At 69.0% G+C, this 217,973-nt stretch carries 232 protein-coding genes and 9 tRNA genes (1 of these 241 running past the window's edge); 170 read left to right on the top strand and 71 right to left on the bottom strand.

Going from position 1 to position 217,973, the window contains the following annotated elements:
- Positions 1–22: 22 nt before the first annotated feature.
- From ASG17_RS08480 to ASG17_RS08490, 3 genes are all read left to right on the top strand, one after another.
- Complete coding sequence (locus ASG17_RS08480) at positions 23–370, top strand: glycine zipper domain-containing protein (protein ID WP_056101755.1); 348 nt, start codon at positions 23–25, stop codon at positions 368–370.
- Between the two features lie 110 nt (positions 371–480).
- The gene (locus tag ASG17_RS15790; protein WP_235560388.1) at positions 481–687 is read left to right on the top strand and encodes a hypothetical protein; all 207 of its coding nucleotides are present in this window, start codon (positions 481–483) and stop codon (positions 685–687) included.
- Between the two features lie 40 nt (positions 688–727).
- A complete protein-coding gene (locus ASG17_RS08490; protein WP_056101761.1) occupies positions 728–2,317 on the top strand; it encodes a carboxylesterase/lipase family protein in 1,590 nt (529 codons plus the stop codon).
- Here ASG17_RS08490 and ASG17_RS08495 read toward each other — a convergent pair.
- The 3 genes from ASG17_RS08495 to ASG17_RS15690 all read right to left on the bottom strand — a co-directional run bounded on the left by ASG17_RS08495 (position 2,314) and on the right by ASG17_RS15690 (position 4,388).
- Positions 2,314–3,351, bottom strand: a complete 1,038-nt coding sequence (locus tag ASG17_RS08495) for a L,D-transpeptidase (protein WP_056101772.1) — start codon at positions 3,349–3,351, stop codon at positions 2,314–2,316. The genes ASG17_RS08490 and ASG17_RS08495 overlap by 4 nt on opposite strands.
- 66 nt (positions 3,352–3,417) lie before the next feature.
- Positions 3,418–4,185: an SGNH/GDSL hydrolase family protein gene (locus tag ASG17_RS08500; RefSeq protein WP_056101775.1), complete on the bottom strand. Its 768-nt coding sequence runs from the start codon at positions 4,183–4,185 to the stop codon at positions 3,418–3,420.
- 41 nt (positions 4,186–4,226) lie between these two features.
- Positions 4,227–4,388 carry a hypothetical protein gene (locus ASG17_RS15690; RefSeq protein ID WP_200935046.1) on the bottom strand — a complete coding sequence of 54 codons (162 nt, stop codon included), beginning with the start codon at positions 4,386–4,388 and terminating at the stop codon, positions 4,227–4,229.
- A 126-nt stretch (positions 4,389–4,514) separates the two neighbouring features.
- Here ASG17_RS15690 and ASG17_RS08505 point away from each other — a divergent pair, with 126 nt between their 5' ends.
- From ASG17_RS08505 to ASG17_RS08675, 35 genes are all read left to right on the top strand, one after another.
- Complete coding sequence (locus tag ASG17_RS08505) at positions 4,515–5,648, top strand: GNAT family N-acetyltransferase (protein ID WP_056101779.1); 1,134 nt, start codon at positions 4,515–4,517, stop codon at positions 5,646–5,648.
- Between the two features lie 2 nt (positions 5,649–5,650).
- Positions 5,651–6,571 carry a cupin-like domain-containing protein gene (locus ASG17_RS08510; RefSeq protein WP_235560389.1) on the top strand — a complete coding sequence of 307 codons (921 nt, stop codon included), beginning with the start codon at positions 5,651–5,653 and terminating at the stop codon, positions 6,569–6,571.
- A 233-nt stretch (positions 6,572–6,804) separates the two neighbouring features.
- The gene (locus ASG17_RS08515) at positions 6,805–7,677 is read left to right on the top strand and encodes a GIN domain-containing protein (protein WP_056101783.1); all 873 of its coding nucleotides are present in this window, start codon (positions 6,805–6,807) and stop codon (positions 7,675–7,677) included.
- 98 nt (positions 7,678–7,775) lie between these two features.
- Complete coding sequence (locus ASG17_RS08520; protein WP_162238783.1) at positions 7,776–8,309, top strand: hypothetical protein; 534 nt, start codon at positions 7,776–7,778, stop codon at positions 8,307–8,309.
- 286 nt (positions 8,310–8,595) lie between these two features.
- A complete protein-coding gene (gene rpsJ / locus ASG17_RS08525; protein ID WP_003164367.1) occupies positions 8,596–8,901 on the top strand; it encodes a 30S ribosomal protein S10 in 306 nt (101 codons plus the stop codon).
- Between the two features lie 19 nt (positions 8,902–8,920).
- Complete coding sequence (rplC, locus tag ASG17_RS08530; protein ID WP_056101787.1) at positions 8,921–9,673, top strand: 50S ribosomal protein L3; 753 nt, start codon at positions 8,921–8,923, stop codon at positions 9,671–9,673.
- A complete protein-coding gene (gene rplD, locus ASG17_RS08535; protein WP_056101790.1) occupies positions 9,673–10,311 on the top strand; it encodes a 50S ribosomal protein L4 in 639 nt (212 codons plus the stop codon). Before rplC ends, rplD begins: the two co-directional genes overlap by 1 nt.
- Positions 10,311–10,616: a 50S ribosomal protein L23 gene (locus ASG17_RS08540; protein WP_056101793.1), complete on the top strand. Its 306-nt coding sequence runs from the start codon at positions 10,311–10,313 to the stop codon at positions 10,614–10,616. Before rplD ends, ASG17_RS08540 begins: the two co-directional genes overlap by 1 nt.
- Before the next feature lie 4 nt (positions 10,617–10,620).
- Positions 10,621–11,454, top strand: coding sequence for a 50S ribosomal protein L2 (gene rplB, locus ASG17_RS08545; RefSeq protein WP_056101795.1), 834 nt, complete (start codon positions 10,621–10,623; stop codon positions 11,452–11,454).
- Between the two features lie 2 nt (positions 11,455–11,456).
- On the top strand, positions 11,457–11,735 hold the full coding sequence (gene rpsS, locus ASG17_RS08550; protein WP_056101798.1) for a 30S ribosomal protein S19: 279 nt from the start codon (positions 11,457–11,459) through the stop codon (positions 11,733–11,735).
- 3 nt (positions 11,736–11,738) lie between these two features.
- Positions 11,739–12,119, top strand: a complete 381-nt coding sequence (gene rplV / locus ASG17_RS08555) for a 50S ribosomal protein L22 (RefSeq protein WP_056101800.1) — start codon at positions 11,739–11,741, stop codon at positions 12,117–12,119.
- Positions 12,119–12,874 (top strand): 30S ribosomal protein S3, encoded by a 756-nt coding sequence (gene rpsC / locus ASG17_RS08560; protein ID WP_056101803.1) that lies wholly within the window; start codon positions 12,119–12,121, stop codon positions 12,872–12,874. The genes rplV and rpsC overlap by 1 nt, the downstream gene beginning before the upstream one ends.
- 3 nt (positions 12,875–12,877) lie before the next feature.
- Entirely contained in the window at positions 12,878–13,318 is a 441-nt protein-coding gene (gene rplP, locus ASG17_RS08565; protein ID WP_056101805.1) for a 50S ribosomal protein L16, read from the top strand.
- Complete coding sequence (gene rpmC, locus ASG17_RS08570; RefSeq protein WP_056101807.1) at positions 13,318–13,515, top strand: 50S ribosomal protein L29; 198 nt, start codon at positions 13,318–13,320, stop codon at positions 13,513–13,515. Before rplP ends, rpmC begins: the two co-directional genes overlap by 1 nt.
- A 9-nt stretch (positions 13,516–13,524) precedes the next feature.
- On the top strand, positions 13,525–13,764 hold the full coding sequence (rpsQ, locus tag ASG17_RS08575; RefSeq protein ID WP_056101810.1) for a 30S ribosomal protein S17: 240 nt from the start codon (positions 13,525–13,527) through the stop codon (positions 13,762–13,764).
- Between the two features lie 18 nt (positions 13,765–13,782).
- Positions 13,783–14,151, top strand: a complete 369-nt coding sequence (rplN, locus tag ASG17_RS08580; RefSeq protein WP_056101813.1) for a 50S ribosomal protein L14 — start codon at positions 13,783–13,785, stop codon at positions 14,149–14,151.
- A gap of 1 nt (position 14,152) precedes the next feature.
- Entirely contained in the window at positions 14,153–14,461 is a 309-nt protein-coding gene (rplX, locus tag ASG17_RS08585) for a 50S ribosomal protein L24 (RefSeq protein ID WP_056101814.1), read from the top strand.
- Entirely contained in the window at positions 14,461–15,021 is a 561-nt protein-coding gene (rplE, locus tag ASG17_RS08590) for a 50S ribosomal protein L5 (RefSeq protein ID WP_056101817.1), read from the top strand. Before rplX ends, rplE begins: the two co-directional genes overlap by 1 nt.
- Positions 15,022–15,040: 19 nt before the next feature.
- Positions 15,041–15,346: a 30S ribosomal protein S14 gene (rpsN, locus tag ASG17_RS08595; RefSeq protein WP_056101820.1), complete on the top strand. Its 306-nt coding sequence runs from the start codon at positions 15,041–15,043 to the stop codon at positions 15,344–15,346.
- Positions 15,347–15,360: 14 nt separating this feature from the next.
- Entirely contained in the window at positions 15,361–15,759 is a 399-nt protein-coding gene (gene rpsH, locus ASG17_RS08600) for a 30S ribosomal protein S8 (RefSeq protein WP_056101822.1), read from the top strand.
- A gap of 1 nt (position 15,760) precedes the next feature.
- Positions 15,761–16,294 carry a 50S ribosomal protein L6 gene (gene rplF / locus ASG17_RS08605; protein WP_056101826.1) on the top strand — a complete coding sequence of 178 codons (534 nt, stop codon included), beginning with the start codon at positions 15,761–15,763 and terminating at the stop codon, positions 16,292–16,294.
- 3 nt (positions 16,295–16,297) lie between these two features.
- On the top strand, positions 16,298–16,654 hold the full coding sequence (gene rplR / locus ASG17_RS08610; protein WP_056101829.1) for a 50S ribosomal protein L18: 357 nt from the start codon (positions 16,298–16,300) through the stop codon (positions 16,652–16,654).
- 12 nt (positions 16,655–16,666) lie between these two features.
- Positions 16,667–17,275, top strand: a complete 609-nt coding sequence (gene rpsE, locus ASG17_RS08615) for a 30S ribosomal protein S5 (RefSeq protein ID WP_056101832.1) — start codon at positions 16,667–16,669, stop codon at positions 17,273–17,275.
- 3 nt (positions 17,276–17,278) lie between these two features.
- A complete protein-coding gene (gene rpmD, locus ASG17_RS08620) occupies positions 17,279–17,464 on the top strand; it encodes a 50S ribosomal protein L30 (protein ID WP_056101834.1) in 186 nt (61 codons plus the stop codon).
- Positions 17,465–17,659: 195 nt separating this feature from the next.
- Positions 17,660–18,250, top strand: coding sequence for a 50S ribosomal protein L15 (gene rplO, locus ASG17_RS08625; protein WP_056101838.1), 591 nt, complete (start codon positions 17,660–17,662; stop codon positions 18,248–18,250).
- Positions 18,251–18,354: 104 nt separating this feature from the next.
- Positions 18,355–19,728, top strand: coding sequence for a preprotein translocase subunit SecY (gene secY, locus ASG17_RS08630; RefSeq protein ID WP_056101841.1), 1,374 nt, complete (start codon positions 18,355–18,357; stop codon positions 19,726–19,728).
- A gap of 28 nt (positions 19,729–19,756) precedes the next feature.
- The gene (locus ASG17_RS08635) at positions 19,757–20,317 is read left to right on the top strand and encodes an adenylate kinase (protein WP_056101845.1); all 561 of its coding nucleotides are present in this window, start codon (positions 19,757–19,759) and stop codon (positions 20,315–20,317) included.
- A gap of 9 nt (positions 20,318–20,326) precedes the next feature.
- Entirely contained in the window at positions 20,327–21,646 is a 1,320-nt protein-coding gene (locus ASG17_RS08640; RefSeq protein WP_056101847.1) for a methyltransferase domain-containing protein, read from the top strand.
- 31 nt (positions 21,647–21,677) lie between these two features.
- Positions 21,678–22,433, top strand: coding sequence for an energy transducer TonB (locus tag ASG17_RS08645; protein WP_082496162.1), 756 nt, complete (start codon positions 21,678–21,680; stop codon positions 22,431–22,433).
- 79 nt (positions 22,434–22,512) lie between these two features.
- Positions 22,513–24,999, top strand: a complete 2,487-nt coding sequence (locus ASG17_RS08650) for a zinc-dependent metalloprotease (protein ID WP_235560390.1) — start codon at positions 22,513–22,515, stop codon at positions 24,997–24,999.
- 110 nt (positions 25,000–25,109) lie between these two features.
- Positions 25,110–25,478 carry a 30S ribosomal protein S13 gene (gene rpsM, locus ASG17_RS08655; protein WP_056101849.1) on the top strand — a complete coding sequence of 123 codons (369 nt, stop codon included), beginning with the start codon at positions 25,110–25,112 and terminating at the stop codon, positions 25,476–25,478.
- Positions 25,479–25,488: 10 nt separating this feature from the next.
- A complete protein-coding gene (gene rpsK, locus ASG17_RS08660; protein WP_056101854.1) occupies positions 25,489–25,878 on the top strand; it encodes a 30S ribosomal protein S11 in 390 nt (129 codons plus the stop codon).
- Between the two features lie 99 nt (positions 25,879–25,977).
- Positions 25,978–26,997, top strand: coding sequence for a DNA-directed RNA polymerase subunit alpha (locus ASG17_RS08665; RefSeq protein ID WP_056101856.1), 1,020 nt, complete (start codon positions 25,978–25,980; stop codon positions 26,995–26,997).
- A 96-nt stretch (positions 26,998–27,093) separates the two neighbouring features.
- Positions 27,094–27,513: a 50S ribosomal protein L17 gene (rplQ, locus tag ASG17_RS08670; RefSeq protein ID WP_056101859.1), complete on the top strand. Its 420-nt coding sequence runs from the start codon at positions 27,094–27,096 to the stop codon at positions 27,511–27,513.
- Positions 27,514–27,739: 226 nt separating this feature from the next.
- Positions 27,740–28,204 (top strand): GNAT family N-acetyltransferase, encoded by a 465-nt coding sequence (locus ASG17_RS08675; protein ID WP_056101862.1) that lies wholly within the window; start codon positions 27,740–27,742, stop codon positions 28,202–28,204.
- Between the two features lie 131 nt (positions 28,205–28,335).
- Here ASG17_RS08675 and ASG17_RS08680 read toward each other — a convergent pair whose 3' ends face one another.
- Both ASG17_RS08680 and ASG17_RS08685 read right to left on the bottom strand, forming a co-directional pair.
- Positions 28,336–29,208 (bottom strand): ABC transporter permease subunit, encoded by an 873-nt coding sequence (locus ASG17_RS08680; protein ID WP_056101865.1) that lies wholly within the window; start codon positions 29,206–29,208, stop codon positions 28,336–28,338.
- Entirely contained in the window at positions 29,198–30,109 is a 912-nt protein-coding gene (locus tag ASG17_RS08685; RefSeq protein ID WP_056101868.1) for an ABC transporter ATP-binding protein, read from the bottom strand. Before ASG17_RS08685 ends, ASG17_RS08680 begins: the two co-directional genes overlap by 11 nt.
- Before the next feature lie 282 nt (positions 30,110–30,391).
- On the opposite strand from ASG17_RS08685, the gene ASG17_RS08690 reads away from it, so the two are divergent.
- Both ASG17_RS08690 and ASG17_RS08695 read left to right on the top strand, forming a co-directional pair.
- Positions 30,392–31,621, top strand: coding sequence for a TCR/Tet family MFS transporter (locus ASG17_RS08690; RefSeq protein ID WP_056101871.1), 1,230 nt, complete (start codon positions 30,392–30,394; stop codon positions 31,619–31,621).
- Between the two features lie 76 nt (positions 31,622–31,697).
- A complete protein-coding gene (locus ASG17_RS08695; protein ID WP_056103325.1) occupies positions 31,698–33,092 on the top strand; it encodes a Do family serine endopeptidase in 1,395 nt (464 codons plus the stop codon).
- Between the two features lie 148 nt (positions 33,093–33,240).
- On the opposite strand, the gene ASG17_RS08700 is transcribed toward ASG17_RS08695, so the two are convergent.
- Positions 33,241–33,660, bottom strand: a complete 420-nt coding sequence (locus tag ASG17_RS08700) for a glyoxalase/bleomycin resistance/extradiol dioxygenase family protein (RefSeq protein ID WP_056101875.1) — start codon at positions 33,658–33,660, stop codon at positions 33,241–33,243.
- Positions 33,661–33,729: 69 nt separating this feature from the next.
- On the opposite strand from ASG17_RS08700, the gene ASG17_RS08705 reads away from it, so the two are divergent.
- Together ASG17_RS08705 and ASG17_RS08710 are read left to right on the top strand one after the other, a co-directional pair.
- Positions 33,730–35,046, top strand: a complete 1,317-nt coding sequence (locus ASG17_RS08705; protein ID WP_056101878.1) for a replication-associated recombination protein A — start codon at positions 33,730–33,732, stop codon at positions 35,044–35,046.
- 630 nt (positions 35,047–35,676) lie between these two features.
- On the top strand, positions 35,677–36,123 hold the full coding sequence (locus tag ASG17_RS08710) for a hypothetical protein (RefSeq protein WP_156367782.1): 447 nt from the start codon (positions 35,677–35,679) through the stop codon (positions 36,121–36,123).
- On the opposite strand, the gene ASG17_RS08715 is transcribed toward ASG17_RS08710, so the two are convergent.
- The 3 genes from ASG17_RS08715 to ASG17_RS08725 are packed head-to-tail and all read right to left on the bottom strand — an operon-like array spanning position 36,124 to position 41,032.
- The gene (locus ASG17_RS08715) at positions 36,124–36,906 is read right to left on the bottom strand and encodes a thioredoxin domain-containing protein (protein WP_056101884.1); all 783 of its coding nucleotides are present in this window, start codon (positions 36,904–36,906) and stop codon (positions 36,124–36,126) included.
- A gap of 6 nt (positions 36,907–36,912) precedes the next feature.
- The gene (locus ASG17_RS08720; protein ID WP_056101886.1) at positions 36,913–38,301 is read right to left on the bottom strand and encodes a M48 family metalloprotease; all 1,389 of its coding nucleotides are present in this window, start codon (positions 38,299–38,301) and stop codon (positions 36,913–36,915) included.
- Between the two features lie 55 nt (positions 38,302–38,356).
- Positions 38,357–41,032, bottom strand: a complete 2,676-nt coding sequence (locus ASG17_RS08725) for a ribonuclease E/G (RefSeq protein WP_056101889.1) — start codon at positions 41,030–41,032, stop codon at positions 38,357–38,359.
- Positions 41,033–41,490: 458 nt separating this feature from the next.
- Between ASG17_RS08725 and ASG17_RS08730 the strand changes: the two genes are divergently transcribed.
- The gene (locus ASG17_RS08730; protein WP_235560391.1) at positions 41,491–42,669 is read left to right on the top strand and encodes an N-acetylmuramoyl-L-alanine amidase; all 1,179 of its coding nucleotides are present in this window, start codon (positions 41,491–41,493) and stop codon (positions 42,667–42,669) included.
- A 435-nt stretch (positions 42,670–43,104) separates the two neighbouring features.
- On the opposite strand, the gene ASG17_RS08735 is transcribed toward ASG17_RS08730, so the two are convergent.
- Positions 43,105–43,776 (bottom strand): J domain-containing protein, encoded by a 672-nt coding sequence (locus ASG17_RS08735; RefSeq protein ID WP_056101893.1) that lies wholly within the window; start codon positions 43,774–43,776, stop codon positions 43,105–43,107.
- A gap of 44 nt (positions 43,777–43,820) precedes the next feature.
- Here ASG17_RS08735 and ASG17_RS08740 point away from each other — a divergent pair, with 44 nt between their 5' ends.
- The 3 genes from ASG17_RS08740 to ASG17_RS08750 all read left to right on the top strand — a co-directional run bounded on the left by ASG17_RS08740 (position 43,821) and on the right by ASG17_RS08750 (position 47,761).
- Entirely contained in the window at positions 43,821–44,120 is a 300-nt protein-coding gene (locus tag ASG17_RS08740) for a BolA family transcriptional regulator (RefSeq protein ID WP_056101896.1), read from the top strand.
- 89 nt (positions 44,121–44,209) lie between these two features.
- Positions 44,210–46,024 (top strand): ATP-binding protein, encoded by a 1,815-nt coding sequence (locus ASG17_RS08745; RefSeq protein ID WP_056101899.1) that lies wholly within the window; start codon positions 44,210–44,212, stop codon positions 46,022–46,024.
- A gap of 42 nt (positions 46,025–46,066) precedes the next feature.
- Positions 46,067–47,761: a cisplatin damage response ATP-dependent DNA ligase gene (locus tag ASG17_RS08750; protein WP_056101904.1), complete on the top strand. Its 1,695-nt coding sequence runs from the start codon at positions 46,067–46,069 to the stop codon at positions 47,759–47,761.
- Here ASG17_RS08750 and ASG17_RS08755 read toward each other — a convergent pair.
- On the bottom strand, positions 47,758–48,360 hold the full coding sequence (locus ASG17_RS08755) for a hypothetical protein (RefSeq protein WP_056101909.1): 603 nt from the start codon (positions 48,358–48,360) through the stop codon (positions 47,758–47,760). The two genes, ASG17_RS08750 and ASG17_RS08755, sit on opposite strands and share 4 nt — an antisense overlap.
- Before the next feature lie 88 nt (positions 48,361–48,448).
- On the opposite strand from ASG17_RS08755, the gene ASG17_RS08760 reads away from it, so the two are divergent.
- The 3 genes from ASG17_RS08760 to ASG17_RS08770 are packed head-to-tail and all read left to right on the top strand — an operon-like array spanning position 48,449 to position 52,352.
- A complete protein-coding gene (locus ASG17_RS08760; RefSeq protein ID WP_056101911.1) occupies positions 48,449–49,444 on the top strand; it encodes a mechanosensitive ion channel family protein in 996 nt (331 codons plus the stop codon).
- Between the two features lie 5 nt (positions 49,445–49,449).
- Positions 49,450–50,466 carry a low specificity L-threonine aldolase gene (locus ASG17_RS08765; RefSeq protein ID WP_056103329.1) on the top strand — a complete coding sequence of 339 codons (1,017 nt, stop codon included), beginning with the start codon at positions 49,450–49,452 and terminating at the stop codon, positions 50,464–50,466.
- A gap of 44 nt (positions 50,467–50,510) precedes the next feature.
- Entirely contained in the window at positions 50,511–52,352 is a 1,842-nt protein-coding gene (locus ASG17_RS08770; protein WP_056103332.1) for an ABC transporter ATP-binding protein/permease, read from the top strand.
- Here the strand turns inward: ASG17_RS08770 and ASG17_RS08775 are convergent.
- From ASG17_RS08775 to ASG17_RS08790, 4 genes are all read right to left on the bottom strand, one after another.
- The gene (locus ASG17_RS08775; protein ID WP_056101914.1) at positions 52,349–52,816 is read right to left on the bottom strand and encodes a hypothetical protein; all 468 of its coding nucleotides are present in this window, start codon (positions 52,814–52,816) and stop codon (positions 52,349–52,351) included. The genes ASG17_RS08770 and ASG17_RS08775 overlap by 4 nt on opposite strands.
- On the bottom strand, positions 52,813–53,415 hold the full coding sequence (locus tag ASG17_RS08780; protein WP_056101917.1) for a response regulator: 603 nt from the start codon (positions 53,413–53,415) through the stop codon (positions 52,813–52,815). The genes ASG17_RS08775 and ASG17_RS08780 overlap by 4 nt, the downstream gene beginning before the upstream one ends.
- Positions 53,416–53,490: 75 nt before the next feature.
- On the bottom strand, positions 53,491–54,447 hold the full coding sequence (locus ASG17_RS08785) for an acetyl-CoA carboxylase carboxyltransferase subunit alpha (protein WP_056101920.1): 957 nt from the start codon (positions 54,445–54,447) through the stop codon (positions 53,491–53,493).
- An 84-nt stretch (positions 54,448–54,531) separates the two neighbouring features.
- Positions 54,532–55,428 carry a tyrosine recombinase gene (locus ASG17_RS08790; protein WP_056101923.1) on the bottom strand — a complete coding sequence of 299 codons (897 nt, stop codon included), beginning with the start codon at positions 55,426–55,428 and terminating at the stop codon, positions 54,532–54,534.
- Positions 55,429–55,520: 92 nt separating this feature from the next.
- Here ASG17_RS08790 and ASG17_RS08795 point away from each other — a divergent pair, with 92 nt between their 5' ends.
- Together ASG17_RS08795 and aroB are read left to right on the top strand one after the other, a co-directional pair.
- On the top strand, positions 55,521–56,090 hold the full coding sequence (locus tag ASG17_RS08795) for a shikimate kinase (RefSeq protein ID WP_056101927.1): 570 nt from the start codon (positions 55,521–55,523) through the stop codon (positions 56,088–56,090).
- Positions 56,087–57,190 (top strand): 3-dehydroquinate synthase, encoded by a 1,104-nt coding sequence (gene aroB, locus ASG17_RS08800; protein ID WP_056101932.1) that lies wholly within the window; start codon positions 56,087–56,089, stop codon positions 57,188–57,190. The genes ASG17_RS08795 and aroB overlap by 4 nt, the downstream gene beginning before the upstream one ends.
- Here the strand turns inward: aroB and ASG17_RS08805 are convergent.
- Both ASG17_RS08805 and ASG17_RS08810 read right to left on the bottom strand, forming a co-directional pair.
- On the bottom strand, positions 57,187–57,450 hold the full coding sequence (locus ASG17_RS08805; RefSeq protein WP_056101934.1) for a DksA/TraR family C4-type zinc finger protein: 264 nt from the start codon (positions 57,448–57,450) through the stop codon (positions 57,187–57,189). The two genes, aroB and ASG17_RS08805, sit on opposite strands and share 4 nt — an antisense overlap.
- A gap of 109 nt (positions 57,451–57,559) precedes the next feature.
- Positions 57,560–57,636: transfer RNA gene (locus ASG17_RS08810), tRNA-Arg, on the bottom strand.
- Positions 57,637–57,739: 103 nt separating this feature from the next.
- Here ASG17_RS08810 and ASG17_RS08815 point away from each other — a divergent pair.
- Genes ASG17_RS08815 through ASG17_RS08835 form a run of 5 tightly spaced genes read left to right on the top strand, consistent with a single transcriptional unit; the run spans position 57,740 to position 61,918 of the window.
- On the top strand, positions 57,740–59,020 hold the full coding sequence (locus tag ASG17_RS08815) for a hypothetical protein (RefSeq protein WP_056101936.1): 1,281 nt from the start codon (positions 57,740–57,742) through the stop codon (positions 59,018–59,020).
- A complete protein-coding gene (locus ASG17_RS08820; protein ID WP_056101938.1) occupies positions 59,017–59,613 on the top strand; it encodes a GNAT family N-acetyltransferase in 597 nt (198 codons plus the stop codon). The genes ASG17_RS08815 and ASG17_RS08820 overlap by 4 nt, the downstream gene beginning before the upstream one ends.
- A 50-nt stretch (positions 59,614–59,663) precedes the next feature.
- Complete coding sequence (locus tag ASG17_RS08825) at positions 59,664–60,194, top strand: dihydrofolate reductase family protein (RefSeq protein ID WP_056101941.1); 531 nt, start codon at positions 59,664–59,666, stop codon at positions 60,192–60,194.
- Positions 60,191–61,237 carry a glycosyl hydrolase family 18 protein gene (locus ASG17_RS08830; protein WP_056101943.1) on the top strand — a complete coding sequence of 349 codons (1,047 nt, stop codon included), beginning with the start codon at positions 60,191–60,193 and terminating at the stop codon, positions 61,235–61,237. Before ASG17_RS08825 ends, ASG17_RS08830 begins: the two co-directional genes overlap by 4 nt.
- Positions 61,238–61,243: 6 nt before the next feature.
- Positions 61,244–61,918: a hypothetical protein gene (locus ASG17_RS08835; protein ID WP_156367783.1), complete on the top strand. Its 675-nt coding sequence runs from the start codon at positions 61,244–61,246 to the stop codon at positions 61,916–61,918.
- Between the two features lie 11 nt (positions 61,919–61,929).
- Here ASG17_RS08835 and ASG17_RS08840 read toward each other — a convergent pair whose 3' ends face one another.
- Both ASG17_RS08840 and ASG17_RS08845 read right to left on the bottom strand, forming a co-directional pair.
- Positions 61,930–62,346 (bottom strand): MliC family protein, encoded by a 417-nt coding sequence (locus tag ASG17_RS08840; RefSeq protein ID WP_056101949.1) that lies wholly within the window; start codon positions 62,344–62,346, stop codon positions 61,930–61,932.
- 98 nt (positions 62,347–62,444) lie between these two features.
- Positions 62,445–62,903 (bottom strand): nucleoside deaminase, encoded by a 459-nt coding sequence (locus ASG17_RS08845; RefSeq protein ID WP_056101951.1) that lies wholly within the window; start codon positions 62,901–62,903, stop codon positions 62,445–62,447.
- 12 nt (positions 62,904–62,915) lie between these two features.
- Here ASG17_RS08845 and ASG17_RS08850 point away from each other — a divergent pair, with 12 nt between their 5' ends.
- From ASG17_RS08850 to ASG17_RS08860, 3 genes are all read left to right on the top strand, one after another.
- Positions 62,916–64,520 (top strand): pseudouridine synthase, encoded by a 1,605-nt coding sequence (locus tag ASG17_RS08850; RefSeq protein ID WP_056103335.1) that lies wholly within the window; start codon positions 62,916–62,918, stop codon positions 64,518–64,520.
- A 3-nt stretch (positions 64,521–64,523) separates the two neighbouring features.
- The gene (gene rsmD, locus ASG17_RS08855) at positions 64,524–65,105 is read left to right on the top strand and encodes a 16S rRNA (guanine(966)-N(2))-methyltransferase RsmD (RefSeq protein WP_056101954.1); all 582 of its coding nucleotides are present in this window, start codon (positions 64,524–64,526) and stop codon (positions 65,103–65,105) included.
- 199 nt (positions 65,106–65,304) lie between these two features.
- Entirely contained in the window at positions 65,305–66,099 is a 795-nt protein-coding gene (locus ASG17_RS08860) for a MerR family transcriptional regulator (RefSeq protein WP_056101956.1), read from the top strand.
- On the opposite strand, the gene ASG17_RS08865 is transcribed toward ASG17_RS08860, so the two are convergent.
- The 3 genes from ASG17_RS08865 to ASG17_RS08875 form a co-directional block, all read right to left on the bottom strand.
- Positions 66,072–66,542: a low molecular weight protein-tyrosine-phosphatase gene (locus ASG17_RS08865; RefSeq protein ID WP_056101961.1), complete on the bottom strand. Its 471-nt coding sequence runs from the start codon at positions 66,540–66,542 to the stop codon at positions 66,072–66,074. The two genes, ASG17_RS08860 and ASG17_RS08865, sit on opposite strands and share 28 nt — an antisense overlap.
- A 154-nt stretch (positions 66,543–66,696) precedes the next feature.
- Positions 66,697–68,544, bottom strand: a complete 1,848-nt coding sequence (gene mutL / locus ASG17_RS08870; RefSeq protein ID WP_056101964.1) for a DNA mismatch repair endonuclease MutL — start codon at positions 68,542–68,544, stop codon at positions 66,697–66,699.
- Between the two features lie 32 nt (positions 68,545–68,576).
- Complete coding sequence (locus ASG17_RS08875) at positions 68,577–69,332, bottom strand: pseudouridine synthase (protein WP_056101967.1); 756 nt, start codon at positions 69,330–69,332, stop codon at positions 68,577–68,579.
- 276 nt (positions 69,333–69,608) lie between these two features.
- Here ASG17_RS08875 and ASG17_RS08880 point away from each other — a divergent pair, with 276 nt between their 5' ends.
- Positions 69,609–70,616, top strand: a complete 1,008-nt coding sequence (locus tag ASG17_RS08880) for an FAD-binding oxidoreductase (RefSeq protein WP_056101969.1) — start codon at positions 69,609–69,611, stop codon at positions 70,614–70,616.
- Here the strand turns inward: ASG17_RS08880 and ASG17_RS08885 are convergent.
- Positions 70,600–71,328: a TonB family protein gene (locus ASG17_RS08885; protein WP_056101972.1), complete on the bottom strand. Its 729-nt coding sequence runs from the start codon at positions 71,326–71,328 to the stop codon at positions 70,600–70,602. The two genes, ASG17_RS08880 and ASG17_RS08885, sit on opposite strands and share 17 nt — an antisense overlap.
- Positions 71,329–71,431: 103 nt before the next feature.
- On the opposite strand from ASG17_RS08885, the gene ASG17_RS08890 reads away from it, so the two are divergent.
- The gene (locus ASG17_RS08890) at positions 71,432–72,244 is read left to right on the top strand and encodes a transglycosylase SLT domain-containing protein (protein WP_369796678.1); all 813 of its coding nucleotides are present in this window, start codon (positions 71,432–71,434) and stop codon (positions 72,242–72,244) included.
- An 80-nt stretch (positions 72,245–72,324) separates the two neighbouring features.
- Entirely contained in the window at positions 72,325–73,470 is a 1,146-nt protein-coding gene (locus ASG17_RS08895; protein WP_056101975.1) for a DUF2336 domain-containing protein, read from the top strand.
- Positions 73,471–73,534: 64 nt separating this feature from the next.
- On the opposite strand, the gene ASG17_RS08900 is transcribed toward ASG17_RS08895, so the two are convergent.
- From ASG17_RS08900 to ASG17_RS08910, 3 genes are all read right to left on the bottom strand, one after another.
- Complete coding sequence (locus ASG17_RS08900) at positions 73,535–74,005, bottom strand: histidine phosphotransferase (RefSeq protein ID WP_056101977.1); 471 nt, start codon at positions 74,003–74,005, stop codon at positions 73,535–73,537.
- A gap of 63 nt (positions 74,006–74,068) precedes the next feature.
- A complete protein-coding gene (locus ASG17_RS08905) occupies positions 74,069–74,839 on the bottom strand; it encodes an NAD kinase (protein ID WP_056101980.1) in 771 nt (256 codons plus the stop codon).
- A gap of 42 nt (positions 74,840–74,881) precedes the next feature.
- Positions 74,882–76,006: a DUF2336 domain-containing protein gene (locus ASG17_RS08910; protein WP_235560393.1), complete on the bottom strand. Its 1,125-nt coding sequence runs from the start codon at positions 76,004–76,006 to the stop codon at positions 74,882–74,884.
- Between the two features lie 145 nt (positions 76,007–76,151).
- On the opposite strand from ASG17_RS08910, the gene ASG17_RS08915 reads away from it, so the two are divergent.
- From ASG17_RS08915 to ASG17_RS08930, 4 genes are all read left to right on the top strand, one after another.
- Positions 76,152–76,916 carry a class II aldolase/adducin family protein gene (locus ASG17_RS08915; protein ID WP_056101981.1) on the top strand — a complete coding sequence of 255 codons (765 nt, stop codon included), beginning with the start codon at positions 76,152–76,154 and terminating at the stop codon, positions 76,914–76,916.
- A complete protein-coding gene (locus ASG17_RS08920) occupies positions 76,913–77,683 on the top strand; it encodes a hypothetical protein (RefSeq protein ID WP_235560394.1) in 771 nt (256 codons plus the stop codon). The genes ASG17_RS08915 and ASG17_RS08920 overlap by 4 nt, the downstream gene beginning before the upstream one ends.
- 106 nt (positions 77,684–77,789) lie before the next feature.
- Entirely contained in the window at positions 77,790–78,902 is a 1,113-nt protein-coding gene (locus ASG17_RS08925) for an efflux RND transporter periplasmic adaptor subunit (protein WP_056101984.1), read from the top strand.
- Positions 78,902–82,120 carry an efflux RND transporter permease subunit gene (locus tag ASG17_RS08930; RefSeq protein WP_056101987.1) on the top strand — a complete coding sequence of 1,073 codons (3,219 nt, stop codon included), beginning with the start codon at positions 78,902–78,904 and terminating at the stop codon, positions 82,118–82,120. Before ASG17_RS08925 ends, ASG17_RS08930 begins: the two co-directional genes overlap by 1 nt.
- 4 nt (positions 82,121–82,124) lie before the next feature.
- On the opposite strand, the gene ASG17_RS08935 is transcribed toward ASG17_RS08930, so the two are convergent.
- Positions 82,125–82,592 carry a cytochrome c family protein gene (locus ASG17_RS08935; protein WP_056101990.1) on the bottom strand — a complete coding sequence of 156 codons (468 nt, stop codon included), beginning with the start codon at positions 82,590–82,592 and terminating at the stop codon, positions 82,125–82,127.
- A gap of 113 nt (positions 82,593–82,705) precedes the next feature.
- On the opposite strand from ASG17_RS08935, the gene ASG17_RS08940 reads away from it, so the two are divergent.
- A complete protein-coding gene (locus ASG17_RS08940; RefSeq protein WP_056101993.1) occupies positions 82,706–82,987 on the top strand; it encodes a FeoA family protein in 282 nt (93 codons plus the stop codon).
- The gene (locus ASG17_RS08945) at positions 82,987–84,870 is read left to right on the top strand and encodes a ferrous iron transporter B (RefSeq protein ID WP_056101997.1); all 1,884 of its coding nucleotides are present in this window, start codon (positions 82,987–82,989) and stop codon (positions 84,868–84,870) included. The genes ASG17_RS08940 and ASG17_RS08945 overlap by 1 nt, the downstream gene beginning before the upstream one ends.
- Here ASG17_RS08945 and ASG17_RS08950 read toward each other — a convergent pair.
- On the bottom strand, positions 84,867–85,490 hold the full coding sequence (locus ASG17_RS08950; protein WP_056102000.1) for a TetR family transcriptional regulator: 624 nt from the start codon (positions 85,488–85,490) through the stop codon (positions 84,867–84,869). The genes ASG17_RS08945 and ASG17_RS08950 overlap by 4 nt on opposite strands.
- Before the next feature lie 11 nt (positions 85,491–85,501).
- Positions 85,502–85,577 (bottom strand) — tRNA-Thr (locus tag ASG17_RS08955).
- A gap of 55 nt (positions 85,578–85,632) precedes the next feature.
- On the opposite strand from ASG17_RS08955, the gene ASG17_RS08960 reads away from it, so the two are divergent.
- Positions 85,633–85,983: a DMT family protein gene (locus ASG17_RS08960; protein WP_056103346.1), complete on the top strand. Its 351-nt coding sequence runs from the start codon at positions 85,633–85,635 to the stop codon at positions 85,981–85,983.
- 13 nt (positions 85,984–85,996) lie between these two features.
- A complete protein-coding gene (locus ASG17_RS08965) occupies positions 85,997–86,638 on the top strand; it encodes a CmcI family methyltransferase (RefSeq protein ID WP_056102003.1) in 642 nt (213 codons plus the stop codon).
- Here ASG17_RS08965 and ASG17_RS08970 read toward each other — a convergent pair.
- The gene (locus ASG17_RS08970; RefSeq protein WP_056102006.1) at positions 86,635–87,072 is read right to left on the bottom strand and encodes an HIT family protein; all 438 of its coding nucleotides are present in this window, start codon (positions 87,070–87,072) and stop codon (positions 86,635–86,637) included. The two genes, ASG17_RS08965 and ASG17_RS08970, sit on opposite strands and share 4 nt — an antisense overlap.
- Before the next feature lie 83 nt (positions 87,073–87,155).
- On the opposite strand from ASG17_RS08970, the gene ASG17_RS08975 reads away from it, so the two are divergent.
- The gene (locus tag ASG17_RS08975) at positions 87,156–87,512 is read left to right on the top strand and encodes a phage holin family protein (protein ID WP_056102009.1); all 357 of its coding nucleotides are present in this window, start codon (positions 87,156–87,158) and stop codon (positions 87,510–87,512) included.
- Here the strand turns inward: ASG17_RS08975 and ASG17_RS08980 are convergent.
- Positions 87,509–87,943 carry a hypothetical protein gene (locus ASG17_RS08980; protein ID WP_056102012.1) on the bottom strand — a complete coding sequence of 145 codons (435 nt, stop codon included), beginning with the start codon at positions 87,941–87,943 and terminating at the stop codon, positions 87,509–87,511. The two genes, ASG17_RS08975 and ASG17_RS08980, sit on opposite strands and share 4 nt — an antisense overlap.
- 181 nt (positions 87,944–88,124) lie before the next feature.
- Here ASG17_RS08980 and ASG17_RS08985 point away from each other — a divergent pair, with 181 nt between their 5' ends.
- The gene (locus tag ASG17_RS08985; protein WP_056102014.1) at positions 88,125–89,738 is read left to right on the top strand and encodes an ABC-F family ATP-binding cassette domain-containing protein; all 1,614 of its coding nucleotides are present in this window, start codon (positions 88,125–88,127) and stop codon (positions 89,736–89,738) included.
- On the opposite strand, the gene ASG17_RS08990 is transcribed toward ASG17_RS08985, so the two are convergent.
- Genes ASG17_RS08990 through ASG17_RS09005 form a run of 4 tightly spaced genes read right to left on the bottom strand, consistent with a single transcriptional unit; the run spans position 89,735 to position 93,191 of the window.
- On the bottom strand, positions 89,735–91,306 hold the full coding sequence (locus ASG17_RS08990; RefSeq protein WP_056102017.1) for an EAL domain-containing protein: 1,572 nt from the start codon (positions 91,304–91,306) through the stop codon (positions 89,735–89,737). The two genes, ASG17_RS08985 and ASG17_RS08990, sit on opposite strands and share 4 nt — an antisense overlap.
- A gap of 33 nt (positions 91,307–91,339) precedes the next feature.
- Positions 91,340–91,780, bottom strand: a complete 441-nt coding sequence (locus ASG17_RS08995; protein WP_056102020.1) for a hypothetical protein — start codon at positions 91,778–91,780, stop codon at positions 91,340–91,342.
- On the bottom strand, positions 91,777–92,076 hold the full coding sequence (locus tag ASG17_RS09000) for a rod-binding protein (RefSeq protein ID WP_056102023.1): 300 nt from the start codon (positions 92,074–92,076) through the stop codon (positions 91,777–91,779). The genes ASG17_RS08995 and ASG17_RS09000 overlap by 4 nt, the downstream gene beginning before the upstream one ends.
- A gap of 2 nt (positions 92,077–92,078) precedes the next feature.
- Positions 92,079–93,191, bottom strand: coding sequence for a flagellar basal body P-ring protein FlgI (locus ASG17_RS09005; RefSeq protein ID WP_082496217.1), 1,113 nt, complete (start codon positions 93,189–93,191; stop codon positions 92,079–92,081).
- A gap of 186 nt (positions 93,192–93,377) precedes the next feature.
- Here ASG17_RS09005 and ASG17_RS09010 point away from each other — a divergent pair, with 186 nt between their 5' ends.
- From ASG17_RS09010 to gltX, 3 genes are all read left to right on the top strand, one after another.
- Positions 93,378–93,803 carry a flagellar assembly protein FliX gene (locus ASG17_RS09010; protein WP_056102025.1) on the top strand — a complete coding sequence of 142 codons (426 nt, stop codon included), beginning with the start codon at positions 93,378–93,380 and terminating at the stop codon, positions 93,801–93,803.
- A 178-nt stretch (positions 93,804–93,981) separates the two neighbouring features.
- Positions 93,982–94,416, top strand: a complete 435-nt coding sequence (gene dksA, locus ASG17_RS09015; RefSeq protein WP_056102028.1) for an RNA polymerase-binding protein DksA — start codon at positions 93,982–93,984, stop codon at positions 94,414–94,416.
- Positions 94,417–94,495: 79 nt separating this feature from the next.
- Positions 94,496–95,845, top strand: coding sequence for a glutamate--tRNA ligase (gene gltX, locus ASG17_RS09020; RefSeq protein WP_056102032.1), 1,350 nt, complete (start codon positions 94,496–94,498; stop codon positions 95,843–95,845).
- A 24-nt stretch (positions 95,846–95,869) separates the two neighbouring features.
- Here the strand turns inward: gltX and ASG17_RS09025 are convergent, their stop codons facing one another.
- Together ASG17_RS09025 and ASG17_RS09030 are read right to left on the bottom strand one after the other, a co-directional pair.
- Positions 95,870–96,166 (bottom strand): hypothetical protein, encoded by a 297-nt coding sequence (locus ASG17_RS09025; protein WP_056102034.1) that lies wholly within the window; start codon positions 96,164–96,166, stop codon positions 95,870–95,872.
- A gap of 190 nt (positions 96,167–96,356) precedes the next feature.
- Positions 96,357–96,923 (bottom strand): TIGR00730 family Rossman fold protein, encoded by a 567-nt coding sequence (locus tag ASG17_RS09030; protein ID WP_056102037.1) that lies wholly within the window; start codon positions 96,921–96,923, stop codon positions 96,357–96,359.
- Positions 96,924–97,004: 81 nt separating this feature from the next.
- Here ASG17_RS09030 and ASG17_RS09035 point away from each other — a divergent pair, with 81 nt between their 5' ends.
- Positions 97,005–97,778 (top strand): hypothetical protein, encoded by a 774-nt coding sequence (locus ASG17_RS09035; protein ID WP_056102040.1) that lies wholly within the window; start codon positions 97,005–97,007, stop codon positions 97,776–97,778.
- A gap of 124 nt (positions 97,779–97,902) precedes the next feature.
- Here the strand turns inward: ASG17_RS09035 and ASG17_RS09040 are convergent.
- A tRNA-Asn gene (locus ASG17_RS09040) sits at positions 97,903–97,977 on the bottom strand.
- Positions 97,978–98,055: 78 nt separating this feature from the next.
- On the opposite strand from ASG17_RS09040, the gene ASG17_RS09045 reads away from it, so the two are divergent.
- Positions 98,056–98,877, top strand: a complete 822-nt coding sequence (locus ASG17_RS09045) for an RNA methyltransferase (RefSeq protein WP_056102042.1) — start codon at positions 98,056–98,058, stop codon at positions 98,875–98,877.
- A gap of 211 nt (positions 98,878–99,088) precedes the next feature.
- Here ASG17_RS09045 and ASG17_RS09050 read toward each other — a convergent pair.
- Positions 99,089–99,162: transfer RNA gene (locus ASG17_RS09050), tRNA-Cys, on the bottom strand.
- A gap of 114 nt (positions 99,163–99,276) precedes the next feature.
- Between ASG17_RS09050 and ASG17_RS09055 the strand changes: the two genes are divergently transcribed.
- From ASG17_RS09055 to ASG17_RS09075, 5 genes are all read left to right on the top strand, one after another.
- Entirely contained in the window at positions 99,277–99,903 is a 627-nt protein-coding gene (locus tag ASG17_RS09055) for a protein-L-isoaspartate O-methyltransferase (protein ID WP_056102045.1), read from the top strand.
- A 138-nt stretch (positions 99,904–100,041) separates the two neighbouring features.
- Complete coding sequence (locus ASG17_RS09060; protein ID WP_056102048.1) at positions 100,042–101,586, top strand: TolC family outer membrane protein; 1,545 nt, start codon at positions 100,042–100,044, stop codon at positions 101,584–101,586.
- 178 nt (positions 101,587–101,764) lie between these two features.
- A complete protein-coding gene (locus ASG17_RS09065; RefSeq protein WP_056102053.1) occupies positions 101,765–102,382 on the top strand; it encodes a DUF2497 domain-containing protein in 618 nt (205 codons plus the stop codon).
- A 230-nt stretch (positions 102,383–102,612) separates the two neighbouring features.
- Complete coding sequence (locus ASG17_RS09070) at positions 102,613–105,408, top strand: valine--tRNA ligase (protein WP_056102056.1); 2,796 nt, start codon at positions 102,613–102,615, stop codon at positions 105,406–105,408.
- Entirely contained in the window at positions 105,405–106,154 is a 750-nt protein-coding gene (locus tag ASG17_RS09075; protein ID WP_056102059.1) for a TlyA family RNA methyltransferase, read from the top strand. Before ASG17_RS09070 ends, ASG17_RS09075 begins: the two co-directional genes overlap by 4 nt.
- A gap of 134 nt (positions 106,155–106,288) precedes the next feature.
- On the opposite strand, the gene ASG17_RS09080 is transcribed toward ASG17_RS09075, so the two are convergent.
- Complete coding sequence (locus ASG17_RS09080; protein WP_056102062.1) at positions 106,289–106,990, bottom strand: glycine zipper 2TM domain-containing protein; 702 nt, start codon at positions 106,988–106,990, stop codon at positions 106,289–106,291.
- 151 nt (positions 106,991–107,141) lie between these two features.
- Between ASG17_RS09080 and ASG17_RS09085 the strand changes: the two genes are divergently transcribed.
- Entirely contained in the window at positions 107,142–108,386 is a 1,245-nt protein-coding gene (locus tag ASG17_RS09085; RefSeq protein ID WP_056102065.1) for a class I SAM-dependent RNA methyltransferase, read from the top strand.
- A 43-nt stretch (positions 108,387–108,429) separates the two neighbouring features.
- A tRNA-Leu gene (locus ASG17_RS09090) sits at positions 108,430–108,514 on the top strand.
- A gap of 108 nt (positions 108,515–108,622) precedes the next feature.
- On the opposite strand, the gene ASG17_RS09095 is transcribed toward ASG17_RS09090, so the two are convergent.
- On the bottom strand, positions 108,623–110,227 hold the full coding sequence (locus ASG17_RS09095) for an amino acid permease (RefSeq protein ID WP_056102068.1): 1,605 nt from the start codon (positions 110,225–110,227) through the stop codon (positions 108,623–108,625).
- A 148-nt stretch (positions 110,228–110,375) separates the two neighbouring features.
- Between ASG17_RS09095 and hrpB the strand changes: the two genes are divergently transcribed.
- Positions 110,376–112,790, top strand: a complete 2,415-nt coding sequence (gene hrpB, locus ASG17_RS09100) for an ATP-dependent helicase HrpB (protein WP_056102071.1) — start codon at positions 110,376–110,378, stop codon at positions 112,788–112,790.
- Positions 112,791–112,852: 62 nt separating this feature from the next.
- Positions 112,853–114,151 (top strand): MFS transporter, encoded by a 1,299-nt coding sequence (locus ASG17_RS09105; RefSeq protein ID WP_056102074.1) that lies wholly within the window; start codon positions 112,853–112,855, stop codon positions 114,149–114,151.
- Here ASG17_RS09105 and ASG17_RS09110 read toward each other — a convergent pair.
- Genes ASG17_RS09110 through ASG17_RS09120 form a run of 3 tightly spaced genes read right to left on the bottom strand, consistent with a single transcriptional unit; the run spans position 114,148 to position 117,236 of the window.
- Complete coding sequence (locus ASG17_RS09110; protein ID WP_056103353.1) at positions 114,148–114,945, bottom strand: RNA methyltransferase; 798 nt, start codon at positions 114,943–114,945, stop codon at positions 114,148–114,150. The genes ASG17_RS09105 and ASG17_RS09110 overlap by 4 nt on opposite strands.
- Entirely contained in the window at positions 114,942–115,835 is an 894-nt protein-coding gene (locus ASG17_RS09115; RefSeq protein ID WP_056102077.1) for a class I SAM-dependent methyltransferase, read from the bottom strand. The genes ASG17_RS09110 and ASG17_RS09115 overlap by 4 nt, the downstream gene beginning before the upstream one ends.
- 21 nt (positions 115,836–115,856) lie before the next feature.
- Positions 115,857–117,236: a glycosyltransferase gene (locus ASG17_RS09120; RefSeq protein WP_056102078.1), complete on the bottom strand. Its 1,380-nt coding sequence runs from the start codon at positions 117,234–117,236 to the stop codon at positions 115,857–115,859.
- A 94-nt stretch (positions 117,237–117,330) separates the two neighbouring features.
- On the opposite strand from ASG17_RS09120, the gene ASG17_RS09125 reads away from it, so the two are divergent.
- The 4 genes from ASG17_RS09125 to ASG17_RS09140 are packed head-to-tail and all read left to right on the top strand — an operon-like array spanning position 117,331 to position 120,483.
- Positions 117,331–117,963, top strand: a complete 633-nt coding sequence (locus tag ASG17_RS09125; protein WP_056102082.1) for a TetR/AcrR family transcriptional regulator — start codon at positions 117,331–117,333, stop codon at positions 117,961–117,963.
- Complete coding sequence (locus ASG17_RS09130) at positions 117,960–118,742, top strand: ABC transporter substrate-binding protein (protein ID WP_056102085.1); 783 nt, start codon at positions 117,960–117,962, stop codon at positions 118,740–118,742. Before ASG17_RS09125 ends, ASG17_RS09130 begins: the two co-directional genes overlap by 4 nt.
- Complete coding sequence (locus tag ASG17_RS09135) at positions 118,739–119,722, top strand: iron ABC transporter permease (RefSeq protein ID WP_156367785.1); 984 nt, start codon at positions 118,739–118,741, stop codon at positions 119,720–119,722. The genes ASG17_RS09130 and ASG17_RS09135 overlap by 4 nt, the downstream gene beginning before the upstream one ends.
- Positions 119,719–120,483 (top strand): ABC transporter ATP-binding protein, encoded by a 765-nt coding sequence (locus tag ASG17_RS09140; RefSeq protein WP_056103355.1) that lies wholly within the window; start codon positions 119,719–119,721, stop codon positions 120,481–120,483. Before ASG17_RS09135 ends, ASG17_RS09140 begins: the two co-directional genes overlap by 4 nt.
- Here the strand turns inward: ASG17_RS09140 and ASG17_RS09145 are convergent.
- Positions 120,449–122,527 (bottom strand): lytic transglycosylase domain-containing protein, encoded by a 2,079-nt coding sequence (locus ASG17_RS09145; RefSeq protein WP_235560395.1) that lies wholly within the window; start codon positions 122,525–122,527, stop codon positions 120,449–120,451. The genes ASG17_RS09140 and ASG17_RS09145 overlap by 35 nt on opposite strands.
- 110 nt (positions 122,528–122,637) lie before the next feature.
- Between ASG17_RS09145 and dapA the strand changes: the two genes are divergently transcribed.
- Both dapA and smpB read left to right on the top strand, forming a co-directional pair.
- A complete protein-coding gene (dapA, locus tag ASG17_RS09150; RefSeq protein ID WP_056102094.1) occupies positions 122,638–123,522 on the top strand; it encodes a 4-hydroxy-tetrahydrodipicolinate synthase in 885 nt (294 codons plus the stop codon).
- Positions 123,522–123,992: an SsrA-binding protein SmpB gene (gene smpB, locus ASG17_RS09155; protein ID WP_056102097.1), complete on the top strand. Its 471-nt coding sequence runs from the start codon at positions 123,522–123,524 to the stop codon at positions 123,990–123,992. The genes dapA and smpB overlap by 1 nt, the downstream gene beginning before the upstream one ends.
- On the opposite strand, the gene ASG17_RS09160 is transcribed toward smpB, so the two are convergent.
- The 3 genes from ASG17_RS09160 to ASG17_RS09170 form a co-directional block, all read right to left on the bottom strand.
- Positions 123,989–124,189, bottom strand: a complete 201-nt coding sequence (locus ASG17_RS09160) for a hypothetical protein (RefSeq protein ID WP_056102100.1) — start codon at positions 124,187–124,189, stop codon at positions 123,989–123,991. The two genes, smpB and ASG17_RS09160, sit on opposite strands and share 4 nt — an antisense overlap.
- A gap of 115 nt (positions 124,190–124,304) precedes the next feature.
- Positions 124,305–124,937, bottom strand: coding sequence for a uracil-DNA glycosylase (locus tag ASG17_RS09165; protein ID WP_056102103.1), 633 nt, complete (start codon positions 124,935–124,937; stop codon positions 124,305–124,307).
- A complete protein-coding gene (locus ASG17_RS09170; protein ID WP_056102108.1) occupies positions 124,934–125,479 on the bottom strand; it encodes an NYN domain-containing protein in 546 nt (181 codons plus the stop codon). The genes ASG17_RS09165 and ASG17_RS09170 overlap by 4 nt, the downstream gene beginning before the upstream one ends.
- Here ASG17_RS09170 and folK point away from each other — a divergent pair.
- From folK to ASG17_RS09220, 10 genes are all read left to right on the top strand, one after another.
- Positions 125,478–126,038, top strand: a complete 561-nt coding sequence (folK, locus tag ASG17_RS09175; RefSeq protein WP_056102111.1) for a 2-amino-4-hydroxy-6-hydroxymethyldihydropteridine diphosphokinase — start codon at positions 125,478–125,480, stop codon at positions 126,036–126,038. The genes ASG17_RS09170 and folK overlap by 2 nt on opposite strands.
- 239 nt (positions 126,039–126,277) lie before the next feature.
- Complete coding sequence (gene rpoZ / locus ASG17_RS09180) at positions 126,278–126,637, top strand: DNA-directed RNA polymerase subunit omega (protein WP_056102113.1); 360 nt, start codon at positions 126,278–126,280, stop codon at positions 126,635–126,637.
- A 203-nt stretch (positions 126,638–126,840) separates the two neighbouring features.
- On the top strand, positions 126,841–128,907 hold the full coding sequence (locus tag ASG17_RS09185; RefSeq protein WP_235560423.1) for a bifunctional (p)ppGpp synthetase/guanosine-3',5'-bis(diphosphate) 3'-pyrophosphohydrolase: 2,067 nt from the start codon (positions 126,841–126,843) through the stop codon (positions 128,905–128,907).
- A gap of 30 nt (positions 128,908–128,937) precedes the next feature.
- Positions 128,938–129,522, top strand: coding sequence for an orotate phosphoribosyltransferase (gene pyrE / locus ASG17_RS09190; protein ID WP_056102119.1), 585 nt, complete (start codon positions 128,938–128,940; stop codon positions 129,520–129,522).
- Positions 129,519–130,262, top strand: a complete 744-nt coding sequence (locus tag ASG17_RS09195; RefSeq protein WP_056102121.1) for a pyridoxine 5'-phosphate synthase — start codon at positions 129,519–129,521, stop codon at positions 130,260–130,262. Before pyrE ends, ASG17_RS09195 begins: the two co-directional genes overlap by 4 nt.
- The gene (gene acpS / locus ASG17_RS09200) at positions 130,259–130,657 is read left to right on the top strand and encodes a holo-ACP synthase (protein WP_056102124.1); all 399 of its coding nucleotides are present in this window, start codon (positions 130,259–130,261) and stop codon (positions 130,655–130,657) included. The genes ASG17_RS09195 and acpS overlap by 4 nt, the downstream gene beginning before the upstream one ends.
- Before the next feature lie 593 nt (positions 130,658–131,250).
- Complete coding sequence (gene lepB, locus ASG17_RS09205; protein WP_056103358.1) at positions 131,251–132,147, top strand: signal peptidase I; 897 nt, start codon at positions 131,251–131,253, stop codon at positions 132,145–132,147.
- Positions 132,147–132,863 (top strand): ribonuclease III, encoded by a 717-nt coding sequence (gene rnc, locus ASG17_RS09210; RefSeq protein ID WP_056102128.1) that lies wholly within the window; start codon positions 132,147–132,149, stop codon positions 132,861–132,863. Before lepB ends, rnc begins: the two co-directional genes overlap by 1 nt.
- The gene (gene era, locus ASG17_RS09215) at positions 132,860–133,837 is read left to right on the top strand and encodes a GTPase Era (protein ID WP_235560396.1); all 978 of its coding nucleotides are present in this window, start codon (positions 132,860–132,862) and stop codon (positions 133,835–133,837) included. Before rnc ends, era begins: the two co-directional genes overlap by 4 nt.
- Before the next feature lie 2 nt (positions 133,838–133,839).
- Positions 133,840–135,090 (top strand): serine hydrolase, encoded by a 1,251-nt coding sequence (locus ASG17_RS09220; RefSeq protein ID WP_056102131.1) that lies wholly within the window; start codon positions 133,840–133,842, stop codon positions 135,088–135,090.
- A 12-nt stretch (positions 135,091–135,102) separates the two neighbouring features.
- Here ASG17_RS09220 and ASG17_RS09225 read toward each other — a convergent pair whose 3' ends face one another.
- Complete coding sequence (locus tag ASG17_RS09225) at positions 135,103–135,525, bottom strand: VOC family protein (protein WP_056102134.1); 423 nt, start codon at positions 135,523–135,525, stop codon at positions 135,103–135,105.
- Between the two features lie 105 nt (positions 135,526–135,630).
- On the opposite strand from ASG17_RS09225, the gene ASG17_RS09230 reads away from it, so the two are divergent.
- The 7 genes from ASG17_RS09230 (at position 135,631) to ASG17_RS09260 (ending at position 143,294) form a co-directional block, all read left to right on the top strand.
- Positions 135,631–136,248 carry a flavodoxin family protein gene (locus tag ASG17_RS09230; protein ID WP_056102137.1) on the top strand — a complete coding sequence of 206 codons (618 nt, stop codon included), beginning with the start codon at positions 135,631–135,633 and terminating at the stop codon, positions 136,246–136,248.
- Between the two features lie 28 nt (positions 136,249–136,276).
- Positions 136,277–136,738 carry a nuclear transport factor 2 family protein gene (locus ASG17_RS09235; protein ID WP_200935047.1) on the top strand — a complete coding sequence of 154 codons (462 nt, stop codon included), beginning with the start codon at positions 136,277–136,279 and terminating at the stop codon, positions 136,736–136,738.
- Positions 136,738–137,469, top strand: a complete 732-nt coding sequence (gene recO / locus ASG17_RS09240) for a DNA repair protein RecO (RefSeq protein WP_056102140.1) — start codon at positions 136,738–136,740, stop codon at positions 137,467–137,469. The genes ASG17_RS09235 and recO overlap by 1 nt, the downstream gene beginning before the upstream one ends.
- 71 nt (positions 137,470–137,540) lie before the next feature.
- Entirely contained in the window at positions 137,541–139,121 is a 1,581-nt protein-coding gene (locus tag ASG17_RS09245) for an ATP-binding protein (protein WP_056102143.1), read from the top strand.
- An 86-nt stretch (positions 139,122–139,207) separates the two neighbouring features.
- A complete protein-coding gene (gene parC / locus ASG17_RS09250; RefSeq protein ID WP_056102146.1) occupies positions 139,208–141,409 on the top strand; it encodes a DNA topoisomerase IV subunit A in 2,202 nt (733 codons plus the stop codon).
- 261 nt (positions 141,410–141,670) lie between these two features.
- Positions 141,671–142,240 carry a LemA family protein gene (locus ASG17_RS09255; RefSeq protein ID WP_056102150.1) on the top strand — a complete coding sequence of 190 codons (570 nt, stop codon included), beginning with the start codon at positions 141,671–141,673 and terminating at the stop codon, positions 142,238–142,240.
- 10 nt (positions 142,241–142,250) lie between these two features.
- A complete protein-coding gene (locus tag ASG17_RS09260; RefSeq protein WP_056102154.1) occupies positions 142,251–143,294 on the top strand; it encodes a M48 family metallopeptidase in 1,044 nt (347 codons plus the stop codon).
- A gap of 186 nt (positions 143,295–143,480) precedes the next feature.
- On the opposite strand, the gene ASG17_RS09265 is transcribed toward ASG17_RS09260, so the two are convergent.
- Both ASG17_RS09265 and ASG17_RS09270 read right to left on the bottom strand, forming a co-directional pair.
- Entirely contained in the window at positions 143,481–144,218 is a 738-nt protein-coding gene (locus tag ASG17_RS09265; protein WP_056102157.1) for an arginyltransferase, read from the bottom strand.
- A 121-nt stretch (positions 144,219–144,339) separates the two neighbouring features.
- On the bottom strand, positions 144,340–145,242 hold the full coding sequence (locus ASG17_RS09270) for a flagellar motor protein MotB (RefSeq protein ID WP_056102159.1): 903 nt from the start codon (positions 145,240–145,242) through the stop codon (positions 144,340–144,342).
- A gap of 99 nt (positions 145,243–145,341) precedes the next feature.
- On the opposite strand from ASG17_RS09270, the gene ASG17_RS09275 reads away from it, so the two are divergent.
- Both ASG17_RS09275 and ASG17_RS09280 read left to right on the top strand, forming a co-directional pair.
- Positions 145,342–145,848 carry a flavin reductase family protein gene (locus ASG17_RS09275; protein WP_056102163.1) on the top strand — a complete coding sequence of 169 codons (507 nt, stop codon included), beginning with the start codon at positions 145,342–145,344 and terminating at the stop codon, positions 145,846–145,848.
- Positions 145,845–146,711 (top strand): NAD(P)-dependent oxidoreductase, encoded by an 867-nt coding sequence (locus ASG17_RS09280; RefSeq protein ID WP_056102167.1) that lies wholly within the window; start codon positions 145,845–145,847, stop codon positions 146,709–146,711. The genes ASG17_RS09275 and ASG17_RS09280 overlap by 4 nt, the downstream gene beginning before the upstream one ends.
- Here ASG17_RS09280 and ASG17_RS09285 read toward each other — a convergent pair.
- From ASG17_RS09285 to hemB, 5 genes are all read right to left on the bottom strand, one after another.
- Entirely contained in the window at positions 146,697–147,908 is a 1,212-nt protein-coding gene (locus tag ASG17_RS09285; RefSeq protein ID WP_056102169.1) for a hypothetical protein, read from the bottom strand. The two genes, ASG17_RS09280 and ASG17_RS09285, sit on opposite strands and share 15 nt — an antisense overlap.
- Before the next feature lie 69 nt (positions 147,909–147,977).
- A complete protein-coding gene (locus ASG17_RS09290) occupies positions 147,978–148,772 on the bottom strand; it encodes a carbonic anhydrase (protein ID WP_056102172.1) in 795 nt (264 codons plus the stop codon).
- Between the two features lie 80 nt (positions 148,773–148,852).
- On the bottom strand, positions 148,853–149,359 hold the full coding sequence (locus tag ASG17_RS09295) for a peptidylprolyl isomerase (protein ID WP_369796679.1): 507 nt from the start codon (positions 149,357–149,359) through the stop codon (positions 148,853–148,855).
- 118 nt (positions 149,360–149,477) lie between these two features.
- Positions 149,478–149,867 carry a hypothetical protein gene (locus tag ASG17_RS09300; protein ID WP_056102179.1) on the bottom strand — a complete coding sequence of 130 codons (390 nt, stop codon included), beginning with the start codon at positions 149,865–149,867 and terminating at the stop codon, positions 149,478–149,480.
- A complete protein-coding gene (gene hemB, locus ASG17_RS09305) occupies positions 149,864–150,868 on the bottom strand; it encodes a porphobilinogen synthase (protein WP_056102183.1) in 1,005 nt (334 codons plus the stop codon). The genes ASG17_RS09300 and hemB overlap by 4 nt, the downstream gene beginning before the upstream one ends.
- Before the next feature lie 205 nt (positions 150,869–151,073).
- Here hemB and ASG17_RS09310 point away from each other — a divergent pair, with 205 nt between their 5' ends.
- The 21 genes from ASG17_RS09310 to ASG17_RS09405 all read left to right on the top strand — a co-directional run bounded on the left by ASG17_RS09310 (position 151,074) and on the right by ASG17_RS09405 (position 168,118).
- Positions 151,074–152,210 carry an isobutyryl-CoA dehydrogenase gene (locus tag ASG17_RS09310; RefSeq protein WP_056102185.1) on the top strand — a complete coding sequence of 379 codons (1,137 nt, stop codon included), beginning with the start codon at positions 151,074–151,076 and terminating at the stop codon, positions 152,208–152,210.
- Positions 152,211–152,260: 50 nt separating this feature from the next.
- On the top strand, positions 152,261–152,539 hold the full coding sequence (locus ASG17_RS15190; protein WP_082496166.1) for a type II toxin-antitoxin system Phd/YefM family antitoxin: 279 nt from the start codon (positions 152,261–152,263) through the stop codon (positions 152,537–152,539).
- Complete coding sequence (locus tag ASG17_RS09315; protein ID WP_056102188.1) at positions 152,517–152,942, top strand: type II toxin-antitoxin system VapC family toxin; 426 nt, start codon at positions 152,517–152,519, stop codon at positions 152,940–152,942. Before ASG17_RS15190 ends, ASG17_RS09315 begins: the two co-directional genes overlap by 23 nt.
- Entirely contained in the window at positions 152,939–153,973 is a 1,035-nt protein-coding gene (locus ASG17_RS09320) for an enoyl-CoA hydratase/isomerase family protein (protein ID WP_056102191.1), read from the top strand. The genes ASG17_RS09315 and ASG17_RS09320 overlap by 4 nt, the downstream gene beginning before the upstream one ends.
- A 53-nt stretch (positions 153,974–154,026) precedes the next feature.
- Positions 154,027–154,818 (top strand): class I SAM-dependent methyltransferase, encoded by a 792-nt coding sequence (locus ASG17_RS09325; RefSeq protein ID WP_056102193.1) that lies wholly within the window; start codon positions 154,027–154,029, stop codon positions 154,816–154,818.
- 25 nt (positions 154,819–154,843) lie between these two features.
- Positions 154,844–155,599 carry a class I SAM-dependent methyltransferase gene (locus ASG17_RS09330; RefSeq protein WP_056102198.1) on the top strand — a complete coding sequence of 252 codons (756 nt, stop codon included), beginning with the start codon at positions 154,844–154,846 and terminating at the stop codon, positions 155,597–155,599.
- Between the two features lie 17 nt (positions 155,600–155,616).
- Complete coding sequence (gene mmsB / locus ASG17_RS09335) at positions 155,617–156,558, top strand: 3-hydroxyisobutyrate dehydrogenase (RefSeq protein ID WP_156367786.1); 942 nt, start codon at positions 155,617–155,619, stop codon at positions 156,556–156,558.
- 180 nt (positions 156,559–156,738) lie between these two features.
- Positions 156,739–157,965, top strand: coding sequence for a 5-aminolevulinate synthase (gene hemA, locus ASG17_RS09340; RefSeq protein WP_056102204.1), 1,227 nt, complete (start codon positions 156,739–156,741; stop codon positions 157,963–157,965).
- Positions 157,966–158,003: 38 nt separating this feature from the next.
- Positions 158,004–158,360, top strand: coding sequence for a DUF4160 domain-containing protein (locus ASG17_RS09345; RefSeq protein ID WP_056102207.1), 357 nt, complete (start codon positions 158,004–158,006; stop codon positions 158,358–158,360).
- 2 nt (positions 158,361–158,362) lie between these two features.
- Positions 158,363–158,545: a hypothetical protein gene (locus ASG17_RS09350; RefSeq protein WP_056102209.1), complete on the top strand. Its 183-nt coding sequence runs from the start codon at positions 158,363–158,365 to the stop codon at positions 158,543–158,545.
- Positions 158,546–158,617: 72 nt separating this feature from the next.
- The gene (gene glyA / locus ASG17_RS09355) at positions 158,618–159,901 is read left to right on the top strand and encodes a serine hydroxymethyltransferase (protein ID WP_056102211.1); all 1,284 of its coding nucleotides are present in this window, start codon (positions 158,618–158,620) and stop codon (positions 159,899–159,901) included.
- A 7-nt stretch (positions 159,902–159,908) separates the two neighbouring features.
- On the top strand, positions 159,909–160,367 hold the full coding sequence (gene nrdR / locus ASG17_RS09360; protein WP_056102215.1) for a transcriptional regulator NrdR: 459 nt from the start codon (positions 159,909–159,911) through the stop codon (positions 160,365–160,367).
- Positions 160,367–161,104 (top strand): RibD family protein, encoded by a 738-nt coding sequence (locus tag ASG17_RS09365; RefSeq protein WP_056102218.1) that lies wholly within the window; start codon positions 160,367–160,369, stop codon positions 161,102–161,104. The genes nrdR and ASG17_RS09365 overlap by 1 nt, the downstream gene beginning before the upstream one ends.
- Positions 161,104–161,697 carry a riboflavin synthase gene (locus tag ASG17_RS09370; RefSeq protein WP_056102220.1) on the top strand — a complete coding sequence of 198 codons (594 nt, stop codon included), beginning with the start codon at positions 161,104–161,106 and terminating at the stop codon, positions 161,695–161,697. The genes ASG17_RS09365 and ASG17_RS09370 overlap by 1 nt, the downstream gene beginning before the upstream one ends.
- Complete coding sequence (ribB, locus tag ASG17_RS09375) at positions 161,694–162,830, top strand: 3,4-dihydroxy-2-butanone-4-phosphate synthase (protein WP_056102223.1); 1,137 nt, start codon at positions 161,694–161,696, stop codon at positions 162,828–162,830. Before ASG17_RS09370 ends, ribB begins: the two co-directional genes overlap by 4 nt.
- Complete coding sequence (ribH, locus tag ASG17_RS09380) at positions 162,827–163,288, top strand: 6,7-dimethyl-8-ribityllumazine synthase (RefSeq protein WP_056102224.1); 462 nt, start codon at positions 162,827–162,829, stop codon at positions 163,286–163,288. The genes ribB and ribH overlap by 4 nt, the downstream gene beginning before the upstream one ends.
- Positions 163,285–163,809 (top strand): transcription antitermination factor NusB, encoded by a 525-nt coding sequence (nusB, locus tag ASG17_RS09385; protein WP_056102228.1) that lies wholly within the window; start codon positions 163,285–163,287, stop codon positions 163,807–163,809. The genes ribH and nusB overlap by 4 nt, the downstream gene beginning before the upstream one ends.
- Positions 163,810–163,815: 6 nt before the next feature.
- Positions 163,816–164,796 (top strand): thiamine-phosphate kinase, encoded by a 981-nt coding sequence (thiL, locus tag ASG17_RS09390; RefSeq protein WP_056102232.1) that lies wholly within the window; start codon positions 163,816–163,818, stop codon positions 164,794–164,796.
- A gap of 44 nt (positions 164,797–164,840) precedes the next feature.
- Positions 164,841–165,269, top strand: a complete 429-nt coding sequence (locus ASG17_RS09395; RefSeq protein WP_056102235.1) for a hypothetical protein — start codon at positions 164,841–164,843, stop codon at positions 165,267–165,269.
- Between the two features lie 65 nt (positions 165,270–165,334).
- A complete protein-coding gene (locus ASG17_RS09400; RefSeq protein ID WP_056102237.1) occupies positions 165,335–165,802 on the top strand; it encodes a hypothetical protein in 468 nt (155 codons plus the stop codon).
- A 168-nt stretch (positions 165,803–165,970) separates the two neighbouring features.
- A complete protein-coding gene (locus ASG17_RS09405) occupies positions 165,971–168,118 on the top strand; it encodes a sodium-translocating pyrophosphatase (protein ID WP_056102240.1) in 2,148 nt (715 codons plus the stop codon).
- A gap of 196 nt (positions 168,119–168,314) precedes the next feature.
- On the opposite strand, the gene bamE is transcribed toward ASG17_RS09405, so the two are convergent.
- The gene (bamE, locus tag ASG17_RS09410; protein ID WP_056102243.1) at positions 168,315–168,800 is read right to left on the bottom strand and encodes an outer membrane protein assembly factor BamE; all 486 of its coding nucleotides are present in this window, start codon (positions 168,798–168,800) and stop codon (positions 168,315–168,317) included.
- Positions 168,801–168,901: 101 nt separating this feature from the next.
- On the opposite strand from bamE, the gene ASG17_RS09415 reads away from it, so the two are divergent.
- The 7 genes from ASG17_RS09415 (at position 168,902) to ASG17_RS09445 (ending at position 173,001) form a co-directional block, all read left to right on the top strand.
- On the top strand, positions 168,902–169,429 hold the full coding sequence (locus tag ASG17_RS09415; RefSeq protein ID WP_056102246.1) for a ubiquinol-cytochrome C chaperone family protein: 528 nt from the start codon (positions 168,902–168,904) through the stop codon (positions 169,427–169,429).
- A complete protein-coding gene (locus ASG17_RS09420) occupies positions 169,426–169,941 on the top strand; it encodes a DUF177 domain-containing protein (RefSeq protein ID WP_056102248.1) in 516 nt (171 codons plus the stop codon). Before ASG17_RS09415 ends, ASG17_RS09420 begins: the two co-directional genes overlap by 4 nt.
- Before the next feature lie 90 nt (positions 169,942–170,031).
- Complete coding sequence (gene plsX, locus ASG17_RS09425) at positions 170,032–171,102, top strand: phosphate acyltransferase PlsX (protein ID WP_156367787.1); 1,071 nt, start codon at positions 170,032–170,034, stop codon at positions 171,100–171,102.
- Positions 171,099–172,076 (top strand): beta-ketoacyl-ACP synthase III, encoded by a 978-nt coding sequence (locus tag ASG17_RS09430; protein WP_056102251.1) that lies wholly within the window; start codon positions 171,099–171,101, stop codon positions 172,074–172,076. The genes plsX and ASG17_RS09430 overlap by 4 nt, the downstream gene beginning before the upstream one ends.
- 88 nt (positions 172,077–172,164) lie before the next feature.
- A complete protein-coding gene (locus ASG17_RS09435; protein WP_056102254.1) occupies positions 172,165–172,476 on the top strand; it encodes an integration host factor subunit alpha in 312 nt (103 codons plus the stop codon).
- Positions 172,477–172,479: 3 nt separating this feature from the next.
- On the top strand, positions 172,480–172,863 hold the full coding sequence (locus tag ASG17_RS09440) for a MerR family transcriptional regulator (RefSeq protein ID WP_056102257.1): 384 nt from the start codon (positions 172,480–172,482) through the stop codon (positions 172,861–172,863).
- Between the two features lie 61 nt (positions 172,864–172,924).
- A tRNA-Pro gene (locus tag ASG17_RS09445) sits at positions 172,925–173,001 on the top strand.
- 84 nt (positions 173,002–173,085) lie between these two features.
- Here ASG17_RS09445 and ASG17_RS09450 read toward each other — a convergent pair.
- The 3 genes from ASG17_RS09450 to ASG17_RS09460 form a co-directional block, all read right to left on the bottom strand.
- The gene (locus ASG17_RS09450; protein WP_200935048.1) at positions 173,086–173,484 is read right to left on the bottom strand and encodes a host attachment protein; all 399 of its coding nucleotides are present in this window, start codon (positions 173,482–173,484) and stop codon (positions 173,086–173,088) included.
- 78 nt (positions 173,485–173,562) lie between these two features.
- On the bottom strand, positions 173,563–173,760 hold the full coding sequence (locus ASG17_RS09455; protein ID WP_056102259.1) for a DUF2842 domain-containing protein: 198 nt from the start codon (positions 173,758–173,760) through the stop codon (positions 173,563–173,565).
- Positions 173,760–174,011, bottom strand: a complete 252-nt coding sequence (locus ASG17_RS09460; protein ID WP_056102261.1) for a hypothetical protein — start codon at positions 174,009–174,011, stop codon at positions 173,760–173,762. The genes ASG17_RS09455 and ASG17_RS09460 overlap by 1 nt, the downstream gene beginning before the upstream one ends.
- A 130-nt stretch (positions 174,012–174,141) precedes the next feature.
- On the opposite strand from ASG17_RS09460, the gene ASG17_RS09465 reads away from it, so the two are divergent.
- The 6 genes from ASG17_RS09465 (at position 174,142) to msrB (ending at position 178,709) form a co-directional block, all read left to right on the top strand.
- Complete coding sequence (locus tag ASG17_RS09465; protein ID WP_056102263.1) at positions 174,142–175,206, top strand: COX15/CtaA family protein; 1,065 nt, start codon at positions 174,142–174,144, stop codon at positions 175,204–175,206.
- A gap of 184 nt (positions 175,207–175,390) precedes the next feature.
- A complete protein-coding gene (rplM, locus tag ASG17_RS09470; RefSeq protein WP_200935072.1) occupies positions 175,391–175,864 on the top strand; it encodes a 50S ribosomal protein L13 in 474 nt (157 codons plus the stop codon).
- 2 nt (positions 175,865–175,866) lie between these two features.
- Positions 175,867–176,394 carry a 30S ribosomal protein S9 gene (gene rpsI / locus ASG17_RS09475; RefSeq protein WP_082496168.1) on the top strand — a complete coding sequence of 176 codons (528 nt, stop codon included), beginning with the start codon at positions 175,867–175,869 and terminating at the stop codon, positions 176,392–176,394.
- A 266-nt stretch (positions 176,395–176,660) separates the two neighbouring features.
- Entirely contained in the window at positions 176,661–177,071 is a 411-nt protein-coding gene (locus ASG17_RS09480; RefSeq protein WP_056102269.1) for an ACT domain-containing protein, read from the top strand.
- A 3-nt stretch (positions 177,072–177,074) separates the two neighbouring features.
- Positions 177,075–178,007, top strand: coding sequence for an N-acetyl-gamma-glutamyl-phosphate reductase (gene argC, locus ASG17_RS09485; protein WP_056102274.1), 933 nt, complete (start codon positions 177,075–177,077; stop codon positions 178,005–178,007).
- Positions 178,008–178,217: 210 nt separating this feature from the next.
- Entirely contained in the window at positions 178,218–178,709 is a 492-nt protein-coding gene (msrB, locus tag ASG17_RS09490; RefSeq protein ID WP_056102277.1) for a peptide-methionine (R)-S-oxide reductase MsrB, read from the top strand.
- Positions 178,710–178,713: 4 nt separating this feature from the next.
- Here the strand turns inward: msrB and ASG17_RS09495 are convergent, their stop codons facing one another.
- Complete coding sequence (locus ASG17_RS09495; protein ID WP_056102280.1) at positions 178,714–179,100, bottom strand: hypothetical protein; 387 nt, start codon at positions 179,098–179,100, stop codon at positions 178,714–178,716.
- A complete protein-coding gene (gene phaC / locus ASG17_RS09500) occupies positions 179,097–181,100 on the bottom strand; it encodes a class I poly(R)-hydroxyalkanoic acid synthase (RefSeq protein WP_156367788.1) in 2,004 nt (667 codons plus the stop codon). The genes ASG17_RS09495 and phaC overlap by 4 nt, the downstream gene beginning before the upstream one ends.
- Positions 181,101–181,165: 65 nt before the next feature.
- Between phaC and ASG17_RS09505 the strand changes: the two genes are divergently transcribed.
- From ASG17_RS09505 to ASG17_RS09555, 11 genes are all read left to right on the top strand, one after another.
- On the top strand, positions 181,166–181,636 hold the full coding sequence (locus ASG17_RS09505) for a hypothetical protein (RefSeq protein WP_082496169.1): 471 nt from the start codon (positions 181,166–181,168) through the stop codon (positions 181,634–181,636).
- Positions 181,637–181,737: 101 nt separating this feature from the next.
- Entirely contained in the window at positions 181,738–182,691 is a 954-nt protein-coding gene (glpX, locus tag ASG17_RS09510) for a class II fructose-bisphosphatase (RefSeq protein WP_056102283.1), read from the top strand.
- Entirely contained in the window at positions 182,691–184,502 is a 1,812-nt protein-coding gene (gene recJ, locus ASG17_RS09515) for a single-stranded-DNA-specific exonuclease RecJ (protein ID WP_056102286.1), read from the top strand. Before glpX ends, recJ begins: the two co-directional genes overlap by 1 nt.
- A gap of 77 nt (positions 184,503–184,579) precedes the next feature.
- A tRNA-Glu gene (locus ASG17_RS09520) sits at positions 184,580–184,654 on the top strand.
- A 168-nt stretch (positions 184,655–184,822) separates the two neighbouring features.
- On the top strand, positions 184,823–185,371 hold the full coding sequence (locus ASG17_RS09525) for a cold-shock protein (protein WP_056102289.1): 549 nt from the start codon (positions 184,823–184,825) through the stop codon (positions 185,369–185,371).
- 21 nt (positions 185,372–185,392) lie between these two features.
- Entirely contained in the window at positions 185,393–185,863 is a 471-nt protein-coding gene (locus ASG17_RS09530) for a DUF192 domain-containing protein (RefSeq protein WP_056102292.1), read from the top strand.
- Positions 185,864–185,930: 67 nt separating this feature from the next.
- Positions 185,931–186,007, top strand: a tRNA-Pro gene (locus tag ASG17_RS09535).
- 15 nt (positions 186,008–186,022) lie between these two features.
- Positions 186,023–186,955 carry a hypothetical protein gene (locus tag ASG17_RS09540; protein WP_056102295.1) on the top strand — a complete coding sequence of 311 codons (933 nt, stop codon included), beginning with the start codon at positions 186,023–186,025 and terminating at the stop codon, positions 186,953–186,955.
- Positions 186,956–187,156: 201 nt separating this feature from the next.
- Positions 187,157–187,462 (top strand): ETC complex I subunit, encoded by a 306-nt coding sequence (locus tag ASG17_RS09545; RefSeq protein WP_056102298.1) that lies wholly within the window; start codon positions 187,157–187,159, stop codon positions 187,460–187,462.
- Between the two features lie 15 nt (positions 187,463–187,477).
- Positions 187,478–187,554 (top strand) — tRNA-Arg (locus tag ASG17_RS09550).
- Positions 187,555–187,586: 32 nt separating this feature from the next.
- Positions 187,587–188,153 (top strand): alpha/beta family hydrolase, encoded by a 567-nt coding sequence (locus ASG17_RS09555; protein WP_056102300.1) that lies wholly within the window; start codon positions 187,587–187,589, stop codon positions 188,151–188,153.
- On the opposite strand, the gene metC is transcribed toward ASG17_RS09555, so the two are convergent.
- Positions 188,150–189,340 carry a cystathionine beta-lyase gene (gene metC / locus ASG17_RS09560; RefSeq protein WP_056102302.1) on the bottom strand — a complete coding sequence of 397 codons (1,191 nt, stop codon included), beginning with the start codon at positions 189,338–189,340 and terminating at the stop codon, positions 188,150–188,152. The two genes, ASG17_RS09555 and metC, sit on opposite strands and share 4 nt — an antisense overlap.
- A gap of 78 nt (positions 189,341–189,418) precedes the next feature.
- Between metC and ASG17_RS09565 the strand changes: the two genes are divergently transcribed.
- Together ASG17_RS09565 and ASG17_RS09570 are read left to right on the top strand one after the other, a co-directional pair.
- Positions 189,419–190,537 (top strand): amino acid ABC transporter substrate-binding protein, encoded by a 1,119-nt coding sequence (locus tag ASG17_RS09565; RefSeq protein ID WP_082496170.1) that lies wholly within the window; start codon positions 189,419–189,421, stop codon positions 190,535–190,537.
- A 26-nt stretch (positions 190,538–190,563) separates the two neighbouring features.
- Positions 190,564–191,877, top strand: coding sequence for a dicarboxylate/amino acid:cation symporter (locus ASG17_RS09570; protein WP_235560397.1), 1,314 nt, complete (start codon positions 190,564–190,566; stop codon positions 191,875–191,877).
- Here ASG17_RS09570 and sseA read toward each other — a convergent pair.
- From sseA to ASG17_RS09585, 3 genes are read right to left on the bottom strand one after another with little or no spacing between them, the layout of a single operon-like run.
- Complete coding sequence (gene sseA, locus ASG17_RS09575) at positions 191,874–192,713, bottom strand: 3-mercaptopyruvate sulfurtransferase (RefSeq protein ID WP_056102308.1); 840 nt, start codon at positions 192,711–192,713, stop codon at positions 191,874–191,876. The two genes, ASG17_RS09570 and sseA, sit on opposite strands and share 4 nt — an antisense overlap.
- A 42-nt stretch (positions 192,714–192,755) precedes the next feature.
- A complete protein-coding gene (locus ASG17_RS09580; RefSeq protein ID WP_056102311.1) occupies positions 192,756–193,967 on the bottom strand; it encodes a cyclopropane-fatty-acyl-phospholipid synthase family protein in 1,212 nt (403 codons plus the stop codon).
- Positions 193,968–193,991: 24 nt separating this feature from the next.
- On the bottom strand, positions 193,992–195,470 hold the full coding sequence (locus tag ASG17_RS09585; RefSeq protein ID WP_056102313.1) for a deoxyribodipyrimidine photo-lyase: 1,479 nt from the start codon (positions 195,468–195,470) through the stop codon (positions 193,992–193,994).
- A gap of 99 nt (positions 195,471–195,569) precedes the next feature.
- On the opposite strand from ASG17_RS09585, the gene kdsA reads away from it, so the two are divergent.
- The 5 genes from kdsA to ASG17_RS09610 all read left to right on the top strand — a co-directional run bounded on the left by kdsA (position 195,570) and on the right by ASG17_RS09610 (position 200,820).
- Positions 195,570–196,448 (top strand): 3-deoxy-8-phosphooctulonate synthase, encoded by an 879-nt coding sequence (gene kdsA / locus ASG17_RS09590; RefSeq protein ID WP_200935049.1) that lies wholly within the window; start codon positions 195,570–195,572, stop codon positions 196,446–196,448.
- A gap of 44 nt (positions 196,449–196,492) precedes the next feature.
- Positions 196,493–197,941, top strand: a complete 1,449-nt coding sequence (gene rfaE2 / locus ASG17_RS09595; RefSeq protein WP_235560424.1) for a D-glycero-beta-D-manno-heptose 1-phosphate adenylyltransferase — start codon at positions 196,493–196,495, stop codon at positions 197,939–197,941.
- On the top strand, positions 197,938–198,936 hold the full coding sequence (gene rfaD, locus ASG17_RS09600) for an ADP-glyceromanno-heptose 6-epimerase (protein ID WP_056102319.1): 999 nt from the start codon (positions 197,938–197,940) through the stop codon (positions 198,934–198,936). The genes rfaE2 and rfaD overlap by 4 nt, the downstream gene beginning before the upstream one ends.
- Complete coding sequence (locus ASG17_RS09605; RefSeq protein WP_056102322.1) at positions 198,933–200,039, top strand: DUF3089 domain-containing protein; 1,107 nt, start codon at positions 198,933–198,935, stop codon at positions 200,037–200,039. The genes rfaD and ASG17_RS09605 overlap by 4 nt, the downstream gene beginning before the upstream one ends.
- 76 nt (positions 200,040–200,115) lie before the next feature.
- Positions 200,116–200,820, top strand: a complete 705-nt coding sequence (locus ASG17_RS09610; protein WP_156367789.1) for a hypothetical protein — start codon at positions 200,116–200,118, stop codon at positions 200,818–200,820.
- A gap of 11 nt (positions 200,821–200,831) precedes the next feature.
- Here ASG17_RS09610 and recG read toward each other — a convergent pair whose 3' ends face one another.
- The gene (recG, locus tag ASG17_RS09615; protein WP_056102329.1) at positions 200,832–202,913 is read right to left on the bottom strand and encodes an ATP-dependent DNA helicase RecG; all 2,082 of its coding nucleotides are present in this window, start codon (positions 202,911–202,913) and stop codon (positions 200,832–200,834) included.
- Positions 202,914–202,996: 83 nt separating this feature from the next.
- On the opposite strand from recG, the gene ASG17_RS09620 reads away from it, so the two are divergent.
- Both ASG17_RS09620 and mfd read left to right on the top strand, forming a co-directional pair.
- A complete protein-coding gene (locus ASG17_RS09620; RefSeq protein WP_056102332.1) occupies positions 202,997–203,308 on the top strand; it encodes a succinate dehydrogenase assembly factor 2 in 312 nt (103 codons plus the stop codon).
- Positions 203,308–206,772, top strand: a complete 3,465-nt coding sequence (gene mfd / locus ASG17_RS09625; protein WP_056102335.1) for a transcription-repair coupling factor — start codon at positions 203,308–203,310, stop codon at positions 206,770–206,772. Before ASG17_RS09620 ends, mfd begins: the two co-directional genes overlap by 1 nt.
- Before the next feature lie 156 nt (positions 206,773–206,928).
- Here the strand turns inward: mfd and ASG17_RS09630 are convergent, their stop codons facing one another.
- A complete protein-coding gene (locus ASG17_RS09630) occupies positions 206,929–208,257 on the bottom strand; it encodes a diguanylate cyclase domain-containing protein (protein WP_235560398.1) in 1,329 nt (442 codons plus the stop codon).
- 223 nt (positions 208,258–208,480) lie between these two features.
- Between ASG17_RS09630 and ASG17_RS09635 the strand changes: the two genes are divergently transcribed.
- Positions 208,481–209,368, top strand: coding sequence for a YihY/virulence factor BrkB family protein (locus tag ASG17_RS09635; protein WP_056102337.1), 888 nt, complete (start codon positions 208,481–208,483; stop codon positions 209,366–209,368).
- On the opposite strand, the gene ASG17_RS09640 is transcribed toward ASG17_RS09635, so the two are convergent.
- Both ASG17_RS09640 and ASG17_RS09645 read right to left on the bottom strand, forming a co-directional pair.
- Entirely contained in the window at positions 209,334–209,576 is a 243-nt protein-coding gene (locus tag ASG17_RS09640; protein WP_056102339.1) for a sulfurtransferase TusA family protein, read from the bottom strand. The two genes, ASG17_RS09635 and ASG17_RS09640, sit on opposite strands and share 35 nt — an antisense overlap.
- Positions 209,569–210,063, bottom strand: coding sequence for a CinA family protein (locus ASG17_RS09645; protein ID WP_056103387.1), 495 nt, complete (start codon positions 210,061–210,063; stop codon positions 209,569–209,571). Before ASG17_RS09645 ends, ASG17_RS09640 begins: the two co-directional genes overlap by 8 nt.
- Before the next feature lie 97 nt (positions 210,064–210,160).
- Between ASG17_RS09645 and ASG17_RS09650 the strand changes: the two genes are divergently transcribed.
- Positions 210,161–212,446 carry a spermidine synthase gene (locus ASG17_RS09650; RefSeq protein WP_056102342.1) on the top strand — a complete coding sequence of 762 codons (2,286 nt, stop codon included), beginning with the start codon at positions 210,161–210,163 and terminating at the stop codon, positions 212,444–212,446.
- On the opposite strand, the gene ASG17_RS09655 is transcribed toward ASG17_RS09650, so the two are convergent.
- Entirely contained in the window at positions 212,443–213,591 is a 1,149-nt protein-coding gene (locus ASG17_RS09655; protein WP_056102347.1) for a bifunctional 2-C-methyl-D-erythritol 4-phosphate cytidylyltransferase/2-C-methyl-D-erythritol 2,4-cyclodiphosphate synthase, read from the bottom strand. The genes ASG17_RS09650 and ASG17_RS09655 overlap by 4 nt on opposite strands.
- Positions 213,592–213,654: 63 nt before the next feature.
- Between ASG17_RS09655 and dusB the strand changes: the two genes are divergently transcribed.
- The 3 genes in view from dusB to ASG17_RS09670 are tightly spaced (at most 11 nt apart) and all read left to right on the top strand, a layout consistent with a single transcriptional unit that may run on beyond the window.
- Positions 213,655–214,710, top strand: a complete 1,056-nt coding sequence (dusB, locus tag ASG17_RS09660; protein WP_056102350.1) for a tRNA dihydrouridine synthase DusB — start codon at positions 213,655–213,657, stop codon at positions 214,708–214,710.
- Entirely contained in the window at positions 214,707–216,983 is a 2,277-nt protein-coding gene (locus ASG17_RS09665) for a PAS domain-containing sensor histidine kinase (RefSeq protein WP_056102353.1), read from the top strand. The genes dusB and ASG17_RS09665 overlap by 4 nt, the downstream gene beginning before the upstream one ends.
- An 11-nt stretch (positions 216,984–216,994) precedes the next feature.
- Positions 216,995–217,973, top strand: the 5' portion of a protein-coding gene (locus ASG17_RS09670) for a sigma-54 dependent transcriptional regulator (protein WP_056102354.1). 431 nt of this gene lie beyond the right edge of the window; only the first 979 of its 1,410 coding nucleotides appear in the window; the start codon lies at positions 216,995–216,997; the stop codon falls past the right edge of the window.

Consider the following 217,973-nt stretch of genomic DNA (forward strand, 5'->3'; position numbering starts at 1 on the left):
GCGCCGATTCAGGAGTTTCCCGATGAAGGCCTTGTTGACTTTGGCCGCCGTCACCGGCGCCACCCTGTTGACCGGCGCGTGCGCGACGACGGACGGCTACGCCTCGCGGTGCGAGCGGGACTATGCGGAGAACCAGCGCTACGCCACCGCCAGCGGCGCGGCCCTGGGCGCCATCGCAGGGGCGGCCATCGCGGGCGAAGGCAATCGCGAGCGGGGGGCGGCGATCGGCGCCCTGGTCGGAGGCCTGGCCGGCAACCAGCTGTCCGAACGCGACGACCCCTGCGGCTACGGCTTCGGCGGGTATAACCGCGACGGGCGATACGGCTACGAGCGGGTGCCGCACCGCGATTATTACGGTCGCCGCTACTGATCTATCCCACCACCCCGGACGGGCGGTACTTCGTCGTCCGGGGCCGGCTGTGGCGATGCTCCAACCCGGCGCTCGATGCGGCCGAGCGCGAGCGGCTGGTGAAGGCCCTGATGAGTGCGCGCAGCGCCGTGGGGCGCGCACGGCGGGCCGCTGACCGCGCCGCGCTGGCTGAGGCCGGGCAGGCGGTCGACGAGGCCAAGGTCGCGCTGGGCGAGCGCGGACCCGTCTGGTGGAGCGACGGCGCGCCGGACTACAATCGTCACCTGGCGAAGAACACGCCCTATGCCGCTTGGGCGGCGGAAACGCAGGCCGGTTAGGGCGTTGTCCGCCGGTCCCCGAAAACAGCCAAGGTTGTCGATGCGTCGTTTGCTGGTTTTGGCCCTCGGCCTGACGCTGTCGGCCTGTGCGACCCATCCCGGACGTGTGAACGCCGTACGGTTCGCTTTCGACGCCGAGCCGGTGCTTGCCAATGTCGAGGGCGGCGCGGTGCGGGGTGTCGAAGGCAAGGGCGTGCGCGCCTTTCTCGGCCTGCCGTTTGCGGCCCCGCCGGTGGGCGAACGGCGCCTGCGCGCGCCGCAGCCGGTCGAGCCGTGGGAGGGCGTGCGGGACGCCACACGGATCGGCGCGGACTGCACCCAGGCGATCGGGCGCAAGGCCATCCTGGGCGGCGGCGGCGGGATCGTCGTGGGGTCGGAGGACTGTCTGTTCCTGAATGTCTACGGCCCGGCCGAGGCGTCGGGGCCGGTTCCGGTCATCGTCTACATCCCCGGCGGCGCCTTCACGATCGGATCGGGCGCCAACTACGATCCCAGCCGGCTGGCGCGCGAGCAGGGGCGGGTGGTGGTCACCGTCAACTATCGCCTCGGAGCCTTGGGCTGGCTGGCGCACCCGGCGCTGGCGTCCGAGGGCGGGGTGGGCGGCGAGTTCGGACTGATGGACCAGCTGGCGGCCCTGCAGTGGGTGCACAGGAACATCGCGGCCCTGGGCGGCGACCCGAACGACGTGACGTTGATGGCCGAGAGCGCGGGGGCGTGGAGCGCCTGTTATCTGATGGTGTCGCCCCAGGCCGACGATCTGTTTCAGCGCGTGATCCTGCAGAGCGGGGCGTGTCTGGAGCCGACGTCGCTGGTCCCGGCCGCCAGCGCCGCGGTCGATGGCGAGCGCTTCGCGGCGGGGCTGGGGTGCGAGGGGCCGGACGTGGTCGCCTGCCTGCGCGCCCTGCCGGCCGGCACGCTGTCGACGGCCGCCTCCACCCGGTCGGGCCTGAACGGGCCGGGGTCTTGGGGCCCGGTCTATGGCGGGGTGGTCGCGCCGGAGAGCCCGGCGACGGCCTTTGTCTCGGGTCGCTACAAGCCTCGTCCGGCGCTTATCGGCACCAATCTGGACGAGGGGCGGCTGTTCGCGACCGAGGTGCGCGACATGGACCGCTACAACAAGGAAACCGTCTGGATGTACGCCGACGACGGGCCGCGCGTGCTGGAGCGATATCCGGTGGGACCCGAGGGACCGGCCTACGCCATCGCATCCAGCTTCACCGACAGCCGGTTCGCCTGTCCCAGCCATGCGCTGCGCCGCGTGCTGTCGCGCCATGCCCCGGTGCATGGATACGAGTTCGCGGATCGCAACGCGCCCATCGCGGCGCCCGACTGGCTGACCGGCATGGACATGGGCGCCTTCCACGCCAGCGAGCTGGCCTATGTGTTCGGGACGAGTTGGGTGTTCGCCGACCCCGGCAAGTTCACGCCGCAGCAGAAGGCGCTGTCGGACCGGATGATGCGGCTGTGGGCCGGGTTCGGGCACGAGGCGGACAGCGAGTGGCCGGCGGTGAACGACGACGGCGAGCCGGTGCGGGTGTTCGCGCCCGAGGGCGACCAGATGGACGACACCTTCTTCGACCGCCACCAGTGCGCCTTCTGGGGCGGCACGATGTGGGGCGCGGTCTCCTAGCGGAGCGTGACGCGCACACCCGGCTTCACGGCGGCCGCCAGTTGTTCAGCGTCCCAGTTGGTCAGGCGGATACAGCCGTGCGAGGCCGTCTTGCCGATCAGCGCCGGGTCAGGCGTGCCGTGGATGCCGTAGGTGTCGCGCGACAGGTCGATCCAGACCGAGCCGACCGGATTGTTGGGGCCGGCGGCGACGATCAGCTTCTCAGTACCGGATCCGTAGGTCAGGCGGGTGGGGTCGTATGTGTAGGTCGGCTCGGGGGCGACGCCCTTGATCGTCAGCTCGCCAGACGGGGCGGGGCGGTCCTCGCTGCCGACGGTGGCGGGGTAGAAGGCCACCCGGCGGTTCTGGGCGTCATAGGCGCTGACGGTGTTGGCGGTCTTTTCGATCACCACGTGATCGACATCGGGCAGGGCGGCGGGATTGATGACCGGGACGATGATCTGCTCGCCCGCCTTGGCGAAGTCGACGCCGGGGTTCAACGCGGCCAGCAGGGCCTGGGTGACGTGGAACTTCTCGGCCAGCGCCTCGCGCGGGTTTTCGTAGCCGAGGGCGGGGAGGCGGGCCTGGGCCTCGGTCCCCTCCGGCGTCTCGCCGATGAAGGGGCCGGCCACGTCGCCGGCGGCGATGGTGTAGACCGTGAGTGCGGGCTGGTTGTCGGCGGCAGTCAGGCTCTGCAGCAGGGCGGCGTCGATGCCGCCTTCGCCCAGGTTCTTGTCGGCGCGATAGGCGGCGACGGCGTTGTCGAGGTTCGACCCGGCCAAGCCGTCCACGGCGCCGGTGGAATAGCGGGCGCGGGCCAGCAGGATCTGCAGACGGATCAGGCCGGCGTTCGGCGCCACGACGGCGTTGAGATCGGCCGGGGCGGGAACGGGCGCAGGCGTGGCGCCGTCGATGGCTGCGGTGGACAGGCCGTATCCCATGGTCCGGTTCGCCGTTTCATTCCGGACCGGGGCGCCCTGTCCGTCCTGTTGGGGCGATCCGCAGGCGGCCAGCATGAGGGCGGCGACGATGGGCGAAAGGCGGGACAGGGTCATGACGGCTCCGGAATCTGAGCCGGTCCAACCCCTTGGCAAGCGAGAGCGTTCCCCGCGAAACGGCGATCAGCGAAGGGCGGCGGCCAGAGCCTCGCCCGTGATGGCGGCCCAGCAGGCGTATCCCTCGTCATTCAGATGCAGGTCGTCCGGGCCGACCCCGCCGCGCGTCAGCCGGGTCCAGGCGGCCATGGCGTCGAAGCGGCGCTGCACGGCGTAGCCGACGCGGTCGCCCTCCAGCGCGATCATGCGGGCGGCCTCGCCGAGCTGCGCGTTGCGGCCACGTGTGTTGACGTTGACCTCGTCGGGCGGAAGCCGCTGCGGGTCGATCAGCAGCACGTCCACGGCGGCGGCGGTCAGCACGGCCTCGCCGCGTTGCATGTCGGCGGCGACATCGTTCCAGGGACGGGCGCGCATGACGTCGTTGGTGCCGACCTGCCAGATGACCAGGTCGGGGCGGTGGTCCGCCAGCTCCTTGCCCAGACGGTCGACGGTCTCGCGCGCCGTCTCGCCGCCCACGCCGCGGTTGACGACATCGACCTGAACGCCCGGCAGGCGGCGGCGCAGGTCGGTCTGGAGCAGGGGGACGAAGCCGCGCTCATAGGCGCTGGCACCCCAGCCGGCGATGCTGGACGAGCCGACGGCCAGGATGGTCACCTTGCCGCGCGCCACAGCCGCGCGCGTGCGGGCCAGGCCGTCGGCGGCCAGGACGATGCTCTCGGCGTTGACGGGGCAGGCCGCTTCGTTGACCGGCGGGGTCTCGGCCGGCGTCGGCAGGACCGGTTCGGCGGACTGGGCGCGGGCTGGCGAGGCCAGCGCCAGCACCAGCCCGCCCACGGCGAAGGCCGCGACGCCGAGAAGAAGGGCGGCGCTCAGTCTCAGTTCTGTTCTCCGGTCGCCGGGTCGGTGTCGGTCTCGCCCGAGTTGGACGACCCTTCGGCGCCGGCAGGCTCAGTGGCCGGGCGCGGGGGCTCGCCGTCGGCGGCTGGAACCTTCAGGTTCTCGTTCTCGGTTTCGCGATTGTCGGGACGGTCGGTCATTCGGCTAATCCTTAGAGCGGATGGTGGCCAAGGCAACGCCCGGGACGGGCCGATCGCTCCGCCGACACGGTTCATTCACCATCCGGATCAACCAGACTTTCAGCCTGCCGCTTTAGGGTGACCCGCATGACGAGACGGTTCGAAGTCGAGATCGTGCGCCCGGACGGGCTGACGGACGCGGATATCGCGGCGTGGCGCGGGATGCTGGACGCCAATCCGGCGCTGGCCAGCCCGTACTTCCGGCCCGAGTTCGCCCAGATCGCCGGGCGGGTCAGCCCGCGCGCGGCCATTGCCCGGTTCAGCCGGGACGGCGCGGTGGTCGGCTACTTCCCGCATCAGCGGCGGGGCGGGGCGGTGCAGGCGCTGGGCGCGCCGATGAACGATTATCACGGCGTGGTCTCTCGGCCGGGCGAGGGCCCCAGCCTGGAAGAGGCGGCGCGTCTGCTGGGCGGATCGCGGCTGAACGTCGGCGCCTGGGTGGGCGAAGGCGAGGCGGGATTCGAGCGCCAGACCATGCAGGTCGCCCTGCCGACCGGAGGCTATGACGCCTGGTACGACGAGCAGCGCCAGACGTGGGGCAAATACTTCAAGGACAAGGAACGGGCGCGACGCAGCCTGGAAAGCGAGCTGGGGCCCGTGCGGGTCGAGCGCGGTCTGCGCGACCCGGCGCTGCTGGACCAGCTGATCGCCCTCAAGCGCGAGCAGTACCAGCGGACGGCGCGTCACGACGTCTTCGCCTGCGGCTGGACGGCCGAGCTGCTGCACGAACTGATGCGTGACCGGCGCAAGGGCTTCGGCGCGTCGATGGCGGCCATGTGGGCGGGCGGCAAGCTGGTGGCGATCGAATATTCGCTGCACGCCGACGATCGCTATCACTTCTGGTTCCCGGCCTATGTGCCCGAGCTGGCGCGCTGTTCGCCGGGCATCCTGCTGAGCATGGACACCATGCGGCTGGCGTCGGCCGAGGGTTACCGGGTGTTCGACTTCGGCTTCGGCGGCGAGGGGTACAAGAAGTACTTCTGCAACGCCGAGGAGACGGTGCGCGAGGCCGTGGTGTTGAGGCCCGGCGTCGGTTCGGCGCTGAGCGACGCGGCCGTGGGTCTGCTGGGCCAGCGCGGCCAGGCGCTGCGCACCAGCGTCCGGCGCCGGTGGGCCGCCATCGAGGCGTGCGAAGTGACGCCGATCAATCGTTTCAAGGGGGCGGTCGCGGCCGCCCAGGCCGCCGCCGGGAAGTTCGCTCCCACGCCGGCGAGAGGATGACCATGCTGCAAGCCGTGACCGACCGCACCCGCTATCCCGGCCCGATCCGCCAGGCCGCCATCCATCCGCACCGGCTGGTCCAGCAGGGTTTCGCGGAGGATCAGGCGCTGGCCGATGTGCTGGACCGCTATCCGGCCGACCTGTTCGACATCAACCTGTACGACTACGACGACGAGGGGCAGGTGTCCTTGCGCACCGGCGCACGCGGCCGGCTGTCGGGCGCGGACCTGCTGACGGCGATCCAGCAGGGGCGCCTGTGGGTCAATCTGCGCAGCGTCGAGAAGGGCTGGCCCGAGCTGTGGGCCGCCGCCATGGACGAGTTCGCGCGCATTCAGTCGGCCTATCCGGGCATGAAGGCGGTGACCAACGCCGGCCAGCTGATCCTGTCGTCGCCGGCGGCCAAGGTGCCGTATCATTTCGATCCGGCGGGCGTGGTGCTGTTCCACATGCGGGGGCGCAAGCGCCTCTGGATCTATCCGGGGGACGAGGCGCACCTGCCCGAGCGCAACATGGAGCAGGTGGTGGCGCGCCAGACGACGGAGGAGCTGCCCTATGTGCGCGCCTTCGACGGCGAGGCGCAGGTGATGGACCTGGAGCCGGGCGAGGCGCTGACCTGGCCGTTGTATGCACCGCACCGGGTGGAGAACCTGGACCGGTTCTGCGTGAGCCTGTCGATGGACTTCCAGACCTGGCCGTCGCGGCTGCGGAACGGGGCGCTTTATACGAACGCGGTGCTGCGCAGCCGGGGGCAGCGTCCGCGCTTCACCGACCGCATGACCCAGCCGGAGCTGGCGGCGCGCTGGGCGGCGTCGCTGGCGCTACGGCGCGTGGGCGGGCTGAAGAGCAAGCTGGTGCATTTCGAACGGGACTTCGAACCGCAGGTCGGCGCGGCCGACGGGGCAGGGGCGCTGCGGGCCACCTAGGGCCGTCATTCCGGGGCCGCGAAGCGGCGCCCGGAACCCAGGGGACTGGGTGTGACGACCGATCCAGCGACCGCGACGTCCAGTCACCTGGGTTCCGGGTTCTTCGCTGCGCTTCGCCCCGGAATGACGGCGAGAGCGACCGGTGTTCGTTACAACGACTTCATGACCTCGGTTTAAGATGACTTGGCGGCCTGCTGGTCGCACCTTCCTTTCAACAGGGAAGGAACACCGCCATGAAGTCACTGATGCTCGCTGCCGTCGCCACGAGCGCGCTGGGGTTCGCCGCCGTCGCCGCGCCGGCCTCGGCCGCTGATGTCGAGATCCGCCACGCCGTCGCGCGCGTCGTGGTGATCCCCGAGGATCGCTCGGACATCGCGGTCGAAATCGAGCCGGGTCGGGCCAACCTGCCGGCGCTGACGGTGCGTCGCCGGGGCGGCGAGGTCCGCATAGACGGCGAGCTGGGCCGCAACGCCATCGGCGACTGCTCCGACGAGCGCGAGGGCGCCCGCCTGCCGGGCGAGGGGGCCTCCGTCGACGTGCGCGGCCGGGGCCGCATCGCCCTGGCCGACGCGCCGCTTGTGGTGGTGCGCACCCCGCGCGCGGTGGACATCAACGCCGACGACGGCGCCTTCGGCTCCATCGGGCGCGGCGCATCATCGATCGAACTGGGCAGCGGCGGATGCGGCGCCTGGACGGTGGCCAATACGACAGGCCGGATGTTGCTGGCCGTGGGCGGCTCCGGCTCGATCCGCGCCGGTAGCTCGGGCGAACTGAAGGCGGCGGTCGGCGGATCCGGCTCCATCATGGCCGGCCCGACCGGCCGGCTGGATGGCGCCATCGGCGGCTCGGGCGACATCACCGTGGCGCGCATCAGCGGTGGCCAGGCCAAGATCGCCATCGGCGGCTCGGGCGACGTCCTGATCCGCGAAGGCGACACGCCCAACCTGAACGTCGCCATCGGCGGCTCGGGCGATGTGACCTACGGCGGCCGCGCCGGGACGGCTTCCGTCTCGATCGCCGGATCGGGCGACGTGCGCGTGCGGGAGGTGACCGGCGAGGTCCGCCGCGCGGTCGTCGGATCGGGCACGGTGACCATCGGCCGCTGACCCCCACCCGCCTTAGACCGTTCAGAGGCCCCGTCGCGCCTGCGGCGGGGTCTCTTCAATTGCGGTGCGATGCAGTGCAACGTCGTCCGATGAAGCGGATGGCCGTCCTCCTTGCACTCGTCGCTATGCCGGCCGTCGCTGCGGCGCAGGAAGCGGGTCCGGCCGCGCCGCCGGAGGGAATCGTCTGGATGGCGCTGCGCGACATCAACGAAATCTATTTCGACGCAGACGACCCGACCGACCGGCCGCCGCTGGTCACGGCCGCGCCGCAGGGCATGATCCGCCAGGTCGACATCAGCCGAGACGGCCGCCCGGACTGGCTGGTCGATTACGAGGCGGCAGGGCAGGGCGCCTTCTGCGGCACCGGCGGATGCCTGGAGCGGCTTTATGTCAGCACCCCGGATGGCCTGATGCGCGCGTTCGACCAGCAGGCCATGGACTTCCAGATCGTGGAAAGAGACGGCGAGCCGCGTCTGGACATGATGGTCCACCACCTGTTCTGCGAGCCCGAGACCTGGGACTGCAGGGCAGCATTCCGGTGGGACGCGGCGGCGCGAAAGATGGTTCCGGCGGCCGTCGCCGAGGGTTTCGCGGCAGCCGTCAGCTTTCCTCCGCTCGAGAGCGAAGAGTAGCGCTTCGCCGCCGTTTCGCCGCTTGACGAAAACGGAATCGGTCGTCATAAGCGCCCACTCTTGTTGGACCGGCTGTGCACTTCGGTGCAGACGCGGTCCGCAGGAACGACCTGAGTTACTGTTCTTTGTAGCGACTTAGGACTTCAGCGGCCTTCGCGGGTAACTGCGTGGGCCGATCGTTTTTGCGGACGTGCGTACTCTGAGGGCTCTCGAGCCCGAAGGCCTCCGGTCTTTGAAATGGTTCACAGGGACGCAGGTTCAGACCTGCTTGGGAATAAGCACCGATATGGATCAAAGCATCCGCATCAGGCTCAAGGCCTTCGATCACCGCGTCCTCGACTTTTCGACGCGCGAGATCGTCAATACCGCCAAGCGCACCGGCGCGACCGTTCGTGGTCCGATTCCGCTGCCGACCCTGATCGAAAAGTTCACCGTGAACCGCTCGCCGCACGTCGACAAGAAGTCGCGCGAGCAGTTTGAAATCCGCACGCACAAGCGTGTCCTCGATATCGTCGATCCGACCCCGCAGACCGTGGACGCGCTGATGAAGCTCGACCTGTCCGCCGGCGTCGACGTCGAAATCAAGATTTAAGAATAGAAGGCGGGATCCGATGCGCACGGGCGTGATCGCCAAGAAGCTGGGCATGACCCGCGTGTTCGCCGAAGACGGCGCGCACGTTCCGGTCACTGTGCTTCAACTCGACGGCTGCCAAGTCGTCGGCCAACGCACTCAGGAGCGGGACGGCTACGTCGCCCTGCAGCTGGGCGCGGGGGCCAAGAAGGCCAAGCGGACGAACAAGGCTCAACGCGAGTCTTTCGGCAAGCTGTCGGTCGAACCGAAGGCCTATGTCACCGAGTTCCGCGTCGATGCGGACGCGATGATCGACGTGGGCGCCGAGTTCACGGCGGACCACTTCGTCGTCGGCCAGAAGGTGGACATCCAGGGCCCGACCATCGGCAAGGGCTTCGCCGGCGCCATGAAGCGCTGGAACTTCGGCGGCCTGCGGGCGACCCACGGCGTGTCGGTCTCGCACCGCTCGCACGGTTCGACGGGTAACCGTCAGGATCCGGGCCGCACCTTCCCGGGCAAGAAGATGGCCGGCCACCTGGGCCAGGAAACCGTCACCCAGCAGAACCTGACCGTCGTGCGCGTCGACACCGACCGCGGCCTGATCCTGATCAAGGGCGCCGTCCCGGGTCACGACGGCACCTACGTCAAGGTCAGCGACTCCATCAAGAAGGCCCGTCCGGCCGAGGCCCCGTTCCCGGGCGCCATCAAGTCGGCCGCGTCTGCTGCTCAACCCGCCTCGACCCCGGCTGAAGAAGCCCCGGCCGTCGAAGCGACCGAAGGCGGTGAAGCGTAATGAAACTCTCGGTCATCAAACTGGACGGCGGCGCCGCCGGAGACGTCGAGCTGTCGGACGAAGTGTTCGGCATCACCGACATCCGCGGCGACCTGCTGGCCCGCATGGTCAACTACCAGCTGGCCAAGCGCCGCGCCGGTACGCACAAGGTTCAAACCCGCAACGAGAACTCTCGTACGGGCAAGAAGATGTACAAGCAGAAGGGCACCGGCGGCGCCCGTCACGGCTCGCGTCGCGCGCCGCAGTTCATCGGCGGTTCGCGCGCCTTCGGCCCGGTCGTTCGCTCGCACGCGTTCGACCTGCCCAAGAAGGTCCGCGCCCTGGCCCTGCGTCACGCCCTCAGCTCCAAGGTCAAGGCCGGCGAGCTGGTCGTGGTGGATGCGCTGAACGTGACGGAGGCCAAGACGGCCTCGCTGCGTGAAACCTTCGGCAAGCTGGGCTGGACCAAGGCCCTGATCATCGCCGGTCCGGAAGTCGAGACCAACTTCGGTCTCGCCGCCCGCAACATTCCGCACATCGACGTCCTGCCGAACGCCGGCCTGAACGTCTACGACGTGCTGAAGTCCGGTAAGCTGGTGCTGACCAAGGCCGCCGTCGAGGCGATCGAGGCGCGCTATTCCAAGACGGAGGCCGCGTAATGGCCGGCGCACAACCCACCGCCAAACACTACGACACCATCCTGTCGCCGATCATCACCGAGAAGGCGACGATCCTGTCGGAACAGAACAAGGTCGTGTTCCGCGTCGCCGGAACCTCGACCAAGGACGAGATCGCCGCGGCGGTCGAAAGCCTGTTCAAGGTCAACGTCCTGAAGGTCAATACGCTGGTGACCAAGGGCAAGACCAAGCGCTTCCGGGGCATCCTCGGTCGTCGCGTCGACATCAAAAAAGCGATCGTGACGCTGGCCGAAGGCCAGTCGATCGACGTCACCACGGGGCTCTGATCAGATGGCCTTGAAGACCTACAATCCGACATCGCCGGGCCGTCGCGCCCTTGTGCTGATCGACCGTTCGGAGCTCCACAAGGGCCGTCCGGAAAAGTCGCTGACCGAAGGCCTGACCAAGTCGGGCGGACGCGGTCAGGGCGGCCGGATCGCCGTTCGCTTCCGTGGCGGCGGCGCCAAGCGCCTGTATCGCAAGATCGACTTCAAGCGTCGCAAGTTCGCCACGGCGACCGTCGAACGCCTGGAATACGATCCGAACCGCACCGCGTTCATCGCCCTGGTGAACTACGAGGACGGCGAGAAGGCCTACATCATCGCGCCGCAACGCCTGAAGGCGGGCGACACGGTCGTGGCCGGCGAAAAGACGGACGTTAAGCCCGGCAACGCCATGCCGCTGCGCTCGATGCCCGTCGGCACCATCATCCACTGCGTGGAAATGAAGCCGGGCAAGGGCGCCCAGCTGGCCCGTTCGGCCGGCGCCTACGCCCAGCTGGTGGGTCGCGATCAGGGTTACGCCCAGATCCGCCTCGGCTCCGGCGAGCTGCGCATGGTGCTGGACACCTGCATGGCCACGGTGGGCGCCGTTTCGAACGCCGACCACATGAACCAGAACCTGGGCAAGGCTGGCCGGGTTCGTCACATGGGCTTCCGTCCGCACGTCCGCGGCGTCGCCATGAACCCGATCGACCACCCGCACGGTGGTGGTGAAGGCCGGACCTCTGGCGGCCGGACCCCGGTCACGCCGTGGGGCAAGGACACCAAGGGCGCTCGTACCCGCAAGAACAAGGCCACGGACAAGTTCATCATCCGTAGCCGCCACGTGAAGAAGGCTCGCTAAAGATGGCCCGCTCCTCCTGGAAAGGCCCGTTCGTCGACGGGTATCTGCTCAAGAAGGCCGAGACGGTTCAGTCGTCGGGCCGCAAGGACGTGATCAAGACCTGGTCGCGCCGCTCCACCATCCTGCCGCAGTTCGTCGGCCTGACGTTCGGTGTCCACAACGGCCAGAAGCATGTGCCGGTGATGGTCAACGAAGACATGGTCGGCATGAAGTTCGGCGAGTTCTCCCCGACCCGGAACTTCCCGGGCCACGCGGCGGACAAGAAGGCCAAAAGGAAGTAACCGATGGCCCAGACAAAGAACGTCCGCCGGGTCGCCCCGACCGAAGCCCGCGCCAAGCTGGTCAACGTCCGCATCAGCCCTCAGAAGCTGAACCTCGTCGCCCAGTCCATCCGTGGTCTGCCGGTGCAGAAGGCGCTGAACGAGCTGGAATTCAGCCGCAAGCGCATCGCCACCGACGTCCGCAAGGTCCTGTATTCGGCCGTGTCGAACGCCGAGAACAACCACAACCTCGATATCGACTCGCTGGTCGTCGCCGAGGCCTTCGTGGGCAAGAACCTGGTGATGAAGCGTTTCGCGAGCCGCGCTCGTGGCCGCTCGTCGCGCATCCTGAAACCGTTCAGCGAGATCACCATCGTGGTCCGTGAAGCCGGCGAGGCCGCCTGATGGGTCAGAAAATCAATCCGATCGGTTTCCGCCTCGGCGTGAACCGCACGTGGGACAGCCGCTGGTTCGCCGACGGCGCCAACTACGCCCGCCTGCTGCACCAGGACCTGAAGCTGCGCACGTGGCTGAAGGAACGCCTGTCCGGCGCCGGCGTCTCGCGCATCATCATCGAGCGTCCGCACAAGAAGTGCCGCGTGACGATCTACGCCGCCCGTCCGGGCGTCGTGATCGGCAAGAAGGGCGCGGACATCGAGAAGCTGCGCAAGGACATCTCGGCCCTGACCGAAGGCGAGGTTCACCTGAACATCGTCGAGGTCCGCAAACCGGAAACCGACGCCCAGCTGATCGCCGAGAACATCGCGCAGCAGCTGGAACGCCGTATCGCCTTCCGCCGCGCCATGAAGCGCGCGATGCAGTCGGCCATGCGCCTTGGCGCCAAGGGCGTCCGCATCAACGTCTCGGGCCGCCTGGGCGGCGCCGAAATCGCGCGGATGGAATGGTATCGTGAAGGCCGCGTGCCGCTGCACACCCTGCGCGCCGACATCGACTACGGCTTCATCCAAGCCAAGACGACCTACGGCATCATCGGCGTGAAGGTCTGGGTGTTCAAAGGCGAAGTGCTCGAGCACGACCCGATGGCCCAGGACAAGCGCTGGGCTCAGGAAGCCGCCGGCCCGTCGTCCAACGAAGGCCGTGAACGTGGTGGCCCGCGCGGCGACCGTGGCCCGCGCCGTGACCGGGGACGTGAGAACTAAGTCATGCTGCAACCGAAGAAGACCAAGTACCGCAAGGCCTTCAAGGGCCGCATCCACGGCTCGGCCAAGGGTGGCTTCTCGCTGAACTTCGGCTCGTACGGGCTGAAGACGGTGGAGCCGGAACGCATCACCGCGCGTCAGATCGAAGCGGCCCGCCGCGCGATCACCCGCCAGATGAAGCGTCAGGGCCGCGTCTGGATCCGCGTCTTCCCGGACGTGCCGGTTTCCGGCAAGCCCGCTGAAGTCCGGATGGGCAAGGGCAAGGGCGCCGTGGACCACTGGGCCGCGCGCTGCCACCCCGGCCGTATCCTGTTCGAAATCGACGGCGTGCCGGACGACGTGGCCCGTGAAGCGCTGCGTCTCGGCGCCGCCAAGCTGCCGGTCCGCACCAAGGTGGTCACCCGCCTCGACGCCGGCATCGCGCACGTTGAGGAAGCCGCCTGATGACGAAGATCGCCGACCTGCGGTCCCTGACCGCCGATCAACTGGCCGACGAGCTGCTGAAGCTCAAGAAGGAACAGTTCAACCTGCGCTTCCAGGCTGCCACCGGCCAGCTTGAGAAGACCCACCGCGTGGGCGAGATCCGCAAGGACGTCGCCCGCATCTCGACCCTTCTGCGTCAGCAGAAGTCGGCCGCGTAAGGAACGAATATGCCCAAGCGAATTCTCGAAGGCGTGGTCGTCTCCGACAAGGGTGACAAGACCGTCGTCGTGAAGGTCGAACGCACCCTTCTGCACCCGGTGCTGAAGAAGATCGTCCGTCTGTCCAAGAAGTACCACGCCCACGACGAGGCCAACGCGCTGAAAGTCGGCGACGTGGCCCGCATCGTCGAGTGCGCCCCGAAGTCCAAGCTGAAGCGGTGGGAAGTCCTCGCCGCTCCGGCGTCGTAATCAGAAGGATCTGATCTCATGATCCAGATGCAAACTAACCTGGAAGTGGCCGACAATTCGGGCGCCCGCCGGGTCATGTGCATCAAGGTGTTGGGCGGCTCGAAGCGCCGCTACGCCTCGGTGGGCGACACCATTGTCGCCTCGGTCAAGGAAGCCATCCCGCGTGGTCGCGTGAAGAAGGGCGACGTCGTTCGCGCCATCGTCGTGCGCACCGCCAAGGACATCCAGCGCAAGGACGGCTCGGTGATCCGTTTCGACCGCTCGGCCGCCGTCATCGTCAACAAGCAGAACGAGCCGGTCGGCACGCGGATCTTCGGCCCGGTTCCCCGTGAACTGCGCGCCAAGAACCACATGAAGATCATCTCCCTGGCTCCGGAGGTCCTGTAACATGGCCGCCAAGATCAAGAAGGGCGACCGCGTCGTCGTCCTGACCGGCAAGGACAAGGGCCGCACGGGCAACGTGCTGCGCGTCCTGCCGACCGAAAACCGCGTCGTCGTTGAAGGCGTCAACATGGTCCAGCGCCACACGCGCCCGACCCAGGCTGACCCGCAAGGCGGCATCAAGAACAAGGAAGCCTCGCTTCACCTGTCGAACGTCGCGATCGCCGACGCCGCCGGCAAGGCGACGCGCGTCGGCTTCCGCGTCGAAGGGGACCAAAAGGTCCGCTTCGCCAAGACGACGGGAGACGTCATCTGATGGCGACCGAAACCTACACCCCCCGGCTGAAGGCCGAGTACCAGGCGCGCATCCGCCAGGTCATGAAGGAAAAGTTCGGCTACACGAACGAAATGCAGGTGCCCAAGCTGGACAAGATCGTCCTGAACATGGGCGTCGGTGAAGCCGTCGCGGACTCCAAGAAGGCCAATGCGGCCCTCAAGGATCTGACGCAGATCGCCGGCCAGAAGGCCGTCCCGACCAAGGCCCGCAACTCCATCGCCGGCTTCAAGCTGCGTGAAGGCATGACGATCGGCGGCAAGGTCACCCTGCGCGGCGACCGGATGTACGAGTTCCTGGACCGTTTCATCACCGTGGCCCTGCCGCGCGTGAAGGACTTCCGCGGCCTGAAGCCGACCTCGTTCGACGGCCGCGGCAACTACGCGACCGGTCTGAAGGAGCACATCGTGTTCCCGGAGATCAACTACGACGAGATCGATCAGATGTGGGGCATGGACATCGTCGTCTGCACCACGGCCAAGAATGACGACGAGGCGCGCGCGCTTCTGACCGAATTCAAGTTCCCGTTCGTGACGAACTGAGCGGGAAGGGAAAAGCACCATGGCTAAGAAGAGCGCCGTAAACCGCAACGAAGCCGTCAAGGCCCTTGTTGCGAAGTATGCCGCCAAGCGCGAGGCCCTGAAGGCCGTCGCCAACAACGAGAGCCTGCCGCTGGAGGAGCGCTTCGATGCGCGCCTGAAGCTGGCGGCCCTGCCGCGCAACTCGGCCCCGACCCGCATCCGCAACCGCTGCGATGTGACCGGCCGCCCGCGCGCCTACTATCGCAAGCTGAAGATGAGCCGGATCGCGCTGCGTGAACTCGGCAACCTGGGGCAGATCCCCGGCCTGACGAAGTCGAGCTGGTAAGGGGAGCAACGAACATGATGATCAACGATCCCCTGAGCGACATGATCGCTCGCATTAAGAACGCCGCGACCCGCAAGCGTTCCAAGGTGCTGACCCCGGCCTCGCGTCTGCGCCAGCGCGTCCTCGACGTGCTGCAGGACGAAGGCTACATCCGCGGCTATTCGCTGGTTCAGAACCCGGGTGAATTCCCGCAGTTCGAGATCGAGCTGAAGTATTTCGACGGCCAGCCGGTCATCGCCGAGATCGCTCGCGTGTCCAAGCCGGGCCGCCGCGTCTACTCGGCGATCGGCGACCTGAAGCCGATCAAGAACGGCTTGGGCATCTCGATCCTGTCGACGTCCAAGGGCGTTATGTCCGACGCCGCCGCGCGCGACCAGAATGTCGGCGGCGAAGTCCTCTGCAGGGTCTACTAAGATGTCCCGTATCGGTAAGAAAACCATCGCTGTTCCGAAGGGCGTGACTGTCACGCTCGACGGCCAGACCGTCTCCGTGAAGGGTCCCAAGGGCGAACGCTCCTGGACCGTTGCGGACGAGATCGAAGTCACCCAGGGTGACGACGGTCTGTCGCTGGGCCTGAAGTCCGACACCCAACGCGCTCGCGCGATGTGGGGCCTGTCGCGCACCCTGGTCGACAACATGGTCGTGGGCGTCACCGACGGCTTCGACAAGACGCTGGAACTGGTCGGCGTCGGCTATCGCGCCGCGATGAAGGGCAACGCCCTGTCGCTGCAGCTCGGCTTCTCGCACGAAGTCGACATCGACCCGCCCGCCGGCGTGTCGTTCGCGGTGCCGAAGCAGACCGAGATCAAGATCTCGGGCCCGGACAAGCAGGCCGTCGGTCAGATCGCCGCCGTCATCCGCAAGCTGCGTCCGCCGGAGCCCTACAAGGGCAAGGGCGTCCGCTATGCCGGCGAAAAGGTCCGCCGCAAGGAAGGCAAGAAGAAGTAGGTCATGGCTCTCTCTCTTCGACAACAAGCCAAGCGCCGCTCGGAGCGCACCCGCCGCCGCCTGAAGGCTGTCGCCAACGGCCGTCTGCGCCTGTCGGTCAGCCGTTCGGACAAGAACATCTCGGCCCAGGTCATCGACGACGCCCAAGGCGTCACGATCGCCGCCGCCTCGTCGCTGGAAGGCGGCAAGGGCAAGAAGGGCTCGGACGTGGCCGCCGCCGCCGCGATCGGCAAGCTGATCGCCGAACGCGCCATCGAGAAGGGCGTCAAGGACGTCGTCTTCGACCGTGGCTCGTACATCTATCACGGACGGGTGAAGGCGCTGGCGGAAGCCGCGCGTGAAGCCGGCCTGAACTTCTAAGGGACGCGACAGATGGCGCAACAACCCCAGCGTGGCGGCGGCGGCAACGACCGCAATCGTCGCGACAACCGCAACGCTCCCGCCGTCGACGGTCCGGATTCGGACATCGTCGAGAAGCTGGTCCACATCAACCGCGTCGCCGCCACCGTAAAAGGCGGTCGCCGGTTCTCGTTCGCGGCCCTGATGGTCGTCGGCGACGGCAAGGGCCGCGTCGGCTTCGGTCACGGCAAGGCGCGCGAAGTGCCGGAAGCCATCCGCAAGGCGACCGAAGAAGCCAAGAAGACCATGATCAAGGTTCCGCTGCGCGAGAACCGCACCCTGCACCACGACGGCAACGGCCGTTGGGGCGCCGGCAAGATCATGATGCGCGCCGCCCCTCCCGGGACCGGCGTCATCGCGGGCGGCCCGATGCGCGCCGTTCTGGAAACCCTGGGCGTCCAGGACGTGGTCGGCAAGTCGTCCGGCTCGTCCAACCCCTACAACATGATCCGCGCCACGTTCGAAGCGCTGAAGGTGCAGTCCTCGCCCCGTCAGATCGCCAACAAGCGCGGCAAGAAGGTCGCCGACCTGATGGGCCGCCGCAACGACGGCGCCTCGGCGCCCGAAACCGTCGAGAGCTAAGTCATGGCCGAGCAAACCGTCACCATCAAGCAGACCGGTTCGCCGATCCGTCGCAAGTCGGACCAGCGCGCCACCCTGCAGGGCCTCGGCCTGAACCGCCTGGGCCGTGAATCGACCCTGGAAGACACCCCGTCCGTCCGTGGCATGATCGCCAAGGTCGCGCACATGGTGCAGGTGATCGAGAAGTAAGCGTTTCTCCCTCCCCCGACGGGGGAGGGGACGTCGCCGCTTGCGGCGATGGGGTGGGGGCGGCTATAGGCCGCCCTTCATTGCGTTCGGGGCTGTCTCGTCAGAGGCGTCCCGCGGTCGGTTCGCCGGCCATTCAAGACCAACAGCCGAGTCCGTGGTTCGCCGCGGGCGCTAGCACCCGAAAGGATCAGGCACATGAAACTGAACGAAATTCGTGAGAACGAAGGCGCCCACAAGAAGCGCATGCGCGTCGGCCGCGGCCCGGGTTCGGGCAAGGGCAAGACCGCCGGTCGCGGCGTCAAGGGCCAGAAGTCGCGGACGGGCGTCAGCCTGCTGGGCTTCGAAGGCGGCCAGATGCCGCTGTACATGCGCATGCCCAAGCGCGGCTTCAACAATCCCAACGCCCTGAAGCTGGCCGAAGTAAACCTGTGGCGCCTGCAGGACGCCATCGACGCCGGCAAGCTGGACGCCTCGGCCTCCATCGACGGCGCCGCCCTGGTGGCCGCCGGCGTTCTGCGCCGCGCCAAGGACGGCGTGCGCGTCCTGGGCACCGGTGAATTGACCGCCAAGCTGAACCTGGTCGTGTGGTCGGCCACCGCCGGCGCCGTCAAGGCGATCGAAGCGGCCGGCGGCACCGTCGAGCAGCAGCGCATCGCGGCGGAGGCCAAGGCCGCCGCCCGCGTCGAGAAGCGCAACGCCGCCAAGGGCAAGGCTCCGGCCCCCAAGGCTCCGAAGGGCGACGCCAACAAGGTGTCCTCGCGCGATCGCCGCAAGGCCGCCGCGTAATAAGCTGCGCGGGCGGCCTCCCCAAGGGGCCGCTCATCGCCTATCTGGATGCGGCGGGTGCGCTGGTCAGCGAATCCGCTGCGTTCTGACAAGTCGGGGTATCCATGGCATCGGCCGCCGAACAACTCGCAGCCAATATGAACATGGGCTCGTTCGCCAAGGCGACCGAGCTCCATAAGCGTCTGCTGTTCACCCTGGGGGCCTTGCTGGTCTACCGCATCGGCACCTACGTGCCGATTCCTGGGATCAACTCCGAAGCCTTCCTGCAGTTCTTCCAGAACCCGGACGGCCAGCGCGGCATCCTGGACATGTTCAACATGTTCTCGGGCGGCGCGGTGGAGCGGATGGCCGTCTTCGCCCTGAACGTGATGCCCTACATCTCGGCGTCGATCATCGTGCAGCTGATGGGCACGGTGTATCCGCCTTGGGAAAAGCTGCGCAAGGAAGGCGGCGAAAGCGGCCGCAAACAGCTGAACCAGTACACCCGCTATCTGACGGTGTTCCTGGCCCTGGCCCAGTCCTTCGGGATCGCGGCGGGCCTGAACGCCCAGGCCGGCCTGGTCGATGCGCCGGGCGCCTTCTTCATCATCTCCACCGTCGTCACCCTGACGGGCGGCACCATGTTCCTGATGTGGCTGGGTGAGCAGGTGACCAGCCGCGGCGTCGGCAACGGCATCTCGCTGATCATCTTCGCCGGTATCGTGGCGGTTCTGCCCGGTACGGTGGCGCGCCTGTTCGGCCTGGCCCAGCAAGGCCAGCTGTCGGCCTTCGCGCTGCTGTTCATCGTGCTGATGATGGTCGCCGTCGTGGTCTTCATCGTCTTCATGGAGCGGGCCCAGCGTCGTCTGCTGATCCAGTATCCGAAGCGCCAGGAAGGCAACCGGATGGCCGGGGGCGAACGCTCGTTCCTGCCGCTGAAGGTCAACACCGCCGGCGTCATCCCGCCGATCTTCGCCTCGTCGCTGCTGCTGCTGCCGTCGACCGTGGCGCAGATGACGGCCAACGCCGATCTGCCGTCATGGATGAGCTGGCTGCCGGCCGTGACGGGGCAGCTGCAGCACGGACAGCCGCTGTTCACGGTGCTGTACGCCCTGCTGATCGTCTTCTTCTGCTTCTTCTACACCTCGATCACCTTCAATCCCGAGGACACGGCCGAGAACCTGCGCAAGTACGGCGGCTTCCTGCCGGGCATCCGCCCGGGCAAGCGGACGGCGGAGTACCTGGACTATGTCCTGACCCGCCTGACGGTGATCGGCGCCGCCTACATCACCGCCGTGTGCCTGCTGCCCGAGATCATCGTCGCAAACTTCGGCAACAGCCTGTACTTCGGGGGGACGTCGATTCTGATCGTCGTGTCCGTGACCATGGACACGGTGGCCCAGATCCAGTCTCAACTGTTGGCGCACCAGTACGAAGGCCTGATCAAGAAGGCCAAGCTTCGGGGCCGGGGTCGCACCCCCACCCCGGTCCGGCGATAGCAAGCTCGAAACCGAGGGAGGGGCGGGCATGAACTTGATCCTGTTCGGCCCGCCTGCGGCGGGCAAGGGCACCCAGGCGGCGCGTCTGGTCAGGGAGCGTGGCATGGTCCAGCTCTCGACCGGCGACATGCTGCGGGCGGCCATCGCCTCGGGGTCCGAGCTGGGCCAGAAGTGTCAGGCCATCATGGCGCGCGGCGAGCTGATCGCCGACGACATCGTCATCGCCCTGATCGAGGACAAGCTGAAGGCGGCCGAGGACGCGGGCGGCGCCATCTTCGACGGCTTCCCCCGCACGGTGGCGCAGGCCGAGGCGCTGGACGCCATGCTGGCCGCCCTGGGCGAGAAGATCGACGCCGTGGTCCGGCTGAAGGTCGACGACACGGCGTTGCTGGAGCGCGTGTCCAAGCGCTACGCCGAGCAGGGCCGGCCGGACGACAACCCGGAAAGCTTCAAGGTCCGGCTGGAAGCCTACAACCGCAACACCGCGCCGCTGCTGCCGTACTACGCCGAGCAGGGCAAGCTGACCGAGATCGACGGCATGGGCACGATCGAGGCGGTCGCGACAGCCCTGGACGCCGCGCTGGCCTAGGAGGCGCGGATGCACGTCAGCTCGATGGAGAACATGCAGCGGTGTCACGACCGCTATGTTCTGGGGACCGAGCTGGGGCAGGCCGAGCGGGTGACCGTGCTCGATATCGGGGCGGCCGACGTCAACGGCAGCTATCGCACCATCTTCTCGGACCCGCGCTTCGACTACGTCGGCGCCGATCTGGAGGCGGGGCCGAACATCAGCATCGTGCTGGACGACCCCTACGTCCTGCCGCTGGCCGACCAGTCGATGGATATCGTGCTGAGCGGCCAGATGCTGGAGCACTGCGAGTTCTTCTGGCTGGCCTTCGCCGAGATGGTGCGGGTGTTGAAGCCGGGCGGGTTCATTTTTCTGATCGCGCCGTCGGCCGGGCCGATCCACCGCTATCCCGTCGACTGCTATCGCTTCTATCCGGACGCCTATGCGGCGCTGGCCAAGTACGCAGGGTGCGCCCTCGTCGATGTGTGGCGGGACGAGCGGCCGGCGTGGCATGATCTGGTCGGCGTCTTCTCGCGCGAGCCCCGTGAGAGGATCGCAACGACACCGGTCGAGGCACTGAAGGGATCGCCGCAGGCAGTCGAACGGGGGACGCCGGAGGAAGAAGCCACCAAGGGCGACCGCCCCTACCGCCAGGCGCTGGCGGACCTGCACGGACGGCTGACGCCGCAGCGGTATATCGAAGTCGGGGTGCGCGAGGGGCACAGCCTGGCGCTAGCTGAGTGCGAGGCCGTCGGGGTCGATCCCTTCCCGCAGATCACGGTGACGTTGCCGACGACGGCACGAGTCGTGACGATGACCAGCGACGACTATTTCGACGTGACGCCGCCGGATCAGCCGTTCGACCTGGCCTTCATCGACGGCATGCATCTGTTCGAGTTCGCGCTGCGAGACTTCATGAACCTGGAGCGGCGGATGTCGCCCTATGGGATGATCGTGATCGACGACATCCTGCCGAACCACGCGGCGCAGGCCGAGCGCCAGCGGAAGACCAAGGTCTGGACGGGCGACGTCTGGAAGCTGGCCGCCTGCCTAGCCGAGAGGCGGCCGGACCTGACGCTGACCTACCTCGACACTCATCCCACGGGCCTGCTGCTGATCACCGGCCTGGATCCCAAGACCGCGGTGCTGTGGGGGCTGTACAATCGGCTGCTGAAGGGCGGGCCCACCCGAGAGGCGCCACCGGTCGAGTTTGTGGAGCGCGGCATTGCGCGGCCCAGCACCGCCGAAAGCTTCGAGCCCCTGGTCGAGACGCTGAAGTCGGCGCGGGCGAAGCGGTTGAAGGTGCGCGCCGTGCAGGCGGCGCTGAAGACCCTGAACCTTCACGGCTGAACAGGCGGCGAGCGGAGGCGTTCTGGCTGGCATGGACCTGACGCCGCCTCAGCATGACGACGAAGACACCGCCCAGAAGCGTCGCAAGACGGCGCGCTGGCTGATCGCCGCGCTGTTCGTGGCGGGCCTGCACATCGGGCTGTTCTCGCTGTTGGCGGTGACGCGGCCGGACGTGTTGCCGGTCGACAGCCGCGTGATCGACGTCATCCTGTTCCGCCCCCCGCCCGTTTCACCGCCGCCGCCCGTGGTCGAGGCCCCGTCCGAAGACGCCGGCGGCGGCGCGCCGGCTGCGCCGTCCGTCGTTCGGACGCCGCCGGATCCACCGCGCCGGCCCGATGCGCCGGTCGCGCCGCCCAAGCCTGCGCCGGAGCCTACGCTGGTGGTCGGGGCCGCGCCCGTGGCCGATCCGACGCCGGGCATGGGGCAGGGCGGTCAGGGAACCGGATCGGGCGGCGGCAGCGGATCGGGCGCCGGGCCTGGTTCAGGCGGCGGGGCGGTCTTCGTGCGCGGGGCCTCGAACCGCGAGATCCTGGCGCTGGTTCCGCCCGAGGCGCGGCGTCAGCGTGTCGCCGGCCGCAGCGAGGTCAGCTGCGTCGTGCGCGCCGATACGCGGCTGGAGGACTGCCGCGTGGTGCGCGAGCAACCGGCGGGCTTCGGTTTCGGCGAGGCGGCGGTTCGGGTGGCCGAGGGCTATTTCCGCTTCCGCCCGCCGACGGACGGTTCCGGCCAGCCTGTCGAGGATTTCCGGGTCATCGTCTCGGTGCCGTTCGGTCGCCAGAGCAACTGAGGCCCGTCGGACCGCCGCCGCGTTGACACCGGCGGGCGGCGCGCGGCCTTATTGCGCCAAGTCGCGTGTGGGGGATGGCATGGCCTTGGGTTTGAAGACGGCGACGGCGCTCGCCCTGGTGCTGTCCCTGACGGCTGTTCCCGCCGCCTGGGCCGCCGATAACGCCCCCGCTTTCTATGAACAGAGCGTCGCCGGCATGACGCGGCAGGACGGCTTGATGCCTGTCTTCGTCGACGCTGCGGGCGGGCGGGTGCTGGTGCAGTTGCCGGCGGCGGCGTCCGACGGCGTGATGGCGCGGGTGATCCACCACACGGCGATGCGGACCGGCGTCGGATCGGCGGCGACAGGGCTGGACCGGGCCCAGATCGGCGCGACCAACATCCTGGCCTTCCGCCGTATCGGCAGGCGCGTGCTGGCCGAGTTCGAGAACCCCAAATACCGCGCGGCCAACGGCTCGGCGGACGAGCAGGCGGCGGCGCGCGACGCCTTCGTCGGCTCGACGGTGTGGGCCGGAGATGTCGTGGCGACGGCGCCGGACGGATCGGTGCTGGTGGATCTGTCCGGCTTCCTGACGCGCGACGCCATGGGGATCGTCCAGACGCTGAAGGGCGCCGGGCAGGGGACGTTGAGCCCCGTGGCCGACCTGACGCTGGTGGACGCCGCCGCGACCCGCAGCTTTCCGGAAAACCTGGAGATGGAGGCGCGCCTGACCTTTGCGGTCAGCGAGCCCGGGCCGGTTATCGGCCAGATCGCGCCGGAGCCGCGCCTGGCGACCTTCACCGTCCACCACAGCTTCATCCGGCTGCCCGACGAGGGCTATCAGACGCGCGACTTCGACCCGCGCACCGGCGCCTTCAACACCGTCGTCACCGACTATTCCGCGCCGCTGGACGAGGCGATGGTGCGGCGGCTGGCCAATCGGTTTCGACTGGTGAAGACCGACCCGGCGGCGGCGCGCTCGACCGTGGTGGAGCCCATCGTCTTTTACGTCGATCGCGCGGCGCCCGAGCCGATTCGTTCGGCCCTGGTCGAGGGCGCGTCCTGGTGGGCCGAGGCGTTCGACCAGGCGGGCTATATCGACGCCTTCCGCGTGTCGGTGCTGCCCGAAGGCGTCGATCCGCTGGACGCCCGCTACAACGTCATCAACTGGGTCAACCGGGCGACGCGCAGCTGGTCCTATGGCCAGAGCGTCGTCGATCCACGCACGGGCGAGATCGTCAAGGGGAGCGTGCTGCTGGGCTCGCTACGGATCCGGCAGGACATGCTGATCTTCGAGGGGCTGGTCGGGGCCGACCACACCGGGGACGGCTCGGTCAATGACCCGCAGCGCATCGCCCTGGCCCGTATCCGCCAGCTGGCGGCGCACGAGGTGGGTCACGCCATCGGTCTGCAGCACAACTTCGCGGGCTCGACCCAGGACCGGGCCTCGGTAATGGATTACCCGGTGCCGCGCATCACGATCGGCGCGGACGACGCCCTGGACTTCAGCGACGCCTATGATGTCGGCATGGGGGATTGGGACACCTTCGCCATCGATCAGCTGTATTCCGACGCCGATGCGGCGACGCGGGACGCGCGGGCGAAGGACGGCGCGGCGCGGTTGCGCTTCGTCAATGACAGCGATGCGCGCGTAGGCGGCGACGCCCAGCCGTGGGGCAGCCTGTGGGATAACGGCGCGGACCCGTTGGCGGAGCTGGATCACCTGATGCAGGTGCGCCGGATCGCGCTGGATCGGTTCGGGCTGAGGAACCTGCCCGAGGGCGCGGCGGTCAACGACCTGCGGCGGCGGCTGGTCCCGATCTATCTGTTCCACCGCTATCAGGTGGACGCGGTCGCCAAGCTGGTGGGCGGCATCGACTATGGCTATCCGGTCGCGGGCGGCGGGGCCGAGACGGCGACCCCCGTGCCGGCGGAGACCCAGCGCGCGGCGCTGGCGGCCCTGGTGCGAACCGTCCGTCCGGCGGAGCTGGACATCCCCGAGCCGCTGCTGGCCCTGCTGGCGGCCCAGCAGTCAGGGGAGGGCGATCCCCAGAACGACATCGAGGTGTTCCAGAGCCAGGAAGGCCGCGCCTTCGATCCGGGCGTGGCGGCCGACGTGGCGGCCGATGTGATGCTGGAGGCTCTGTTCGCGCCGCAGCGGGTCAACCGCCTGGCCGATGCGGGGCGGCGCGACGCCGGCGCCTTGGGCCTGGGCGAAACCATCGACACAGTCACCCGCGCCGCCTTCGCGCCCACTTCGGGCCGACTGGCCGAGCCTGCGCGGCGGGTGCAGGCCCAGACCGTGCTGGCGCTGGCCGGGCTGTTGCGCGGCACGGGCCTGTCCAGCACGTCGGCCGCGGTCATCGACGGGCGGCTGAACACGCTGGCGACGACGCTGAAGGCGTCCGCTGCGGCCGATCCTGTCCAGAGAGCGCACGATCGCTGGCTGGGGGCCCTGATCGGCGACCGCGAGCGCCTGGATCAGCTGCTGGCCGCCAAGCGTCACGCCCCGGCGACGCCGCCGGGCAGCCCCATCGGCGCCGAGACGGGATGGCACGACGGCGATCTGGCGACGCCCACCCGTTGACGAACGCTGAATCGGCTGTATAAGGCAGCCCTTCCGCGAAGACGCGTCACGCTCCTGGTCTGTTGACCGGAGCGGTTTCTGCGTCTGCTAACGCGCATCTGGAGACTTTCGTGGCCCGTATCGCTGGCGTCAACATTCCGACCAACAAGCGCGTCGAAATCGCGTTGCAGTACATCCACGGCATCGGCCCGGCCGCCGCCAAGGACATCGTGGGCAAGGTGGGCATCGAGTCCGCCCGCCGCGTCAACCAACTGACCGACGCCGAAGTGCTGCAGATCCGCGAGACGATCGACAAGGATCACACCGTCGAGGGCGACCTGCGCCGCGAGACGTCGATGAACATCAAGCGTCTGATGGACCTGGCCTGCTACCGCGGCCTGCGTCACCGCAAGGGCCTGCCGGTCCGCGGCCAGCGCACGCACACCAACGCCCGCACCCGCAAGGGTCCCGCCAAGCCGATCGCCGGCAAGAAGAAGTAAGAGCTGACACATGGCCAAGGAACCGGGTCGCGTTAAGAAGCGCGAGCGCAAGAACATCACTTCGGGCGTCGCCCACGTGAATGCGTCCTTCAACAACACGATGATCACGATCACGGACGCCCAGGGCAACGCGATCAGCTGGTCGTCGGCCGGCCACATGGGCTTCAAGGGTTCGCGCAAGTCGACCCCGTACGCCGCCCAGATGGCTGCTGAAGACGCGGGCAAGAAGGCGCAGGAACACGGCGTGAAGACGCTGGAAGTCAATGTGTCGGGCCCGGGTTCCGGCCGTGAATCGGCCCTGCGCGCCCTGTCGGCCGCCGGTCTGACCATCACGACCATTCGCGACGTCACGCCGATGCCGCACAACGGTTGCCGTCCGCCCAAGCGTCGCCGCGTCTAATCGATCGCTCGGCTCTCAGCCGAGAGACACTCACATACGCCGATCCCGACCTGGCCTGACGAGGCGGGGGATCGACGAACTCCGTTCCGAGGGACACATATGATCGAACGTAACTGGCAAGAGCTGATCCGTCCCGAGAAGCCGCAGATCGAGCTGGGCTCGGACTCCCAGCGCAAGGCCCGCCTGGTGGCCGAGCCGCTGGAACGCGGCTTCGGCGTGACGCTCGGCAACGCCCTGCGCCGCGTCCTTCTGTCGTCGCTGCAAGGCGCCGCCGTCACCGCGATCCAGATCGATGGCGTCGTGCACGAGTTCTCGTCGCTGGAAGGCGTGCGTGAAGACGTCGTCGACATCGTCCTGAACATTAAGCAACTGGCCCTGCGCATGCATGCCGAGGGTCCGAAGCGCATGACGCTGAAGGCCACCGGCCCCGGCGCCGTGACCGCCGGCCAGATCGACGTCCCGTCGGACATCGAAGTGCTGAACCCCGACCACGTGATCTGCACGCTGGACGACGGCGCGACCGTGCGCATGGAACTGACCGTCCAGAACGGCAAGGGCTATGTCGCGTCCGAGTTCAACCGTCCGGAAGACGCGCCGATCGGCCTGATCGCCGTCGACGCCCTGTATTCGCCGGTCAAGAAGGTCGCGTACCGCGTCGAGCCGACCCGTCAGGGCCAGTCGCTGGACTATGACAAGCTGGTGCTCGAAGTCGAAACCAACGGCGCCGTCTCGCCGGTTGACGCGGTGGCCTACGCCTCGCGCATCCTGCAAGACCAGCTGCAGATCTTCATCACCTTCGAAGAGCCCAAGAAGGCGGTCGAAGCGGCGGACGGCAAGCCCGACCTGCCGTTCAACCCGGCCCTGCTGAAGAAGGTCGACGAACTGGAGCTGTCGGTCCGTTCGGCCAACTGCCTGAAGAACGACAACATCGTCTACATCGGCGACCTGATCCAGAAGACCGAGGGCGAAATGCTTCGCACCCCGAACTTCGGCCGCAAGTCGCTGAACGAGATCAAGGAAGTTCTCGCGACGATGGGCCTCAGCCTCGGCATGGACGTGCCGAACTGGCCGCCCGAGAACATCGAAGACCTGGCCAAGAAGTTCGACGACCAGATCTAGTTTCAACCCGGCCGGCCCTTCGTCAGAGGGGCTGGTTAGAAGGAAGGGGCCCAGGTCCGCGGATGCGGAAACCAGGCCTGAGTAGGAGAGACCCCGATGCGCCACGGCGCCGCCCATCGCAAACTCGGCCGCACGGCCAGCCATCGCACCGCCATGTTCGCCAACATGGCTGCGTCGCTGATCAAGCACGAGCAGATCACCACGACCCTGCCGAAGGCCAAGGAACTGCGGCCGTTCGTCGAAAAGCTGGTGACGCTGGCCAAGCGCGGCGACCTGCACGCGCGTCGTCAGGCCATCAGCGCCGTCCGTGACGTGCCGCAAGTCGGCAAGCTGTTCGAAACGATCGGCCCGCGTTACGCCGAACGTCAGGGCGGCTACATCCGCATCATGAAGGCCGGTTATCGCCACGGTGACAACGCCGCCATGGCCGTGATCGAGTTCGTCGATCGCGACTCCGACGCCAAGGGCCTGGACTCCGGTCCGGTCTACGCCATCGAAGGCGACGACGAAGCCTAGGCCAGGTCAAACGACCCAGCACATTGAAGGGGCGGCCGGAGCGATCCGGCCGCCCCTTTTGCATTTCCCCCCGCCGCCATTCCGGGGCCGATTAGCGGAGTCCGGAACCCAGGTGACTGTGTAAGACGATCGATACATCCCGTCTTGAGCCTGATCCCCTGAGTTCGAGGCCTTCGCTTCGCTCGCCTCGGAATGACGAGAGCGAGGAAGGGATGTAGAGCGAGGCATGACCGTCGCCATCGTCCCCTTTCGAGCCGACCACGCCGCCGCATGGCGCGCGCTGAACGAGCACTGGATCCGGGCGGGCGGATACGCGATCGAGCCCAAGGACGATCTGGTGCTGGGCGATCCGGAGGAGGCGATCCTGTCGAAGGGCGGGGCCGTCTTCATCGTGGAGCGGAACGGCGCGGCGGTCGGCTGTTGTTCGCTGATGCGGATGGCCGACGGCGGCTATGAGGTCGGAAAGATGGCCGTCGACGCGGCGGCGCACGGGCAGGGGCTGGGCCGGCGATTGCTGGAAGCGTGCGAGGGCCATGCGCGGGCGGCGGGCGCGCCGCGCCTGTATCTGGAGACCAACAGCGCACAGACGCACGCCATCGCCCTGTATGAAGCCTTTGGCTTCTTGCACTTGCCGCCGCAGCCGACGCCCTATGCGCGGGCGAACGTCTTCATGGAGAAGGCGCTGGGGTAGCCCCTCCCTTTGCATGCGGCGGAAGCCGGCGCCGCGCATGAGCTGCGTGGGCTCGGTAGGCCGTCGCCGCCTCGGCCAAAGGACGGGATCCCGGCTTCCGCCGGGACGAGCGGACCAGGGGGAGCCGCCGCCTATTCTTTCGAAAGGTCCTGCCGGTTGAACCAGCCGATGGCCGCCGCGAGCGGCAGGAACATCCACATCAGCAGGCTGATGATCGCGCTGATCACCGCCCGGTTCGAAGCCAGTTGCGCGGCCGTGCCACCGACGATCTCGGCCTTCAGCACATCCATCGCGCCGCCAGGATTGATGGCCAGCGCGATCCAGCTGTCGCCCGACAGGCCGAACTGGGCCAGGGCGAAGGGCGAGAAGACCTGGGCGACGCCGACCACGATCGGCACGAACAGCGCCGCCAGAAGCGAGCGACTGGCTACCGCGACCAGCAGTCCCAGCATGGTGAACTGCACGATGCGCCAGAACGACAGCAGGAACAGCAGCGCCAGGCGGCCGAAGTCGCCGCCGCTGAAGGTGAAGGTCATGGGGGTGGCCAGGATGGCGGCCTTGATCAGAAGCTGGCCGACGCCGGCGACGGCCAGCACCAGCATCGCGACGAGGGTCAGCATCTTGAGCGCCGCGACCTTGCCCAGGATCAGGTTGGGGCGGGTGTTGCGCGCGCTGATCAGCCGCCACGTCTCCCAGCGATAGTCGCCGGCGTAGAGCGTCGCCGCGCCGATCAGGACGAACAGCAGGGTCGCCGGTCCGGCCAGACCGCCGGCGACCTCCAGCAAGCCCTGGCCCATGTCGATGCTGGGCTGCAGGGCCATCTGGACTTGTGGCGCCAACGGTTGCGACTTCGCCTGCGCCGCCATCATCATGGCCTTGAGGATCGCGTTGCCGATGACGCTGAACACCAGCGCCAGGATCGGCACGAAGAAGACGCTCCAGAACCAGGTCGTGCGGCTGCGGAGCAGGCGGTAGCCTTCGGCGAGGACGGCGTCAGCCAGCATGGTCGGGCTCCACGGTCTGGACCGCGCCGGTCTCGGTGAAGAAGACGCTTTCGAGGTCAGTGCCGACCCAGCGCGCCTCGGTGATGTCGACGCCGCTCTCGACGAGGCGGCGGATCAGGACGGGGGCGTCGGCGCGCGGCACGGGCACCAGCAGAGCCTCGCCCTCGGCCGTGGCGCCAGGGCCGACGATGGTCAGGGCCTGCTCGCGCGGGCTGACGATCAGGCGCAGGCGTTCCCCCGTGGCGGTCAGTTCGGTGACCGCGCCTTCGCGCACCCGCTTGCCCCTGTTCAGGATGGCGACGCGGTCGCAGACGCGCTGGACCTCCAGCAGCTGGTGGCTGGCCAGGACGACGGTGACGCCGTCGTCGGTGGCCAGGCTGCGGATCAGGGCGCGCATCTCCTGGATGCCGGGCGGATCCATGCCGCTGGTCGGCTCATCCAGGATGACCAGCTCCGGCCGGGTCATCAGGGCGGCGGCGACGCCCAGCCGTTGCAGCATGCCGACCGAGAAACCGCGCACGCGCCGGTCGGCCGCCTCGGTCAGGCCGACACGCTCCAGCCAGTATGCGATCTCGGCCCTGGGCCCCAGGCCGTGCTCCAGCGACAGCCAGGTCAGAACTTCGCGCGCGGTCAGGAAGGGCGGGAAGCGCGGCGTCTCGATCATCGAGCCCATGCGGCGCATGGCGGCCACGTCGCCCACGGCGCCGCCCATGATCCGCGCCTCGCCGGAGGTCGGCTTGATCAGCCCCAGCAACACCCGGAACAGGGTCGACTTGCCGGCGCCGTTGGGGCCGAGCACGCCATAGACCCCGCCCTTCGGAATGGTCAGGTCCAGCCCGGCCAGGGCGTGGACGGTCCCGTAGGTCTTGGTCAGGCCGCGGGTCTCGATGACAGCGTTCATGGCGGGGAGATTGGCCGGACAGGAACCGTCCGTCCAGCCGCCCCGAGGCCGTCGTGGATTAAGCTTAAGCAATGTCGGGCCGCGCAAGGACTGAACGTCACTCCGGGACCGCGCAAGCGGAACCCGGAACACGAGCGACTGAGTGCGTCGGCCGACGGTTCGACCCTAGAGTGCAAACTCCCGGGCTCCGGGTTTCGCTACGCTCGCTCCCTGAATGACGAAGACGGGTGGGGAGACGGCGGCGCAGGGGAGGGCTAAAAGCGCTTCCCCACGAGGCGAACGATGTTCAAGCTCCATCACGGGCGCGCCGCGCTCGCCTTCATCCTGATCACCGCCTGCCTCGACATCGTGGCGATGGGGCTGATCATCCCGGTGCTGCCGCAGCTGATTGAGGGCTTCGTCGGGTCGAACGCGCAGGCGGGCGTCTGGACGGGCGTGTTCGTCGCGCTTTGGGCGGGGATGCAGTTCGTCGCGTCGCCGGTGATCGGGTCGCTGTCTGACCAGTATGGGCGGCGGCCGGTGATCCTGCTCAGCTGCGCCGGGCTGGCCATCGACTATGTGCTGATGGCGGTGGCGCCGAACCTGTGGTGGCTGGCGGTCGGGCGACTGATCGCGGGGGTGACGTCGTCCAGCTTCACGACCGTCTACGCCTATATGGCCGACATCACCGAGCCGGAGAAGCGGGCGCGGGCCTATGGGCTGATCGGCGCGGCCTTCTCGGGCGGGTTCGTGCTGGGGCCGGTGCTGGGCGGGTTCATCGGCGAGCTGGGGCCGCGCGCGCCCTTCTGGACGGCGGCGGTGATGTCGGGGCTGGCGTTCCTGTACGGGGCTTTTGTGCTGCCGGAGAGCTTGGCGAAGGACAAGCGGATGAAGTTCAGCTGGGCGCGAGCCAATCCGATCGGGTCGCTGATCCTGCTGCGGCGGCATGCAGACCTGACGTCGCTGGCGGTCGTGACCTTCCTGCTGCACTTCTCGCACCACGTCTTCTCGACCGTCTTCGTGCTGTATGCGGCGCTGCGCTACGGTTGGGGGCCGTGGCAGGTGGGGCTGCTGCTGGCCATGGTCGGGGCGATGGACATGGTGGTCCAGGCGGGCCTGACGGGACGCATCGTCGACAGGCTGGGCGACCGGCGGACGATGATCCTGGGTTTCATGGGCGGCACGGTCGGACTGGCCATGATGGGCTGGGCGCCGACGCCCTGGCTGTTCATCGCGGCCATGCTGCCCAACGCCCTGTGGGGCGTCGCCATGCCGACGCTGCAGTCGCTGATGACGCGGCGGGTGGGCGAGGACGAGCAGGGCCAGTTGCAGGGCGCGAGCATGAGCGTCGGGTCGATCGCCGGGGTCATGTCGCCGCTGTTCTTCGGCTGGATCTACACCCTGTCGGCCGGGCCGCAGGCCGTGATCCCGCATCCGGGCCTGGCCTTCTTCATCGCCGCGGGGGTGATGCTGATCGCCATCCTGATCGCCCGGTTCGGTGCGCGGGAACCGCAGCAGTCGCCGGCCGCTTAGGGGGCTCGGCGCCGCCATGATCCGGCCGAAAAGCCGGAGGCAAATGCGCCCGCCCATGCTCAAGCTCCGAGACCTGATGAAGCCCTCGACCCTCGCCGTCGCCGCCGTTCTGGCCCTCGCCGCCTGCGGCCGTTCCGATCCCTCCCGCGCCCAGGACGAGGTCTTCGCCGACGCCAACCGCGTCGTGCCGTCGGACGCCCAGGGTATGAAGTCCAGCTTCGCCCCCGTGGTGCGCTCGGCCGCGCCCGCCGTGGTCAACATCTCGGCCCGCACGGTCCAGCGGATTCAGGCCGACCCCTTCTTTCAGATGTTCGGCGGCGGCATGCCCCAGCAGCGCGTGGCCGAATCCATCGGCTCGGGCGTCATCGTCCGGTCCGAGGGCATCGTGGTGACCAACAACCACGTCATCGAAAACGCCCAGCAGATCCGCGTCACCCTGAACGACCGGCGCGAGTATTCCGCGACCGTCGTCCTGGCCGACGAGCGTTCGGACATCGCGGTGCTGAAGCTGGAAGGCGTGGGCGAGCGACTGCCGACCCTCAACATCGATGACCGCGAGCAGCAGCAGGTCGGCGACCTGGTGCTGGCCATCGGCAATCCGTTCGGCGTCGGCCAGACGGTGACAAACGGCATCATCTCGGCCCTGAACCGGACCGAGACGGGCATTTCGGACTCGGGCTCGTTCATCCAGACGGACGCGGCCATCAATCCGGGCAACTCCGGTGGGGCGCTGGTCGACATGGACGGCGACCTGATCGGCATCAACACCGCCATCTTCTCGCGCAGCGGCTCTTCGTCCGGCGTCGGCTTCGCCATTCCGGCTTCGATGGTGAAGCGTGTGGTGGACAGCGCCGTGGGCGGGGCGACCGCCGTGGTGCGGCCGTGGCTGGGCGTGAAGGGGCAGGGGGTGTCGGCCGACATCGCCCGCAGCCTGGGGCTGGAGCGGCCTCAAGGGCTGGTCGTCTCGGATGTCTACGCCAACGGGCCGGCGGCCAAGGCCGGCATTCGCGAGTGCGACATCATCACCGCCGTCGACGGCCAGGAGGTCAACGACCAGGGCGGCCTGAACTTCCGCGTCGGGGCGCATGACCCGAACGAGACGGCCGAGATCACCCTGCTGCGCGACGGCCGCAGTCAGACGGTGCGAGCGCGGGTCGAGCGGCTGCCGGGCAATGCGGACCTGGAGCGAGCGACGACGATCTCATCCGGGGCCCTGACCGGCGCGCAGGTGCTGGGCCTCAACCCGGCGCTGGCCGACAGCCTGGGCGGCGATCCGTTCGCGTCCGGCGTCATCATCGCCCGCATCCAGCGCGGCAGCTATGCGAACCGCATCGGCCTGCAGACCGGCGATCTGATCGTGTCGCTGAACGGCCGGGCGGTGACGGCCACCAACGCGCTGACCAACGTCCAGCGAGGCGACGAGGTGACCATCGAGCGGCGCGGCCAGCGGATTACCGGGCGGGTTCGGTAGCTTCCCGAACGCTCTCCGCCCCCTGGGCGGAGACAGGCGCCGAAGGCGCCAGAGGCGGGCCCGAGGATAAAGACGCGCCCTGAACTTGCCCGCCTCTGCTCGCTGCGCTCGCTGTCTCCGCCCAGCGGGCGGAGAGCGTCTCGCGCCCTTACTTCCTGATCGGGCTGCCGATCGACCAGCTGTGACCGAACGGATCGCGCAGTTGGCCGTAGCGGTCGCCCCAGAACTGGTCGGCCAGGGGCAGGATGGGGACGCCGCCGTTGATGACCGCGCGGTTCCACCATTCGTCGGCGTCGTCGACCTGCAGGTGCAGGGTCATGCCCTTGGGCGTGATGTCGGCCTCGTGTCCATACTCGGGAAACTCGTCGTGCAGCATGACGCTGGCGCCGTTGATGATCAGGTGGGCGTGCATCAGGCGCTCGCCGTCCTCGGCCAGGCGCTGGTCCCTGATCTCGGCGCCGAAGGCGCGGGCGTAGAACTCCAGCGCCGCCAGACCGCCGCGAGACGGAATGATCAGGTGAGGCGTCACGCCTTGCGTCGGGCCTTGGTCGGGATGGGCGTCGGTCATGACGAACTCCGAGGGGAAGAGGGTATTCTAACGCGTGAAACCGATCTGACGACGGCCTAGAAGACACATATGACGGACCTGTTCGAAGCCGCCGGCGTGCATCCGCCCGACGCACCCCTGGCCGACCGGCTGCGGCCGCGCGCGCTGGGCGAGGTGGTGGGCCAGGATCATCTGCTGGGCGAGGGCGGTCCCATCCGGCGGATGGTGGACTCGGGCCGTCTGGGTTCGATGATCCTTTGGGGGCCGCCCGGGACCGGCAAGACCACCATCGCGCGCCTGCTGGCCCAGGCGGCGGGCTATCAGTATCAGCAGATCAGCGCGGTCTTCAGCGGCGTCGCGGACCTGAAGAAAGCCTTCGAGACCGCGCGGACGCGGCGGGCGGCCGGGCAGTCCACCCTGTTGTTCGTGGACGAGATCCACCGCTTCAACCGCGCCCAGCAGGACGGCTTCCTGCCCTTCGTGGAGGAGGGGGTGGTCACGCTGGTCGGGGCGACGACCGAGAACCCCAGCTTCGAGCTGAACGGAGCCCTGCTGTCGCGCTCGCAGGTCTTCGTGCTGAAGCGGCTGGACGATGTGGCGCTGGACCAGCTGCTGACGCGGGCCGAGGCGCATGAGGGGCGGGCTCTACCGCTGACGCCCGAGGCGCGGCAGGCGCTGCTGGCGCTGGCGGACGGCGACGGCCGCTATCTGCTGACCATGACCGAGACGCTGTTCGCCCTGCCAGAGGAGCCCGTGCTGGACGTTCAGGCGCTGGCCGGCACGCTGCAGCGCCGCGCGCCCGCCTACGACAAGTCGCGCGAGGAGCACTACAATCTGATCTCAGCTCTGCATAAGTCTGTGCGCGGGTCCGATCCGGACGCGGCGCTATACTGGCTGGCGCGGATGCTGAACGGCGGCGAGGACCCGCTGTATCTGGCGCGGCGCATCGTGCGGATGGCGGTCGAGGACATCGGCGAGGCCGATCCCCTGTCCATCCTGGTCGCCAATGCGGCCAAGGACACATACGACTTCCTGGGCAGCCCCGAAGGCGAGCTCGCCCTCGCCCAGGCGGTCGTTCACCTGTCGACCGCGCCCAAGTCTGTGGGGGTGTACGAGGCCTATAAGGCGGCCAAGCGGGCGGCGTCCGAAACCGGCTCCCTGATGCCGCCGGCCCATATCCGCAACGCCCCGACCAAGCTGATGAAGTCGCTGGGCTACGGCCAGGGCTACCAGTACGACCCCGACACCGCCGAAGGCTTTTCGGGCGCCAACTACTTCCCCGACGAGATGGAACGCCGCGTCTTCTATAAGCCCAAGGGCGAGGGGCACGAGGCCAAGATCAAGGAACGGCTGGAACGCTGGGCCGAGATGCGGGCGCGAATGCAGGGGGAGGGCGGTGGTGATTGATTGGGTCGCCGCGCTGGCTGCGGCCATTGCTGTCACTAGGCCGGACGGCGAACAGACGGCATGGCCTGAACCCCAGCCTCGCGAACAGTACGAGACCATCGTCCCTTCGGGCTTGGGCGGATATCCAGCCATCGAGGTGATCCACCGAACCGGCGATGGCGCATTGTTGAACCAGGTCCTATTCGAGATGGTCTGGGACAGCACCTCCTCGGACATTCCAAGGCGTCGATACTGGGTGGCGCGCTACCGGGGGTGGCCGCGCGATGCGGGGCTTTGGCCACCGGTTCCGAGTTATCCAACCGGGCAGTTCGAGGCGAACTCGGACACCTGCCCCGAAATCCACCGCGTGGTGGCCAGGTTGGGAGACGTGGATCGGCTATCGCTCCAACAGCCTGATCTTCAGGCCGTGACACCTCGCCCTCCGCCCGCGCCCTTGGCGGATGCGGACCTGTATACGATCCGAACCACGGCCAGCAGTGAGAGTAGTTTCGGGCCACGCGTCACGATGACGGGTTCGGGCGGCGGGTACGTCGAATGGGCGAAATCGGCTCAGACAGCGCTCACCCCCTGCTGGTTTACTTCCAAGCCCTAGGCGATCAGTGTTCGGCCATCCATTCCTTGGAGGGGACGATGACGGAACTGGGCCTGACGACGAAGACGCCGTGGCATCTGTGGGTGATCGGCGTGGTGTCCCTGCTGTGGAACGGCTTCGGCGCGTTCGACTTCGTAAACTCGGCGATCCGAGGCGAGGAATACTATCGCCAGATGGGCATGGCCGAGCAGGCTATCGCCCTGATGCAGACCTATCCGAACTGGATGTGGATCGTCTGGTTCGTGGGCGTGTTCGGCGGGCTGGCCGGGTCGATCCTGCTGCTGCTGCGTCGTCGCTGGACGTTCGAGGTCTGGGCTGCGTCGGTCGCGGCGGCGGTGATCAGCCTGATCTACTGCGCCTTCCTGTCGGACATGCTGAAGACCATGGGCGTCGGTATGATCGTCATGCCGGTGGTCATCGTCATCATCGCCGGTCTGCTGGTCTGGTACGCCCATGCCATGCGCAAGCGCGGCGTGCTGCGGTAGTCAGCGTCTCGCCGCCTCGATCTGGCGGGTGACGTCCGCCGGTTCGATGGTCGTGCTGGCCACGCCGTTGATGAAGAAGGTCGGCGTGCCCTGCAGCCTCAGCGCCAGGGCCGCCGCGTCGGTGGCGGCCAGGTGGGCGGAGACGTCCGCGCTGGCCATCACAGCCTTGGCCTGAGCCAGGTCGACGCCGTTCTCGACCAGGATCTGATCGATGGAGGCGGGGGTTAGCTGCGGCTCGGCCATCAGAGCGGTGAAGACCGGCAGGTATTTGCCCTGGCGATTGGCGGCCTGGGCCGCGCGGGCGGCGTAGTGGCTGGGGCCGGTCGGATCGCCGCGGTCGATGATCGCCCAGTCCTTGAAGACGAAGCGCACGTCCGGGTGGCTCTGGATCATCTCCAGCACGCCCGGCGCGGTCGCCTTGCAGCCCGGGCAGCGGAAGTCGAAGAACTCCACCACCGTCACCTTCGCATTCGCCGGGCCGATGGCGGGGTCGCGGGCGTCGACGGCGAGCAGGGCCGGGTTGGCGCGGGCGGCGGCGTTGATCTGGTCAGCCGTGCCGGCGTCGGCCTTGGCCTGCCGGGCGGCGACAACCTCGTCCAATACCTCCGGATGGGCGACCAGATAGGCGCGCACCTTGCCGCCGAAATCGCCGCCGGACAGATAGGGCGCCGCCGCCAGTCCCAGCGCCACGACGGACAGGCCGACGGCTGCCCATGACAGATACTGCGGCTTAGGCCGGCTGGTTTCGGCGGTCGTTTCGGGCGGTGTGGTGTCGTCGGTCATGCAGCCTCAGTTGTCGCCCGCGCGCTCGCGTTCCTGGCGGCGCTCCAGATCCTGCAGGTCGTTCATGGTGGCCCCGGATGCAAGGACGATGTCGGTGGCCCGGCGCCATTCGTTCGAGCTGCGGTCCAGCATGTCGCGGGCGCGCAGGGCGAACTGGGTCGCTTGTTCGTCGCGGCCCATGGCGAAATAGTATTCGGCCGAGGCCAGGCGCGCCGCGCCGTCCTTGCCCTGACTGGCGTAGGCTTGGGCCAGCAGACGCCATGCCAGGGTGTTGTCGCCCTCCACCGCCGTGGCGCGCTTCAGCTGGTCGATGGCGGCGTCCAGGCGCTCCGGATCGTTCGTTTCGATCATGGCGTGGGCCAGGTTGATGCGCAGCAGGGGCGCATCGGGCTTAAGCTCCACCGAGCGCTGGTGGGCGTCGATGGCCTCCAGCGCGCGGCCTTCCTCGAACAGGATCTGGCCTTTCAGCTCCCAATAGTAGGGGTCATCCGGCGTCTCGGCGATCAGCGCCTCCACGGCCGTCAGCGCCTTTTCCGTCTGGCCGTCGCGATACCAGGCGATGGCGCGGGCGTAGCGGGCGGGCAGGGAGGTGTCCGACATCGGATAGGCCCGCAGCGTCGTGTTCGGCGGGTCCATGAAGCCGTGGATCTTGGCGATGATCAGGGCGTGCTGGGCCAGACGCTCCGGACTGTCGCGATGGTCGTAGTGGGCGGCGGCCTCGACGGGGCGGCGCAGGGCTTCGATGCGGTCGGACGACAGCGGGTGGCTGCGGAAATAGGGGTAGCGGCGGGCGTCGGAGAACACCTCCTGCGAGCGGAAGTTCTCGAAGAAGTCGACCAGACCCTTGCCGCTCTCGCCGGCCCGTTCCAGCGCGCGCGCGCCGGTGATGTCAGCCTCGCCCTCCTGACCCTGCATGTAGTGCAGGGCGCCGATGGCCCCGAAATAGCTGCTGGAGCCGATCAGGGCCATGCCCGCGCCCGGCTCGCCCGCCAGCGTCGCCAGGGCGCCCAGCGCCATGCTCATGATGTAGGGCTGCATTCCCGCGTCCTGAGCGCCGGTGCGCAGGGTGTGGCGGTTCTTCACGTGCCCCGCCTCGTGGGCGATCACGCCCAGCAGTTCGTTGGGTGAGCGGGTGCGCAGGATCAGGCCGGTGTTGATGCCGATGCGGCGCCCCGGCGTGGCGAAGGCGTTCAGGTCAGCGTCGTTGACCAGCAGGATCTCGACGTCGGCGGGCGCCAGGCCCATCGCATCCAGCACGGGGTCCGACCACTCGCGGATGATGCCTTCGATCTCGGTGTCGCGGATCAGGCTCTGGGCGGCCGCCGGCGCGGCCGCGCCAAGCGTCAGCGCCGCGAAGGCGCCGATGCCGATCAGGAAACGGGGAAGCCGACCCATGGCGATTTCCTCAAGTCCGGCCCCCGCCGCATCCTGTCACTTTAGCCCTGTCGGATCACCGACGCCACCACCCACGCTTGGGCTTCTCGGGGGGCGCGACGATCTGCGCCGGATCGTCGGCGATGATGGCGCTGAGATCCGCTTCCGGGGCCGGGTGGGGCGTGTGGTCCCTCGTCTCGACCGGATCGGACGAGACCTCGACGGCTGAGACCTCGGGAGCCGGGACCTCGGCGACGGGCTCCAGGGCCGGTTCAGGCGGGATCGGCGCAGAGACGTCGGCGTCGGCGTCGGCGTCGATCACAGGGTCGGCGGCCGCCTCAGTGGCGTCCGGCTCGGACGCAACGTCCGTTTCCGCGACGACGTCGGCGGCGGGCTTGCGACGCACGCGGCGACGCTTGGGCTCGACCACCTCGACGGGGGCGACGTCGGCGGCCGGCGCCGCATAGGCGTCCGACGCTTCCACGACGACGTCGTCGCTGTCCGTGAGCGGGGCGGATGCGACGGCGTCCAGATCGCCCGTCTGATCGCCACCGGCGCCGCCACGACCGCGGCCACGGCCACGACGGCGACGGCGGCTTCCGCCCTCGCGGGCTTCGCCATCCGCCTCGGTAGCCAGCGACGGGGTTTCCGACTGGGTTTCGTCGCGAACACGCTCGGGCCGCTCGGCGCGCTCGGGCCGTTCCGGGTTCAGCGGGTCGAACCAGACGAAGGGATCGTCCAGCGACGGGGTGCGGGCGCGGACCCAGGTGAAGCCGTCGCGCTCGCTGGCGTCCTCGCGGACCCGGCGACCGCCGCGGCGACCCCGGCGGCGGCGGCGGCCGCCCTCGCTGTCGTCGTCGCCGTCCTCGACATCGGCCAGGCTGACGGTGTCCTCGACCGCGACGGGCGCCTCGTCGCGGCGTCCGCTGCGGCCCCGGCCGCGACGACGGCCGCGGCCGCCTTCGCGGTCGCCGTCGTGCTGCTCGGTGCGCTCGCGCGGTTCGTCGTCGTCGCTGTCTTCGCGATCCAGCGCGTCGTCGTCCTGCTCGATGACCTCATCGTCGTCCTCGACGTCATCGAAGACCGCCGAATCGTCGAAGCCGTCGTCCAGATCGGCCAGCGACGTCGTCGGCTCGGGCGGGGTGAAGTCCTCGTTGGTCTCGGTACGCTCGATCGTGTGATCGCCGGGCGCGATGGTGTCGTCGATCAGGATGACCACGTTCAGGCCGCGCGTGACCAGCAGGCTCTGCAGATACTCGCGCTTGTGGTTCAGGATGTAGAGGGCGACCGAGGTGGCCAGGCGCAGGTTGACCGAACCGGCCCCGTTCTTGCCGGCCTCGATGTCGACGGCGCGCAGGGTGACCAGCGCGGCGCTCTCGGCCGAGCGGACACGCCCGGCGCCCTGGCAGTGCGGGCAGACCTCGGTGGCGCCTTCGATCACGCCCAGGCGGCGGCGCTGGCGGCTGATTTCCATCAGGCCGAAGCTGGAGATCTTGCCCATCTGGATGCGCGCGCGGTCGGCGGCCAGGGCGTCCTTGAGGCACTTCTCGACGGTCCGGTTGTTCTTGGACTCGTCCATGTCGATGAAGTCGATGACGATCAGGCCGGCCAGGTCGCGCAAACGCAGCTGGCGGGCGGCCTCGGCGGCGGCCTCCATGTTCGTCTTGAAGGCCGTCTGCTCGATGTTCCGCTCTTTCGTCGCGCGGCCCGAGTTGACGTCGATGGCGACCAGCGCCTCGGTCTGGTTGATCACCAGATAGCCGCCGGACTTCAGCGGGACGATCGGCTGGTGGATTTCCGTCAGCACGTCCTCGATGCCCGAGGCGGCGAACAGCGGGCGCGAGCCCTGGTACAGGTGGATCTTCTTGGCCTGCGACGGCATCAGCACGCGCATGAAGTCGCGGGCGGCCTTGAAGCCCTCGAGGCCCTCGACCTGGATGCCGTCGAAGTCCTTGTCGAACATGTCCCGCACGGCGCGGCGGACCAGGTTCTCTTCCTCGTAGATCAGCGCCGGGGCGTTGGACGCCAGGGTGGTCTCGCGGATCGTCTCCCACAGGCGAAGTAGATAGTCGTAGTCGCGGCTGATCTCGGCCTTGGTGCGCTTGGCGCCGGCGGTCCGGATGATGAGGCCCATGCCTTTCGGCACGTCCAGTGCGGCGGCGGCGGACTTCAGGCGCCTGCGGTCCGAGGTGTTGGTGATCTTGCGGCTGATGCCGCCGCCCTTGCCGGTGTTGGGCATCAGAACGCAGTAGCGGCCGGCCAGCGACAGCCAGGTGGTCAGGGCCGCGCCCTTGCCGCCGCGCTCGTCCTTGACGACTTGAACCAGCAGGATCTGGCGGCGCTTGATGACGTCCTGGATCTTGTAGCGCCGCATGAGGCGACGCTTCAGGCGTTCTTCCTCGGCCAGACCGCCTTCGGATTCGCCGTCGTCGCTGTCGCGGGCGTGATCGTCGTCATGATCGTCGTCGTCGTGCGGCTCGGCCATGATGGCTTCGCGGTCGGCGACCGGGATCTGATAGTAATCCGGGTGGATTTCGTTGAAGGCCAGGAAGCCGTGGCGGTTGCCGCCGTATTCGACGAAGGCGGCCTGCAGGCTGGGCTCTACGCGGGTGACCTTGGCGAGGTAGATGTTGCCCCGCAGTTGGCGCTTGCCGCGGGACTCGAAATCGAACTCCTCAACGCGGCGTCCGTCCACGATTGCGACGCGGGTCTCTTCCGCATGGGCCGCATCGATCAGCATCGTCTTTGACATCAGAAATCTCTCTCTGGCGCGCTCGGCCGGGCCCTCGCAGGACTCCGGCGGCTCGCCGAACAGGGTGGGGGAAGGCCCAGGCGCGAATCATCCCCTCGCCGGCGACAACTGCGGCCGGAAACTGTTGGGGAGCGCTGGCGGGATGGGCCATCGGGTTCAAGCATCGATCCTGAACCGCGACCGGGCCGGATGGCGGCGCCGCGATTCGGGTGAAGGAAAGTCGGCCGGGCCGGGCTGTCCTGGTGGGAGCATCGCCGCGAGGGGCGCGCCAGCTTTCCGCAGAGGGTCGGCGGCGCGATCGAACGCGGACAAACAACAATAGGCGTCGCCGCGCTGAAATAAAAGGGCGCCGGCCTTAACCCAATCCACAGCACCTTCGTGCAGGATGCCGGCAACGAGAAACGTGGGCCTCCGTAAGAATGTACGGTCGGTGGTGTGTGGGTATGGCGCGCTGGCGTATGCGCGATTGGTCGATGACGGCCGTGGCCTTCGTGGCCTTCTGTTTCGTGGCGCTGGCTGCGGGGCGCGGCTTTGCGTCCGGCGCCATGGGGGACGTGCGCGCCGTTCGATTCGGCGGTGACGCCGAACGCACGCGTGTCGTGATCGACCTGGACCGCAGCGCGCGCGGCGCCGTCATCGAGGACGGCGGTCAGGGGCGCGTGATCCTCAGCCTGTCCGGCGTGGCCCCGCCGCGCGCCCTGAACGGCGGGGGCCTGGGCCTGGTGCGCACCTATACGGTCACCGGGGGCGGCGGCGCGCGGATCGACCTGACCCTGGCCGGCGGCGCCGAGATCGAGCGCCGGTTCCTGCTGCCCCCCGGCGACGGCGTGGATCACTATCGCTATGTGCTGGACCTGAAACGCACCAGCGTCGCCCCGGCGGCCCGCCCTGCCACGATCCCGGTTCCGCAGACGCGTCGCCGCACCGAGCGGCCGCTGATTGTGATCGACGCCGGCCATGGCGGAAACGACCCGGGCGCCAGCGGAGCGCGTTCGCGCGAGAGCGTCCTGACCCTGGCCGCGGCCCAGGCGCTGAAGACCGAACTGGAGCGCACCGGCCGTTATCGCGTGCGCCTGACCCGCACGGACGACAGCTACGTCGCCCTGTATCGCCGCGTCGCCGTGGCCCGTCAGGCGGACGCCGACCTGTTCATTTCATTGCACGCCGACGCCGGCGCCGATCCGGCTACCCGCGGGGCGTCGGTCTACACCCTGTCGGATCAGGGCGCGGGCCGCGCCGTGCGCGAGTTCACGCGGGGCGACAACTGGCGCCAGGAGCTGAACCTGCCGGGCCGCGATCCGTCGGTGGACCGCATCCTTCTGGACATGACCCAGCGTGCGACCCAGAACCGCTCGGCCCAGTTCGCCCGGCTGCTGCTGGGCCGTCTGGAGGCCGCGAACCGGCCGCTGCTGCGACGCAGTCACCGGGACGCCGGCCTGGCCGTGTTGCTGGCACCGGACGTGCCGGCCGTGCTGTTGGAGATGGGCTTCATCACCAATCCCGAGGACGAGCGCGCGCTGAACGACGAACGCAGCCGCCGCGCCATGATGCGCGCCGTGGCCCAGGGCATCGAACGCTACTTCGCCGAGCAGACCGCCCAGCCGATGGTCACCGCCTCGACCGCCGAAGAGGGCTGAGACCTAGGCCAGGCTTGCCATCGCATCTCGGCGGGCCGAGGCTCTCGCTATGAGCCGGTCGCCAACGAAGGTCGAACGCATGGTTATTCGGTGGGCCGCGAAGGGTCGCGCCGCGCCGACGTCACGGCCGCCCCGGGCGCCTTACCTTTCAGCCTATGCCTGTTTCCACTGCGCGAAGTCATGGAAGCTGGCGCCGCGTGACGCCGGCGCGCGATGCCCGCAATGTTCGCGGGCGCTCGCGGAAATGGGCCGAAACTTCAAGGCCCCAAAGACATCAGACTGCGACGGCTGGGCGGCGGTTCGCCAACTTTGGGCCGCAGGATTCCGCTTCGCTGCGTATCGCGGCCATCCCGACGCGGAAAAGCTGCCGACCCGATCTCGAGATGTGCCGGATTTCGTTCGACGCAACCCGCAGCATCCGTTGCGGGTCGTCGTCTAGGCCAGGCTGGCTTTCTTCAGCGTCTTCCAGGCCTTGATGACGCGCTGCAGCTTCGCCTCGGCGCCGCGGTCGCCGCCGTTGGTGTCGGGGTGGAAGCGCTTCAGCAGCTCGTGATAGCGCGCCTTGATCGCCGCCTTGTCGGCGCCCGGCTCCAGGTCCAGGTCGGCCAGGGCGGTGCGTTCCAGCTTGCCGATGCGGCGATCCTCGGTCGGCGTGCGCGCCGCCTGGTCGCCCTTGCGCCCGAACAGACCGAAGCTGTCGCGCCAGCTGCCGGGGCCGGCGTTGTTGGCGGTGCCCATCTTGGCGGCGAAGGCGGCGGCCTCGCGCGAGCCCTTGCCGGCCTTCATTTCCCAGGTCGGGCGGCCGCCGGTCATGGCCTCGTTTTCCTTGGCGGCGCGGACCTCGCCCTCGCTCATGCCGGCGTAGAAGTTCCAGCCCTTGTTGTACTCGGCCGCGTGACCCTGGCAGAATTCGTAGAAGTCGTTCAGCCGCTCGCGCGATTTGGGCGCACGCGCCGTCGCGGGACGGCGGCAGTCGGGCCACTGGCATGGCTTCTCGCCGGGCTTGAGGCCCAGGACGTCGGCGGCTGCCGCCTCTTCTTCCTCGACCTTGGGTGGTTTGACCCGAATGTCGGTGAAGCGCGGTCGGTACTGGAAGGCGGAGGACATCACCCCCAGTGTAGGGGTGATTTGGTCACCATCAAGGACGCCCCATGCCCGAAGGCCCCATCGCGCACAGGATTCGCGAAAAACTCACCCAGGCGCTTGCCCCCAGCCTGATCGAACTGGAGGACGACAGCGGACGCCACGCCGGCCATCACCACGAAGGCGGCATGGACGCCAAGGAGGGGGGCGAAAGCCACTTCAACCTGCGGATCGTCTCGGCCGCCTTCGACGGCCAGTCGCGGGTGCAGCGGCAGCGGACGGTGAACACCCTACTGGCGGAAGAGCTGGCCGGTCCGATCCACGCCCTGTCGATCCGTGCACTGACGCCCGCCGAAGCCGCCCAATAGGCGAATGACCAGCGATATCCGCGCATTCACCTCGCCTTAGCAGGTGCGGGATACCGTGCAGTCTGACGTGGGTTGCGGAGGGGTTCGCGATGGTGGGTTCAGACGAGGTCGAGACCGGAGCGGGCGTCGCCCGTCCCGGTGAAGCGGCCCAGGCTCTGGCAGCCATCCTGCAGACCCAATACCTGCGGTACCTGATCATCTCCAGCTGGGCGCTGGGCCTGCTGGGCACCATCGGCTGGCGCACCGCCGCGGCGTGGTTCGTCGTCACGCTGGGCGCGGGCGCCCTGCGGGGCGCCTTCGAGCAGCGGCTGAGCGCCCGCGTCGGCGCCGGCTGGGGCATGGCCTTCCCCGCCGTGGCCGCCGCCACGACCGCCGCGTGGGCCGCCGCGCCGTTGCTGGCATGGTTCTCGGGCGCGCCGTTCGGGCATGAACTGGCGATCACCCTGGTGATGTCCGGCTATGTTCTGGTCTTCGCCCAGCTTCGAAGCTCGCCCCGACAGGCGCTGGTCGTGTCGTCGCCTTATGGCGCGGCGGCCGCCATCATCCTGGCCAGTCTGTGGGGCACGCCGATCTTCTGGTCGTTCGCGGCCCTGATCCCGTTCACGGCCGCCGGCCTGTTCGTCCTGGTCACCATGACCATGATGCGCGAAGCCCGCATCAACGCCTTCCAGGAACATCAGGCCCACCTGATCCAGGAGCTGGAGGCCGCGCGCGACAAGGCCGATAACGCCAGCGCCGCCAAGTCCAACTTCCTGGGCGTGATCTCGCACGAGCTGCGCACCCCGATGAACGGCGTGCTGGGCGCGGCCCAGTTGCTGGGGGCGACGCGGCTGGAGAGCACACAGCGGGAATATCTGTCGATCATCCGAAACTCGGGCGACAACCTGCTGAGCCTGCTGAACGACATTCTCGACATGACCAAGATCGAGGCGGGCAAGATGACGTTCGAGGTCATCGACGTCTCGACCGACGACCTGCACGGTCGCGTCACCGGGCCGTTCGCGGCCCAGGCCGAGGCCAAGGGCCTGACCTTCACCAGCCGCTTCGAAGGGGAGATCCCGGCGGTGGTGCGCGGCGATCCGCTGCGCGTCTGCCAGGTGCTGCACAATCTGCTGTCCAACGCGGTCAAGTTCACCGACAGCGGCGAGATCCTGTACGTCGTGCGCGGCGAGAAGATCGGCGAGCGCCGGGTGGCGTTCGAGTTCTCGGTCACCGATTCGGGCGCCGGAATTTCGCCGGCCGACCTCAGCCGCCTGTTCCAGCCCTTCACGCAGGTCGACGCCTCCTCGACGCGCCGTTTCGGCGGCACAGGCCTGGGCCTGACCATCGCGCGCCGCATGGCCAACATGATGGGCGGCGACATCACCGTGACCTCCAAACTCGGCGAGGGCTCGACCTTCGTCATGCGGGTCGAGGCCGATGTCGTGGAATGGGCCAAGGTCGAGGCGGCCAAGCCGATCGAGGCCGAGATCGAGGGCGGCGCCCAGCTGCGCGTGCTTGTGGTCGAGGACCACCCGGTCAACCGCATGATCCTGGAAGCGTGGATGAGCAGCGCCAGCCACGCGACCGTCTCGGCCGAGGACGGCCAGCAGGGCGTCGACGCGGCGCAGGCGCAGCCGTTCGACCTGATCATCATGGACGTGAACATGCCGGTGATGGACGGCCTGACCGCGACGCGGATGATCCGCGAACAGGCGGGCGTCAACCAGAACACCCCCATCGTGGTCCTGTCGGCCTCGGCGCGTTCGGAAGACCATGCGGCGGGCCTGGAAGCGGGCGCCGACGCCTATCTGAACAAGCCGATCGACTTCGCCGCCCTTGCCGGCCTGATGGGCCGGGTCGCGGGCGGCCGCGACGCCGTGCGGGCCGGCATGGCCGCCGCCGGCGAGGCGATGGCGGCGTAGGGAAACGGATACGACGGCGACGCTTCGCGTTCAGATCGACGCATGCGCGCCTTCGCCGACCTTCTCGACCGCCTGTCCCTGACCAATTCGCGCAATGCGAAGCTGGTCATCCTGCGGGACTATCTGCGCGCGACGCCGGACCCGGACCGCGGCTGGGCGCTGGCGGCCCTGACCGGCGGCCTGACGTTCGACGCCGCCAAGCCGGCGATGATCCGCAAGGCGGTGCAGTCGCGGGTCGATCCGGTGCTGTTCGGCTGGTCCCACGACTTCGTCGGCGACCTGGCCGAGACGGTCGCCCTGATCTGGCCGCGCGACCCGTCCTACCGCCCGAACCGCGAGCCGGAGCTGTCCGAAGTCATCGATGCGCTGAGCCAGGCCAAGCGCACCGAGGTTCAGGCCCTTCTGGAGGGGTGGCTGGACGCGCTGGAGCCCAAGGGGCGCTGGGCGCTGCTCAAGCTTCTGACAGGCGCGCTGCGGATCGGCCTTTCGGCGCAGCTGGCGCGGACGGCGGTGGCGATGCTGCGGCCTGAGGTCCTGACATCGCCGCCCGACCCGGACGGCGGCGAAGAGACCACGCGCGTCGAGCCCCTGTCCGTCGCCGACGTCGTCGAGGTCTGGAATGAGGTCAAGCCGCCGTATGCCGACCTGCTGGCCTGGGCGGAGGGCCACGGGCCGCGGCCGGACACCGAGGCGCCCGGCCGGTTCCGCCAGGTCATGCTGGCGGTCGCCATCGACGAGGCCGTGGACTTCGCCAGGATGGCGCCGGCCGACTATGCGGTCGAATGGAAATGGGACGGCATCCGCGTCCAGGCCGTGCGCGAGGCCGGCGTCTGCCGCCTGTACTCGCGGCACGGCGACGAGATCACCGGCGCCTTTCCCGACGTGATCCAGGCCCTGGCGTTCGAGGGGGCCATCGACGGCGAACTGGTCGTCATGCGCGACGGTCAGATCGCACCCTTCGGCGACCTGCAGCAGCGGCTGAACCGCAAGACCGTCGACGCCAAGCTGACGACCGCCTTCCCCTGCGCGATCGTCGCCTATGACCTGTTGGCCGAGGCGGGGGAGGACCTGCGGCCCCTTCCGCTGAGCGACCGCCGCGCCCGGCTGGAGCGAGTAGTGGCCGAGCACCAGGGCGAGCGGCTGAGTCTGTCGCCGGTGGTCGCGTTCGAGACGTGGGAGGGGCTGGCGATCCTGCGCGCCGATCCGCCGGTGGGCGCGGCGGCTGAGGGCTTGATGCTGAAACGGTGGGACAGCGCCTATGTCGCCGGCCGCCCCAAGGGGCCGTGGTTCAAGTGGAAGCGGGATCCCCACACCCTGGACTGCGTGCTGATGTACGCCCAGCGCGGGCACGGAAAGCGATCCAGCTTCTATTCCGACTTCACCTTCGGCGTCTGGACGGAGGAGGGGGCGCTGACGCCGGTCGGCAAGGCCTACTTCGGCTTCACCGACGAGGAGCTTAAGCAGCTGGACAAGTTCGTGCGCGACCACACCACCGAACGCTTTGGCCCCGTTCGCTCGGTCCGCGCCGAGCGCGATTTCGGCCTGGTTCTGGAGATCGCGTTCGAGGGCCTGCAGCGCTCGCCCCGGCACAAGTCGGGGGTCGCCATGCGCTTCCCGCGGGTCAGCCGCATCCGCTGGGACAAGCCGGCGCGCGAGGCCGACACCCACGACGCGGTCATGGACCTGCTGGACCAGATCGAACGCGGCGGCGGGCGCGTGGCCCAGGCAAAAAGCTAGGCGGCGCGCGCCTTCGGCTGCGCCGCGCGCTTGCGTCGCCAGTCGGCGTCCAACCGTTCCGTGACGCCGACCAGCTGCAGGAACGCGACCGCGGGCAGAGGCTCGCCGCCGGTCTCATTCGTCGCCGGGATCAGCAGAGGCGTCACCAGCCACAACTCGGGGAAGGGCTGAACATTGACGTTCGGGTCGGCCTTCAGATGCGGACAGTGCTGCAGCGACAGGTCCGAACACGCCTTGTGCAGCGGTGCGATCGAGCCGGCGTCAATCACGACGCGGGCGTCCTCGATCTCGCGCGGCAGGGCCATGCCGTTGGCGTCACGCCTCAGGCTGCCCGCCCATGTGCGCCGCGCGACCTGGGTCCAGCGGTCGCCCGTTTGCGTCGGCTCACCGCACATCGGGCACAGCATTCGCTGAACGGACAGCCGCTGTCGGAGCAGGTGGTTCTTGGAATACTCCGGTTTGCCGAAGCCGGCCGCCTCTTGCTGGCACAGGGCCAGGGCGCCGACGCTGGCGCAGGGCGCGACGCCGGTGATGGCTTCGGCGGTCCAGCTGGTCACCCAGGGCACGTCCACGCCGACGCTGAGATGCGACTTCTTCATTCCGGGGACCATAGCGGCGCCCTGAAAGGCGTCCACATGCAACTGCGGCGCTGGCCCGGCGCGGTCGGTATGCGCTAGGGGACGCCGGATGCGCACCGACCTGGCCTCCGCCGCCACCGCAAACAGCCTGCTGCCCCGGCCCGACATCCGACTGGACGAGGCGACCCTGCTGAAGCTGACCGAGGTGATCGGCGACTTCGCGGTCAACGTCGCGATCGCCCTGCTGATCCTGGGCGTCACCCTGTTCGTGGCGCGTTGGGCGGCCAAGGTGACGCGCGAGGGCCTGAGCAAGGTCCGCGGCTTCCGCCATGACCCGACGGTGCTCAGCTTCGCCGTGCAGGTCGTGCGGGTCGTCATCCTGCTGATCGGTCTGATCGCGGTGTTGCAGCGGCTGGGTGTCCAGACCGCCTCCATCATCGCCGTGCTGGGCGCCGCGTCCCTGGCGGTCGGTCTGGCGCTTCAGGGCACGCTGTCGAACGTGGCGGCGGGCGTGATGTTGCTGGTGCTGCGGCCTTACCGCGTCGGCGACCTGGTCAACATCGACGGCAACATCGGCAAGGTGCAGCGGCTGGATCTGTTTTTCACCCAGCTGGGCGACGCCAACAACGTCAAGATCATGTGCCCGAACAGCAAGGTGTTCGGCGACGTCATCCTGAACCTGTCGGGGCAGAGCACGCGCCGGATCCAGCTGGCCATCGGCGTCGGCTACGGCGCCAATCTCAGCCAGGCGCGCGATGTCATCGCGACGGCGGCCGCGGCGCAAGGCGCCATCCTGGCGGATCCGGCGCCGTGGGCGGGGGTCACCAATCTGCTGGACAGTTCGGTCGAGATCACCCTGACCTGCTGGGTCGCGTCGAGCGACTACTGGCAGGGCAAGGCCGATGTCCTTCAGGCCGTGAAGGAAGCGCTGGACGCGGCCGGGATCGAGATTCCGTTCCCGCATCAGGTCGCCGTGCCCTACGACCCGCGCGACCCCGTATTGCCCGCTGCGGTGGAGGGCGCCGCCGGGCTGGCGGCGGCGCGGCCTGTCCATGGCGACGGGGGCTTCGAAACCCATCCCGACCGCGCTGACGACGAGATTTGACGGCCATGCGCTACGACTTCGGCTCCGACAACACCGCCGGCATGGCCCCCGCCGCGATGCAGGCCCTGATCGCCGCCAACGAAGGTTACGCCAAGTCTTACGGCGCCGACGACGTCACGGCGCGCGCGGCCGAGCAGATCCGTCAGCGCCTGGATGCGGACGCGGAGATCCGCTTCGTCTTCTCGGGCACGGCGGCCAACGCCATCGCCCTGTCGATGCTGGCCTATCCGCACGAGGCCGTTCTGGCCCACCACGCGGCCCACGTCTGCACGGACGAGACGGGCGCGCCGGGGTTCTTCGGCCAGGGCGTCGGCCTGATCGGCCTGCCAGGCGAGAGCGGCAAGATCGATCCCAAGGCGATGGCGGCCATCCTCGACGAGACGGAGGTGGGTCACCGCCAGCCGCCCGCGGCCCTCAGCCTGACGCAGGCCACCGAATACGGCGGCGTCTATTCCGAGGAGGAGCTGCGCCACCTGATCGAGCCGGTGAAGGCGCTGGGCTACGGCGTCCACATGGACGGGGCGCGGCTTGCCAACGCGGCGGCGGGCGGGTTCGACCTGACCCAGATCGCGCGGCTGGGCGTGGACATTCTGGTCTTCGGCGGGGCCAAGGCAGGGGCCGGCGGCGTCGAGGCGCTGGTCATGTTCGACCACAGCCTGGCGCGGCGCATCGACAATCGCTTGAAGCAGGCGGGGCAGACGGCGTCCAAGAGTCGCCTGTTGGCCGCACCGATGCTGGGTCTGCTGGAGAGCGAGGCCTGGGAGACGGGCGCCGCCCACGCCAATCTGATGGCGCGGCGGCTGGCGGAGGGCGTTGCCCTGCGCTCGGCCTTCGTGCTGGCCCACCCGGTGGAAGCCAACACCGTATTCGTGCGCATGCCGGTGCGCGCACACAAGCGGGTCAACGACGCGGGTTGGGCCTGTTATCGCTTCGACGACGGCTCGGTTCGCTTCGTCTGCTCCTGGGCGACGACGATCGAGGCGGTGGACGAACTGATCGAGGCTGTGGTCGCGGCGGGATGATCTTTCCGCGTCGCCCCAAGCGCCCCATATGACGGCGGATGACGATGCGGGGTGAGCGCGGCCGGCGAGACGGCACTTCTGAACTGACGTCCGAGGCCGGCGCCTGGGATCAGCTGAAGGATCTGTTCGGCGTGGTGCGCCGGTCGGATGCGCCGCATCTGGGCCTGCGCCTGTCCCTCGCCATCGGCCTGACCCTGGCGGGCAAGGCGCTGGGCGTGCTGGCGCCGCTGGTGCTCGGCGCCGCCGTCAATCGGCTGGCGGCCGGGCAGGGGGCGGCGGTCGCCGTGGGCTGGAGCTTCGCCGCCTTCGCGGTCGGCTGGGCCCTGGTGCGCTTCATCTCCTCCGCGGCGCCCCAGGCGTCCGACGTGGTGTTCGCTCCGGTGCGCCAGGCGGCCCAGCAGCGAACGGCGGCCGACACCTTCGCCCACGCCCTGACCCTGTCGCTGGATTTCCATCAGACCAAACGCTCCGGCAGCCTGTCGCGAACGGTCGAGCGGGGCTCGCGAGCGGTCGATTTCCTGCTGCGGATCCTGGCGTTCAATCTTGTGCCGACGGGGCTGGAGCTGATCCTCGCGGCCGCCGTGCTGGGCGGCAAGTACGATTGGCGCTTCGCGGCCGTGGCCGTGGCGGTGGTCGCCATCTACGCTGCCTGCACCTTCGCCCTGTCGAACTGGCGGCTGGAGCATCGGCGCATCATGAACGCCGCCGACAGCGAGGCGGCCGGGCAGGCGGTCGACGCCCTGCTGAATTACGAGACCGTCAAGGCTTTCGGGGCCGAGACGCGCGCGGCCGAAGGGTATGATCGGGCGCTGGGCGTCTATGGCGCGGCGGCGCTGAAGGCCAACAGCTCGCTGGCGGCGCTGAACGTCATTCAGGGCCTGATCATGAACGTCGGCCTGGGCGTCATGGCGGTGATGGCGGGCATTGAGGCGGCGGCCGGCAGGATGGGGCCGGGCGACGTGACTGCGGCCGTTCTGATCATGATCTCCCTCTATGCGCCGCTGAACATCCTGGGCTTCGCCTATCGGGAAATCCGCCAGTCCTTCATCGACATGGAGCAGATGCTGAAGGTGACGCGCCAGCGGCCGGCCATCGCGGACCGGGCGGGCGCGGTCGCCTTGCCGCCGTCCGAAAGCGGCGGCGCCGAGGTGGTGTTCGAACACGTCGGGTTCCGCCATGACGCCCGCGCCAGCGGCCTGGACGACGTCAGCTTCGTTACCGCTCCCGGCACGACCACGGCCCTTGTCGGGGCCTCCGGGGCGGGCAAGTCCACCATCGTCAAGCTGGCCCTGCGCCTGCTGGACGCGCAGGAGGGCGTGGTGCGGATAGATGGGGTCGATGTGCGTGACGCGACCCAGGCGTCGCTGCGCCAGCGCGTCGCGCTGGTCCCTCAGGACGTGGCGCTGTTCAACGACACGCTGCGCGCCAACATCGGTTTCGCCAAGCCGGACAGTGGCGAGGCGGCCATCTGGGCGGCGGCGGAGGCGGCCGAGTTGGCGACCTTCATCCGCAGCCTGCCGGACGGCATGGAGACGGTGGTGGGCGAGCGCGGCCTGAAGCTGTCGGGCGGCGAGCGCCAGCGCGTCGGCATCGCCCGCGCCCTGCTGGCCGACCCCAGCCTGCTGATCCTCGACGAGGCCACCAGCGCGCTGGACAGCCGCACCGAGGCCGCCATCCAGAAGACCCTGCGCAAGGTCCGTGCGGGCCGCACCACCCTGGTCGTCGCCCACCGACTGTCGACCATATCGGACGCCCAGCAGATTCTGGTGCTGAAGGATGGCCGCGTCATCGAGCGCGGGCGGCACGACGAACTGATCGCGCGGGACGGCGAATATGCGTCCCTGTGGCGGCGTCAGACCCGGACCGGCGTGAGGGCCGCCGTCTAGGCCTCCGCAGCGCCCAGCTTGCGCTCGACGACCTGACGCAAGTGGTCGCGCAGGGCGGCGCGGCCGGTTTCGTCCTCGGCGGGCAGGTCCTTCAGCAGTCGCATGGCCTGGGCGTGGCTCTGGACGATGCGCCAGTCGAACGGCCCGTCGCGATGGGCGTCGATGAGATCGCACAGGCCCGCCGCCGCCTGGCAGAGATCGGTCATGGAGAAGGGGCCGGCGGCGTCGATCACGGCATTGCTGGCCACGTAGATCTTGCGCAGAACCCAGTCCTGATCGTCGGCCGAGGGGGCGGGCGTGGTAAGAAGCTGGGTCAGCGCGGCGTCCACGACGACCATCGCCTGATCTTTCAGGGTCGCCTGATTGGCTTCGGCGCGCGCGACCGCGACGCCGACGCTGACGCCGCCGGGCCGATCGATCAATGTCGAGAGGCGCGACTTGACCGGGATGCGCAGGACGGTCATCGGGCGTCACCACCGTCGGTCGGCCCGGTCGAGGCGGCCATGGCGCGCTGCTGGGCCTCGAAGGCTGTCTTGCGGATCAGGTCGGAGCGCCGCTCCTCGCCTTCCGGCGCCTTGCCGTCGCGAATGCGCCGGTCGGGGCCCATGTAGTCGCCCAACTCGAGGAACGGACGCTGGTCGCGCGCCACCCAGACGATCCGCTCGAGAAGGGCGGCGGCGCTGAACGGCTTGGTGATCAGGAAGTTGGCCCCGCAGTCGCGGGCGTCCGTGACGCGCGAGCGGCGCACGTGGGCGCCGGTCAGGATGACAGGCGCAAAGGCGTTCGGCTCCAGCCCCGAGCGTCTCAGCCAGCGCACGAACTCGTAGCCGTCCATGCCCGGCATCTCGGTGTCGACCAGGATCAGATCGACCTTGCTGTCCTCCAGGATCTCGATGGCCTTGGCGGCGCTGTGGCAGGTGTATTTGGTCTGGATGCCGAAGCCGAGCAGCGCCTGCGCCGTCAGGTCCAGCGAGAAGGGCGTGTCGTCGATCACCATGGTGACCGCCCCGTTCAGGTTGATCACGCCGGTGTCGCGCAGGGGCTCGCCGACGGTGCCTACCATTGGACGGGTGCTCTACGCGGTATCGATCGCCCCTGATTCATCGATCAAGGGTGCCGGGGCGTGGTGGATGTTGGGTTAACGCGGTTCAGTCGCGCCGATCGCGTAGAAGCGCGCGGCCCGCGCCCTGCGGATCTCGTCGGCCGACAGACCCTTCATCGCGTCCAGTTCCTCGACGAGCACATCGCCGAGCGAGGCGATGGCGGCGGCCGCGTCCGAATGGGCGCCGCCCACGGGTTCGGGCACGATCCGGTCCACGATCTTCAGGGCCACCAGATCGGGCGCGGTGATCTTCATGGCCATGGCGGCGTCCCTGGCCCGCGCCGCATCGCGCCAGAGGATCCCGGCCGCACCCTCGGGCGAGATCACCGAATAGATGGAGTGTTCGAAGATCAGCACCCGGCTGGCCGCTGCGATGGCGATGGCGCCGCCGGATCCGCCTTCGCCCGTCACCGTGGCGATGGAGGGGACGCCCAGCGTCAGGCCGCGCTCGGTCGAACGGGCGATGGCTTCGGCCTGCCCGCGCTCCTCGGCGCCGAGGCCCGGATAGGCGCCGGCGGTGTCCACGAAGCTGAGAACCGGCAAGCCGTATTGCTCGGCCAGGTCCATCAGGCGGACCGCCTTGCGATAGCCCTCGGGCCGCGCCATGCCGAAGTTGTGGGTCAGGCGGCTGGCGGTGTCGTGGCCCTTTTCCTGGCCCATGATGACGACCGGCCGGCCGCGGAAGCGCGCCAGTCCGCCCAGAATGGCCTGGTCGTCGCCGAATTGTCGGTCGCCCTTCAGCTCCGTAAAGTTCGTGAACAGGCCGGCGACGAAGTCGATGAAGTGGGGCCGCTGCGGATGGCGGGCGACCTGGGTCTTCATCCAGGGATCGAGCGCGCCGTAGGTCTTCTTGCGCAGCTGCGCTGCCTTCTTGCGCAGGCCGTCGATCTCGGCGTCGAACGAGCCGGCCGTCGCGGACAGCAGGTCGAGCTCCTCGATCTTGGCCTCAAGGTCGGCGATCGGCTTCTCGAAATCGAGGTAGTGCGTGGCCATCAAGGCGTCCAGCTGGGCGCCCAGGGCGGCGCTTTCGGAAGGCGGCGGAACCTAGAGACCTGAACGCGACGGGGCAAGCCGGGTTCACGCATCATCGGAACGCGCCAACGGATGCTTGTCGTTCACCAGCCGGCTGAGCCGGTCGGTGGCGACGTGGGTGTAGATCTGGGTCGTGCCGATATCGGCGTGGCCCAGCAGGGTCTGGACCACCCGAAGATCGGCGCCGCCCTCCAGCAGATGGGTGGCGAAGGCGTGACGCAGGACGTGCGGGCTGACCCGCGCAGGATCGACGCCCGACCGGATCGCGGCCTGATCCAGCAACTGGGCGAAGCGCCGCGTGGTCAGGGCGCCGCTGGTGGTGGGTGAGGGGAAGAGCCACGGATTGTCCGATCCCTTGGGCAGGGCCGCATCACGCGCCTTCAGCCAGGCCGCCGTGGCCGCCCGCGCCGCGTCGTTCAGCGGCGCCAACCGCTCCTTGCCGCCCTTGCCGCGCACGATCAGATAGGCCGGGTCGCGCCGCACCGCCTGGACCTTCAGCCCCAGCAGTTCCGACACGCGCAGGCCCGACGCATAGGCCAGCTCCATCAGCGCGAGCAGCCGCAGGCCCGCCGCGCCCTCCAGCGCGCCGGCCGCCTGGATCAGGCCGGTGACCTCCTCCAGCGACAGGACCTTTGGCAGCGGCCGCCCGCGCCTCGGCGCCTCGAGCCGGCGGGACGGGTCGTCAGCGCGCCAGCCCTCGCTCAGGACGAATCGGTAGAACTGCCGCGCCGCCGAGCGCCGCCGCGACGCCGTCGCCGCCGACAGGCCCCTTCGCGACAGGTCGGCGTACCAGTCTTCCAGTCCCTCCGCGGTGGCGGTCATCAGGCCGCCGGTCTCGCGGTCGGCCTCCTCCAGATCGCGGCGATAGGCGGACAGGGTGTGGGGCGACGCGTCCCGCTCCACCGCCATCATCTCCAGAAAGGCCTCGATCTGGGGCGTCATGAACGCTGGTCGCCCGGCCGCGCTGGTGTAGAGGATGGTCCGACCATGTCTGCTCGCCTGCGCATACCGACCCGTCCGACGGACCGACGCCCATGAGCGGGGACGTCGCGATTCTCGCCGGGCGCACCATAGCCCTGGTCGGACTGATGGGGGTGGGCAAATCGTCGATCGGCCGCCGTCTGGCCCAGCGGCTGGGCCTGCCCTTCGCGGATGGCGACACCGAGATCGAGACCGCCGCTGGAATGTCGGTCTCCGACATCTTCGCCCAGCTGGGCGAGGCCGAGTTCCGTATCGGCGAGGCGCGCATCATGAAGCGCCTGCTGGAGGGGCCGCCCATCGTTCTGGCCACCGGCGGCGGCGCCATGCTGAACGCCGAGACACGCGCCCTGATGAAGCAGCGGGCCGTCAGCGTGTGGATGCGCGCCGATCTGGCCGTGATCGCCGAGCGCGTGTCGCGCCGGGACACCCGACCCTTGCTGCGCGGCAAGGACCCGCTAGAGACGCTGAGGGCGCTGGCCGAGGCGCGCTATCCCATCTACGCCCAGGCCGACGTGACCGTGGACGTGGGGTCCGGATCGCATGCTGCGGCGGTCGATCTGATCGTCGAAAACCTGCAGCCGCTGCTCGGCGCCGAAGCACCGCCCGGAGAGAAACAGGCATGAAGACGCTGGAAGTCTCGGGCGCCGGCTTTCGCCCTTATCAGGTTGCGGTCGGGTCGGGCCTGCTGGCGACGGCCGCGCAGCGCATCGCGCCTTTCGCCAAGGGTCGCGTGGCGGTGATCAGCGACCAGACGGTGGCCGGCCTCTATGCTGACGCCCTGCTGGACGGACTGCGCGGCACGGGCGCCGAAACGACCCTGGTCGCCGTGCCGCCGGGCGAGTCGTCCAAGAGCTTTGGTCAGCTGGAACAGGTCATGGACGACCTGTTGGCCTTCGGACTGGATCGGCGCGACCTGGTGGTGGCGCTGGGCGGCGGTGTGGTGGGCGACCTGGCCGGTCTGGCGGCCGCCCTCTACATGCGCGGCATCGACTTCGTGCAAATCCCCACGACGTTGCTGGCGCAGGTCGATTCGTCCGTAGGCGGAAAGACGGCGATCGACACCCCGCGCGGCAAGAACATGGTCGGCGCATTCCACCAGCCGCGTCTGGTCCTGGCCGACATCGACGCCCTGTCGACCCTGCCGGCTAAACAGGTCCGGTCGGGTTGGGCCGAGGTGCTGAAGCATGGCCTGATCTGCGACGCCCCCTTCTTCGACTGGCTGGCGGGAGAGGGCGCCGGGGGGGCGCGGGGCGATCCGGCGTCGCTGGAGCACGCCGTGGTCCGCTCGGTCGAGATCAAGAGCGCCATCGTCGGCGAGGATGAGAAGGAGGCGGGCAAGCGCGCCCTGCTGAACCTGGGCCATACCTTTGGGCACGCCATCGAGGCCGAGCTGGGCTTCGAGGAGGCGGCGCTGGCGCATGGCGAGGCCGTCGCGCTGGGCTGCGCCCTGGCCTTCCGGTTTTCGGCCCGCGAAGGACTGTGCACGGACGATGACGCCCGGCGCGTCGAGGCGGTGCTGAAGGCCGCCGGCCTGCCGACCCGCCTAAGCGAAGCCGGCCAGTTCGACGCCGATCGCCTGCTGGCCCTCATGGCCGGCGACAAGAAGGCAGAGGGCGGCGCCCTGACCCTGGTCCTGGCCCGCGCGATCGGCGACGCCTTCGTGGCCAAGGGCGTGGCCGCCGAGCCCGTTCGGGCGTTTCTGAGGGACGAGGGCGCGACCTAGCGCAGCTGGCTGTCCTTGCTGCCGCGCCGATTGATGCCGGTCGCGACGACGCGGCCGTCCCGTTGGGACTGGCACTGAACGCATGTGGTGGCGCCCGGCATGGCCTTGCGCCGCGCCTCGGGGATGTCGGCGCCACATTCGACGCACTCTTCGGCGCCGTCGCCGACCGGCAGCCGCGATCGCGCGGCCAGCACGCCGTCCGTGACCGTATCTTCGATCTGATCCAGGACACCTCCGTCCTGCGTCCATCCGCCGGCCATCGTGGCCTCCCGTTCCGCGCTTCGTCAGCCCGACATATAGGAAGCCGGACGCGGCCCCGCAGGTTCCGACCGAAGGATCGGCGGTCCCATGGCGATGTCATGAGGGGGGTGGCGCACCCGAGAGGATTCGAACCTCTGACCCCTGCCTTCGGAGGGCAGTACTCTATCCAGCTGAGCTACGGGTGCCTGCGCGGCGGCCTTCCTAGGGGAAACCACCGGGGAAGGGAAGCGGCTTGCGCTTGGCGCGCCCGGCGACGCGGGATAAGCCGGGGGCAGACCCGGAGTTCCGATGCGCAGCCTGATCCTAGCCCTGATCGCCAGCCTGTTCGCCGCCGCCTGCGCGACGACGCCGGTTCCCGCCAGCCACAGCGGCCTGGATGGGGCGGCCGAGGATTACGTCAAGCTGATCCTGCGCATCGGCGAGCACGAGGCGGGCTATGTCGACGCCTATTACGGCCCGGCGGAGTGGGCCGAGGAGGCCAAGGCCGATCCCGGCACGGTGGCCACCACGAAGGCTCAGGCCGACGCCCTGCTGGCGCGGTTGAAGGCCCTGCCGGTCCCGTCCGACCCCATGCTGGCCCAGCGCCGCGCCTATCTGATCGCGCACGTCTCGGCGGCCGAGGCGCGGCTACGGATGCTGGCGGGCGAGCGGCTGTCGTTCGCGGACGAGGCCTACGCCATGTTCGGCGTGCGGCCCGAGCTGAAGCCGCTCAGCGACTATGATCCTGTCCTGGCGGAACTCGACGCCCTGGTCCCCGGGCCTGGCCCGCTGGTCGACCGCATCACCGCCTTCCGGGCCGCGTTCGCGATCCCCAAGGACCGGATCGAGACGGTCATGCACCGCGCCATCGCCGAGTGCCGCGCCCGTACCGCGCGCCACATCACCCTGCCGACGAACGAGAGCTTTACCCTGGCGCTTGTGGGCGACAAGCCGTGGTCGGGGTACAACTACTACGAAGGCGGGGCCGCCAGCCGGATCGAGATCAACACCGACTTCCCCATCTACACCGAGCGGGCGATCGACCTGGGGTGCCACGAAGGCTACCCCGGCCACCACGTCTATAACGCGCTGCTGGAACAGACTTTCGTGCGCGACCGCGGCTGGGTCGAGATGAGCGTCTATCCGCTGTTCAGCCCCATGAGCTTCATCGCCGAGGGCAGCGCCAACTACGGCATCGATCTGGCTTTCCCCGGGTACGAGGACACGGCGTTCGAGCGGGACGTGCTGATGCCGCTGGCGGGTCTGGCGCCCGCCGACGTGGAGAAGAAGAACCGCATCCTGGACCTGACGCGGCGGCTGGCGCGGGCGGAATACACCATCGCCGACGACTATCTGGCGGGCCGCATCAGCCGCGAGCAGGCGGCGGCGCTGATCTCCAGATACTCGGTCACGGCGCCGGACAAGGCGGCACAGCGGGTGCGCTTCATCGACACCTACCGCAGCTACATCATCAACTACGGCCTGGGCCGCGACACGGTGCAGGCCTGGGTCGAGGGGCAGGGGCCGGATCACTGGCGCGGCATGCAAACCCTGCTGTCCAGCCAGATTCTGCCGGTCGACATCCTGTGACGGAGGCCTGGCTGGCGACGCGTCCGCTCCAGGATCGCTTCGTTCGGCTGGAGCCGTTCACCGACGCACTGCGGGACGATGTCCGCGCCGCCCTCGATTGCGATCCCGAAGCCTGGTCGATCATGGTCGCCGCCGCCTGGGGGCCGCACTTCGACGGATGGTGGGACAGCGCGGTCGCGGCCATGTCGGCCGGGTCGCGCATCGCCTACGCCGTGCGCCGTTTGTCGGACGGCGTCGTGGTCGGCACGACCAGCCTCTATGAGATCACGCCCGCCTATCGTCGCTGCGAGATCGGTTCGACCTTCTATCGACCGGACGCGCGGGGCGGGCCCGTCAACCCGGCGTGCAAACGCCTGCTGCTGACCCACGCCTTCGACGCCGGCGCCGTGCGGGTCGAGATCATCACCGACGCCATCAACCCCCAGAGCATGGCGGCCATCGCCAAACTCGGAGCCAAACCCGAGGGCGTTCTGCGCAAGCACAAGATTACCTGGACCGGCCGCGCCCGCGACACCGCCGTCTTCGCCGTCATCGACGACGACTGGCCCGAGGGTCGCGCCGGGCTGGACGCGAGGCTGGCGGCGTTCGCCTGAATCGCTAAGGTGCCGACCAACGGCGCATAGACGCCGGCGGAGGAGCAGGCATGGCGCGGCTGATGTTCGGACTGAACCAGTCTCTGGATGGCTACATCGACCACACGTCGTTCGCGCCGGAGCCGGCGATGTTCGACTACTTCGTCGAGGACATGAAGGCGCTCAGCGGCAGCCTCTATGGCCGCCGGATGTACGAGGTCATGCGCTACTGGGACGATGACCAGCCGGATTGGGACGAACCCCGACGCGCCTTCGCCCGGGCCTGGCGCAAGCAGCCGAAATGGGTCGTGTCGCGCACGCTGAAAGAGGTCGGGCCCAATGCGACCCTGATCTCCGAAGACATCGAGGCCGCGGTGGCCGAGGTGAAGGCCGACGTCGAAGGCGTCATGGAGGTGGCGGGGCCGGAGCTGGCCGCCAGCCTTTTCCACACCGGCCTGATCGACGAATACCGCATCTATCTGCACCCCGCCGTGGTGGGCGCGGGCAAGCCCTTCTTCGCCGCCACCCCGCCCCCGCTGACCCTTCTGGCCGTCGACCGTATCGGCGAACAGGCCGTCCGACTTAGGTATGTCCCCGCATGATCGCCAAACTGCTGAAGCGCCTCGCCGCGCCCCTGATCCTGATGCCGGCTCTGGCCGGAGGCGTCGCCCACGCGGCCGACCGGCCCGTCCTGGTCGGCTATATCCAGACATCGCATATCGCCGAGAGGCTGCCGCGCATCGACCTGGCCGCCTACACCCACATCAACATCGCCTTCGCCAATCCGGACGCGACCGGCGCCCTGGTGGCGGCTGACGGCAAGATGACCTGCATGAGCAGCGTGCAGGAAGGGCTAGCCGGCTCGCTGGAGGATATCCGGGCCGCCGTCGCGGCCGGTCACGCGGCGGGCGCCAAGGTGTCGATCTCGCTGGGCGGCGGCTGGATCCCGACCTGTTCGGGGAACTGGGCGACCCTGCTGGACGAGCCGATGCGGGATACGGTCGTAAGGGCGCTGGTCGATCTGGTGGAGCGTACCGGGCTGGACGGCGTCGACGTCGACATCGAGGGCGCGCTGCTGACCCAGATCGATGAGGCGGGCGACTACACGCCCTTCATCGCCGCGCTCAGCGCCGAGCTGAAGGCGCGTGGCAAGCTGCTGACCTGCGCCACCGCGTCGTACGAGGGCGGCATGATCCCGGTCTCGTCCATCCCCTATTTCGACCTGGTCAACGTCATGGCCTACGACGCGGTCGGGACCTGGTGGGGCGAGCCGGGCGACGAGCACTCGCCCTATTCGCAGGCCGAGGCCGACATGGCCCTGTGGCGCGCGCGGGGCGTGGCCAAGGACCGGCTGGTGCTGGGCGTGCCCTTCTACGGCTATGGCTTCGGCGCGCTGAAGGACGGCTATGACTACCGCGAGATCGCCGCGCGCTTTGGCGATCGGATGGAGGGCGACGTGGTCGGTCAGCGCTGCGCCACGTGCGACTACATCACCTTCAACGGCGTCGAGACCCTGCGGCGGAAGGCGCGCCTGGCGATGGAGCAGGGCGCCGGGGTGATGGTCTGGGAGATTTCGCAGGACACCGACGAGGGGCTGCTGCTGCGGACGCTGAGGGAAGGTCTCGGCGTCGCGATTGCGCCGTAGCTGGTCATGCGGGCACTCGTTGGGGCTTTGGTTCTGATGGTCGGCGCCTCGGCCGCGACTCCGCTGGACCGCACGCCGCCGCAACTGCCGGGTCTGGGCTGTCCCTCATTCGATCAGGTGGATCGAAGGTTCTCACCCGTTCGGATCGACGACTACGAAGACGCGCTCCGCTTTGATGATGTCTGGCGACGCTGGGCGGCGGGCGAACTGCCGCCGGCTGTGCAGGCCGCTCGCCCGGACGTCTTCATCCACATTCTGGCTAGCGCCCCGTCGCTTTCAACCGATGTCGGACATGAGCTTGTCGCACGTCGTTTCGGCGATGCCTGGGAACTGTCGATCCGCACGAGCTACGAGGCGGGGCGCTTCGGGCCATGGCGACGCGCGAGTCTGCCGACGGAAGCAGGAGCGAAGGTGAACGCGGTTCTGGACGACGCCTGTCTGTGGTCCGCGCCTCGCTTTCTGGAAACCTACACCCGGCTGAAGAACGGCCGGACCGTGATGGTGACCGATGGGCCCATGACCTACTACGACGTTCGCGTGGGCGGGCGACGGTGGGGTGGCTTGCACCTGTCGAGGCAAGTCTCGCCGCCGTGGCGATTGCGCTCCGTACTGGTCGATGGCGTCACGGGAAGCCAGTCTTGGCCGGCGCCGGACATCGGCTCAGCCGAGTCTACGCTGTGACTTGAACGCGGTCAGTCCACCGCCCGGCAGTCTGTCGGTTCCCGCCCGTCGGCGGTCCAGGTGGCCATGACGCCCTTGCCGCGGAGCTCGTAGCCGGAGGCGCGGTACCAGATGCCGTCGGCGGCGCGTTCCTGAAACAGGTCGGTCGCTTCGCCGTTCGAGTTGCGGACGGTCGCCATCTGGCGCGGGTTGTCGAAGTCGACCGACAGTCGCTCGCCGTTGTTGCACAGGTAGACGGCGCGGATGACGCGGTTCAGGGCGCGGTCCTGCTGCTCTGCGCCGGTGCGACGGCGCGCGGTCTGGGCTTCTATGGCGCGCGCCTTCACCTCGTCGCCTGACGTCGGCGCGTCGGCAGGCTTCTGGCTGCAGGCGGCGCCCAGAAGGATGAGACCGACGACGCCAATGGCGCAGGGCGTGACCGTCCTCATCGAATGAGGATCATCCAGGTGGTCATTCCCAGGATGGCGAGGGCGAAGAGAGCGTGTTTCATGTCGGAGCCTGGGCCACGGGGTGGCGACTGGTCCGGTTAACGTCGGCTGGACGACACCGTTCCGCGACGGGCGCGAAAGAAGCCCTTCAGCATGTCGGACGCGGCCTCGGCCTCGACGCCGCCTTCGACCTGGGGCCGCCAGTGACAGGTCGGCTGTTCGAACAGGCGGGGACCATGCACGACGGCGCCGCCCTTGGGGTCGTCGGCGGCCCAGACCACGCGGGCGATCCGGGCGTGGCTGATGGCCCCGGCGCACATGGCGCACGGCTCCAGCGTCGCATAGAGGGTCAGGCCGCCCAGCCGGTAGTTGCCGCGCGCAGACGCCGCCTGACGCAGGGCCAGAATCTCTGCGTGGGCTGTGGGATCGGAGCGGTCGATGGGGGCGTTGGCGCCCGCTCCGACCACCTCTCCGGTCGCCTCATCGACCACGACGGCGCCCACGGGAACCTCTCCGAGGTCCGCCGCCGCTTGCGCGAGGTCGAGCGCCATGCGCATGAACCGCAAATCATGGTCCGCCATACAGACGACAACGACAAGAAGCCCCGCCCGCGTCAAGCCGGCCCCCGCTCTGACAGCGACCGGGGCCCGCCCCGTGAGCGCTCCGGCCCCCGTACGGCCGGAAAGCCCGGCGGCAAACCGGGCGGCAAGCCCGGCGAAGCCTCGACTGAGGCCAAGGCGCCGCTACGCCCCGAGCGAATCGCCAAGGCCATGGCCCGCGCCGGCATCGCCTCGCGCCGCGAGGTCGAGCGGCTGATTGGGCTGGGGAAAGTGGCGGTGAACGGCCGCATCCTGGACACGGCCGCGACGCTGGTGACGCGCGACGATGTGATCACCGTGGGCGGCAAGCCGATCGGCGCGGCCCAGGCGACGCGCGTCTGGCGCTATCACAAGCCCGCCGGCCTCTTGACCAGCCACAACGATCCGGCCGGTCGCCCGACGGTGTTCGACGCCCTGCCGGCCGGTCTGCCGCGCGTGATCTCGGTCGGGCGCCTCGACCTGAACACCGAGGGCCTGCTGCTGCTGACCAACGACGGCGAGCTGAGCCGCGCGCTGGAACTGCCGGACACGGCCCTGGTGCGCCAGTACCGGGCCCGCGCCCGCGGCCGGGTCACCCAGGACGAGCTGGACAAGCTGAAGACCGGCCTGACGGTCGACGGCGTCCATTACGGGCCCATCGAGGCCACGCTGGACAAGGCCAAGGACACGCCCGGCGGCGAGCGCGGTCCCGCCAACCTGTGGATCAGCGTCTCCATCACCGAGGGCAAGAACCGCGAGGTCAGGAAGGTGCTGGAGAGCATTGGCCTGACGGTCAATCGCCTGATCCGCCTGGCCTACGGCCCGTTCCAGCTGGGCACCCTGCCGCTCGGTTCGGTCGAGGAAGTCGGGCCGCGCGTGATCCGCGAGATGCTGGCCGACCACATCCGGCCCGAGAACCTGCCGACCGGAAACAGCGTCGAGACGCCCGCGCCCATCCCCGGCCGCCGTTCGTCCAGCCCGGTGGTGCGCGGCGCCTCCGGTTCGGCGATGTCCGACCCCTCGCGCAAGCCCAGCCGCACCCGCGCCGCCGAGGCGGCCCAAGCCGACGCCATCGATCGCCGCGAACGCCCGCCCAAGAAGGAGGGCTGGGCCAAGACCGCGCCGCGCGACGAACATCCGAAGCGCACCTTCAAGCCGCGCGAACGCACCGCCGCGCGCGACGACTTCCGCTCCGCCGGCCCGGCCTCGGATCGGCCCGCCCGCACCTACAAGCCGCGCGACGCCGAGGGCGGCGACCGCCCTAAGCGCACCTATACGCCCCGCGATGGCGCGCCGCGTTCCGACGGCGACCGACCGAAGCGTGACTTCAAGCCGCGTGCGGACGGCGACCGTCCGGCGCGGGCCTATAAGCCGCGCGAGGCGGGCGCGGATGGCGATCGGCCGAAGCGCGCCTATGCGCCGCGTGACGGCGCGGCGCCGCGAACCAATGACGACCGGCCCAAGCGCGACTTCAAACCCCGCAGCGAGAGCCCGCCGCGCGGCGCCGGCGCCTTCAAGGGCAGCAAGCCCGGCCGTAGTAGTCCTTCGGGCGGCCCCCGCAGCGGTCCGAAAGGCCCGCCGCGCGGTTCGCGCTGATCCATGCGAATCGTCGCCGGGCGGCTGAAGGGCCGCGCCATCGTCGCGCCTGACGGGCAGGGCACGCGCCCGACGTCGGACCGCGCGCGTCAGGCCGTGTTCAATGTGCTGGAGCACGCCGCCTGGGCCGAGCCGCTGGATGGCGCGCGGGTCATCGACCTGTTCGCGGGTTCGGGCGCCCTGGGCTTCGAGGCGATGAGCCGGGGCGCCGCCTTCTGCCTGTTCGTCGAGACCGATGACGGCGCGCGCGGCGCCATCCGCGAGAACGCCGACGCCTATGGGGTCATGGGCGCGACCCGCGTGCATCGGCGCAGCGCCGTTGACCTGGGCGTGCGGCCGGGTTCGGCGGGCGAGGCCTTCGACCTCGCCTTCCTCGACCCGCCGTACGGCAAGGGGCTGGGTGAACAGGCGCTTGCTCGGCTTCTGGAAGGCAACTGGCTCAAGCCCGGCGCCCTGGTCGTATTCGAACGCGGCTCGGGCGAACCGGAGGTCGAGACGCCCGGGTATGAGCGGCTGGATGCGCGCGAGTATGGAGCGGCGCAGGTATTGTTTCTCAAGACCTTAGCCAAGCCTCCTCTGACCTGAGCGAAGGACCGGGAGACCGGCGCCTGGAGATTGGACTCTCCAAAAACAGAGCCCAGTGGTGCAATTCTCTCGCCCAGATCCCTTTCTGCCGGGCCAGCGCGACCGGATCGCACCCTAACGCACGCGTGCGACAGGATCGGGCGCGTGTGGTCGCAAAGCCGCTTGACCCTGACGCGGCGTCAGGCCCGATAGGGCGTCCATGCGGAACGACGCGCGCTTCAGAACCTATACCGTCAGCCAGCTGGCGCGGCTGTCCGGGACCTCGGTCCGGACGCTGCATCACTATGACGAGATCGGCCTGCTGAAGCCCGCGTCGGTCGGCGATAACGGATACCGCTACTACGGCCGCCAGGAGCTGCTGCGTCTGCAGTCGATTCTGCTGCACCGGGAGTTCGGCCTGGCGCTCCATGAGATCGCCGCGCTGCTCGACCGGGCCGAAGGCGACCGCGTCCAGGCCCTGCGCGAGCAGCGCGCCCGGGTCGCGGCCGAGGCGGACCGCTATCGCCGACTGGCCCGGACGATCGACCGCACGATCGCCGAACTGGAAGGACGAGCTGCCGTCATGGACACCCAACTCTACGCCGGGCTGACCCCGGAAATGCAGGCCGATTACGAGGCCTGGATCATCGACAAATACGGCGACGAAACCCGCCCGCACATCGAGGCGGGCCGAGACGCGATGAAGGCCATGTCGCTGGACCAGAAGTCGGACTGGATGGCCGAGATCGCCGATCTGGAGGCCGACTTCGCCCGCGCCATGCAGGGCGGCATCTCGGCCGACGACCCCGTGCTGGACCCGATCCTGAAGCGGCATCACGCCTGGGTCGCCCGCACGTGGAAGTCGCCGCCGACGGCCGCCGCCTATGCGGGCTTGGGCGACCTCTACACCACCAACCCCGACTTCAAGGCGCGATACGAGGCGATGCGGTCGGGGCTGGCGGACTGGATGGCCGCGGCGATGGCCGGCTACGCGACGCGCGCTCTCAAAGCCTGAACCAGACCGACGGCGCCGGCCGAGACATCCGCCAAAGTCGTCTCGAAGCCGGCGTCGTCGCCATAATAGGGATCGGCCACCGCCTGGCCCTCGCGGCCGGGCGCGTGGTCCAGCATCAGGCTGAGGCTCGCCGTCGCATCGGCGGGTTTCAGCTTCTTCAGGTCGCGCAGGTTCTGCTCGTCCAGCGCCACGATGTGGGTGAACCGGCGGAAGTCCGCCGTGGTCACCTGCCGCCCGCGATAGCCCGAGATGTCGATGCCATGCCGCAGAGCCGTCGCCTGCGCCCTACGGTCCGGCGGATCACCCGCATGCCACCCGCCGGTCCCGGCGGAGTCGATCTCGACATCGAGGCGAACGCGCTGAGCCTCCGCGCGGAAGGCGGCCTCCGCGAGAGGTGAGCGACAGATGTTGCCGAGGCAGACGAAGAGGACGGAGGGGGTCAATCTCTTATTCCGCTCATCCCGGCGGAAGCCGGGATCCAGTTCTTTGGGTGATGTGTGGTTTGCATTGCGGTTCTGCCATCCGTCCAAGACAATGCTCTGCAGCAGGACTGGGTCCCGGCTTCCGCCGGGATGAGCGGAGAGAGGGGGTGTTGGCTCACCGCCGACCGAACAGCCTTTCCAGGTCGTGCAGCTTCAGCTCCACATAGGTCGGGCGGCCGTGGTTGCATTGGCCGGAGTGGGGCGTGGCTTCCATCTGGCGGAGGAGGGCGTTCATCTCCGGCGCTGACAGGACGCGGCCCGCGCGGACGGAACCGTGACAGGCCATGGTGCCGCAGACGTCGCCGAGACGCTCGGACAGGGCCAGGGCCGCGCCGTGTTCTGCGATGTCGTCGGCGATGTCGCGGACCAGGCCCTGTACGTCCGTGTCGCCGAGCAGGGCCGGTGTTTCGCGCACCAGAACCGCCCCGCCACCGAACGGCTCGACGATCAGGCCCAGCTCGGCCAGTTCGGGCGCGCGGGCCGCGACGCGGTCGGCGTCGGCGGGGTCTAGCTCGACTACCTCGGGGGTCAGCAGGGCCTGGCGGGTGACGGCGCCCTTGGCCATCTGGACCTTCATCGTCTCATAGACGAGGCGCTCGTGCGCCGCGTGCTGGTCCACCACCACCAGGCCGTCGCGCGTCTGGGCGACGATGTAGGTGCCGTGCAACTGGGCCCGCGCGGCGCCCAGCGGGAAGTCCATCAGGTCCGCGACGGGTGGGGTGCCGGGCGCATAGGCCGCAGGCTCCGGCGCCTCCCAGCCGCCCTCGACCCGAACCGAACGCTCGTTCAGGCCCGGCAAGGTCCCGGTGCCCACGGCGGGCGTCCAGCCGGTCCACCCACTGTAGCCGGTGGCCGACGGCGGCGCGGAATGGGCCGGCCACGACGGAGCCGCCGCATGCGCGGTGAACCCAGCCATGGCGTCGGCCGCCACCGTGGTCGAGGCGCGGTGGCCCGCCGCCGCCAGGGCGTGGCGCAGGCCGCCGACAATCAGGCCCCGGATCAGGGCCGGGTCGCGGAAGCGGACCTCGGCCTTGGCCGGATGCACGTTCACATCGACCATCAGCGGGTCCAGGTCGATGAACAGGGCCGCCGCCGGATGCCGGTCGCGCGCGAGAAAATCGGCGTAGGCGCCGCGCAGCGCCCCCTGCAGCAGCCGGTCGCGCACCGGGCGGCCGTTGACGAACAGATACTGGTGCTGGGCGTTGCCGCGCGAATAGGTCGGCAGGCCCGCATAGCCCGACAGCCGAACGCCGTCCCGCGTCTGGTCGATCAGCAGGGCGTTGGCCTCGAAGTCGCGGCCCAGCAAGGCAGACAGCCGCCGCAGCCGCCCTTCGTCGCCCTCGGCTTCGGCGGGCAGACGCAGGACCGAGCGGCCGTCGATCTCCAGCGAGAAGGCTGTGGCCTCATGCGCCATGGCCTGGCGCTTGATCTCCTCGGCGATGGCCATGGCCTCCGACCGCTCGGACTTCATGAATTTCAGGCGGGCGGGCGTGGCGTAGAACAGGTCGCGCACCTCGACCTGCGTGCCGTGCGGCCCGGCGAAGGCGGCGGGGCCGATGGGCGCCATCGCGCCGCCGTCGACCCGGATGGTGCGGCCCTCCTGCCCCGCCGGTCGACTGGTGATGCTGAGCCGCGCGACCGACCCGATGGAGGGCAGGGCCTCGCCCCGAAAGCCGAGCGTGCCGATGCGCAGCAGGTCCACGTCGCCCGCGTCGTCGGCCTCCAGCTTGGACGTGGCGTGCCGCTCGACCGCCAGCGGCAGTTCGGCCTCGGGGATGCCGTGGCCGTCGTCCAGGATCGACAGGCGCGACAGGCCGCCGCCCTCGGCCTGGATCTCGATGCGCCGCGCCCCGGCGTCGAGCGCGTTCTCGACCAGCTCCTTGACCGCGCTGGCCGGGCGCTCGACCACCTCGCCGGCGGCGATGCGGTTGACGGTCTCGGTCGGCAGGCGGCGGATGGGCATGGGCGCAATATGGGGCCGCGGGGGCGAGTCGGTCAGCCCCCGACCAGCCTCGTCCGTTCTTCGGTCGTCAGGGCCCGCCATTGGCCCTCGTTCAGGCCCGTCAGGTTCAGCGGCCCGACCCGGATGCGCCACAGGTCCGAGACTCCCAGATCGACCAGCTCGCACATCCGCCGGATCTGCCGGTTGCGGCCTTCCTTGAGGATGAAACGCAGGCGGTTGGGCTCCATCTGCGTGACCCGCGCGGGTTTCAGCTTGCGCCCGTCCAGCTCCAGCCCGTGCCGGAGCCAGGTCAGCTTGTCCTCGGTGATGTCGCCCCGGACGCGGACCAGATATTCCTTCTCCAGGTCGCTCTCTGGCCCGATCACCGCCTTGGCCACCACCCCATCGGTGCTCATCAGCAGCAGGCCGCGCGAATCCTCGTCCAGCCGCCCGATCGGCGGGACGGCGTCGCGTCCCGGGATCGTCCCGTCACCGACCCGGTTCTCGGCGATCAGCAGTCGGGCGGCCGGCAGCTTCCCCGGCTCCGGCTGGCCCGACACATAACCCGCCGGCTTGTGCAGGATGATCGAGATGGAGGACGCCAGCGACGCCTCGGCGCGGTCGCTGAGGGTCAACGTCTGTCCGGTCAGGATCTTGCGCCCGGCGTCCAGCACCGTCTCGCCGTCGATGGAGACCAGCCCTTCAGCGATCAGCCCCTCGGCCTCGCGGCGCGAGCAGACGCCCGACTGGCCCAGCCACTTGTTGATCCGCTGCGGCTCGTCGCCGTCGTACTGGCGGGTCCAGGCCATTAGAGGGTGTGTCCGGTCATGGGCAGGGGATAGCGGCTTTCTCTTCCCTCTCCCAGAGGGAGAGGGCTTGAGCGCACGGCGGCGCAGCCGTCGTTCTGGCGCGAAAGGGTGAGGGGTGGGCGGCCAACCGGTGAGGGCGGTCCCCTCACCCTTTCGGCCAAGACACATCGCTGCGCTCTGTGGGCTCAAGCCCTCTCCCTCTGGGAGAGGGAAGGCGATTGAGCTTTTTCGCCGCGCGACCTTGCGTTTCCCGCCTACCGGTCCGATCCACCCCGCGTGACCTCCCAAGTCGACATCGCCGTCATCGGCGCCGGCGTTCTCGGCCTTGCCACCGCGGCCGAGATGACCGCGCGTGGCCACACCGTGACCGTCATCGACCCCGGCGGCGCCAACGCATCGTCGGTCGCCGCCGGCATGATCGCCCCGGCCATGGAGGCCGCTCTGGAAGGCGCTTCGCCTGAGCGTGCGGCTCTGTTCCGAAACGCCCGCGACCTGTGGCCCGCCTTCGCCGAGCGCAGTGGCATCGTCCTGACCCGAACCGGCGGCGTTTGGCTTGGCGCGGATGCGGCCGCTGTCGCCGAGCGCCTGACCGCATTGGGTTTCACTGCCACGCTGGATGGCGATCAGGTCGTCACGCCCGATGACTGGCAGGTCGCGGCTGAAGCCGCCCTCGGCCGGCTTCGTGCCTCGGTCGATGTCGTGACCGCCAACGCCAAGTCGGTTCGCGCTGATGCCCATGGCTGTACAATCGAAACCTCGACCGGCGCGATCCGCGCCACGAGCCTGGTCCTCGCCACCGGCGCCGCCGCGCCCTTGCCCGGTGCGCCCAGCGACGTCGCCGCCCGCATCGCCCAGATCGCGCCTGTCCGGGGCCAGATCGGCCGCGCGTTCGGCGCTCCCCTCGCCCAGGCGACGCGCACGACCGGTGGCTATCTTGCCCCAGCCGAGGGCGGCGCCCTGATCGGCGCGACGATGGAGACCGGCCGGACGGACCTCGCACCCGACCCGGCCGCAGCCGAGCACCTGCTTGCCTTGGCCGACCGGCTCGGCTGGGCGCCGCAGGGGCCGGTCGAGTGGCGCGTCGGCGTGCGCGGGGCGACGGCAGACGGCTTGCCGATGGCGGGTTTCGCCGCGCCGCGGCTGTGGCTGGCGCTGGCGCCGCGCCGCAATGGCTGGCTGCTGGCGCCGCTGGTGGCCCGGGTCGTGGCCGATGCGATCGAGGGCAGGACGCCGGTCGCCGACGCCGCCGCCCTCGATCCTCTCAGGTTTACTCCGGCAGGTTGAAGCGGACGCCGAAGCTGACGGTGGCGCCGTCCACCGCCTGGCCGTCGACGGTGCGGGGGTTCATGCGGAAGTAGCGCGACAGCTGCACGGCGGCCCGGCCGAAGCCGTAGCCGCCCGGCGTTTCGGACACGACCGCGCAGCCCGTCAGGCCGCCGTTGGCCGTCACCTGGCAGCGCAGGCTGGCTGAGCCCTGGATGTTCTGGCCGATGGCGCGCGAGGGGTAGGCCCGCGCCATCTGGTCGCCCGACGGCATGCGCGCCCAACTCGGGTTTGTGATCACCGAGGGCTGCGGGTCGGGCGCGGGCGCCGCGCCGGTTCCCGGCTGCGTGACTTCGGGGGCCACCGAAATCACCGGATCGCTGGTCGCCTCGCCCGGCGTCAGCGGGGGGTTCAGGGGCGAAAGCTCCGTCACCTGCTGCGGCATGGGCGTCGCGTGGATCGGCGTCGGCGGCTTGGGCGCATCCGGCGTCTGGGTCGCCGGCTTGGGCGGAATGACCGGGCGGGTCATGTCGATCTGGAAGATCGGCCCTTCGTCGATTTGAGCCGGCGGAGGGCTCTCGAACCGCTGGGCGTAGAGGGCGACGCCGATGCCGACATGCACCAGAGCGGAGACGCCGATGGCGGCCCACATCCAGCGCGGCATGGGCTTCTTGCGTTCCCCGAAGTCGATCGGGCTGATCAGGCCGGGTCCCCCGGCGGCTTGCATCATCATGGCCGAACTCTCCCTATGGGCGTTCTGGGACGACGCCCGCAAGCGAAGCTCGCGCCCAAGTTGCGGCGGGATTGCGGCGTTAACGATTCAGGTTTGATTAACCATGATCGCCGACATCTCGGGCGTCATGGCCATCAGCGCGATTCCATCGTCGGGCGGCGTCGAGGCGGCCATTCGCAGGGCCTCCCGCACGACGGGCGTCGACTTCGACTTCCTTATGAAGACGGCGCGCCGCGAGAGCGCGCTGAACCCGTCGGCCCGCGCCCGCACGTCCTCGGCCGCCGGGCTGTTCCAGTTCATCGAGCAGACCTGGCTGAGCACCGTCAAACGCCATGGCGCCCAGCACGGCTACGGCCAGTACGCCGATCTGATCCACCAGGGCTCGGACGGCCGCTGGCGGGTGGACGGCTCGGCGCGGAATGTGGTGATGGACCTGCGCTTCGACGCCGATGCCGCATCGACGATGGCGGGCGAGCTGACGGCGTCCAACGCCGCCTATCTGCGGGGCCGGACGGGGCGAGAGCCGGGCGCCGGCGACTTGTACGCCGCACACTTCCTGGGCCCGGCGGGGGCCGCCAAGCTGATGGAGGCGATGGTCAGCCGGCCGGGCTCCAGCGCCGCGTCCCTGTTCCCCGAGGCGGCCTCGGCCAACCGCTCGATCTTCTACCGTGAAGGCCGCGCCGCGACGGTGGCCGAGGTGCACGCCAATCTGCAGCGCACGGCGGGCGAAGGCGCGCCGGCCTCGGGCGCCGGATCGCCGGACGCCGTGCCCGACATGAGCGACAAGGACCGCGCCCTGGCCGCGCGTCTGGATCGCCTGAAGCAGGATCAGGCGTTGCTGCAGATGCTGCTAGGTCAGCCGGGCGAAGGGGGCCATTCCGGCGGATTCGGCGATACGTTCGTCGATCGAAGCTGACGGGCGACCGCTTAAGGTAAAGCGGCTGTTAATCTCGTCGGCGCAAGGGTCTCATGGGCTAAACCGACGAGACGATTCCCATGACCGCCTATCGCACGCGTCTGACCGAGGCGGACATCCGGCGCCTCATCAAGGCGACGGACGAGGATGAGCGCGCCGCCGCGGCCCACAAGCTGTGCCGCAACATGGACCGCGCCGACCTGACGGCCGAGGACCGCGCCGCCGCCGAGAAGATCCTGCGGGTCATGGCCGCCGACGCCGCCGAGATGGTGCGCCGGGCGATGGCGGTGACGCTGAAGGCCTCGGACCTGATCCCGCACGATGTCGCGCGCCGACTGGCCGCCGATGTCGACAGCGTGGCCCTGCCCATCATCGCCTTTTCGCCGGTCTTTTCGGACGAGGACCTGATCGAGATCGTTCGCGCCGGTTCGGCCGTGCGCCAGAGCGCCGTCGCGTCCCGCGCCCGCGTCGGCCGGGACGTGGCCGACGTGCTGGTCCGCGAGGGGGCGGAGGCCTCGGTGCGCGTGCTGGCCGCCAACGACAACGCGGACATTTCCGAAGGCTCCCTGAACATCGCCGTCGACCGGTTCGGCGAGACGCCCGAGATCGTCGCCGCCATCGCCTATCGCCAGGCTCTGCCGCTGAGCGTCACCGAGCGCCTGATCGAGATGGCCAGCGACGCCGTGCGTGAGCATCTGGCGACACGCCACGCGGTGTCGGCCGAGGCCGCCATCCGCCTGGCCCAGTTCGCGCGCGAGCGGGCGACGGTGGATCTGGTGGACCAGGCGGCGTCCAGCGCGGATCTGGGCCAGTTCGTCACCCAGCTGAACGCCCGACGCGCGCTGACGCCGTCGCTGCTGCTGCGGGCGCTGGCGCGGGGTCATGTGGAGCTGCTGGAACACGGGCTGGCCGAGCTGGCCGGGGCGCCGCATTCGCGCGTCTGGCTGATGGTGCATGACGCCGGGCCGCTGGGGCTGAAGGCCATCTATGACCGGGCCGGACTGCCGCCGCGCCTGTTCGCCGCCTTCCGCGCCGGTGTCGACACCTGGCGCGCACTGCAGGCCGAGGGTGCGGACACGACGGGCGAGGACTTCCGCCAGCAGATGCTGGAGCGCTTCCTGACCCAACGTCCCAACACGCCGCGCGAGGACTTGGCTTATCTGATGGAGCGGCTGGACCGCCCGGCGGCCACGACCTCCGCGATGGCCCGCGCCTCAGCCGCCTGATCCGCCCAATAAAAAAGGGCGGCGCCGCATCGCGACGCCGCCCGAATCTCTCGTTCAGATGGGTTCAGCCCAGGTATTCGCGGACGCGCGCTTCCAGCGTCTCGGCCAGCATGCGGCCGACGGGGTGGTCGTCAGTCTGGATCTTGTCGCGCACCACGGCGCGGATGGCGTCGATGTGTGCGTCGAGGACGACCAGCGGGGCCTGGGTGCGCTTGGCCGGATCATCCAGCATCTTGCACAGCGAACCGGCCAAGCGGGTGACCAGCGGGTATTGATAGGTGCCGCCCAGACCCTTCAGGTCGTGCGCCCGGAAATAGAGCGCCTCGGCCGTGGCGGTGTTGTAGCCCTCGGTGCGGATGGCGGCCTGGGCCGCTTCCAGCTTGGTGATCTCGTCCTGCAGCCACTGGCCGAACTGGGCCGACATGGCCTGCAGGGCGGCCTCAGCCTTGGCGATGGCGCCGGCGTCGATGCCGCCGCCGCCGACCTTGAGGCGCAGGGTGTTCGGCGGACGGATCACTTGGGCAGAACTGGTCACGAGGCAAGCTCCAGGAACAATCCTGAGGACTATGCGCGTCCGTCCTTAAGAAGGGGTGACCGGTCAGCTGGCGAATTGTTCTGACAAAACGCGCTCTTCGAACGACCGGCCGGCGTCGAACAGCATCGCGAGTTCCACGTCGCGGCGCTCGTGCACCTCCACGCAGACGACACGGCGGACCTCGAAGCTGTCAGCCGTGGCGCTGACCGGACGCTTGTCGGCCTCCAGCACGTCGAAGCGGACCTTTGAGCTCTGGGGCAGCAAGGCCCCGCGCCAGCGGCGGGGGCGGAAGGCGCTGATCGGCGTCAAGGCCAGCATCCGCGCATCCAGCGGAATGATCGGACCATGCGCCGACAGATTGTAGGCGGTCGAGCCGGCGGGCGTTGCGACCAGGCAGCCGTCGCAGGCCAGTTCCTCCATCCGCACACGGCCGTCGATGGAGATCTTCAGTTTCGCGCTCTGGCGCGTCTGGCGCAGCAGGGAGACTTCATTGATGGCCAGGCCGCTCTGGACCTGACCGCTCTCGCCCCAGGCGTCCATCTGCAGGGGATGGATGACGGCGCGGCCGGCGGCGGCGATGCGCTCGATCAGACCGGCCTCGTCGTAGTCGTTCATCAGGAACCCGACCGAGCCTCGGTTCATGCCGTAGACGGGCGTCTTGGCGCGCAGGTTGCGGTGCAGGACCTCCAGCATGAAGCCATCCCCGCCCAGGGCGACGATGACGTCGGCCTCGGTCTCGGCGACGCCGCCGTAGCGCGCTTCGAGCGTCTGACGGGCCAGCTGGGCCTCGGGACGGTCGCTGGCGACGAAGGCGAGGGTAGGGGGCGTGCTCACGCCACAGGCAAAGCCGAGCGCGGCGGGCGTGTCAAACGCCGATCAGCCGACCGCCTGTTCCGGCTGCATCAGGCGGCGGAACATGACGCCTGCGGCATCGCCCGCGATGGTCATGGTCTGGGCGGCGGCCGGCTCGGCGGGATGGCCGCCTGTCAGTCGCTTCATGTCCGTCAGCATGGCCGAGAAGATGGCGCGATCCACGCCCACGGAGGCGCAGGCCAGATAGAGGGCGTCGGCGGTCCGGGCGCGCGCGGCGGCGCGAACCTGGCCGAGCGTGAAGCCGCCCAGCATGGCCAGGGCCTGTTCGAACAGGCTGAGGCGGCCTTCGCGGATCGCCTTGACCAGGAAGCTGGCGCGCAGTTGGCCGGCGGCCTGCAGCTTGACGATCAGCCGCCGCTCCATCTCCAGTCGCTCGGCTTCGTCGATCCGACTCTGCGAGGGGGCCTGCGTCCACGATGCGGTGGTGCGATCGACCGCGCCGTTGACGGCGCTGGCCAGTTTGGCGGGATCGACGCGGAAGCGCTCGGCGATGGCTTCCTGCAGGGCGTCGCCCACCCATTGATACAGCTGCTTGCCCAGCGCCTCGGTCAGGCGGGGATGGCGCGACAGGGGCGCGCGCAGGCCGGCGATGCGCCGGGCGTCGTCGATCAGGCGGCGCATGCCGTCCTCGCCGATCTCGGCGGAGCGGTTGCCGGCGAGGGCGGTCATGACGCCCGGCTCGCCCTTCTCGATCACCGCGTCGCAAACCACGCCGCTGAGATAGGGGCGGCGGGCCACCTCGATCTGATGCTCGATGGTCGCCTCGACCAGCACGCGCAGCAGGTCTTCGTCACGCAACAGGGGGCTGGCGGCGATGATCGGGCGGGCGATCTCGATCTCGTCCAGCGCCAGCATGTTGATGAGGGCGCGCGGCGCCCATTCTGCGGTGGCCAGGCGATGGGCCAGGACCTGGCGCAACTCGCGCTCGGCCTGGCGCGCCAGGGTCAGGAAGATTTCGGCCAGGACGGGCGACAGCTCGGCGCCCGGGGGCGTCGCGTCACACAGGGAGGCCACGCCCAGCAGCAGACGTTGGCGATCGTCGACGGTGCGGCTGTGGGCCAGTTCCAGCAGGCCGTGCGCATCCATCCGGCGCACGGGCGGCGTCACGGGCAGCGGGACAGCGGACAAGAGGCCTCTCCTCGATCTCGCCGCGAGCTTCAGCGGAGCCGGTGAAGATGCGGTTAACGAAGCCTGAAGATGCAGCGCCGGCTTGACCAACGCGGCGTCAACGGCGTTGTCTGCAAACCGGGAAGAACAACTCAAGGACGCACAGATGGCCGACGGCGCCGCGCAATCGCTCAAGAGCCGGGTCTCGGACGCCGAATGGCAGGCCCGGGTGGATCTGGCGGCCCTTTATCGCCTGGTCGCCCTGCATGGCTGGGACGACATGATCTTCACCCACGTCTCGGCCCGCGTGCCGGGGCCGGAGCATCATTTCCTGATCAACCCCTACGGCTGGTTCTTTGACGAGATCACCGCCTCTAGCCTGGTGAAGGTCGATCTGGAGGGGAACATCGTCCAGCAAACCGACAGCTTCATCAATCCGGCGGGCTTCACCATCCACTCGGCGATCCATGCGGCGCGGGAGGATGCGCATTTCGTCATCCACCTGCACACGGTCGCGGGCGTGGGCGTGGCGGCGCAGAAGGAGGGTCTGCTGCCCATCGGCCAGAACGCCTGCCTGTTGCAGCATCAGGTCGCCTATCACGGCTATGAGGGGTTGGCGCTGAACCATGACGAGCGGGAGCGGCTGGTGGCCGATCTGGGCGACAAGCCGCTGATGCTGCTACGCAATCACGGGACGCTGGCGGTCGGGCAGACGGCGGCGCAGGCCTGGGTGGGGATGTTCTTCCTGGAGCGCGCCTGCGCCCAGCAGGTGGCGGCTCTGTCGGGCGGTCGCGAGAACGTTCTGTTCGCCCCTGACGCCGCCCAGGCCGAGACCAAGGAGCAGGGGCGGGGCCTGCCGTTCGTGGCGGGTCTGGCCTGGCCGGGGACGCTGCGCCAGTTGAGCCGAAAGTCGCCGGGCTACGACGTTTGAGATCAGCAGGGGGGCTGCTGCTGATCGCCTGTATCGCGGCGCCGTCGTCGGCGTTGGCCAACGCGTGGGCCCAGCCGAAGGGGCAGGGGCAAGTCATCATCAAGTACGAGGCGCTGGAGGCTGACGACGGCTACGGTCCTGACGGCGCCGCCGCCGCCCTGCCGGCGCAGCGCCTGGAATCCGCCGCACGCCTGCTGGCCGAATACGGCCTGACCGAGCGCATCACGGTGCAGTTGAAGGCCGACTACCAGTCGGGCGAGGACGCCTTCGTCGACTACGATGGGCGAGGGCCGCTGGAGATCGGCCTGACCTGGCAGGCCTGGCGCAGCGACTACAGCGCCGTCAGCCTTTATGTCGGCTATGCCGACGCGGGCGAGGGGCGCAACGCCGGCTATGCCGATCCGGGCGTGGGCGAGCATGATTTCGAGGTGCGGGCGGCCGGCGGCACGTCCTGGGTGTTCGACCGGAAGGGCGCGCCGGATCAGGCCTTCGTCGAAGTCGAGGCGGCGCGCCGGATGCGCGACGGCCTGCCGGACGAGGTGAGGGTCGACGCCACCGCCGGCGCCTGGTACGGCGACTGGCTGCTGCTGGGCCAGGCGTTCGGCGGGCAGACCGACGACGCAGGCGCGCGCTGGTCGTCGCTGGAGACCTCGGTGGTGCGCCGGGTGGGCGACTGGAGCCTGCAGGCCGGATGGCGACAGACGGTCGCAGGGCGCGAGGTCGCCATCCTGTCAGGCCCTGTAGTCGGGGTGTGGCGACGTTTCTGAGCCGAAATATTCCGCGACGGAAACCGGAACAGCGAGCGTTACACAGACTTAATGTTGCGCAGGTGCGCCGAGCCGTTAATCGGGGCGCGCCTCCCGGAGCGTCCGATTGTTCAAGCGTCACTTCTTCCTGATCGCCGCCGCGTGCCTGATCGGCCTCATGGTTCTGGCCGCCGTTTGGCGGGTGGCGTTCGGCGGGGATGAGAAGGCGGCGGCCGGTCCGCGCGCCGGCGGCCGCGGACAACAGGTGGCGGTCGCCGTGGTGGGCCAGCGACCGTTCAACGACCGGGTCGTGGTCCTGGGCGTGGCGCGGGGCGCCCGCTCGGTGAACATCACCTCGTCTCAGACCGAGCTGATCACACGCGTCATGTTCTCGGACGGCCAGCGCGTCGCCGCCGGCACGCCTCTGGTCGAACTGCAGGCGCGCGAAGAGGACGCCGACATCATCGAGGCCCAGGCGCAGGTGGCGCAGGCTCAGCGCGAGGCCGACCGCTACCGCACCCTGGCCGAGCGCGGCGTCGCGCCCCGTGTGACCGCGGAACAGGCCGACACGTCGCTGGCGACGGCCCGGGCAGGGCTGGCCGCGGCCCGCGCGCGCCGGGGCGACCGCGTCCTGAGAGCGCCTTTCGCCGGCGTTCTGGGCCTGACGACAGTGACGGCGGGCACGCTGATCAGCCCCGGCGGCGTCATCACCACCCTGGACGATATCTCCAGCATCCGCGTCGATTTCCCGCTGCCCGAGCGCTACCTGGGGCAGCTGAGCGCCGGCACGCCGATCACGGCGACGGCGGACGCCTTTGGCGGCGAGACCTTCTCCGGCCGGATCGCCTTGATCGACACCCGCGTGAACGAACAGACCCGCGCCGCCACCGCGCGCGCCGTCTTCCCCAATCCCGGCGGACGCATCCGGCCCGGCATGATGATGCGCGTCGTCGCCAGCCAGGGTCAGCGTACGGCCTTGGCCGTGCCCGAGGCGGCCGTGCAGTACGAGGGCGCGGGCGCCTTCGTCTATCGGATCGCGGGCGGCGAGAACGGCTCGACCGCCCAGCGCATCGCGCTCGAGGCCGGCGCCGTCGAGGGCGGTTTCGTTGAGATCCTCTCCGGGCTCCAGGCGGGCGACCAACTGGTCGCATCCGGCCTGAACCGCATCCAGGCGGGTGCGCCGGTGACGACCGGTCCCGCCCGCCAGAGACAGGGCCAGGCGGGGAGCGCCCGCCCATGATGCTGTCGGATGTGGCGGTCCGGCGCCCGGTCTTCGCCGCGGTCGCCGCCATCGTCCTGTGCGTGATCGGGGCCGCCGCCTTCTTCTTCCTGTCGGTGCGCGAACTGCCCGACGTCGATCCGCCGGTCGTCTCGGTCAACACCAGCTATGCGGGCGCGTCGGCCGAGGTGATCGAGAACCGGATCACCGAGCCGATCGAGCAGCAGATCGCCGGCATCCAGGGCGTCGAGCGCATCACCTCGTCCAGCCGTGACGGTCGTTCCAGCGTCAACATCGAGTTCTCGCTGGACCGCAATATCGACGACGCCGCCAACGACGTGCGCGACCGGATCAGCCGCGTGGTGGGCCGTCTGCCGGATCAGGCGGACCCGCCTGAAGTGGCCAAGGCCGACTCGGACAGTTCGCCGATCATCATCCTGTTCCTGCGCTCGAATTCCATGAGCCGGCTGGACCTTACCGACTACGCGGACCGATATCTGGTGGATCGTCTGGCCACGGTGCCGGGCGTGGCCCAGGTCAATATCTTCGGCGAGCAACGCTACGCCATGCGCATCTGGCTGGACGCGGCCGCCCTGGGCTCGCGCGGCCTGACGGTGAGCGACGTCGAGACGGCGCTGAACGCCCAGAATGTGGAGCTGCCGGCCGGCGCGCTGGAGTCGGGCGAGAAGGACTACACGGTGCGCGTGGCGCGGACCTATTCACGCGCCGCCGACTTCGCCCAGCTGCCGATCGGCACCGCCGGCGCCGCGCCCGCCGCGTCCACAAGCACGACCGCGCTGAACGGCTCGACCAGCGGCGCGACCACGGCGATCCAGGCCCAGCCGCGCTATGTCGTCCGTCTGGGCGACATCGCCCGCGTGGAGGAGGCCCCCGAGGAGGATCGCCGTCTGTTCCGGGGCAATGGCGAAGACCAGCTGGGTCTGGCCGTCATCCGCCAGGCCCAGTCGAACGACCTTGAAATCTCCAAGGGCGTGCGCGCCTTCATGGACGAGATCCGGCCGACCCTGCCGCCCGGCGTGACTATCGACATGGGCCGCGACGACTCGGTCTTCACCTCCCACGCCATCGACGAGGTCTGGATCACCATCGGCATCTCCATGGCGCTGGTCGCTTTGGTGAACTTCATCTTCCTGGGCAGCCTGCGTGCAGCGCTGATCCCGTCGATCGTGGCGCCGATCTGCCTGTTGGCGACCTTCATCGTCCTGGCGCCGCTGGGATTCTCCTTGAACCTGCTGACGCTGCTGGCGCTGGTGCTGGCCATCGGTCTGGTGGTCGACGACGCCATCGTCGTGGTCGAGAACATCCAGCGACGCCTGGATCACGGCGAGCCGCCGCTGGTCGCGGCCGAGCGCGGGGCGCGTCAGGTCTTCTTCGCCGTGGTGGCGACGACCGTGGTGCTGCTGTCCGTGTTCGCGCCGCTGATGTTCCTGCCTGGCTACACCGGGCGGCTGTTCGTCGAACTGGCCGTGGCCATCGCCGCCGCCATCGCCTTCTCGGCCTTCCTGGCGCTGAGCCTGTCGCCGATGCTGGCGTCCAAAATCCTGAAGCCGGCCGCGGGCGGCGGATGGCTGGCCCGCCGGGTCGACCGCGGGATGGACGCGCTGAAGGATTCCTACAGTCGTTCGCTGGACATGATGCTGGGACGCCGGATCGCGGTCATCGGCGTGGCGGCGCTGATCGGCCTGGTCGGGCTCGGCGCCTTCGCCATGTTCAAGATCCTGCCCAGCGAACTGGTCCCGCAAGAGGACCGCGGCCGGGTCCAGGTGCGCGTCGCCGGACCCGAGGGCGCCGGCTTCGATTACACCCGCCGCATCATGATGGGGCTGGAGCCGATCCTGGCCGAGTACAAGGCGAACGGCGAGGCCGACAGCTATCTGATCTCCGCGCCCGGGTTCGGGGGCGGGAGCTACAACTCGGGCAACGGCGTGCTGATCCTGGCCGACTGGTCCAAGCGCGAGCGCACCGCCGACGAGATCGCCAAGGAACTGAACGGCAAGCTGCGCGGCCAGACCGACGCCCAGGTCAACGCCTCGACGCCGGGCGCTTTCCAGCGTGGCGGCGGGGGCGGCGGCACCGGGGTCGAGATGATCGTCACGGGCTCTGAGTACGAGCCCATCTACCAGTGGCTGCAGCCCATCCTGGCGGCGGCGCAGGAGAACCCCGGCCTGTCGCGGCCGCGCCTGAACTATGAGCCCAACGCGCCGCGCCTGCTGGTCGACGTCGATCCCGAGCGGGCGGCGGGCCTGGGTGTCTCGTCGCAGGAGATCGGCCGCACGCTGGAGACCATGTTCGGCTCGCGCCGGGTCACGACCTACATCAAGGGCGGTCAGGAGTACGACGTGCTGCTGCAGACCGAGCGCGACAACCGCCGCAGTGTCGGCGACTTGGAGGCGCTGTACGTGCGCACGGGCGGTGGATCGCTGGTTCCGCTGTCGTCGGTGGTGGAGACACAGACGTCCGGCGATACGCCCGACCGGCGCCGCCTGGATCGCCAGCGCGCCATCTCGCTGCAGGCGGATCTGAACGACGGCTACACCATCACCGACGCGGTCGACTTCCTGCGCGCTGAGGCGGCCAAGCAGCCGCAGGGCGCCGTGGCGATCCAATGGGGCGGCGCGGCGCGCGACCAACAGGAGGCGGGCGGCGCGGTCGCCTTCGCCTTCGGCATGGCGCTGTTGCTGGTCTTCCTGGTGCTGGCGGCGCAGTTCGAAAGCTGGATCACCCCGGCGGTGATCATGCTGACGGTGCCCCTGGCGGCGGCGGGTGGACTGTTCGGCCTGCTGATGGCCGGGTCCAGCCTGAACCTCTACAGCCAGATCGGACTGATCATCCTGATCGGCGTGGCGGCCAAGAACGGCATCCTGATCGTCGAGTTCGCCAACCAGCTGCGCGACCAGGGCCGCTCGATCCGCGAGGCGATCATCGAATCGTCCGCCCTGCGCCTGCGGCCGATCATCATGACCTCGATCGCCACCGCCTTCGGCGCCCTGCCGCTGGTGCTGTGGCACGGGGCCGGGGCGGGCAGTCGTCAGACGATCGGCGTGGTGATCTTCTTCGGCGCCATCTTCTCGACGGTGCTGACGCTGTTCGTGGTGCCGGTGATCTATGGCGTCCTGGCGCGCTTCACCAAGTCGCCGGAATACACCGCCCGCAAGATCGAGGAGTGGGAGGCGCAGGAGGTCTCGCCGAACGGGCCGACGCCCGCGCCGGCGGAGTAGTCCCTCAGGGCTGGTAGCCCGTCTCGACCTTCAGGAAAGCGATGACGTCGCGCCGGTCGGTCGCGTCTTCCAGGCCCGGGAAGGCCATCTTGTTGGCCGGCAAGAAGGTGCGGGGATTGGCCAGCCAGTGGTTCAGATGGTCCGCGTCCCAGGCGAAGCCGGCGCCCTTCACGGCCTGTGAATAGTTGAAGCCGGCGTGGCTGCCCGCCTGGCGGCCGAAGAGACCCCACAGGTTCGGGCCCGTCATGTTGGAGCCGCCCTCTGTGATGGTGTGGCACGACCGGCAGCGGGCGAAGACGCGGCGTCCATTCTCCAGATCGCCGGTGTTGTAGGGCGCGGGCAGGTTTGCCAGCAGGGCCGCGCGCTCGGTATCCGACAGCACGCGCGGCGGCTTGGCGGGCGTGGCCGGCGTCTGAGGCCCGCAGCTCGCGAGCGGCACAAGGCACAGCAGCAGGGCAGGCAGGGCGCGCATGGCGGTCTCCGAAGCGTATGAGCCTCAATAGCGCAACGCCGAAGCGGAGCAATGCGCTGGACGTGGCAGGGGCGCACCTGATAATCAGTGTCATCTAGTTGGTTTCAGATCGCATGACGAACACCCATTCCCCCGGACCAGACATCCTGCTGAGCGAAGCCCAGCGTGGTGCGCGCGGCGTGATCGTGAAGGTCGGCGGCCACTGCCATCACGATGAGCACGAGACCGAGCTGGAGCGCCGGCTGCTGGAGCTGGGTCTGGTGGAAGGCGCCAATGTCGAGCTGCTGCACGAAGGCCTGATCGGCCGCGATCCGATCGCGGTGAAGGTCGATGACATGCGCGTGGCCCTGCGCCGCCGCGAGGCCGCCAACCTGATGGTGCGACTGGCCGCCTGATGGACGTTTCACTTCGCCCGGCCCGCGTCGCCCTGGTCGGCAATCCGAACAGCGGCAAGACCGCCCTGTTCAACGCCCTGACCGGTTCGCACCAGAAGGTCGCCAACTACGCCGGGGTCACCGTCGAGCGGAAGGAAGGGCGGGTGGCGACGCCCGAAGGCCGGACCCTGTCGGTTCTGGACCTGCCCGGCACCTATTCGCTGCGCGCCCGCAGCCCGGATGAAGAGGTCACCCGCGACGCCGTGCTGGGCCGCCTGGCCGGAGAGACGCCGCCGGACGTGATCGTGGCGGTCGCCGACGCCACCAATCTACGGCTGATGCTGCGCCTGATCCTGGAGCTGAAGGCCATCGGGCGACCGATGGTGCTGGCGCTGAACATGTTCGACATCGCCCAGCGCCAGGGCCTGCGGATCGACATGGACAGGCTGGGTCAGGAACTGGGCGTCCCGATCATCACCACAGTGGCCACGCGCCGCCGGGGCATCGCTGAACTGGTCTCCGCCGTCGAAGCCGAAGCCGCCGTCTGGCGCGACGTCCCGGCCGAAGGCTGGCATGCCCCCGACGCCGCCGGCATCCGCGCCGCCCACCGCGAGGCCGAGCGGATCATGAAGGCCTGCGTGCGCCCGCCCGAACGGCCGGACACCCTGACGGGCAAGATCGACAGCGTGCTTCTGCATCCGGTCGCGGGCCTGGTGGTGCTGCTGGGCATTCTGTTCGTGATGTTCCAGGCCGTTTTCGCGTGGGCGACCCCGGCCATGGACGGCATCGAGGCGGTGATCGCCCTGCTGGGTTCAGCGGTCGCCTCGGTCATCCCCGACACCGGGGCCTGGGCGCTGTTTCAGAGCCTGCTGGTCGACGGGCTGATCTCAGGGGTCGGCAGCGTGCTGGTCTTCCTGCCGCAGATCCTGATCATCTTCGCCTTCATCATCCTGCTGGAAGACTTCGGCTACATGGCCCGCGCGGCCTTCCTGATGGACAAGATCATGGGCGGCGCCGGCCTGCACGGACGGGCGTTCATCCCCCTGCTGTCCAGCGTCGCCTGCGCCATTCCCGGCATCATGGCGACGCGGGTGATCGACAGCCGCCGCGACCGCCTGACCACCATACTGGTCGCGCCGCTGATGACCTGTTCGGCGCGCATCCCGGTCTACACCCTGATCATCGCCGCCTTCATCCCCAACCAGACGGTTTGGGGCTTCGCGAACCTGCAGGGGCTGGTGATGTTCGGCCTCTATGCGGCGGGCATCGTCAGCGCGCTGGCGGTGTCGTTCGTCGTCCGGCGCATCCTGTGGCGGGGCGCCGTCGAGCCGTTCATGATGGAGCTGCCGGCCTACAAGGCGCCGGACCTTCGCAATGTGCTGTTCAACCTGTGGCTCCGGGCCAAGGTGTTCATCAAGCGGGCGGGGCGGATCATCCTGCCGCTGATGATCGTCGTCTGGGCGCTGGCCACCTTCCCCTATCCGCCGGAAGGGGCGACCGGGCCGGCCATCGACTATTCCTTCGCCGGCATGATCGGCCACGCGCTGGAGCCCATCTTCTCGCCCATCGGCTTCAACTGGCAGATGGTCGTCGCCCTGGTGCCCGGCATGGCCGCGCGCGAGGTGGCGGTGGCGGCGCTGGGCACCGTCTATTCGGTGGCGGACGCCGAGACCGCGACCAACGCCATGGCCACCGTCCTGGCCGCGCAATGGTCGCTGGCGACGGGCCTGGCCTTCCTTGCCTGGTACATCTTCGCCCCGCAGTGCATCCCGACCCTGGGCGTGGTCCGCCGCGAGACGAACTCGCTGAAGTGGACCTGGATCATGATCGGCTACATGTTCGGTCTGGCCTATCTGGCGGCCTTCGTCACCTACCGGGTCGCCGTGGCTTTGGGCGGCGGCTAGCGTCCGGTCGCCAGCTTGGCGACGATGTGGGCGGTCGTGTCGACGATCGCATCGGGGGTGTCCGCCCGGCGCAACAGGGTGAAGCCGGCCGCGACCGACTCCATCAGGCTGACCAGCTCATAGGACGCCAGGCGGGGGCTGAGGCCCATCGGCAGCAGGCCGCCGGCCTGGGCCTGGGCCATGCGCCGCTCGACCGCCAGGTGAAGCCGCCGCAGACGTCGCACGCGGCTCTCGGCGAAGGCAGGCTCGCCCCGGTCGGCCAGCAGGTGCTCGACCCGCAGCGCCGCCCCGTGCTCGCGCCACAGGTCCAGCATGTCCACCACCAGGGCGCGCGCCGCCGGGAAGGCCTGGTCGCCCGACCAGTCCGACGACAGGTGGCCCGCCAGCCGCGCGAAGTCGGCCGCCGCTTCCTCGGCCAGAACCAGGATCGGCTCCTCGACCGTCTTGAAATAGGTGTAGAAGTTGGAAGGCGACACGCTGGCGGCCGCCGCCACGTCGGCGACGCGGATCTCTCCGTAGTACCGCTGCTCCAGCAGACCGCGCGTCGCATCCAGGATGGCCTGACGGGTCTTGCCGCCCCGTGCGCCGATCCTGTGGCCCAGCTTGTTCGTGTCGGCCATCGATAGCGCCATGGTGCCGGTTGCAGGAATCGAACCCGCGACCTTCGGTTTACAAAACCGCTGCTCTACCAGCTGAGCTAAACCGGCCCTGGGCGGCGTCCTTATGCTGGCGGAATCCGCGCGGTGCAAGCATACAGAGGCCATGCCGCCGATGCCCTATGTCACACCCATCCTGATGCTGGTCGCGTCGAACGTCTTCATGACGTTCGCCTGGTACGGCCACCTGAAGTTTGGCTCCAAGCCTCTGTGGATCGTCGTGATCGTCAGCTGGGGCATCGCCTTCTTCGAATACTGTCTGGCTGTCCCCGCCAACCGCATCGGGCACCAGGTCTATTCGACGGCCCAGCTGAAGACGATGCAGGAGGTCATCACCCTGATCGTGTTCGCCGTTTTCAGCGTCATGTTCCTGGGCGAGAAGCTGACCCTGAACCACGCGGTCGGGTTCGCCCTGATCGTGACCGGGGCGTGGTTCGTGTTCAAGGGACCGCTGTAAGGGGACGTATGCGATGACGGTTCGACCGCTTGAAACCGACCTGCCCGCAGATCTGCTGCCGAGCCTGCAGCGAGGGACATTGCGGTCGGTCTACCGGGGCGTGCCGTGTCTCAAGAGCCCGTTCGATCTGGCGCTCTACCTGCAGCTCTTTTCGCGCCAGACGCCGCGTACGGTGTTCGAGGTCGGCACGAAGTTCGGCGGCAGCGCGCTCTGGTTCGCCGACACCATGCACGCCCATGGCGTGGAGCCGCGCGTCGTCTCCGTCGACATCCGGCCGCCGACCGATTTCAGCGACCCGCGCATCAGCCTCCTGAAGGGCGAAGCGCAGCGACTGGCGGATGTTCTGACGCCCGAAATGCTGGCCCTGCCCAAGCCATGGCTGATTGTGGAGGACAGCAGTCACCTTCGGGCCGATTCCCTCGCCGTGCTGGACTTCTTCGATCCTCATCTGGAGAGCGGAGACTACATCGTCATCGAGGACGGCGTCGTCGCCTTCATGGGGCCGGCTTACGACAAGTACGAGCAGGGTCCGACGCGTGCGGTCGAGGACTTCCTCGCACGGCGGGGGGCGGACTACCGTCTGGACGACAGCCTCTGCGACCACTTCGGCCGCAACGTGACCTACAACCCGAACGGCTGGCTGAAGCGGCTTTAGTCGAGAGCGGTCGCGATGCGGCCGGCCAGCGCGCGCAACTCGTCCATATCGGCCATCGGAGCATGACCGTGGCCCTTCATTTCACGGCCCTCCCAGCGAGGCACGACGTGGAAATGCAGGTGGAAGACGGTCTGGCCGCCGGCTTCGCCGTTGAACTGCATGACAGCCACCCCGTCGGGGTTCAGAGCCTTCTCGACCGCCCGCGCCGTGCGCTGCACCGCGCCGATCAGCCGGCCCAGCGCCTTGGGCTCGACCTCCAGCAGGTTGCGGGCCTTCGAGGCCTTGGAGATGACCAGGCAGTGGCCTTCGGACTGGGGAAAGACGTCCATGAAGACCAGGACGTTGTCGTCCTCCCAGACCGTAACGCTGGGCACGTCGCCGCGCAGAATCCTGGCGAAGATGTTGTCGGGGTCGTAGTCGCCGCGCAAACTCATCGGCCGGTCTCCTCAATGCCGGCCGGTCCTAGCAGGGTAGTGCCGGCGCACGCTATTGTCGGCGCACGAAAGAGGGGGCGGCCATGCTGCGGATGATCGTTCAGTTCCTGGTGACGGCGTTCGGCCTGTGGCTGGCGGCCAAGGTCGTTCCCGGCGTCGCGTTCACCCAGACGGGCTCGCTTATCGCGGCCGCCGTCCTGCTGGGGATCGCAAACGCCGTGGTGCGGCCGATTCTGGTGATCGTGACCTTCCCGCTGACGGTCATCAGCTTCGGCCTGTTCCTGCTGGTGGTGAACGCCGCTGTCATCGGTCTGGTGGCCAGCCTGCTGGGCGGCTTCGTCGTCGCCGGGCTGTGGGCGGGGATCGGGGCGGCCATCGTCACCGGCCTGGTCAGCTGGATCGCCGGATCGCTGGTGCCCGAGCCGCGCCGCGAGGCCTAGTTTGCGGTCAGGAAGGCGCCGGCGTTCAGGCTGATGACGCAGGCGTAGTCGTCGCCCGCCCCGTGGCTGCAATAGTCGACGCCGAACAGATTTCTCTGCACCGCATTGGTCGAGCGGATCGTCCGGCCGTCGCTTTGATACTCAGAGCCGATCGCGGCGCTGCGGCCGGCCAGCCCGGCGAAGAACTCGCGCGCCGGCTGGCCCGTGCAGGTGAACAGCAGCAGCTCGGTGTCCGTGTCATGGGCGCGAGCGTATGCGCCCGCCTCGGCCGCCTGGCCGATGCAGTTGGCGTAGAGGCGCCCATTGGCCGGAACGGGCTCGGCGGCCGGTGGCGACAGCATGGGCGGGCCGCCGGCGACTTCGGCCGGCGCCGTGGCGCAGGCGGCCAGCAAGCCGGCGGCGGCCAGAGCCGCGAGGGGTGAAAGGCGCATGGGACGGTCCTCCTGACAGAAGGCTGTCACAGCAGCGTGTTCTGCGCCAGCCGGTCGACGCCTTGCGCTTCGGCCCGCGCGACGCCATCCTTTCCATCAGTCGCATAGGAGGCTTTGACGATCATGATCAGCGCGCTGGAAATCGGTTTCGCCCTTTCCGTTCCGCTTGTCGTGGCCGCCTATGTCTCGCTCCAACCCCGACCCAAACCCGTCCGAATCCGCGCGCGTGACGCTCAGCCGCGTCGCCGCACGGACGCCTGACGGTCGCACCCTATTTGAAAATCTGAGCCTCGCCTTCGGGCGTGAGCGCACGGGACTGGTCGGCCGGAACGGCGCGGGCAAGTCCACGCTGCTGCGCATCGTCGCGGGTGAAAGCGCCACGACCGAAGGGGCCGTCGCGCGCGCCGGATCGGTCGGCGTGCTGGCGCAACGGTTCGAGCCTGCGCCGGACGAGCGTGTGGCCGATACGCTGGGCATGGCCGAAAAGCTGGCTGTCATAGAGCGCATCACGGCGGGCCAGGGATCGGCCGACGATCTGGACGCGGCGGACTGGATGCTGCCGGATCGCGCCGCGGCGGCGCTGGCCGAGGTCGGACTGGAGGGTCTGTCGCTGGACCAACTGACAGCGAGCCTCAGCGGCGGCGAGCAGACGCGCTTGAGGCTGGCGCGGCTGATGACCGAGGCGCCGGACCTACTCGTTCTCGATGAGCCCACCAATCACCTGGACGCCGAGGCGCGGGACCTGGTCGCGGCGGTGTTGGGCCGATGGAAGGGCGGGGTTCTGGTCGCCAGCCATGACCGCGGCCTGCTGAACCGCATGGACCGGATCATCGAACTGTCCAGCCTGGGCGTCGCCGTCCATGGCGGCGGCTACGATCTCTACGCCGAGGCCAAGGCGGCCGAGCGCGCGGCGGCGGTCCGGGCCCTGGCCGTGGCCGAACGGGGCGTCGAGACGTCGCGCCGCGTGGCGCGGCAAGCCGAGGAGGCCCGCGCCCGACGGGACCGCGTGGGCCGCGCCTTCGCCTCCAAGGGTTCGGAGCCGAAAATTCTGCTGGGCGCGATGGCAAGACGCGCCGAGGCCAGTGCGGGGCGCGAGACCCGCCTGGCGGACCGGGCGATGGGCGAGGCGGTGTCTGAACTCGAAATGGCCGGCGCGCGTGTCGAGCGAGTGAGAAGCCTCGACATCCCCATGCCGCCCAGCGGACTGGCGGCCGGACGCACGGCGCTGAAGCTGGCAGGCGCCGAATGGCGGTCGCCGGGCGGCCGCCGCATCGCCGGACCGATCGACCTGAGCCTGATCGGACCGGAGCGGGTGGCCGTCACGGGCGCGAACGGCGCCGGCAAATCCACCCTGCTGAAGCTGGCGGCGGGCCGTCTGTCGCCATCCGATGGCTCGGTCGAGCGACGGGTGCGGACGGCCATGCTCGACCAGGACGCAGATGTGCTGCGGGCCGACGAGACCCTGGTTGAGGCCTTCCGCCGCCTGAACCCCGAAACGGCGCCGAACGAGGCGCGCGCGGCGCTGGCCCGCTTCCTGTTCCGCAACTCGGCGGGCGAGCGGATCGTCGGCTCGCTGTCAGGCGGCGAGCGATTGCGCGCCGCGCTGGCCTGTGTGGTCGGCGGGGCCGAGCCGGCGCAACTGTTGATCCTAGACGAGCCGACAAACCATCTGGACCTGGAATCGGTCACAGCCATCGAGGCGGCGCTGCGCGCCTGGGACGGGGCTCTGCTGGTCGTCAGCCACGACGCGGCGTTTCTGGAGGCGATCGGCGTCGAGCGCCAGATCGCGCTTTAGCCCCAGGCCTCGACGGCGCCCTTGCGGCGAACGGGCAGGGCGGCGATCGTGGTGCGGGGTTCGGCCTCCGGGCGGCCGAACAGCCAGCCTTGGCCGTATCCGACACCCAGCGACTGCAGCGCCGTCGCTGCCTCTTCGGTCTCGACCATCTCGGCGATCGTCTCCAAGCCCATCGATTGGCACAGCTCGACCATCGAGCGGATCATGGTGCGGGCGCGCGGATCGCCGGCCAGATCGCGGACGAAGCCGCCGTCGATCTTCACTGCATCGACCGAAAGCCGCTGGAGATAGGTGAAGGAGGCCGCGCCCACGCCGAAGTCATCGATGCAGACCGTCACGCCCGAACCACGCAGGGCCGCGATCCGCCGATTGGCCGCGTCGATGTCGGCCAGGGCCGCCGTCTCCGTGATCTCGATGATCAGCCGCTGGCGATCCCTGGGATTGGCCGCGGTCATCCGCAACACGGCGTCGACATAGCTGTCGCTGGCCAGGGAGCCGGCCGAGATGTTGACCGCCACCTTCAGCAGGCCCGAACCCGGGCGCTTCATCCGGCCCAAGGCCTTTTCGACCACGGCCAGGTCGAAGCCCTCGATCAGGGCCAGTTCCTCGGCCATGTGGATGCGGCTGGCCGGGCCGGCTGTGTCGCCGGGGAAGCGGGCCAGGGCCTCGAAATGATGGACTGCACGCGAATCGAGATCGACGATCGGCTGATAGTGGAGGGCGAAATCGCGACCGCGCACCATGGCGCGGAAGCCCTCGGCCTCCTTCAACGTCTGTTTCAGTGACTGCGAGAAGGTCTTGTCCGGCTCGGCCATGCCGCCGTCCTTCAGACAGCTTTCGATGGCGAAGCGCAGGGCGCGGAGCGCGCACAACGGCGGGGCCCCGACGGGGATCGCGGTCGACACTTCTCCGGCGTTCAGTTCGACGCCTTCGCGCTGGGCGGCCTCGTTCAGCTCTGCGGCGATGTCGCGTGCGTCGCCCGCCAGTCGCAGAAGGGCGTAGTGCATGGGCGAGAGCCTGGCCGCGCCGCCGCCGCCGATCGAGGCGTCCTGCAGCGTCGAAGCGATCATACGCCCCACCTCGGCGCTCTCGCCTGCCTCGGCCGACAGGGTGACGAAGCTGAGCGTCAGATCCGGATCGCGCGGCCGTTCCGCGAACAGGCGGTCCGCTTCGATCATGAAGCCGGAGACGTCCAGCAGCGGCACAGGTTCATGCGCGATCTCGGCGATGGCCGGGCCCAGATAGGCGATGGCGTAAGAGATGGCCGGGGCCAGTTCCGGGACGCTGAACGCGCGCACCCGGCAGCGACGAACGCGGCCGTCGATGCATCGGATCAGGGCTTCGCATTCTTCGGAACGGCGTCCTGGACCCGAGGGGCAGGCGCGCTCGAGCACCTGGCGCCCATCCTTGAACAGGTCGCTGAAGCGGGAGCCTGTCCAGGAGGCCGCGGACTCGTCGCCCGGCGCGGCGCCCAGAGCCATGGACACGCACCCGTCCGCGCCCACCTCGACGAGCGCGTCGGCGGCGGCGAACGCGAGGCCGAGAAGACGCGCCTTGAAGTTCATCATCCGCCACCTTGGCGGTGACAGGTTAAAATCGTGTCAGGCCGAGCGGTTAAGCGCGAAGGCGCGGCCGTCGGCGGTGTTCGCCTGACCGCTGGCGCCATAGGCCGAGGCCGGGGTTCGCTGGGCGGCGACTTCCGCGGCGATGGTCTTGACCAGGCCCTCGGAAATCACGCGCGCGGCCTCGACCGCCAGTGCGTGACGCGTGACGACGGCGTCAAAGGCGCGGGTCGCCTCGATGAGCGCCTGACGATCCGCCTTGGGGGCCGCAGACAGCAGGGCGGGGTTCGCCTTGATCTGCGCGCTCTCGCGCCGATAATTATTGGCCAGATCCTGAGTTCGCAGCGCACTGGCGGCGACGTCTTGCGGACGGCGCGCCTCGAACGCGGCCAGCTCCATCGACAGGCGCTCGGTCAGTTCGAGCGTTAGCGCTTTCAGCGCCCGCACCCGGCCGGCGGCCAGTTCGGCTTCGGTGCTCATGCCCGCTGCTCCTGCATCTTGATCATTTCGGCCATTACGGTGTCGGCCAGGCCGACGCCGCCGGCCTTGACCGTCTGCTTGGCCATGGCGTCGATCATGAAGCTGCGCCAGGTCTGCTCGGCGTCGCCGCCGCCGAACGGACCGTCGGTCGACAGGCCCTGGAACATCGGCTTCAGCATCTCGGACAGGAAGGAGGCTTCGAAGGACTCGGCCGTCGCGCGCATGCGATCGCTGTTGGCGTTCGGGGCAGGCGTGACGGGACGCAGCAAGTCGGTGGAGACGGTCAGGTCGCTCATTCTCACATCACCTCGATGTCGGCCTGCAGGGCCCCGGCGGCCTTGATGGCCTGCAGGATGGAGATCATGTCGCGCGGGCTGACGCCCAGGGCGTTCAGGCCGTTGACCAGGGTGGACAGCGAGGCGCCGCCGTTCACGATCCGCATCTGACGACCCAGCTCCTCCTCGACGTTGACGGTGGAGTCCGGGACCACGACCGTTTGTCCGTTGCTGAAGGGCTCCGGCTGGCTGACCAGCGGGGTCTCCTGCACCGAGATCGTCAGGTTGCCCTGGGCGATGGCGACGGTGGAGACGCGGACGGCCTCGCCCATGACGATCACGCCGTTGACCTCGTCGATGATGACCTTGGCCGGGGCGTCGACGGCGACGGACAGGTTCTCGACGCGGCTGATGAAGCCGGCCATGTTCATCTGGGCCGGCGAGCGCAGGGTCACCACGGTGCCGTTCTCGGCGAAGGCGCTGTTCGGATAAACCTGGTTGATGGCGCCGGCGACGCGCTGGGCGGTCGTGAAGTCCGGGTTACGCAGGGTCAGGCGGACCTGGCTCATGTTGGCCAGCTGGAAGCCGGTCTCACGTTCGACCACGCCGCCCGAGGCGATGCGGCCGGCGGTCGGCACGCCGCGCGTGACCGAGGAGCCAGAGCCGCCCGAGGCCGACACGGCGCCGGTCTGCACCGAGCCCTGACCGACGGCGTAGATCTCGCCGTCCGCCCCTTGCAGGCTGGTGACCAGCAGCGTGCCGCCCAGCAGGCTCTTGGCGTCGCCCATGGTCGAGACCGACACGTCGATGCGCGATCCGGCCGTCGCGAAGGCGGGCAGGTCGGCCGTCACCATGACCGCGGCCATGTTCTTGGTGTTGGCGTTGGCGCCGCGGATATTGACGCCCAGTCGCTCCATCATCCCCTCCAGGGACTGTCGGGTGAAGGGCGAGTTGCGCAAGGAATCGCCGGTGCCGTTCAGGCCGACCACCAGTCCGTATCCGACCAGCTGGTTGGTACGGACGCCCTCGATCGAGGCGATGTCCTTGATCCGCGACTGCGCGTCGGCGGCGCCGGGCGTCAGGCACAGGACCGCCGCGGCGAGCGGGGCGAGAACGGCGGCTAGGAATCTTTGCATGGCGTGGGCCTGAAACAACATCTGCGCAATGTTCCGCATGCCAGAGCCGTGCCGCTGATAAAATCCAGCGAAAACAATGGAGGGGAGTGGCCGTGGCGTCGCAAGGTCGGCAGATTTCGCCGGGGCGTTAACCAAACGGTCAGTCCCTGCCGCCAAAGCTCCGGGAATGACTGGGAGCACGTTCCAATGAAGGTCTCAGGTCCGTCAGGCGCCGGGGCGACCCGTGCGGGAACGCCGGCCCGCGCCGCCGGCGCCGGTTTCAGCGTTCCGCAGACGGGCGCGGCGCCGGCCGCTTCCAGCGCTGCGCCCGCCAATGCGGCGTCGGGCATCGCCGGCCTGTCGGCGTTGATGGCCTTGCAGGGCGTGGAGACGGCGACCGAGCGGCGGCGTCGCGCGTTCCGGCGCGGCGCGGGTCTGCTGGACCGCCTGGACGATCTGAAGCTGGCGCTGCTGGCGGGCGAGAGCGGGCAGGCGACGCTGGAGCGGCTGTCGCGCGATCTGCGGGAGGACATGCCCGACGATCTGGACGCCGGCCTGGCCGGGGTGTTGCAGCAGATCGATCTGCGCGCTCAGGTCGAACTGGCCAAGGCCGAGGGCCGTTCGCCCCGTTGACACGAAATTCGCCTGTAGTTTCCGTAATTCACGCGGTCAGAGTGATGAGGAAATGTCACGTCGTGGAACAGAGACCAAGCTTTGCCGATCCTGAACGCGCGAACGGCGTTGCGGGGACTCGCCGCTCTCCATATACCGCGATCGTGTCCAGGGGGGCGTGACTATGAGCGTGGGTGCGATGAACGCATTGGCGTCTAAGGCTTTCGAAGCGCCGGTCGTGTACCGGCCGTCGGACGCCGAACCGTTCATGAATGAACGTCAGCTGGCCTACTTCAAGGCCAAGCTTCTGGCCTGGAAGGACGACATCCTGCGTGAATCGCGCGGCACCGTCGTCAATCTGAAGGCCGAGACCGAGAACCATCCCGACCTGGTCGATCGTGCATCGTCCGAGTCCGATCGGGCGCTGGAGCTTCGGACCCGTGACCGGCAGCGCAAGCTGATCTCCAAGATCGACGAGGCCCTGCGCCGGATCGAGGACGGCTCCTACGGCTTCTGCGAGGACACCGGCGAGCCGATCGGCCTGGGACGACTGGAGGCCCGGCCGACCGCGACCTTGTCGGTCGAGGCACAGGAACGCCACGAACGCCGCGAACGCGTCCACCGCGACGACTGACGCGGACTCGGCCCGCTCTAGCTTGACTTGAGGCGCCTTGAGGGCGACCTACGCGCCTCGATTTCGAAGGCCGCCTCTCATGTCCGTCAAGGTTCGTTTCGCCCCGTCGCCCACGGGCAAGCTGCACGTCGGCAACGTCCGCACCGCGCTTGTGAATTGGCTGTTCGCGAAAGGGCAGGGCGGGCAGTTCGTCCTGCGCATCGACGACACCGACGTGGCGCGCTCCACGCCTGAGTTCGAGCAGGGCATCGAGGACGACCTGCGCTGGCTGGGCCTGGTCTGGGACCAGCGCGAGAACCAGTCCAAGCGGTTCGACCGTTATGAGGCCGCCGCTGCGAAGCTGAAGGCCGACGGGCGGCTCTACGCTTGCTACGAAACGTCCGAAGAGCTGGATCGCCGTCGCAAAGTGCAGCTGTCGCGCGGCCAGCCGCCGATCTACGACCGCGCGGGCCTGGCGCTGACCGACGCCGAGAAATCAGCCTACGAGGCCGAGGGCCGCCGTCCGCACTGGCGCTTCAAGCTGGAAGGCCGCCGCGTCGCCTGGGAGGACCTGGCGCGCGGCCATGCCGAGGTCGACACGGCCTCGATGTCCGACCCGGTCCTGATCCGCGAGGACGGTCTGTTTCTCTACACCTTGCCGTCGGTGGTGGACGACATCGACATGGGCATCACCCATGTGATCCGGGGCGAGGATCACGTCACCAACACCGGCGCCCAGATCGACATCTTCGAGGCGCTGCTCAAGGATTCTGGGGGCGGCCCGACGCCCGGTTTCGCGCACATGCCGCTGCTGGTCGGTGAGGACGGCTCGGCCCTGTCCAAGCGGCTCGGCTCGCTGTCGATCAGCGACATGCGCGACCAGGGCTATGAGCCCATCGCCATCACCAGCCACCTGGGCCGCATCGGCACGTCCGACCCGCTGGACGTCGCGCCGTCGATCGAGGCGCTGGGTGAAGGGTTCAGCTTCTCCAAGATGGGCCGGTCGCCCGCGCGCTACGATGTCGCCGACCTGGACCGTCTGAACGCCCAGGCGCTGCATGGTCTGTCGTACGCCGACGCCCAGCCGCGTCTGGCGGCGGCGGGCGCCGACCTGGGCGAGGCCTTCTGGGATGTGGTGCGACCGAACCTGCAGAAGTTCGCCGATGTGTATGAAATGGCGCGGATCGTCGTCGGCCCGGTCACGCCGGTGATCGAGGATGCGGCGTTCGCCAGGGCCGCACTGAATCTTCTGCCGGAGGTGATCGACGCGGGCGCGTGGTCGGCCTGGACCCAGGCGGTGAAGGAGCAGACCGGCGCCAAGGGCAAGGCCCTGTTCATGCCGCTGCGTCTGGCGATCACGGGGCAGGCGCACGGGCCTGACATGGCGATGATGGCGCCGCTGATCGGGCGGGAGCGCATCGCCCAGAGGTTGGCGGGCGAGACGGCCTGAGCCGCCTCGCCGCCGTTCGGCTGATCAGCCGGCGTTGCAGGTCGCCAGATCGGCGTCCGACAGCGTGACGCCCTTGTAGGTAAAGGCGCTGACCGCGCCGAGACGCGCCACCGCACGGCGGCAGGCGCGCGTGGCCGGCTGGCTGGCGCCGCCCGTGGCGGTGCAGGTGGCCCCCTCGCAACGCCAGGCGGCGCCGTCGATGACGGTGGTGCGGCTCGGCGCCGTGGCGGCGTCCGCCAGCGACAGAGTGGTGGTGGTCGAACTTTGGGCGAAGGCGGGGGCGGCCGCGAACAGCGCGGCGGCGATCAGGAAGGCGCGCATGGCGGATCTCCGATAGGAAGTGCGTCCACAATCAGGACGCACCACTTGTCCGTTTTCTATGGAAACTGTCAAGCGCCCGTCTCGAAACGCAACTCAGCCGGCCGCCTGACCGGATCACTGTTTACTTATCGGCGATCACTTTGCAACCGCGAGCTTAGCGACGGCCCGTCCGGGTGAGGCTGGACAAACCTCAGGCCGAGAGCGCCAGGGCCTCTTCCACAGAGCCGGCGACCTGCCACAGGCCGACCAGGTCAGCCGGGTTCATCCGCTCCTCGACGCTGTGGCGCATGTGGGCGAACAGGTCGTCCCAGTAGCCGTCGATGTTGAGGAAGATCACCGTCTTGGGATGCAGGTCCAGACGCTTCCACGACAGCACCTCGATCACCTCTTCCAGGGTCCCGATGCCGCCGGGCGCGACCACGAAGGCGTCTGACTGGTCATACATCAGCTGCTTGCGCTCGTGCATGGAGGTGACGACCACGGTCTCGACCTCGTCGAACAGGCGCTCACGGCTGCGCAGGAAGCCCGGCATGATGCCGACGACCCGCCCGCCCGCGCCGTGCGCCGCCCGTGCCGCCGCGCCCATCAGGCCGACGCCGCCGCCGCCATAGACCAGCCGCCACCCGCGCACTGCCAGACCCTCCCCGAACGCCGCCGCCGCCTCGGCGTAGACCGGGCGCGCGCGGTCGGACGAACCGCAGAACAGGCAGACGGAACGGCCCTCGAACGGGGCGACGGCGAAGGCGGGCTGGGTCATGCGGGCTCGGAGAGGTCAGCGAGACAGGATCGTCGCGGTAAGCTAACGGTGGCCGGCAGCCATAATGGCTCCGGAGTTCGGATGAAACGTCCTATCGCGCTGACGACTGCGCTCGGCGCCGCCCTCTGCCTGACGCTGGCGGCTTGTGGACGCGGGGACGCGGAGGCGGACGCCAAGGGGGTCGAGCCGGACGCCTGGCCCTCGCCGCCGGCGGTTCGGGCGGTGCTGCTGGACGGCCGGACACTGGTGATCCGAGGGGTCAGTTCGCCGGCGGGTCGCGTGGTTCTGCGACAGGCGGCCGGCGAAGGCTTCGCCGTCACGGCCGACGACCAGGGCCGGTTCGAGATCCGTCTGCCGCGTCCGGCGGGCGACCTGATCCTGGCGCCGGAGCTGCAGATCGGTCAGGACGCCGCCGAGGCGCCCCAGACGCTGGTCGTGCTGGGGCAGGGCGCAGGGCCTGTCGCCCTGCTGCGACCCGGGCAGGCCGCGCAGCGGCTGAACGGCGGCGGCGCCCTCGGCGCGGTCGACAGCGACGGCGCGGTGCTGGTCGCCGGCGGACGGGCGCCGGCCGGATCGCCTGTCCAGATCGAGGCTGGGGGGCGTTCTTTGCAGGCCGTGGCGGATGCGACCGGTCATTGGACAGGGATGCTCGGGACCGTGACGGGACCCCAGCGCATCGTCATCGACGGCCGGGGCTATGATTACCCCGGCGCGGTCAGCGCATCGGGCGGGGCGCCCGTTTCGATGCGCGCCGGGCAGGGCTGGCGAATCGTCTGGTCCTTGCCGGGCGGCTCCGGCCAGTCGACCTGGCTGCCGGACGTGAATGATTCACCGATCGTTAACCAAACCGGCTGATTGATCGGGCGTCTTCTTCGAGGACACCCACCATCACCAAACCTGTTTCGCCCGGCGCCCGCGCCGGGCTTTTTTCTTGCCGATCCGGCAAGAGGCGCGCGTGACGATGCCTGTGGAAGGCCGATGGCTCCGCGGGTAGGATTCGAACCTACGACCAGCCGATTAACAGTCGGCTGCTCTACCACTGAGCTACCGCGGACCAGTGCTCGGGAGGCGGGCCTATAGCAGCGGGTCTTCGTGAAGCGCAACGGATAAACTTGAGGAAAGGGCGTCGTTCGTGACGGTCACCACCATCGATCGGCCGGATGACCCGCGCATCGCCGCCTTTCGCGACATCCGCGAGCGCGACCTGACGGGCCGCGAGGGGCTGTTCATCGCCGAGGGCGCTGTGATCGTGCGGCAACTGGCGTCGTCCCACGCCCTGGCCGGGCCTCGCAGCCTGCTGCTGGCCGCAAACAGGGTCGAGGCCATGCGCGATGTGATCGAGGGGCTGGAGGGCCGGGCGCCCGTCTACGCCGCGGAGCAGGGTGTGCTGGATGCGATCGCCGGCTTCGCCCTGCATCGCGGCATCCTGGGGCTGGGTCAGCGGCCGCCGCGCCACGGCATGCAGGCTGTTGTCCCCAGCGAGGCGGCGCCGGCCCTGGTGCTGGCGGCCAGCGGCATCGGCAACCACGACAACATGGGCGGCCTGTTTCGAAACGCCGCCGGCTTCGGCGCCGACGCTGTCGTGCTGGACGAACGCTGCTGCGACCCGTTCTACCGCAAGGCCATCCGCGTTTCGGCCGGGGCCGTGCTGCGAACGCCGACGGCCTATGCGGGCTCGGCCGGCGCGATGGTGGAGGGGCTGATGGACCAGGGCTTCGAAGTCGTCGCCCTGACGCCCACCGGCGGCGAGCCCCTGTCGGAAATGATCGCCGCGCCGCGCACAGCCGTGCTGGTGGGATCGGAGGGGCCGGGGCTGGAGCGGCGCGTGATCGAGCGGTGCCGCGCGGTTTCGATCCCGATGGCCGCCGACTTCGATTCGCTGAACGTGGCCACGGCTGCGGCGCTGGCCCTGCACCACGTAGCGGCCGAGCGTAGCCGATCACCGGATCGTTAGCGCGTTAACGCATTATTCGCCTTGATGAATGGGCGGAATGTGGCAGCTTTGCGCCCTGTTTGCGTAACGGGGGCGTCGCATGAACATTCTCAACTTTATCAGCCGCAACGCGCGGGTCGCGGTGGTCGTGGCCATCGGCCTGGGCGCGCTCAGCGCCGCGGGCGCCATCGGCTGGCTGACCGCACCGGTCTAGTTTCCAAGAGAAGCGCGCTGGAGGCCTGACCCGGAATCGAACCGGGGTGCACGGATTTGCAGTCCGCTGCGTAACCACTCCGCCATCAGGCCGCCGAGACCCGAGAGGGCCGCGAAGGCGCGTCAGCTATCAGATCGGATTGTCGCCTGCAACGCGCGGTCCTATAAGCGGCGCCAATTCATTCGTTGACGCAGGATCGCCGCCCCATGGACCACGCCGCCGCCCGCAAGGTCATGGTGGACAGCCAGGTCCGGGTGAACGACGTCACCGACCGCGCGCTGCAGGCCGCTCTGCTGGACACGCCGCGCGAGCGTTTCTGCGCGGACGATCAGGCCTACGCCGCCTATGCCGAGGTCGCCCCGGTCATCGCCGGCGACCGCCGCCTGATGCAGGCCCGTGAAATCGGCAAGCTGTTGCAGGCCTGCGACGCGCGCGAGGGCGAAACCGCCCTGTGCATCGCCGCGCCCTACGCCGCGGCCGTGCTGGCCCGCATGGGCCTGTCGGTGACCGCCCAGGACACGGACGCCGTCTTCGCCGTGGCGGGGGAGGGGCTGGACGCCTCGAACGTCACGCGCGCGCCGGGGGACTTGGCCCAGCCGATCGGCCAGGACTGGGACCTGATCGTTTCGGAGTGCGCCGTCGCCGTTCGCCCCACCGCCTGGCTGCAGGCGCTGAAGGTCGGCGGCCGCCTGGCCGTGGTCGAGCGGCCCGGTCGCGTCGGCAAGGCCGTGCTGTACGTGCGGGGCCAGAGCGGTTTTTCGCGCAAGGAATTGTTCGATGCGGCGCCGTCGCTGCTGGCGGAACTGACGCCGGCCCCCACATTCGCGCTGTAAGGCGAGAAACGCGACGCCGTCCGCGACGGATTTGCGCGCGCGCCGCGTGAATAAAACTTAACTGGCGTACGGCGTCGCCTTCTCCCATCACGCCGCACAGTGGGATGGCGCGTCTGCGGCGCGCGACAGGATATTCAGATGCTCATTCGTTCGCGCGCGCTGGCTTCGGTCGCTCTGGTCGCCCTGGCGGCGACGGCTGTCGGGACGCCGGCATTCGCCGAATCGCTGCAGGACGCCATCGCCCTGGCGTACCAGACCAACCCCACCGTCCTGGCCCAGCGCGCCAACCAGCGCGCCCTGGACGAGAGCGTCGTTCAGGCCCGCAGCGGCCTGCGCCCCACCGTCAGCGTGTCCAGCAGCGCGGGCTACAGCCGCAGCGACTATCCCGACTCGACCACCCTCACCGATCTGGACGGCGACGGCATTCCCGAGACGTCGGTGACCGTCCCGGCCGGCTCGACCGACAACACCTCGGGCAGCGTCGGCGTCAGCCTGAGCCAGAACATCTGGACCGCCGGGCGCACGGCCCTGGGCATCAACGCCGCTCAGGCCAACGTCCTGGCCGGGCGCGAGAACCTGCGCGACATCGAGCAGTCGGTCCTGGTCTCGGTCATCCAGGCCTATGTCGTGGTCATTCGCGACATGGAGATCCTGCGCATCCGTCAGGAAAACCTGGGCGTGCTGCAACGCCAGCTGGACGAATCCAGCGCCCGTTTCGAAGTGGGCGAGATCACCCGCACCGACGTGGCCCAGTCCGAGGCCCGCCTGGCCCAGTCTGAAGCCGATCTGGCCAGCGCCCAGGCCCAGCTGTCGTCCTCGCGCGCCAGCTACGCCGCCATCATCGGCCAGGCGCCGACCGATCTGGTCGCGCCGCCTGCCTTGCCGGGCGTTCCCACCGACTTCGACGCCGCGCTGGACGTCGCCCTGGCCGAGAACCCGGGCGTTCGCGCCGCCGGCTATCAGCTGCAGGCCGCCGAGGCCGGCGTAGCGCAGGCGCGCGCCGAGTATCTGCCCAGCGCCCGTCTGTCCGCCTCCTACGGCGGCTCGACCTCCAGCCTGTCCAACCTGGATGAACTGGCCGATCGCCGCAGCTTCTCGACCACCGCCTCCATCTCGGTGCCGATCTTCACGGGCGGCCTGAATCGCTCGCGCGTCGCCCAGGCGCTGGAACAGGCCAACGCCGCCCAGATCGGCGTCGAGGGCCAGCGCCGGACCGTGCTGCAGGAAACCTCCAGCGCCTTCGCACAGGTCGCGTCCAGCCGCTCGACGGTCGCAGCCGGAGAGGAAGCCGTCCGCGCCGCCACCGTCGCCGCCGAGGGGGTCCGCCAGGAAGCGCAGGTGGGCCTGCGCACCACGCTGGACGTGCTGAACCAGGAACTGGAGCTGCGCAGCGCCCAGGTCACCCTGGCCAGCGCCCGCGCCAACGAATACGTCGCCCAGGCTCAGTTGCTGGCCGCCATGGGCCGTCTGGACGGCCCGACCTTGGCGCCGTCGGTCGAGCGCTATGACCCGGCCGCCAACTACGATCGCGTCCAGTATCGCGGCGCCCTGCCGTGGGACGGCATCGTCGAGGCGATCGACCGGATCGCCGCCCCGCCGATCGTTCCGGCCAACGACGCCGTCGACGCCCCCGTCGACGCCCAGCTGAAGAGCGAAGTCATCCAGACGGCGCCGCGCAACTGAGCGGGCCGGACTTAACCAAGCGGGCGAAAAACGCCCGTTGATTCCGGCGAAGGTAGATGCGACGACGTCTGACAGGGGGCGGTCCGTCGCTGGTTCGCCTCAAGATGAAGCCCGACACGCCTCTTTGCGTTTTCTGGCGGACCCACTTGACCACGGCTTATTCGACCAAGGCTCGCGCATGACCGACCAGCCCGCCCAGGAACCCACCATGGAGGAAATCCTGGCGTCGATTCGCCGGATCATCTCCGAGGACGAGGCCCCGGCCGAAACCGCGCCGGCCGCCGCCGCGCCTGAGCCCGAACCGTCGCCCGCCTTGATGGACGAGACGCCGTCGGTTCAGACCGCGCAGGCTCCCGAGGAAGACGTCCTGGAGCTGACCGACCGGTTCTCGCCGGCGACCGAAACCATCGGCGATCTGGACGTCAGCCCGGCCGAACCGGAACCGGCGCCCGAGCCCTTCCCGGAAGAGCCGAGCCAATCTTATTTTGCGCCGGAAGAGCCCGTGACCGCCACGCCCGAACACCCGTCGATCCCGACGCCGTCGTCCAGCTATGACTCGCTGGTCGGCGACGGCCCCGCCGCCAGCGCCGCCAGCGCGTTCGCGGGCCTCGCCGCCTCGTTCCGCAAGCCTGAGCCGGTGGAAATCGCGTCGGGCGGCGTCGGCCCGACCATCGACGATCTGGCCCGCCAGCTGCTGCGCCCGCTGCTGAAGGAATGGCTGGACGCCAACCTGCCCGGCATCGTCGAGGCGGCGGTCAAGAAGGAAGTCGAGCGCATCGCGCGCAACGCCGGCTAGCTCTGGACCGTACGACCCACTAGATCACCAGGGGCGGCTCCGGACGGGGCCGCCCCTTTTGCTTACTTTCGTCATCCCCCGACTTGATCGGGGGACGAGGCGGCGCCGAAGGCGATCTTGCCGCCGGCATCGCACTAGACACCTTCGCGCTCTCGCGCGCCGCCTTGTCCCCCGGTCCGTTGCGCGGCCGGAGGATGACGAATGAAGATTGCACCACCTGAGACGACCCCATGCTTGAGAAGACCTTCGAACCCCAGGCCGCCGAGCCCCGCCTCTATGCGCAGTGGGAGGCGTCGGGCCTGTTCGCGCCGCGGACGGAAGGCGCGCAGGGCGCCTATTCGATCGTCATTCCGCCCCCGAACGTCACCGGCAGCCTGCACATTGGGCATGCGCTGAACAACACGCTGCAAGACATCCTGGCCCGCTACCACCGCATGAAGGGCAAGGCGGTGCTGTGGCTGCCGGGCACGGACCACGCCGGCATCGCTACCCAGATGGTGGTCGAGCGTCAGCTGGCCGCCGCCGGCAACGCCGGTCGCCGCGACATGGGCCGTGAGGCCTTTATCGAAAAGGTCTGGGACTGGAAGGCCGAGAGTGGCGGGACCATCGTGCGTCAGCTGCGCCGCCTGGGCGCGTCCTGCGACTGGTCGCGCGAGCGCTTCACCCTGGACGAGGGGCTGAACGCCGCCGTCCGCAAGGTCTTCGTGCAGTTGCACCGCGAGGGGCTGATCTACCGCGACAAGCGGCTGGTGAACTGGGACCCGCATTTCCAGACCGCCATTTCGGACCTGGAGGTCGAGCAACGTGAGGTCGACGGCGCCTATTGGCACTTCGCCTATCCGCTGGCGGACGGCGTCACCTACAAGCACCCCGTCGCGTTCGATGACGAGGGCAAGGCGACCGAGTTCGAGACCCGCGACTATATCGTCGTCGCCACCACCCGGCCCGAAACCATGTTGGGCGACACGGGCGTGGCGGTGCACCCGCATGACGAACGCTATGCCGGGCTGGTCGGCAAGTCGGTCGTGCTGCCGATCACCGGCCGCCGCATCCCCATCGTCGCCGACGACTACGCCGATCCGACCAAGGGCTCGGGCGCGGTGAAGATCACCCCGGCGCACGACTTCAATGACTTCCAGGTGGGCAAGCGGGCGGGGCTGCCGTCGATCAACATATTGAACCAGTTCGGGGCCATCCTCGACTGGAAGGACACGCCCACCGGCCTGGACGAAACCCAGGACCAGTTCGAAGCAGAGACGCCCGAGTTCGTCGTCGCCTCGATCCCCGCCGAACTGCGCGGCCTAGACCGTTTCGCGGCTCGGAAGGCCATCGTCGCCCGCGCCGAGGAAGAGGGCTGGCTGAAGGAGATCGAGAAGACGAAGCACGTCGTTCCGCACGGCGACCGCTCGGGCGTGGTCATCGAGCCTTGGCTGACGGACCAGTGGTACGTCGACGCCCACACCCTGGCCCAGCCGGCGCTGCGGGCCGTGGAGCAGGGCGACACGCTGTTCGAGCCGAAGTCGTACGAGAAGATCTACTTCGAATGGCTGCGCAACATCGAGCCGTGGTGCATCAGCCGCCAGCTCTGGTGGGGCCACCGGATCCCCGCCTGGTACGGTCCGAATGGCGAGATCTATGTGGCCGAGACCGAGGAAGACGCCCGCGAGCAGGCGATGGCGGACTACGGGTCCGAGGTCGCCCTGACCCAGGACGAGGACGTCCTCGACACCTGGTTCTCGTCCGCCCTGTGGCCGTTCTCGACTATGGGCTGGCCCGAAAAGACCGAGGATCTGGAGCGCTTCTATCCGACCAGCGATCTGGTGACGGCGGCGGACATCATCTTCTTCTGGGTCGCCCGGATGATGATGATGGGCCTGCACTTCATGGACGGCGAAGTCCCCTTCAAGCGGGTCATCATCAACGGCCTGGTCCGCGACGAGAAGGGCCAGAAGATGAGCAAGTCCAAGGGGAACGTCATCGACCCCCTGGGCATCATCGACGAGCTGGGCGCTGACCCGCTGCGCTTCACCATGGCCATCCTGTCGGGCACGCGCGACATCAAGTTGTCGAAGCAACGCATTGAAGGATATCGCAACTTCGGCACCAAGCTATGGAACGCCGCCCGCTTCAGCCAGATGAACGAGGCGCGCCGCATCGAGGGCTTCGACCCCGTCACGGTCGAGCAGACCATCAATCGCTGGATCCGCGGCGAGCTGACCAAGGCCGAACGCGCCGTGTCCGAGGCGATCGAAGGCGGCCGGTTCGACGACGCGGCGGGGGCTCTGTACCGCTTCGTCTGGAACGTCTTCTGCGACTGGTATCTGGAGCTGGCCAAGCCGGTCTTCAGCGGGGCCGACGAGGCCGCCAAGGCCGAGACGCGGGCCATGACGGCCTGGACCCTGGACCAGACGCTGAAGCTGCTGCACCCGGTCATGCCCTTCATCACCGAGGAGCTGTGGGCCGAGCTGGGCAGGGAGGGTCCGGCTCGCGAAGGCCTGCTGATCGGCGCCGAATGGCCGGTGCTGCCGGACAGCTTCATCGACGCGGCGGCCGAGGCCGAGATCGGTTGGCTGGTCGATCTGGTCGGCGAGGTCCGGGGTCTGCGCGCCGAGATGAACGTGCCGCCGGGCGCCAAGCCGCCGCTAACCTTCGTCGCGCCGGATGCGGTTACGGCCGCACGGATCGCCCGCCACCGCGACCTGATCCTGACCCTGGCCCGCGTGTCCGACATCGCCACGGCGGCGACGGCGCCCGAAGGGGCGGTGACCTTCGTTTCGGGCGGCGCGACCGCGGCCCTGTCGCTGGCGGGCATCATCGATCTGACCGCCGAACGCGCGCGACTGGCCAAGGAAATCGCCGCCTTCGACAGCGATATCGGCCACGTCATGAAGAAGCTGGGCAACCCCAACTTCGTCGAGCGCGCGGCCCCCGCCGTCATCGAAGAACAGCGCGCCAAGCTGGCCGAGGCCGAGGCGGGCAAGGCGCGGCTTCAGGCGGCGCTGGCGCGGATCGAGGCCCTGGCGTGACCGCCATCGGCCCGCGCGTCCGGCTGGACCAGTTGCTGGTCCAGCGCGGACTGGTCGAGAGCCGGGCCAAGGCGCGCGCGGCGATCGAGGCGGGCGGCGTGACCATCGACGGCAAGCCTGCGCGCGCCGCCTCGCAGATGTTCGAGGACCACGTCGTCCTGACGGCCGTGGACGCCCACCGATTCGTCGGGCGCGGCGCCTTGAAACTGGACCATGCCCTGACCCTGTGGCCGGTGGCGGTGGAGGGCCGGGTGGTGCTGGACATCGGCGCCTCCACCGGCGGCTTCACCGAGGTCTGCCTGGAGCGCGGGGCCGCCACGGTCTTCGCCGTCGACGTCGGCTTCGGCCAGATGCACGCGCGCATCGCCGCCGATCCGCGCGTGGTCAATCTGGAGCGCAGAGACGCCCGCGATCTGACGCCCAACCTGATTCCCGACGCGCCGCAGCTGATCGTCTGCGACGCCAGCTTCATCGGCCTGGCCAAGGTGCTGCCGGCCGCGCTGGAACTGGCCGAGCCCGGCGCCGATCTGGTCACCCTGGTGAAGCCGCAGTTCGAAATGGGCAGCAGCGCCGAGATCGGCCGGGGCGGCATCGTGCGCGACGCCGAGGCGCAGGAGCAGGCCCTGGCTCGCGTTAAGGACTGGCTGGCCGCCGAAGGCTGGTCCGTTCGCGAAACCACCGACAGCCCCATCACCGGCGGCGACGGCAATCGTGAGTTCCTGCTCTGGGCGCAGAAGGCGGGCTGAGACTCGCTATTCGGGCCGCGTCGGGTCGAAAAGGCGGAGCCTTTTGACCGCGGCCCTCAAACAAAGAGAAACCGCCGGCGGATTTCTCCACCGGCGGCTCCCGTCACGTCGTTGATCGACAGGGGGGCTGAAAACTAATCAACGACGCGATACTGGCCGTACTGGTCGGGACAGGTCCGCACGTAGCGGGTGTCGTAGCGACCGTCGGGAAGGCGGACCTGGCTTTCGGCCAGACGGCATTGGTCGCCGTAGCTGGAGCCATAGGAAGAGTTGTAGCCGTAGCTGGACCCGTAACCGTCGCGGCGGTCATCACGGTCGTAACCGTAGCTGCTGTTGTCGTACCGGCTGTCATAGGCGCGGTCGTCGTAACGGTCGCGGTTGTCGTACCGGTTGTCATAGCGGTCACGGTCGTAGCCCTGATCGTAGCCGCCGTAGGCGTAGTCGCCGCGCTGGTCGTAGGACGAGCCGGAATAGGTCTGGCAGGCGTTGCTGCCGGAGCTGCGCGCCACGCTGCCGCCGATGACGGCGCCGATCACGCCGCCCAGAACGCTGCCTTCGGTGCGGCGACCTCGAGCGGCCAGCTGCGACCCGATCACCGCGCCCGCGCCGCCGCCGATCAGGGCGCCGGCTCCGGTGCGGCCCGTGCGCTGCTGGTTGCAGTAGTCGTAGGGACGGCCGTAGCTGTCGTAGCGGGTGGCGCCGCCATACGGCTGGGACTGGCCATAGCTGTAGGGTTGGGCGGGATAGTAGGTCTGGGCGCTGGCGACAGCGGGGACCAGAGCCGTGGCGGCGACCGCCGCGGCGGCCAGTGAGAGCTTCAGAGATTGCGAACGCATGGTGCGCTTCCTTCCTTCAGATGAAGCGCTGAACGTCTGCGCCCCCGACCTGTTGCGTCCGTTGTAGAAGGGCCAAGCTGAACGGCCGTTGAGAACGCCGTTCATCTCCGTTCATGTTTCGCCGCGCGCGCAGGACCGCTAGAAGCCCAGGATGCGCCAGACCCTGATTATCGACCGCGTCGGCGGGCAGGGCGACGGCGTGGCGCACACGGCCGATGGGCCTGTCTTCGCGCCCTTGACCCTGGCCGGCGAGACCGTGGAGGCGCAGGTCCGCGACGGCCACGCCGAAGACGTCGTCATCGTCTCGCCCAGCCCGGACCGGATCGCGCCGGTCTCGCCGCAGTACGGCGACTGTGGGGGGTGTTCGCTGCAGCACTGGGCGGCCGAGCCGTATCTGGCCTGGAAACGCGAACAGGTGATCGCCGCCCTGTCGCGCTTCGACGTCCAGACCGAGGTGGAAGCCACGGTCGCGACGCCGCCGGGGTCGCGGCGGCGGCTGGCTCTTCACGCGCGGCGCGGACCGGACGGACGGGCGCTGCTGGGGTTCAAGGCGCGCAAGTCGTGGCGGCTGGTGCCGATCAGCGAGTGCCCGATCGCCGATCCGCGCCTGGTCGCGGCCCTGCCGGCGCTTCGCGAGATCGCCACGCCCCTGCTGGAGCACCCGAAGTCCGCGCCGACGCTGCACGTCACCCTGACGCTGACCGGGCTGGACGTCGATGTGACCGGCGTGGAGCGCAAGACCGGCGGCCTGTCCCGCGACGCCCAGATGCAGGCGATCATGGCCGCGCGGCGCGCCGATGTGGCGCGGCTGAGCCTGGCGGGCGAGGTGCTGGTGGGCGCGCGCCCGCCGCAGGTGACGTTCGGGCCCGCGACCGTGACTTTGCCGCCCGGCGGCTTCCTGCAGGCGACGCCCCAGGCCGAGGCGGCGATGGTGGATCGGGCCGTGGCGGCGGCGAAGGGCGCGTCGAAGATCGCGGACCTGTTCTGCGGCGCCGGGACCTTCACCTTCCCGTTGGCCACAGTCGCCCCCGTCGTGGCGGCGGATGGGGCGGCCGAAGCGATCGCGGCGTTGAAGGTCGGCGTCACCTCCGCCCGCGGGATGAAGGCCATCAAGGCCGAGGCGCGCGACCTGTTCCGCCGCCCGATGACGCCCTTCGACCTGAAGGGCTGCGATGTCATCGTCTTCGACCCGCCCCGCGCCGGCGCCGAGGCGCAGACGGCCCAGATCGCCGGCAGCGGCGCCTCGGTCGTGGTCGGGGTGTCGTGCAACCCCCAGACCTTCGCCCGCGATGCGCGGACCCTGATCGACGCCGGCTTCCAGCTGGAACGCGTGACCCCTATCGATCAGTTTCTCTGGAGCGCCCACGTGGAGCTGGTCGGGGTGTTCCGGCGCTGATGCTTGCTCAACAGGGCGTCAGGCCCTAGAGCGACCGTCCGGCGCGGATGTGGCGGAACTGGTAGACGCACTGGATTTAGGTTCCAGCGCCGCAAGGCGTGGAGGTTCGAGTCCTCTCATCCGCACCAAGCCTTCTTCGGGGGCTATCGCTCGCCGCATGGCGGCTCGCTGCTTGAGCTCGTCGCGCGACAGGTGCGCAAAGTAAAAGGCCCGGGATTGCTCCCGGGCCTTTCGCTTTAGCCGTTGTCCTCGCCGGGCGTCGGCGCGCCCGGCATGGGCGGCACCGGGACCTGCGGCGCGTCGGGATCCAGCTCCGGCACCTCGACCAGGCCGCGCGCGACGTGGCTCTTGCGGAAGCCGTAGGCGAAGTAGATCACCAGGCCGATGGCGCCCCAGATCGGCAGCACCAGCTTGGCGTCGTGCGGCAGGTTCCAGAACAGGAAGGCGCAGCCGATGGCCGACAGCGGCGCGATGATCCACACCAGCGGCGTCTTGAACGGACGGTTCCGGTTCGGATCGGTGCGGCGCAGGATCAGCACGGCGATGGACACCATGAAGAAGGCGAACAGCGTGCCCGAGTTCGAGATGTCGGCCAGCTGACCCACCGGGAACAGGGCGCCGCCGACGGCGACGGCCAGGCCCGTGACGATGGTCACGACATACGGCGTCTTGAACTTGGGGTGCATCTTGGTCAGGCCGTCGGGCAGCAGACCGTCGCGCGCCATCACGAAGAAGATGCGGGTCTGACCGAAGATCATCATCAGGATGACCGAGGGCAGGGCCAGCATGGCGGCCAGGCCTAGGGCGTTGCCGACCTGCGGATGACCGATGACACGCAGCACGTGGGCCAGGGCCTCGTTCGAGCAGACCAGCTGTTCGGCGTTCATGGGCAGGGCGCAGGCGGCGACGAAGGCGGGCGAGCCCGGCTGGACGGCCACACCGCCCGCGCCGAGCACCGGTTGGGCGCCGATCGCACCGGCGGCGCCGAGCGCGACCAGCAGATAGAAGACCGTACAGAAGGCCAGCGAACCGATCAGGCCGATCGGCACGTTGCGCTGCGGGTTCTTGGTCTCTTCGGCGGCGGTCGAAACCGCGTCGAAGCCGACGTAGGCGAAGAAGATCGAGGCGGCGGCGCCGACGACGCCCATGCCCGAATAGGCGCCGAACATGCCGTTGGGCGCGAAGGGCGACAGGTTGGCGGTGTCGATCACCGGCAGGGTCAGGACGATGAAGACCGTCAGGGCGACGACCTTGATGGCCACCAGCACCGCGTTGACGCGCGCCGATTCCGTCGTGCCGACGACCAGCAGCGCCGTTACGGCCAGGGCGACGATGATGGCGGGCACGTTGACGATGCCGGCCGAGAAGTCCGGCATCGGAATGATGCCGTTCATGGCCCAGGTCGGGCCAGCGGACAGGAGGTCTGGGAAGTCTATCCCCAGCCCCTTCTCGATCAAGCCCAGCACATAGCCGGACCAGCCGACGGACACGGCCGAGGCGGCCACCGCGTATTCGAGGATCAGCGCCCAGCCGACGCACCAGGCCAGCAGCTCGCCCATGACGGCGTAGGTGTAGGTGTAGGCGGAGCCGGACACCGGGGCCATGGCCGCCAGTTCCGAGTAGCAGAGCGCCGCGACGGCGCAGACGGCGCCGGCGATGACGAAGCTGAGCATCATGCCCGGGCCGGCCTTCTGCGAGGCGGCGGCGGTCAGGACGAAGATGCCGGTGCCGATGATGGCCCCGATCCCCAGAAGCGTCAGCTGGACCGGCCCAAGTGTCCGATGGAGCGACTTTTTCTGTGCTGTCGCCAGGATGGCGTCGAGCGACTTAACGCGCCACATGAATATCCCCTCGTGTACAAAACGGCCCCGACGCCGTGCTTTGGGGCGGACGCTAGCCACGGAAAGGCCACGAAGCAACGCGGTTTCCATTTGGTGAAGGTCCGCCGACGCTTTCGTGACCCCGGTTCGGGCGGCTAAGGCTGCCGACATGTTGCCCATCCACGCCGTTCTGGAGCCGTTGAAGGCCGCGCTGGCGGCCGGGAACACCGCCGTGCTGGCGGCGCCGCCGGGGGCAGGCAAGACGACGGTCGTGCCGTTGGCGCTGCTGGACCAGTCGTGGCTGGGGGACCAGACCATCATTGTGCTGGAGCCGCGCCGGCTGGCTGCGAGGGCGGCGGCGGAGCGGATGGCGGCGACGCTGGGCGAGGCGGCGGGCCAGACCGTCGGCTATCGCACCCGGCTGCAGAGCAAGGTCGGGCCCAAGACGCGCATCGTCGTGGCGACCGAGGGCGTCTTCACGCGGACGGTGCTGGACGATCCGGCGCTGGAGGGCGTGGGCTGCGTCCTGTTCGACGAGTTTCACGAGCGCAGCCTGGACGCCGATCTGGGCCTGGCCCTGGCGCGCGACAGTCAGTCGGCCTTGCGTGAGGACCTGCGGCTGCTGGTCATGTCGGCGACGCTGGATATCGCCGGCGTCTCGCGCCTGCTGGACGCGCCCGTGATCGAGGCCGAGGGGCGGGTCTTTCCCGTCGAAACGAAATATCTCGGCGCCGGCCTGCGGGTCGAGGACGCGGCGGCGCGTGCGGTGCGGCAGGCTCTGGATGAGGAGACCGGGTCCATCCTCGTCTTCCTGCCGGGACAGGGCGAGATCCACCGCACAGCGCAGCGCCTGGCCGAAAGCGTGCGGCGGCCCGATGTCGATGTGGTCGCCCTTTACGGCGCGCTGGACAAGGGCGAGCAGGACCGCGCCATCCAGCCGGCGCCGGCGGGCCGCCGCAAGGTCGTGCTGGCCACGTCGATCGCCGAGACCAGCCTGACCATCGAAGGCGTGCGCGTGGTCATCGACGGCGGCCTGTCGCGCGTGCCCCGCTTCGATCCGGCCAGCGGTCTGACGCGACTGGCGACCGTGAAGGTCAGCCGCTCCTCGGCCGAACAGCGGCGGGGCCGGGCCGGGCGCACCGAGCCCGGCGTCTGCTACCGCCTGTGGGACGAGGAGCAGACGCGCGGCCTGATCCCGCACCAGAAGCCCGAGATCACCGAGGCGGATCTGACGGGGCTGGCGCTCGACCTCGCCCGTTGGGGCGCGCGGTCCGCCGAGGGGCTGGCGCTGCTCGACCCGCCGCCGGCCGGCGCCTTCGCCGAGGCGCGCAAAGTGCTGACCCGGCTGGGCGCGCTGGATCCGAGCGGCGGCCTGACCGACCACGGCCGACGGCTGGGCCGGATCCCGCTGGCCCCGCGACTGGCCCATCTGATCGCCGAGGCGTCGGACGCGGGCGATGCGGCGGGCGGCGCGCGGATCGCCGCCATCCTTAGCGAGCCAGGGCTCGGCGGTAGTGATGTCGCACTTGCGGATCGCCTGCGCCGCTTCGACCAGGATCGAGGCCCGCGCGCCAACGATGCTCGCCGCCTGATCGACCGCTGGGCGCGGGCTGCTGGCGGCGGGTCGGGCGGGCAGGCGGACGCCGGCGCCCTGATCGCCGGCGCCTTTCCCGAGCGGATCGCCAAGGCGCGGGGCAAGCCGGGCGAGTTCCTGCTGGCGTCGGGGCGCGGTGCTGCGGTGGACGGCGGCGATCTGGTCGCGCGCGAGCCGTGGCTGGCGGTGGCCGAGCTGGGCGGCGGCGACGCCCACGACCGCATCCGTCTGGCCGCGCCGCTGCATCCGGCCGATCTCGAATCGCTGATGAAAGAGGAAGACCGGCTGTCGAAGGAGCCGTCCGGCAAGCTGATGCTGCGCCGCGTGCGGCGGCTGGGCGCCATCGTCGTCAGCGAGCGGCTGATCGGCCCCGCTGATCGCGCCGCCGTGACGGCGGCGCTGAAGGCTCAGGTCGAGGCTGAGGGCCTAAAGGCGCTTCGCTGGAGCGAGCGCTCGGCGGCTCTACGCGCCCGGCTCGCCTATCTGGCGGGCTTCGAGGACGGTTGGCCCGCCGTCGACGACGATGCCCTGCTCGCGGCCCGCGAGACCTGGCTTTGGCCACTGCTGGACACGGCGCAGTCGCTGGAAGCCATTCCGGACGGCCGGCTGGAGGAGGGCCTGCGCACCCTGATCCCCTGGGACCGCCACCGCGCGCTGGACGAACTGGCGCCCGCCCGCCTGCAGACCCCGCTGGGCAGCGCCGCCATCGACTACGCCGCCGAGGGCGGGCCGCGCGTCGAGATCCGCGTGCAGGAGCTGTTCGGCCTGAAGACCCATCCCGGCGTCGGCGGCGGCCGCACGCCCCTGGTCCTGAGCCTCTTGTCGCCCGCCCGCCGGCCGATCCAGGTGACACGCGACCTGCCGGGCTTTTGGGCCGGATCGTGGAGCGCCGTCCGCTCCGAGATGCGCGGTCGCTATCCGCGCCACCCGTGGCCGGAAAACCCCGCCGAGGCCGCGCCTACCAATCGCGTGAAGCCGCGCGGAACCTGAACGCTTGCTTCGGAGCGCCGCCGGCCCCAATCACAGCGTCACCGTTCGTGGAGACCGACGCCATGGCCAAGTCTGATGCCGCCCTCGCGCCTTCGGCCTCCAAGGGCCGCGTGCTGTTTGCCAGCCTGATCGGCACCACGATCGAGTTCTTCGACTTCTACATCTACGCCACCGCCGCGGTGCTGGTCTTCCCGGCGCTGTTCTTCCCGGGCGGTGACGCCACGGCGGGAATGCTGAAGTCCTTCGCCACCTTCGCCATCGCCTTCTTCGCACGGCCCATAGGCGCGGTGATCTTCGGCCACTTCGGCGACCGGATCGGCCGCAAGGCGACGCTGGTGGCGGCGTTGATGACGATGGGCTTGTCCACGGTCGCCATCGGCCTGTTGCCCACCTACGCGCAGGTCGGCGTGGTCGCGCCGCTGCTGCTGGCCCTGTGCCGGTTCGGCCAGGGACTGGGCCTGGGCGGCGAGTGGGGCGGCGCGGTGCTGCTGGCCACCGAGAACGCGCCTCCCGGCAAGAAGGCCTGGTTCGGCATGTTCCCGCAGCTGGGCGCGCCGATCGGCTTCATCATCTCGACCACGTCCTTCATCGCCCTGACCACCTTCATGCCGGACGACGCCTTCCTCAGCTGGGGCTGGCGCATCCCGTTCATCGCCAGCGCCGTCCTGGTGCTGGTCGGGCTGTGGGTGCGGCTGCAGATCACCGAGACGCCCGAGTTCAGCCGCGCCATCCAGAAGCACGAGCGCGTCAGGGCCCCCGCCGTCACCCTGTTCAAGAACCATCTGGGCGCCGTGGTTCTGGGCGCCCTGGGCGGGGCGACGACCTTCGTCATCTTCTACCTGCTGACCGTTTGGGCGCTGGGGTGGGCGACGACCAGCATGGGCCTGACGCGCGGCGACATCCTTCCGATCCAGCTGATCGGCGTGCTGTTCTTCGCCGCCTTCATCCCGATCGCGGCGCTGGCGGCCGACAAGTTCGGCCAGTTGCGCGTGCTGATGGCGGCCTCGATCGGCATCGGCCTGTTCGGCCTGTGTTTCGCGCCGCTGTTCGACCATGGCGTGACCGGGCTGTTGTTCTTCTTCGCCATCGGGTTCGCCCTGATGGGCTGCACCTACGGGCCGCTCAGCGCGGCGATGGCGCGGCCCTTTCCGGCGACGGTGCGGTACACGGGCGCGTCGATGGCCTTCAATCTGTCGGGCATTCTGGGCGCTTCGATCGCCCCGTATGTGGCCCAGATGCTGGCAGAGAGCCGGGGCCTGTTCGCCGTCGGGGTCTATCTGGCCGGCATGGCGCTGATCACCACTCTGGCGCTGTGGGCAATGACGCGGTTGAAGAACGAGGAAGGCGAGGGCGCGACCTAAAGCGCGTCCGTCACGGCATAGGCCATCACGCCCGTGGCGATGGCCAGGTTCAGGCTGTCGGCCCGGCCGCGCATCGGGATCTTCACCGTCATGTCGCAGGCGGCGGCTAGGGCGTCCGTCAGTCCCGCCTGCTCATTGCCCATCAGGATCAGGCTAGGCGCCGCATAGGGCGCGTCGCGATAGCCGTGCGTCGCATCCAGCCGCGTGCCGATCACCGGGCCCGGCCAAGTCGCGCGCCACGCCAGGAACTCGGCCTGGTCGCACTTCGCCAACTGGATCGCGAAGACCGACCCCATCGTCGCCCGCACCGCCTCGACCGAATAGGGGTCAACGCAGTCATCGATCAGGATGACCCCACCACACCCGGCCGCGTCGGCCGTGCGGATGATGGTCCCCAGATTGCCGGGATCGCGCACCTGCTCCAGCGCGATCCAGCATCCCGCAGCGGTCGGGTCCAGCGACGCCAGCGGCGCATAGGCCTGGTCGAACACGCCCAGCACCGTCTGCGGATTGTCGCGCCGGCTGATCTTCTCCAGGATCGCATGGGTGACGAAGACGATCCGGCCGCCCGAGGCGCGGGTCTCCGCCTTGGCCCGGTCTAGCAGCGGGTGCGGCCGCGCATCCTCGCCGACCAGCAGCATCCGCGGCGCGCGCCCCTGATCCAGCGCCTCGCCGATGAACTTCAGCCCCTCGGCCAGGAACTGACCCGTTGCGTCGCGGGTCTTGCGCATGTGCAGCGCCCGCACGGCCTTGACCGTGTCGTTGGTCAGGGAGGTGATGGTCGCCTCGCTCACGCCGACCACCGCGCGAAGAAGCTCAGGCCGATGGCGCGCGGATCGGCGCCCGTTTCCGCCAGCGCCAGCTCGCCCCAATCCACGCCGCCGCCCCGGTTCGCCGTTTCCTGCGCGACCAGATGGCCCAGCGACAGGCCCGAGATTCGCGCCGCATAGGCGTTGACCAGCAGGAAGTCCGCCTCGTCCGTCAGCAGGGCCGCGCAGTCCGCCACCAGCCCCGGCAGGTCCTCGAACAGCCGCCACACCTCGCCCGTCGGGCCGCGCCCGTATTTGGGCGGGTCCAGCACGATGCCGTCGTAGCGCGAGCCGCGCTTGACCTCGCGCGCCACGTATTTTCGGGCGTCCTCGACGATCCACCGCACCGGCTTGTCGGCCAAGCCGGAAAGCTCCGCATTCTCGCGCGCCCAGGCGACCGACTTCTTGGAGGCGTCGACGTGGGTCACTTCCGCGCCCGCCGCCGCCATCACCAGACTGGCCACGCCGGTATAGCCGAACAGGTTCAGTACGCGCGGCCGCTTCCGCGCCGCCACCCGTTGCCGCAGCCACGCCCAGTTCGCCGCCTGCTCGGGGAAGAAAGCCAGGTGCCGGAACGGGGTGAACCGGCCGGTGAACTTCACGTCCTCCCAGCCCAGCGGGAAGTCGCCCACCGCCTTGCCAGAGAAGCGCCAGCGCCCATCGTCTTCCTCGTCCTGCGCCTGCGGATCGAAGGTCGCGGTGGCGCGCTCGAAGGCGGCCGGATCGCGCGGCGCCCACAGGCACTGCGGCTCGGGTCGCACGACCGTGTGCCGGCCATAGCGCTCCAGCTTCAGCCCATGGCCGCTGTCGATCAGGGCGTAATCGGACCAGCCTTCGGTGGTCAGGGTCGTGGGCTGGGGAGCAAGGGCGGCCATGCGGCTGCTTAGTCGCTCCTGTCAGGCCGCGTCCAGTCGCGGCGCGGCCTCCGTCTCCGGCAGATGGGGCGTCTTGTCCCAGACGTGCGGCTGGGCGATCAGCCGCCACAGGGCGTGGAAGAAGCCCAGGCTGAGCATCGACCAGTAGAAGGGCGCGAACGCCATGTCCCGCAGGTCATAGGGGATCCCGGCGCGCCGTGCGCCGAACACCGCCGAGCCCCATGCGGACAACATCCCCAGCGTCAGCGTCGCCAGCGCCATCAGCGGCGTCGCCGGCGACACGCCGGCCGCGACCGACAGGCTGACCGACGCCCCCAGCCAGGCCAGAGACGGCCCGATCGCCAGCGCCGCCAGCAGCGACAGCCCCACCGTCATCGTCATGGCCAGGAAGCCGCGCCAGCCCATTTCGCGCGGCCGGCGCGTATGCACGCCCCAGGTCTGCATGTAGCCCTTCAGCCACCGCGTTCGCTGCGGCAGCCAGGTGACCAGCCCGCCCGGCGGCGCTTCCCACGTCGGCGGGCGAATGACGCCCAGCGTCCAGTCATGCCGCCACAGCCGAAAGCCCAGGTCCGCGTCCTCGGTGACGTTGTAGGGATCCCATCCGCCCATGGCGGCCAGCGCCTCCATGCGGATGTGGTTGCTGGTGCCGCCCAGCGGGAAGGGCAGGCCGAGCCGCGTCAGGCCGGGCAGAGTGACCTCGAACAACGAGGCGTACTCCACCGCGAACTGCCGATCCATCAACGGCGAGCGTGTCGGCCCGCGCCGGCGGATCCGAAGCGGAGCCTGCACGCAGGCCAGTCGCGGATCGGCTCGGAAGGCGCGGGCGGCGGCCCGCAGCTGACCCGGATCGGGCGCGTCCTCGGCGTCATAGATGGTCACCAGATCGCCGGTCGCGAAGCGCAAGGCGTAGTTCAGAGCCCGCGGCTTGGTGCAGGGGCCGCCGGGCGGGACCACCACGACGGTCATCCAGTCCGGTCGCGGGGCCGCCTTCGCCGCGGCCTGCGTCGCGAGGTCGTGCGCCTCAAGCACCAGAAAGACCTGCAACCGGTCGGGCGGATAGTCCAGCGCCGACAGGTTGGCGACCAGCTGGTTCACAACCGGGGCCTCGTCGTGAAGGGCGGCGAGTACGGTGTATCGAGGCCAGGCGGGCGGATCGGCGGAGACCTCGACCGGGCGCACCCAGCTGACGACAATCAGCAGGATGCGCCACGCGGACACCGCCAGAAACACCACCTGTACCAGCACCAGCAGGGCGACCGTCGTGATCAGCGGAAGGACGGCGAAGCCCAGCGCTGCGATGGCGACGATGGCTGCGGCCACCGCCGCCTGCGGGCGGGTCGCGCCCAGGCGCGCCGCACTCTCCTCGAAGGCAGGTCCGTTCGCGACAATCCCATTCGCCATAAGGTAGTGCTAGTGTTGATTTTCTCGCCTCGCAATACGGTTGGCGCGACTTGCGGTTGGGGCTAAGCAAGGCCGATACCGAGGGAGGCCCGATTTGGCCGGTGTCACGACTTTGCCCGCGCGCTCAGCACGCAAGCCCAAGGGCGAGGGCCATTCCAGGCGCGCCGAGATTCTGGCGGCGGCCGAGCGGATCTTCGTCGAGTGCGGCTACGAAGGGGCCACCATCCGCAAGATCGCGGAGGAGGTCGGCCTGTCGTCGACCGCCCTCTACATGCACTTTTCCGAAAAGAGCGAGATCCTGCTCGAAATATGCCGCAACGCCTTCGAGCAGTTGGCGCGGAACCATCACGCCATCTATTCGCAAGACGCGCCGCCAGAGGTTCGTATTCGTCGGATGCTGGAGGCGTATATCACCTTCGGGTTCGAGCATCCGAACGCTTACCGCCTGATCTACATGACCCGTCCGGCCGAGGCGCGAGAGGCGGCGGAGGACGCGGCGATGGTGCAGGGGGCCGAGCTGTTCGTTTCCTTCCAGTCCTTGCTGGAGCAGGTCGCAGCGGAGGGCCGCCTGAAGCGCGACACGACGGCGGCCGCCCAGTGCCTGTGGGCGGGGGCGCACGGCATCGTCTCGTTGGTGATCACCAAGCCCTACTTCGACTGGACCGACCGCCCGCTCTTTGTCGACACCATGCTGGACTCGCTGTTCGAGGGCATGATCCGGTCGTGAGGTCGGCGATCGGAGCGCTGCTCGCGCTCGTCGTTCTGACCGGCGCGACGCCGGCCCTGGCGCGGCCGCTTCGCGTCATGTCGCTGGATCAGTGCGCGGATCAGTATGTCCTGGCGCTGCGGCCGGACGCGGAGCTCTATCTCTCGCCGCGCGCCGACGATCCCGACGCCTATCTGCGGACCCAGGCGAAGTGGCGTCCCAAGGTGCGGCCGACGCTCGAGACCGCGATGATCCTGCGACCCGGCGTGGTGGTCCGTTATTGGGGCGGAGACGCGCGCATGCTGGCGCGCCTGGATCAGCAGGGCGCGCGGACGGTGACGATCCAGGACGCGCCGGACCTCGACGGCGTTCGCAGAAATATCCGCGCGGTCGCGGCCGTCCTGGACGCCCGAGAGCGGGGCGAGGCCCTGATACGCCAGATGGACCGCATGCCGCCCCGCGCGCCGCGCGGGCCGTCGGCGCTCTATCTGACCGCCGGAGGCTTCACGGCCGGGCCGGGCACGCTGATCGACAGCCTGATCCGCCGCGCGGGCTACGCCAATGCGGTGACGGCGCCCTTCTTCCAGCCGGTTGGATTGGAGCGCCTGATCCTGCAGCCGCCCGCCAGACTGGTGCTTGGCTTCTTCGAGCAGGCGCGGTCCGACTGGCGCGGCGTCGGACGCCACCCGGCCTTGCGTGACCTGTTCGCCACGCGGCCGGTCACACGCTGGCCAGCGGCCGTCCTGACCTGTCCGGCCTGGTTCAGCGCCGAGGCTTCCGAACGACTGGCGGGCGCATGAACCGCCGCCTTCTGATCGGCTTGAGCGCCGCCCTGCTGCTGGCCCTGATCGCCGCCGTGACCTTTGGAGAGGTCGGGCTGTCGTTGGGTCAGTACGCCCAGGCCCTGACCGATCCCGGCTCGCCGGCGGGGCAGGTGCTGTGGCTGGTCCGCGCGCCGCGCGCCGTCTGCGCCGCCGCCGTGGGAGCCGCGCTCGGCCTGTCCGGCGCGGTGATGCAGGGGCTGCTGAGAAATCCGCTCGCCGATCCCGGCGTACTGGGCGTTTCCGCGACGTCCGCTCTGGCCGCGGCGCTCGGGATTGTCGTGGGGCTGGCCGCCGTCCCCGGCGCGGTCGAGAGCCTGGCCCTGATCGGCGCCGTTGCCGGCGGCCTGTTGTTGATCGCCTTCGCGGCCCGCATCGCCGCTCCCGAGGCGCTGATTCTGTTCGGCGTGGCGCTCAGCAGTTTCGCGGGCGCGATGACCGCCCTGATCTTCAACCTGTCGCCGTCGCCCATCGCTTCGGCGGAAGTGATGAACTGGCTGCTTGGTTCGGTGCAGAACCGGGGCTGGAACGATGTGCTCTGGGCCGCCTTGCCGATGCTAGCCGCAGCCGCTCTGGCCTCGCTCGCGCGGCCCGGCTTGCGGATGCTGACACTGGGAGAGGAGGCCGCCGCCACCTCCGGCCTGCCGATGCGGCGACTGCGCCTGCTGGCCCTGGCCGCCGCCGCCCTGTCGGCCGGTGGCGCCGTCGCGGCCGCCGGCATCATCGGCTTCGTGGGCCTGGCCGCGCCGCATCTGGTCCGCGCCGCCGTGCGCGGCGATCCCGGCCGCCTGCTGGCGCCCTCGGCCCTGGCAGGCGCTCTGATGCTCATGGTCGCCGACCTCCTGGCCCGCGTCACGCCGACCGATCAGGAGCTGAAGCTCGGCGTCTTCACCGCCCTGGTCGGCGCGCCCCTCTTCGCCCTGATCGCCTGGCGCGCGGCGCGGGAATGGCGCGCATGAACCGGCTAGAGCTCCGCGACGTCACCGCCCGGCTCGGCGGCCGCACCGTTCTGGACGGCGTGTCGCTTCGTGTTGGAGCGGGCGAGTTCGTCGCCCTGTGCGGCCCGAACGGGGCGGGAAAATCCTCTACGATCCGGGTCGGTTTGGGCTTGTTTCAGGTAGAGGGTGGCGAGGTTTGGCTGGGCGACGAACGCCTGTCGACCATGAACGCGAAATCGCGCGCCGAGGCCGCCGCCTACTTGCCGCAGGAACGCCGCGTCGCCTGGAACATGCCGGCCCGCGCGGTCGCCGCCCTGGGCGTTCCCTTCCTCTCCGGGGGCGCCGCCGACGCCCGCGCTGACTGTGCTCTGGCCGAGGTGGAGGCCTCGCATCTGGCCGAGCGGGGGTGCGCCGACATGTCCGGCGGCGAGCGCGCCCGCGTCCTTCTGGCCCGCGCCCTGGCGTCGGACGCCCCATTGCTGCTGGCCGACGAGCCGCTGGCCGGGCTCGATCCCGACGCCGAACTGATGGTCATGGACCGGCTGAAAGCGCGCACGCGCGCCGGGTCTAGCGTCGTCGCCAGCCTGCACGACCTGGCGCTGGCTGCCCGCTACGCCGACCGCATCGTCATCATCGACCGAGGCCGCATCGTCGCCGACGCTGCGCCGCGCGATGCGCTGAGCGACGTCGTCCTGGCCGATGTCTTCAAGGTCGCAGGCCGTTGGTCGCCGGCGGGCGACCTCAGCCTTACTCGCTGTCGGACGGGGTCGGCAGCGGCGTAGCGTCGTACGGCGTGGCGCTCTGATACGGCGACGGACCCGGCCGGACGCCCGCCCGCAGGTCTTGCGACAACGTCAGCGGCGCCGACCCGCCGTTCAGCCGCGCCTTGTAGACCGACATGTTCTCCATCACGCGCATCATATAGTTCCGCGTCTCGGTGAAGGGCGCGCATTCAATAAAGTCGGCCGGATCGACCTGACCGCCGCGGGGATCGCCGCACCGCGCCACCCACTGCGGAGCCCGCGCCGGACCGGCGTTATAGCCGACAGTCGTCATCAGCATCGAACCGCCGAAGTTGTTCATCAGCTCGCCCAGGTGATAGCTGCCCAGGGTCATGTTGTAGTCCGGGTCCCATAGGCGCTCGGCCGAGTAGCTCATGCCCAGGCGCCGGGCGACGCCCGAAGCGGTCGAGGGCAGGAACTGCATCATGCCGCGCGCGTCGGCGTGCGAGCGGGCGCGCGGATCGAAGCTGGATTCCTGGCGCGTGATGGCCAGGGTGAAGGGCAGGGGCGCCGCGCCCGAGACCGACGGCGGAATGCGGATCGGATACTGCCGCTCGGGCATCAGTATGCCGCGCTGGCTGGCGGCGCGACCCACCATCATGGCGGTAAAGCCCTCGCCATAGCCGCGCGACATGTCCATCAGCAGCGCCAGATCGGTGGGCGTCGGCAGGGTGTCGTCCAGCTGATAGGCGAACACCCGGAACAGGGTCATCTCGCCGGTTTCGCCCAGGATGCGCGTAGCGCGCACCACCTCATTAGCCTCGAACCGCGCGACATCGGCCTCGGACGGCGCCGGATCGCCCGGCAGGGTCAGGGTCGTCATGCCGGCCTTCTCGGCGGCCAGCTGGCCGTAAAAGGTCTGAATGTGCTGGGCGCCGGCCCGGTAGTAGTTCTGCGCCCCGGCCGCATCGCCGCGCGCCTCCGCCGCCCGGCCCAGCCAGTAAAGGGCGCGGCCCTGGGTGATCGGCGTCTGCGACACCTGACGCAGCGTCTCGAAATGCCGCGCCGCCGTCGCCGGATCATTCAGCTTGGTCAGCGCCACCCAGCCGGCGAAGAACTCGGCGTCCACCTTGCGATCGCCGGTCGAAAAGTTGTGGCCGTTGAAAGCGTCATAGGCGGCGCGCCACTGGCCCTGTTGAAGGGCGTCCAGGAAGTAGTTTCGACGCTCGCTCCACAGGCTGTCCTGCGCCTCCTTTCCCTGCGGCGCGGCGGGCAAGGCGCTGAGCAGCGGGTAGGCTTCGCTTCCGCGGCTCTGGCTGCGAAGAATGCGGACGCGCTCGAACACCACGGCCGGGTCCATCGCCTGGCTTGGCGACAGGCCGGCGACGACGCCGTCGGGGCTGTAGGCGGTGCGCAGCTGAAGGACCGCGCTGGCGATCTGGGCGCGGTCGGACGGGACCAGATTGATCATCGCCCGTGTCGCCGGACCATGCGGGCCCAGCAGCAGCATGTTCAGTCGCGCCTGATGATCGGCGCTGGTCAGCCACGGGCCCCAACGTCCCAGTATGCGGCTCTGGGACGCTTCATCGAAGGTCTGGGTCGTCCACCAGGTGCGGATCAGGCTCTGGGCTTCGTTCGCGCGGCCGCTGTTCTCAAGCGCCCCGGCCAGGGCGATGGCGCCCTCGACCGTCGTCGGCTGGCTCGAGCCGAAGAACTCCAGCACGGCCTGCGTGCCTGGATTCGCCAGGTCCAGCGCCTTCTCACCCGCGGACCGGCGCGAATCACTGCGCGGCCAGGCGGTCATCGACCCCTGCGCCTGCGCCAGCTGGCCATAGGACAGTTGCGTCGCCGAGGTGTCGATCAGCGCCCATTCGACCAGCTTTCTCGCCGTCGGGTCGCTTATCTGGGCCATGGCCGACTGCGTGCCGATCACGTCGCGGGCGCGCGCGGCGGCCAGTCCGGTACGGAAGGCGGCGGTGTCAGCGTCGCTCAGCACCCGGCCCTGATAGCTGGCCGAGGCGACATAGGGCGTCGGGCTCGAATTCAGATCCTGAGGATTCGGCGCGGCGATGGCCAGAACGGCCGCCAGGGTCGTCGCAATCATGAACTTTCCGATCCCCATTCATCCTAGTTGCGGCCGGGCGACCGGCAACCTACCCTCCCGCGCTTACTTGCGGCGTTCGCCGTCAAATCCCGCACAGGCCCTTTGTTTCCATGACCGCCCCCTTGTTCAAGGGCGTGATCACCGCCCTGATCACACCTCTTCGTGACGGAAACGTGGACGAGGCCGCCTTCGTGCGTTTGCTGGAGCGCCAGATCGCCGCAGGCGTGCACGGCGTGGTGCCCATGGGCACGACCGGCGAGAGCGCCACGCTGACGGACGCCGAGCACAGACGCGTCGTCGAACTGTGCGTCGAGACCGCCGCAGGCCGCATTCGCGTCATCGCCGGCGCGGGCTCATCGTCGACAGCCCGGACCATCGATCTGGTCCGCCACGCAAAGAGCGTCGGCGCCGACGGCGCCCTGGTGGTCACCCCCTACTACAACCGGCCTTCGCAGGCGGGCCTCGCCGCCCACTTCGAGGCGATCGCCGACGCGGTCGAGCTGCCGCTGGTGCTTTACAACGTGCCGGGGCGCACCGGCGTCGACATGGCCAATGAGACGGTCGCCCGAGTCGCAGCTCACCCGAACGTCGTCGGCATCAAGGACGCGACAGGCGACATGGCGCGGGCCAGCTGGATGCGCGCCCACATCGGCGGCGGCTTCGCCCTGATCTCGGGCGACGACGCCAGCTTCCTGGGCTACGTCGCCCACGGGGGCCATGGCGTCATCTCGGTGACGTCCAACGTCGCGCCCGAGGCCATGGTGGCGCTGTACGACGCGGCGGCGGCGGGCGATCTGACGACGGCGCGCGAGTGGCAGGACCGCCTCTCGGACCTGCACGTCACCCTGTTCAGGGACGCCTCGCCGTCCCCGGCCAAGTACGCGCTGTCGCGGATGCAGCTCTGCGGCGAGGAGCTTCGCCTGCCGCTGACGCCGATGCGGGCTGATCTGGCGCCGGTGATGAATGCGGCGCTGGGCCGTGCGGGGCTCGCGTAATGGCGTCGGAAAAGCCCAAGACCAAGCTGATCGCCGAGAACCGGCGCGCCCGCTACGACTACTTCCTGGAAGACAACGTCGAGGCCGGCATCATGCTGGTCGGAACCGAGATCAAGGCGCTGCGCGACGGACGGGCCAATATCGCCGAGAGCTATGCGGCGGTGGAGGGACGCGAGATCGTGCTGATCAACGCCGACATCCCGCCCTATAAACAGGCCAATCGCTTTAACCACGAGCCACGACGCCCGCGGAAGCTGCTTCTACATCGCAAGCAGATCGATCGGCTGATCGGCGCCGTCCAGCGCGACGGCCAGACCATCATCCCGCTGCGGCTCTATCTGAACGAGGCTGGCAAGGCGAAGCTGGAGATCGCCCTGGCCAAGGGCAAGAAGCTGCACGACAAGCGCGAGACCGAGGCCAACCGCGACTGGCAGCGTGACAAGGCCCGCCTGATGCGAGAGCGCGGCTAGGTGATCGGTTGGGCGTCGCTGACGCCCGGCATCGGAGCGAATTGGAACGAGCTCGCTCCGTCCACGCCCAGCGAAGGGCGGCGGTAGGTCTGTTCCACCAGCACGCCGAAGCTGGTCACCGCGACGACGGCGGCCAGGGTCCAGCCGGCGAGGCGGCGTTCCTGTGCGCTGAACAGATTACTCTTAGACTTGGCCATGGAGCCCTCCCTCGGAGTGCTGAACGGCGTCGTTGCGACCCTGTTCCCACAGGCGATCACCGGCGCACAAGGAGGCTGATTCGCGTGGCGGGCGGAGCACAGTCGCTGACCCCGATCAGGCGTCGATCAGGTCTCGCGCACGTTGGAAGACCGCCTCGAACATGGGCGCCGTCAGGCGGCCGGTGTTCGTGTTGAGGCGACTGCAGTGATAGCTGTTCAGGATGATGTAGCGGCCGGTGTCGAACTCCACGCCGTGTCCCGCCGGCGCGGCCGAGCCTTTCAGGCCCAGCGCCTTGAGCACATTGCGGCGTGAGACATCGCCCAGGGTGACGATGACCTTCAACCGGGGCAGGGCGGCCAGCCGATCGATCAGGAAGGGGCGGCAGGTCGTCTCCTCGACCGGCAGCGGCTTGTTCCCCGGCGGCGCGCAGCGCACGGCGTTGGTTATCATGCAATCCACCAGCTCCAGCCCGTCGTCGGGCCGGGCGTCATAGGTCCCGCGCGCGAAGCCGGTCTTCAGCAGGGTCTCGTACAGCATCCAGCCGGCGCCATCGCCAGTGAAGGGCCGTCCCGTGCGGTTGGCTCCGGTGCGGCCGGGCGCGAGGCCCGCGACGAGCAGGCGCGCGTCAGGATCGCCGAAGGACGGCGCCGGGCCGTTGAACCAGTCCGGGTTCTGCCGCTGGTTCTCGGCGCGATAGGCCACCAGCCGGGGGCACAGCGGACAGTCGTGGGGTGGTTCGGGCCTCATGCGTCGCGCGGCGTCCGGGCGCGACCGAAGACGGGCAGCAGATCAAACAGTTCGATGAAGTCGTCGGCCTGGCGCCGCAGATCGTCGGCCGCGTGCGGCGGCTGGGTCTTCTGGCTGGACAGGACGGTGACCTTGACCCCCATCGCCTGCACCACCTCGACCAGCCGCCGGAAATCTCCGTCGCCGGACGCCAGGACCACGTGATCCAGCTTGGGAGCCAGCGCCATCACGTCGACGGCGATCTCGACGTCCATGTTGCCCTTCATCCGACTGTGCCCCTGGGCGTCGGTGAACCGCTTCACCGGCTTGGTGACGACCGTGAAGCCGTTGTAGCCCAGCCAGTCGACCAGCGGGTTCACCGGCGAGAACTCTTCGCCCTCGACCACCGCCGTGTAATAATAGACGCGGACCAGCTGCGACTGCTCGGCGAACCATTCCAGCATTCGCTTGAAGTCGAGGTCGGTCTGAAGGGCGCGCGTCGTTGAATGCAGGTTGGCCCCGTCGATGAAGACGGCCAGTCGATCGTTCGGATGAAACCGCATGGGCGAGGACGACACAGGGATTGGACCGGCGACCGTCGTGGGAATCGACGACGGCTTCGATCTGGACGCCGCAGTCATCGTGGCCCTCGGCTGCAATGACAAGGGGGTCTGGTCGTCCTGCCGCGAGGCGCTGGAGGCGGCGCTGTGCCGGTTCCGCAGCGAGGGAATGGACGTGGTCGCCCGATCCAGCTGGTGGCGCTCGGACGCTTGGCCCGACCCGACAGACCCGCCTTTTCTCAACGGCGTCGTTATCGTCCGAACCGATCTGGACGCCCACGGCGCCATGGCGGCGCTGGGCCGGATCGAGGACGCCTTCGGGCGGCTGCGCAGCACGCGCAACGCGCCGCGCACCCTTGACCTGGACCTGATCGCCTACGGCCGCCTGACCGGCGACCTGAACGGGCTGATCCTGCCGCACCCGCGCGCCACCGAGCGGCTGTTCGTGATGGGGCCGTTGGCCGAGATCGCGCCGGGCTGGGTCCATCCCGGCGGCGGCACCGCGGCGGGGCTGGCGTCCTGCGCCGAAGTGGGGCGGGATGCGCGGCCTCAGGCTTTCTAGTGTCCGTCATCCTCGGACTTGATCCGAGGATCAGGTTTTACGGTGCGCAATCCAGGCAGGCTGAAACGCGGCGCTTGGAGCCATCTGACGGTCGGCACGATCGCCGCCTGATCCTCGGCTCAAGTCCGAGGATGACGGTGGCGGCAAAGGGGTAGCGCCCTAAAACCGCCCACCTCGCATTGCATCAACGGCGCTACACCTATATTCAGCGCGGTTCTCCCCGCGCCCGAGGATTGTTCATGGCTCGCGTCACTGTCGAAGACTGCATCGAGAAGGTTCCGAACCGGTTCGGCCTGGTTCTGCTGGCGGGTCACCGCGCGCGGAACATCGCCAACGGCGCGGCCCTGCTGATTGATCGCGACAACGACAAGAACCCGGTCGTCGCCCTGCGCGAACTGGCCGAGGACAAGATCGCTCCGCCGGAGCTGTACGAAGCCATCGTCGTCGGCCTGCAACGGGTCGACGAGCGCACCGAAGCCGAGGACGAGGCCGAAACCGTGGCTCTGCTGGCCGAACCCCAGCACATGAACATGGCCGAACAGGAACTGATCCGCGCGCTGCAAAGCGATCGCGATGGCGGACAGGAAGAGCGCTACTGACGGCGGAGCCGGCCACCGGCGTCACCATCCTTCCGGCCCGGTCGCCAGAGACCCCGCCGGCCCTCAAAGCTGCGAACGACGTTACAAAACCGGCCGCGCCGAAACGCGCGCCGGTTTTGCGCCAATTCGAGCTGATCGAGGCGGTCAAGGCGTACGATCCGACCGCCGACGAGTCCTTGCTGAACAAGGCCTACGTCTACGCTATGAAGATGCACGGGTCGCAGTTGCGGGCCTCGGGCGATCCCTATTTCGCGCACCCGATTCAGGTCGCGGGCATCCTGACGGACTACAAGCTCGACACCGCGACCATCATAACGGCGCTGCTGCACGATGTGGTCGAGGACACCTCGGCGACCCGCGACGACATCGCCGGCCTGTTCGGCGAGGAGATCGCCGTCCTGGTCGAGGGCGTCACCAAGCTGAGCCGCCTGGAGCTTCAGGCCGAGCACACGCGCCAGGCCGAGAACCTGCGCAAATTCATCCTGGCCATCAGCCGCGACGTTCGCGTCCTGCTGGTGAAGCTGGCCGACCGTCTGCACAACATGCGGACGCTGAAGTACGTCAAGCCGGAGAAGCGCGAGCGCATCAGCCGCGAGACGCTGGAAGTCTATGCGCCGCTGGGCCGCTCCATCGGCATCCACTCCATCGCCTCCGAGCTGGAGGAACTGGCGTTCGAGCACCTGAACCCGACGGCCCGCACCGCCATCGAGCGGCGACTGGAGGCGCTGAAGTTCGAGCACGGCGCCGCCACCGACAAGGTTTCGCGCGAGATCGAGCGTGTGCTGTCCGAGGCCGGCATCACGGCCCGCGTCTTCGGGCGTCAGAAGACGCCGTACTCGATCTGGCGCAAGCTGCAGCGCAAGGCCGTCGGCTTCTCGTCGCTGTCGGACATCTACGGCTTCCGCGTCATCGTCGAGGCCGAAGACGACTGCTACCGGGCGCTGGGCGTCATCCATCGCGCCTGGCCGATGGTGCCCGAGCGATTCAAGGACTTCATCTCGACGCCCAAGTCGAACAACTACCGCTCGCTGCACACCACCATCGTGGGATCGGCCGGCCTTCGTATCGAGATGCAGATCCGCACCGAGGCGATGGACCGAGTGGCCGAGGACGGCGTCGCCGCGCACTGGGCGTACAAGAACCACGCCTACGGCCTGGACCGAGAGGCCATGACGGCGTCTGGCCTGCGCGACCCGCTGCAGAACCTGCGCCACCTCGTGCAGGTGATCGAGCACGGGGAGGGCGGCGACGATTGGGTCGAGCACGCCAAGCTGGAGATGTACCTCGATCAGGTCTTCGTCTTCACGCCGAAGGGCAGCCTGATCACCCTGCCGCGCGGAGCGATGGCGCTGGACTTCGCCTATGCGGTCCACACCGAGGTCGGAGACACCGCCGCCGGCGTCAAGGTCAACGGCGAGCTGAAGCCGATGCGGACCCAGCTTCAGAACGGGGACGTGGTCGAGATCGTGCGCGGCCAGAAGCGCGAGCCGCCTGCCGACTGGCGCTCTTTGACCATCACCGGCCGCGCCCGATCCGCCATCCGCCGCCAGATACGCTCCACCGAGCGGGATGAGTTCCTGCGCCTGGGTCGCGGCGCGCTGGACCAGACGGTGTCAAAGGCCGGCAAGTCGCTGGTTGCCGTGTCGCTGCAACCCGCGCTCGAAGTGCTGGCCATCGCGTCGGAGGCAGATCTGTTCGAGACCATCGGCCGGGGCCGCCTGTCGCCCGTCACCGTGGCCGAAATCCTGTTCCCGGCGCTGAAGGGCAAGATCGCTTCGGCGGTGTCCAAGAAGAAGATCCAGGACAACCGCGCGCGCCTGTTCATTCGCGGCAGCGGCCTGACGCCGGGCGTCAGCATCCACTTCGGCCAGTGTTGTACGCCGTTGCCGGGCGACCGGATCGTCGGGATCATGGAGCCGGAGAAGGGCCTGACGGTCCACACGATCGACTGTCAGAAGCTGGCCGAGTTCGCCGATGACGACAGCGTCTGGCAGGATTTGCAATGGACGCCCCAGGCCGAGCAGGGCGCCGTCGGCATTGCCCGGCTTCGCGCCACGGTGAAGAACGGCATCGGCGTGCTGGGCCAGGTCACGACCCTGATCGGTGAAGTCGGCGGCAATATCCGCAACCTGAACCTGGCGCACCGCCAGGAGGACTTCTTCGACGTGCTGCTGGACGTCGAGGTCCAGGACGCCAAACACGCCACCACCCTGATCGCAGCGCTGCGCGCCAATCCGTCGGTCGAGAACGTGGACCGCGTGAAGGGGTGACAACGGCGGTGGCGGCGCTATGACGCCCTCATGAACACCGAAGACGTCCTCAACGAATTTCGCGACGCCGGCGCCCTGCGTGAAGGCCACTTCGTCCTCTCGTCGGGGCTGCACAGCCCGGTCTTCCTGCAGAAGAACCTCGTCTTCATGGACGGCGCGCGCTGCGAACGGCTGTGCAAGGCGCTGGCCGAAAAGATCGTCGCCACGGTCGGTCCGGTGGACGTCGCCATCTCGCCGGCCGTAGGCGGCATCATTCCCGGTTATGAGACCGCAAAGCATCTGAACGTCCGCTCGATGTACGTCGAGCGCGAGGGCGGGGCGTTCAAACTGCGTCGCGGCTTCTCGGTCGAGCCGGGCGAAAAGGTCGTCATGGTCGAAGACATCGTGACCACCGGGCTCAGCTCGCGCGAATGCATCGCCGCGATCCAGGCGGCGGGCGGCGAGGTGGTCGCGGCGGCCTGCATCGTCGATCGCTCGGGCGGCCGGGCCGATGTCGGCGTGCCGCTGGTCGCACTGGCGACGCTGGATGTGCCGGCCTATCCGGCCGACGACCTGCCGCCAGAACTCGCAGCCATCCCGGTTCAGGATCCGGGCAGCCGGCGGCTGAGCCAATGAAGGCGGGGCGCGCTCGTCTGGGCGTGAACATCGATCACGTCGCTACGGTGCGGAACGCGCGCGGCGGCGTGCATCCAGACCCGATCCGCGCGGCCAGGGAGGCGCTGGGCGCCGGCGCGGACGGCATCACCGCCCACCTGCGCGAGGACCGCCGTCACATCACGGACGCCGACATCGAGGCGCTGACGGCGCTGTGCGCCCAGGCCGAGCGCCCTCTGAACTTCGAGATGGCGGTCACCGACGAGATGCTGGCCATCGCCGTGCGGCACCGGCCGCACGCGGCCTGTCTGGTGCCAGAGCGGCGCGAAGAGGTGACAACCGAGGGCGGACTGGCGGTCGCGGGTAAAGAGGCGCGAATCGCGCCCGTCGTCGCTGCTTTGGCGGCCGCCGGCATACGCGTCAGCCTGTTCATCGAGCCGTCCGCCGCGCAGGTCGAAGCCGCTGCGGCCGTCGGCGCCCAGGTCGTGGAGTTTCACACCGGTCGGTATTGCCACCTGGCGCCGGATGCACGCGCGATCGAACTCGGCCGGCTGGCTGCGGCCAGCGCCCAGGCCTCGACGCTGGGGCTGGAGGTCCACGCGGGCCACGGCCTGGATTTCGACACGGCCGCCGAAGTTCTGAAGATCCCGGAGATCGACGAGCTGAACATCGGGCATTTCCTGATCGGCGAGGCCCTGTTCACCGGTCTGGCGCCGGCCATCGTGAGGATGCGCGGCGTCATGGACGCGGCGCGGCCATGATCGTCGGCGTCGGCGCAGACCTGTGCGACATCCGGCGGATCGAAGCCTCGATCGAACGCTTCGGCGATCGCTTTACCCAACGCTGCTTCACCGAGATCGAGCGCACCCGCTCGGAGCGCAAGCCGGACAGGTCGTGGAGCTACGCCAAGCGGTTCGCGGCCAAGGAGGCCTGCGCCAAGGCGCTGGGCACCGGCATGCGTTCGAATGTCTATTGGCGCGACATGGGCGTGATCAACAAGCCCAGCGGTCAGCCGACGCTGGCCCTGACCGGTCATGCGGCCGAACGACTGGCGGCCATGACGCCGCCGGGGCACGTGGCCAACATTCACCTGACGCTTTCGGACGAACACCCGTATGCGCTGGCCTTCGTGGTGATCGAAGCCTTGCCCCAGTGACTATTGTGCCTGTCCTGAAGGCGCGATACCCATGCCACCGTTTCAGACCGCGGACAGCGGCAGGGGGATGGTGAATGACCGACGCGCCCAAGCCGCAGGCCGATGAGCCGCATGACGCGACCGTGGAAGCGGAAGCCGTCCAGGCGGGGCCGGCCATCGAAACCCACGATCCCGAGGTTTCGCCGGATGCGGCGGCCCATCCGGTCGACGCCGATCTGATCCAGGTCGATGGCGAGCCCGAGCCGGTGATCGAGGTGATCGAGACGCCCGCGACCCCCGACGCCGTTGTCCGGGATGTCGATGGCCTTGAGGTGGTTGAACCGCAGACGGCTGACACCTTGGCGACGGTCGAGGACGCGCCGGTCCAACTGACCGAAGCGCGCGCCACGGACGCCGTCGAGCCCATCGATTACGCCCACCAGACGGCGCCTGCGATCGATCCGTTCGTTGAGGCGGGCTCGCTGGAGCCCGCCATCAGCCTGCCGCTCTCGGAGGCCATCTCCGAGCCTGTAACCCATACTGTTGAAGAAGCGCCTGCCGTGACGACTGAGCCTAAAGCCGAACCTGTCTCCGAGACCTCCGACAGCGCCGCCATGCTGGGCGCCGCCGCCGTGGCCGGCACGGCCGCAGCCGCAGCGTCGTCGGACGGCCGCCGGCCGATCTGGAGCGACCAGGGCGACGCCCCGTTCAACGACGGCCCCGAGAAGCCCGTGTACGACCGCCGCCGCAGCAAGACCAAAGCCAAGTCCGGCGGCGACGCGGGCGGCGAGGCGGGCGAGATCGTCAAGACCGTCGTCTTCGCCCTGCTGATCGCCTTCGTCCTTCGCGTGCTGCTGTTCCAGCCGTTCACCATCCCGTCGGCCTCGATGGAGCCCAACCTCTATGAGGGCGACTACATCGTCGTGACCAAGTGGAGCTATGGCTATTCGCGCTACTCGATCCCGTTCGCGCCGCCGCTGTTCGAGGGCCGGATCCTGTCGCAGGCGCCGACGCGCGGCGACATCGTGGTGTTCAAGCTGCCGCGCGACAACAAGACCGACTACATCAAGCGCCTGATCGGCCTGCCCGGCGACCGCATCCAGATGGTCGCTAACAAGCTTTATATCAACGGCCAGCCGGTCGATGACGTGGTCGTCAGCCAGTCGCAGATCGACGACATCTTCGGCCCGCGCCCGGTGACCCAGGTGCGCGAGACCCTGCCGGGCGGGAAGGTCATCACCATCCAGGACTTCGGCCCGGGCAACGAGCTGGACGACACGCCTGTCTACGAGGTGCCGGCCGGCCACTACTTCATGATGGGCGACAACCGCGACAACTCGATCGACAGCCGCGTCGAGGAGTCCAGCGGCGTGGGCCTGGTCCCGGCCGAGAACCTGGTCGGCAAGGCGCAGATCATCCTGTTCTCCTGGTCGCCGGGCGCTTCGTTCTGGAAGCCGTGGACCTGGTTCAGCAACCTGCGTCCCAGCCGGTTCTTCACGCTTCTGCATTGATGGCGGATCGGCGCGCCGAAGCGATCGCGGCCCTGACGCGCGCGCTGGGACATGAGTTCAAGAACAAGGCGCTGCTCGAGCAGGCCCTGACCCATTCCAGCGTCGGCGAAGGTCAGGCGCTGGACGCGCGCGGTCGGCCCTTTGTAGACAACCAGCGGCTGGAGTTTCTGGGCGACCGGGTGCTGGGCCTGGTCGTGGCCGAGCGGCTGATGCGTGACAACCCGGGGGCGGACGAGGGCGCGCTGTCCGCCCGCCTGCACGCGCTGGTCGACAAGCCCGCCTGCGCCCGCGCCGCCGAACGTCTGGGCATCGGCGCGGCCCTGCGCCTGTCGCCGGGCGAGGCCAAGCAGGGCGGCCGCCGCCGCGAGGGCGTGCTGGGCGACGCCATGGAGGCGGTGCTGGCGGCCGTGTGGCTGGACGGGGGAATGGAGGCGGCCAAGGCCCTGTTCGATCATGCCTGGGCTGAAGAGTTCGCCCGCCCCATCTCGACCACCGTCGCGAACCCGAAATCAGCCGTGCAGGAGTGGTCGCTGAAGCACGGGCGCGGCCTGCCGACCTATGCCGTGCTGGATCGCACCGGTTCGGATCATGCCCCGACTTTCACCGTCGAAGTGCGTGTTGAGAGCACGGAGCCCTTGACCGGTCAGGGGCGTTCCCGTCAGGAGGCGGAGAAGGCGGCGGCGACGGCCCTGCTGAAACGCGAAGGCCTGGTTTGACCGACATCGACACCCACGACACCGACACGCCCGACAGCGGCGCGCAGCGCGCGGGCTTCGCCGCCATCATCGGTGCGCCGAACGCGGGCAAGTCGACTCTGGTCAATCGCCTGACCGGGACCAAGGTCTCGATCGTCACCCAGAAGGTTCAGACGACGCGCTTCCCCGTGCGCGGCATCGCCATCGACGGCGACGCGCAGATCGTGCTGGTGGACACGCCCGGCATCTTCACGCCGCGTCGTCGCCTGGACCGCGCCATGGTCGCCTCGGCCTGGGGCGGGGCGCAGGACGCGGACGTCGTCGTGCACCTGATCGACGCGGCCTCGCACATCGCGTCCGAGGGCAAGACCGGCACGGCCGCCGACCGCAAGTCGGCCGAGGACACTGAAACCATCATCGCCAACCTGAAGGCGACCCAGCAGCAGGTCATCCTGGCGCTGAACAAGATCGACGGCATGCGCCGGGACACCCTGCTGGCGCTGTCGCATACGCTGTTCGAAAGCGGCGTCTATTCCGAGGTCTACATGATCTCCGCCGCCACCGGCGACGGCGTGGACGACCTGAAGTCGCGCCTGGCGATGGCCATGCCGGTCGGCCCCTGGCTCTATCCGGAAGACCAGAGCGCGGACGTGCCGATGCGCGTGCTGGCCGCCGAGATCACGCGTGAGAAACTGTACCTGCGCGTCCACGAGGAACTGCCCTACGCGGCGGCCGTGGAGACCACCGCCTTTGATGAAAAGGCCGACGGCTCGGCCCGCATCGAACAGACCATCTATGTCGAGCGCGAGAGCCAGCGGCCCATCATCCTGGGCAAGGGCGGCCAGACGCTGAAGTGGATCGGCCAGAAGTCGCGTGAGGAACTGATCGAGCTGTTCGACCGCCCGGTCCACCTGTTCCTGACCGTCAAGGTTGACGCGCGCTGGCAGGAAAGCCGCGCCCTCTACGCCCAGTTCGGTCTCGAGTACGACGTCTAGTCTTGGCTTTTCACGTTCCGCGTAACGCCGGCAACCACCCCCGGCTCTTCATCGGCGGCCTGCTGACACTGGTCATCGGCGCGGCCGTCGTCGCCGGCGTCCTGACCGCCGAAGCGCCGCGTCGCGTCTTCGAGGCTGAGGCCGCCGCCGCGCCGCCGCCGCGCCCGCCGCTGGTCGTGGTCGAGGATCTGCCGCAGCTGAAGGAACGCCTGGACCGTGAGGGCGCCGCGCGCCGCTTCATGGGCGCCGTGCTGGTGGCCAAGGGCGACCAGGTCCTGTTCCGTCAGGTCTACGGCAAGGCCAACTACGAGCGGAACGAGCCGATGCGGCTGGACAGCCGTTTCCGCCTGGCGTCCGACAGCAAGCAGTTCACCGCCGCCGCCATCCTGACCCTGCAGGACCAGGGCAAGCTCAGCGTCGACGACGCTCTGTGCGACTGGATCCAGCCGTGTCCGCCCGCTTGGGCCCCGGTGCGTCTGCACCACCTTTTGACGCACCAGTCCGGCATCCCCGACCTGATGGCCCAGGCCAACTGGGGCATGACGCGCACCAACTACCGCACCAAGGACCAGCTGATCGAGGCGGCCGCCCGGTACGGTCTCCAATTTCAGCCGGGGACCAAGATCCGCTACGACAACGTCGGCTTCAACCTGCTGGCCTCGGTGGTGGAGCGGGCCAGCGGCATGCCTTTCGAGACCTATATCCAGCAGACCTTCTTCGACCCGCTGGGCATGGCCGACACGGGCTCGGACGCCGATGGACAGGCGCAGGGTCTGGCCATGGGCTACGCCAACTATCCGTCAGGCCTTGCGCCGCAGCCGCTCGCCAACGTCAGCATCGTGTATGGCGCGGGCGCCCTGTACTCAACGCTGGACGACCTGCTGGTCTGGAACCGCGCCCTGCATCGTGGCCGGCTCCTCAAGCCCGCCAGCTACGCCGACATGATCGACAGCCACAATCCGCCGGATACGCCGAACGAGCGCGGCCGGGCGCCGCGCGCCTGGGGCTACGGCATCTATACGAACCGGCTGGGTGAGCGGGTGACCCCGGCCTTCTCGGACCGCCAGATCTATCACACAGGCAGCTGGGCCGGTTTCCGCAACATCATGACCTATCAGCCCGAGACGGACGTGACGGTGATCGTGCTGTCGAACAACTACCACATGCGCGAGCAGGTCTTTCTGATCTCGCAACAGGCCATGGCCGAGGCGCTGGGCCATCCGTTCCCGACGGGAACGAAGGCGGCGGACTAGGCGACGCCTCGGCTACTCGGGATCGCCGTCGGTGTTGATCATCCACGGTACGCCGAACTTGTCGACGAAGCTGCCGTAGCCCCTCGACCAGAAGGTCGCGGCGAAGGGCATCATCACCGTGCCGCCCTCTGACAGCGCATCGAAAACGCGCTGCGATTCCGCCGGCTCCGAGCAGTGGACGGTGACGTCGAAGCCGTTCTTGGGCTTGTCGATGTTGGGCGCGAACTCCGGCGGCATGTCGGCCCCCATCAGGGCCTGGTCGCCGACCTGCAGCCAGGCGTGCATCAGCCAGTCATCGTACTTCGCGTCCACCGGCATGCCCGGCGGTGCCTCGCCGTACGGGAAGGCCCGGATTTCGCCGCCCAACACCGATGAATAGAACTCGAACGCGGCGCGGCACTGTCCGCTGAAGCTCAGGCTGGTGACCAGTTTCATCGACCGTCTCCCTTTCGAGACATCAGGCGGCCAAACGGTGTTTGCGTCAATCGGCGGAACGCCCGTTCACGCGGGCGGTTAGGTCGCTCAGACCGGAGATGTTCAATGAAGGCCGTAGTCCTGAACTGCACCCTGAAGCCGTCGCCGGCCTCCTCCAGCACCGAGGCCTTGGCCAAGGTGGTCATCGCCGAACTGGAAAAGGGCGGCGCCGAGGTCGAGATGGTCCGGCTGGTCGATATGAACATCAAGCCGGGCGTTTCGGCCGACGAGGGCGACGGCGACGACTGGCCCAAGGTCGACGCCAAGCTGAAGGCCGCGAACATCGTCGTCTTCGCCACGCCCATCTGGCTGGGCCAGCATTCCAGCGTCTGCCAGCGCGCGCTCGAGCGGATGGACGCCTGGTTCGCAGAGACCGACGACAGCGGCCGCCCGGTCGCCTTCGGCAAGGTGGCCGGCATCGTCATCACCGGCAACGAGGACGGCGCCCATCACATCGTCGCCTCCGTCAGCCAGGGCCTGATCGACATGGGCTTCACCATTCCGGGCCAGAGCTGGACCTACTGGCACCTCGGCCCTGGACCCGGGGCGGACTACACCGAGACCGACCAGGGCCACGACTATTCCGATCGCGTCGGCCGCAACGCCGCGCGCAATCTGGTCGCGCTGGCGAAGATCATGAAGCCGGACGTCTATCCCGTTCCCGAGAGCGGCGAGGAGGACTAGGACTGGGCGTCCGTTTCCGGAGGCCGACATGTCCCTGATCCTCGCCGCACTGGCCGCCGTCTCCATGCAGGCGGCCCCGACGCCCGAGGCCGAGATCGGCGCCGTGCTGGACCGCCTGAACGAAGCTTCCACGGCGGCGGACACCGATGCCTATTTCGGCCTGTTCACCCCGGACGCCCGCTTCATCGGCACCGACGCGACCGAGCGCTGGTCGCTGGCCCAGTTCCGCGCCTACACCGAGCCCTACTTCGCCCAGGGCAAGGGCTGGACCTACAATCCGCACGACCGACACATCACCGTCGCCGAGATCGACTGCCGCTGCATCGCCTGGTTCGACGAGGAACTGACCAACGCCGCCTATGGCCAGGCGCGCGGCTCCGGCGTGCTGCGGCTCACGCCGGACGGCTGGCGCATCGAACAGTATGTCCTCAGCTTCCCGGTGCCCAACGACAAGGCGGACGCCGTCATCGCCCTGATCAAAGCGCCCTGATGGAGTTCGCCGAAGAGGCCTTCGTCCTGTCGGCGCGGGCGCATGGGGACACGGGCGCGGTCGTCGATCTGCTGACCGAGACCAACGGCCGGCGCGCCGCCTATGTCGCCGGCGGGGCGTCGCGCAAGATGCGGCCGTTTCTCCAGGCGGGCGCCCGGGTCAGCGTGGAGTTGCGGGCGCGCACCAGCGATCATCTGGGGTCTGCGAAACTGGAGCCGATCGGGGAGGGGCCCAGCGCCCTGTTCGACGACCCCCTGGCCCTGACCGGCCTGGCCGCCGCCGCCGCCGTGGCGCAAGGCGCGTTGCCGGAGCGGGAGGCGCATCCCGGCGCCTTCCTGGCCTTCGAGGCGCTGATGGGCGCGTTCGCCATCCCGGCGATCTGGCCGGCCATTTTCGTCCGGTTCGAGGCGGGCCTGCTGGAGGACCTCGGCTTCGGCCTGGATCTGTCGCGCTGCGCCGTCACCGGCGGCATGGACGACCTGATTTGGGTCAGCCCTCGCACCGGGCGCGCCGTCAGCCGCGAGGCGGGCGCCCCCTATGCCGACAAGCTGCTGGCCCTGCCGCCCTTCATGCTGGGCGCCCAAGCCGGTCTGGGCGAGGGCGACATTCGCGCGGGGCTGGACCTGACCGGCCACTTCCTGGAGCAGTTCGTTTTCCACCCCCAGAACAAGCCTCTTCCGCCGGCGCGGGTGTGGATGCTGGACAAGCTGGCCGAGGCTGGGCGGCTCTAGAAAAGAACGCTTTCAACCGGACTTAACACTCGTCATGTACGGTAGGCGACGTTCAGTAGGGGTCAGTCCGCATGAGCTATGCGTCACTTGTCGAAACGCCCTTCCTTGCGGATGAGGCCGTTTCCTTCCCGGCGGACGACAGGTCCGCGCACCTGAGCACCTTCTTCGACGTCTCGCTGGACCTTCTGGTCATTCGCGATCTGGCCGGCGTCGTCGTCAAGGCCAGCCGGTCCTGGGAGAAGACGCTGGGCCACCGTCCGATCGAGTTGGAAGGCCGCCCCTTGCTGCGCCTGCTGCACCCGGAGGAAGTCGCCGCCACGCGTATCAGCGTGCAGGAGGTGGAGAACCGCCGGGCGGGCGATCCGGTGCTGGGCTTCATCAATCGCTATCAACACAAGGACGGCAGCTATCGCACCCTGGAGTGGCGCGCCCAGCGGCACGGCGACCTGATCTTTGGCGTGGCGCGCGACGTCACCGACCGTGTCGCCGCCGAACGCGAGATGGCGCAGGCCAAGGTCGCCGCCGAGGCGGCAAGCCGCGCCAAGTCTGACTTCCTGGCCAATATGAGCCACGAGATCCGAACGCCCCTGAACGGCGTGATCGGCATCATCGACGCCCTGTCGCGCACTCGGCTGACGCCGGACCAGGCCGAGATGGTCGCTCTGGTCCGTGATTCCGGCGTCGTGCTGGAACGGCTGGTTTCGGATATCCTGGACGTCTCCAAGATCGAGGCGGGCCAGCTTGATCTGGAAGCTCGGCCCTTCGACATGGCCCGCGCCCTGGCCCCCTGCATTGAGGTCGGCCGTTCGCGCGCCCAGGACAAAGGCGTCGATCTGGTCGTCGAATACGCCCCAGACGTCGAGGGCCGGTTCCTGGGCGACAGCACCCGGGTGCGTCAGATCGTGGGTAATCTGGTCTCCAACGCCGTGAAGTTCACCGCTTCGGGCCAGATCACGGTCCGCGTCGATCTGGACGCCGCTGATCGTGTCCGCATCGCGGTTCAGGACACGGGCGTCGGTTTCGACGCCGAGACAGGCGCCCGCCTGTTCAGCCGCTTCACGCAGGCGGACACCAGCATCACGCGGCGCTTCGGCGGCACGGGTCTAGGCCTGTCGATCTGCCGGTCGTTGGCGGAGATGATGGGCGGCGAGATCATCGTCACCTCGACCCCCGGCGTCGGCAGTCGCTTTACCGTCCTTTTGCCGTTGCCCCGCATCGAGGCCGCATCGGAGGTGGTGAACGACGCTGACGCCGCCGTCGCCCGAGGCCCTCGTGAGGGACCGCTGCGCGTCCTGCTGGCCGAGGACCACCCGACCAATCAGCGCGTGGTCCAGCTGATCCTCGGCGCATCGGGCGCGGAGCTGACCATTGTCGACGACGGCCGCCGCGCGCTGGAGGCCTTCGCCGCCGACGCCTTCGACGTTGTCCTGATGGACATGCAGATGCCGGTCATGGACGGACTGACGGCCACCCGCGCCATCCGCGCCCTGGAGGCTCAACGTGGGGCGGCGCCGACGCCCATCGTCATGCTCAGCGCCAACGCCATGGCCGAGCACCGCGAAGAGGCCCGCCTCGCCGGCGCCGACCTGCACGTGGCCAAGCCGATCACCGCCGAGAGCCTGTTGGCCGGAATCGAGCAGGCGGTCGGCTGATCGCCCACAGGCTGGTGTTGGCGCGTTCCCACACGGGCCGCCATCCTGCGCTAGACTGACGGCTCCCGAGCTCGAATCAGCCCCGCATGACCCTTCATTCCCCGCCGCCGGAAGGCGGCCGCATTGTCGATGAGCCGATGGCCGAGGCGCTGTCGCGCCGCTACCTGGCCTATGCGCTCTCGACCATCACCAACCGGGCGCTGCCGGACGTGCGCGACGGCTTCAAGCCGGTGCACCGCCGCATCCTCTACGCCATGTACCAGATGCGTCTGAACCCGCAGGCCGCGGCGCGCAAATGCGCCAAGGTCGTGGGCGAGGTGATGGGCGGCTATCACCCGCACGGCGACGCCTCGATCTACGAGGCGCTGGTCCGCCTGGCCCAGGACTTCGCCCAGCGCTATCCGCTGGTCGACGGCCAAGGGAACTTCGGCAACATCGACGGCGATAGCGCTGCGGCCATGCGCTACACCGAGTGCAAGCTGACGCCGGCGGCCATGCTGCTGCTGGATGGGATCGATCAGGATTCGGTCGACTTCCGCGCCACCTATGACGACCAGGACGAGGAGCCGATCGTCCTGCCGGGCGGCTTCCCCAACCTCTTGGCCAACGGGTCGTCGGGCATCGCCGTGGGCATGGCGACGTCGATCCCGCCCCACAACGCCGGCGAGCTGATTGACGCCTGCCTGGTGCTTCTGGAGAAGCCGGAGACGACGACCGAGGAACTGGCCGCCATCGTGCCGGGGCCGGACTTCCCGACCGGCGGGGTGGCGGTCGAGGGGCATGCCTCGATCCTGGACGCGTACGAGACCGGCCGGGGCGGCGTCCGCCTGCGCGCCCGCTGGGAGACCGAGGACCTGGGGCGCGGCGTGTGGCGCATCGTCGTCACCGAGATGCCCTATCAGGTCCAGAAGTCACGCCTGATCGAGGCGCTGGCCGATCTCATCGAGAACAAGAAGGCCCCGCTGCTGGGCGACGTGCGCGACGAGTCGGCCGAGGACATCCGCCTGATCCTCGAGCCCAAGAACCGCACCATCGAGCCCGAGATCCTGATGGAGAGCCTGTTCAAGCTCTCCGATCTGGAAATCCGCTTCCCGATCAACATGAACGTGCTGGACGCCACCGGCACGCCGCGCGTGCTGGGGCTGAAGGCGTGTCTGCAGGCCTTCCTGGATCACCGCCGCGAGGTGCTGGTCCGGCGGGGTCGCTGGCGCGTCGAGCGCATCGAGAAGCGGCTGCACCTGCTGGAGGGCCTGCGCCTCGTCTTCCTCAATCTGGACGAGGTGATCCGCATCGTTCGCGAGGAGGAGCAGCCCAAGGCCATCCTGATCGCCCGCTTCGGCCTGACCGAAATCCAGGCCGACTTCGTCCTCGACACCCGCCTGCGCCAACTGGCGCGGCTGGAGGAGATGACCATCGAGAAGGAGTTCAAGGAGCTCAGCGAGGAACTCGCCGGCCTGAACGCCATGATCGCCTCGCCGGCAAAACAGGCGCGCCTGATGGCCGTCGGTCTGGAGGACGTGCGCAAGGCCCTGTTGTCGCCGCGCCGGACCACCATCGCCGGGGCCGTGGACGCCTCCAGCTATGCGCCGGTCGAGGCCTTTATTCCCCGCGAGGCCATCACCGTCATCCTGTCCGAACGCGGCTGGATCCGCGCCGCCAAGGGCAAGGTCGAGGACCCGTCGGAGCTGAAGTTCAAGGAAGGCGACAGCCTCGCCTTCCTGGTGCCGACCTTCACGACCGACAAGCTGCTGGTGGCGGCGTCGGACGGACGCATCTTCACCATCGGCGCCGACAAGCTGGCCTCCGGGCGCGGCCACGGTGAGCCGCTGCGCCTCATGATCGACCTGGACGAGAAGGCCGACATCATCAACGTCCTGGCCCACCAGCCGGGCGGCAAGCTGCTGGTGACGTCGAAGGCCGGCTACGGTTTCATCGCCCCCGAGGACGAACTGCTGGCCCAGAAGCGCGGCGGCAAGCAGGTGCTGAACGGCGACATGCTGGCGGCGCTGCGGGTCACCGGTGATCACGTCGCCACCATCGGCGAGAACATCAAGGCGCTGATCTTCCCGCTGGCCGAACTGCCCGAGATGGGCCGTGGCAAGGGCGTGAAGCTGCAATCGTTCAAGCAGGGCGGCCTGGTGGATGTGGCGGTGTTCAACGCCGAGACGGGGCCGGAATGGGCCGATGGCGGTGGTCGTCGCCGCAACTGGCCCGACTGGAAGGACTGGCTCGGCAAGCGCGCCGGCGCCGGTCGTCAGGGCCCGCGCGGGATGCGGAAGTTCCGATAAGTCACCTCCCTGCACCCCGTCATCCTCGGACTTGATCCGAGGATCAGGCGCCGGTCGTGCCGGACGCTGAAGGCTCAAGGCGCGGCCCTTCAGCCTTCTTTGGTTGCGCACCGGACATCCTGATCCTCGGATCAAGTCCGAGGATGACGGAGCGGGGAGTTTTCCAAGGGGCGCGCAGCTAACGCCGATTTCACTTCGCGGCTCGCCCTCGACGCGCGATAATCTCCATGTCCGGCGCTGCGCCGGGTTTGGAGACTGCAAATGATCGCTCTGATCATCATCGTCGTCATCATCGCCGTGATCGGCTTCATGGTGGTCGGCGGCTACAACAAGCTGGTCGCCCTGAACCAGTCGGCCGACCAGGCCTTCGCCGATATCGACGTGCAGCTGAAGCAGCGCCAGGACCTGATCCCGAACCTCGTCGAGACGGTGAAGGGCTATGCGACGCACGAGCGCGCCACGCTGGATTCCGTCACACAGGCGCGCGCCGCCGCCGCCGGCGCCACCAGCGTCAACGACAAGGTCCAGTCCGAGAACATGCTGACGGCCGCCCTGGGACGCCTGTTCGCCGTGGCCGAGGCCTATCCGGACCTGAAGGCCAACACCAACTTCCTGGAGCTGCAGCGCGAGCTGTCGGACATCGAGAACAAGCTGGCCGCCGCGCGCCGCTTCTTCAACAACGCCGTGGCCGAGTTCAACGCCGTGCGCCGCCAGTTCCCGACCGTGCTCTTTGCCGGGATGTTCGGCTTCGCCGCCGACAAGCCCTTCTTCGACGTCGGCGAGGGCGAGCGGGCGGCGATGAACGCGGCGCCCCCGTCGGTCAAGTTCTGAGCCTGATCTGATGGCCGCTGTCGGCCTCAAGACCCACATCTGGGCCAACAACACCCGGTCGGCCCTGCTGCTGGCCGGGTTTCCCTTCCTGCTGATCGGCATCCTGTACGGGCTGCAACTGGTCATGATGGGCTTCGGCCTGATCGAGGGGACCGGCGGGCCGCTGGGCGACGACATGGCCTCGGCCGGCGCCATGCTGGGCTGGACCGTGCCGGCCGCCTTCGTCATCGCCGGCGTCTGGTTCGCCATCGCCTATTTCGGCAACCAGGCGATGATCGACGCCATGACCGGCGCTCGCGCGGTCAGCCGCAAGGATGCGCCGGACCTCTACAATCTGCTGGAAAACCTCTGCATCTCGCGCGGCCTGACCACGCCGACGTTGCGGATCATCGAAAGCCCGTCCTTGAACGCCTACGCGTCGGGTCTGCACGCCGGGCGCTACAGCGTCACCGTCACGCGCGGCCTGATGCAGACGCTGGATCAGGCCGAGATGGAGGCCGTGCTGGGGCACGAGCTGACGCACATCATCAACAAGGATGTGCGGACCATGGTCATCGCGTCCATCTTCGCAGGCATCATCAGCGTCCTGGCCGAGTTGCTGTTCCGGGGCCTGTTCTATGCCCGGCCGGGACGCGGCAAGGACAACAAGAACGCCGGGCCGCTGATCCTGATCGGCCTGGCCATCGCCGCCATCGGCACGGTGCTGGCGGTGCTGATCCGGCTCAGCCTGTCGCGGACGCGCGAGTACGTCGCCGACGCCGGCGCGGTGGAGCTGACCAAGAACCCCGACGCCATGATCTCGGCCCTGCGCAAGATCGACGGCCATTCGACGCTGGAGGCGCCGGACGAGGTGCGGGGGATGTTCCTGGACAATCAGGCCAAGGGCTCGGGCCTCGACGGCCTGTTCTCGACCCATCCGCCGATCGAGAAGCGCATCGCCGCCCTGATCCAGTACGCCGGCGGCATCGACAACGGTCCGTGGGGCGATCTGGAGGCCGGGCCGGTTGGCACGGCGGTTCCGATGACCACCAGCACGTCGGTGCCGACGACCTAATTCTTCCCTCTCCCAAAGGGAGAGGGCTTGAGGCTCCAAGAGCGAAGCGATTGGCCAAGCCGAAAGGGTGAGGGGACTGCGCTATCCGGTGAGGGGCCACCCCTCACCCTTTCGCGCAAAACTGATCGCTGCGCTCTCAGGCGCTCAAGCCCTCTCCCTCTGGGAGAGGGTCGACGCGGGGAGAGCCTAGTCCTCCAGCGCCCGCCAGCCCAGCGGCCGCAGCACTTCCATCGGGCGGAAGCCGGCCTTGTAGTCCATCTTGGCCGAGCCCTGGACCCAGTAGCCCAGATAGACGTACGGCAACCGCACGATCCGGGCCTGCTTCAGGTGATCCAGCACCGCGAAGACGCCCAGGCTGCGCTTCTCCATCGCCGGATCGAAGTAGCTGTAGACCATCGACAGGCCGTCCTTCAGCAGGTCGGTCAGGGTGACGGCGACCAGTGCGCCCATTTCGCCGTCCACGTCCGGCAGGCGGTATTCGATCAGGTGGGTCCGCACGGCCGTGTCCTCGACCATGGCGACATAGTCCAGCCAGCCCATGTCGGTCATGCCGCCGCCGGGGTGCCGCGCGGTCAGATAGCGGCGCAGCAGACTGAACTGCTCGACCGTCGCCTCGGCCTCGACCAGGGTGCGGACCAGATCGGCGTTGCGGTTCAGCACCTTGCGCTGGGTCCGGCTGGCGACGAATTTTCCGATCGGAATGCGCACCGAAACGCAGGCGTCGCAGCTCTCGCAGGCAGGGCGATAGGCGATGTTCTGACTGCGGCGGAAGCCGGCCTGGGTCAGCTCGTCATTGACGTGCGCCCCGTCCGAGAACGGCAAGTTGGCGAACACCTTCCGTTCGGTTTGGCCGGGCAGGTAGGGACAGGGCGCGGTGGCGGTCATGAAGAACCGCAGCTGCCGTGTCGGGATATGCTGGGTCACCGCACTATTTCCGCACGCTTTTCCGGCGACAGTTCGGCGACGCGATACTCATGGGCCGATTTGGCGCCGCCCGGCCGGTCGCTGCAAGCGCGTTCGCGCCACAGTCGAACCGGAAATCCGCTCACAGGCTGGTGTCGGTGGGCAGCACCGGCGCCTCGCGCAGCAGCACGATGGCGATGCGGCGGTTGCCGGCCAGGGTCGGATCGTCGGGATAGAGGGGATCGGATCCCGCCTTGCCCGCCACCGAATAGACCCGGTCCGGATCGACGCCCGACCCCTGCAGGATCAGGCGCGCGGCGTTCGCGCGCTGGGACGACAGCGACCAGTCGTTCGGCCCCGACGCCCGGTTCGCGCCGGGCTGGGCGCTGGTGTGGCCGGTGATGGAAATGCGGTTCGGTAGCTGGTTGATGACCCGCGAAATGGCCCGCAGAAGCAGCTGGGCACGCGCGTTCGGCCGATCCGAGTTGGCCTCGAACATCGAGCGGCCTTCCTGGTCGACCAGCTGAATGCGCAGCCCTTCCGGCGTCTGGTCGACGATCAGCTGCTTGGACAGCTCGGCCAGCTCTGGCATCGACTGCATCGCCTGGCGCAGGGAGGCGGCGGCGCTGGCGAACTCGGCGGCCTCTCGGCGCTCGATCTCTTCGCGCAGGGCCTCTTCGCTGGCGGCGGCCAGGTTGGAATTCTGGCCCACGTCCTGGGGCGCGTCTTGCGGGGCCTCAGGGGCCAGTTCGCTGATCACCGAGTTGGTGCCCGAGCTCTTGGAGCCGTCATCGCCTAGCGACGTGCCGCCCAGGATTCCGCCCGAGCCCGAGGTGGTGGCCGAGACGCTGGCCGGCGCGAAATACTCCGCGATCCCGCGCTTCTGTTCCGGGTCGGTCGTGTTGATCAGCCACATCAGCAGGAAGAAAGCCATCATTGCGGTCACGAAGTCCGCATAGGCCACCTTCCAGGCGCCGCCATGGTGGCCGCCCCCGACCACCTTCTTGACCTTCTTGATCATGATGGGGCGGTCGGCGAGGGACATGGGTCTGCGCGGCTGTGAAACGAGATGCGACCCTTTGCTGATCAAGGTTAAGGCCGCGTTTCCCTTTCCCCGAAGACGGAAGCGCATTAGGTCGGTGCCGTGACGCTCGAACCGCCGCCCGACGACCTTGTCCAGGAGACGACCGCCTACCGGCGCGCGCTGGGCGCCTTCGCGACCGGCGTCTGCGTGGTCACGGCCGATAGCGAAGGCGGGCCGATCGGCATCACCATCAACTCCTTCACCTCGGTTTCCCTGACGCCCCGGCTGGTGCTCTGGTGCCTGGACGAGCGATCGGACCGCTGGCCCGCCTTCGCCGCCGCCGAGCGCTTCGCCATCCACGTGCTGCCGATCGAGGACCGCGACAAGGCCATCCGCTTCGCCCGCGGCGTCTGCACGTTGAACGACGGCGAATACGACCGGAGCGGCGAGGGCCCGCCGCGCCTGCCCGAGGCCTTGTCGCGATTTGAATGCGTCACGCACGACCGCATCCAGATGGGCGACCATCTGGTGATCGTCGGCCGGGTCGAGGCCTTCCAGACGCGCGAGGGTGACGCCCTGACCTTCCACCGCGGCCGCTACGGCCAGTCCCACGTGTTCGAGGCATGAAGATCGCGTTCGCCGGGCTCGGCGTCATGGGCGGGCCGATGGCCGGCCATCTGGTCCACGCCGGCCACTCCGTCACCGGCTACAATCGCTCGTCGGACAAGGCGAAGGCGTGGGCCGAAGAGACCGGCGGCGCCTTCGCCGAGACGGTCGCCCAGTCCGCCGAGGGCGTGGACCTGTTCATCTTGTGCGTCGGCAATGACGACGACGTGCGTCAGGTCGTGACCGAGGCCCTGTCGCACCTGGCGCGCGGCGCGGTCATCGTCGACCACACCACCACCTCCGCCAAGGTCGCCTGCGAGATGGCAGCGCTGGCCGAAGCGGGCGGCCGTTCGTTCATCGACGCCCCCGTCTCGGGCGGTCAGGCGGGCGCGGTCTCGGGCCAGCTCAGCGTCATGGCCGGCGGCGACGCCGAGGCTCTGGCGAGGGTCGAGCCTGTGCTGAAGACCTACTCCAAGGCCATCAAGCACATGGGGCCGGCAGGCTCCGGCCAGCTGACCAAGATGGTCAACCAGATCGCCATCGCCGGCGTCGTCCAGGGCTTGGCCGAGGCGGTTCATTTCGCCAAACAGGCCGGTCTGGACACCGACGCGGTCCTGGACGCCGTCTCAAAGGGCGCGGCCCAGAGCTGGCAGATGGACAATCGCTGGAAGACGGCGGCGGCGGGACAATTCGACTTCGGCTTCGCCGTCGACTGGATGCGCAAGGATCTGGGCCTGGTGCTGGACGAGGCGGGATCGAACGGCGCCCGGCTCGACATGACGCGGCTGGTGGACAGCTATTACGCCGAGGTCCAGCAGATGGGCGGCGGGCGCTGGGACACCTCCAGCCTAGCCGCGCGACTGGGCCGCTCAGGCGACCGCTAGAGCCGGCGGCTTCGCGATCGGCAGCGACAGCAGGGGCAGGTCGCGGAACGTCCATGTGCGCGCGCCCACCGGCCGGCTCTGCATCCGGCAGATGCCCGGCCCGGACAGGAAGGGCAGCCCAAGTTCCAGCGCCAGTTCACGCTCGACCCGGAAGCGCAGATTACCGACGCCGGGCCAGATGCGCCGTTTGCGATAGTCCTTCATATGCCCCGCGAACCGGCGCAGCGCCGCCATCCTGACCTCCAGCCCGGCGTCCGGCAGATCCAGCGTCACGCTGGCGAAGGCCTTGTTGGTCAGGGACTGGATCTCGAAATCCGGATCGCGGACGCGCAGGCCGATCTGGCCAACGAACGGGCCCAGCGTCGCCCGAACCAGGCCGATGGCCTGGAAGGTCGGGATGCGCGGCGTGTCATAGACGGTGGCCGCCAGCGTCTCGCGCATGAAGGCGGGCAGGACGCCCAGCATCTCGATATAGGCCTGCCGCTGGCTGGGCCGCATCAGCGTGCCGAACGACACCGGCAGATGCAGAGGCGCCTCGCCGGGAAAGTCGATCAGGAACGAGAGCGCCGTGGTCACGCAGGCCATGTCGAAGACATCGCTTTCGGGCGGGCGATGCGCCTGGCCGTCGATTACGCTGTGATAGGTCGGCGACGTCAGCGGTGTCGTGGTGACCACATCCCCCATGAACGTCTGGCGTGTCGCCAGATACACGCCCTGCGCCCCGCCCACGGACGGCGGCGGCTGGAAGTCGCCCTTCGCCGGCTCCGACGCCCGTTCCGGCACGTCGATCAGGGAGCCGTCCTCGGCGATGCGGCGCAGGCGCGTGCCGGGCGGCAGGCGGCTGGGGTCGCGCATGGCGTCGGCGACCGCCTCGCCCGACATCGAGGAGAACAGGCTGATCGCCTCGGGCTCGCCCTCGAATAGCGCCAGCTGCACCCCGTCCTCCGCGCCGGCCCCGAACAGGCGTGACTGCAGATCCTGCGACAGCATGGCCAACTCGGCCGTGTCCAGTTCGGTCGAGCGCGGATCGGCGAGCAGATAGCAATAGTGGCTTAGCGGGGTAGCGGACCGGGGCAGGGTCCACCGCACCTCCAGAAACAGGTTGGTGTACTTGGCCACCATCGGGCCGAGCGCCTCCGACGGCACCTCGGTGCGGTTGTCATCGACCAGGACACGCAGGCAGGCGACCGCAGACATTCGTTACTCCGGACAGCATCACAACCGCTCCGGGTGAACAAACAGCCAATGCCCGAGACCTGTTGAAGCTCAGGCGTCCAGGAAGCGCACAGCCCCGGTCCGCATGTCCTTGACCGCCGCCACGATCTTCAGGGCGCCGGCGTCGATGGCGTCGGCCAAGGCTGTGTCGGCCGTCGCCAGCTTGGCGGCGACGCGGCGCGCGTTCTCCTCGACGGCGGCGGCGGCCATGTCATGGCTGTGGCCCCGTCGGGCGGACAGGACGGCCGGGATGATCGGCACGATCATCTCCTCCAGCGAGGGATCCAGCTCGGCCTTGCCGTCCACGATCGCCTCGGCGGCCGCGACGGCGCCGCAGCCCGTGTGGCCCATGACCACGACCAGCGGGCAGTTGAGGTGCTTCACCGCATAGACGGTCGAGGCCAGGCCACGTCGATCGACGGTGTTGCCGGCGACCCGGATCATGAACAGCTTGCCCAGACCCTGGTTGAACAGGATGGTCGGCGAGGCCCGGCTGTCCGCGCAACTGATGATCGTGGCGATGGGGCTCTGGCCCGACTGAAGCGGACCGAGGTCCGAGGCGCGGACGTAGCCCAGGCTGGAGTCGCCGCGCACGAAGGCCTCGTTGCCAGTCTTCAGCGCCTGCAGAGCTTCCTCGGGCGTGGGCGCGGTGGCCGATGCCGGCGCGGCCATCTCCAACGGCGCGGACGCCACGTCCGGTAGGGCGCAGGCCTCGCCCTCCAGCACGTCGGCCTCCGCATCTTCGACGGGCGGCGCATCGAGCGCGGCGGCGATGGGCTCAAGGCCCGTCTCTCCCGACGATGCGAGCGGCGTATTCCGCGGAGACTTGCGACCGAACCAGCCCATGGCGCGCCCCAAAACGTCAACGAACGACGATTTCTCGTGAGCGCCCGGAGACCTGTCAAGCGACAGGCCTGTGACAGCCCTCAGGGCGCGCGCGTAGCGGAGACGATGGCGATGCGCGGCTCCAGCATTTGACCCCGCATCACCCCTTCGCCCTCGGTGGGCGAGGTCGGGGCGGCCAGGACGCTGCGCACCACATCCATCCCCTCCACGACCTTGCCGAACACCGCGAAGCCATCCGGATCGACGGAATAGGGCCGCCCGGCGTCGTACGGCGTCATGGGTCCGACCGCGATGAAGAAGTCGCCCGTGGCCGTTCCCGGCGCATAGCGCGCCATCGAGATGGCCCCGTCCCGGTGACTGAGCCCGGTCTGCGTCGTCGGCTCATGCGCGATGGGCGGCAGGATGCGCGCCGGATCGTTGTTCGTCCCGCCCTGCACCAGTCCGACGCCCGCACCCGCGCTCATGGCGCGATAGAAGCTGGCCCCGTCGAAGCGGTGCTCGTCGACGTATTTCAGGAAGTTGGCGCCGGTGATCGGCGCCGCTCGGTCGTTGACCTCGATGACGATGGTCCCGGCCGAGGTCTGCATTATCACGCGCGGCAGGGGCGCCGAGTTGTCGTCTTGTGCAGAGCTAGGGGCCGGCCAAAGAAGTACGGCGGCGAGCACTGCAACGAGCGAACGTCTCAACATCCCATCACCGCCTTGCTCATGCGAACCGCTTTCCGGGGCTACCGACGTATCTATCCGTAGCGGATCTTCCTTCGCGGTCCACTACAGTCACAGTGAAGTGCGGCCCGTATATCGGGTCGGTTCCAAACCGGGCCGTTGCGACCTTGAAGGTGCACGGTTCGACTCCCTGCTTCAGGCACAGTTCGTCGAATGCGGTCCGATAGAGCGAAACGGCTTTGGCCAGGGAGCGAGAAGGGTGGCCCTCGACGACTTTTCCGGTGAGGAAATCGACCGAAATCGCGCTAGTGTCAGACCGCCCCGCTTCGCCGAATATATCTATCTCGTAGACGCCTATGAGCAGACCGATGCCGCTCACCAGCGAGTCGGCTGCGCTATGTGCGATGCTCTGAAGGACGCCGAGCTTCATCCCGCCAGCAGCCGCGCCGCTTGCGGCGCAAAGTAGCTCAGCACGCCTGCGCAGCCGGCGCGCTTGAAGGCGTGCAGGGTCTCCAGGATGGCGCGATCCTCGTCCAGCCAGCCGTTGGCGATGGAGGCCTGCATCATCGAGTACTCGCCCGACACCTGATAGGCGAAGGTCGGTACGCGGAAGGTCTCGACCACGCGGCGCACGATGTCGAGGTACAGCATCCCCGGCTTGACCATCACCGCATCCGCGCCTTCGGCCAGGTCCATGGCCACTTCGCGCAGGGCCTCGTCGGTGTTGGCGTAGTCCATCTGATAGGTCTTCTTGTCGCCCGTCAGCATCTTGGCCGAGCCCACCGCGTCGCGGTACGGGCCGTAGAAGGCCGAGGCGTATTTGGCGGCGTAGGACAGGATCAGAGTGTCCGAGAAGCCGTTGGCCTCCAGCGCCTCGCGGATCGCCTGGACCCGGCCGTCCATCATGTCCGAGGGGGCGACGATGTCGGCGCCGGCATGAGCCTGGATGAAGGCCTGTTCGGCCAGCCGTTCCAGCGTCGCGTCGTTCAGGATGCGGCCGTCCTCGACCACGCCGTCGTGGCCATGGTCGGTGTAGCAGTCCAGTGCCACGTCGCACATGACGCCGACCTCAGGCGCGGCGTCCTTGATCGCCTTGATGCAGTCGGGGATCAGGCCGTCGGGGTCGGTCGCGCCGGTTCCGATCGAGTCTTTGATGGCGACGTCGACATTGGGGAACAGGGCAACAGCGGGGATACCCAGGCTGCGCGCCTCGACCGCCGCCTGCGCCGCCGCCTTGGGCGACAGGCGGAAGACGCCGGGCATGGAGGCGATGGCCTGCCGGTCCTCGGCGCCGTCATGGACGATCAGCGGCCACACCAGATCGGCGGGCGTCAGCACGGTCTCAGCCACCATCCGCCGCACCCACGGACTGGCGCGCAGCCGGCGCGGGCGGGCGAGAGGAAAGGGTGCGGGCGGGAAGGGCAGGGTCATGGGGGCGTCCTACTCTTATCCCTCTCCCGGCGGGAGAGGGCTTGAGCGCCTGAGAGCGTAGCGATCAGTCCTGCGCGAAAGGGTGAGGGGTATGCCCTCACCTGTTAGCCGCCCACCCCTCACCCTTTCGGCTTACCCAATCGCCTTCGGCTCTTGGAGCCTCAAGCCCTCTCCCTCTGGGAGAGGGAGCGCGTTAGAAGATGTGATGCACTTCGCCCTCACCGACGATCAGCGCGCCATTCAGGACGCCGCCCGCGCCTTCTCCGCCGACCTGCTGGCGCCCAACGCCGCCGAGTGGGACGAGACCAAGCATTTCCCCGTCGACGTCATGCGCCAGGCCGCCGAGATGGGCTTCTGCGGCATCTACACCGGCGAGGAGCACGGCGGCATGGGCCTGGGCCGCGTCGAGGCGGCGGTGATCTTCGAGGAGCTGTCGGCAGGCGACGTCTCGACCGCCGCCTTCATCTCGATCCACAACATGGCGACGTGGATGATCGACCGCTTCGGCTCTGACGACCTGCGCGGCCGCTATGTGCCGTCGCTAGTCTCCATGGAGCGGATCGCTAGCTATTGCCTGACCGAGCCCGGCTCCGGCTCGGACGCGGCAGCGCTGCGCACCACGGCGCGGCGCGACGGCGAGCACTACATCTTGAACGGCTCCAAGGCCTTCATCTCGGGCGCGGGAACCAGCGACGTCTACGTGGTCATGGCCCGCACCGGCGCCGACGGGCCGAAGGGCATCTCGGCCTTCGTGGTCGAGAAGGACGCGCCCGGCCTGTCGTTCGGGGCCCAGGAGAAGAAGCTAGGCTGGAACAGCCAGCCGACCGCCATCGTCAGCTTCGACGACTGCCGCATCCCGGCCGCCAATCTGCTGGGCGAGGAGGGCGCCGGCTTCCGCTACGCCATGATGGGCCTGGACGGCGGCCGCCTGAACATCGCCGCCTGCTCGCTGGGCGGCGCCCGTCTCGCACTGGAGACGGCCCAGGCCTATGTCGCCTCGCGCAAACAGTTCGGCAAGCCGCTGGCCGACTTCCAGAACACCCAGTTCCAGCTGGCCGACATGGCCACCGAACTGGAGGCCGCGCGCCTGATGGTCCTGCGCGGCGCCTGGGCCATCGACACCGACCATCCCTCCAAGACCCAGTGGTGCGCCATGGCCAAGCGACTGGCCACCGACGCCTGTTTCCAGATCGTCGACCGCGCCCTGCAGTTGCACGGCGGCTACGGCTATCTGAAGGACTACCCGATCGAGCGCCTGCTGCGCGACCTGCGCGTCCACCGCATCCTGGAAGGCACGAACGAGATCATGCGGGTGATCATCGCGCGAGAGATGCTGCGGTAGGCGAAGCACGTGCATCGTGCTAAGCTGACCATAATGGTCAGGAGGCGTTGATGCGTGAAGTCGGGGTGCTTGAGGCCAAGACGTCTTTCACTCAGTTGATCGCTGAAGTGGAGCGAACCGGCGAGGGGGTGACAGTGACCCGTCGCGGAAAGGCGGCCGTGCGGATCATGCCGGTGCAAACCACCGCCCGACCAAGCCCTGAACAGCGGGCCGCTACTGTTCGGGACCTTTTAGCTCGGCGCGACGCCCAGCCGTTCGTCGAAGGGTTCGACGATCTGTCATGGGAAGAACTGAAACGGATCGGGCGTGGTGAAGACCGTTACGGTTGACGCGTCCGCCGCGACCAGCTGGCTATTCCCGAGCCAGGCCACTAAAGCGGCCGACGCCTTCCTCACAAGTAGAGAGCCGCGCCGCCTGATCGCCCCCAGCGTCTTTGCGTGGGAGGTCGGAAATCAGATCCTTCGGCGCGCTCGCCACGGCCGATTGCCGCTGTCCATCATGCTCCAGGACCTGCGGATTCTCGAGGTGGACATCCTGCCACCACCGTCCGGAGAGGCCGTTCTGACGTCGATCGAAACGGCGCTGGCGAGTGGGCTGAGCTTGTTTGACAATGCGTATTTGCAGCTCTGCGCCGCCGAGCGGGCAGCGCTTGCAAGCCGCGATGCGGACCTCCTGCATGCAGCACATCTCGCTGGTGTCGAAACGTTCGACCTGCGAGACCCGTCCTCATGACCGACGAAATCCTGACCCACGTCGAGCACGGCGTAGGGCGAATCACCCTGAACCGGCCCAAGGCGCTGCATGCGCTGAACCGGGGGATGTGCGAGGCGATGCTGGCGGCGCTTCTGGCGTGGCGCGAGGATGATCGGGTGCGCTCGGTCATCATCGACCATGCGGGCGAGCGCGGCTTTTGCGCCGGGGGCGACATCCGCATGTTGGCCGAGAGCGGCGCCACCGACGGCGTCGACGCCCGCGCCTTCTTCTACGCCGAGTACCGCCTGAACCATCTGCTGTTCGAATACCCCAAGCCGGTGACGGCCATCATCGACGGCATCGTCATGGGCGGCGGCGTCGGCATCTCGCTGCCGGCCAAGGTGCGGATCGCGACGGAGCGGACCACCTTCGCCATGCCGGAGACCGGCATCGGCCTGTTCCCGGACGTCGGCGGCGGCTGGTTCCTGCCGCGCCTGCCGGAGCCTGAGCTGGGAACCTGGCTTGCCCTGACCGGCGCGCGGCTGAAGGGGCGCGACACCGTCTCGGCCGGGATCGCGACACACTACGTCGAGAGCGCGGATCTGCCGGGCGTGAAGGCGGCCCTGCTGAGGGGCGACGCCTCCGTGCTGGACGGACTGGCGACCGAAGGCGCGACGATCATGCCTGAGCTGGGCGCGCTGGTCCCGCTGTTCGGCCACGACACGGTCGAGGCGATCTTCGCGGCGCTGGAGGCCGACGGCCGCGACTGGCCGATGGCCCAGCTGGCCATCCTCAGGACCCGCTCGCCGCAGTCGATGAAGGTGTCGCTGCGGCAGCTGCGCACCGGCGCGAGCCTGCCGAGCTTCGCGGACAATATGGCGATGGAATACGCCCTGGCCGGCCGCATCGTCGCCACGCACGATTTCCAGGAGGGCGTCCGCGCCGTCATCGTCGACAAGGACAATGCGCCGCGCTGGTCGCCGGCCGAGCTGACGGGCGTCACGGACGAACAGGTCGAGGGCTTCTTCGCGCCCTTGCCGCCCGGCGAGGAATGGACCCCGGTTTTCTGACCTTGCCAGCAGGCGCCGGGCGAGCGTAGCTGTCGCATCCCCTGGAGCTACCCATGATCAAGCCGCTCGTCGCCGCCGCCGCTCTCGCCCTGGCCGTCGGCCTGGGAGGTTGTGTCATCATCGCCGATGACGGAGGCGACAGCGACGTGGTCAACATCGCCGCGCCCGCCACCGACTACGCGGCGCTCTACGCCTCGGCCGTCTCGGATAGCCGCCGCCTGCCGGACGAGGTGGCGCGCGACCCGCTGCGCAAGCCCGCGGAGATGCTGGCCTTCATGGACCTGGAGCCCGGCGACGCCATCGCCGACATCCGGCCGGAGGAGGGCTATTTCACCCGCCTGTTCGCGCCGGTCGTGGGCCCGTCGGGTCATGTCTACGCCTTCGTGCCGAACCAGACGTCGGAGCGCGAGAACGCCTACGGCGACACCTTGGCGGCCACATTCCCGAACGTCAGCCGCCAGACCGGCAAGCTGGAGGAGATGGCCTTCGACCGTCCGCTGGACGTCGTCTTCATGGGCCAGGAATACCACGACTTCGTCATCGACCGGTTCGGCGTCGATGTGCCGGCGATGAACGCGGCGGTGTTCGCGGCGCTGAAGCCGGGCGGCCTCTACGTCATTCTGGATCACCAGTCGGCGCCGGGTGCGGGCATCACCCAGGTCGGCACCCTGCACCGCATCGAAGCCTCGGCTCTGCGCGCCCAGATCGAGGCGGCGGGCTTCATCTTCGACGGCGAGACCGACGCGGTCGCCAACCCCGCCGACGACCACAGCCTGTCGGTCTTCGACGCCGCCATCCGCGGCCGCACGGACCAGTTCGTCTATCGTTTTAGGAAGCCCGCCTAGAGGCTTGAACCCAAGGGAGATCGCCATGCGTCGCGCACTCGTTCTGGCCCTCGCGGTCGGTCTCGTCTTCACCACCGGCGCGGCCGCGCACCAGGCCGCCGATCCCGGCGCGGCCTATGCGTCCGTGCTGGCCGACCCGATCCGCACCGATGCGGACCGCGAACGTGACGCCGCGCGTCACACTGCCGAGACCCTGGCCTTTGCGCAGGTGAAGCCGGGCCAGAAGATCGCCGACATGATCATCGGCGGCGGCTACTTCACCCGCGCCTTCTCCGCCGCCGTCGGACCGCAGGGACACGTCACGGCCTGGCAGCCGGACGAGTTCGTCGGCTTCCAGGCCAGCTACGGCGAGGCGGTCACCGCCGCCGACGCTTTGGCCAATGTCGATGGCGTCTCTTCGCCCATCGGCGCGCCCGCGTTTCCCGCCGGACTGGACCTGATCTTCACGGCCCAGAACTACCACGACCTGCACCTGAAGCCGTTCGCGGCGGACACCGCCACCAAGGTCAATGCGGCGGCCTTCGCGGCCCTGAAGCCGGGCGGCCTCTACGTCATCATTGACCACTATGCGGTGGCCGGTTCGGGGCTTGAGGCCGCCGACAGCCTGCACCGGATCGACATCGAGTCGGTTAAGTCGGAGGTCGAGGCGGCGGGATTCGTTCTGGACGGCTCCAGCGACCTGCTGGCCAACGCCGCCGATCCGCGCACGGCGCTGGTGTTCGATCCCGCGATCCGGGGCCACACCAGTCAGTTCATGTTGCGGTTCAAGAAGCCGACTTAAGGCCACGCTGGCGTCTGATCCGACCCCGGTCTAACCCTCGATCAACATCGAGGAGACGCGCCGTGACCAAGATCGCCTTCATCGGCCTGGGCAATATGGGCGGCGGCATGGCCGCCAATCAGGCCAAGGCGGGCCATGCGGTCAGGGCCTTCGATCTGTCCGCGACGGCGCTGGATAAAGCCAAGGCCGCCGGCTGCATCCCCGTCGATTCGGTCGTCGAGGCCGTGCGCGACGCCGAGGTGGTCATCACCATGCTGCCCGCCGGCCCGCATGTGCGCGGCGTGTATGTCGACAGCATCATCGGCGCGGCGCCGTCGACGGCCCTTCTGATCGACTGCTCCACCATCGACGTCGACAGCGCCCGCGCCGTGGCGAACCAGGCGCGTGAGGCGGGCTATCGCTTCGCCGACGCTCCCGTTTCGGGGGGTACGGCGGCGGCCGAAGCCGGGACCCTGGCCTTCATGGTCGGCTGCGACGCGCGCGATTTCGCCGATGTCGAAGCGGCGCTCGAGCCCATGAGCCGCATCACCATCCGCGCCGGCGATCACGGGGCAGGGCAGGCGGCCAAGATCTGCAACAACATGCTGCTGGGAATCAGCATGCTGGGTACCTGCGAAGCCATCGCCCTGGCCGAACGGCTGGGACTGGACCCGGAGCGCTTCTTCGAGATCGCGTCCAAGTCCTCGGGCCAGTGCTGGAGCGTCAGCAGCTACTACCCCTGGCCCGGCCCGGTCCCGACCGCCCCGTCCAACCGCGACTACCAAGGCGGCTTTGCCACGGCGATGATGCTGAAGGACTTGAAGCTGGCGCAGGAGGCGGCGGCCAAGGCGGGCGCGACCACCCCGCTCGGGGCCCAGGCCGAGGCCATGTACGCCCTGTTCGACCGGCTGGGCCACGGCGGGCGAGACTTCTCGGCCATGCTGCAGTTGATGCGCGGCAAGCTCGATGAACTGGCTTGACCGCGAGCGGATCGTGACGGGCATCGTCCATGCGGGCGATCCCCGAACAAGCACACGATCTCTCCTGAGAATCGTTATCAATTAGCAGGTTGCGGCGTTTTACCGCCGTCTTGCGGTGGACTTGCCCGGACCTTAAGCGCACATAGCGCGCGAAGAAAACCAGCCGGGTCTCGCGCCGCCTTGTTCGACTATTCCGCCGCTTTCGACGCCGCCGTCACCCAGGTGAAGGACGAGGGACGCTACCGCGTCTTCGCCGACCTGAAGCGCGTGCGCGGTCAGTTCCCCAAGGCGATCCGTCGCCGCGAGGACGGCTCGGAGCAGGACGTCATCGTCTGGTGCTCGAACGACTACCTCGGCATGGGCCAGCATCCGGCCGTTCTGGACGCCATGCAGGCCGAGATCGAGGCCGTTGGCGCTGGCGCTGGCGGCACGCGCAACATCTCGGGCACCACCCGTTCCGCCGTCGATCTGGAGGCCGAGCTGGCCGAATGGCACGCCAAGGAAGCGGCGCTGCTGTTCACCTCGGGCTATGTGGCCAATGAGGCGACACTGACGACGCTGCAGCGCATCCTGCCGGGCCTGATCGTCTTTTCCGACAGCCTGAACCACGCCTCGATGATCGCCGGCATCCGCAACGGCGGCTGCGAGCGGCACATCTACGCTCACAACGACCTGGTGCATCTGGAGGCCTTGCTGGCCGCCGCCCCGGTCGATGCGCCCAAGTTGATCGCCTTCGAGAGCGTCTATTCGATGGACGGCGACATCGCTGACCTGAAGGGCACGATCGCCCTGGCGCACAAGTACGGCGCGATGACCTATCTGGACGAAGTCCACGCGGTCGGCCTCTACGGCGCGCGCGGCGCCGGCGTGGCCGAACGCGACGGCGTTCAGGACCAGATCGACATCATCGAGTGCACCCTGGGCAAAGCCATCGGCGTGATGGGCGGCTACATCGCCGCCTCGACCGCCATCGTCGATGCAATCCGCAGCTGGGCCGCGGGCTTCATCTTCACCACAAGCCTGCCGCCGGCCCTGACCGCCGGAGCCTTGGCCTCGGTGCGCTGGCTCAAGACCCACCCGGAGCTGCGCGAGGCCCATCAGGAACGCGCCGCCACCCTGAAGCAGCGCTTCGCCGCCGCCGGCATCCCTGTCCTGCCCAGCGTCAGCCACATCGTGCCGGTGCACGTCGGCGACCCGGTGCACTGCAAGATGATCTCGGACATGCTGCTGGAGAACCACGGCGTCTACGTCCAGCCGATCAACTATCCGACCGTCCCCAAGGGGACCGAGCGCCTGCGCTTCACCCCCTCGCCGAACCACACCGACGCCATGATGGACGATCTGGTCAAGGCGATGGACCGGCTCTGGACGCATTGCAACGTCGCCCGGATGCCCGCCGCAGCCTGACGCTTCGGCCGCGCGACGTTTCATGGTAGATTTCGCCCATGAACGCCCATCAGCCCATCCAGCAGGCACCATCCGAGGAGATTGATCTTTTCGAGATGTCGAACCTGTATCCCAAGCACACAGGGCTGCCGATGACGGTCTGGGTGGGCGTGAAGGGCGGAGCGCGGCACGACGTGCGCGTAAAGGTCTGTCGCACACACGGCAACCACATGGACATCCACGACACCGCGGTCGTCAGCGTTCGTCCGACGCCGGAGCTGATCGATGGGCCCCTTCGCGCCGCTGATTTGAAGGTCGTGCAGGCTTGGATCGCGCTGAATGCCGACGCGATCATCGGTCACTGGGATGGCGAGCTGGACTCGATGGACCTGGGCCTCGCCCTCAAGAAGGTCTGATCGTGTCCAACGATCTCGGTGAGGTCATCATCGAGCGCACGCGCAACGGCCCCTATCTCAAGGTTTCGGCCATCCATGTCGCCACCGGCAAGGAGGTCAGCGCCATGGGATCTGTGCACGGGCCCACTGCCGTGGAGCGGGTCGCTGTGGCCAAGCTGCGTCGCGCTCTGGGTCTGGCAAGCTGAACGACCACTAGATGTTGTGGTGGCACCCCGCCGGGACTAGATAGGGCGCCTTCCGACCGACCGGGGACGCTCGTGACCGCCTACACCCACGCCGACTATTTTTCGCGCTCTCTTGCCGAGGCCGATCCGGATGTCTTCAACGGCATCCAGGGCGAGCTGGGCCGCCAGAAGGAGCAGGTCGAACTGATCGCCTCCGAGAACATCGTCTCCAAGGCGGTGCTTGAGGCGCAAGGCTCGGTCCTGACGAACAAATACGCGGAAGGCTATCCTGGTCGCCGCTACTACGGCGGCTGCGAGTATGTCGACATCACCGAGGATCTGGCCCGCGAGCGCGCCAAGGAACTGTTCGGCGCGGCCTTCGCCAACGTGCAGCCGCACTCGGGCGCCCAAGCCAACCAGGCGGTCTTCTTCACCCTGCTGCAGCCTGGCGACACCTTCCTGGGCATGGACCTGGCGTGCGGCGGCCACCTGACCCACGGCTCGCCCGCCAACCAGTCGGGCAAGTGGTTCCGCCCCGTGACCTACAAGGTCACCGAAGACACCCATCTGATCGACTACGACCACGTCGCCGAGATGGCCGAGCGTGAGAAGCCCAAGCTGATCCTGGCCGGCGCCAGCGCCTATAGCCGTCACATCGACTTCAAGCGCTTCCGCGAGATCGCCGACAGCGTCGGCGCCTATCTGATGGTCGACATGGCCCACTATGCGGGCCTGATCGCCGGCGGCGCCTATCCGGACCCGGTGCCCCATGCCGACGTCGTCACCACCACGACGCACAAGACCCTGCGCGGCCCCCGCGGCGGCATGATTCTGTCGCGCGACGCCGACCTGGGCAAGAAGATCAACTCGGCGGTCTTCCCCGGCCTGCAGGGCGGCCCGTTGGAACACGTCATCGCCGCCAAGGCCGTGGCCTTCGGCGAGGCGCTCAAGCCCGAGTTCAAGCTCTACGCCCAGCAGGTCGTCAAGAACGCCCAGGCCCTCTCGGCCGTGCTGCTGGAACGCGGCCTGGCCATCGTCTCGGGCGGCACCGACAGCCACCTGATGCTGGTCGACCTGCGGCCCAAGGGCGTTACCGGCAAGGCCACCGAGCATGAGCTCGAGAAGGCGCTGATGACCTGCAACAAGAACGGCGTGCCGTTCGACACCGCGCCGTTCACCATCACCTCGGGCGTCCGCCTGGGCACTCCGGCCGGCACGACGCGGGGTTTCGGCGTCGGGGAGTTCCAGCAGATCGGTCACTGGATCGCCGACGTCGTCTCGTCGATGAACGGCGGCGACGAGGCCGATCCGGCCGTGGTGGCCGAGGTCGCCGGTCAGGTGCGGGCGCTGACCGGCCGCTTCCCGATCTACGGATGATGCGCCGATGAAGTGCCCCTTCTGCGGCAACGCCGACACCCAGGTGAAGGATAGCCGGCCGTCGGACGACGGTTCGGCCATCCGTCGCCGTCGGTCGTGCCCGCAGTGTGCCGGGCGCTTCACCACTTTCGAGCGGGTGCAGCTGCGCGAGCTGGTCATCGTCAAGCGCAACGGCCGCCGCACGCCCTTCGACCGCGACAAGCTGGAACGCTCGCTGAACGTCGCCCTGCGCAAACGTCCGGTGCAGGCCGAACAGGTCGAACAGCTGGTCAGCCGCATCACTCGCCAGCTGGAAAGCCAGGGCGAGACCGAAATCCCGTCCAGCGTCGTCGGCGACTTCATCATGAAGGCGCTGAAGTCGGTCGATGAGGTCGCCTACGTGCGCTACGCTTCGGTCTACAAGGACTTCCGCCACACCGGCGACTTCGCGCGCTTCCTCGGCGACGAGGGGCTGGACGAGGGCTGATGCGCCCGCGCGTCACCCTGAAGGTCGCGACCTCGCTCGACGGCCGGATCGCGACAGCGAGTGGCGAGAGCCAATGGATCACCGGCGAGGCGGCGCGGGCGCAAGGCCATCGGCTGCGGGCCGAGCACGCGGCCATTCTGGTCGGCGTTCAGACGGTGTTGGCGGATGATCCCGAACTGACGGTTCGTCTCCTCCCCGTCGGAGATGGGGAGGTGGCTCGGACTTTGGCCGAGACGGAGGGGCGATCCCACGCGCAACGCCTGCACAGCCCCTCCACCGCTTCGCGGTCCCCCTCCCCATCAGAGATGGGGAGGAAAGCGCAGCCCCTCCGCGTCGTTCTCGACAGCACCCTTCGAACTCCGCCCTCGGCCAAGATCGCGTCCGCCAACACCCTGATCTTCTGCACCGTGCCGCCGCGCCACATCGGCGCCGCCGAGGTCGCGCAGACGCGTACCGAATCCGGTCGTCCCGCCCCAGACGCCGTCCTGCACGAACTCGACCATCGCGGCGTCTCATCCGTCCTGATCGAGGGCGGCGGCCAGGTCGCGGCGTCCTTCCTCCGCGCCGGCCTCGTGGACCGCATCGAGTGGTTCCGCGCCCCGATCCTGCTGGGCGGGGAGGGGCGGCCGTGCGTCGCCGCGCTGGCCCTCGCCAGCCTTTCCGACGCCCCGCGCTTCCGGCGCCTTGCGGTCGAGCCCCTCGGTGACGACCTGTGGGAGCGTTACGAGAGGCTCTGATGTTCACGGGTATTGTCACCGATATTGGACGGGTGCGATCGGTCGCCGAGACCAACCGCGACCGGCGCTATGAAATCCAGACCGCCTGGGACACGTCCGGCCTCGATCTGGGCGCCTCGGTCAGCCATGCGGGCGTCTGCCTGACCGTCACCGAGACCGGCCCCGGCTGGTTCGCGGTCGAGGTCTCGGGCGAGACCCTGTCGAAGACAACCCTGGGCGCGTGGAAGGCCGGCGACGGCGTCAATCTGGAGCGGGCGGCGAAGCTGGGCGACGAGATGGGCGGCCATGTCGTTTCGGGCCATGTCGACGGCCTGGGGCGCATCGTGTCCATCACGCCCGAGGGCGGCTCCCACCGCATCGCGGTCGAGGCCCCGGCGCCCCTGCACCGCTACATCGCCGCCAAGGGCTCGATAACGGTGGACGGCGTGTCCCTGACGGTGAACACGGTCGAGGGCCGTGTCTTCGGCCTGAACATCATCCCTCACACCTGGGATCACACCACGCTCGGCCGCCTGAAAGTCGGTGATCCGGTCAATCTGGAGATCGACATGCTGGCGCGATACCTCGCGCGGTGGCAGGAGACCGCGTCATGACCGTCGCCGCCTACAGCCTGGACAGCCCGATCAGCCCGATCGAGGACATCGTCGAGGACGCCCGCAACGGGCGACCCTACATCCTGATCGACGCCGAGGACCGGGAGAACGAGGGGGACATCATCATCCCCGCCCAGTTCGCCACGCCCGACCAGATCAACTTCATGGCTCGCTATGCGCGCGGCCTGATCTGCCTGGCCATGACGTCGGAGCGCGCGCGCCAGCTGCGCCTGCCGCCCATGGCGGTGGAAAACCGCACCAGCATGGCCACGGCTTTCACCGTCTCCATCGAGGCGCGCGAGGGCGTCACCACGGGCATCAGCGCCGCGGACCGCGCTCGCACGGTTCAGGTCGCCGTCGATCCGTCGAAGGGCGCGGACGACATCGTCTCGCCCGGTCACGTCTTTCCGCTGGTCGCGCGCGACGGCGGCGTCCTTGTCCGTACCGGCCACACCGAGGCGGCCGTCGACATCAGCCGCATGGCCGGCCTGACGCCCGCCGGTGTGATCTGCGAGATCATGAACGACGACGGCACCATGGCGCGCCTGCCGGACCTGGTCGGCTTCGCCCAGAAGCACGGCGTCAAGATCGGCACCATCGCCGATCTGATCGCCTATCGCCGCCGCACCGAACGCTTCGTCGAGCGCATTCTGGAGACGCCGTTCGACACCGTCCACGGCGAGGGCTTCAACCTGAAGCTCTACCGCAACACCATCGAGGGCGCCGAGCACGTCGCCCTGGTGAAGGGGCGGATCGAGGCGGGCCGCCCGACGCTGGTGCGGATGCACCAGATCGACTTCGCCGCCGACGTCCTGGGTCACGCCGAGGCGCGCCAGTCCTTCGTACCGCGTGCGCTGAAGGCGCTGGAGGCGTTCGACGGGCCCGGCGTGGCGGTCTTCCTGCGCGACCCTGCGCACAGCCTGATCGAGCGGCTGGCGGGCGGCGATCGCCCCGCCGCCTCGGCCGACCGCGCCCTGAAGGCCTACGGTGTGGGCGCTCAGATCCTGCTGGATCTCGGCGTCCGCGACATGATCGTCATGAGCTCCACGCGGCCGGAGCCGACGGCGCTGGAAGGCTATGACCTGCGCATCGTCGGCTGGCGTGACATGGACGGAGAAGACCCATCCCTTTGACCGATCAAACGCGCGTCCTCGTCGTCGAGGCGCGGTTCTATGACGACCTGGCCGACGCCCTGCTGGAAGGCGCGAAAGAGACGCTGCGTGCGCAGAACGTGGCGTTCGACGTGGTGACGGTGCCGGGCGCGCTGGAGATTCCGCCCGCCATCGCCCTGGCCGAGGAAGCCGGCCGCTATCCGACCGCGCCGCGCTACGACGGCTATGTCGCGCTGGGCACGGTGATCCGGGGCGAGACCTATCATTTCGAGATCGTCGCGGATCAGTCCGCCGCCGGCATCATGCGTCTGGGCCTGAACGGCCTGTGCATCGGCAACGGCATCCTGACGACCGAAGACGACGATCAGGCCTGGACCCGTGCGCGGCTCAGCGAGGGCGACAAGGGCGGCGGCGCAGCGCGTGCATGCCTGGAGCTCATTGCGCTGCGGCGCCGGTTGCGGGTAGGCCTCGGCGGATGACCGAACCGAACAGCGTCGCGGCCGTGATGGCCCAACTGGCGGAGGCGCAGGCCGCCCGCGCCGAACCCAGCCTGACCTCGCGCCAGCGCCGCGCGCGCACGATCGCGCGCCTGGCGGCCGTCCAGGCCCTCTATCAGATGGAGCTGGCCGGCGAGGGCGTCGAGACCGTCATCACCGAGTTCCAGACCCATCGCTTCGACGCCGACATCGAGGGCGAGGCCCTGGCCGAGGCGGACGAGGATTACTTCGGCGAGATCGTGCGCGGCGTCATCACCAGCCAGCGCGCCATCGACACTGCCGTCACCAAGCGCCTGGCCTCGGGCTGGCGGCTGGAGCGCCTCGACGCCACGCTGCGCGCCCTGCTGCGCTGTGGCGCGTGGGAGCTGATGGAACAGCCGGCCACGCCGAAGGAAGTGGTGCTGGACGAATACGTCGAACTGGCCAAGGCCTTCTTCGATGAAGCCGAGGCGCGCTTCGTCAACGCCGCGCTGGACGGGGTCGCACGCGACGCGCGAGGCTGATCCGGCGTGGCTGAGCCGGCCGGCGAGTTCGAAACCATCGACAGCCTGCTGAAGCCGCTGGCACATGCCGAGTGGGCGAGGGGGCTGGCTGACGACGTCGCCGTCATCACGCCGCGCCCTGGCTTCGAACTGGTCGTCACCAAGGACACGATCGTCGAGGGCGTCCACTTTCTGCCCGACGACCCGTGGGACACGGTCGCCCAGAAGCTGCTGCGCGTAAACCTGTCGGACCTGGCCGCCAAGGGCGCCGAGCCGTTCGGCTATCTGATGAGCTGCGCCTGGTCCGGCCGCTGCGGCTGGGTCGAGCGGCAGGCGTTCGCGCAAGGTCTCGCGGTCGATCAGGCCGCGTTCGGCGTTCGCCTGCTGGGCGGCGACACGGTCGCCACGCCCGGTCCCGCGACCTTCTCCGCCACCCTGATGGGCTGGGCCAAAGGGCGCGTGCCCGCCCGCTCCGGCGCGCAAGCGGGAGACGCCGTCTTCGTCACCGGCCACATCGGGGACGGATGGCTGGGGCTGCAGGCGGCGCGCGGCCTGCTGGATCTGGAGGCCGACCGCATCGCCACCCTGGTCGAGCACTATCGCCGCCCCATGCCTCGCCTGGACTTCGCCTCGGTCGTCGCCCAGTTCGCCAGCGCCAGCCTGGATGTCTCCGACGGTCTGATCGCCGATGTCGGCCACATCGCCGCCGCCAGCGGCAAGGGCGTCGAGCTCAATCTCGACGTCCTGCCTCTGTCCGGCGCGGGCCAGGCCTGGTTCGACACGCGCGTGGACGACGCCGCCGCCCTGATCGCCCTGGCCACCGGCGGCGACGACTACGAGATCGCTTTCACCGCCGCCCCCAAGCACGAGGACGCCCTGCGCCGCGAGGCCGAGCGCCGCCACCTGCGCCTGACCCGCATCGGCGAGGTCCGCACCGGGGCCGGCCTGACCATCACTCACGCCGGCCGCGCCCTGACGCCACTCAAGGGCGGATGGACGCACGACTGATCCAAAGCAACGGAATCTCAACCGCACAGCCTCATCCTGCGGTCATGAACCGTCGCAAGCTCTTCGCCTTCGCCGCTGTCGCCGCCGCCGGGGCGGCCACGCCCGCGCTCGCCAGTGGCGGAGGCGGCGGTCAGGCCGAGGCGCCCGCGCTGAACATCGCCGGCGTCGGTCTGCCGGTCATCGACGGCGGCCGCCTGCGCAACTACGTCTTCGTCTCGCTGCGTCTGCACCTGGGCGCCGGCAAGACGCCTCAGGACATGCGGGACAAGGAACCCTTCCTGCGCGACGCCCTGGTCCGCGCCGCTCACCGCACGCCCTTCACCGTGCCCGGCAGCTGGACCCAGCTGAGCCCGCAGGCCCTGTCGGCCAGCCTGATCCAGTCGGCCAACACCATCGCCGGCCGCGGCTCGGTCGCGCGCGTCGAGATCATCACCCAGAGCCCCCGCCGCCAGGTCCAGCCCCCGCGCGCCTGACGCTGCTTTTCATCTGCAATCCGGCTAAGTTTGGTCGCGTGATGTCCTTGCCAGAGAAGCGCCTCATGTCGACGGAAAGGCGCACGCTGGCGACCTTCTCGGTCGTGAAGCTGCTGGTAATCATCTTATTCTTCGCTGGAGTGTCTGCGGCGCTGCTCGCTCTGCGCGACGTTCCCTACCAAGGCCGCCGATACTCAGCTCAGTCGGCTGCGACGATCATCAACCTGCTGCTGTTCGTTATTGCGATTTACGCCCCGATTCTGATCACCAAGTTGCTGTTTGCCGTGAGGCGGCAGTCGGCTGTTTTCGTGGAGGACGGAATCCTCCGTGCCTTCCCGTGGGGTGTCCGGGCCACGCCATTGGCAGACATCGCCTCTGTTCACGATGAGCAAACCAACGTCTGGACCGGCAATGTCGTGATTGTTTTGAGGGATGGTCGGAGGATGCAATTCGCGACGCGCGAGTATGCGATCCAGGCCGACGATCTGGCTCGCGACATCAATGTGACCCTGTCCGCTCCCACCCAGCTCTAGCGGAACGCTGTTGCGCGTCATCGCGGCTTGCGGCACGGTCCCCCGGCATTCCCCGAGACGCGACTTTGCGTCTGATGCGTACGGGGGGGACCGGAAGGCGGAAGAGGTCGCAAAGGCCCGCCGCGCCAAGGGGCCGTGCGCTTAACTGCACAAGGGCTTGGAAACGCCATGAACAATTATCTGACGCTGGCCTTCGCGGCCGGCGTTCTGGGCGTGCTTTACGGCGCGGTCCAGACAGCGGGGCTTTTGAAAGCCTCCACCGGCAACGACAAGATGCGAGAGATCGCGGCCGCCATTCAGGAAGGGGCCTCGGCCTACCTGCGGCGGCAGTACACCACCATCGGCATCGTCGGGATCGTCATCCTGGTCGCCGCCTACTTCCTGATCGGCCCGTACGCGGCGATCGGCTTCCTGATCGGCGCGGTGCTCTCGGGCGCGGCCGGTTACGCTGGTATGCTGATCTCGGTGCGCGCCAACGTGCGGACGGCGCAAGCCGCGTCCGAAAGCCTGTCGAAGGGTCTGAACCTCGCGTTCAAGTCGGGCGCCATCACCGGCATGTTCGTGGCCGGCGGCGCGCTTCTGGGCGTGGCGGGGTACTACATCGTGCTGACCCAGCACCTGGGTCTGGAGCCGACCAGCCGCGAGGTCGTGGACGGCCTGGTGGCCCTCGGCTTCGGCGCGTCGCTGATCTCGATCTTCGCCCGTCTGGGCGGCGGCATCTTCACCAAGGGCGCGGACGTCGGCGGCGACATGGTCGGCAAGGTCGAGGCCGGCATTCCCGAGGATGACCCCCGTAACGCTGCGACCATCGCCGACAACGTGGGCGACAACGTCGGCGACTGCGCCGGCATGGCCGCCGACCTGTTCGAGACCTATGCGGTGACGACCGTGGCGACCATGGTCCTGGCGGCCATCTTCTTCCGCGGCCAGCCCTATGTGGACGTGATGATGGCCCTGCCGCTGGCCATCTGCGGCGTCTGCATCGTCACCTCGATCATCGGCAGCTTCTTCGTCCGCCTGGGCAAGAGCCAGAACATCATGGGCGCCCTCTATCAGGGGCTGATCGTCACCGGAGTCCTGTCCATCGGCGCGGTCTGGTGGATCATCAACACCATGGTCACCGGCCCCGTCGAAACGGTCGGCGGCCTGCTGATCGCCCCGATGAGCCTGTTCTGGTCGGGCATGGTCGGCCTGGCGGTTACCGCCGCCATCGTCGTGATCACCGAATACTACACCGGTTCGAACTTCCGCCCGGTGCGCTCGGTGGCCAACGCCTCGGTCTCGGGTCATGGCACCAATGTGATCCAGGGCTTGGCCGTCTCGCTGGAATCGACCGCCCTGCCGGCGCTGACCATCATCGTCGGCATCGTCGCCTCGTATCAGCTGGCGGGCCTGTTCGGCATCGCCATCGCCACCACGACCATGCTGGGCGTGGCGGGCATGATCGTGGCGCTGGACGCCTTCGGTCCGGTCACCGACAACGCCGGCGGCATCGCCGAGATGGCGGGTCTGCCCAGCGACGTTCGTCACTCGACGGACGCCCTGGACGCCGTCGGCAACACCACCAAGGCCGTGACCAAGGGGTATGCCATCGGTTCGGCCGGCCTCGGCGCCCTGGTGCTGTTCGCCGCCTACACGTCGGACCTGCAGTATTTCGCGGCCAATCCGGCGGACTATCCGTTCTTCGCAGGCCTGGGTCAGATCGCCTTCGACCTGACCAACCCCTACGTCGTCGTCGGCTTGCTGTTCGGGGGGCTGCTGCCCTTCCTGTTCGGCGGCATGTCGATGATGGCCGTGGGCCGCGCCGCCGAGGCCGTCGTGGCTGAGGTCCGTCGCCAGTTCCGCGAGAACCCGGGCATCATGACCTATGAGGTCAAGCCCGAGTACGGCCGGGCCGTCGACATCCTGACCAAGGCGGCGATCCGCGAGATGATCGTGCCTAGCTTGCTTCCGGTCCTGTCGCCGATCGTCCTGTTCGTCGCGGTGCTGTTCATCTCGGACAAGGCCAACGCCTTCGCCGCCCTGGGCGCCATGCTCATGGGGGTGATCGTCACCGGCCTGTTCGTCGCCATCTCGATGACGTCGGGCGGCGGCGCCTGGGACAACGCCAAGAAGGTCATTGAAGAGGGCTTCACCGACAAGAACGGCGTCGTCCACGGCAAGGGCTCCGAGGCGCACAAGGCCGCCGTCACCGGCGACACCGTGGGCGATCCCTACAAGGACACCTCTGGTCCCGCCGTGAACCCGATGATCAAGATCACCAACATCGTGGCGCTGCTGCTGCTGGCGGTGCTCGCGAGCGGGAAGATCGGGTAGGGCGAGTATCTTTCCTCCCCATGCCCGCATGGGGAGGGGAACCGCTTGCGGTGGAGGGGCAGTTCAAGCGCAGCGCTTGCCATCGCCCCTCCGTCGCTTGGCGCCATCTCCCCATCGCTCCGCAATGGGGAGGAGAAACGAAAAACGCCCCGGAGAGCGATCTCCGGGGCGTTTTCTTTTTGGCTGTACCCGCGACCTAGTCCGGCCGGCGCTGACCCGGATCGTTTTCGTCCGTGCGCGGCAGCTGGCCACGGCCGATGTTGCCCAGCAGCTGTTCCAGCACCGTCAGCTGACGACCGCGGGTCGGCGTCTCGCGCGATTCCATCGCGACCCGCTGGCCGTCTTCCAGGCCCAGGTTGCGGACCGCGGCGACCTTGTCGTCCTCGGCGAAGGTGATCTCGGTGATCGAGCGCTGCGTCACCTGCGGGCGGTTGTAGGTGTATTTCTCGGTGGTCTGGCTGATGTAGTACCAGACCGAATCGCCCTCGAAGGTCGAAGTGGTCGACGGCGAACCCAGGCGGGTCAGCACCGTTTCCTTGGTGTCGGTCCCGGCCACGATGTCCTGCGGCTTGGCGTCGATCGCCTGAAAGCCGTTGGTGCCCACCACAGGGGCGCACGCGCCCAGCGCCAGAGGCAGTGCCAGCAGCGCGCCGGCGGCGATCAGGGATGCGGAACGGTGCATGAAACCCTCGTGCGGACGGCCGTCCGCGTCAGAACAAGACTTTGACCTAGCCGGAGCGCCGTCCTAGTTCAACGGCGCGGCGGAAAAGGGGCCGCTGATCGATGCTCCAGAAACTGTTCGCCAGCCTGAAGTCGCGGCCCCGCGAGGAGCCCACGGCCGACCGCCTGTACCGTCTGACGGTCGCCCAGGCCCGCAAGCCGGGCTTCTACACGGCCGCCGGCGTGCCGGACCGCATCGATGCGCGGTTCGAGCTTTACACTCTGCACGTCCTCATCCTGGTGACACGCCTGCGCGACATCGGCGAGGACGGGATCGAACTGGCCCAGGCGGTGTTCGACGCCTATGTTTCGTCTCTCGACAATGTTCTGCGAGAACTGGGCGAGGGCGATGTAGCCGTGTCCAAGAAGATGCGAAAACTGGGTGAGGCCGTGTACGGCCGCATGAGCGCCTATGAGACGCCGCTGCGTCAGGGCGACGCCGGCGCGCTGGCGGAGGCGATGGACCGCAATATTCATCCCGGGGTGGGCGCGGTGCTGGCCGACTACGCCGTCGCCGCTCGCGCGCGCCTGGGAGAGCAAACCCTGGCCCAGATCATCGCCGGCCCTGACTGGCCGGAGGCGCCGCAATGAACCCGCCCTATTCGGAAACCGTCCGCATCAACGAGATCGGCGAGCGGCTGAACCGCATGCTGGAGCCTGACGGCGCCGTGCGCGCCCGCATCGCGCGGGCGCTGGACCTGGCGTCGCTGAGCACCCTGTCGGGACAGATGACGGTCGAGCCGGCCATGGACGGTTGGCGCCTGACGGGCCGCGTGACGGCCGAGGCGGTCCAGACCTGCGGCATCACGCTGGAGCCCCTGCCGGTCCGCATCGACGAGAGCTTCACCGTCAATCTGGTCGAAGAGACGCCCCAGGCGGTGGAAGACGAAGAGATCGAGATCGATCTGGACGTCGATACGCCCGATATCATCGAAGATGGACGCATAGACTTGGGCGCCTATCTGGTCGAGCAGCTATCCCTCCATCTTGATCCATTCCCGCGCAAACCGGGCGCCGCGTTCGAACAGCCGCCCGAGCCGGCCGAGATCTCGCCCTTCGCCGTCCTGAAGGCGTTCAAGGCCAAGGATGAAGACCAAGGTTGACCTGACGACAGTCCGGTTGCATCCCCCCCGAGCCCGACTATCGTCGGGCCCTTACAGCGCCGCGCCAGACGGCGATCCGGAGTTCGCCTCTTGTCCCCGACGACCCTGATTTCGCTCGACGCCATGGGGGGCGATCACGGCCCTCCGATCGTGGTCGGGGGCGTGCGGGAATATCTGAAGCGGGAAAACAGCGACGGCGTGAACTTCCTGCTGCACGGCGACCAGGCGGCCATCGAGGCCGAGGTCCTGCGCCTGAACGTTCCGGTCGACCGCATCGAGATCCGCCACACCGACAAGGTCGTGGCTATGGACGAAAAGCCCGCGCAGGCCATGCGGCGCGGCAAGGGCTCCAGCCTGTGGAACGCCATCGAAGCGGTGAAGACGGGCGAGGCGGGCGGCGCGGTCTCCGCGGGCAACACCGGCGCCCTGATGGCTATCTCCAAACTGGTGCTGCGCATGGCCGCCGCCGATCTGGAGCGCCCGGCCATCGTTGCCAGCTGGCCGACCTTCAAGGGTTACACGGCGGTGCTGGACGTCGGGGCCAACATCGACTGCGACGCTGAACAACTGGTCGAGTTCGCCATCATGGGCGAGGCCTTCCAGACGGCCGTCCACGGGACCAAGCGCCCGACGGTCGGCGTGCTGAACGTCGGCTCGGAAGACATGAAGGGCCACGAAGCCGTGCGCGAAGCGCACGCCATTCTGCGCAGCGGCGCCTTCGACATCGATTATCACGGCTTCGTCGAGGGCGACGACATCGCCAAGGGCACGGTGGACGTCGTCGTCACCGACGGCTTCACCGGCAACGTCGCGCTGAAAACCGCCGAGGGAACCGCCCGCTACATCTCCGGCCTGCTGCGCGAGGCCCTGACCTCCAGCGTGCAAGCCAAGCTCGGCGCCGCCATCGCCATGCCGGCGCTGAAGGCCATGCGCGCCAAGATCGACCCCAGCACCATCAACGGCGGTCCGTTGCTGGGTCTGAACGGCATCGTCGTGAAAAGCCACGGCGGCGCCGACGCACGCGGCTTCGGAAACGCCATCCGCATCGCCGCCGACATGGCCCGCAGCGACTACATCGCCAAGGTCGGCCCCAATCTGGCGCGGGTCAGCGCCATGTTCGAAACCGCCGCGGCCGAGCCCGCGGAGGAGCCCGCCCAGTGACCGTCATCCGCAGCGCCATCACCGGCGTCGGCTCCTTCCTGCCCGAACAGATCGTCACCAACGCCGATCTGGCCAAGATCGTCGACACCTCCGACGAGTGGATCCAGGAACGCACCGGCATCAAGCAGCGGCACAAGGCGCGCGACGATCAGCCGACCAGCGACCTGGCGGTCGAGGCCGCCAGGAAGGCGCTGCTGGACGCGGGCCGGACGGCGGACGAGGTCGACATGATCATCGTCGCCACCACCACGCCCGACATGACCTTCCCGTCGGTGGCCTCGATCGTCCAGCGCAAGCTGGGTAGCGGCGTCGGCGTCGCCTTCGACGTCCAGGCGGTCTGCTCCGGCTTCGTTTATGCGCTGGGCGTCGCCGACGGCTTCGTCGCGCGCGGCATGGCCAAGTGCGCCTTGGTCATCGGCGCCGAAGAAATGACCCGGCTGATGGACTGGACCGACCGATCCACCTGCGTGCTGTTCGGCGACGGAGCCGGGGCCGTGGTGCTTGAGCCGCGCGAGGGGCAGGGCGCCACGACCGATCAGGGCCTGCTCGGCTTCGCCCTGCGTTGCGACGGCACGAAGACGGACCTGCTGTACGTCGACGGCGGCCCCGCATCGACGGGCACGGTCGGCCACCTTCGCATGGCCGGCAATCAGGTCTTCCGCCACGCCGTGGTCAATATCGCAGAGGGCGTCACCGCCGCCTGCGCCGCCGCCGGCGTGGCTGTGGACGACGTCGACTGGTTCGTGCCGCACCAGGCCAACCAGCGCATCATCAAGGGCGTCGGCGACCGACTGGGACTGGACGAAAACAAGGTCGTCTCGACCGTCGCCCTGCACGCCAACACCTCGGCGGCGTCCATTCCGCTGGCCTTCGACGCCGCCATCAAGGACGGCCGCATCAAGCGCGGCGACCTGGTGTTGCTGGAGGCCATGGGCGGTGGTTTGACCTGGGGCGCCTGCGCCCTTCGCCTGTAAGCGTAGCTTTTCGCGCGTAACATGAATTTCCGCGCTTTGACTTCGCGCGGGTTTGCTCTTTTATGGCCTGGAACTCTGGAGCCGCCGCATGACGACTGCGCCATCCACCCTTACCCGCGCTGATCTGTGCGAGGCTGTGCACAGCGAACTGGGCCTGTCGCGGCAGGAATGCTCGGGGCTGGTCGAGCGGACGCTCGAACTGATCGTCGAGTCGCTCGAGGCGGGCGAGACGGTGAAGCTGTCGGGCTTCGGCGTCTTCCAGGTGCGCGAGAAGCGCGCCCGCATGGGCCGCAACCCCAAGACGGGCGAGCCCGCCGCGATCAACCCGCGCCGCGTCATCACCTTCCGCGCGTCTCAGATCATGAAGAGCCGCGTGCACGACGCCGTGGTCGAGGCCTAGGTCTTGGCCAAGGGCGCCAACGCCTTCCGCAGCATCTCCGAGGCGGCGGACGAGGTTGGCGCGCCCCAGCACGTGCTGCGCTTCTGGGAGACCAAGTTTCCCTTCGTGACCCCGGTCAAGCGCGCCGGCGGCCGCCGATTCTACCGGCCTCAGGACATCGCGGTTCTGAAGGGCGTGCGCCGCCTGCTTCATGACGAGGGCCTGACCATCAAGGGCGTGCTGAAGCTGCACGCCGAGAACGGAATCGGCCGAGTGACGGGCAGCGAGGGCGTCGCTCCGGCCCCGACCGCCGCGGCCATGCCCTCATCGGACGCCTTGGATCTGGCGCGCCTGCGCGACCGTCTGGACGCCGCGCGCACCCGCCTGCTGGCCGCTCTGGACGCCTGACGTCGATACCGGTTTTTTCGGTTTGCGGCCCGGCGGCTCCGCCTCTATAGGGAGCGCCTCTCGGAGCGTGGCGCAGCCTGGTAGCGCACTTGACTGGGGGTCAAGGGGTCGCAGGTTCGAATCCTGTCGCTCCGACCATCTTCCTTATCGAAGACGGTTGCCTGAGAGAGCTTGAAGGGGCCGCCTTTTCGGGGCGGCCCCTCTGCAATTCCGCCGGGCGGCTTACGCCTTCTCGATGGCCGCCGCGATCTGGTCGGTGGAGTGGCCGGTCAGGTCCTTGGCGATCTCGCCGACCAGGCGGGCTTCGGTCTCCTTGTGCCAGCTCTTGCGGAGCTGTCCCAGCGTCTTGGGGGCCGCGATCACCAGCAGGTCGTTGACCTTGTTGGTCAGCACCATCTTGTTCAGCGCCTCCGCGACGCCCATCGCAAAGCCGTCCTCGGCCTGGGTGTCGTTGTCGGGATTGGCCTCGCTGGAGATGCGACCGGGCGCACCGGACACGCGATCGGCGATTTCGGGCGTCGGCTTGGCGGTCAGCTGGACCTCCTGTTGCCCGGCGTTCTCGAACAGGCTTAGCTTCTCGCCGTCGACGACGGCGACGAGGGCGCCTTTGGGAAGTTTCATCAGAGAGCTCCGCATATTGGGGGCTCATTCAACGGTCCGTGCGCAAGCCGGTTGCGCCGCGCGCGCTTGCGTCGCGCCTCACCGCTCCCGGTCGGCCCAGCGCAAGAAGGGGACCAGCGGCACGCCCCACGCGGTGCCCGCCACGACGTAGTAGACCAGGGTCACCCAGAAATTGTCGGGCAGGCGATCGGCGATCCAGACCGCCGCCCAGACATAGCCGGCGAGAAACAGCAGCACGCCGATCATGCCCAGGAAGCGTCGCAGCCGCGCCGGCATCAGCGCTTGTTCCGGAACAGGAAGTAGGCGACCAGCCCGATCGCCGATCCGGCCATCGCCCACAACACCCAGCCCCACTGGTCCATCGTCTCGGCGGCGAAGACGCGGATGCACAGGAACCAGCCGCAGATCGCGCCCGTCGTGGACACCAGGCTGGTGGCGAAGAAGCCCCGCCGCCCTGTCACCAGATCGGCGATCCAGGCCAGAAGCGCGGCGCCCAGCACGGCCATCACGACATCCGCATACTGCACTCGGCGTCTCTCCCAGGGTCCGGCGTCGTCGCCGTGATTGTTGACTCGATCTTGCCGTTCTCAGCGGGCATACCGCGCGTGTCGGCCCGCCGAGGGCCGGCACTGTATCCGGGTCAGCGGCGGGCGTCGAATGATGCGTTTTGGCAGGAACGACCAGAGCCGTGCGGCTGCTGTCTGGCTGTTTGTCACGGCGCTTCTGGTGTTCGCCATGGTGGTGGTCGGCGGCATGACTCGCCTGACCGGCTCGGGTCTGTCGATCACGGAATGGAAGCCCATCATGGGCGCCCTGCCGCCGATGAGCGAAGCCGACTGGCTGACCGCTTTCGACAAGTACAAGACCATCCCGCAATACGCCCAGATCAACGCCGACATGACCCTGGCGGGGTTCAAGTCGATCTTTTGGTGGGAGTGGGCGCACCGCCTGCTGGGCCGACTGATCGGCGTGGTCTTCGCCGTGCCCTTCCTGGTCCTGGTGCTGCTGCGCCGCCTGCCGCGCCGCCTGATCGTACGATGCCTCATCCTGCTGGCTCTGGGCGGACTGCAGGGGCTGATCGGCTGGTGGATGGTGTCCAGCGGCCTGTCGGAGCGTGTCGACGTCGCGCCGGAGCGGCTGGCCACCCACCTGGGTCTGGCGCTGCTGATCTTCATGGGTCTGATCTGGACCGGGCTGGAGGCGTGGTTCGGCGAAGAGCATTCGCGCCCGCCGGCGGGTTGGTCGCGCGGCGCGGCGCTGCTGCTGGGCGGCGTCTTCTTCCAGTGCCTGCTGGGCGGTCTGGTCGCCGGGGCCAAGGCGGGCTTCATCTATACCGACTGGCCGATGATGAACGGGGCGATCGGGCCTGCGGTCGACTGGGGCAGGGGGGCGCTGGCCTTCCTGCACGACCAGGCGCTGGTTCAGTTCAATCACCGCATCTGGGCCTACGTCCTGCTGATCGCGGGCACCGCCTACGCCATCCAGGCCTTCCGCTGGCGGCTGGCCGAGGGCTTGGGCGCCGCCGCCTTCGCGCTCGCCGCCGCCCTGTGGCTGCAGGCCCTGCTGGGCATCGTCACCCTGGTCCACGCCGTGCCGCTGGCGCTGGGCGGCCTGCATCAGGCCGGAGCGGTGATTGTGCTGGCCATCGCCACGCTGAACCTGTGGCTCGTGCGGCGGTCCCAAGCGCGCCTCTTCATGTCCGGACCGCGTTTCGGGCGCTAAACAATACGGTATTTTAATACCGTTTGCAGAAAACGTCGTTAAAACAGGAGCTTGTCGAGGTTCGTCGTGCGCAAGCCGCGTTGACGCCCCGCAACCGATGCTCTATCAGCGCGCCTTCCGTTCGTCCCGGGTCTCGATCCGACGACGTGCAGCCCGTTTCGCCTTCCCAGGAACCCTCGTCATGCTGAAGAGCACCACGGCTTCGCTGAAGCCGGCCGAGGTCGAGAAGAAGTGGATCCACATCGACGCCGAAGGCGTCGTGGTGGGCCGTCTCGCGACCTTCATCGCCAACCGTCTGCGCGGCAAGCACCGCGGCGACTACACCCCGCACGTCGATTGCGGCGACTACGTCGTCGTCACCAACGTCGATAAGGTCGTGTTCACCGGCAAGAAGTCGACCGACAAGGTCTACTATCGCCACACCGGCCACCCGGGCGGCGTCAAATCGACCACCCCGCAGAAGGTGCTGGGCGGCCGCTTCCCCGAGCGCGTGCTCGAGAAAGCCGTCGAGCGCATGCTGCCGAAGGAAAGCCCGCTGGCCCGCAAGCAGATGACGCACCTGCGCCTGTTCGCCGGCGCCGCGCACACCCACGAAGCCCAGTCGCCCGAGACGATCGCCTTCGCGGCGGCCTCGGCCAAGAACACCCGGAGCGTCTGAGCATGACCGACGTGACTCAAGACACCGCCCCGCAAGCCGCCCCTCAGGCCGCGCCGCAAGCCACCGGCTTCGACGCCCTGAAGACCCTGCAGACGCCGGGCCTGGGTGAAGAACATCCGGTCTACACGCAGAAGCTGGACTCGCTGGGCCGCGCCTATTCGACCGGCAAGCGCAAGAACGCCATCGCCCGCGTTTGGGTGAAGCCGGGTTCGGGCAAGATCACCGTCAACGGCAAGGAACTGAACGCCTATTTCGCGCGTCCGGTCCTGCAGATGATGGTCGCCCAGCCGCTGAACGTCACGGACCGCGCCACGCAGTTCGACGTGATCTGCACGGTCGAGGGTTCGGGCCTGTCGGGCCAGGCCGGCGCCATCCGCCACGGCCTGTCGCACGCCCTGACGCACTATGAGCCGGAACTGCGCAAGGTTCTGAAGCCGCACGGCTTCCTGACCCGCGACAGCCGCGTCGTCGAGCGCAAGAAGTACGGCCGCGCCAAGGCCCGCCGTTCGTTCCAGTTCTCGAAGCGCTAATCGCGGTCACGCGATCTGGATTTGGGGCGCTTCGGGAACACCCGGAGCGCCCTTTTTCTTGGCATCCCCCCAACTTCTTCCCTCTCCCAGAGGGAGAGGGCTTCAGGCTCCAGGAGCGAAGCGACTGGCTAAGCCGAAAGGGTGAGGGGTGGGCGGCTAATAGGTGAGGGCGATCCCCTCACCCTTTCGCGCCAGGACGACGGCTATCGCCGCCGTGCGCTCAAGCCCTCTCCCTCTGGGAGAGGGATCAGGCTGGGGACTACGAAATGGCCGCCATCTCACATCTCACAACCCTGCTCGCCTCCATGACGCCCGTGCTGCGTCCGGGCGTGTTCGTCTTCTGCGAACTGCCGGATCTCGACGGCCAGCTTATCTCCACCCTGTCCTCGGTCGTCGTCGTGCAGGAGGACGAAGCCGTCACCGTCGTCATCCCGAAGGACGTCGCCACCGCCCACGGCCTGAGCTTCGGCCCGGCCATGCGGATGATCTCGCTGACGGTGCATTCGGGCCTGGAGGCCGTCGGCCTCACCGCCGCCTTCGCCGCCGCGCTGGCCGAGCGCGGCGTCAGCGCCAATGTCGTGGCCGGCAGCCGGCACGACCATATTTTCGTCCCCGAACGTCAGGCTGAGGACGCCATGGCGGCGCTCACGGCGCTGCAGGCCCGGAGCATGGGATAGATCATGACCCACACCATCTTCATCGACGGCGAGGCCGGCACCACTGGGCTGGAGATCCGCGAGCGGCTTGAGGCGCGCGCCGATCTGGAGCTGATCCTGCTGGGCGACCGCCGCCGCGATGTCGAGGCCAGGCGCGAGGCGCTGAACGCGGCCGACGCCGTCATTCTGTGCCTCCCCGACGATGCGGCGCGCGAGGCGGTCGGGCTGATCGAGAACCCGGCTGTGCGCGTCATCGACGCCTCGACCGCCTACCGCGTCGACCCCGCCTGGGCCTACGGCTTCCCCGAACTGGCGCCCGGCCAGCGCGAGCGGATCGCCGTCGCCACCCGTGTCTCCAACCCGGGCTGTTATCCGACCGGCTTCCTGGGCCTCGTCGCGCCTCTGGTGCGCGCCGGCCTGATCCCGGCCGATCAGCCGATGACCGTCAACGCCGTCAGTGGCTACTCCGGTGGCGGAAAGGCCATGATCGCCGAGTTCGAGACGGAGGACGCGCCCGCCTACCGCGCCTACGGCCTGAGCCTGACGCACAAGCATGTGCCGGAGATGACCCGCCACGCCGGCCTGTCGCGCTCGGTCCTCTTTGCGCCCGCCGTTGGCGCCTATCGCCAAGGCATGCTGGTCGAGGTTCCGCTGCACCTGTCAGCGCTGCCGGGCTCGCCGTCCATCGAGGTGATCCACGGCGCCCTGGTCGAAGCCTACGCCGGCCAGCGCTTCGTCGAGGTCGCCGAGCTTGAAGTCACCGAGGCCATGACCGGCCTGGACCCCGAGGGCCTGACCGGCACCAACCGCCTGCGCCTGCACGTCTTCGGAGACCGCGGCGGCGAACAGGTCCGCCTGGTCGCCCTGCTGGACAACCTCGGCAAGGGCGCCTCCGGCGCGGCGGTGCAGAACCTCAACCTGATGCTGGGGCTGGACGAGGGGACGGCGCTGGGCTGAGGCGCCCCACCCATCTACGTCTGTCATCCTGGAATTTGATCCGAGGATCAGGTTGTCTGGTGGGCCATAGGCACCAGCTGAAACGCCGCGTCATGAGGCATTCCAACCTTCAGCACGATCAACACCCGATCCTCGGATCAAGTCCGAGGATGACGGGGTGATACAGGGAGGGCTTGCAACCACCTCGCCTCGCGCGCCGTATCTGCGTCCATGACCCAGCCGCCGCTCTCCCGCCGCCGCATCCTGCTGACCGCCAGCGCCCTGATCGCCGCGCCCGGTCTCGCTCGCGCGGGTGAGGCCGACTACGCCAACGATCCCGCCCGCCGCGTCACGGACGCCCAGTGGCGTCAGCGCCTGCCGGGGCTCAGCTACGACGTCCTGCGTCATGAGGGCACGGAACGGCCCTTCACCAGTCCCCTGAACGACGAGCACCGCGCCGGCACCTTCGACTGCAGGGGCTGCGGCCTGCCGCTGTTTCTCTCGGCGTGGAAGTTCGACAGCGGCACCGGCTGGCCGAGCTTCTTCCGCGTCAACCGCGCCAACATCGGCACCAAGCGCGACCTCGGTCTCGGCATCCCGCGCACGGAATATCATTGTGCCCGCTGCCTAGGGCACCAGGGGCACGTCTTCGAGGACGGCCCGCGCCCGACCGGCCTGCGCTACTGCAACAACGGCGTGGCGCTGACCTTCCGCCCCGGCTGAGGCCTTAAGCCTGGCGCGCCAGCCGCCGGGCCTTCAGCGCGCTCTCGACCGTGACGCCGAACCAGATGGCGGCGATCACCACGATCAGGCCCAGGTCCTTGCCCGGCCAGATCATCGGCGCGATCGCCGTCAGCATGATCGACATCGGGAACATGGCGGCCCAGACGCCGGCGCCGCGCACCTGTCCGTGGATCAGGGGCGGATTGGCGTCGCGGGTCTTCTTCGAGAACAGCGGGTTCAGCAACACGAAGGCGATGGGGCACAGCACCGCCGCGCCGACATACTTCGCCCACATCGACGGCGCGCCGAAGACGCATAGGCTGGTTGTCAGCAGCGCCAAGGCGAAACCGGTGGCGATGGCCAGCAGCAGGTTGGGCTCGATGTTCTTCACGACTTCACCTTCACATAGCTGCCGGGCGCCGGCTCGATCGCCGCCAACGGCCCTTTCTTCGGATCGCGCGCGGCGACGCAGTCGCCCGACCGCGCGTGCAGCCACGCGGCCCAGTGCTCCCACCAGCTGCCCGGATGCTCCGCCGCGCCCTCGCGCCACTCGGACAGCGTGGCGGGCAGGGCGGCGTTGGTCCAGTGCTGGTATTTCTTCGCGCTCGGCGGATTGATGACCCCGGCGATGTGGCCCGACCCCGCCAGCGTCAGGGTCACGTCCGCATTCTCGAACGCCCGCGCCGAGCGATAGACCGAGTTCATCGGCGCGATGTGGTCTTCCTTCGACGCCTGGAAATACAGCGGGATGCGCACCTTTTTCAGATCGACGGTCACCCCGCCGATCTCGAACTCGCCCTTCGACAGGCGGTTCTGGCCGTACATCGAGCGCAGATAGTCCATGTGCAGCCGCTTGGGCATCCGCGTCTGGTCCGCGTTCCAGAACAGCAGGTCGAACGCCGGCGGATCCTTGCCCATCAGATAGTTGCTGACGAAGAACGACCAGATCAGGTCGTTGGCCCGCAACGCGTTGAACGTCTCCGCCATGGCCGCGCCGGGCAAGACGCCGCCGGCGGCGTCCATCTGCTGCTCTACCTCGTTCAGCCAGTGCTCGTCGGTGAACAGCAGAAGGTCGCCCGCCTCTTCGAAATCGTGCTGGGCGGCGAAGAAGGTGTTGGCGGCGATGCGGTCGTCGCCGGTCTCGGCCATGTGCGCCAGGGCGGCCCCCATCAGCGTGCCGCCGATGCAGTAGCCGACCGTGTTCACTTGTGGCTGGCCGGCCTGCTCCAGCGTCTTCTCGACGGCGCGGAACAGACCCTTTTGCAGATAGTCGTCGAAGCCGAAGTCGGCCTTGTCCTTGTCGGGATTGACCCACGAACAGACGAAGACGGTGAACCCTTGCGCCGACAGCCAGCGGATCAGCGAGTTCTCCGGCTGCAGATCCATGATGTAGAACTTGTTGATCCACGGCGGGAAGATCAGTAGCGGCACGGCCCGCTGCCTGTCCGTGGCCGCGTTGTACTGGATCAGCTCGAACAGCTCGTCGCGCCACACGACCTGTCCCGGCGCGGTGGCGACGTTCACCCCGACCTGGAATCGCTCGTAGTCCGCCTGGCTGATCTTCAGCTTGCCGCCGCCCCGCTCCAGATCGGCGGCGAAGTTCTGCATCCCCTTGACCAGGCTCTCGCCGTTGGTCTCGGCCATCGCCTTCAGCGCGGCGGGGTTGGAGGCCAGGAAGTTGGAGGGCGAGAAGGCGTCGGTCAGCAGTTTGGTGAAGAACTCGGCCCGCCGCTTGGTGCGCGGATCCACGTCTTCGACCGACGAAACCAGGCCGTTCATCCAGTCTGAAGTGACCAGATAGGACTGGCGCATCACGTCGAAGACCGGGTTTTCGGACCAGGCAGGATCCTTGAAGCGCTTGTCGGCCGCTGGCTTTGGGGCTTCACCCGCGGCCTGGCGCGTGGTCGACGCCCACAGGTCCATGTAGCGGTTGAACAGGTCCGCCTGCGCGGAAAACAGCTTGTCGGGCCGCGCCGCCAGGCTGGTCATCACCGAAGTCATGGCCGGGCCGACGTTGAACGGGTCGGGCGACAGGGCGGCCGGGCGGTCCGCCTGGCTCAGCGCCGCCTCGGCGATCGCCGCCTGCGCCGTCATCGCCGCCTTGGCGATATTCATCGACAGCGTCTCCAGCATCTCGCGCTGCTCCCCGGCGCCGCCGAAGGGGGAAGCGGCCTCGGCCTGCGGTTCGGGGCGCGGCGGATCGGGAACGAACAGCTTGGGCCGGGGCGCCGGTTCGGGCGCAACCTCCACCACAACGTCGACCTTCGGGGGCGCCCCGGCCGGCGCCTTGGGCTTGCGCGGCTTGGCGGAGGTCGGGCGACCGGGCTTGCGCGGCGTCGTGGCCACGGGCGGGGGCGCGGCGGTGCTGGTCTTTGAGGGGCGCTTGGCCATGCTGTCTCCGGCGTCTCCCGGGCGTGGGGCGCCGTCCGCCCTTCCGCCGTTACCCATGATGGCATATGACCCGGCCTGAAATGAATGTGATCGTGGGCAAAAAGATCGGCTTTGCGGCGATGGGGCTGACCGCGCTCTCGCTGAGCGCGTGCGCCTCGGCTTTCGCGCCCGAGACGGACGCCCGCTCGCCGCTGGCGCCCGAGATCCAGCAACTGGTGGACGCCAACCGGCGCTATCCGCGCTGGGAGGATTTTCCCAAGGCCCCGACGGACTTGCCGACCAGCGAGGCGATCGCCTCACGGGTCGCGTCGCTGGACAGCGCCTCCGCCGGACTGGCGCGCGAGCGGGCCGCCATTCCCTGGACGTTGGAAGACCCCGGCGGCTTCGCCGAATCGGTGCGCAGCCGGGTCGAGGCCTCACAGCCATCGCCGGCGACCGCCCGGACAGTGGCCGACGTCGAGGCCTTCGCCCAACGCCTGCGCGACCGCGCGGTCGCCCCGCCGCCCGCCGATCGTTTCCGCCGCCCGCCGGGCTGAGCGCGGCGCAACCTGCACGACCGGAATCGGCGTATCGAGCCGTCAACTTGTCATCGCCCGGACGCGAGAATCCGGGGATCATAGCAATGAGGAGTTCGCCCATGGCCGCTGCGCCCTATCCCGACACCCTGGCGGCCGACGCCGCGCGGGTCGCTGAGCTGGCCGCCATCGCCGCGCTCGATCAGGTCGGACGCGGCGACGAAACCACGGCGGATCAGGTCGCGGTCGACGCCATGCGCACCGGCCTGAACACCCTGAACATCCAGGGCCGTATCGTCATCGGCGAGGGCGAACGGGACGAGGCGCCCATGCTCTACATCGGCGAGGAAGTGGGCAACGGCTCCGGCCCCGCCATCGACATCGCCCTGGACCCGCTGGAAGGCACAACCCTGACGGCCAAGGCCATGGCGGGGGCCCTGGCCGTCCTGGCGATGGCGCCGCGCGGCGGCCTGCTGCACGCGCCCGACACCTATATGCAGAAGATCGCCATCGGTCCGGGCTATCCGGCCGGCACGGTCGATCTGGACGCCAGCGCCCAGGACAACGTCCGCGCCCTCGCCAGGGCCAAGGGCGTGACGCCCGGGGAAATCACCGTCCTGGTCATGGATCGCCCGCGCCACGCCGAGCTGATCGCTGCGCTGCGCGACGTCGGCGCCCGCATCCAGTTCATCACCGACGGGGACGTCGCCGGCGTGATCCACACAACCGAGCCGGAGACCGGCATCGACCTCTACCTCGGCTCGGGCGGCGCGCCGGAAGGCGTGCTGGCAGCCGCGGCGCTGAAGTGCGTCGGCGGCTTCTTCCAGGGGCGCCTGATCTTCCGCAACGACGACGAGAAGGCCCGCGCCGAGCGCACCGGCGTCACCGACTTCGACCGCAAGTACGAACTGCATGAGCTGGTGTCCGGCGACGCCATCTTCGCCGCCACCGGCGTGACGACCGGCGCCCTGCTGGACGGGGTGCGCATGTCGAACGGCCTGGTGACGACGCACACCCTGGTGATGGACTCGTTCACCCGCACCGTGCGGCGCATCCACACTACGCGTCCGCTCTGATGCCCGACGGCGCGCCGCCCGCGGCGCCGGAGACCTTCGCGGGCGTGACCCGCTCCCTGTCCGGGCGGCGCTGGCGGCAGCGCCCGGCCTCGTCCGCCGTGACCCGCGCGCACATGCAGTCGCTGGGCCTTGCCGAGCCCTTGGCCCGGGCCTTGGCCGCGCGCGGCGTGGCGGCGGAGCAGGGCGCCGACTATCTGAAGCCGACGCTGCGGGCGCTGTTTCCCGATCCGTCCTGCTTCATCGACATGGACAGGGCGACGACGGCGATCCTCGACGCCTTCCAGCGCGGCGCCGCCATCCACATCTTCGCCGACTATGACGTCGACGGGGCCTCCAGCGCGGCGTTGCTGGTCCGCTGGTTCCGCGCCATGGGCGGCGGTGCGCCGATCTATGTCCCCGACCGCCTGACCGAGGGCTATGGCCCCAGCGCTCTCGCGTTCGACCGGCTGAAGGCGTCGGGCGCCGACCTGGTCGTCACCGTCGACTGCGGCGCGGCGGCCCATACGGCGCTGGAGCATGCGGCCGCCATCGGCCTGGATGTCGTGGTCATCGACCACCACATGATGCGCGGCGGTCCGCCCCCGGCGCTGGCCGTCGTCAATCCAAACCGGCCCGACTGCGGCTCGGGCCAGGGCAATCTTGCGGCGGCCGGCGTCGTCTTTGTTCTACTGGCTGCGCTGAACCGCGAGGCGCGGGGCAGGGGGCTGTTCAGCGACAAGCCCCAGCCGGACTTGCGCCAATGGCTCGACCTCGCCTGCATGGGCGCGGTCTGTGATGTGACCGGCCTGACCGGTTTCAACCGGGCCCTGGTCGCGCTGGGACTTGAGGTCATGAGCGGCTGGAGCAACCCCGGCCTCGCCGCCCTGCTGAAGGCCGCCGGCGCCGAGCCCGGCCCGGCCACCGCCAACCATGCCGGCTTCATCCTGGGCCCCCGCATCAACGCCGGCGGCCGCATCGGTCGCGCGGACCTGGGCGCGCGTCTGCTCTCCACCGACGATCCCGAGGAAGCCCGCCAACTGGCCGAGGAACTGGACGCGCTCAACCTCGCGCGCCGGGACATCGAACGCCTGGCGACCGAGGAGGCCACCGCCATCGTCGAGCGCTCGGGCCAGCATCTGGACCGCGCCGCCGTCGTCGTCTCGGGGCAGGACTGGCATCCGGGCGTCGTCGGCGTCATCGCCGGACGCCTGCGCGAACGGTGGCGCAAGCCCGTGGTCGTCATCGGCGTCGATCCGGTCACCGGCATCGGCAAGGGCTCGGGCCGGTCCCAGCCCGGCGTCAATCTGGGCGCGGCCATCCAGGCCGCCTTCACCAACGGCCTTCTGCTGGCCGGCGGCGGCCACGCCATGGCGGCGGGCCTGACCATCGAGGCCGACCGTATCCCCGAACTGGCCGACTGGCTGGACGCCCAGTTGCGCGATCAGGGCGAAGCGGCCGCCGCCGAAGACGCGCTGGAGATCGACGCCCTGATCGACCCCGGCGCCGCGACCCGCACACTGGTCGACGACTTCGCTCGTCTGGCTCCCTTCGGCCCAGGCAACCCGGATCCCGTCTTCGCCTTCGACCATGTCCAGGCGCGCGAGCCGGTCGCCATGAAAGGCGGACACGTCCGCTGCCGTCTGGTGGGCGTAGACGGTTCGTCGGTGAAGGCCATCATGTGGCGCTGCGCTGACCTGCCGGCCGGCCGCAGCCTGCTCTCGGGCGCCGGCGGCCTCAGCGTCGCGGGCCGACTCAAGCCCGACGACTGGAACGGGCGGCGCGGCGTGCAGTTCGAGATCGAGGACGTCGCCGACCCGCGCATGGCCGGCTGAACATCCCGAGCTTTTATCGGGCGATGAGCGCTTGCACCGCTCGGAATCGGCCGCTATATCGCCGGCTCCCGCGCAGCGGTCCCTTCGTCTATCGGTTAGGACGTCAGGTTTTCAACCTGAAAAGAGGGGTTCGACTCCCCTAGGGACTGCCACGCGGGCGTCCATTTTTCTCCCGAACATTGATAAGCGTGGCTTGCGTGCAAGCCGTCGGTCGACCTCGTCAGAGTGCGGCTGAAAACTGGCGTTTTTCGCTTGTCGCGTGTTCGGAGAACCGTGTTAAGCGTGTCGTCGTCTGCATTGATGCGCGGGCGGGGGCTGACGTGTCTGATTTCAGTGAGGCCGAGGCGGCGGAGACCATCCGCATCGCCGGCCGGATCAAATGGTTCGATCCCGGCAAGGGATACGGCTTCATCGTGCCTGACGATCCGTCGCTGACGGATCTCAAGGACGTGCTTCTGCACATCACCAGCCTGCGTGAGAGCGGGCGGGACGCCGCCGCCGAGGGGGCCGCCATCGAATGCGCCGCCGTACGGCGGGCCAAGGGCTGGCAGGTGGTCGAAATCCTGGCGCTGACCGAAGCCGACGCGCCCGCGCCGCGCCGCACCGGCTATGACGCCTTCAAGGCCGCCCACGGCTTCGATGCGGCCGATGCCGCCGCCGGGCTGGAACAGGCGGTGGTGAAGTGGTTCAACCGCACCAAGGGCTACGGTTTCGTGGTGCGCGACGGGCAACCGGGCGATATCTTCGTCCATATCGAAACGCTGCGCCGCTGCGGTCTGGACGATCTGGTCCCCGGCGACACGGTTCAGGTGCGCTTCGCCGACGGGCCCAAGGGCCTTGTGGTGGCCGAGATTCGCCAGGGCGGCTGATCGTCGTCCGGAAAGGACGACATGGACAGACTTCGCCGCAACGGACCGATCGCGCTCCTGCTGGCCATGATGGCCTGCGCGCCGCGCCCGCCGGTCGGTCCGGCGGGTGAGCCGATGGAGCGGCTCACGATCACGACCTCGACCGGCACGCACGATTTCTGGGTCGAGATCGCCGACGAAGAGCCCGAGCGCCAGCAGGGCCTGATGTTCCGGCCGCCCCTGGCCGACGATCGCGGAATGCTGTTCGAGTGGCCGGGCGAACCGCCCGAGGAGCGTGGGTTCTGGATGCGCAACACGCCGAGCTCGCTGGACATCGTCTATGTGCAGGCCGACGGCCGGATCCTGTCGGTCGCCTCGCACGCCACGCCCAACTCGGACGCCGTCCTGTCGTCCAACGGGGCGGCCGCGGGCGTGCTGGAACTCCGTGCGGGCCGGGTTGACCAGATCGGCGCCAAGCCCGGCGACCGCATCACCCATCCCTATTTCGAGTGAACCGCGCGCTTGACCCCGACGGGTCGAAGCCCCAAACGAGCCGCTCGCCGGGTTCGCCCGGCCCGGTCGGAGTGTAGCGCAGCCTGGTAGCGCATCTGGTTTGGGACCAGAGGGTCGGAGGTTCGAATCCTCTCACTCCGACCATTTTCCGGAGAAAGCATGACGCACGACGTGAGTTTCGGAGGATCGCCGGTTCCGAAATCGGTCGTCGACTTCCCGTCCATGATGTCTGCGGGCGAGAAGGAACTGCTCTACCGGTTGGCGCGCAACCACTATCGCGGCGAAGGCCTGATCGTGGACGCCGGACTGTTCCTGGGAGCCTCGACCCGCGCCTTCGCCCAGGGCGTGCGCGACGGCGGCCACGCTCCGTCGTGGGGCAAGCCGATCAACAGCTACGACATCGCCATCTGGGTGCGTGGCATGAACAAGTATCTGACGCGCCCCCAGGTCCAGAAGACGCTCAAGGGCATGGAGCCGCCCGTCGTGGGCAAGAGCTTCGCCCCCACTCTGAAGGCCCTTCTGGCCGATGATCTGGACCTCATAGATCTGAGGCTGGGCGACATCGTTGCGCTGGCCTCGGCCGACCGCCCGATCGAGATCGCCTTCTACGATTGCATCAAGACCTACGACCGCGACCTGGCCGCTTTCCGCGCCTTCGGCCCGCATTACACGCCAGATCGCACGATCGTCGTGCAACAGGACTACTTTTACTGGACGGCGCCCGAGCATCGGGTGCGCCAGGAGTTCCTGGCCGACTATTTCCGCTTCGAAGGCGAGGTCCGATCGACGGCGGTCTTCCGCTGCATCAAGGCGCTGCCGGAGGCGTGGTTCGAGGCGGACCCTGTCGCCGATCTTTCGCCCGAAGAGCAGGTGCGCCTGATCGACAAGGCGGCGGATCGGGCCACGGCCGACTTCGCACTGGAGACCCGGTTGTCCGCGGCGGTCGCCTTGGCGGCGGCGGGGCGGATGGATGCCGCCGAGCGCCGCGTGGCCGAGGTTCTGGCCGACAACGATCGCGAACCGGACGGCAAGCGCGCCGATCGCATCCGCACTCTGGGCCAGGACCTTCGGGCGAAGTGGCTGAAGAGCTAAGAATGCGGAAAGCCCCGCTGTTCGGGCGAACAGCGGGGCTGAGCGCGGCGACAAGGCGCTCGACACGGCCGAACCCCCCGGCGTCAGCCGGCGATAAGTCAACCGGCCGGCATCGCTGATGTTCCCGACACCCGACCCGACGCTGGACCCGGCTGCGGACGCGCGCTAATCACCACCCGATCCGCTGACGAGTGACCGCCCATGCTGGCCCGCATCTACAAGCCCGCCAAGACCGCCATGCAGTCCGGCAAGGCCAAGACCCGCGACTGGCGGCTGGAGTTCGAACCGGCTTCGGCGCGGACCCTCGACCCGCTGATGGGCTGGACCTCCTCGACGGACATGGACGGTCAGGTTCGCCTGTCCTTCGAGACCCAGGAAGAGGCCGTCGCCTACGCCGAGCGTCACGGCATTCCGTTCCGCCTGCACGCGCCGCAGGCGGCGCCGCTGATCATCAAGGCCTACGCCGACAACTTTTCGACCGACAGAAAAGTCTCCTGGACGCACTGAGCGTCCGAGCGACGGGCGCCCTTAGCTCAACCGGATAGAGCACCCGCCTTCTAAGCGGACGGTTACAGGTTCGAGTCCTGTAGGGCGCGCCACGCCGTCGCCATGCGGACCGAGGCGCCATCTCATGACCGACCTCGCCATCGCCCACGCCATCTATCTGGCCGGCGATTCCTACCCCTCGGACGCGCAGATCGAGCGGGAAGTCCGCGGCCGTTTCGGCGGCGTCGCCGCCTCATGGACCGGGCAGAGTGATCTGATCGAAGAATCCGGCGCCGGTGTCTTGGTGAACAGTATCGACGTGCGCGTTCAGCAACTGGCGCGCCTGCTGCCTGAACCGGCCGCCGCTTTGAAGGCCGTGCTGTTTGGCCGATCATCCGGCGCGCGCGCCGCCACCGCCTTCGCGTTCCGGCGACCGGTCCGCGCCGTGGTCTGCCTGGGCTATCCGTTCCGAAAGCCGAACAAGCCCGAGCAGCCGGGCCGCTACAAGCATCTGGCCGCGACCACCGTGCCGACCCTGATCTTCCAGGGAACCGACGACGCCTACGGCGGCCGCGGCGTGGTGGACGACTACGCGCTCAGCGACGCGGTGCGGGTTCGCTTCGTCCAGGCCGACCACACGATGCGTCTGGACGCCGAGGGATGGGCCTTCTTCGAGCGGGAGACGCGCGCCTTCCTCTCGGCCCTCGCCTAGAGCGCTGCGCGCCAGGCGCCGAGGCCCTGCGCCAGATCGGCGATCAGGTCTTCCGGCGCCTCCAGTCCGATGTGGAACCGCAGCAGTTCGCCCGACAGCTTCGGCGGGTGGCGCCGATAGGCCAGTTGCGGCGTCTCGTGCGTCGCCAGGCTCTCGAACCCGCCCCACGAATAGCCCAGCCCGAACAGCTCGAGGGCGTCGAGGAAGGCGTGCGCCGCCGTCGTCGAGCCGCCCTTCATCACCACGCCGAACAGCGCCGCCGCGCCGGTGAAATCGCGCTTCCACAAATCATGGCCGACCGAGTCGGGCAGGGGCGGGAACAGGACGTCGCTGACCTCAGGCCGATCCTGCAGCCACTTCGCCACCTGCAAGGCCGCGCGCGCCTGGGCTTCGTAGCGCAAGGGAAGGGTCCGAAGCCCGCGCAGCGCCAGCCACGCCTCATCCGGCGCCAGGCGCCATCCATACAGCTCGTGGCAGTCGCCGATCTGCTTCGCCAGCGCCGGGTCCCTCACGGCGGTCGATCCCGCCACGACGTCCGAGTGGCCCGAGACGTATTTCGTCAGGGCCTGGGCGCTGATGTCCACGCCGTGCGTCAGCGGCTGGAACGCCAGACCCGACGCCCATGTGTTGTCCATCAGCGTCATCACGCCCCGCGCCCGGCAAGCCGCCGCCATCGCCGGAATGTCCACCATCTCGAAGGTCAGCGAGGCCGGCGCCTCCAGGATCACCAACCGCGTCGTCGGGGTCGTCAGCGCCAGTATGGCCTCGGCGTCCGCCTCGGCCGGATGGAAGACCGTCTGCACGCCCCACCGGGCCATATGACCCGTCAGGAACCGCCGCGTCGGACCGTAGGCGGCGTCCGAACACACGACCTGATCGCCGGGCTTCAACACCGCCATAATCGGCAAGGTCATGCCGGCCAGGCCCGACGGCGTCAGCCAGACATCGGTCGCCCCCTCGAGATCCGCCAGCGCCGCGGCCAGCGCCCGCCCGGCGGTCAGATCCTCGATGCCGTACGTCGGCCCCAGGGTGGCGTCCCGCAGATCGCGCGCACGGTCGCTCAGCATGGTCGAAGCACGCTCGACCGGCGGATTGACGGGTCGCCGCCCCTGGCCCTTGCGCGTCGCTGAGGCGATCAGCCGTGTGCTCGGTGCGCGGGGCCCGGTCGTATCGTCGCTGGCGGTCATGTCGGGGTCGAGGTCCGGTTGCAGTCTTAGGCCTAAGGGCTTCTAAAGCGGACGGTGCACAAGTTTGAAAGGCGAGGCATGAGCGGCGGAGCACGCAGAGGCGTCTGGCGGGGGGCGGCGATCGGCGCCCTGACCCTGCTGCTCGCCGCCTGCGGACGCGATGCGCCCAGCCCCGACAAGGCCTCCGATGCGCCCGCCGCTTCGACGCAGCCGACCGAGGCCGCCGAACTGGCGCCCAGCGCCACCCTTCGCGCGATCAAACGGCGGGGTCGGTTGAACTGCGGCGTCCATCAGGGTCTGGTCGGCTTCGCCTACACCGACAATCGCGGTCAGTGGCGCGGCTTCGACGTCGATTTCTGCCGCGCGATGGCCGCCGCCATCTTCGGCGACGCCGACGCCGCGCGCTTCGTGCCCCTGTCGGCCGAGCAGCGCTTCGACGCCTTGCGCGAGGGCCGCGTCGACGTTCTCTGGCGCAACACATCCTGGACCATGACGAGGGACGCGGGCCATGGCTTCGTCTTTGCAGGCATCAACTACTACGACGGCCAGGGCTTCCTGGTGCGCCGCGCGCTCGGCCTGACCAGCGCGGCGGAGCTGTCGGGCGCCCGCGTCTGCATGCAGTCGGGATCCAGCGCCGAGGCCAACGCCGCCGACTTCTTCCGCCAGCGGGGCGTCGAGTATCGCCCCGTCCTCCTGAAGACCGAGGAAGCGCAGCGCCAGGCCTATGCCGCCGAGCAGTGTGACGCCTTGACCGGCGACGTCGCCGCCCTGGCCGCGGCGCGGGCGGTGATGTCCGATCCGCAGGCCCATGCCGTCCTGCCCGACGTCATTTCCAAGGAGCCGCTGGGCCCGGTGGTGCGCGCGGACGACGAGCGCTGGGCCGCGCTGACCCGCTGGGTGCTGGACGCCGTCATCCTGGCCGAGGAATTGGGCGTCACCCAGGCCAACGCCGAGGCGCTGCGCGCCTCCAGCCAGGACCCGCGCGTGCGCCGGCTGCTGGGCGTGGACGGCGATTTCGGGGCCATGCTTGAGCTGGACGACGACTGGGCGTTCGACGCCGTGCGCGAGGTCGGAAACTATGGCGAGATCTTCGCGCGCAGCCTGGGCCCGCAGTCGACGCTCGACCTGGCGCGCGGTCTGAACGCACAATGGAACGCGGCGCCGCCCGGACTGATGTACGGGCTGCCGATTCGCTGAGGGCTTGGCTGATGCCGGGGGACGAGATGGCTGACGGACACACCAGGTCCAATCTTCACTGGCTGATGCTGCTGGGCTTCGTCGTCGGCCTGGCCGGCGGCCTGGCGGTCAATCTGATGGTCGGCGGCGACGTCGCCTGGGTCCAGTGGGTGACCAGCAACGTCACGGGGCCGCTGGGCCAGATCTTCCTGCGCCTGCTGTTCATGCTGGTGCTGCCCCTGCTGTTCGCCGCCCTGGTCGTGGGGGTCGCCGAGATGGGCGACCTGTCCAGCCTCGGGCGCGCGGGCCTGAAGACGCTGCTGCTGACCATCGTCATCTCGGGCATCGCCGTGGTCATCGGCCTGGCCATGGTCAACATCTTCCGGCCCGGGGACGGCGTCGATCCGGCGTTGGCGCAGCAGCTCCTGAACCAGGGTGCGGCGGGCGCGTCGGCCATCGTCGAGAATGCGCCGGGATCGGTCCAGGCCGGCCAGTTCTTCCTCGACCTGATTCCGTCCAACGTCTTCACGGCGGCGGCCGAGAACCAGATCCTGCCGGTCATGGTCTTCGCCCTGTTCTTCGGCGTAGGCCTGGTCATGGCCAAGGGCCCGGCCACCGACCGCCTGCAGCAGACGATAGAGGGGCTGTTCGAGGTGATGATGAAGCTCATCAACCTCGTCATCAAACTGGCCCCGTTCGCCATCGCCTGCCTGATGTTCAATCTGGCGGCGCTGTTCGGATGGGACCTGCTGGTGCGACTGGCGGCCTATGTGGGCGTGGCGGTGGGCGCCATGGCGATCCACATGTTCATCGTCTATCCGCTGGCCGTCTGGGCCCTGGGCGGCATGTCGCCGCTGCGCTTCTTCAAGGGGGTGCGCGAGCCGATCGTGGTCGCCTTCTCCACCGCCTCGTCCAACGCCAGCCTGCCGGTCTCCCTGCGCGCCGCCGAGCAGAACCTGAAGCTGCCGCGCCGCATCGCCCGCTTCGTCCTGACGGTGGGCGCCACCGCCAACCAGAACGGCACGGCCCTGTTCGAGGGCGTCACCGTCCTCTTCCTGGCCCAGTTCTTCGGCGTCGACCTGACCCTGACCCAGCAGATCATCGTCATGCTGGTCTGCATCCTGGGCGGCGTCGGCACGGCGGGCGTCCCGGCCGGTTCGCTGCCGGTGGTGGCGATGATCCTGGTCATGGTCGGCGTGCCGGCCGAGGGCATCGGCCTGATCCTGGGCGTCGACCGCTTCCTGGACATGTGCCGCACGACCCTGAACGTCACCGGCGACCTGGTGCTGGCCACCATCGTCTCGCGCGGCGAGACCGACCTGCCGGCCGATTCGGCGGACCCGACGGCCGACCCGGCCTAGGGTTCGATGCGCGCGTCCGCCCGGCCGCCCCATTCTGCCCAAGAGCCGTCGTAGAGGCGCGATGTGGCGCCCGGCGCCTGCCCCAGCTCGGCCAGGCCCAACGTCAGGATCGCCGCTGTCACACCGGAGCCGCAGCTGGTGATGATCGGCTTCCGGGGGTCCAGGCCGGCGTCGCGGTAGGCCGCCGTCAGGGCGTCGCCCCGCTTGAACGTCGCGTCGTCGTTCAGCAGCTTCACGAACGGCAGGCTTCTGGCCCCCGGCATGTGTCCGCCGCGCAGGCCCGCGCGCGGTTCCGGCGCCGCGCCCTCGAATCGCGCGGCGGAACGGGCGTCCGCGATCTGCACACGGCCATCCAGCGCGGCGACGACGTCGTCGAAAGCGGCGGTCGTCTCGGGGCGGTGGCGGGCGTTGAAGTCCGCCCTGACCGGCGCCGCCGATGCACCGTCCTCGACCGGGCGGCTCTCGGCGATCCACTTCGGCAAGCCGCCGTCCAGCACGCGCACCCGCGCCGCGCCCATGACTGTGAACATCCACCAGATGCGCGCGGCGGAGACCAGCCCGAGGGTGTCGTACACCACGATCTCGTCAGCCTCTGACACGCCCAGCGAGCCGGCATGGTCGGCGAACGCTTCGGGCCCCGGCATCATGTGGGGCAGGGCAGAGGCATGGTCCGACGCCGCCTCCAGGTCAAAGAAGACGGCGCCCGGAATGCGCGCGGCCTCGAAGTCGGCCCGCCCGTCGCGCCCGTCCAGGTGCCAGCTGGCGTCGATGACCCTCAGATCCGCGGCGCCCAAAAGAGCGGCCAGTTCGTCGGTGGAAATCAGGGGCGAGGTCATGGGCGCTCTTCTAGCAGAGGCGTCCGGCCCTCGCAGCCCGCTTCAATCCCGCTCCAGCGCCAACTGGATCACGTCGGTCCGCTTCGTCCGGAACCCGGCTTCGCAATAGCCGAGATAGAACCGCCACAGCCGCCAGAACCGCACGTCGAATGTCGCCAGTTTCTCCAGCTGCGGCCACGCCGCCTGGAACCGCTCGTCCCACTGTTTCAAGGTATCGGCATAGTCGATGCCGAACCGCTCCACCGACCGCCACTCCAGCTTCGACGCCGCGATCACGGGCCGCAGCCGCTCCTCGGACGGCAGCATTCCGCCGGGGAAGACGTATTTCTGGATGAAGTCCGTGCGGAACGCATACTCCTCGAACAGGGCGTCCTGGATCGTGATGATCTGGAGACCCGCGCGCCCGCCGGGCTTCAGCACTTCGTGGATCTTGTCGAAATAGGTCGGCCAGTACTGCTGGCCCACCGCCTCGAACATCTCGATGGAGGCGACACGGTCGAACCGTCCCTCAATGTCGCGATAGTCCATCAGGCGGATGTCGGTCCGATCCGCCAGGCCGGCCTGATGCAGTCGCTTCTGGGCGAAATCGAACTGTTCCTGCGAGATCGTCACGCCGGTGACGTGGGCGCCGATCTCACGCGCCGCATACTCCGCGAAGCCGCCCCAGCCGCATCCGATCTCCAGCACGCTCATGCCGGGCTTCAGGTCCATCAGCCGCGCCAGCTCGGCGTATTTGCGCTCCTGCGCCGCCTCCAGCGACTGCCCCGCCTCGGCGAAGCGCGCCGAGGAATAGGTCATGCTGGGGTCCAGCCAGGCGCGGTAGAAGTCGTTGCCCAAGTCGTAGTGGGCGTGGATGTTCTTGCGCGATCCCTTGCGACTGTTGGCGTTCAGCCGGTGCCCGATCCAGTTCACCGCCAGCATCAGCCAGTTGCCGTCGAACAGCCGCCGGATATGGTCATAGTTGTCGGCCAGCACCTCCAGCAGGGTCGCCAGCTGCGGCGTGTCCCACTCGCCGGCCATATAGCCTTCGGCGAATCCGATATCGCCCGACGCCAGCGTCCGCCGCGCGAACCGCCAGTCGTGCACGTTCACGATGGCGCTGGGCCCTGGCACCTTGCCGTGAAGCCGGTGGCTTTCGCCGTTCGGCGTATTGATTGTCAGGTCGCCCTTGGTCCAGTTGGCCGCCAGCAGGCGCAGCACCATGTTGGCGCGCGGCGGGGCCGTAAGCCCGATCTGGTCGGTCACCGCGCTCATCGACCGGCCCTCTGCGCCATCAGGTCAGGCATCGTCATACTTAGACTTGGCCGCGGTCTTGAGGGCGTCCAGCGCGCGTGTGCGGGCCTCGCCGTGGTCGACGATCGGGCGAGGATAGTCCGCGCCCAACCTGACGCGGGCCTGCGCCAGGACGTCGGCCGGCGCGGTCCACGGCGCGTGGATCCAGCGGGTGGGCAGGCCGCGCAGTTCCGGGATCCATCGCCTGACGTAATCGCCGCTCGCATCGAATGTCTCGCCCTGGCTGATCGGGTTGAATATTCTGAAGTACGGAGAGGCGTCCGCTCCGGATCCAGCGACCCACTGCCAATTCTGGACATTGTTCGCCAGATCGGCGTCCACAAGGGTGTCCCAGAACCAGTCCTCGCCTTTGCGCCAGTCGATCAGCAGGTGTTTCACCAGGAATGACGCCGCGATCATCCGCACGCGATTATGCATCCACCCGGTGGTCCACAACTGGCGCATTCCGGCGTCCACGATGGGATAGCCGGTCTGTCCGGCCTGCCAGGCCTTCAGCCCCCTCGCGTCGCTGCGCCACTCGGTATTGTCGAACTCGGGCCGGAAGGCGCGGTCCGGCATCGTCGGGAAGTGGTGCAGCAGTTGCGCGGAGAAGTCGCGCCAGCTCAGCTCCTTGCTGAACTTGTCCACCTCCGCTGCGGGCGCCTTGCCGGCCTCGCCCGCCTTGCGCGCGGCCATGACGGCCCGCCACGGGCTGATCTCGCCGAAGTGCAGGTGGGGCGACAGGCGACTGCCGCCGACCTGGGCCGGATGGTCGCGGCCGACGCTATAGGTCTTCAGCGCGCTGCCCACGAATGTCGCCAGCGCCGCATGCGCGCCGTCCTCGCCCGGCGCCCAGTCGAAGCCCTTGGACCAGTCCGGCTTGTCGGGATGCAGATTCCAGTCGGCGACCGCATCGCTTCTGATGCCCTCGGGCGTCGCGATCTCGCGCGGTCCCATAGTGTGCGGGGGCGGTTCGGCTGCATCCATCAGGGCGCGATAGAAGGGGGTGAAGACCTTGTACGGCCCACCCGACCCCGTCATCACCCCGCCCGGCCGGCACAGCAGCGTGCCGTTGTAGCCCTTGCAATCGACCCCATCGGCCATCAGCGCATGGGCGATGTCCGCGTCTCGCTCGGCGGCGCGGGGCGTGAAGAGGCGGTTCATGAACAGGGTGTCGGCGCCCGTCTCGTCGATCAGCCGCCGCAGCTGACCTTCCGATTCGCCGCGACGCAGGATCAGCCGCGATCCGCGCGCCTGCAGCGCCGCGTCCAGCGCCCGCAGCGACTTGTCCAGCCACCACAGGCTGGCCGCGCCCGGCCGCCGATCATAGTCGAGGTCCAGGATGTAGACGGGGATGACGGGGCGACCGGTCGCGGCCGCGTGCTCCAGCGCTGGATTGTCCTGCAGCCGCAAGTCGTTGCGGAACCACAGGATCACCGGCTTGCCGTCTGTGGTCACCGTCGCGTCCCCCGTGTTAGCTTGCATGCCAACTTGTTTCTGGCTGCACGCGGCGCCACCTGAACGCCGCATAGCTTGGGCATCAGCCCGCGCCTAGACGCATCGAGACGATAGAAAGTTCCGCCCGTGAGCCAGCCCAACGCCGTCATCGAGATTTCCGAAGGCCTGAGCCGCCCGGTCAGCATCGGCGGCGGCGGCCGGATCGCCTTCATCGCCGGCCCGTGCCAGCTGGAGAGCCGCCAGCATGCGCTGGAAATGGCGCACGCGCTGAAGGAGATCGGCGAGCGTCTGGACGTCGGCATCATCTACAAGACCAGCTTCGACAAGGCGAACCGCACCTCGGCCGGCGCCGCGCGCGGTTTCGGCCTGGAGGGCTCGCTGCCGATATTCGCCGAAATCCGTGAGACGGTGGGCCTGCCGGTCCTGACCGACGTCCACACCGAGGAACACTGCCGCATCGCCGGCGAGGTCGTCGACGTGCTGCAGATCCCGGCCTTCCTCAGCCGCCAGACCGATCTGCTGCTGGCCGCCGCCGCCACCGGCCGCGTCATCAACATCAAGAAGGGTCAATTCCTGGCCCCCTGGGACATGAAGAACGTCATCGCCAAGGTCACCGGCGCCGGAAACCCCAACGTCATGGCCTGCGAGCGCGGCGCCAGCTTCGGCTACAACACCCTGGTTTCGGACATGCGCGCCCTTCCGGTGCTGCGGGCCATTGGCTGCCCCGTCGTCTTTGACGCCACCCACTCGGTCCAACAGCCAGGCGGGCAGGGCACGTCCTCGGGCGGCCAGCGCGAGTTCGTGCCGGTGCTGGCCCGTGCGGCCGTGGCCGTTGGCGTCGACGCCGTCTTCATGGAGACGCACCAGGACCCCGACAACGCCCCGTCGGACGGCCCCAACATGGTGCCGATCAGCCAGTTCGAGGCTCTGGCCGCCGAACTGATCGCCTTCGACGACCTGGCGCGCCGCACCGGGGCCAAGGCCCCGCTGGCCCAGGCGGCCTGACCCGCCCCGCCGTGACGGAAAGCGCCGCTCTCGACCTCGGCGGTCTGCAGGCCCTGCTGGACCGCGTGCGCGACGTCACCGTCGCCTGCGTCGGCGACCTGATGCTGGATCGCTACGTCTATGGCGAGGTCAGCCGTATCTCGCCCGAGGCGCCCATCCCGGTGCTGAAAACCACGCGCACGGTCGCCATGCCCGGCGGCGTCGGCAATGTGGCCCGCAACGTGGCCTCGATGGGCGGCATGGTGCGGCTGGGCGCCGTGGTCGGCGCGGACGCGGCGGGCGATGAACTCGAACGTCTGTTCGAGGGCGAGGGCCGGATCGAGACCCGCATGACCCGCGCCGAAACCGTTCGCACCATCGTCAAGACGCGCTTTGTCTCGGCCGGCCAGCAGCTGTTGCGGCTGGACGAGGAAGACGCCCCCGGCGCCGCTGAGGCCTCGCCCGAGGCTCTGGAGGGCGCCCACGCCATCCTGATCTCCGACTACGCCAAGGGCGTGGTGTCCGCCGATCTGCTGGCCGCCGCCCATGCCGCGAGCGCAGCGTTCGGCGCGCCCATCATCATCGACCCCAAGGGCCGCGACTTCGCGCGCTACGGCCCCGTCGATCTGATCAAGCCGAACGCCTCCGAACTGGCCGGCGCCACCGGCCTGCCGGCCGGGACGGACGCCGAGGTCGAGGCCGCGCTGGCCGCCCTGCTGGCCGCCTGCGAGGCCAAGGCCGTCGTCGTCACCCGCGCCGGCAAGGGCATGAGCCTCGCCCGGCGCGGCCAGCCCGTGCTGCACGTCCCCGGGCGCGCGCGAGAAGTCTTCGACGTCTCCGGCGCCGGCGACACCTGCCTGGCCGCCTTGGGCCTCGCCCTCGCGACCGGCGCGGACCTGGAGCAAGCCGTGGCCCTGGCCATCCTGGCGTCCGGCGTCGTGGTCGGGAAATCGGGCACCGCCGTCGTCACTCCCGCCGAGCTGCTGGACGCCGAAATGAGCCAGCACGCCTCCGCCGCCATGGCCAAGGTCACGCCCCTGGACGATCTGGCCGAGGAGGTCGAGGCCTGGCGCCGCCAGGGGCTGAAGGTCGGCTTCACCAACGGCTGTTTCGACATCCTGCACCGCGGCCACGTCGCCTATCTGGCCCAAGCCCGCAGCTGGTGCGACCGGCTGGTCGTGGCGCTGAACACCGACGCCTCGGTGCGACGGCTCAAGGGCGAAGGTCGCCCGGTCAACGATCTGGACAGCCGCGCCGTCGTCATCGGCGGTCTGGCCAGCGTGGACCGCGTGACGTCCTTCGACGATCCCACCCCCGTCCGCTTGATCGAGCGCCTGCGTCCCGACGTCCTGATCAAGGGCTCGGACTACACCCGCGAAGGCGTGGTCGGCGGCGATCTGGTCGAAAGCTGGGGCGGCGAGGTCCGGCTGGCCGACTTCAAGGACGGCTTCTCTACCACGCGGACCATCGAACGCATGACCTCACAGAATTCCGCGAATGGGGCGTCCGCATGAGCCCGCCGATGATCGTCGTCACCGGCGGGGCCGGCTTCATCGGCTCCAACATCGTCGCGCGGCTGGCCGCCGAGGGCCGACACGACGTGGTCGTCTGCGACCGCTTCGGCACGGCCGACGAGGCGAAATGGAAGAACATCGCCAACCACGACGTCGCCGACATCTGGTCGCCGGAGGAGCTGTTCGAGCGGCTGGAGCAGCACCGCGATCAGGTCGTGGCGGTCATCCACATGGGCGCCATCTCCTCGACGACCGAACAGGACGTCGATCTGATCGTCCGCACCAACTTCAGCCTGTCGCGCGACGTGTGGGCGTGGTGCACCCAGCACGCCAAGCGGCTAATCTACGCCTCCTCGGCCGCCACCTACGGCGACGGCGATCAGGGCTTCGAGGACGACGACGCCTTGGTCGCCCTGGCGGCGCTGAAGCCCCTGAACGCCTACGGCTATTCCAAGCGGCTGTTCGACGAATACGCCGTGCGTCAGGCCGGTCGCGGCCAGGCCCCGGCCCAGTGGGCGGGCCTGAAATTCTTCAACGTCTACGGCCCCAACGAATACCACAAGGGCTCGATGAAGTCGGTCGTGGCCCAGATCTGGCCCAAGGTGGCGGCCGGCGAGCCGGTCCAGTTGTTCAAGTCGCACCACCCCGACTACGTCGACGGCGGCCAGTTGCGTGACTTCGTGCATGTCGACGATGTGGTCGATATCATCGCCTGGCTTCTGGAAACGCCGGACGTCTCCGGCGTGTTCAACGCCGGCTCCGGTCAGGCCCGCAGCTTCGCCGACCTGGCCCGCGCCACCTTCGCGGCGGCCGGACGCGAGCCGCAGATCACCTACATCGACATGCCCGAGGTGCTGCGCGAACGGTATCAGTACTTCACCGAGGCGCGCATGGATCGCATCCGCCGGCGCGGCTATCCGGGCCAGTCCACCCCGCTGGAGACCGGCGTGCGGCGCTACGTCGAGTACCTGTCGCGGCACGACCCGCATCGATGAAGCGTGCGCGCCTGACCGCCAGACAATGGGTAGGATACGCCGGCTTCGCGCTGGCCTTCCTGTCGGCGGGTGCGGTCGCGGTGTGGGGCGGCGACATTCTCCAGGCCGGACTGGACCCGCAGGTGCCGTTCCAGACCTACCGCCCCCCGCCGGCGCCCGACTACACGAAGGACGACGCCTGGGCCCTGCGCGACCAGCGCCTGCCGATATCGGGCCAGGCAGCGGTCTTCTTCGTCCACTCCACCACCTATGACGGCGGGCGAGAGTGGAACGGTCCGATCGACGACGGCGCCGCTTTGGGGTATCTGCGCCGCGTGGTGCTGCCCAACTACGCCGCCCCCTTCGCGCGGGCCGGATCGGTCAGCGCGCCTCTGTACCGCCAGGCCAGCCTCTATACCCGCCTGACCCTGCGCGACGACGCGCGTGACGCCCGCGCCTTCGCCTACCGCGACGTGGCGGCGGCATTTGACGTCTTTCTGCAACGCCACCCGACCGGCCCCATCGTCATCGCCGGGGTAGAGCAGGGGGCAGAGCTGCTGGACCGGCTGCTGCGCGAGCGGATCGCGCCGGACGCGGCGCTCGCCCGGCGCCTGGTCGCGGCCTATCTGATCGATGCGATCGTGGTGGCGGATCGTGTCCCGCGCCAGACGCCGCCTTGCCGCGCGCCCGACCAAACAGGCTGCGTCGTCGCGTGGTCAGACGTTCGTGAAGGCCTCGACGAAAGCGCCGCCAACCGGCGCTTGAGACGCGCGCTCGTTTGGAACGACAGCGGACGATTGGTGGATCTGGGAGATCGCAAGCCGCTTTGCGTCAATCCCATGCTCGGCAGGGAAACCGAGGAGCACGCGCCTAGCCGCATTCACAGAGGGGCGACGAACGCCAGCAGCCTGGAATGGGAGGCCCGCCCCGCCCTGATGGCGCGGGAGGTCGGGGCCGTCTGCAGACGGGGCATTTTGCGGGCCGAATACAGCAACTTGGAATCGTTTCGAGCCCGTGGCACATGGGCCGAAAGACGTAAGTCGCGTCAGTACAATCTGTTCTACGGCGATATCGAACATGACGTGGAACAACGCTTGCGAGCCTGGTCGGCCGACGCGAGCTGATGAAGGCTGGCACGCCCCCCTCGACGCCATCGTTGTCCTGAATCTGGATCGGCGGCCCGACCGAATGGCGTCCTTCATGCAAGTCTGGGCGCATCTGATTCCAGGCGAGAAGCTGCACAGGCTCTCGGCGACGGACGGACGCGCGCTTTCCGGCTTTGGTCAAAGGCCTTGGTTCCGGGGCCGTAAGCGTGACGCCACATGGGCGGGACGCGCAGGCTGCGCCCTTTCCCACGCCCGCGCCCTGCGGCTCGCGCAGGAAAAGGGATGGGAGAAAATCCTGATTCTGGAGGACGACGCGGTCCCGACCGACGCGTTCGACGGCGAGGGCGTTGCGCGCGCCTTGGGGACACGCATGTGGGACGTGCTCTATCTCGGAGCCGCCGAGGCGCGTCATCAGTCGGGGCGTCGGAGCTCCGACGTCATTCCGATACGCGGCGCGTTGGACGCCCACGCCTATGTCATGGGTGCGCGGGCGCGGGATTGGGCCGCTCGGCAGTTGCCTGTCGAGGCGAATATCTGGGATTGGATCGCTGGGGAGCGGGCCTTGGACCGCTGGTATTGCCGTGAACTGGGGACCGGCTTTTCGATCGGCGCGTTCCGCACGCGTCAGGTCGCGCAGCGCGACGACATTTCCGACATCACCATGCGGGTCGCCGGATACGGGGGCGACGATCTCCTCTCCTACGACGGTCGCTCGCGCCTCTCGCAGCATGCCTCCGACATCTATGACCGCACAATGCGCGGGCCCACGCCGATCCTGAAGCGGCTCGTGGGCTTCTAACGGGGACGGGTCTAGTCGATGGCGGCGCTGTCGCGCCAACTGTAGAGCGCCTCCAGCACTCTCAGCGCCTCGCCCCTTGGCGACGTCAGCTCCGGATCACGTCCCAGCACCAGCCGCGCATCGTCCGCCGCCGCCGCGATCAGGTCGCGGTGCCTGAACGGATCGGCGAACCGATAGGCCGGGAACCCGCTCTGGCGCAGGCCCAATGGATCGCCGCCGCCGCGCAGGCGAAAGTCCTCCTCGGCGATCTCGAACCCGTCCTCGGTGCGCCGCAGGATCTCCAGCCGCTCCTTCGCCACCTCGCCAAGGCCGGCGTTGGCGTACAGCAGGATGCAGGCGCTCTGGGCCGCGCCACGCCCGACCCGTCCGCGCAACTGGTGCAGCTGGGCCAGGCCGAAGCGGTCGGCGTGTTCGATGACCATGATGGTGGCGTTGGGCACATCGACGCCCACCTCGACCACGGTCGTCGCCACCAGCACCGAGACACGGCCGTCGGCGAAGTCGGCCATCACCGCCTCGCGGTCCGCGGTCGGCATCTGGCCGTGCGCCAGCCCGACCTCGACCTTCAGCGCCTTGCGCAAATCCACCGCCCGCGCCTCGGCCGCGGCCAGGTCGGACACGTCGGACTCAGCGACCAGCGGGCAGATCCAGTAGGCCTGCGCCCCCCGGTCCAGCGCCGCGCGCAGCCGCCCGACCACATCGCCGATCCGGTCCTGCGGCAGGACGGCCGTAGTGACCGGCGACCGACCCGGCGGCTTCTCGTTCAGGCGCGAGACATCCAGATCCCCGAACTGCGACAGCTCCAGCGTCCGGGGAATTGGCGTGGCCGACATGCTCAGCAGATGCACGGCCCCCAGGCGGGGATCGCCCTTGGCCTGCAGCCGCTGGCGCTCCGACACGCCGAAGCGGTGCTGCTCGTCGATCACCGTCAGGGCCAGCCGGTCGAACCGCACCGCGTCCTGGAACAGGGCGTGCGTGCCGATGGCGATCTGGGCGCTGCCGTCCGCCAGCGCCGCCATGCGCGGCCGCCGCTCGGCAACCGGATCGCGGCCCGTCAGCAGCACGGCCCCTAACCCGGCCTGCGCGAACATCGGCTGAAGCCGTTGATAATGCTGGCGCGCCAGCAGATCGGTCGGCGCCATCAGCGCCGCCTGGAAGCCCGCCCCCGCCGCATCGGCCATGACCATCGCCGCCACCGCCGTCTTGCCCGACCCGACGTCGCCTTGGAGCAATCGGCCCATCTGGCGGCCCGACGCCATGTCGGCGCGGATGTCCGCCACAGCCCGCGCCTGCGCGCCCGTCAGCGAGAAGGGCAGGGCCGCTTCAAGCGCCGTCGACGCCTCGCCCGCCTGAATCATCGGCGCCGGCAAGGCCTGCCGCTGCCCCCGCCGCCGCGCCAGCGCCATCTGGTGGGCCAGCACCTCATCATAGGCCAGCCGCCGCCGCGCCGGCGCATCCGGCCCCAGGTCCATCTCGCTCTCGGGCGCGTGCAGCCGCTCAAGAGACGCCCGCCAACCCGTCCAGCCGTTGGCTGTCCGCCACGCCGCGTCCTGCCACTCCGCCAACTCCGGCAGCGTCGCCATCGCCAGGGTCACGAACCGCCGCAGCTGCCGTGCCGGCAGGCCCGCCGTGGTCGGATAGATCGGCTCGGTGCGCCCGATTTCGTCCGCCCGCTCGACCGGCAGGATGTAGTCGGGGTGCGTCACCTGCACCTCGCCGTTGAACCGCTCGACCTTGCCCGACACGATCCGCCGCTCGCCGCGTGGGGCCAGCCCCTCCACCTGACGCGGCGATCCGCCGAACCAGATCAGATGGATGAAGCCGCTGGGGTCCGACGCCCGCACCTTGAACGGCGCGCCGATTTTGTGGGGCGGGATCAGCCGGTCGATCACAACATCGAAGATGGCGACCTCGCCTTCTACCGCATCGCTGGCCGTCGTGTGCCGCCGCTGGATCACGCCGGCGGGCGCCAGGAAGGCCAGGTCACGCACCAGTGGCCCGGCCGCCTTGGCGATCATCGGCGCCAGGCGCGCACCGACGCCCTTGAGGCTGGTGACCTCGGCGAACAGCGGAAAGAGAATCTGCGGGCGCATCTGTGGTCACCATAACTGGCGCCGCGGCGGCTGGAACGCTATCTGACACGACCTGATGAATGAACGGACCGGCAAGGAACCGCGTGGCCGATATCGACTCACGTCCCGACACCCATGCCCAGCGATTGGGGCGGATGCGTTTCCGCGCCTGGCGGCGCGGCTTCCGCGAGGCCGACATGGTGCTGGGCCCCTTCGCCGACGCCCAGCTGGAAAGCCTGAGTGACAGCGAGCTGGACGCCTTCGAGACCCTGCTGAACGAGGACGACGCCATCCTCTACGCCTGGATCGTCGGCCGCGAGCCGGCCCCCGCCGCCCACGCCGGCCCGGTGATGGATCGGCTGCAGGCCTTCATGCGCGACCATGTGGCCAAGGCCGTGTCCGAGGGCATCGGCTGATGGACGGCGCCCTTCCCACCCGTGACGACCAGGCGCTGAACGGCGCGCCCGAGGGACTGGACGCCCTCATCGTCGCACAGCGGGTGCGCGCCGCCGGCGGCGTCGCCCTCATGGTCGCGCGCGACTACCAGCGCGCGATCAGCTTCACCCAGGCGCTCGACTTCTTCGCCAAGGACATTGAGGTTATTCAGTTTCCCGCTTGGGACTGCCTGCCGTACGACCGTCTCAGCCCCAGCGCCGCTGTCTCGGCCCAGAGAATGGCCGCCCTGACCCGCCTCGCGCGCGGCGCAGCGACTGAGGTTTCTGGCGACAAGCCCCTGCTGGTCATCGCCACGGTCGCCTCGGCGGCCCAGCGCGTGCCGCCGCGCAGCATCACCCTGGCCGCCGGCTTCGAGACCCGCGTCGGCCGCGACCTCGATACCCAGGGGCTGGAGACCTATTTCGCGGCCAACGGCTACGTCCGCGCCTCCACCGTCTCCGAACGCGGCGAATACGCCGTGCGGGGCGGGGTCATCGATGTCTTTCCGCCGGGCTTCTACGAGCCTGTGCGCCTCGACATGTTCGGCTCCGAGCTGGAATCCATCCGCACCTTCGATCCGGCGACCCAGCGCTCGACCGGCCAGCGTCAGGCGGTCGATCTGGCCCCCGTGTCCGAGGCCCTGCTGAGCGCCGAGACAATCTCGCGCTTCCGCACCGGCTATCTGCAACGCTTCGGCGCGGCCGGCGACGACATGATGTACGCCGCCGTCAGCGAGGGCGCGCGCCGCCAGGGGCTGGAGCAGTGGCTGCCGCTCTTTTACGAGCGGCTTGAAACCCTGTTCGACTATCTGCCCGACACGGCCCAGGTCTTCATCGACCATCAGGCCGACGGCGCCCGCGCCGAGCGCTGGAGCCTGGTCGCGGACGCCTATGCCGCGCGCCGCGAGGCGGCCCAGGCCAAGGGCGGCGCCGCCCACCGCGCCCTGCCGCCGGCCGAACTTTATCTGGACGAGGGCGACTGGAACACGGCCCTGGCCGGCCGCGCCGTGCGCCGCCTGTCGCCCTTCCATGGCGGGACCGACGATGCCGGCGGCCGGCTGGGGCGGGCCTTCGGGGCCGAGCGGGCGCAGGATAGCGTCAATCTGTTCGAGGCCGTCGCCGACCACGCCAAGGCCATGCAGGCCGAGGGCCGCAAGGTCCTGTTCGCGTCCTGGAGCGAAGGCTCGTCAGAGCGCCTCGCCGCCATGCTGGGCGACCATGGGCTGCCAACCGTCGTGCCGGTGCGCGACTGGGCCGATGTCGAGGCGGCCAAGCCCGACCTGATCCTGCGCGGCGTCCTGCCGGTTGAGCACGGCTTCACCACCGACAGCATCGCGGTGATCTCCGAGACCGACATCCTGGGCGACCGTCTGGCGCGGCCCCGGCGCAAGCGGCGGGCGTCCAACTTCCTGGCCGAGGCCTCGGCCCTGACCACCGGCGACTTGGTCGTCCACCTGGACCACGGCATCGGCCGGTACGAAGGTCTGCGCACGCTGGATATCCAGTCGGCCCCCCACGACTGTCTGGAAATCTTCTACGCCGGTGACAGCAAGCTGTTCCTGCCCGTTGAGAACATTGACCTTCTGACCCGCTATGGCTCGGAGACCGAGGGGGTTCAGCTGGATCGCCTGGGCGGCGCCGCCTGGCAGACCCGGAAGGCCCGCGCTAAGGCGCGCCTGCGCGAAATGGCCGAGGGGCTGATCGCCCTGGCCGCCAAGCGCGCCCTTCGCGAGACCGACGCCATCAACCCGCCGCAGGGTCTGTTCGACGAGTTCTGCGCCCGCTTCCCCTATGAGGAGACGGACGACCAGCTGAACGCCATCGGCGACGTGCTTGAGGATCTGGGCAAGGGCACGCCGATGGATCGCCTTATCTGCGGCGATGTCGGCTTCGGCAAGACCGAGGTGGCCCTGCGCGCCGCCTTCGTCGTGGCCATGACCGGCCAGCAGGTGGCCATCGTCTGCCCCACGACCCTTCTGGCGCGCCAACACTTCAAGACCTTCAAGGAGCGCTTCGCCGGTTGGCCGGTGAAGGTGCGCCAGCTGTCGCGCCTGGTCACCGCCAAGGACGCCGCCGAGACCCGCGCGGGCCTGAAGGACGGCTCGGTCGAGATCGTCGTCGGCACCCACGCTGTGCTGTCCGAACAGGTCGGCTTCCGCGACCTGGGCCTCGTCATCGTCGACGAGGAGCAGCACTTCGGGGTCAAGCATAAGGAGAAGCTGAAGAGCTTCCGCGCCGACGTTCACCTGCTGACCATGACGGCGACGCCGATCCCGCGCACGCTGCAGATGGCGCTGTCGGGCATCCGCGAGATGTCGATCATCGCCACCCCGCCGGTCGATCGCCTGGCGGTCCGCACCTACGTCACGCCCTGGGACGCCGTCCTGATCCGCGAGGCCCTGCTGCGCGAGAAGTATCGGGGCGGCCAGGCCTATTATGTCGTGCCGCGCCTGGCCGACCTGCCGGACGTCGAGCAGTTCCTGCGCGAGAAGGTGCCGGAAGTGAAGTTCGTCGTCGGCCACGGCCAGATGAGCCCGACGCAGCTGGAGGAGGTGATGAGCGCCTTCTATGACGGCGAGTACGACGTGCTGCTGTCGACCACCATCGTCGAGAGCGGCCTGGACATCCCCACGGCCAACACCCTGGTGGTCCATAAGGCCGACATGTTCGGCCTGGCCCAGCTGCACCAGATCCGGGGCCGCATCGGCCGGGCCAAGGCGCGCGCCTTCGCCTATCTGACCACGCCGGCCAACAAGCCGCTGACCCTGTCGGCCGAGCGGCGCCTGCAGGTGCTGCAGTCGCTCGACAACCTGGGCGCCGGCTTCCAGCTGGCCAGTCATGACCTGGACCAGCGCGGCGGCGGCAATCTGCTGGGCGACCAGCAGTCGGGCCACATCCGGGAGGTGGGCGTCGAACTGTACCAGCAGATGCTGGAGGACGCGGTCGCCGATCTGCGAGAGAACGGGGAAGGCGAGGGCGTCGATCGCGGCTGGTCGCCGGCGATCAATGTCGGCGCGGCTGTCCTGATTCCAGAGAGTTACGTCCCTGACCTCAATGTCCGCCTTAGCCTCTATCGCCGCCTGTCGGACGCCGAGCAGAGCCAGGACCGCGAGGCCCTGGCCGCCGAGCTGATCGACCGGTTCGGTCCCCTGCCGGACGAAGCCAGGCAGTTGCTGCGCATCGTGGAGATCAAGGCCAACTGCAAGACGGCCTGCATCGAACGCATCGACATCGGGCCCAAGGGCGCCGTGCTGACCCTGCGCAACAACAGTTTCCCCAACCCGGCGGGCCTCATCGGCCTGATCCAGAAGAACCACGCCTTCTGGAAGATCCGCCCGGATCAGAAGGTGGTCGTGACCGGCGACTGGCCCAAGCCCGAGGACCGTCTGAAGGTGGCCGAGAAGATCACGGCCGATCTGGCCCGGGTGGCTGGCGCCGCTGCCTGACCCTTCTCCCCTCGGGGGAGAAGGTGGGCCGCGATTGCGGCTCGGATGAGGGGGACGCCGGCCTCATTAACAACGGCTGACGTTGGGAGTGCTTCCGACCGCCCCCTCAACCGTCAGGCTTCGCCTGCCACCTTCTCCCCCGAAGGGAGAAGGCCGCTAGCTCCGCGGCTGTGACCGGATGTCCGCCGAGGCGCGTTCCAGCAGGCCGCCCGGCGCCTCGCCGTCGCCCAGTTCGGCCACGCCGACGTCGAACTCGACCACGAAGGGCGCGCGGTCGGGGCCGGCGTCGAAGGCCGTGCAGCCGATGACGGCGGCGATCCGTTCGGCCGCCAGACGGGCGGCCGGTCCCGTGGTCGCGGGCAGGGCCAGGGCGAACACCTCGGGCGCCAGTCGCGCCGCCGTATCCTCGACCCGCACCAGTCGGCCGACCATGGCCCCGATCTGCGGCATGGCGCGGTCCAGCCAGCCGCCGGTGCGCGCCAGGGCGATGGGCCCGGTCTGGGCGACGCGCAGCACGCAGGCCGACAGCGGCCGTTTGCGCGCCCGCGCGCCCTCGGCCACGCGGGCCAGATGGCTTGCGAACAGCTCGCGGGTGAACAGGCCCGTCGTCTCGTCCATGATCGAGGACGACCGCGCCCCGTCCAGCGCGCGGCGCAGCGTCTGATGCCGCCGGTGCGTACGCGCCAGCGCCAGGATCCGGTTCGCCGTCTCTTCCTCGGGCGTATCGGCGGCGGCCACATCGGCGAAGCCGCGATTGTAGAGCTCGCTCAGGTTTATCTCGCCCGCGCCGCGCAGATAGAGGACCAGCGGGATGTGGAACAGGCGCGTGTTCCGCTTCATGCCCGAGGCGATCGACAGCGCCGGCGCATGATCCTCGCCGCCCCAGAGCAACGCCGCGTCGAAGGCGCTTTCGTGCAGATAGTCGAAGGCGGTGTAGGGCGTCGGCGCCGCGATCACCTCGGCGCCCACGGCGGCCAGGCAGTTCGACAGGGCCAGGAAATGATGGTCGGGCTTGCCGGCCGCCAGGACCCGCAGGGGCGCGTCCGCGGCGTCGTTCAGCGACATCGCCAGGCCGTGCGCGGCGAAGGTGGCGCGGCGCAGGCTGAACTCCTCCTCGGAGATCGCCGCGCGGCCCAGCTGTTCCAGCCTCAGCGCGGCCTGGGCCGGATGGGGCGTGCGCGACATAACCAGGTCCGCCGCCTCGGCGTCCTCTGGGTCCGGCTTTTCGGTGACCAGGATCAGGGGCAGGGTGCGGGGCTGCGCCGCCGCTTTGATCGACGCCACATCGGCGTGAACGCCCGGCGCCGCGAAGATCACGGCGGCCTCCAGCGGCAGGTCGGACAGGGTGGCGGCGGCTGCGGCGACCGACCGGGCCGTCACCGTGCGCCAGCCCAGCGCGTCCAGCCCCTGGCACAGCGGCCCGGCGGCGGCGTCATCGGCCGCGACCACCAGCACGCGCGCCAGAATGCCGGGTTGAACTGCCAAGACCGATCGACTCCCCAAGACTCAGCGTTCAAGCGCCCAGCGATGGCGCGGCCGGACCATAGCGGCGGACGGATCGGACGCAACGTCGCGCACAAGGAAATCTTCCCCGGCGCGGCCAGCGGCTTTCCTGTGGCGGAAATTGGGCTAAGCAGGTCGCTTCGACCACGCGGAGGGGCCGCGCTTGACCACGACTGACGGCGCACGGACGTCTCCCAGGTTCTGGATGCGGCTGGCCGTACGCGCCTTCGCACGCAGCTGGGGCCGGGACGTGATGCTCTATACGGGCGGCGTCTCCTTCTTCGCGCTGCTGGCGGTCTTCCCGGCCATCTCCATCCTGATCGGCTTCTACAAGGTCGGCCTGTCGATCAACGAGGTCAGCGCCCAGGCCGCCGCCCTGGCCGACGTCATGCCCCACGCGGCGCGCGCCATCTTCGAGGCCGAGATCCAGCGCCTGTCCACCGCCTCGGCCCGCGCCGTCTCTGCCCAGAGCCTGTTCGCCCTGATCGTCGGCGCCTATGCGGCGCACCGAGGCTTCAAGGCGCTGCTGGCCGGGTTGAACCTGATCCACGACGAGACCGAGCCGCACGGCTTTTTCCGGTTCAACCTGCTGGCCTTCTTCGTGGCTCTGGCGGCTTTCGCCCTGTTCACCGTGGTGTCGGGGGCCGTGGTCACGGCCCGCATCCTGGCCCACGCCGGCCCGGAAGCGGCGGCGGTCTCGGGCCTGCCGTTCGACGGGCTGTTGCCTGCGCTGGGCCTGCTGGTCGGACTGACGCTGCTCTACCGCTACGCCATGAGCCATCGCACCACGGTCGCCTGGGGCCCGTCCATCGTCGGCGGCCTGGTCGCCACCGTGATGTCCACCGTCTCGTCCTACCTGTGCGCCATCTATGTCGAGCAGATCGCCCAGCTGGGCGCGACCTACGGCTCGGTCGGCGCCGTGGTGGTGCTGCTGATCTGGCTGTCGTGGAACGTCAACGCCATCTTCTACGGCGGCGCCTTCACCGCCGAGATGGAGCTGGCGGACAAGGCCCGGATGGAGCCCGACGCCGAGGCGCCGCGAGCCCAGTCCCAGGTCGTCAGGCTGGCGTCGCGGCGGGCTTCTCGACGCTGATCGACAGGACGCCGCTCGTCTCCTCGACAGACAGCACGACCCCGCCCAGCTGCCCCATCAGATGCGGCGCATCGATCCGCGCCATCGGATCGGTGGCCAGCAGCGTCAGCCGCGCCCCGGGCGTCGCCGCCGCATAGGCCTTCTGCAGCCGCAGCGTGGGAGTCGGGCACCGGTGACCGCGCGCATCGACGATCACCGGTTCAGTCATCGGCCAGCTGCTCCTGCAACATCTCCAGCGCCGTCAGCACCGCCGCATGGCGCACGCCGTCCCGGCCCAGGTCGCCGAACCGCACCTCGCGGTGCCGCACGCCTCTGGGGCCCGCGGTGGCGAAATGCACCAGGCCGACCGGCTTGTCCGCGCTGCCTCCGCCCGGTCCGGCGATGCCCGTGATCGAGACCGCCAGATCGCCGGCGCCGCGCGCCCGCGCACCTTGGGCCATCGCGCGCGCCGTCTCTTCGCTTACGGCCCCGTGCGCCGCGATGATCGCCGCATCGACGCCGATCAGCCGGGTCTTGGCCGCGTTGCTGTAGGTCACGAAACCCGCCTCCACCGCCGCGGACGATCCCGCGACGGCGGTCAACGCCCCGGCGACTAGTCCGCCGGTGCAGCTCTCGGCCGTCACCAGCGTCATCCCCCGCGCGACGGCGGCCCGGATCACGCCGGTCGCGGCTTCAACGACATCTTCGGGTAACACCTGCACGGCTATCCGCTCCGGGCGCGAGTCAATCTAGGCTTCCGCTAAGAGCCCATTGTGGGCGGGGCGCCAACCCTGCCGGGCCGGAGACCTGACGATGACCGCCACGCCGTCGCCGCCGCTGTCCGCCGCCCGTCTTGATCGCTGGACGCCCTGGGCCTTTGCGGTGACCGTCTTCGTCTCGGCCTCGCTGGTCTTCGTGGTCCAGCCGATGGCGGCCAAGCTGGTGCTGCCGATGCTGGGCGGATCGCCGTCGGTATGGAACGCCGTCATGGTGTTCTTCCAGGCGGCGCTGCTGTGCGGCTACGCCTACGCCCACCTGCTGCAGCGCATCCGCTCGCTGAAGCTGCAGATCAGCGTCCATCTCGCCGTGATGGCCGTCGCCGCCCTGTTCCTGCCGCTCGGCGTCAGGCTGGCGTTCGGCGAGCCGTCGTCCACCATCCCGGCCCTGTGGCTGATCGGCACCCTGACCGTCAGCCTGGGCGCGCCGTTCGCGGCCCTGTCAGCCACGGCGCCCCTGCTGCAGGCGTGGTTCGCGCGGGTGCGCGCTGGGTCGCCGGACGGGGCCAATCCCTATGTCCTGTACGCCGCTTCCAACCTAGGCAGTTTCCTGGCCCTGCTGGCCTATCCGATCCTGATCGAACCGGGCGCGACCCTGACGGCCCAGCGGCTGGGCTGGACCGCCGGCTATGCGGTCTTCCTGATCCTGCTGGCCGCGTTGGGGCTGCTGATCGCCAAGGTCTCGCCCAGCTTCAACGCGCCGGTCACAGCCGCTGAACCGACCGAGGCCGGGCCCGCCATCGCCTGGAAGCAGAAGGCGCGCATCGTCCTGCTGGCCGCCATTCCGTCCAGCCTGATGCTGGGCGTCACCGCTCACCTGTCGACCGACGTGGCCTCGGCGCCGTTCCTGTGGGTCGCGCCGCTGGCCCTCTATCTGCTGACCTTCGTTTTCGCCTTCCAGGCCAAGCCGGCCATTCCGTACGCGATCACCTCCATGATCGCGGCGGCCCTGCTGGCCGTCTCGATGGGGCTGGTCGCGTTCAAGACCGGCGAGTGGACGGTGATGCTGGCCATCAGCCTGCTGACCTTCTTCTTCGTCGCCCTGTTCTGCCACCAGACCCTGGCGGCCGAGCGGCCCCAGCCGGCGCGCCTGACCGAGTTTTTTCTGCTGCTGTCCGTAGGCGGCGTGATCGGCGGCATCTTCAACGCCCTGATCGCCCCGGTCATCTTCAACACCGTCTGGGAATACCCGCTGGTGCTGATCCTGGCGGGTCTGGTGCGGCCGTGGAACTGGGCCCAGCTGACTAAGCGCGACATCTATCTGCTGGTCGCGGGCGTGCTGGTGTGCGCCGCGCCGCCGTTGGCGCAGGAGCTGGTGCGCTACATGCCCGGCGTGCGCGCGGCGGTCAGCGACGAGACCCTGATCCGCATCGGCCAGCTGGTCCTGGGCGGCGGCGCCGTCATCGCCTTCCTGCTGCGCGACCGGGGCGTCCTGTTCACCGTCCTGCTGGTCGTGTCGGTGCTGGCCGGGCAGCGGTTGGCGCGCGGCTACGACTGGGACTTGTCGGAGCGCAGCTTCTTCGGCGTCATGCGCGTGGCGACCATCCAGGATCCGGGCATGGGCGGGCCGGTCCATGTGCTGATGCACGGCACCACACTGCACGGCGCCCAGGCGGTCAATCCGGCCAACGCCTGCTTGCCGACCCTCTACTACGCCGCGAACACCCCCATCGGTCAGGCGGCCCAGCGCACCATCGCCGACCGTCCGGGCGCCAGCATCGCCGTGGTGGGCCAAGGGTCCGGCGCCCTGGCCGCCTACAAGCGGTTCGAGACGGCGATGACCTTCTTCGAGATCGACCCGACCGTCGACCGCCTGTCGCGCGACCGCCGCTGGTTCACCTACATCAACGGATGCGCCGACGGCCCGATCCGCACCGTCATCGGCGACGCCCGCCTGACCCTGGCGAAGGAGCCTGAGGGCGCCTACGACCTGCTGGTCATCGACGCCTTCACCTCCGACGCCGTGCCGACCCATCTGCTGACGCAGGAGGCCATCGCCGGCTATCTGAAGCGCGTGAAGCCGGACGGGGTGGTGCTGCTGCACCTGTCGAACCGCAACCTGGAGATCACCCGCCCGACCATCGCCGCGGCCGACGCCCTTGGCGTGCCGATCCTGCACCAGATCTACATCGAGGCGCCCGATCAGCCCGAGATGCTGGAGGCCTCGACCGAGGCGGTGATCCTGTCGCCGACCGAGGCCGGCCTGGCGCCCTATCGCCAGGACGGACGCTGGCACGCGGTGCACGAGGACAAGGTGCGGCCCTGGACCGACGACTACGTCGACCTGTTCGGCTCCCTGATCCGCCAGACCTTCCGCCGCTAGGCCGGCAGTTCGACGCTCGCCACAGCCTGCGCCGCCAGACCTTCCTGACGGCCGGGGAAGCCCATGCCCTCGGTGGTCGTCGCCTTCACGCTGACCGCGTCCAGCGGCAGGTCCAGCAGTTCGGCCAGACGCGCGCGCATGGCCGCGCGGTGCGGTTTCACCTTGGGCTGCTCGCAGATCAGGGTGACGTCCACGTTCACGATCCGACCGCCCTTCGCGTGAACCATCTGGACCGCATGGATCAGGAAGCGGTCAGAGGCTGCGCCCTTCCACTGCGGATCGGTGGGCGGGAAGTGGTCGCCGATGTCGCCTTCGCCGATGGCGCCCAACAGGGCGTCGGTCAGAGCGTGCAGACCGGCGTCGGCGTCTGAGTGACCGATCAGCGTCTGGTCGTGCGGGATCTCCACCCCGCACAGCCACACCGAGGCGCCCGGCCCCCAGCGGTGGGCGTCGAAGCCCGAACCGATCCGCGTCCTCATTCCGACCATCGCCTCCAGCATCGCAAAGTCCTCCGCGCGCGTCACCTTGGCCAGCCGCGCGTCGCCTTCCACCAGCCGTACCGTGCGGCCCGCCGCGCGCGCTACCTCGGCGTCGTCGGTCGGAGCCTCGGCGCCCATCCAGGCCGCGTGCGCCGCCCGCAGCTCGGCGCGCCGGAACGCCTGCGGGGTCTGCACCCGCCACAGACCGTCGCGACTGACCGCCTCGGCCATCGCGCCGTCCACGCCCCGCCGCAGGCTGTCGTCCACGGCCAGGGCGGGCAGGGCGGCGTCGGCCGTCTCCAGCGCCGTCAGCAGCCGCGCGATCACCGCCTCTGACAGAAACGGCCGCGCCGCGTCGTGCACCAGCACGATCTCCGGCGCCGCATCCCCCAATCCGCTCAACCCATTGACGACCGACGCCGCCCGCGTCGCGCCCCCCTCGGCGTAGGTCCAGCCGTCGAGGCCCTCCAGCGCCGCCTCGGCCTTGTCGTGGTCGCCCGCGGGGCCGACCACGACCAACGGCGCCGCGCCCGCCGCCAGCAACGCCTCCACCGACCAGCGCACGACCGGTTTGCCGGCCAGCGGCCGCCACTGCTTGGCGCCCCCCGCCCGGGTTCCGGACCCGGCGGCGACGACGACGGCGCAAAAAGACGATGGATTTGGCATGTCCGCCTTCTACGGATGACCGCCGCGCTTGACGAGAGGCCTCTGCCGAGGCCGTAGAGGCGCGTGAGCAGCCACCTTCTCATCGGCGACGTGCGCATTCCCGGCCGGGTGCTGGCCGCGCCCATGACGGGCGTGACCGACCTGCCGTTCCGCCAGCTGGCCAGTCGTCTCGGCGCGCCCTACGTCGCCACCGAGATGGTCGCGGCCGCCGAACTGGCCCGCGCCCGGCCCGATGTCGTGCGCCGCGCGGCGGTCGGGGAGGGGCTGCCCCTGACGGTGATCCAGCTGGTCGGCCGCGATCCGGCCGCCATGGCCGACGGCGCCCGCATGGCCGAAAAGGCCGGCGCCGACATCATTGACCTGAACTACGGCTGTCCGGCCAAGGAGGTCACCGGCTCGGCCGCCGGATCGGCTCTGATGCGCACGCCCGACCTGGCCTGCCGGATCATGGAGGCGGTCGTCGCCGCCGTGTCTCGCCCCGTCACGGTCAAGATGCGGCTGGGCTGGGACGACGACCAGAGGAACGCCGCCGCACTGGCCCGCGCGGCCGAAAGCATCGGCGTCGCCGCCGTCACCGTCCACGGCCGCACGCGGAAACAGTTCTACACCGGCCAGGCGGACTGGGAAGCGGTGGGCGAGGTCAAGGCGGCGGTCGCCATCCCCGTCATCGTCAACGGCGACATCGTCACCGCCGATCAGGCCCGCGAGGCGCTCGCCCGCTCCGGCGCCGACGGCCTGATGCTGGGTCGGGGCGTCTACGGCCGGCCGTGGCTGCCCGCCCGCCTGCAACAAGCGCTGGACGGCGGCGGCGCGGCGCCCGAACCCGGCCCGGCCGAGCGCTTCGCGATCGTCCGCGATCACCTGTACGCCTCGGCCGCCTTCTACGGCCTGCCGCTGGGGCTCAAGATGTTCCGCAAGCATCTGGGCTGGTACATCGAGCAGGCGCCGTGGCCCGCCGACCTGGCCGAGCGGCGCGCGGCCAAGGCCGCTCTGTGCCGGCTCGACGCGCCCGACGCGGTCGTAACCGAACTTGCTCGCCTCTGGCGGGTCGAATCGCAGCTTTTGCGCCACTCCCCTGTTGAAAATCCGCCACAGGTAGGAGAAGCTGCCGCGGCATGACCGACACCGCTCCCCTCAAGGCGACCGGGAAGGAGCTCCTGGCTTGGGGAGCGTCCGCCTGGCGTGATCTTGTCGGGGATCGCCGGGGCCGCACCTTCTTCGGCATCGCGTACGGCGTCGCCGTCCTGATCACAGCGGCGGCCATCTGGTTGGTCGCCGTGGCGCCGGCGGCCGTGGGGGCCGGCAACCGCGATATCGCCGGCCGCATCCTTCTGCTGGTTCTGGTCGCCAACCTGGGACTGATCGCCGTGCTGGCCGCCTTCGCCGGGCGCCGGGTGCTGCTGCTGGCGCGTGAGCGCAAGGAGGCGGGCGCCCGCCTGCACCTGCGCTTTGTCACCCTGTTCTCGGCCGTGGCTCTGATCCCATCGGTGCTGATCGCCCTGGTCTTCGGCGTGCTGGTCAACCGCGGGGTCGATCAGTGGTTCAGCGCGAACGTCAGCGATGCGGTTAACAACGGCGCCCAGGTCGGCAAGGCCTATATCAGCGACGTGTCGCGAGCGATGGACGCCGACATGGTCACGATCGCCGATCAGCTCGAAGGCGCTCGGCCGATCTTCAACAACCGGATTCAGTTTTCCGACGCCCTGGTCCAGGTCGCGGAGATCTTCGACTATCCGGCCATCTACGTCCTGAACGGGCGCGGCGAAGTGCTGGCGCAGGGCGAGCGCGCGGGCGCGCCGCCGTATCGGGCGCCGCCCGCCTCGATGATGGAGGTCGCCTCCGAGGGCGGCGCGCCGCCTCAGGACGTGACGGAACGGCCCGACGCCGTCCGGTCGCTCTATCTGCTGCGCGGTTACGGCGACGCCTACCTGTATGTCGTTCGGCCGCTCCAGCCTGGCCTGATCGCCAGCATGAAGAACAGCGATCAGTCGATACAGGCTTACAAGGCCGCCAAGGAAAGCCGAGGCCGGCTGCAGGCCGCCTTCGCCCTCAGCTATCTGGAGACGGCGCTGCTGGTGCTGGTGGGCGCTGTGTGGCTGGGCATGTCGGCCGCCAACGCCATCGCCGCGCCGGTCGGCCGTCTGGTCAGCGCCGCCAATCAGGTCGCCGCCGGCGACCTGACCGTCCGCGTCGATACCGCGCGGGAGCCTGGCGAGATCGCCATGCTGTCCCATGCCTTCAACCACATGACCAGCGACCTGCAGGCCCAGCAGACGGCCCTGCGCGCCGCCAGCGAGGAGGCGACGGCCCGCAGTCGGTTCATCGAGACCGTGCTGTCGGGCGTCAGCGCCGGCGTCATCGGCCTGGACCGCCAGGGCCGCATCTCGATCATCAACGACAGCGCCCTGACCCTTCTGGCCATCGACCAGCAGCAGGATGTCGTCGGCCGCAAGCTGGGCAAGGTCTCGCCCGAGCTCAGCGATCTGGCCGGCCGCGCGGAGGCCCATATCGAGGAAGACGTCGACGTCTCGCGCGCCGGCGAGACCCGCCGCCTGCGCGTTCGCATCGAGGGCGGGCTGGGCGGCGAGATGGTCATGACCTTCGACGACATCACCCGTCTGGTCACCGCCCAGCGCAACGCCGCCTGGCGCGACGTCGCCCGCCGCATCGCCCACGAGATCAAGAACCCGCTGACGCCGATCCAGCTGTCGGCCGAGCGGCTGCGGCGCAAGTATCGCTCCAAGGTCGATGACGTCGAAATCTTCGACCGCTGTACCGAGACCATCATCCGTCAGGTCGGCGATATCGGCCGCATGGTGGACGAGTTCTCGGCCTTCGCCCGCATGCCCACGCCGCGCTTCGCCAAGGAAAACGGCGCCGAGCTTCTGCACCAGGCCGTCTTCGCCCAGCGCGTCGCCGCCCCCGAGATCGGCGTCGAGCTGGAAGAGCCGTTGCCCACGCTGACCATGGAATGCGACGGCCGGATGGTCGGCCAGGCCCTGGCCAACATCCTGAAGAACGCCGGCGAGTCCGTTTCCGCCCAGCGCGCCAAGCACGGCATGCGCTTCGACAAGGCCCGCCCCGGCATCATCGCCCGCCTGTCGCTGGACGGCGACACGGCGACGTTCGTGATCGAGGACGACGGTCTGGGCCTGCCCGCCAAGGACCGCGATCGTCTGATCGAGCCCTACGTCACCACGCGCGAACGCGGCACCGGTCTCGGTCTCGCGATCGTCAAGCGCATCTGCGAGGACCACGGCGGCGAACTTCTGCTGAGCGACGCCGAGACGCTGGACGGCGCGCGTGTGTGCCTGATCTTCCCCCTGAAACCGCCGGCCAACGCCGCGGGCCGGAGCCGCGAAGCGTCTCCTTCCGCGGCCCTGGCTGATTAGACGAGGCTCCCATGCGTTCCACCGGCGCTGATATCCTTGTGGTCGATGACGAGGCGGACATCCGCGATCTCGTCTCCGGACTGTTGGAAGACGAGGGTCATGCGGTCCGCGTCGCCTCCAACTCCGACGAGGCCCTGGCCGCCATCCGCGCGCGCCGACCCTCCCTGGCCATCCTCGACATCTGGATGCAGGGCGGCGGCCTGGACGGGCTGGAGCTGCTGGGCGTCATCAAGGAGCTGGATCCCGACCTGCCGGTGGTCATGATCTCGGGCCACGGCAATATCGAAACCGCGGTCACGGCGCTGAAGCGCGGCGCCTACGACTTCATCGAAAAGCCCTTCAAGTCCGACCGCCTGGTGGTTGTCGTCGAGCGCGCCATCGAGGCGGCGACCCTGCGGCGCGAGAACCGCCGCCTGCGCGCCCAGACCATGGCTCCGACCGGCCTGATCGGGCGATCCGCCGCAGCGCAGGCCCTGCGCACCACCATCAGCAAGGTCGCGCCCGCCAACAGCCGCGTCCTGATCTCGGGCCCGCCCGGCGCCGGCAAGGAGCTGGTCGCTCGCCAAATCCACGAGGCCAGCCCCCGCGCGCGTGGCGAGTTCGTCGCCATCTCGGCCGCCGGCATGGCGCCCGAGCGTCTGGATGTCGAACTGTTCGGGGAAGAGGGCGCCGACGGCCGTCCGCGCAAGATCGGCGTCTTCGAGCGCGCCCACAACGGCACCCTGTACCTCGACGATGTGGCCGACATGCCGCGCGAGAGCCAGAGCCGCATCCTGCGCGTCCTGGTCGACCAGCGCTTCCGCCGCGTCGGCGGCGAGCAGGACGTGCAGGTGGACGTCCGCGTCGTCACCTCCACCTCCCGTGACCTGAAGACCGAGATCACCGAGGGCCGCTTCCGCGAGGACCTCTTCCACCGCCTCAACGTCGTGCCGATCCGCGTGCCCGCCCTGTCGGAACGGCGCGAGGACATCGCCGAGCTGGTCGAGTATT

This window comes from Brevundimonas sp. Leaf363, assembly GCF_001424025.1.
Classification (GTDB): domain Bacteria; phylum Pseudomonadota; class Alphaproteobacteria; order Caulobacterales; family Caulobacteraceae; genus Brevundimonas.

What these genes read in the sequence shown, in the direction of transcription:
- ASG17_RS09395 (WP_056102235.1), top strand. Translation starts at nt 164,841, where the DNA reads ATGAACCGTCGCAAGCTCTTCGCCTTCGCCGCTGTCGCCGCCGCCGGG.
- rpsI (WP_082496168.1), top strand. Translation starts at nt 175,867, where the DNA reads ATGACCGACGTGACTCAAGACACCGCCCCGCAAGCCGCCCCTCAGGCC.
- ASG17_RS09545 (WP_056102298.1), top strand. Translation starts at nt 187,157, where the DNA reads ATGCTGGCCCGCATCTACAAGCCCGCCAAGACCGCCATGCAGTCCGGC.
- ASG17_RS08510 (WP_235560389.1), top strand. Translation starts at nt 5,651, where the DNA reads ATGCTGCAAGCCGTGACCGACCGCACCCGCTATCCCGGCCCGATCCGC.
- ASG17_RS08885 (WP_056101972.1), bottom strand. Translation starts at nt 71,328, where the DNA reads ATGATGATGCAAGCCGCCGGGGGACCCGGCCTGATCAGCCCGATCGAC.
- ASG17_RS09195 (WP_056102121.1), top strand. Translation starts at nt 129,519, where the DNA reads ATGAAGGCGGGGCGCGCTCGTCTGGGCGTGAACATCGATCACGTCGCT.
- ASG17_RS08740 (WP_056101896.1), top strand. Translation starts at nt 43,821, where the DNA reads ATGCCCGAAGGCCCCATCGCGCACAGGATTCGCGAAAAACTCACCCAG.
- ASG17_RS08515 (WP_056101783.1), top strand. Translation starts at nt 6,805, where the DNA reads ATGAAGTCACTGATGCTCGCTGCCGTCGCCACGAGCGCGCTGGGGTTC.
- ASG17_RS09400 (WP_056102237.1), top strand. Translation starts at nt 165,335, where the DNA reads ATGTCGACGGAAAGGCGCACGCTGGCGACCTTCTCGGTCGTGAAGCTG.
- recJ (WP_056102286.1), top strand. Translation starts at nt 182,691, where the DNA reads ATGCCCGACGGCGCGCCGCCCGCGGCGCCGGAGACCTTCGCGGGCGTG.
- rnc (WP_056102128.1), top strand. Translation starts at nt 132,147, where the DNA reads ATGGCGGATCGGCGCGCCGAAGCGATCGCGGCCCTGACGCGCGCGCTG.
- ASG17_RS08690 (WP_056101871.1), top strand. Translation starts at nt 30,392, where the DNA reads ATGTTCAAGCTCCATCACGGGCGCGCCGCGCTCGCCTTCATCCTGATC.
- ASG17_RS08755 (WP_056101909.1), bottom strand. Translation starts at nt 48,360, where the DNA reads ATGAAGAAGTCGCATCTCAGCGTCGGCGTGGACGTGCCCTGGGTGACC.
- folK (WP_056102111.1), top strand. Translation starts at nt 125,478, where the DNA reads ATGGGCGAGGACGACACAGGGATTGGACCGGCGACCGTCGTGGGAATC.
- rplV (WP_056101800.1), top strand. Translation starts at nt 11,739, where the DNA reads ATGGCCCAGACAAAGAACGTCCGCCGGGTCGCCCCGACCGAAGCCCGC.
- ASG17_RS08725 (WP_056101889.1), bottom strand. Translation starts at nt 41,032, where the DNA reads ATGTCAAAGACGATGCTGATCGATGCGGCCCATGCGGAAGAGACCCGC.
- ASG17_RS08480 (WP_056101755.1), top strand. Translation starts at nt 23, where the DNA reads ATGAAGGCCTTGTTGACTTTGGCCGCCGTCACCGGCGCCACCCTGTTG.
- secY (WP_056101841.1), top strand. Translation starts at nt 18,355, where the DNA reads ATGGCATCGGCCGCCGAACAACTCGCAGCCAATATGAACATGGGCTCG.
- ASG17_RS09585 (WP_056102313.1), bottom strand. Translation starts at nt 195,470, where the DNA reads ATGCAAGCTAACACGGGGGACGCGACGGTGACCACAGACGGCAAGCCG.
- ASG17_RS08825 (WP_056101941.1), top strand. Translation starts at nt 59,664, where the DNA reads ATGGCGCGGCTGATGTTCGGACTGAACCAGTCTCTGGATGGCTACATC.
- rfaD (WP_056102319.1), top strand. Translation starts at nt 197,938, where the DNA reads ATGAGCCCGCCGATGATCGTCGTCACCGGCGGGGCCGGCTTCATCGGC.
- ASG17_RS08935 (WP_056101990.1), bottom strand. Translation starts at nt 82,592, where the DNA reads ATGCGCGCCCTGCCTGCCCTGCTGCTGTGCCTTGTGCCGCTCGCGAGC.
- ASG17_RS09295 (WP_369796679.1), bottom strand. Translation starts at nt 149,359, where the DNA reads ATGCAGACCTCGGCCGGGACCATCGTCATCGAGGTCAACGACCGAGCG.
- ASG17_RS08815 (WP_056101936.1), top strand. Translation starts at nt 57,740, where the DNA reads ATGCGCAGCCTGATCCTAGCCCTGATCGCCAGCCTGTTCGCCGCCGCC.
- recO (WP_056102140.1), top strand. Translation starts at nt 136,738, where the DNA reads ATGGAGTTCGCCGAAGAGGCCTTCGTCCTGTCGGCGCGGGCGCATGGG.
- ASG17_RS08845 (WP_056101951.1), bottom strand. Translation starts at nt 62,903, where the DNA reads ATGCGCATGGCGCTCGACCTCGCGCAAGCGGCGGCGGACCTCGGAGAG.
- parC (WP_056102146.1), top strand. Translation starts at nt 139,208, where the DNA reads ATGACCCTTCATTCCCCGCCGCCGGAAGGCGGCCGCATTGTCGATGAG.
- ASG17_RS09165 (WP_056102103.1), bottom strand. Translation starts at nt 124,937, where the DNA reads ATGAGGCCCGAACCACCCCACGACTGTCCGCTGTGCCCCCGGCTGGTG.
- ASG17_RS08730 (WP_235560391.1), top strand. Translation starts at nt 41,491, where the DNA reads ATGCGCGATTGGTCGATGACGGCCGTGGCCTTCGTGGCCTTCTGTTTC.
- rpsS (WP_056101798.1), top strand. Translation starts at nt 11,457, where the DNA reads ATGGCCCGCTCCTCCTGGAAAGGCCCGTTCGTCGACGGGTATCTGCTC.
- rpmC (WP_056101807.1), top strand. Translation starts at nt 13,318, where the DNA reads ATGACGAAGATCGCCGACCTGCGGTCCCTGACCGCCGATCAACTGGCC.
- rpsE (WP_056101832.1), top strand. Translation starts at nt 16,667, where the DNA reads ATGGCGCAACAACCCCAGCGTGGCGGCGGCGGCAACGACCGCAATCGT.
- ASG17_RS09580 (WP_056102311.1), bottom strand. Translation starts at nt 193,967, where the DNA reads ATGAGCGCGGTGACCGACCAGATCGGGCTTACGGCCCCGCCGCGCGCC.
- ASG17_RS08975 (WP_056102009.1), top strand. Translation starts at nt 87,156, where the DNA reads ATGCTGCGGATGATCGTTCAGTTCCTGGTGACGGCGTTCGGCCTGTGG.
- gltX (WP_056102032.1), top strand. Translation starts at nt 94,496, where the DNA reads ATGTCCGTCAAGGTTCGTTTCGCCCCGTCGCCCACGGGCAAGCTGCAC.
- phaC (WP_156367788.1), bottom strand. Translation starts at nt 181,100, where the DNA reads ATGGCCAAGCGCCCCTCAAAGACCAGCACCGCCGCGCCCCCGCCCGTG.
- nusB (WP_056102228.1), top strand. Translation starts at nt 163,285, where the DNA reads ATGACCGAACCGAACAGCGTCGCGGCCGTGATGGCCCAACTGGCGGAG.
- ASG17_RS09320 (WP_056102191.1), top strand. Translation starts at nt 152,939, where the DNA reads ATGACCGACGAAATCCTGACCCACGTCGAGCACGGCGTAGGGCGAATC.
- ASG17_RS09300 (WP_056102179.1), bottom strand. Translation starts at nt 149,867, where the DNA reads ATGAAGCTCGGCGTCCTTCAGAGCATCGCACATAGCGCAGCCGACTCG.
- rplP (WP_056101805.1), top strand. Translation starts at nt 12,878, where the DNA reads ATGCTGCAACCGAAGAAGACCAAGTACCGCAAGGCCTTCAAGGGCCGC.
- ASG17_RS09060 (WP_056102048.1), top strand. Translation starts at nt 100,042, where the DNA reads ATGCTCATTCGTTCGCGCGCGCTGGCTTCGGTCGCTCTGGTCGCCCTG.
- ASG17_RS09605 (WP_056102322.1), top strand. Translation starts at nt 198,933, where the DNA reads ATGAAGCGTGCGCGCCTGACCGCCAGACAATGGGTAGGATACGCCGGC.
- rplC (WP_056101787.1), top strand. Translation starts at nt 8,921, where the DNA reads ATGCGCACGGGCGTGATCGCCAAGAAGCTGGGCATGACCCGCGTGTTC.
- ASG17_RS09005 (WP_082496217.1), bottom strand. Translation starts at nt 93,191, where the DNA reads ATGCAAAGATTCCTAGCCGCCGTTCTCGCCCCGCTCGCCGCGGCGGTC.
- ASG17_RS08940 (WP_056101993.1), top strand. Translation starts at nt 82,706, where the DNA reads ATGACGAACACCCATTCCCCCGGACCAGACATCCTGCTGAGCGAAGCC.
- ASG17_RS09325 (WP_056102193.1), top strand. Translation starts at nt 154,027, where the DNA reads ATGATCAAGCCGCTCGTCGCCGCCGCCGCTCTCGCCCTGGCCGTCGGC.
- rpsH (WP_056101822.1), top strand. Translation starts at nt 15,361, where the DNA reads ATGATGATCAACGATCCCCTGAGCGACATGATCGCTCGCATTAAGAAC.
- ASG17_RS09025 (WP_056102034.1), bottom strand. Translation starts at nt 96,166, where the DNA reads ATGCGCGCCTTCCTGATCGCCGCCGCGCTGTTCGCGGCCGCCCCCGCC.
- ASG17_RS09505 (WP_082496169.1), top strand. Translation starts at nt 181,166, where the DNA reads ATGACCCGGCCTGAAATGAATGTGATCGTGGGCAAAAAGATCGGCTTT.
- ASG17_RS09435 (WP_056102254.1), top strand. Translation starts at nt 172,165, where the DNA reads ATGACGACTGCGCCATCCACCCTTACCCGCGCTGATCTGTGCGAGGCT.
- ASG17_RS08705 (WP_056101878.1), top strand. Translation starts at nt 33,730, where the DNA reads ATGACGGACCTGTTCGAAGCCGCCGGCGTGCATCCGCCCGACGCACCC.
- ASG17_RS08675 (WP_056101862.1), top strand. Translation starts at nt 27,740, where the DNA reads ATGACCGTCGCCATCGTCCCCTTTCGAGCCGACCACGCCGCCGCATGG.
- ASG17_RS08720 (WP_056101886.1), bottom strand. Translation starts at nt 38,301, where the DNA reads ATGGGTCGGCTTCCCCGTTTCCTGATCGGCATCGGCGCCTTCGCGGCG.
- ASG17_RS09000 (WP_056102023.1), bottom strand. Translation starts at nt 92,076, where the DNA reads ATGAGCGACCTGACCGTCTCCACCGACTTGCTGCGTCCCGTCACGCCT.
- ASG17_RS09055 (WP_056102045.1), top strand. Translation starts at nt 99,277, where the DNA reads ATGGACCACGCCGCCGCCCGCAAGGTCATGGTGGACAGCCAGGTCCGG.
- rpsJ (WP_003164367.1), top strand. Translation starts at nt 8,596, where the DNA reads ATGGATCAAAGCATCCGCATCAGGCTCAAGGCCTTCGATCACCGCGTC.
- ASG17_RS08700 (WP_056101875.1), bottom strand. Translation starts at nt 33,660, where the DNA reads ATGACCGACGCCCATCCCGACCAAGGCCCGACGCAAGGCGTGACGCCT.
- ASG17_RS08950 (WP_056102000.1), bottom strand. Translation starts at nt 85,490, where the DNA reads ATGGCCGACACGAACAAGCTGGGCCACAGGATCGGCGCACGGGGCGGC.
- ASG17_RS09330 (WP_056102198.1), top strand. Translation starts at nt 154,844, where the DNA reads ATGCGTCGCGCACTCGTTCTGGCCCTCGCGGTCGGTCTCGTCTTCACC.
- ASG17_RS08830 (WP_056101943.1), top strand. Translation starts at nt 60,191, where the DNA reads ATGATCGCCAAACTGCTGAAGCGCCTCGCCGCGCCCCTGATCCTGATG.
- rplX (WP_056101814.1), top strand. Translation starts at nt 14,153, where the DNA reads ATGGCCGCCAAGATCAAGAAGGGCGACCGCGTCGTCGTCCTGACCGGC.
- ASG17_RS08750 (WP_056101904.1), top strand. Translation starts at nt 46,067, where the DNA reads ATGCGCGCCTTCGCCGACCTTCTCGACCGCCTGTCCCTGACCAATTCG.
- ASG17_RS09035 (WP_056102040.1), top strand. Translation starts at nt 97,005, where the DNA reads ATGAAACGTCCTATCGCGCTGACGACTGCGCTCGGCGCCGCCCTCTGC.
- ASG17_RS09105 (WP_056102074.1), top strand. Translation starts at nt 112,853, where the DNA reads ATGGCCAAGTCTGATGCCGCCCTCGCGCCTTCGGCCTCCAAGGGCCGC.
- rplO (WP_056101838.1), top strand. Translation starts at nt 17,660, where the DNA reads ATGAAACTGAACGAAATTCGTGAGAACGAAGGCGCCCACAAGAAGCGC.
- ASG17_RS08790 (WP_056101923.1), bottom strand. Translation starts at nt 55,428, where the DNA reads ATGACGCCCCAGATCGAGGCCTTTCTGGAGATGATGGCGGTGGAGCGG.
- ASG17_RS09530 (WP_056102292.1), top strand. Translation starts at nt 185,393, where the DNA reads ATGGACAGACTTCGCCGCAACGGACCGATCGCGCTCCTGCTGGCCATG.
- ASG17_RS08665 (WP_056101856.1), top strand. Translation starts at nt 25,978, where the DNA reads ATGATCGAACGTAACTGGCAAGAGCTGATCCGTCCCGAGAAGCCGCAG.
- rplQ (WP_056101859.1), top strand. Translation starts at nt 27,094, where the DNA reads ATGCGCCACGGCGCCGCCCATCGCAAACTCGGCCGCACGGCCAGCCAT.
- ASG17_RS09235 (WP_200935047.1), top strand. Translation starts at nt 136,277, where the DNA reads ATGTCCCTGATCCTCGCCGCACTGGCCGCCGTCTCCATGCAGGCGGCC.
- rplE (WP_056101817.1), top strand. Translation starts at nt 14,461, where the DNA reads ATGGCGACCGAAACCTACACCCCCCGGCTGAAGGCCGAGTACCAGGCG.
- rplR (WP_056101829.1), top strand. Translation starts at nt 16,298, where the DNA reads ATGGCTCTCTCTCTTCGACAACAAGCCAAGCGCCGCTCGGAGCGCACC.
- rsmD (WP_056101954.1), top strand. Translation starts at nt 64,524, where the DNA reads ATGCGAATCGTCGCCGGGCGGCTGAAGGGCCGCGCCATCGTCGCGCCT.
- hrpB (WP_056102071.1), top strand. Translation starts at nt 110,376, where the DNA reads ATGTTGCCCATCCACGCCGTTCTGGAGCCGTTGAAGGCCGCGCTGGCG.
- mutL (WP_056101964.1), bottom strand. Translation starts at nt 68,544, where the DNA reads ATGCCCATCCGCCGCCTGCCGACCGAGACCGTCAACCGCATCGCCGCC.
- ASG17_RS15790 (WP_235560388.1), top strand. Translation starts at nt 481, where the DNA reads ATGAGTGCGCGCAGCGCCGTGGGGCGCGCACGGCGGGCCGCTGACCGC.
- ASG17_RS08965 (WP_056102003.1), top strand. Translation starts at nt 85,997, where the DNA reads ATGACGGTTCGACCGCTTGAAACCGACCTGCCCGCAGATCTGCTGCCG.
- nrdR (WP_056102215.1), top strand. Translation starts at nt 159,909, where the DNA reads ATGAAGTGCCCCTTCTGCGGCAACGCCGACACCCAGGTGAAGGATAGC.
- rpsN (WP_056101820.1), top strand. Translation starts at nt 15,041, where the DNA reads ATGGCTAAGAAGAGCGCCGTAAACCGCAACGAAGCCGTCAAGGCCCTT.
- ASG17_RS08635 (WP_056101845.1), top strand. Translation starts at nt 19,757, where the DNA reads ATGAACTTGATCCTGTTCGGCCCGCCTGCGGCGGGCAAGGGCACCCAG.
- ASG17_RS09290 (WP_056102172.1), bottom strand. Translation starts at nt 148,772, where the DNA reads ATGGGCTGGTTCGGTCGCAAGTCTCCGCGGAATACGCCGCTCGCATCG.
- ASG17_RS08960 (WP_056103346.1), top strand. Translation starts at nt 85,633, where the DNA reads ATGCCGCCGATGCCCTATGTCACACCCATCCTGATGCTGGTCGCGTCG.
- ASG17_RS09230 (WP_056102137.1), top strand. Translation starts at nt 135,631, where the DNA reads ATGAAGGCCGTAGTCCTGAACTGCACCCTGAAGCCGTCGCCGGCCTCC.
- ASG17_RS09280 (WP_056102167.1), top strand. Translation starts at nt 145,845, where the DNA reads ATGAAGATCGCGTTCGCCGGGCTCGGCGTCATGGGCGGGCCGATGGCC.
- ASG17_RS08680 (WP_056101865.1), bottom strand. Translation starts at nt 29,208, where the DNA reads ATGCTGGCTGACGCCGTCCTCGCCGAAGGCTACCGCCTGCTCCGCAGC.
- ASG17_RS09255 (WP_056102150.1), top strand. Translation starts at nt 141,671, where the DNA reads ATGATCGCTCTGATCATCATCGTCGTCATCATCGCCGTGATCGGCTTC.
- ASG17_RS15690 (WP_200935046.1), bottom strand. Translation starts at nt 4,388, where the DNA reads ATGACCGACCGTCCCGACAATCGCGAAACCGAGAACGAGAACCTGAAG.
- ASG17_RS08970 (WP_056102006.1), bottom strand. Translation starts at nt 87,072, where the DNA reads ATGAGTTTGCGCGGCGACTACGACCCCGACAACATCTTCGCCAGGATT.
- ASG17_RS15190 (WP_082496166.1), top strand. Translation starts at nt 152,261, where the DNA reads ATGCGTGAAGTCGGGGTGCTTGAGGCCAAGACGTCTTTCACTCAGTTG.
- pyrE (WP_056102119.1), top strand. Translation starts at nt 128,938, where the DNA reads ATGAACACCGAAGACGTCCTCAACGAATTTCGCGACGCCGGCGCCCTG.
- glpX (WP_056102283.1), top strand. Translation starts at nt 181,738, where the DNA reads ATGGCCGCTGCGCCCTATCCCGACACCCTGGCGGCCGACGCCGCGCGG.
- ASG17_RS08540 (WP_056101793.1), top strand. Translation starts at nt 10,311, where the DNA reads ATGGCCGGCGCACAACCCACCGCCAAACACTACGACACCATCCTGTCG.
- ASG17_RS09170 (WP_056102108.1), bottom strand. Translation starts at nt 125,479, where the DNA reads ATGCGGTTTCATCCGAACGATCGACTGGCCGTCTTCATCGACGGGGCC.
- ASG17_RS09420 (WP_056102248.1), top strand. Translation starts at nt 169,426, where the DNA reads ATGAACCCGCCCTATTCGGAAACCGTCCGCATCAACGAGATCGGCGAG.
- ASG17_RS08760 (WP_056101911.1), top strand. Translation starts at nt 48,449, where the DNA reads ATGCGCACCGACCTGGCCTCCGCCGCCACCGCAAACAGCCTGCTGCCC.
- ASG17_RS08765 (WP_056103329.1), top strand. Translation starts at nt 49,450, where the DNA reads ATGCGCTACGACTTCGGCTCCGACAACACCGCCGGCATGGCCCCCGCC.
- ASG17_RS09640 (WP_056102339.1), bottom strand. Translation starts at nt 209,576, where the DNA reads ATGACTGAACCGGTGATCGTCGATGCGCGCGGTCACCGGTGCCCGACT.
- ASG17_RS08745 (WP_056101899.1), top strand. Translation starts at nt 44,210, where the DNA reads ATGGTGGGTTCAGACGAGGTCGAGACCGGAGCGGGCGTCGCCCGTCCC.
- ASG17_RS08990 (WP_056102017.1), bottom strand. Translation starts at nt 91,306, where the DNA reads ATGATGAACTTCAAGGCGCGTCTTCTCGGCCTCGCGTTCGCCGCCGCC.
- ASG17_RS08930 (WP_056101987.1), top strand. Translation starts at nt 78,902, where the DNA reads ATGCTGTCGGATGTGGCGGTCCGGCGCCCGGTCTTCGCCGCGGTCGCC.
- rplB (WP_056101795.1), top strand. Translation starts at nt 10,621, where the DNA reads ATGGCCTTGAAGACCTACAATCCGACATCGCCGGGCCGTCGCGCCCTT.
- ASG17_RS08505 (WP_056101779.1), top strand. Translation starts at nt 4,515, where the DNA reads ATGACGAGACGGTTCGAAGTCGAGATCGTGCGCCCGGACGGGCTGACG.
- ASG17_RS08640 (WP_056101847.1), top strand. Translation starts at nt 20,327, where the DNA reads ATGCACGTCAGCTCGATGGAGAACATGCAGCGGTGTCACGACCGCTAT.
- ASG17_RS08715 (WP_056101884.1), bottom strand. Translation starts at nt 36,906, where the DNA reads ATGACCGACGACACCACACCGCCCGAAACGACCGCCGAAACCAGCCGG.
- ASG17_RS09185 (WP_235560423.1), top strand. Translation starts at nt 126,841, where the DNA reads ATGAAGATGCACGGGTCGCAGTTGCGGGCCTCGGGCGATCCCTATTTC.
- lepB (WP_056103358.1), top strand. Translation starts at nt 131,251, where the DNA reads ATGCTGGGCGCCGCCGCCGTGGCCGGCACGGCCGCAGCCGCAGCGTCG.
- rpsK (WP_056101854.1), top strand. Translation starts at nt 25,489, where the DNA reads ATGGCCAAGGAACCGGGTCGCGTTAAGAAGCGCGAGCGCAAGAACATC.
- smpB (WP_056102097.1), top strand. Translation starts at nt 123,522, where the DNA reads ATGGCGTCGGAAAAGCCCAAGACCAAGCTGATCGCCGAGAACCGGCGC.
- argC (WP_056102274.1), top strand. Translation starts at nt 177,075, where the DNA reads ATGACCCACACCATCTTCATCGACGGCGAGGCCGGCACCACTGGGCTG.
- ASG17_RS09085 (WP_056102065.1), top strand. Translation starts at nt 107,142, where the DNA reads ATGCGCCAGACCCTGATTATCGACCGCGTCGGCGGGCAGGGCGACGGC.
- ASG17_RS08980 (WP_056102012.1), bottom strand. Translation starts at nt 87,943, where the DNA reads ATGCGCCTTTCACCCCTCGCGGCTCTGGCCGCCGCCGGCTTGCTGGCC.
- ASG17_RS08795 (WP_056101927.1), top strand. Translation starts at nt 55,521, where the DNA reads ATGAGCGGGGACGTCGCGATTCTCGCCGGGCGCACCATAGCCCTGGTC.
- ASG17_RS09450 (WP_200935048.1), bottom strand. Translation starts at nt 173,484, where the DNA reads ATGAAACTTCCCAAAGGCGCCCTCGTCGCCGTCGTCGACGGCGAGAAG.
- ASG17_RS09655 (WP_056102347.1), bottom strand. Translation starts at nt 213,591, where the DNA reads ATGCCAAATCCATCGTCTTTTTGCGCCGTCGTCGTCGCCGCCGGGTCC.
- ASG17_RS09405 (WP_056102240.1), top strand. Translation starts at nt 165,971, where the DNA reads ATGAACAATTATCTGACGCTGGCCTTCGCGGCCGGCGTTCTGGGCGTG.
- ASG17_RS09370 (WP_056102220.1), top strand. Translation starts at nt 161,104, where the DNA reads ATGTTCACGGGTATTGTCACCGATATTGGACGGGTGCGATCGGTCGCC.
- ASG17_RS09140 (WP_056103355.1), top strand. Translation starts at nt 119,719, where the DNA reads ATGAACCGGCTAGAGCTCCGCGACGTCACCGCCCGGCTCGGCGGCCGC.
- ASG17_RS08895 (WP_056101975.1), top strand. Translation starts at nt 72,325, where the DNA reads ATGACCGCCTATCGCACGCGTCTGACCGAGGCGGACATCCGGCGCCTC.
- ASG17_RS08775 (WP_056101914.1), bottom strand. Translation starts at nt 52,816, where the DNA reads ATGACCGTCCTGCGCATCCCGGTCAAGTCGCGCCTCTCGACATTGATC.
- rplD (WP_056101790.1), top strand. Translation starts at nt 9,673, where the DNA reads ATGAAACTCTCGGTCATCAAACTGGACGGCGGCGCCGCCGGAGACGTC.
- ASG17_RS08650 (WP_235560390.1), top strand. Translation starts at nt 22,513, where the DNA reads ATGGCCTTGGGTTTGAAGACGGCGACGGCGCTCGCCCTGGTGCTGTCC.
- ASG17_RS09135 (WP_156367785.1), top strand. Translation starts at nt 118,739, where the DNA reads ATGAACCGCCGCCTTCTGATCGGCTTGAGCGCCGCCCTGCTGCTGGCC.
- rpoZ (WP_056102113.1), top strand. Translation starts at nt 126,278, where the DNA reads ATGGCTCGCGTCACTGTCGAAGACTGCATCGAGAAGGTTCCGAACCGG.
- acpS (WP_056102124.1), top strand. Translation starts at nt 130,259, where the DNA reads ATGATCGTCGGCGTCGGCGCAGACCTGTGCGACATCCGGCGGATCGAA.
- ASG17_RS08710 (WP_156367782.1), top strand. Translation starts at nt 35,677, where the DNA reads ATGACGGAACTGGGCCTGACGACGAAGACGCCGTGGCATCTGTGGGTG.
- ASG17_RS08645 (WP_082496162.1), top strand. Translation starts at nt 21,678, where the DNA reads ATGGACCTGACGCCGCCTCAGCATGACGACGAAGACACCGCCCAGAAG.
- ASG17_RS09415 (WP_056102246.1), top strand. Translation starts at nt 168,902, where the DNA reads ATGCTCCAGAAACTGTTCGCCAGCCTGAAGTCGCGGCCCCGCGAGGAG.
- ASG17_RS09540 (WP_056102295.1), top strand. Translation starts at nt 186,023, where the DNA reads ATGACGCACGACGTGAGTTTCGGAGGATCGCCGGTTCCGAAATCGGTC.
- ASG17_RS08490 (WP_056101761.1), top strand. Translation starts at nt 728, where the DNA reads ATGCGTCGTTTGCTGGTTTTGGCCCTCGGCCTGACGCTGTCGGCCTGT.
- ASG17_RS09565 (WP_082496170.1), top strand. Translation starts at nt 189,419, where the DNA reads ATGAGCGGCGGAGCACGCAGAGGCGTCTGGCGGGGGGCGGCGATCGGC.
- bamE (WP_056102243.1), bottom strand. Translation starts at nt 168,800, where the DNA reads ATGCACCGTTCCGCATCCCTGATCGCCGCCGGCGCGCTGCTGGCACTG.
- hemB (WP_056102183.1), bottom strand. Translation starts at nt 150,868, where the DNA reads ATGACCCTGCCCTTCCCGCCCGCACCCTTTCCTCTCGCCCGCCCGCGC.
- ASG17_RS08875 (WP_056101967.1), bottom strand. Translation starts at nt 69,332, where the DNA reads ATGGCCTGGACCCGCCAGTACGACGGCGACGAGCCGCAGCGGATCAAC.
- metC (WP_056102302.1), bottom strand. Translation starts at nt 189,340, where the DNA reads ATGACCGCCAGCGACGATACGACCGGGCCCCGCGCACCGAGCACACGG.
- ASG17_RS09480 (WP_056102269.1), top strand. Translation starts at nt 176,661, where the DNA reads ATGGCCGCCATCTCACATCTCACAACCCTGCTCGCCTCCATGACGCCC.
- ASG17_RS08735 (WP_056101893.1), bottom strand. Translation starts at nt 43,776, where the DNA reads ATGTCCTCCGCCTTCCAGTACCGACCGCGCTTCACCGACATTCGGGTC.
- aroB (WP_056101932.1), top strand. Translation starts at nt 56,087, where the DNA reads ATGAAGACGCTGGAAGTCTCGGGCGCCGGCTTTCGCCCTTATCAGGTT.
- ASG17_RS09665 (WP_056102353.1), top strand. Translation starts at nt 214,707, where the DNA reads ATGACCGACACCGCTCCCCTCAAGGCGACCGGGAAGGAGCTCCTGGCT.
- ASG17_RS09080 (WP_056102062.1), bottom strand. Translation starts at nt 106,990, where the DNA reads ATGCGTTCGCAATCTCTGAAGCTCTCACTGGCCGCCGCGGCGGTCGCC.
- msrB (WP_056102277.1), top strand. Translation starts at nt 178,218, where the DNA reads ATGACCCAGCCGCCGCTCTCCCGCCGCCGCATCCTGCTGACCGCCAGC.
- ASG17_RS08915 (WP_056101981.1), top strand. Translation starts at nt 76,152, where the DNA reads ATGGCCGACGGCGCCGCGCAATCGCTCAAGAGCCGGGTCTCGGACGCC.
- ASG17_RS08770 (WP_056103332.1), top strand. Translation starts at nt 50,511, where the DNA reads ATGCGGGGTGAGCGCGGCCGGCGAGACGGCACTTCTGAACTGACGTCC.
- ASG17_RS08805 (WP_056101934.1), bottom strand. Translation starts at nt 57,450, where the DNA reads ATGGCCGGCGGATGGACGCAGGACGGAGGTGTCCTGGATCAGATCGAA.
- ASG17_RS08785 (WP_056101920.1), bottom strand. Translation starts at nt 54,447, where the DNA reads ATGGCCACGCACTACCTCGATTTCGAGAAGCCGATCGCCGACCTTGAG.
- ASG17_RS08495 (WP_056101772.1), bottom strand. Translation starts at nt 3,351, where the DNA reads ATGACCCTGTCCCGCCTTTCGCCCATCGTCGCCGCCCTCATGCTGGCC.
- dapA (WP_056102094.1), top strand. Translation starts at nt 122,638, where the DNA reads ATGACCGCCCCCTTGTTCAAGGGCGTGATCACCGCCCTGATCACACCT.
- ASG17_RS09260 (WP_056102154.1), top strand. Translation starts at nt 142,251, where the DNA reads ATGGCCGCTGTCGGCCTCAAGACCCACATCTGGGCCAACAACACCCGG.
- ASG17_RS09570 (WP_235560397.1), top strand. Translation starts at nt 190,564, where the DNA reads ATGGCTGACGGACACACCAGGTCCAATCTTCACTGGCTGATGCTGCTG.
- ASG17_RS09030 (WP_056102037.1), bottom strand. Translation starts at nt 96,923, where the DNA reads ATGACCCAGCCCGCCTTCGCCGTCGCCCCGTTCGAGGGCCGTTCCGTC.
- ASG17_RS09245 (WP_056102143.1), top strand. Translation starts at nt 137,541, where the DNA reads ATGAGCTATGCGTCACTTGTCGAAACGCCCTTCCTTGCGGATGAGGCC.
- ASG17_RS08840 (WP_056101949.1), bottom strand. Translation starts at nt 62,346, where the DNA reads ATGAGGACGGTCACGCCCTGCGCCATTGGCGTCGTCGGTCTCATCCTT.
- ASG17_RS08985 (WP_056102014.1), top strand. Translation starts at nt 88,125, where the DNA reads ATGTCTCGCTCCAACCCCGACCCAAACCCGTCCGAATCCGCGCGCGTG.
- ASG17_RS08860 (WP_056101956.1), top strand. Translation starts at nt 65,305, where the DNA reads ATGCGGAACGACGCGCGCTTCAGAACCTATACCGTCAGCCAGCTGGCG.
- ASG17_RS09610 (WP_156367789.1), top strand. Translation starts at nt 200,116, where the DNA reads ATGCAAGTCTGGGCGCATCTGATTCCAGGCGAGAAGCTGCACAGGCTC.
- rpsQ (WP_056101810.1), top strand. Translation starts at nt 13,525, where the DNA reads ATGCCCAAGCGAATTCTCGAAGGCGTGGTCGTCTCCGACAAGGGTGAC.
- ASG17_RS09145 (WP_235560395.1), bottom strand. Translation starts at nt 122,527, where the DNA reads ATGATTGCGACGACCCTGGCGGCCGTTCTGGCCATCGCCGCGCCGAAT.
- ribB (WP_056102223.1), top strand. Translation starts at nt 161,694, where the DNA reads ATGACCGTCGCCGCCTACAGCCTGGACAGCCCGATCAGCCCGATCGAG.
- dksA (WP_056102028.1), top strand. Translation starts at nt 93,982, where the DNA reads ATGAACGCATTGGCGTCTAAGGCTTTCGAAGCGCCGGTCGTGTACCGG.
- rplF (WP_056101826.1), top strand. Translation starts at nt 15,761, where the DNA reads ATGTCCCGTATCGGTAAGAAAACCATCGCTGTTCCGAAGGGCGTGACT.
- ASG17_RS09650 (WP_056102342.1), top strand. Translation starts at nt 210,161, where the DNA reads ATGACCGCCACGCCGTCGCCGCCGCTGTCCGCCGCCCGTCTTGATCGC.
- ASG17_RS09310 (WP_056102185.1), top strand. Translation starts at nt 151,074, where the DNA reads ATGCACTTCGCCCTCACCGACGATCAGCGCGCCATTCAGGACGCCGCC.
- ASG17_RS08945 (WP_056101997.1), top strand. Translation starts at nt 82,987, where the DNA reads ATGGACGTTTCACTTCGCCCGGCCCGCGTCGCCCTGGTCGGCAATCCG.
- sseA (WP_056102308.1), bottom strand. Translation starts at nt 192,713, where the DNA reads ATGACCTCGCCCCTGATTTCCACCGACGAACTGGCCGCTCTTTTGGGC.
- ASG17_RS09555 (WP_056102300.1), top strand. Translation starts at nt 187,587, where the DNA reads ATGACCGACCTCGCCATCGCCCACGCCATCTATCTGGCCGGCGATTCC.
- ASG17_RS09160 (WP_056102100.1), bottom strand. Translation starts at nt 124,189, where the DNA reads ATGGCCAAGTCTAAGAGTAATCTGTTCAGCGCACAGGAACGCCGCCTC.
- mfd (WP_056102335.1), top strand. Translation starts at nt 203,308, where the DNA reads ATGGACGGCGCCCTTCCCACCCGTGACGACCAGGCGCTGAACGGCGCG.
- rpsC (WP_056101803.1), top strand. Translation starts at nt 12,119, where the DNA reads ATGGGTCAGAAAATCAATCCGATCGGTTTCCGCCTCGGCGTGAACCGC.
- ASG17_RS09095 (WP_056102068.1), bottom strand. Translation starts at nt 110,227, where the DNA reads ATGTGGCGCGTTAAGTCGCTCGACGCCATCCTGGCGACAGCACAGAAA.
- ASG17_RS09120 (WP_056102078.1), bottom strand. Translation starts at nt 117,236, where the DNA reads ATGGCGAATGGGATTGTCGCGAACGGACCTGCCTTCGAGGAGAGTGCG.
- ASG17_RS08890 (WP_369796678.1), top strand. Translation starts at nt 71,432, where the DNA reads ATGATCGCCGACATCTCGGGCGTCATGGCCATCAGCGCGATTCCATCG.
- ASG17_RS09115 (WP_056102077.1), bottom strand. Translation starts at nt 115,835, where the DNA reads ATGGCCGCCCTTGCTCCCCAGCCCACGACCCTGACCACCGAAGGCTGG.
- ASG17_RS08685 (WP_056101868.1), bottom strand. Translation starts at nt 30,109, where the DNA reads ATGAACGCTGTCATCGAGACCCGCGGCCTGACCAAGACCTACGGGACC.
- ASG17_RS08835 (WP_156367783.1), top strand. Translation starts at nt 61,244, where the DNA reads ATGCGGGCACTCGTTGGGGCTTTGGTTCTGATGGTCGGCGCCTCGGCC.
- ASG17_RS09345 (WP_056102207.1), top strand. Translation starts at nt 158,004, where the DNA reads ATGAACGCCCATCAGCCCATCCAGCAGGCACCATCCGAGGAGATTGAT.
- ASG17_RS09010 (WP_056102025.1), top strand. Translation starts at nt 93,378, where the DNA reads ATGAAGGTCTCAGGTCCGTCAGGCGCCGGGGCGACCCGTGCGGGAACG.
- recG (WP_056102329.1), bottom strand. Translation starts at nt 202,913, where the DNA reads ATGCGCCCGCAGATTCTCTTTCCGCTGTTCGCCGAGGTCACCAGCCTC.
- ASG17_RS09285 (WP_056102169.1), bottom strand. Translation starts at nt 147,908, where the DNA reads ATGTCTGCGGTCGCCTGCCTGCGTGTCCTGGTCGATGACAACCGCACC.
- ASG17_RS09465 (WP_056102263.1), top strand. Translation starts at nt 174,142, where the DNA reads ATGATGCGTTTTGGCAGGAACGACCAGAGCCGTGCGGCTGCTGTCTGG.
- ASG17_RS08850 (WP_056103335.1), top strand. Translation starts at nt 62,916, where the DNA reads ATGGTCCGCCATACAGACGACAACGACAAGAAGCCCCGCCCGCGTCAA.
- rplN (WP_056101813.1), top strand. Translation starts at nt 13,783, where the DNA reads ATGATCCAGATGCAAACTAACCTGGAAGTGGCCGACAATTCGGGCGCC.
- ASG17_RS09365 (WP_056102218.1), top strand. Translation starts at nt 160,367, where the DNA reads ATGCGCCCGCGCGTCACCCTGAAGGTCGCGACCTCGCTCGACGGCCGG.
- ASG17_RS09455 (WP_056102259.1), bottom strand. Translation starts at nt 173,760, where the DNA reads ATGCCGGCGCGGCTGCGACGCTTCCTGGGCATGATCGGCGTGCTGCTG.
- ASG17_RS08695 (WP_056103325.1), top strand. Translation starts at nt 31,698, where the DNA reads ATGAAGCCCTCGACCCTCGCCGTCGCCGCCGTTCTGGCCCTCGCCGCC.
- ASG17_RS09065 (WP_056102053.1), top strand. Translation starts at nt 101,765, where the DNA reads ATGACCGACCAGCCCGCCCAGGAACCCACCATGGAGGAAATCCTGGCG.
- ASG17_RS08995 (WP_056102020.1), bottom strand. Translation starts at nt 91,780, where the DNA reads ATGAGCACCGAAGCCGAACTGGCCGCCGGCCGGGTGCGGGCGCTGAAA.
- ASG17_RS08520 (WP_162238783.1), top strand. Translation starts at nt 7,776, where the DNA reads ATGGCCGTCCTCCTTGCACTCGTCGCTATGCCGGCCGTCGCTGCGGCG.
- ASG17_RS09070 (WP_056102056.1), top strand. Translation starts at nt 102,613, where the DNA reads ATGCTTGAGAAGACCTTCGAACCCCAGGCCGCCGAGCCCCGCCTCTAT.
- ASG17_RS08780 (WP_056101917.1), bottom strand. Translation starts at nt 53,415, where the DNA reads ATGGTAGGCACCGTCGGCGAGCCCCTGCGCGACACCGGCGTGATCAAC.
- ASG17_RS09225 (WP_056102134.1), bottom strand. Translation starts at nt 135,525, where the DNA reads ATGAAACTGGTCACCAGCCTGAGCTTCAGCGGACAGTGCCGCGCCGCG.
- ASG17_RS09635 (WP_056102337.1), top strand. Translation starts at nt 208,481, where the DNA reads ATGCGGCTGGCCGTACGCGCCTTCGCACGCAGCTGGGGCCGGGACGTG.
- ASG17_RS09270 (WP_056102159.1), bottom strand. Translation starts at nt 145,242, where the DNA reads ATGTCCCTCGCCGACCGCCCCATCATGATCAAGAAGGTCAAGAAGGTG.
- rpmD (WP_056101834.1), top strand. Translation starts at nt 17,279, where the DNA reads ATGGCCGAGCAAACCGTCACCATCAAGCAGACCGGTTCGCCGATCCGT.